Origin of the sequence: Nisaea sediminum (assembly GCF_014904705.1) — a bacterium.
Lineage (GTDB): Bacteria > Pseudomonadota > Alphaproteobacteria > Thalassobaculales > Thalassobaculaceae > Nisaea > Nisaea sediminum.
This window is the reverse complement of the sequence record NZ_JACZCQ010000004.1, coordinates 1-226,364: the sequence shown is the minus strand read 5'-3', so window position 1 is coordinate 226,364 and position 226,364 is coordinate 1. Positions and strand designations below refer to the sequence as shown.

Below are 226,364 nucleotides of genomic sequence, written 5' to 3'. Positions count from 1 at the left end.
CGCCGCCGTGGTAATCGGCGGCACCCGCATTCTCGGCGGCCAGGGCCGCTATGTGGGCACGCTGATCGGCGTGATCCTGATCGTTCTGCTGAAATCGGTGCTCTCGATCATGCAGATGCCCGAGGCCGGGCGGCAGGTGATCTACGGCGGCGTGATCATCACGATGTTGCTGTTCTACGGGCGCACGCAGAAGATCACCTCTTGACTGCCAGTCACCTTGTCTGTTTCCTCCCGAAATAGTTATGTTGAATAACTAATTGGAAGAGAGGCGTCCAAGCCTCCGCCAAAGACCGGTCATATGGGGAGGAAACCATGACCTTTATCCGCGTGAGCGTGACCCGTGCGGTCGCGGCCGTTGCCGCGTTCGCCTTCGGTGTCGGTGTGGCGTCTGCCGCCGAAGTGACCCTGCGCATGCACCAGTTCCTGCCGGCGCAGGCCAATGTCCCGAAAAACATTCTTCATGTCTGGGCCGACAAGATCGAGGCGGACTCGAACGGCCGCATCGAGATCCAGCGCTTTCCGGCGATGCAGCTCGGCGGCAAGCCGCCGGAGCTGATCGATCAGGCGATCGACGGCGTCGCCGACATCATCTGGACCGTCTCCGGCTACACGCCGGGCCGCTTCCCGCGCGCCGAGGTCTTCGAGCTTCCCTTCACCATGACCAATGCCGAGGCGACCTCGCGGGCCTATTGGGAACTCGCCGAGGAAACCATGATGGACAGCGACTTCAAGGCCTTCAAGGTCCTGGGGCTCTGGGTCCACGGTCCGGGCGTCATCCATTCCAAGTCGCCGATCACCTCGGTCGGGGATCTGAACGGTGTGAAGCTGCGCGCGCCGACGCGCGTGACCAACATGCTGTTCTCGACGCTCGGCGCCACGCCCGTGGGCATGCCCGTGCCGGCGGTGCCGGAAGCGCTTTCCAAGGGCGTGATCGACGCAACTGTCATTCCGTGGGAAGTGACCGGGGCCCTGAAGGTGCCGGAACTGGTTGGCACCCACACCGAGTTCGGCGATGACGTGCTCTACACCACGACCTTTATCTTCGCGATGAACAAGGACAAGTGGGACAGCCTGCCGGACGACCTGAAGGCGGTCATCGACAAGAATTCCGGCATCGAGTTTTCCGCTTTTGCCGGTGCACAGATGCAGCGCGACGACGCTCCCGCGCGCAAGGCCGCGGCGGATCGCGGCAACAGCATCACCACTTTGACCGCGGCGCAGGTCGCGGAGTGGAAGACGGCTGCGGAGCCGGTCAGAGCCGCGTGGCTGAAGGAGATGAAGGAAAAGGGCCTCGACGGCGACGCGTTGCTCGCGAGGGCGGCGGCCCGGACCAAGAAGCCCGGGGCGGCGCAATACCCCCGCCCCCCCGGACCGAAAACCGGCCCGGGGCTCCCGCGCTCTCCTACGATACCCGGAGCTGCTTCCATGTCCGCATTCGCGACGAGGCTCGCCCGTTTCATGGCCCTGCTTGGCGGCGCCGTGCTGCTGACGCTGATTGCCGTCACCTGCATCAGCGTGCTCGGGCGCGGTTTGAACACCTTCGGCCACAGCGCCTTTCTGTCGGAGCTTTTCCCTGTGCTGGGAGAGGCCCTGCTGGCGACCGGCGTTGCGCCCGTAACCGGCGATTTCGAGCTGGTCGAGGCCGGGATCGCCTTCGCGATTTTCGCATTCCTGCCGATCTGCCAGCTGTATGGCGGCCATGCGACCGTGGATATTCTCTCCGATCAGCTCCCGGGCCGGGTAAACCGCTTCCTGATCACGTTCTGGGAAGTCGTTTTCACTGTGATCGTGATGCTCGTCGCGTGGCGCCTGTTCGAGGGATTCCAGAGCAAGCTGCGCAACGGCGAGACCACGTTCCTGTTGCAGTTTCCGATCTGGTGGGCCTACGGCGCGAGTTTCGCCGCGGCGGTCATCGCCAGCCTCATTGCCTTGTATGTCGCCATTTCGCGGGTGGTTGCGCTGGTCTCCGGCCGCAATCCGCTCGCCATCGGGGGGAACTGATCCGTGAGTCCGCTTGAACTCGGTTTCTGGTCCTTTCCGGTCCTTCTTGTCCTGATTTTCCTGCGCGCGCCGATCGGTCTCGCGATGTTCCTCTGCGGGATCGGCGGGCTCTATCTCGCGACCGGCGGCAGTGCGATGTTCATGGCGAAGCTGAAGTCGGAGACCTACACCACCTTCTCCAGCTACTCGCTGACCATCATTCCGATGTTCCTTCTGATGGGGCAGTTCGCCACCGTCTCGGGCATGTCCTCGGCCCTGTTCAAGGCGGCGGAAAGTTGGCTCGGGCACAGGCGTGGTGGAGTCGCGATGGCCGCGGTCGGCGCCTGCGCCGGCTTCGGCGCGATCTGCGGCTCCTCCCTCGCGACGGCGGCGACCATGAGCAAGGTCGCCCTGCCGGAGCTCCGGCAATACGGCTATTCGGGCGGTTTCGCGACCGCCACGTTGGCCGCCGGCGGCACGCTCGGCATCCTGATTCCGCCCTCGGTCATTCTGGTGATCTACGCCATCCTGACCGAGCAGAATATCGCCAAGCTGTTCGCTGCGGCCTTCGTGCCCGGCCTGCTGGCCGCGCTCGGGTACATGATCACCATCTCGCTTTATGTCCGGCGCAACCCGGAAGCGGCGGGAACACGCGAGCCTGTGGAATATGACGAGCGCTTCCGCGCATTGATCGACGTCTGGCCGGTTCTTCTGGTCTTCGGTCTCGTGGTCGGCGGGATCTATCTCGGCTGGTTCACGCCGACGGAGGGCGCGGCGGTCGGTGCGGCCGGAACCGGACTGGTCGCGCTGGCAAAGGGGAGCCTGACCTGGCAGAGCCTGAAAGAGAGCATCATCTCGACGGCGCAGAGCAGCGCGATGATCTTCTTCATCATCCTCGGCGCCGGGCTCTACAATAGCTTCCTCGCCCTCAGCCAGGTGCCGCAGGAGCTGTCCGGCTGGGTTGTCGGCCAGGGATTCAGCCCGTGGCTGGTCCTGAGCCTGATCCTGGTCTTCTACCTGATCTTCGGCTGCCTGATGGACAGCCTCTCGATGATTCTGCTGACCATTCCGATCTTCTTCCCCGTGGTGAGCCAGCTCGATTTCGGCATGAGCCCGGAGCATATGGCGATCTGGTTCGGCATTCTGGTGCTGATCGTCGTCGAGGTTGGGCTCATAACCCCGCCTGTGGGGATGAATCTCTTCATTATCAATGTGATGGATCGTGAGACGCCGATCGCCGAAACCTACAAGGCGGTGCTCTGGTTCGTCACCTCCGACATCCTGCGCGTGATCCTGCTGGTGCTGTTTCCCTCGATCACGCTGTTCCTGCTCACCTGACGGAGATCCGAGCCATGCGCATTGACGGAAATGCGGCCATCGTTACCGGCGGCGGAAGCGGCCTCGGGGCCGCGACGGCGCGCCATCTGGCTGCCGAAGGGGCGAAGGTCGCGATCTTCGATTTCGATGCCGAGCGCGGCGCTGCCGTTGCGGAGGAGATCGGAGGACTGTTCCGCAAGGTGGATGTCAGCGACGCGGAGGCCGTCGGCGCTGCGCTGGAAAGCGCCGCCGAAGACCTTGGTGAGGCTCCGCGCATCGCCGTGAACTGCGCCGGGATCGGCACCGCCGCCCGCATCGTCGGCCGGGAGGGCAAGCTCTCCATCGACGTCTTCGAACGCACGCTGAAGGTCAATCTCTTCGGCACCTTCAACGTGATGAGTCACGCGGCCCGCCTGATATCTGGACTGGAGCCGCTGGACGGCGGCGAGCGCGGCGTGATCATCAATACCGCCTCCGTCGCTTTCGAGGACGGGCAGCTCGGCCAGACCGCCTATGCCGCCTCCAAGGGCGGCATCGCGTCGCTCTGCCTCCCCGCGGCACGGGAGCTTGCCCAGTTCGGCATCCGGGTCGTCGCCATCGCGCCGGGCCTCTTCCACACTCCGATGATGCAATGCCTGCCGGAAGAGGTGACGAAGAAGATCACCGAGAACATCCCCTTCCCGGACCGGCTCGGCGAACCGCATGAATACGCCCTGCTCGCGGGGCAGATCATCACCAACCCCTATCTGAACGGCACCACCATCCGCCTCGACGGCGCGGTGCGGCTGCCGCGGCGCTGAGGAATGCCCATGAGCGAACCCGTCCTAAAGATCGAGACGCGCGGCGAGATCGCGCTGCTGACGATGAACCGGCCGGAGAAGCGCAATGCCATGAGCGATGCGCTGCTGAATGCCATCGACGGTTTCTTCAAGGCGCCGCCGACGGGGGTGAAGGCCGCCGTGCTGACCGGGTCAGGAGAGCATTACTGCTCCGGCCTGGATCTCAGCGAGCATGTCGCGCGGGACGCCGAGGGAACCATGCGTCATTCCCGGGCCTGGCACGAGGTCATGAACCGGGTGCAGTTCGGCGGCTTGCCGGTGGTCTCCGCCATGAGCGGCGCCGTGATCGGTGGCGGCCTCGAGCTTGCGACCGCGACCCATGTCCGGATCGCCGAACCCTCGACGATCTTCCAGCTGCCCGAGGGGCGGCGCGGGATTTTCGTCGGCGGCGGCGCCAGCGTCCGGGTCGGCCGGATCCTCGGCGCGGACCGGATGATCGAGATGATGCTGACCGGTCGGCGCTACTCGGCGGAGGAGGGGCTCGCTCTCGGATTGGCCCATTACGCGGTCGGCGACAGCGAAGCGCTCGACATGGCGCTCGATCTCGCCGCCAAGATCGCCACCAACGCACCGCTGTCGAATTACATCATGATCCAGGCCCTGGCCCGGATTGAGGACATGTCGAAGGCTGATGGTCTCTTCACCGAGAGCCTCTGTGCGGCGCTGACGCAGACAAGTCCCGACGCGATCGAAGGGCTGGCGGCCTTTCTCGAGAAGCGGGTGCCGAGCTTCGGGGCCGGCGCATGAGATCTGCGAAAGCGGAGATCGTCCCGCCGCCGGACAGCGAGGTGTCGGACCGCTTGCTGGAGCGCTTTCTCGGCTACCGTCTGAAGCGCGCCTTCAACGTGATCCAATCGGATCTGACCGAGACCCTGAAACCGTTCGGCCTGCGGATGACGTCCTATACGGCACTGGTCCTGATCATGTCCAATCCGGGTCTCAGCCAGTCGCAACTCGCTGATGTGATGGATATGGAGCGGCCCAATCTGGTCGTCATCGTTGACGAGCTCGAGCGCCGTGGATTGATCGCGCGTGACCGGCTGAAGACCGACAGGCGCACCTATGCGCTCAATGTCACGCGTGCCGGGCGGCAGCTTAGCGAGGAGGCGATGACGGCGGCGGAGCGCCATGAGGCGCGGGTACTCAAGCGGCTGACGCCGGAAATGCGCGCGACGGTCGCCACGGCCATGACGCTGATCCGCAACGGAGGCGCCGGATGATCAAGCGCGCCAGCAATTTCAAGCCGCATCGGACCGAGAGGGAGGACAGGCCGGATGGCAGCATCCTCCTGCGCTCGTCCTATCCGCTTGGCCCGGTGGTGAGGTGCACCGGGGACTGGTTGCACCATTGGGCCGGGGAGGCACCGAACCGTGTGTTCCTTGCCGAGCGCAGTGGCGCCGGCTGGCGTGAGGAGCGCTACGGTTCGGTACTGCAGAAGGTTCGGGCACTTGCCGCCGCGTTGCTGGAGCGCGGGATGGACACAACGACGCCGATCATCGTGCTCTCCGGCGCCGGTGTCGACCACGGCCTGCTGGCGCTGGCGGCGCAATATATCGGTGCGCCCATCGTTCCCGTGGCGGAGCAGTATTCGCTCGTGCACGGCGCCCACAACCGGCTCCGTCATGCCGTCGAACTCGTGAAGCCTAAAATGGCCTATACCGTGGATGCTGCGCAGTACGCGGAGGCGCTTGCGCTCGACATTTTCGAGGGGGTCGAGATCGTCGCGAGCCGCGCCGGCGGAGGTGCGGGTGTCACGGCCTTCGACGATCTGCTGAAGGTGAAAGCCGGCCCTGATGTCGATGCGGCTTTCGCGGCGATTACGCCCGACACCGTGGCCAAGATCCTGATGACGTCCGGTTCGACATCCGACCCGAAGGGCGTGCTGACGACCCACCGGATGATGTGCACCAACCAGACGCAGATCGCGGACGCCCTGCCGTTCCTGCGCAAGCGTCCGCCGAGGATCACGGACTGGCTGCCCTGGAACCATGTCTTCGGCGGTTCGCACAATTTCAACATGATGCTGGCGAACGGCGGCAGCCTCTATATTGACGATGGCAAACCGGTGAAGGGGCTGTTCGAGCGCACGGTGGAGAACCTCTCGCTGATGCCCGGCACGCTCTCGTTCAACGTGCCCGTCGGGTTCTCCATGCTGCTGAAGGCATTGACCGACGATGCGGACCTCCGGCAGCGTTTCTTTGAGGATCTCGACCTTATCTTCTATGCCGGGGCTTCCCTGCCGCAGGAAGTCTGGGAAGGGCTGGAACGGATGGCATCCGAGGTGAAGGGCGAAGTGCCGCTCATCACCTCTTCCTGGGGCCTCACCGAGACCGCACCCGCCGCGCTCATGCAGATGGAGCCGACCGAACGTTCCGGCGTCGTCGGCGTGCCGCTGAATGGCGTCACGGTCAAGCTGATCCCGGATGCGGACATGCGCTGCGAGGTACGTGTCAAGGGTCCGACCATCATGCCCGGCTATTTCGAGGCGCCGGAAAAGACGAAGGAGGCGTTCGACGAGGAGGGCTTCTTCATCACCGGTGACGCCATGACATTCGTCGACCCGACCGATCACAACCGGGGTATGCGCTTCGATGGCCGTATCTCCGAGGACTTCAAGCTGCTGACCGGCACCTGGGTCAGAGCGGCCCAGCTCCGGATCGATGTACTCTCCTGTCTCGCGCCGCTCGCCGCCGACCTTGTCGTGACGGGGGCCGACAGGGACGAGATTGGAGTGATGATCTTCCCGAACCTCGCCGAGCTTGAGCGGGAGGGCTACGCTCTGGACGAAGAGGCGGGCGCGCTGACCGACAAGCTGCTGCTCGGCGACATCCATCGCCGGCTGGCTGGCCGGGCGCGGGAGATCTCCGGCAGCTCGACCCGGGTCGGCCGCGCCATCGTGCTCGCCGAGCCGGCCTCGATGCCGGAGGCCGAAATGACCGCCAAGGGCAATCTCAATTTCCGCCGTATCCTGCAGCGCCGCGCCGCGCTGCTGGAGCGGCTCTATGACGACGGCGATCCGGCCGTCACAAGGATCTGAAGGAAGCAACCATGGTCGATATCTCCAAGGTCCGTGCGATCGACATCCACACCCACGCCGAAGAGCCCTGCGGCTGCCATACCGACGACGGCTATGACGAGTTGCAGGCCACCATGGCGAAATACTTCCGCGCGCCCTGGAGCCATCCGCCGACCGTGCCCGAGACCGCCCAGCATTACCGCGAGCAGAACATCGCCGCAGTGATCTTTCCGGTCGATGCCGAGCGCGAGACCGGCTACCGGCGCTACAAGAACGAGGAAGTGGCGGAGCTCGCGGCGGAGAATGACGACGTGCTGATCCCCTTCGCCTCCATCGATCCCTGGAAGGGCAAGATGGGGGTCCGCGAGGCGCGCCGCCTGATCCGCGACTTCGGGATAAAGGGATTCAAGTTCCACCCGACCATGCAGGGCTTCTACCCGAACGACCGCATGGCCTACCCGCTCTACGAAGCGATCGCGGAGGAGGGCTGCATCGCGCTATTCCATACCGGGCAGACCGGAGTCGGCTCCGGCATGCCGGGCGGCAACGGGATGCGGCTGAAATATTCCAACCCGATGTATATGGACGATGTCGCGGTCGACTTCCCGGAGATGAAGATCATCCTCGCCCATCCCTCCTTCCCCTGGCAGGAGGAGGCACTCGCCGTCGCCCAGCACAAGCCGAACGTCTATATCGACCTTTCCGGCTGGAGCCCGAAATATTTCCCGGAAATCCTGGTGCGCTACTGCAATTCGATCCTGCGAAAGAAGGTCCTCTTCGGCTCGGATTGGCCGATGATCACGCCGGAGCGCTGGCTCGCCGATTTCGAGCAGATCAGCATCAAGGACGAGATCCGGCCCGACATCCTGAAGAACAACGCCGCCCGCCTGCTCGGGTTCGCCTGAGATGAGGGCCGCGCCGGGACTGCGTCCGGTCTGCACGCTGACGGTGGAACTGTCGCCGATCCGCGAACTCGGGCGCGGGCGGGCCGGAAAGCGCAGGATCATTCCCATCGTCGGCGGAAAGGTCGAAGGGCCGGAGCTGAACGGAACGATCCTGAATGTCGGGGCGGACTGGCAGACGGTCTATGACGACGGCTGCGCCTTTCTCGACGCGCGCTATGCCTTCGAGACCCCGGACGGGGCGCTGATCGAGGTCGTGAACAAGGGCTTCCGGCACGGTCCGCCGGATGTGATCGCGCAGCTCGCGGCGGGCGAGGCGGTCGATCCGGATGCGTACTACATGCGCACCGCAGCGCATCTCGAGACCGGCGACCCGCGCTACGACTGGGTCAACCGCACGCTCTTCGTCGGCACCGGCGCGCGTCTGCCGTCGGCCGTCGAAATCGCGCTGTTCGCGGTTGCCTGAGGCCGCCGGCGGCCCAGATAATCGGTATGATCGAACCGAAGCCGCCTTTCTCCGGCGCGACCCGCCGACGATTTCTTGCCGGTGCCGTCGCTGCACTGTCGATCCCGCTCGTTCCCGGAGCTGCACGCGGTTCCGCGCCGCTCATGCGCACGATCCCGTCCTCCGGAGAGCGCGTGCCCGCGGTCGGCCTCGGGAGCTGGATCACCTTCAATGTCGGGAACGATCCGGTCCTGCGCGCCTCATCGGCGGAGGTGATGCGCGCCTTCTTCGATGCCGGAGGACGGATGATCGACAGCTCTCCGATGTACGGCTCCGCGCAGGACGTCATCGGCGCGGGACTGGAGACGCTGGGCCGGACCGGCGATGTCTTTTCCGCCGACAAGGTCTGGACCGGCGACACGGAAGAGGGGCCGTCGCAGATCGCGCAGTCGCGCGCCTATTGGCGCGTGCCGCGCTTCGATCTCGTCCAGGTGCATAACCTCGTCGGCTGGGAGGCGCATCTCGACACGCTCGCGGCGATGAAGGAGGCCGGCCAGGTGCGCTATCTCGGCATCACCACCTCGCACGGACGGCGGCACGACCTGTTCGAGAGGGTCATGCAGTCCCGTCAGCTCGACTTCATCCAGGTGACCTACAATCCCGTCGATCGCGAGGTCGAGGAACGCATCCTGCCGCTGGCGCGCGAGCGCGGTATTGCCGTGATCGTCAATCGTCCGTTCCGCCGCGGCGACCTGACCCGGCGCCTTGAGCGCGTGACGCTTCCGGACTGGGTGACTGAAACCGGTGCTTTGAGCTGGGCGCAGATCGTCCTGAAATTCATCCTCTCGGCTCCGGCGGAGACCCTCCCGATCCCGGCGACGACGAAACCGGAACATGCGCGCGAGAATGTCGAGGCGGCAAGCGGGCCGCTCCTAGATAACGCTGTGCGAGAACGCCTCGCGGCCTTCATCCGGGATATGTGATGGACGTCTGGCTGACCTACAGCCCGGAGGACTTCCTGCTGTTCTCCGAGGAAGTCTATTGGCGCCTGTTCGAGCTGCACAATGCGGCCCTCTGGCCGGGCCAGTTCGGCGCACTCGCCGCGGGAGCGATGGTTGTTGCCGCAATACTCCGTCAGAGCCCGAGGTCCGGGCGGACGATTGCCGGAATCCTCGCGCTGGCCTGGACGGTCGGCGCACTTGCATTCCTGCCCCGCTACGCGACGATAAACTGGCTTGCGGGCGATCTGGCGTGGGGCTTTCTTGCCCAGGCAATCCTCCTGAGCGCATTCGGTATCTACGGTGATGCGCTGCGGCCTTGCGCCTGCAAGGTTCGGCGGGCGGGCGGCGCCATCCTCGCCGCCTACGGCATCTTCCTGCACCCGTTCCTATCGGTGATGGCAGGACGCCCGATCAGCGGCGGCGAGCTGTTTGCGCTCACGCCCGACCCGACGGCAATCGTGACGCTCGGGGCCGTGGCGGCCGCGGGATGGACGCCGCGCGCCGCCCTGCTGGCCGTTCTGCCGCTTGCCTGGTGCTTTGCCAGCTGGGCTACGCTTGCGACGCTGGGTACCTGGGAGGCCTGGGTCCTTCCGGCCGCGGTCCTCGCTTCGCTGCTGATCGGCCTCGTCCCTCGGCGTGCCGGTCAAACCAATCTCTCCTGAGCGACCGGGAGAGGTTTCCGGAACTATTTCGCCGTCCGCGCGTTCTTTGGACAGAGACAAATTTCCGGAGTGGGACCAATGGAACTGTTTTCCGGCCTGTTCGGCCTCGTCGTTCTGATCGCCGATATCTACGCCATCATTCAGGTGCTCGCGAGCCGCGCGCCGGGCGTCAACAAGCTGGTCTGGATCCTGTTGATCCTGCTGCTGCCGGTCATCGGTCTGCTGATCTGGCTGTTTGCCGGACCGCGTCGTCCTTCGAACGTCGCCGTCTGATCCAGACGGCGCGGAGAGGGGGGCAATGTCCTTGCTGGATCGAGCCGGCAGCCGTGACGATGTAGGGGGCGAGCCGGCCGCGTGGAGGCAGTGCATGCGCGACGCTGAGTCCGTCGCCGTCATCGGACTGTTTCTGTTCGCGGCCGGCTCGATACTCTATCTCGCCTCCGAGCTTTTCCTTCCGATCTTCCTCGCGCTGTTTCTCAGCGTCATTCTCTATCCGGCCGTCCGGACCATGAAGTCCGTCGGCCTGCCGGACTGGCTCGGCGCCCTTGCGGTTCTTGCCGGGCTTATCGGCACCGGCGCGTTCGCTTTGTTCCAGCTGACAGAACCTGCCGGCTATTGGCTCGACGAACTGCCGGCAATGCTGCGTAAGCTGGAGCGCGAGTTCTGGGGGCTCAGGCACTCCATAGAGCAGGCGTCCGAGGCCACCGAGAAAATCAAGAACATGGCAGACAACGGTGGCGGCAACGACGCCAGGGTCGTGGTGCGCGGCCCGTCCATGCTGGAGCAGCTTGCCAGCTACACCTGGCTCACCTTCGCGCAGATGGCGATCACGCTCGGGCTGCTTTACATGCTCCTGGCGCAAGGCCGGAAGACGGTGCGCGCCCTGGTGCGCCGGGTATCCGACCGGACCCGCTTCGTTGCATTCATGAATGCGGTGCAGGAGAAATTCTCGACCTATGTCCGCTCGCTGACGGCGATCAATCTCGCGGTGGGGGTGCTGACTGCGCTCGCCATGTTTGCGATCGGTCTGCCCAATCCGGCGATCTGGGGCGTGCTCGCTTTCTTTCTGAATTTCCTGCCTTTCGTCGGTCCGTTCGCGATGATCGCGGTGCTGACCCTGGCCGGATTTGCGAGTTTCGAGACGCCGCTCCAGATCGCGGCGGCTCCGGCCGCTTTCGCAATGATCAATGCGATCGAGTGCTACGCGGTAACTCCCGTCGTAATGGGGCGGAAGATGACCCTCAATCCGATCCTGGTTTTCCTCTCCATGCTGTTCTGGACCTGGTGCTGGGGCATGCCGGGGGCATTCCTGGCCGCTCCGATCGCCGTTTTCGGCAAGCTGGCCTACGATTTCGCCGCAGGAAACAAAACCGGCGGAACCATTTGCCCGGCCGGACGTTGACTCATCAGAAAGCGGGCGCATCCGCGCCGCCGACCTTCACAAGACCGAAAGGGACTCCGTGATGAATATCCCCCTTCAGCTGCGCACTCTTCTGGTGATTGCCTTCGTCGCCGCCGGTACGCTCGGCCTGATGGCCTGTGACCGCCAGGGGCCCGCCGAACAGCTTGGCGAAAGCATCGACGATACCGTCGAGCAGGCCGGCGATGCGATTGAGGATGCAACGGACAAGTAAAAATTTTGCTTGTTTCAATTAATTGTAGATTGAACGGTGTATGAAAAAATAAATTTAAAGCAGTCGCGGTTTATGCGGCTGCTTTTTTGTTTGGATAAAAATAATAAAAATTCCGGGAACATTTTTTCTGTTTGCGCGTTTTGTAAATATGTCGGGTTTGAGAAGGCCGGACAAAGAAATTCAGAGGGAAGGCGTCCCGGATTTGGCGGGGCCGCATTCTGAATACAGCACAGATGTTTGATCGTTTCAGGAGGCAATCATGAAAAAGTATCTGCTCAGCACCGTTCCGATGGCGTTTCTGGCCTTTGTTCCGGCCAATGCGGACGCCAACATTTTCTTCGAACAGGTCGAGGAGATCCGCAAGGAGGTTCCGGCCGGCGACGATTTCCGCGCGAACCTCGTGCGCGAGTACAAGGATCTCACGATATTCGAGGCGGACGAGATGTATGACTGGATCGACGCCGAGAACCACGCCGAGAAAGGCATGATGGCCGCGAAAGGCCAGACCCCGATGCCGTCCGACCCGAAGGAGTGGAGCATCGAGGATCCGCTCAAGCTGCGAGAGCTGGAAATGGCCCGTGCCGGTATGATCGCTCTGTTCGACAAGGGCGCGCGTACGACGGCGCCGAAGCAGGCGGCACACGCCCAGGCGAAATACGATTGCTGGGTCGAGCAGCAGGAGGAAGGTCATCAGCCGGCGCATATTGCGGCCTGCAAGCAGGAGTTTGATGCCGCGATGGCGGCGCTGGAGCTCGCAATGCAGCCGAAGGTGTCCGAGGCGAAGCCGGCGCCGAAGACGACCACGGTGACCACTGTCGTTGAAGAGATTGCCCGTGAGACCGTGTATTTCGGGTTTGACAGCTCCTCGATCCGCCCGGCCGAGCAGGCCAAGATCGACGCCTTCGTGACCGAGATGAAAGGCATTCAGCCGGTCGTTACCCTCTATATCGAGGGGCATGCGGATACCTCCGGCCCCGCCGACTACAACATGAAGCTTTCCGCCGACCGCGCTCAGTCGGTCCGTACGGAGCTTGGTCGCCAGGGCATGACTCTCGGCGACTACGAAAAGCTGGAGGTCGAGCCGGAAGGCGAGAGCAAGCCGGCCGTCGAGCTTGGCGACGGCGTGCGTGAGCAGCTGAATCGTCGCGTTGTCATCATCGCCCGCGGTCAGGTGACCAAGACGGACTCCGTTGCGGTCGCCCCGCAGTAAAATAAAAAACTACATAATAAGACAACCCCCGCGCTCATCGCGGGGGTTTTCGTTTTTATCTGACAGACAAGGAACAATAAATGGGCTTTCGGCGTTTCTCCTTTGTAAGCGCACGGTATTTCATCGAAGCGCTTTGAATTACGAGATGTGGAAATTTTATTCTATGAGGAGAAGGAAATTATGATCCGCAATCTTCTTGCAACGACGGCATTGAGCGCCGCCGTGGTTCTGTCGGGGGCCGCGTCGTCTGGCGCCGCGACCGGCAAGGTTGTTTTTGGCAATGAAACCAAGGCCGGAAGCGCCGCGAGCGCGAACTCCTACCACAAGGTCGAGCGAGACCAGATCCTCGCCTCCGTGCTGATCGGCCAGGCGGTCTACAATTCCGCTGCCAGTGACGCCGAACCGATCGGCGACATCAACGATATCGTGATGACCACGGACGGCATCGTCGTGGCGACGGTGATCGGTGTCGGCGGCGTGCTCGGCATCGGCGAGAAGGACGTCGCCGTCGATATCGACCGTCTCGTGTGGATCCCGCTGGAGGACGGCCGCCGCCTGACGGTGAACGCCTCCAAAGCCGAACTCGAGGCCGCGCCGGAATATGACCGCGAGAAGTTCGAGAAGCTCACCGGTCTCAGCATCTCGGCGCCGGACATGAAAGACGTCGACAAGGCGTTCAGCGACTTCAAGACGGGTACGAAAAAGGCCCTCGGTGCCTACATGCCGGACGACAAGGACCTGATGCCGGTGGACCTGGCGACGGTCCAGCCGAAGGAGCTGGTCGGCGCACAAGTCTTTGGAGCCGACAAGGAGGATATCGGCGAGATCAGCCGAGTTCTGCTTGCTGGCGGCAATCGGGTCGAAGCTTATGTCGTCGATGTCGGCGGTTTCCTCGGTATCGGCGAGAAGCGCGTTGCCCTCGGGTCCGGTACCGGCCGGGTGATGATGGACCGGACGGATGGCGACATCGTGGTCCAGATGCCCTTTACCCAGGCCCAACTCGAGGCGCATCCGGCCTTCAGTGCGGAGGCCTACGACAACGATCCGGAAATCGTGATCCTGCGCTGATCGAGCGTGCAATTGCCGGCGACAGTTCCGGCGGCGGGGTGCCGGCCCGGTCCGGAACCCCGCACTTTTCCCCCATACCCGAAAGGAGTTCATCATGGCGACCGCTCAGGCGAATGCCACCACGGCCAAGAAGGCAACCGACGGCAAGAACGCCCCCCAGGAGGATATCGAGAGCCAGCTTGCCGCGCTGCGCGAGGACGTCGCGGCGCTTGCGGGCAGCTTCGCCGATCTAGGCCGGAGCAAGGCCGGCGAGGCAAAGGCCCGCGGTCAGGACATGGCGTCCAAGGCAGCCGAACGGTCGGGCGCGGCTGCGCGCCGTGTCCGGGACGATCTGAAACGGATCGAGGACGGCGTCAGCACCGGTGTGCGCGAACGGCCCCTCCGTTCGATCGCGATCGCGGCCGGGATCGGCCTCGTCGCGGGCTATCTGATCAGGCGTTAAGCCGTGATCGGACGACTTGCAGCCCATATCGGACGGATCGCGGCCTGGAACGCGGAGCGCCTTGCGGCCCGAGCGCGGCGCAACGTGGTCCTCGCGGCGGTTTCCGGCCTGTTCGGGGCGACGGCCTACGGCGCGGTTCTCGTCGCTGGCACGCTCTGGCTCGCCGGGCAGCTCGGTTTGCCGGGCGCGCTCGCGATCGTGGGGGTGGTTTCGGCCGCCCTCGCGGTCCTTGTCGCCACGATCGCGGTGGCGATCAATGCGACGGAGCGGCGGCGCGAGGCCGAGGTACGGCGCGCGAGTGCCGAAACGGTCTCGACGGCGCTGACAGCATTGCCGATGCTCAAGGGATCCAATCTCGCCGTGATGGCCGCGGCAGGCGCAGCGCTGGCCTATTTCGCTCTTGGCAATAACGGGTCGGAAACCGGCGGCGGCGAGGCTGACTAACGCTCGGAGGAGCTTTCAGGGTTTGCCTCGCCCGGGGCGAGCTTCACGGTTTCGATTTGAGAACCGTGAGCGCACCTGGGTGGATTTTCAGTTCCACATTTTTTTCCAGCCTGACCAGTTCGCCGTCGATGGTGGCTTTCGCCTTGCGCGTCAGCTTCGGAAATTCGAGCGTGACCGAGCGCGCCGGCTCCATCTCGAAATCGGGGTTGGCGCGCCAGTTTCCGACGAGGAAATCGGCAATCAGCTGTAGGTTCTGGTGCGGCTTGAGCGGGGCGGCCTGACCGATGCCGAGAACACCGCCTGTCAGATCGTCCGCGTAAGGCAGATGCCCGTCGCCATAGAGGTTGTTGCTGACGACAATCAGGCTGTAGCGGCCTTCTCGGTGATCGTCATCTGTCTTGATCGTGGCCGGAAAGGCCGGCGGCCTGTGGAAGGTCGCCAGCGTGGCCCGGAGTCCCGCGACCATCTTCCCGATCCGGGAATAGTACTGGAAGCTGTTGCGGTCCCGGATGATCCGGGGCTGCATACCGACGGAGAACTGATGCACGAAGGGCCGCCCGTTGGCCGTAGCGATGTCGCAGGGAGACGTGTCGGCCTCCGCCAGAGCCTCGGCGGCCTGTTCAAGGTCGAGCGGCAGGCCGAGCGCTCGGGCGAACATGTTCATCGTTCCGGCGGGCAGCACGCCGAGCGGCTTGCCGCTTTCCCAGGCGATCGAGGTTGCGGCGGAGACCGTGCCGTCTCCGCCGCCGGCGATCAGGGCATCGTACTTGTCCTCGCCGGCCGCGTTCTCAAGTGCTGCGACGATCTCCTTGCCGGAGGTGGGCCGGCAGTCGATCTCGCGTCCGTTCGCGGAGAAGCTCCGCCGCAGGACGTCGCAATAGGCCTCGATATCGGTGGTCTTGAAGGTGCCGCCGTCGCGGTTCAGGACAGCAACGACGCGCATCTGGACTCTCCGGAATGTGGACGGGTCGAACCGGTATTGGGCAGGAAATAAGCCGGGATCAGGCGACGAATGCCTGGGAGGTGACAGGTGCGGAAAGGGCATCCGGACCGTAGTCGGAGGGGCCCTCGATATAGAGAATCTCCTGCAGCTTCTGCCGTCCGCGGTTGATCCGGCTCTTGATCGTCCCGACGGCACAGCCGCAGATTTCCGAGGCCTCCTCGTAGGAGAACCCGGAGGCGCCGACGAGAATCAACGCCTCGCGCTGGTCTTCCGGCAGGGTGTCGAGCGCCCTGCGGAAATCCCGCATGTCGAGCGAACCGTATTGTTCCGGATGTACGGAGAGCCGCTCGGTCAAGGTGCCCTCGCTGTCCTGCACCTCGCGGCCCCGCTTGCGCATCTGGCTGTAGAACTCATTGCGCAGGATGGTGAAGAGCCAGGCTTTGATGTTGGTGCCGTGGGTGAAGCTGTCCTGCTTGGCCCAGGCTTTCATGATCGTGTCCTGAACCAGATCGTCGGCCTTGTCGGAGGCGCCGATCAGGGAGACGGCGAAGGCGCGGAGATTGGGCAATGCCGCAATCATGTCACGCTTGAAACCGGCGGCAGCGGCGCCGGCCGTCGATCGGTCCGCGCTCATTTCTTCACCGCCAGCTTGGAATTCTGTTCCGCCTCGTCGAGTTTCTCGAGCAGGTCGAGGAAACGGTCGGGGATCGCCTCTTCGCGGACGGAATCGTAAAGTTCACGCAACTTCCCGGAAATCTGGGCGTTTACGTCATTGTCGCGGGGCGGTCCGTTGAGGGCCGGTCCCCGGTTGTCCGTGTTGTTTGTGTCGGCCATGGATCTCTTTCCCACCTGCGTCAGTCGGCAATTAAACGCACGGCGATCAAAAAAGTTCCGAACCCGGGGAACTTTTTTTCAGCCCGTCCGTTATACGTCGGTGAACCGCCCGTTTCGAGGGCTCTGAGGGAGTTCGTTTCATGTCTTTATCCACTCGCGTCGCTCCGCATCTTCCGAGCTTGCGCCGCCATGCGCGCGCTGTCAGCGGGTCGCAGACGTCCGGGGACGCGTATGTCGCGGCAACCCTCGAGGCGCTGATCGCCGACGTTTCCTGCTTCCCGGAAACATCCAGCGACCGCGTGTCCCTGTTTAAACTCTTCGCCCGCCTGTTCGGTTCCGTTCCGATCGAGATCGAACCGAAAGACTCTCCCTATGCCTGGGAAAAACGGGCGGCGGCAAATCTCGCTGCGGTGCCTCCGGTGGCGCGTCAGGCGTTTCTTCTGGCCGTGATCGAAGGTTTCTCTCATGCCGAGATAGGCGAGATCCTCGGGCAGGACGAGGTCGGCGTCGGCGCGTTGCTCAATGAGGCGTCGCAGGAGATCTCCCGCCAGGTCGAGACCGACATCATGATCATCGAGGACGAGCCGCTGATCGCGATGGATATCGAGCAGATGGTCGAATCCCTCGGGCACAAAGTCACCGGCATCGCGCGGACCCATTCCGAGGCCGTCGACCTTTTTGCCCGCACCAAGCCGAAGATGGTTCTCGCCGATATCCAGCTCGCCGACGGCAGTTCGGGGATCGACGCGGTGAACGATATTCTGAAGACCGACAGCAATATTCCGGTGATCTTCATCACCGCGTTTCCAGAGCGGTTCCTGACCGGAGAGCGGCCGGAGCCGGCCTTCCTGGTCACGAAGCCGTTCAACCCGGACATGGTCAAGGCGCTGATCAGTCAGGCCCTGTTCTTCATGCGGGAGGTTCCGGCGGCGGCAGCCGAATGAATTGATGCCCGGTAGCTGAAAATTTCGGCGATCGCGGAACGAAAAGACCAGAAAAGCGTTTCATCTCTATCAAGACAACGGAGGCTGTTATGCTTTTCTATGCACTTCTTTTCTTTCTTGTCGCGGTCGTTGCCGGCGTTCTTGGTTTTGGGGGTGTGGCTGGTGCAAGTGCCGGTATCGCACAAATTCTGTTTTTCCTTTTCCTCGTTCTGTTCGTGGTTTCGCTTCTGGCGCGGCTGTTCAGGCGGGTCTAGTGAATTAGCCGGCCCGGCCGGGAAAGCGGGCGCTGCGAGGTTGCGGCGCCCGCAGCCGATTCGGGATTTTGGGGAGGTTCGAAGGCTGTGACGGAGTCTCTGACCTGGAAGAAGGCGGGCCAGAACGAGTCCGAACTCAGCGATTATCTGGTCCGGGCGTTGATCCGGTCCGGCGTCTGCGTGACGCTCCAGGGCGCCGATCTCGGTTATGTGTTCATCGCCAACCTCCCGGACTGCTGGTCGGTGGATGCGGCGGGCAACCCTGAGGACACCGCCATTTTCGGTGCCGACAGCGGCGCCGAAATCGCCGCGCTGAAACGCGAGGCGTTGGAGGCCGGGGAAAAGCGGCGGACCGAAATCTCCCCGGGAGACGAGCTGTTCTTCGAGATCCATGCCGAGCCGATCCGCGCGGCCGACGGATCCGTCTCTGTCATGACGACGATCATCGATCTGACAGAGGAACGGCGCCGGGAGAGAATTCTGCGCGCCTTGCTGCGGGAACTGAGTCACCGTTCGAAGAATCTGCTGGCGATCATTCAGAGCATCGCGAACCAGACCGCACGTTTTGCGCCCGATCTGGAGTTCTTCAAGCGCAAATTCTTCGGCCGTCTCCATTCCCTTTCTCAATCCCAGGACCTGATTACGGATTCGAGCTGGCGCGGCGCCCGTTTCTACGAGCTTGCCGAACAGCAGATCGAAAAGTACCTGCCGGAAGTGCCCGGTTCTGTCTCCGTCACGGGCGAGAATCTCTGGCTCAACCCGAACGAGGCGCTGCATGTCGGACTTGCGCTGCATGAGCTTGTGGTCAACGCGGCCGGCGCCGGAACGATGCGTGCCGGCGGCGCGCCGATCGAAATCTCCTGCGCCGCGGCCCGCAAGAAGAACGAGTGCCCGCGGGTTGCCGTCACCTGGTCGGAGAACCGGAAGGGCCTGACGCTCAGCGATGATGCGATCGCGGACCAGAGCGTCTTCGGCAGCATCGTGTTGCAGCGTGTCGTCCCGAACGCGGTCGGCGGCGAGGCCGAGTACCGCTATGACGACGACCGGGTTTCCTACCGCCTGACGTTCCAGCAACGCGAAGAAGAATAAAAAATTGCCGGCGCCGTCAGGGGAGCGACAGCGCCGGCCTAAACCTCTCGGGAGTTGGAATTCCGTCTGCAGTCGTGCGGCTTTCTTTTTTGTAAGAACGCTCAGCGTTGCTGCAGTTATAGTGACAACGATTAAGGCTCGAATTTGTTCCTCCCGCCTTTCGCTGACCTTCTTCCTCTCTCAGATTCCGGTTTGTTGAAGCTGCTGATCTCCCCCGGTTTCGGCTCGAGAGGCGGGTCGGAATTGCTTCAAATTGAAAGAATTGCGGAAGCGCGGGGGAGGCCGTAAAAAAGTTAACGAATTTTCAAGGACCGCATTCTTGAGCCGATATTTCCCGCTGCTTGTTTTTCTTCTGGTCGGATCGATCGGCCTCGCGACGACGATCGTTGTCTACCGGGCCGAAGAAGCCGCCGAACAGGCGCGTTTCGAGGCTCTTGCCGACGATACGGTCGACCGTATCGGCGAGCGTCTCAGGCGCTCTCTGGCTTTGCTGCGTGCGACCAACGCCTATTTCTCCACCAGCCGCGGCACCGTGTCCCGGCAGGACTTCATCTCCTATGTCGACGGGCTGGAAATCGAGCAGCGGTTCGATGGCCTGCAGGGCCTCGGCTTTGCGCGGTTCCTGCCTGCCGGCCGGGAGCGGGACGTCGAGGCGGAGCTGGAGCGGAACTACGACTGGGCGATCAAGGCCTGGCCGGAAACGGATCAGGACCGGCGCGCGGTCATCGTCCTGCTCGAACCGCACAATTTCCGGAACGAGGCCGCGCTCGGCTACGACATGTTCAGCGAGCCCCTGCGCCGCCGCGCGATGCAGACCGCGATCGAGTCCGGGCAGGATACAGCGAGCGCACCGGTATCGCTGGTGCAGGAGGTGACATCGGTCAAGCAGGCCGGGTTCCTCGTCTATACGCCGCTCTACCGCTCGGGAACCGGGGTCGCTTATCGGGCCGAGCCGATCGGATTCGTCTATGCCGCCTTCCGGGCCGGCGACTTCCATCGGGCGGCGCTGGAACGGTCGGACCGGCTCCCGCTCGTCGTCGAGACCCGAGACACGACAGACGGGCAGTCCGAGCTCCTGTTCCACTCGGATGGATACGATGAGATTTCAGCGTCGAGCAGGTTCACCGTCGAGCGCAAGCTCCCCATCGCAGGGCGCTCCTGGACCATCACGGCGCACGAGACCAAGGCTTTCTTCGACGCGTCGCGTTACTGGCGTACCACTGTCCTCGGAGCGATTTTCCTGTTGCTCTCTGGCGCGCTTGCCATGGTTGCACGGCTGCAGGTCCGTGCGATGGAAGCGGCCCGGGAAATCCAGGCACTGACAGAAAAGGCGGTGGAGGAGAAGGACCTTCTGCTGCACGAGACCAAGCACCGGATCAAAAACTCGATCACCCGGATCCTCGCCATGGCGCGGCAGACTGCGTTGAATTCGGAGACGCTGGAGGATTTCAGCCGGTCCTTCGAAGCGCGCATGCAGGCGATGGCGAACGCACAGGATCTGCTGACCAGCTCCGGCAGGTTGAATGCGGACCTCGAGACGCTGCTGCGTGGAGAGCTGCAGCAGGTTTTCGGGGATGCGATTTCCGAAGGCGCGGTCGACGGTCCATCGGTCAAGCTTGGGGAGACCGCAACACAGGCCCTTGGCCTTACCTTCCACGAACTTGCCACCAATGCCCTCAAATATGGCGGCGTTTCCGATGGGGACGGCCGTCTGAAGGTGTCCTGGGAACTTGTCAAAGACGAAGATCATCTGCAGCTCGAATGGATCGAGGAACGTCCGGGCGCGGCGCCGGACGACGGTCCTGCGGATCTGTCCGGAAACGGGGGGCGCAAGGGTTTCGGCACGCGCCTCATCGATGCCAGCATCAAGCTTGAGCTCGGTGGCAGAATCGAGCGTGAATTCTCTGCATCCCGTTCGCGCATCTTCATCAGTTTTCCGCTGGCTGAGCCCGCCGGAGAGGATGATTAGCCAGCACACAGACCGGGGTTGTCCCTCGGCGCTTCGCTTGCGTCATAGAGGATATCAATCGATCCATCGGTACTAACGATTGGATCGCGCGGCGCTACTCGTAAATGCTTCTGTCTCAACCTGCGGGAAAGCGGGGATGCGACAAAACCATTGCGAGATATGCTCATGCCGGCGACCGCCGAACGGCCCGAGATTCTTGAGGTGCGCGCGCTCTGCGCCGAATATGGCAATCAGGCGCCGATGCTGCTGGAGATCCTGCACGATTTGCAGGACAAGCTCGGATACATCCCGGAGATGTGCGTCCCTGCACTTGCCGAGTGCGTGAATCTCTCCAAGGCAGAGGTCCACGGCGTCGTCAGTTTCTACTATGATTTCAGGACCAGGCCGGGCGGTCGGGTCACGGTCAAGATCTGCCAGGCCGAGGCCTGCCGCTCCATGGGGGCGGAAGCCCTGACCGAGGAGATCCTGTCGCGTTACGGCGTGACCTTGCGCGAGGCGACGGCGGCGGGCGTCACCTTCGAGCCGGTTTATTGTCTCGGCAATTGTGCACTTGCGCCGGCGGCGATGGTCGGCAGCGAACTGCTCGGGCGCGCCGACGGTCCGTCGCTCGACGCCGCGATCTTGGAGGCGGGGCGATGAGCATGATCCTCTATGTCCCGGACGATGCCGCTGCGCTCTCGGTTGGGGCAGAGCGGGTCGCGAAGGCGCTGATGGTTGCGGCCGGAGAGCGCGGTCTCGATCTGAAGCTTGTGCGCAATGGTTCGCGCGGTCTCCTGTGGCTGGAGCCGCTGGTCGAATGGGAGGGCCCGGATGGGCGGATGGCCTTCGGACCGGTACCGCCGGGCGAGGCCTCGGGTCTGCTCGAAGCGATCGTTGCCGGTGGCGATCACCCGCTCGCCCTCGGCCCGACCGAGGAGATCGATTACCTCAAGAACCAGGAGCGGCTGACCTTCGCCCGCGTAGGCGTGATCGATCCGCTTTCCGTAAGGGACTACGAGGCGCATGGAGGGCTCGCCGGCCTGAAGACGGCACTCACCATGACCGGCGAGGCGATCTGCGAGGCGGTGCTGCAATCCGGCCTCCGCGGCCGCGGCGGCGCGGGCTTTCCCGCCGGCATCAAGTGGCACACGGTGCGCAAGCAGGAGACGGCGGAGAAATATATCTGCTGCAACGCCGACGAGGGCGACAGCGGGACCTTTGCCGACCGCATGCTGATGGAAGGCGATCCCTTCACCCTGCTCGAAGGCATGGCGATCGCCGGGCTGGCGACCGGTGCCCGGCGGGGCATCGTCTATATCCGCTCAGAATATCCGCACGCGATTTCCAAGATGAGCCGCGCCATCGAGGCACTGGAGGAGGCGGGCTGGCTTGGAGGCAATATCCGCGGCAGCGGGAAGGATTTCCGCGTCTCGATCCGGCGCGGCGCCGGCGCCTATATCTGCGGCGAGGAAAGCTCGATGCTGAACAGCATCGAGGGTCGGCGCGGGACGGTGCGCTCCAAGCCGCCGATCCCGGCGATCCACGGCCTCTTCGGCAAGCCGACGGTGGTGAACAACGTCCTGACGCTCGCGACCGTTCCGATGATCCTCGCCAAAGGCGCGGATTTCTATAAGGAATTCGGCATGGGCCGCTCGCGCGGCACCCAGGCTTTCCAGCTCGCGGGCAATATCAGGCGCGGCGGCCTCGTAGAGAAGGCCTTCGGCGTCACCATCCGGGAGCTCATTGAAACGTTCGGCGGCGGCACGGCGACCGGGCGTCCCTTCCGCACCGCGCAGCTCGGCGGCCCGCTTGGCGCCTATGTCTCGGACGAGATGCTCGACCTGCCGATGGATTACGAGGCACTCGCCGAGAACAAGGCGATGCTCGGCCATGGCGGCATCACCGTGTTCGACGAGAGTGTTGACATGGCCGAGATGGCCCGCTTCGCCTTCGAATTCTGCGAGGAGGAAAGCTGCGGGAAATGCACGCCCTGCCGGATCGGCGCGGTCCGCGGCCGGGAAACCGTCGAGAAGATACTCCGGGGCGAGAATGTCGCCCGCAACATCGCGCTCATCGAAGACCTCTGCGAGCTGATGACGGACGGATCGCTCTGCGCCATGGGCGGCCTCACGCCCATGCCGGTGCTCTCCGCCATCCGCCTGTTCCCCGAGGATTTCGACCGCGCGCCGGCCCTCGCGGCCGAATAGGGAGGATGAAGCAATGACCTATCAAAGGCAGCACGATCACGGCACGCCTGCGGGCGACGGCGAGCCGGTCACTCTCTTCATCGACGGTACCGAGGTCACGGTCCCCGAAGGCAGCTCGGTGATGTACGCGGCCTCGCTGGTAGACCGGCCGATCCCGAAGCTCTGCGCCACCGACATGGTTGACGCCTGGGGCTCCTGCCGCATGTGCCTGGTGGAGATCGAGGGCGTGCGCGGCACCCCGTCCTCCTGCACCACGCCGGTCACCGAGGGCATGAAGGTGACGACCCAGAACGCCCGGCTGGAGCGGATCCGCAAGGGGATCATGGAGCTCTATATCTCCGACCACCCGCTCGACTGCCTGACCTGCCCGACAAACGGCGATTGCGAATTGCAGGACATGGCGGGCACTGTCGGCCTCCGCGAGGTCCGTTACGGCATGGATGGCGAGAGCCATTTCGCGCCGGAGAGCAAAGCCGAGGTGGACGTCTCCAATCCCTACTTCCAGTACGACCCCTCGAAATGCATCGTCTGCTCCCGCTGCGTGCGGGCCTGCGAGGAAGTGCAGGGTACCTTCGCGCTGACCATTTCCGGACGCGGCTTCGAGAGCCGGGTCTCGCCGGGCACGGCCGTCGACGATTTCTTCTCCTCCGACTGCGTTTCCTGCGGTGCCTGCGTGCAGGCCTGCCCGACCGCGACGCTGGTCGAGAAATCCGTCGTCGAGAAAGGCATCCCGTCGCGCAGCGTGGTCACCACCTGCGCCTATTGCGGCGTCGGATGCTCCTTCCGCGCCGAGATGCAGGGCGACGAGGTCGTCCGCATGGTGCCATGGAAGGACGGCGGCGCGAACGAGGGCCATTCCTGTGTGAAGGGCCGCTTCGCCTTCGGCTACGCCACTCACAAGGACCGCCAGACCGAACCGATGATCCGCGAGAGGATCACCGATCCGTGGCGCAAGGTCTCCTGGGACGAGGCGATCTCCTTCGCCGCCGACAGGCTGAAGGCGGTGCAGGCGAAATACGGCAAGGGCTCCATCGGCGGCATCACCTCCTCGCGTTGCACGAACGAGGAAGTCTATGTCGTGCAGAAGATGATCCGCGCCGCCTTCGGCACCAACAATGTCGATACCTGCGCCCGGGTCTGCCACTCGCCGACCGGCTACGGCCTCAAGACCACCTTCGGCACCTCTGCAGGCACGCAGAACTTCAAGTCGGTCGAGAAGTCCGACGTGATCCTGCTGATCGGCGCCAACCCGACCGATGCGCATCCGGTCTTCGGCAGCAGGATGAAGAAGCGGCTCCGGGAAGGCGGGCAGATCATCGTGCTCGACCCGCGCCGGATCGATCTGGTGGAGTCCCCGCATATCAGGGCGGCACATCACATCCAGCTGCGTCCCGGCACAAATGTCGCGGTGATGAACGCACTTGCCCATGTGATCGTGACCGAGGGACTGGAGGACGAGCAGTTTGTCCTCGAGCGATGCGACGTCGAGGAATACCGTCGTTGGGCGAAGTTCGTCGCCGAGGAGCGCAACAGCCCGGAGGCGCTCGCCGAGATCATCGGCGCCCCCGCGGAGGAGCTGCGCAAGGCCGCGCGGCTCTTCGCTTCGGGCGGCAACGGGGCGATCTACTACGGCCTCGGCGTTACCGAGCACTCCCAGGGCTCGACCATGGTCATGGCGATGGCCAATCTCGCCATGGCGACCGGCAATATCGGGCGCGAGGGAGTCGGTGTGAACCCGCTCCGGGGCCAGAACAACGTCCAGGGTTCCTGCGACATGGGCTCCTTCCCGCATGAGTTCCCGGGTTACCGCCATGTCGCCGACGATGCGGTGCGCAGCCTCTTCGAAGGCGACTGGGGTGTGCCGCTGCTGAGCGAGCCCGGTCTGCGCATCCCGAACATGTTCTCCGCCGCGATCGACGGCAGCTTCCGGGGCATGTTCGTGCAGGGCGAGGACATCGCCCAGTCGGACCCGAACACCCAGCATGTGGAAGAGGCGCTGAAGGCGCTCGACTGCCTGATCGTGCAGGACCTGTTCCTGAACGAGACCGCGGCCTTCGCCCATGTCTTCCTGCCGGGCACCTCCTTCCTCGAGAAGGACGGCACTTTCACCAATGCCGAGCGGCGCATCAACCGGGTGCGTCCGGCGATGCAGGAGAAATCGGGCCTCAGCGAATGGGAAGCTGTCTGCCGTCTCGCGACGGCCATGGGCTACCCGATGTCCTATGCGGGCAGCCACGAGATCATGCGGGAGATCGCGCGGCTGACGCCGAGCTTCGCCGGTGTCTCGCACGCTCGGATCGATGCGGGCGAGCAGCTGCAATGGCCGGTGAACGAGGCCTTCCCGAACGGCTCTCCGATCATGCATGTGGACGGTTTCGTGCGCGGCAAGGGCATGTTCATGGTGACGGAATATGTCCCGACCACCGAGCGTAGCACGCGGATGTATCCGCTGATCCTGACGACCGGCCGGATCCTCAGCCAGTACAATGTCGGCGCCCAGACGCGGCGAACCGAGAACAACCGCTGGCACGGCGAGGATATCCTGGAGATCCACCCCTTCGACGCGGAGGAGCGCGGGATCGCGGACGGCGACATGGTCTCGCTCGCGAGTCGCATGGGCGCGACTACGCTCCGGGCCGAAGTGTCGGACCGGATGCCCCAGGGTGTCGTCTACACGACTTTCCATCACCCGCTGACGGGCGCCAACGTGATCACCACGGACAATTCCGACTGGGCGACCAACTGCCCCGAATACAAGGTGACGGCCGTGCAGGTAAGCCGCTCCAACCGTCCGTCCGGCTGGCAGGACGAGCACGAGGAGGCACGGCGGAAAAACTACCGGATCGAGATCGAGGCGGCGGAGTGACATGCGGGTGAGGCATTCTGGAAGGTCTCAGGCCGCGGTCTCCCATCCTGTCTGGGGCACCCTTAGCGGCGGCTCCCGGCCCGGCCCGATGCGCTGGACCGTTGCGGAAGAGGTTCCGCTCGCTGTCCTGGTCAACGGCGCGCATTTCGCCGTGGTCATGGCGACGCCGGCGGATCTCGAGGATTTCGCCCTCGGCTTCGCTCTCAACGAGGGGATCGTGCGCGATCCGGGCGACTTGCGCCGGTGCGCCGTCGCCGGGGCGGCGGACGGATACGTGATCAATCTCCGGGTCTCCGGGGCCGATGCCGGCCGGGCGGAGGCGCGCCGGCGCAACCTGCCGTCCCGCGCCGGCTGCGGTATCTGCGGCGCGCAGACCCTCGCGGCGGCGGTTCCGGCCCTGCCGAAAGTGCATGGATATTTCCCGAGGACCCAAGCGGTGCTCGCCGCCTATGAGGTCTTTCCGGCGCTGCAGGAAATGCGGCGCGAAAACCGCTCGACACACGCGGCGGCGCTTTGCGGGGCGGAAGGCGAGGTCCTTTCCGTCCGCGAGGATGTCGGCCGCCACAACGCGCTGGACAAGCTGGCCGGCGCGACGGCACGGCTGGATATCGACCGCTCCCGCTGTTTCATCCTGCTCTCCAGCCGGATCAGCTTCGAAATGGTGCAGAAGGCGGCGGCGATCGGCGTGCCCTTCGTGGCTGCTGCCTCGGCCCCGACGAGCCTGTCGCTCCGGGCGGCCGAGGAGGCGGGACTTACCCTCGCCGTCGCAAGCGAGGGCGAACTGATGATCTTCGACACTCTCAGGGCCGAGGAGCCGGCAGCATGAACTCCGACGAACTGATCCGCATGGCCAACCAGATCGCGGACTTCTTCAAGCCTTACGGACATGACGACGCGGTGGCGCGGATCGCCCAGCATATCCGGGACTTCTGGGATCCGCGGATGCGGGCGGGCATCGCGAATAGCCTCAAGAAAAATGCGGATGGTTTGACCGATCTTGCGCGAGAGGGTGTAGAAAAGGCGATTGCCAGTTAATTCCGAGAGCATTCCCCTCCCGATGGATATACGTCAGCTCCGCTATCTCATCGCGCTCGCCCAGGAAGAACATTTCACCCGCGCGGCCGAGATCTGCAACGTCACCCAGCCGACCCTTTCCGGCCGGATCCGTCAGCTTGAGCAGGAACTCGGTGTGTCTATCGTGATGCGCGGCCAGCGCTATCACGGCCTGACGGAGGAGGGGCAGCGCGTCCTTCGCTGGGCCAAGCGCATTGTCGAGGATTGCGAGGGCATGCGCGAAGAGCTGGAGGCGCTGACGGGAGACCTGCGCGGCTCCATCACCCTCGGCGTGATCCCTTCGGCCCTGCCGATGACGCCGGACCTGACCGGGCCGCTGCGCAAACTCTACCCACAGGTCGGCTTCAGCATCGTCTCGCGCACCTCGAACGAGATCATCCGGCAGCTCGAGGATTACTCGATCGACGCCGGCATCACCTATCTCGACAACGAGCCGCTGGAGGACTGCAAGACCTGGCCGCTTTACCGGGAATCCTACCGGTTGTTCGTGGCCCGCGAGCATCCGTTCGCCGGCCGCGAGAGCGTCACCTGGGCCGAGGCGGCATCGCAGCCGCTCTGCCTGTTGACCCGCGACATGCAGAACCGCCGTATCGTCGATGCAGCCTTCCGGCAGGCCTCCTGCGTCGCGGTTCCGGAGGTCGAGAGCAATTCGATCATCAGCATCTGCGCCCACGTGCAGGACGGCGGTTTCGCTGCGGTCCTGCCCGAGATCGTCCAGCGAACGATCGGGACGGCGAGCGGGTTGAAGGCGATCAAGCTGGTGGACCCGGTTGTGCAGTACACCGTCGGTCTCGCCGTGCAGGACCGTGACCCGTTGCCGATCCTGGTTTCGTCCCTTGGCGACATCGCCGAGAGTTTTGCCGGCTGAACGACTGGCTCAGGCGGTCAGTTTCGCCGACAGCTTGCCAAGCATCGCCAGGCACTGGTCGAGCTGGTCGAGGGCGATGAACTCGTCCGGCTTGTGGGCCTGCTCAATGGAGCCGGGGCCGCAGACCACGGTTGAGATTCCGAGCCGCTGAAAGAGTCCGGCCTCGGTCCCGAACGCGACGAGATCGGCGCCGTTGGCGCCGGTCAGTTCGGCGACGATGCGCAGCGCTTCGCTTTCCGGGACCGGCTCCAGCCCGTCGACCTCGCCGATCACGTCGGTGACGATATCGGCGGAGGGTGCGACCTTCCGCATGGCGGGTAGCAGGTCGTCGCGAACATAGGCGGCGATCGCGTCCTTCACGAAATCCATGTCGGCCTTCACGACCGGCCGCATCTCCCAGTCCAGTGTCGCAAGGCCGGGGATCACATTATGGGCGACGCCGCCGGAGAGCCGGCCGATCTGCAGCGTGCTCCAGGGCGGATCGAAGCGCGAGCCTTCCGGTGCCCGCGTCTTCAGTGCCTCGCGCAGTTCCATGAGCCGGGTCACGTAGCGCACGGCATACTCGACCGCGTTGACCCCGAGGTCCGGTTGCGAGCCGTGGCCCTCCATACCGGTGAAGGTGACGGTATATTCGCAGCAGCCCTTATGGCCCTCGATGATCCGCATCTCGGTCGGCTCGCCGATAATGCAGACGGCGGGCCGGAAAGGCAGCAGGGCGAGGTCGTGCATCAGCGCCTGCGCGCCGAGACAGCCGACCTCCTCGTCATAGGTGAAGGCGAAATGCACGGGGCGCTTCAGGTCTGCCCTGGCATAGTGCGGCGCCATGGCGAGCGCGGCGGCGATGTAGCCCTTCATGTCGCAGGTGCCGCGTCCGTAGGCTTTGCCATCCGCGATCCGCATTTCGAAGGGATCGCTCGACCAGTCCTGGTCCGCGACCGGGACAACGTCGCTGTGCCCGGAGAGCACGATCCCGCCGTCGACCTCGGGGCCGATGGTGGCGAAGAGGTTCGCCTTGGCCCCGCTGTCGTCCCGATAGACCTTCACTTCCGCCCCGAGATCGCGGAGCCGGTCTGCCGCATAGCCGATCAGCGCCAGATTGCTGTCGGCGGAGACGGTCGGGAAGCCGATCAGGTCCTCAAGGATCGAGAGGGTCTCTTCGCGGGTCGCCAGCATGGCCGGGCTACGAGTCCTCTTTCACGAAGAGCTTGCGCTCGACATTGGCGAGACATTCGGCTGGGCCGTCCTCGGTGATGCGAATGGTCTCGGTGATCTCAAGCCCCCAGTCGTCCATCCAGAGCGCCGGCATGAAGTGGAAGGTCATGTTCGGCTGCAGCACGGAAGTGTCGCTCGGGCGGATCGACATGGTGCGCTCGCCCCAGTCCGGCGGATAGGAGAGACCGATCGGATAGCCGCAGCGGCCCTCGCGCTTCACGCCGTGCTTCTCCAGCACCGCATAGAAGGCGCGGGCGATGTCGCCGGTCGTGTTGCCGGCCCGCGCCGCCTCGATCCCGTCCGTGATGCCTTCCAGCACCACTTCCTCCGCGCGCAGCATGTCGAGCGGCGGCGGGCCGAGATGGATCGTCCGGCAGAGCGGGGCGTGATAGTGGCGGTAGCAGCCGGCGATCTCGAAGAAGGTCGCGGCGTTCGGCTCGAGCTCGGCATCGTCCCAGGTGAGGTGCGCGGCGCTCGCGTCCTTGCCTGTCGGCAGCAACGGCACGATGGCCGGATAATCGCCGCCGAAGCTGCCTTCCTCGTCCTCGCCGCCCATCAGGCCGGTGCGGTAGATCTCCGCCACCAGCTCGTTCTTCCTGAGACCCGGGCGCATCAGCTCGTAGATCGCGGCATGCATCTTCTCGACGATGCGGGCCGCGCGGCGCATGTATTTGAGCTCGGTCGGCGATTTCACACCGCGCTGCCAGTTCACCAGACCCGTCGCGTCCTCGACTTCGCCCTCATGATGCTTGGTCAACACGGAATGGGCGCGGGCGGAGTAGTAGTAATTTTCCATTTCGACGCCGAGGGTCCTGGCGTTCCAGCCGCGGTCCGCGAGCACCTTGGCGAGATCCTGCATCGCATGGCGGTCGGAGGCCATGACGTAATCGTCGGCGTAGCCCCGGATATTGTCCTCATTCATGTAACAGGTGCGCATCGCGCCCTTGGCGTCCATGCCGCGGCCCCAGAAGATCGGCTCGCCTTCGGGGCCGACGATCACGCCCTGATGGACATAGAAGGACCAGCCGTCATAGCCGGTCAGCCAGGCCATGTTCGAGGGATCGGAAACGAACAGGACCTCGACCCCGGCCTTTTCCATGGCAACACGGACCCTTGCAAGACGCTCGGCATATTCATCGCGGGAAAACGGCAGCTTTACGTCTGGCATTTCGGTGATTCCATGGATGGCGTTGCGAAATCAGGAAGTTGCGGCGATTGAGCATCAACATCGTCAATTTGACAATCGCCGCCACATGTGGCCGATGCTGAAAAGAAAAAAGCACAATTACTTGTCCCCTTCGGAAGGAAATTTGTCTGTGAGCGATTGGCGCCGCGAACTCTCGAAAGCGACGGTGGAAGCCGGCCGCGCCGCAATCGCCGGGATCGCGCTGGAAACACCGCTGGTGCCGTCGCCCTTCCTCTCGGCACGGGCCGGGACGGAGATCCTGCTGAAACTGGAGCTTGCCCAGCCGATCGGTGCCTTCAAGATCCGCGGCGCGGCGAACGCGATCACGGCGCTTCCTGCGGACTGTCCGGGCGTCACCTGCTGCTCGACCGGCAATCACGGGCGCGGCGTCGCCTATGCGGCGAGGGCGCGCGGTCTCCGGGCAGTGGTCTGCATGTCCGAACTGGTGCCTGAGGCCAAGGTCGAGGGGATCCGCGCGCTCGGCGCCGAGGTGCGGATCGTCGGGCGTTCTCAGGACGAAGCGGCGGAGGAAAGCCGGCGGCTGGTCGAGGAAGAGGGGCTGGCGGAGATCCCGCCTTTCGACGATCCACTGGTGATCGCCGGGCAGGGAACGATCGGACTGGAGCTTCTCGAAGCGCGCCCGGACCTTGAAACCCTTCTGGTCCCGCTTTCCGGAGGGGGGTTGGCCGCTGGGATCGCCCTGGCGGCCAAGGCGGTGAAACCGTCTGTCCGGGTCGTCGGAATTTCCATGGACCGGGGCGCGGCGATGTATGAATCGCTCGCGGCGGGGCGCAATGTTTCCGTCGAGGAGGTGCCGAGCCTTGCGGACTCGCTCGGCGGCGGGCTGGGGGCCGACAACCGGCTCACCCTGAAGATGTGCCGCGATCTGCTGGACGACGCCATCCTGGTGACTGAGGAGGAGATCTACCGGGCGATGCAGGCGTTCTATTACGAGGATCGCATCGTCTGCGAGGGCGGCTCCGCGGTCGGCGCGGCGGTCCTGCTCGCGGGCAAGCTGCCGCGGCTGTCGGGCCCGGCGGCGACGATCGTGACCGGACGCAATCTCGACATGTCGATGCATCACGACATCATGGCCGGGCGGTCCGTGCGGCTCGGAGACGTCACGCTCGAAGGGCGACCCTATCATGCCTGACATCAAGATCCTGACCGAAGCCGATCTCCGGGACCTGGTGAAGCTCGATCTCGCGGCCGTCGACGTGGTCGAGAGCGCGTTCCGGGCGCTCGCCTCGGGCGAGGTCGTCATGCCGCCGATCCTCTCCATGGAAATTCCGGCCGCGAACGGCGAGGTGGATGTGAAGACCGCCTATATCCCGGGTTTCGACGGCTTCGCGATCAAGGTCAGCCCCGGCTTCTTCGACAATCCGAAGCTCGGCCTGCCGAGCCTGAACGGTCTGATGATCCTGTTTTCGGCGCAGACCGGTCTGGTCGAGGCGCTGCTGCTCGACAACGGCTACCTGACGGATGTCCGGACCGCGGCGGCGGGTGCCGTCGCAGCGCGACATCTCGCGCCGGAAGAAGTTCATACCGCCGGCGTCTTCGGGACCGGCGTACAGGCGCGGCTCCAGATCGAGGCGGCCCGTTTGGTCCGTCCGTTCGAAAGGGTGCTGGTCTGGGGACGCGATCCGGACCGGGCCGCGGCTTGCGCCGCCGATCTCTCGGCGAATCTCGGTATCGAAGCGCGGGCGGAGGCGGATCCGGCGACGCTGGTCGCCGAGAGCCAGCTCGTCGTGACCACGACACCGTCGCGGGAGCCGCTGCTGAAGGCGGACTGGCTGCATGCGGGCCTGCATGTCACGGCCATGGGCTCCGACCAGCCCGGCAAGGTCGAGATCGATCCGGCGGCATTCGACCGCCTCTCCACCTATGTTCCGGACCGGCTTTCCCAGTGCCGCATCCAGGGTGAGCTCCGGGCCGCCATCGCGGCCGGTTCCGCCGGTAGTGATCAGATCTTCGCGGAGCTCGGCGAGGTGATCGCGGGCAAGGGGAAAGGACGTCAGGCTCCGGGCGACATCACCCTCGTGGATTTGACCGGGACCGGAGCGCAGGATACCGCCATCGCCACCCATGCCGTCGCGCTGGCGGCGCGGGCAGGGACCGGCGCGGTCATTTCCGCCTGAGGCCCGCCCCATGCTGAAACTCGACGCCCGCGACCTGAAGATCCTTTCCATTCTGCAGGAGGAGGGGCGGATCTCGAAATCCGAGCTGGCGAAGCGGGTCAATCTCTCCAACACGCCCTGCTGGGAACGGCTGCAGCGGCTGGAAGCGGCCGGGATCGTGCGTGGCTACGGCGCCCGCATCGCGCTCGAGGCGCTGGCGGAGCATATGGCGGTCTTCGTCACCGTCGAACTCGACAATCACAGGAGCGAGGATTTCTCCCGTTTCGAGGCGAAGGTGACCGCGGAGCGGGAGATTGTCGCCTGCTGGGCGCTCGGCGGCGGGCTCGATTACCTTCTCCAGGTCGTGACCCGGAATGTCGCGAGCTACCAGCGCCTGATCGACCGGCTGCTGGAGAGCGATGCCGGGGTGAAGCGCTATTACACCTATGTCGTCACAAAGGAGGTGAAAGGCGCCGCCGCTCTCCCGATAGACCTTCTGGCAGGCGGCTGATAGCGCGAAAATCTCTCTGCCGTCCCTGCTCAATTCAGACAGACATTCTCCCGCCGCTCCCGATACTCTCCTTCGAAACCAGCTCAGCATTCAGTACAGGCTTTCGAAAGGAGCAGACATGCTCACCAACGACCAGCTCGCCCAGTGGGACCGGGAGAACTTCTTTCATCCCTCGACCCATCTCGCCCAGCATGCCCGCGGGGAGACCCCGACCCGGGTGATCACCGGCGGCTCCGGAGTCTATATCGAGGACCGGGACGGCAAGCGGCTGCTGGATGCTTTCGCCGGGCTCTATTGCGTGAATGTCGGCTACGGACGCACCGAGATCGCCGACGCCATCGCCGCGCAGGCGCAAGAGCTGGCCTATTACCATTCCTATGTCGGGCACGGCACCGAGGCCTCGATCACGCTTGCCAAGATGGTCGTCGACCGGGCGCCGAAGAACATGTCCAAGGTCTATTTCGGCCTTGGCGGTTCGGACGCGAACGAGACCAACATCAAGCTGGTCTGGTATTACAACAACGTGCTCGGGCGGCCGGAGAAGAAGAAGATCATTTCGCGCTGGCGCGGCTATCACGGCTCCGGGCTCATGACCGGCTCGCTGACCGGGCTCGAGCTCTTCCACAAGCAGTTCGACCTGCCGCTGCCGCAGGTGCTGCATACCGAGGCGCCCTACTATTACCGCCAGGCAAAGCCGGGCATGAGCGAGGCGCAGTTCACCGCCCATTGCGCGGCCGAGCTGGAAGCGCTGATCGAGCGCGAGGGTGCGGACACCATCGGCGCCTTCATCGGCGAGCCGCTGCTCGGTACCGGCGGGATCGTACCGCCGCCGCCCGGTTACTGGGAGGCGATCCAGCCGATCCTGAAGAAGCACGACATTCTGCTGATCGCCGACGAGGTGGTCACCGGCTTCGGCCGTCTCGGCTCGATGATGGGCTCCGACCATTATGGCATCGAGGCGGATATCATTTCGATCGCCAAGGGCCTGACCTCGGCCTACGCGCCGCTCTCCGGCTCGATCATCTCCGACAAGGTCTGGAAGGTGCTGGAGCAGGGGACGGACGAGTTCGGTGCCATCGGGCACGGCTGGACCTATTCCGCCCATCCGATCGGGGCAGCGGCCGGTGTCGCCAACCTGAAACTGATCGACTCTCTTGGTCTGGTCGCGAATGCCGGAGAGACCGGTGCCTATTTCAGCTCGGCTCTCAGGGACGCGCTCGGCGGCCATCCGAATGTCGGCGAGGTGCGCGGCGAGGGCATGATCGCGGCGGTCGAACTGGTCGAGGACAAGGACGACAGGCGCTTCTTTGATCCGGCCAGGAAGGCCGGATGGTCGGTGGCGAACGCGCTGCTCGGCGAGGGCGTCATCGCCCGCGCCATGCCGCATTCCGACGTCATCGGCTTCGCCCCGCCGCTCTGCCTCACGCGGGCCGAGGCGGACATCATCGTCGACGCGGCGGTGAAGGCGGTGAAGAAGGGGCTCGGCTCCTAGGAGAAGGCTACTGTCCGGCGGGCTCTGCCTTTCGGCTGCGCTCGCCGGCCCGCTTCTCGGCGCGGACGGTATAGATCGAGGTTCCGATGATCAGCGCGGCACCCAGCACGGTGTCGAGATCCGGGACCTCTCCGAAGACGATGAAGCCGAGGAGGGCGGCGTAGATCAGTCGGGTATAGTCCATCGGCGCCACGGCCGACGCTTCGCCCTCCTTGAATCCCTGAATGTTCATGAGCTGGCCGACCACCGAAAAGAGGCCAATCGCGCCCATGATCAGCCATTGCTCCAGCGTGGGCGTGACCCAGTAATAGACGGTCGGAACCAGCATCAGCAGGCCGACCATGATCGCCTGATAGCTGAGGATCGTGACCGAGCGGTCGTGCCGGGACAGCTTGCGGATGATCACCATGACGCCCGCGGCGGCGGCGGCGCCGGTGACTGCGAGGATCGAGTAGAAGTTGATCCCGGCCGGACCCGGCTGGACCATGATCAGCACCCCGGCAAAGCCGACCAGCACGGCGATCCAGCGCCGCGGACCCGCGACCTCGCGCAGGATGATGAGGGCGAGGATCGTGACGAAGAGGCTCTTGGCGAAGCCGAGAGCCGTGGCCTCGGCGAGCGGTAGGTGGATGAAGGCGGTGAAGCCGCAGGTCATGGCGACGACGGCAAGCGCCACACGGACCAGATGCAGTGGAAGATGGCGCGTTTTCAGGATCTCGGGAAAGCCGGAGATAAGGATCGGCATCACCGTGCAGGTCATCACAATCTGACGGAAGAGCAGGATCTGGAACACGGAGATATCGTCGCCGACCGACTTGATCAGCGCGACCATGACGGTGAAGAAGAAGCTGGCGATCAGGATCCAGATGGCGCCGCGCGCATTGCCGGGCAGGGCCCGGAAGGGAACCGCAACCGGTTCCAGAAGGCGGGAGCCGAAGAGCGACAGACGGTTTGCGAAATCGGATAGCGGGTTGGTGGCGGGTGTTTTCTTGTCTGGCTCGCTGACCAATTTCGGGGTCCTTGAAAAGGCTTACCGGTTTCTAAGGTGCGAATACGGCGCCGTCGCAATGACCGGTCGGAAGAATCCCATTTTGCGGCGCAGCCGGCACGCTGTCTATCAGATCACCGCCATGAGTGTGGTTCCGCAAGGAGACGAACCGACGCGCACGGCGAACGAAGGTGATTGGCGCGAAATTAACCAGCGGCAAGCGCTGCAGTGCAAAATTTATAGGCATTGAACGCAGATTTCGCCGCTTTTTCGCGAGTTTCGCGCCGCCATGGCGTGGCACGCATATTGCTGTTTGATGACGTAATGTTGCGCTGCAGCAAGAAAACGCTGATCGGGGAGATAAGGCGTGGTGCGCACAGGCGGTGAAATCGAACTGGTCGGACTGACGAAGCGGTATGGGGACGTCGAGGCCGTCAAGGCGATCGACGTTAGGATCCCGGCCGGCAGCTATTGCTGCCTGCTCGGCCCGTCGGGCTGCGGCAAGACCACGACATTGCGCATGATCGCGGGACACGAGAGCGTTTCCGACGGTGACGTGCTGATCGGCGGGGACAATGTCTCCGACCTTCCGCCGGCGAAACGCGGCACCGCCATGATGTTCCAGAGCTATGCGCTCTTCCCGCATCTGAGCTGCGTCGAGAATGTCGCCTTCAGCCTGAAGATGCGCGGTGTCGGAAAGGCGGAGCGACGGGCGACCGCGATGGAATACCTGGCGCTGGTCGAGATGGACCAGCATGCGGGGCGCCTGCCGTCTCAACTCTCCGGGGGGCAGCAGCAGCGCGTTGCGCTTGCCCGCGCGCTGGTGACCAAGCCGGACGTGCTTCTGCTCGACGAGCCGCTTTCTGCGCTCGACCCGTTCCTTCGCATCCGCATGCGGGAGGAGTTGAAGCGTCTGCAGTCCGAACTTGGCATCAGCTTCATTCATGTCACCCACAGCCAGGAGGAGGCGATGGCGCTGGCTGATCTGGTCGTGGTGATGAATGACGGACGGATAGAGCAGGCGGCGCCGCCGCGCGTGGTGTTCGAGAAGCCGGCCAGTGTCTTCGTCGCCCGTTTCATCGGCGGACACAACGTCATGAGCGGTGCCATCGCCGGCGGCGATCCGGCAGGTTCCGTCGCGATCCGGGCCGACAGGGTCAGCCTTGCCCGCGCCGGAACGCCGGCCGGGGAAGACCGCCAGAGCGTCGAGGCGAAGATCGCGGCCGTCGAGTATCTCGGGCTCTGGGCGAAACTCCGTCTCGATGCACCCGAACTTCAGGATTTCACCGTTTCCCTGCCGGATTCCCAGTTCTTCGCCGAGGGTTTCCGGGTGGGCGAAAGCGTCACCGCGTCTTGGCGTTCTAGCGATCTGCACCGGCTTGGCGCCGATCGGTAGGACATCAATAGAGGAGGCTTCAGATGTCGAATACCAAGGACCAGAAAAAGACGAAAACGTCCAAGGGAGCGGTCTCGCGGCGCGGGGTGCTGAAGGGAATGGCCGCGGGGGCGGTCGCCGGCGGCGCCTTTATAAAGGGTGCGCCCTTCGTGCATGCCTCGGAGCCGATCACGCTCCATATCGCCGGCACCGGCGTCAACCAGTTCAAGGAACTGGCCGACAAAGCGAAGGAGGATCTCGGCTTCACCATCCAGTACACCTCGCTCACCTCTGACGACGTGGTGAAGCGGGCGGTGACCCAGTCCTCGTCCTTCGACATGCTCGATGCCGAATACTGGATGCTCAAGAAGATCGTGCCCTCGGGCAAGATGAAGGGCATGGATGTCTCGAAGATCAAGTACTACGACCAGATCGTGCCGATCTTCACCAAGGGCGCGCTGCCGGACGGCACCAAGATGTCCCGTCAGGGCATCGCGCCGATCAAGGTCAGCTATCTGAAGGGCGCGGAATCCTCCGAGTTCGCCGAAGAGCCGAGCGGATTCATGACGCTGATCCCGACCGTCTACAACGCCGACACGCTCGGCATCCGGCCGGACCTGATCAAGCGCCCGATCGATACCTGGGCCGAGCTGCTGAACCCCGAATTCAAGGGCAAGGCCTCGATCCTGAACATCCCGTCCATCGGCATCATGGATGCCGCCATGGTCTGCGAGGCCTCGAAGCTCGTCTCCTACGGCGACAAGGGCAACATGACCAGGGAAGAGATCGACGCCACCATGAAGGTGCTGACGGAGGCCAAGAAGGACGGCCAGTTCCGCGCTTTCTGGAAGGAATTCAACGAGAGCGTCAACCTAATGGCCTCGGGCGAGGTCGTGATCCAGTCCATGTGGTCTCCGGCGGTGACCAAGGTCCGCTCGATGGGCGTTGCCTGCAAGTACCAGCCGCTGAAGGAGGGCTACCGCGCCTGGGCCGGCGGCCTCGGCCTGCCGTCCCATCTCGACGGCAAGAAGCTGGATGCCGCCTACGAGTTCGTGAACTGGTACATGTCCGGCTGGGCTGGCGCCTTCCTGAACCGACAGGGCTACTACACCGCCGTGCTGGAAACCGCGAAACCTTACATGTCCGAGGACGAGTGGGGCTTCTGGATGGAAGGCAAGCCGGCTGCGTCCGACATCATGAGCCCGACCGGCCAGAAGATCGAATCCGCCGGTACCGTCCGCGACGGCGGTTCCTTCTGGGACCGCATGGGCAACGTGACCGTATGGAACACCGTGATGGACGAGGACCGCTACATGGTCCGCAAGTGGAACGAGTTCATCGCCGCCTGATACCTCCGATGCCGGGGGCCGGTCTGTCCGGCCCCCGGTTCCTTCAACGCGCCGAACCGGGACAAGCCTGATGGAGCGACTGAGCGCCTGGATTGCCTATCTGCAGGCATTGCCGCTGACGCTGATCTTTCTGGTCTTCTTCGCGCTGCCCATCGCGCTCGTCGTGGTGGTCAGCTTCTTCGACTACCAGACCTATCAGATCCTCATTCCCGACTTCGTGCTGTTCAATTACGAGGACGTCTTCTCGTCTTCGGTGACCTACCAGACCTATCTGATCACCTTCCGCTTCTGTCTCATGGTCTGGGCGATCACGCTCGTGCTCGGCTTCACCATCGCCTATTTCCTCGCCTTCCATATCCGCACGATCACCATGCAGATCGTGCTTTTCCTGCTCTGCACGATCCCGTTCTGGACCTCGATCGTGATCCGCATGATCGCCTGGATCCCGCTGCTCGGGCGGAACGGCCTGGTGAACAAGGCGCTGCTGGCGCTGGGAATCACCGACATGCCGGTGGAATGGCTGCTCTACAGCGAATTCGCCGTGGTGATCGGCTATGTGCATCTCTACACGCTCTTCATGATCGTGCCGATCTTCAACTCGATGATGCGGATAGACGGGAGCCTGCTGGAAGCCGCGACCGATGCGGGCGCGAACGGCTGGCAGACGGTCTGGAATGTCATCGTGCCGCTCTGCAAACCGGGTATCGCCATCGGCTCGATCTTCGTCGTCGCGATGGTGATGGGCGATTTCGTCACCGTGAACGTGCTCGGAGGCGGCCAGGTGGCCTCGGTCGGCAAGGCGATCGCGGCCGAACTCTCCTATCTCCAGTTCCCGCCCGCGGCGGCCAACTCGATGGTGCTGCTCGGCGTCGTGATCCTGCTGATCATGGCTCTGATGCGCTTCGCAGACGTGCGCAAGGAGCTCTGAGATGGGCGCCCGCACCCGCAGCTTCTACGTCCTGGCGACAATCTTCGGCGCCTTCGTCTTCTTCCTCTATGGGCCGATGTTCGCGGTCATCCTGCTCGCCTTCCAGGGCCCGGACGGTGGGCTGACCTTCCCGATGAACGGGGTCTCGCTGCACTGGTTCGCGGATATCTTCCGTCCGCAATCGATCGGCGACATCTGGGGCTCCTTCGACCGCTCGATCAAGCTCGGAATGATGGTGATGCTGGCGACCGTGGTGATCTCCTTCCTCTCGGGGCTGGCCTACCGCAAGCGCTTCCGGGGCAGCACCGTGCTGTTCTACGTCGTGATCGCCAGTCTGATCATGCCCTCCATCGTCGTCAGCCTCGGGATCGGCTCGATGTTCGAACTGCTCGGGATCGAGCGCTCCTGGTGGAGCTCGGCCTTCGGCGCGCATCTCACCTGGACCCTGCCTTTCGGCCTCCTGATCATGTTTGCGGTTTTCAACCGCTTCGATCCGGCCTACGAGGAAGCGGCGCGCGACCTCGGGGCCAGCGGCTGGCAGACAATCCGCCATGTCGTGCTGCCGATCGTCGCGCCGAGCCTGATCGGCGTCGCGCTTTTCGGCTTCACGCTCTCCTATGACGAGATTGCCCGCACATCGCAGTCGGTCGGCGCACTCAACACGCTGCCGATGGAACTGCATGCGATGCAGACCAACGTGACCACACCGGTGATCTATGCGCTCGGCGCCTACACGACGGCGCTGTCCCTCGTCGTGATCGGTGTTAGCCTGTCGGCCGTCCTGCTCTTCCGCTGGCGCCAGAGGCGCCACGGTTCGGACGCGGACAAGGGAATGGTCTGAGGGACTTCATGAAGATTCTGGTTATCAATCCGAACACCACAGCCTCGATGACGGATAAGATCCGCGAGACGGCCGTCGCCATCGCGGCGCCAGGTACCGAGATCGTCGCGCGCAATCCTGCCGACGGACCGGTCAGCATCGAGGGGCATTACGACGAAGCCTATTGCGTGCCGGGGCTGCTCTGCGAGGCGAAGAAGGGGGCGGCGGAAGGTGCCGACGCGCTCGTCATTGCCTGTTTCGACGATCCGGGCCTCGAGGCCTGCCGGGAGCTCCTGGATATTCCGGTCATCGGCATCTGCGAAGCGGCGATGGCGGCGGCATCGATGGTCGGGCACGGCTTTTCCGTCGTGACGACCCTGCCGCGGGCGGTGCCGATCATCGAGGCGCTCGCTTTCAAGTACGGTTTCGAGCGGCAGTGCCGGAAGGTGCGCTCGGCCGAGATCCCCGTGCTCGCGCTCGAGGAAGAGGGCGGCGGCGCGGCGGCAAAGGTCCGCGAGGAGGTGCTGGCGGCGATCGAGCATGATCATGCCGAGGCGGTGCTCCTCGGCTGCGCGGGCATGACCGATCTCGCCGATGCGCTGACGAAGGAAACAGGTGTGCCGGTGATCGACGGTGTCGCGGCCGCGGTGAAATTCGCCGAGGCCATGGTCGGGCTGGGGCTCAAGACCTGCAAGCGGCGCGCCTACGAGGCGCCGCGGGCGAAGAAATATTCCGGCGCGTTCGCCTTCGCGGCGCCGGAGGCCAAGGCCTGATGACCGACAATTATGTGATCAGACCGATGAGCGCCGCGGATATCGACGACGCGGTGGCTTGGGCGGCGGCCGAGGGATGGAACCCGGGGGAACGGGACGCGCAGTGTTTTGCCAGCGTCGATCCGGCGGGCTTCATCGGCGGCTTTCTCGACGGCCGGATGATCGCCTCGATCTCGGTGGTGAACTACGACGAGGCTTTCTCCTTTCTCGGCTTCTACATCGTGCAACCGGAATATCGCGGCAAAGGCTACGGCTACCGGCTCTGGCAGGAAGGCATGGCGCATGCGGGCGATCGTGCGGTCGGCCTCGACGGCGTGGTGGCGGAGCAGGAGAACTACAGGCGCTCCGGCTTCGAGCTGGCCTATCGCAACATTCGATACGGCGGAACGCCGATTCTGCCGGCAGCCCTTCCGGGGCTTGAGATCCGTGCGCTGAAAACTCCGGACGATGCGCTGAAGGCGTTCGACCGGACGGTGTTTCCGGTCGCTCGCGAGGCTTTTCTGGATGCGTGGCTGGGTACTCGCGGACATGCGGCCTTCGCAGCCTACAGGGATGGGGTATTCGCCGGATATGCGACGGTCCGGCCCTGTGTCACCGGGGCGAAGATCGGCCCGCTTTTCGCGCTCGATGCGGACGTGGCCGGCGCGCTCGCCGCCGCCACCATCGGCGCGGTCGAGACGAACGAGATCTTTCTCGACGTCCCGGAACCCAATGCGGCGGCGGTCCGGCTTGCCGGGCAGCTGGGGCTGAGCCCCGTCTTCGAGACCGCGCGCATGTACAGGGGCACGGCGCCCGACATAGACCTCTCCCGGATCTTCGGGGTCACCTCCTTCGAATTGGGGTGACCCCGCGATCCTCTTAGACCCGGGAGCTCGGCCGATAGAACGGCTCGTGTTTCTCGGGGTCGTAGTAGTTCGCGTAGAACTCCTTCACATGCGGCAGCAGCGCCTTGGAGAGCTCGCGGCGCTCGACCTCGTCGTTCGAGAGGGCTGACTGCAAATCGTCATGCAGCGCCTTCAGCGCGCCCTCCTTGTCGACCTTGGTGAAGATTCCGTCGCGATAGATGATCTCGCCGTCGCACATCACCATGCGCACGCCCTCAGTCTTGGCGCGCTGTACAACCGCGTCGAGCAGCGGCATCTCCTCGTCGAGATAAGGATAGGAGACCTGGGTCCAGTCGATCAGCGACAGGTCCGCCTTCTTGCCGACCTCCAGCGTTCCGATGCTCTCGCCGTAGGGCGTGGTCTTCGCGCCGCCGATGGTCGCCATGCGGAGCACCTGCGGAGAGGTCGGAACCACGTCGTCCATGCCCGGAACCCGATGGGCGCGGAGCACCATGCGCATTTCCTGCAGCATGTCGCGGTCGTCGTTGATCCCGGCTTCGTCGAGCCCGATCGCCGTATTGACGCCCTTGATCTCGAACACGTTGAGCGCGGCGAGGCCGGAGCGGAGGCGGAAGTTGGACGAGCAGTTGTGGCAGACGCAGACGCCGGTCTCGGCGATCTTGTCGATGTCGCTCTCGTTCAGCCAGACGCCGTGCCCGAGGGTGAGGCGCGGGCTCAGCAGGTCGAACCGGTCGAGATATTCGAGCGCCGTGCAGTCGCCGCGGCGGCGGGCGTATTCCTTCTGGAAGGCGGTTTCCACCAGATGCATGTGGAGTGGGGCATCGTATTTCTTCGAGGTATCCGAGAGCGCGGTCAGCGCCTTGTCCGAACACCAGTGCAGGTTCGCCGGGGCGAGCTGGATCTTGGTGCGCGACTTGTTGTGGTGCTTGCCGTAGAGGCTCTCGAACATCGCCATGGAATCGTCGAGGCTCATCTGGAAGCGGTCGAACCAGCGCTTCATCGGGTCCTGCAGCGCCTTCGGCAGGGAGGCGACGAACTCCTCGTCCGCCTGATAGACGAGCCGGTTCTGGTCGCGCACGGCGAAGCAGTAGGAGACCCGCATGCCGATATCGTCATAGGCCTTGAGCACCTGCTCGGAATAGCCTTCCACCTGGTTCAGCTTGCCCGGCATCCAGCCGTGGATGTGCTGCACGGTGGTGATGCCGGAGGCGATCATCTCGAAGGCCGAATAGAGCGTGTCGAGATAGACGTTCACGTTGCGGCAGATCATCCGCGTGATGAACCAGAGCTCCAGCGGCATGTCCGGCGAGCCGAGCTGCACCGGCGTCAGGCCGACATGGTGATGGCCGTTGACGAAGCCCGGCAGCATCACCTCCCGGCCGGTGCCGACGACGGGCACGTCCGGATGCTGGCGGGACAGGTCGGCATAGGTGCCGATCTTGGTGATCACACCGTCTTCCTGAAGCACGGCGCCGTCGGCGATCTCCTCGATGGTGTGGCGGTCGATGGCGCGCGTGATCATGGCGCGGCTGCGGATCAGGGAACTGGACATGACGTCCCTCCGTTAAAAATGAATTCGATTGTCAGGCAGGAAGCGGGCGTGGCGCGTCAGACGGCTTCGGCCATTCTCTCCTGCTCCTCGAAGGCACGGTCGACCTCGTCCTTCAGCAACTGGGTCAGCTGCTTGCGAAGCTCCTCGCATTCCGGCGAGAAGGGATCGCGGGGACGGGGCAGGTCGACCTTGACGGTCTCCTTGATGCGGCCGGGCCTCGAGGTGAAGACACAGACCCGGTCGGCGAGCGCGACGGCCTCGTCGATATGGTGGGTGACGAAGACCACCGAGGCGCCGCTGTCCCGCCAGACATCGATCAGGAAATCCTGCATCTTCTGCCGGGTCTGCACGTCGAGGGCCGCGAAGGGCTCGTCCATCAGCAGCACCCGGGGCCGCATCGCGAGCGCCCGGGCGACGGCGACGCGCTGGCGCATGCCGCCGGAAAGCTCGTCCGGCCGTTTCGAGCCCGCTTCCGCAAGCCCGACCCTCTGCAGCACCTGCTTCGCCGCGGCCCGCCTGTCCGGCTCGCTCTCGCCGCGGATCTGCAGGCCGAAGCTGACATTCTCCCAGACGCTGAGCCACGGAAAGAGCGAGGTCTCCTGGAAGATCAGGCTGCGGTCCGGGGAGGGAGCGGAGACCGCGTCGCCGAAATAGGTCAGCAGTCCCGAGGTTTTCTCCTCCAGCCCGGCGATCAGGTAGAGCAGAGTGCTCTTGCCGCAGCCGGAAGGACCGAGAAGCACGACGAACTCGCCGGGTTCGATCTCGAGATCGATATCCTTCAGCGCCTCATGGGCCCGGGACGTGCCGGCCGCCCAGATCTTTCCGACACCGCGGCAGGAGACCGCGGGGCCGGTGGTTTCGTTTTGATTAGAGGCCACGGAGCACCCCCGATGGGTCGTTGACCCAGTAAAGCACCCGCTTCTGGACCGTCCGCATGGCGTAGTCGGTGGCAAAGCCGAGGAAGCCGATCAGCGCGATGCAGAAGAAGACGAGCGACGGGTTGAAAGTGTTGCGCGCGAGCATGATGACCTGGCCGAGGCCATAGCCGACGCCGGTGGATTCGGCGATCAGCACCACCATCCAGGCGCCGAAGAGATTGAGGCGCAGGATGACGAAGACGCCCGGCAGGATCGCGGGAATGATCACCCGGCGGTAAATCTGTGCCTTGGTCGCACCCATTGTGCGCGCGACGTTGATCAGGTTCCGGTTCACGCCGTCGATGTGATTGATGGTGGCGATGGTCATGTGGAAGAACAGCGCGATCACCACCATGAAGATGGCCGGTGCGTTGCCGATGCCGAAGAGGAAGATCGCCACCGGCAGCCAGGCGATCGGCGAGACCGGCGAGAGCAGCGTGACGGTCGGCAGAGTCAACCGTTCGACCGCAACCCAGTAACGGATCGCCACGCCGAGCGATAGGGCGAGCAGTGCCGCGATAGTGATGCCGACGAAGACCCGCATGGCGGAGGAGACGACGGTGATGAGAACCGCCTGCCAGGGGCTGGGGCCGGCAGAGGCGGAGACGCCGATCGCCCAGCGCTGGGCGGTGTTGAAGAACTTCGCCTGGTCGGCGAAGTCGCCGAGGAAAATATGCGGCGGTGGAAGGAGCTTGGGGTCGGCCCAGCCGATGGCCCAGAGGATCTCCCAGATCAGGGAAAACATCCCGACGGATACGAGCGTCCAGCCGATCTTCGGCAGGATCTCTCGCAGCGGCTCCGGCAGGGTCAGACCGGCGGGCGCCGGCGGACTTTTCTGTCCGCCGGCAATCTTGCCGGTCTCGCCGACCGAAGTCCGGTCAGTTGAGACCGCGGCCATGGATCAGGCCGCCTTGTACTTGAGCTTGCCGTAGAGGTCGGGATTCTCGGCGATGACCTCCTCGAGCGGTCCCCAGTCGATGGCGTTCCGGTCGGGCTTGTTCTTGATGTAGCCCATCTCGACCAGGCTGTCGGTCCGGTCGAGGATGAACTCGGTCTGCGGGCGGGCGTCGACCACCGCCGGCTGTTTCGCCATGGCGATCTTGGCGTTTTCCATCGAGGTCTTGTAGTAGGTGCCGACCAGTTTCTCGAGCGTGCCCGCGGGATCGGACTCGGCCATCAGTTGGGCTTTCATCATTCCCTTGATGAGCGCTTTCAGACCCTCACGGTTCTCTTCGATGAGCGTTGAGCGGACGGCAAGGACGCAGTCCGTATAGCCCTTGCCGTAGATGTCGGTGCCGTCCGAAAGCATGACGGCGCCCGGAACGTCGTTCACCAGGGCGGTGCCGTAGGGCTCGATGGTGCAGATCCAGTCCACCGCGCCGGCCTTGAAGGCTTCCACGGCTTCCGGGGTGGAGCCCATGTAGCGGACGTTGACGTCCTTGAAGCTGACGCCGTGTTTCTTCAGCCAGTCGTACGGCATCACTTCCAGCGTATCGAGCTGGAAGGTCGCGAGTGTCTTGCCTTTCAGCTTCTCCGCGCTGTCGAGGCCCGGGCGGGCGACGATGACGCAGCCCTCGATACCGCCGCCGGCAACGACCTTCACCGGAGCGCCCGCATCGTAGAGCGCCATGAAGCTGGTATAGGGCATCAGGCCGACATCGACCTGACCGATGCCGAGGAAGGTGACCTGCTCAGCGAAGGTCGGTGTATTGACGAATTCGAGCGTCAGGCCGTCTTCCTTCGCGGTCTGGACCGCATGCGAGAGGAAGATGTTGAGGTTGCAGAACCCGGTCCCGTGCGTGGACTTGATCGTGCTGTCCGCCGCCCACGCCGCCGAGCCGAACATGCCGGGGCCGACCGCCATGGTGATGGCGCCGGCGGTGGCGGTGGTTTTCAGGAACTTGCGGCGATCCATCCGGATCGCTTCGAAGTCAGGCAGATGGTTGCATCCATGTCGTTCGCACATGCTAAGCACTCCCCGTGTAGCATTGCGCCGCCGCCGATTTTTCGGTTCGGTTCAGCGCCGTCGGAGGGATGTTGTGACCCTCCGCGCACTCCGCTTGGCTGCGGAGGCGGTGTCACGGAAACACCTCGCATTCGGCGCGTCCGGCACGCGGATGAGGGAGGGACCCTCTGTGCCGTCCTGGCGGGTCGGGCGTCGCCCGACCGGCACTATCGTGGAATGCAGAAGCATCGCCGCAACAGTGGGTGGCACGCCAACCAATAAGCAATCGCTGAGGCGATGCTGCGCTACAGCAGAATTCGCAATTACTGTACCAAGTCAGATTTATTCGTTTTTTCAATGTAATATGAAATTTGTCGCCAAATAATACGCGAAATTCATCCTAATTTTTGTGCAGTGCCGCAATGTGTATGCCGCAATTCTGTGCAGTTTGCTCGTGGACTAGATATCGGGCGCGCACCGGTCCGGTAGAGGTGTGATCCGGAAAGATCGCGCGACATTCCAAAGGTTTCGCGGCGCTTGCCGTTTTCCGTTCCGGTCCGTTGCAGTATTCGGTCCGCATCTTGCAGACTTACCGGCGTTACTCCCCCGACCGCATAGCCCTTGCGGAGACCGATCATGCGAATAATCACTGTCGCCGCAGCCCAGATGGGACCGGTGGCGAAAGCCGAGAACCGTCGCCAGGTCGTCGAGCGGCTGATTGCAATGCTGGAGACGGCGGCCGGACGCGGCGCCGGCCTCGTCGTCTATCCGGAACTGGCGCTCACGACGTTTTTTCCCCGCTGGTATTTCGAAAGCGAGACAGAGCTCGACGCCTATTACGAGCGCGAGATGCCGGGACCGGAGACGGCACCTCTGTTCGAGAAGGCGAAGCGGCTCGGGATCGGGATCTCGATCGGCTACGCGGAACTGACACCGGACGGGCGGCGCTTCAATACCTCGATCCTCGTCGGCCCGGACGGGGCGCTGCTCGGCAAGTACCGCAAGATCCACCTGCCCGGCCACAAGGAGAACGAACCCTGGCGCGCCTTCCAGCATCTGGAGAAGCGCTACTTCCTCCCCGGCAATCTCGGCTTTCGGGTCTTCGACGGCTTCGGCGGGCGGATCGGCATGTGCATCTGCAATGATCGCCGCTGGCCAGAGACCTACCGGGTGATGGGGTTGCAGGGCGTGGAAATGGTTCTGCTCGGTTACAATACGCCGATCCACAATCCTCCGGCACCGGAGCATGACCGCCTGTCCTGGCACCATAATAGTCTGGTCATGCAGGCGGCCGCCTACCAGAATGCCACCTTCGTCGTCGGCGTCGCCAAGGCCGGGATGGAAGAGGGGGTGCACCATATGGGCGGCACCCAGATCATCGCGCCCACCGGGGAGACCATCGCGTCAGGGGTGACCGAGGGGGACGAGGTGATCGTCGCGGATTGCGATCTCGACCTCTGCGCCTCCTACCGGCAGAGCGTCTTCGCCTTCGAACGTCATCGCGAGCCGGACGCCTACCGGCTCATCACAGGCACCAAGGGCTGCGTCACGCCGGAGGAGGCGGTCCGGATCGATCCGGCGCTCGGTCATGAGGATTAGTCCGGCGTCTTTCATTTTCGAGCGCTCTCCGCTCACGGAGGAGGAAAATTTGGTTACCGAGCACCGCATCCTGCTGATCAATCCGAACGCGACCGAATATGTCACCGAGCGCATGGCCGTCGCTGTGCGCGAGGAACTCGGACCCGACTGGTATGTCGAGGAAATGACCAACACGGGCGCGCCCTCGATCATCACCGACGATGCCGGGCTGGAGCTCGCGACCAACCTGATGATCGAGGCCTTCGACAAGGGGCGCGATCCGCTCGACGGGGTGATCGTCGCGGCTTTCGGCGACCCGGCGCTGCAGGAACTGAAAGCCAAGCTTTCCGTCCCGGTGGTCGGGATCGCCGAGAGCGGCATGCTGGAAGCCGCCGAATACGGGAGCTTCGCCATCGTCACGCCGACGCCGGACCTGTTCGATCCGATCAACGGACTGGCCGAGCGCTACGGTGTCCGTGACAGGCTGGCGGTCCAGCTGACGACCAAGACCGATGCCTATGTGCTGATGAGCCAGCCGGAAGCTCTGGTGAAGACGTTGCGCGAGATGATCGACGAGGTGGTCGCGCGCGGCGACGTCAATGCCGTTGTGATCGGCGGCGGCCCGCTCGCCGATGCGGCCAAGGCGCTTGCCGCGAACAATCCGCCCTGTCCGATCGTCGGGCCGGTTCCGGCTGCGGCCCGGCGGATTCGCAAGATGATCAAAGGTGCCTGAGGTGAGCGGACGCGATTTCCTCGGATACGGCCGGACTCCTCCACACGCCGAATGGCCCGGCGGCGCCCGGCTCGCCGTCTCCTTCGTGGTGAATGTCGAGGAGGGGGCGGAATATTCCGTCAGCCTCGGAGATGCACGGAACGAGGATGTCTACGAGATCGTCGAGCGGGTCGACGGGGCGCCCGATCCCTGCAAGGACACCCATTTCGAGTACGGCACCCGCGCCGGCTACTGGCGCGTCATGGACCTGCTCGACCGTTACGGCGTGAAGGCCTATGCCAATTGCTGTGCCCGGGCGCTGACCCTGTCGCCCTGGATGGCCGAGGATCTGGTCGCCCGCGGGCACGAGATCGGCTGTCACTCCTATCTTTGGGAACGCCATGCCGGGATGGAGGAGACGCGGGAGCGCGAGATCATCGCGAACTGCGTCCGGGACATCGAGGCCGTCGCGGGCGTGCGCCCGGTCGGCTGGCATACCCGGTCGGCGCCGAGCCCGAACACCCGCCGCCTGCTGGTCGAGGATGGCGGCTTTCTTTACGACAGCGACGCCTATAACGACGACCTTCCCTTCGTCACGGAGGTCGGCGGCAAGAGCCATGTGGTCGTGCCCTACGGGTTCGACACCAACGACATGCGTTTCCAGCGCGGCGGCGGCTTCGTCTTCGCCGAGGATTTCGCCAAGTACTGCATCGATGCCATCGACTGGCTCTGGGCCGAGGGCGCGGAGCGGCCGAAGATGATGACCATCGGCCTGCATCTCCGCATCATCGGTCGGCCGGGGCGCATTGCCGGGCTCGAGGCGGTGCTGAAACATCTCGCCGGCCTGGACGGGATCTGGTGCGCTCGGCGGGACGAGATCGCGCATCATTGGCGCCGGCTTGCGGGTCTGCCAGAATGGCAAGAGGGAATGGGCGCCTGAGGGAGACGACTGCCCGGTATGCGATCAGTTCGAGGCGGGCTTTGCTCAGAAAGTGAGCAGGAATATGGTCCGGCGACAACTGGTGGATCTTGGAACGTTATGATTCCAAAGTAAAAAAGCCGGACGCATTCTGGTCTCTATCTTGCAGATAACCGGCAGGCGCGCGTTTGGACCGCTCCTTTGCAGGTTCCGGATTCCTCGACGCTCTCTTCCTCCAGGCGGTTCCTCGCCGCCAAAAATCAAAGAACAGGAGTGGCAAATGGGTAAATTCAAGACTCTCGTGGCATCGGCCGTCATCGGCGCGGGCATGCTGGCCTCGGCCGGCCAGGCCCAGGCGGTCGACTGGATCATGGCTTCCGGTTATCCGGACAGCAATTTCCTCACCAAGAACCTCAAGCTGTTCATCGAGGACGTGAAATCCAGCTCTTCGGTGAATATCCAGCTGAACCCGAACGACACGCTGATCAAGCTCGACGCGATCAAGACCGCGGTGCAGCGTGGCCAGGTGCCGATCGGCGAGATCCGTCTCGGCGTTTACGGCAACGAGGACCCGATGTATGTCCTCGCGGGCCTGCCTTTCATCGCGCCGGACTATGCCGCAGCCTGGCTGCTGAAGGATCTGCAGAAGGAATATTTCGACGCGATCTTCAAGAAGGCCGGCATGCGGGTGCTGTTCTACCAGCCGTGGCCGGGCCAGGGCTTCTACACCAAGTTCCCGGTGACCAAGGTCGAGGATTTCTCCGGCAAGAAGCTGCGGATCTATTCCACCGCGACGCAGAAGATGGGTGAAATGCTCGGCTTCGACGCCACCATCCTGCCCTTCGCGGAAATCCCGCAGGCCTTCTCCACCGGCCTGATCGAGGCGCTCTTCACCTCGCCGCAGACCGGTATTGACATCCAGGCCTGGGACAACACCTCCAACTTCACCTATGCCGGCGCTATCTTCTCCAAGAACGCGGTCATCGTGAGCGAGCGGGCTTTCTCCGCGCTCTCCGCGGAAGACCAGGCGGCCATGCTGGCCGCGGCCGAGAAGGCCGAGCTCCGCGCCTGGGAAATGAGCGCGGCGACCACCGCCGAGCAGATGGCGGTGCTGGCGAAGAACGGCATGACGACGGCCAAGGCGCCGGAAGCCGTGACCGCGAAGATGAAGGAAATCGGTCTCGAGATGATGAAGGGCTGGCGTGAAACGGCGAGCCCGGAAGCGATCGCCATCCTCGATCGCTATCTCGCCCTTCAGTAACCTATTGGGCGGCGGCCGCCGGAGTTCCGGCGGCCGCACACCTGTAATAAAGAATTTCAGGATTTATTCCGGGGACATTCCATGGCGGTACGACGTCTGTTGGACGGGCTCTATCTCGGAAGCGGTTATCTTTCCGCGCTGTTCCTGGTGGCGATCGCCGTCACCATCGTGGCGCAGATCGTCGGACGCTTCTTCGGCGTGGCCGTGGACTCGACGGAAAGCGCCGGCTTCTGCCTAGCCGCCTCGACCTTCCTCGGTCTCGCCTACACTTTCAGGCATGACGGTCATATCCGCGTGACGCTGCTGGTCCGGCTCGCCTCCGGGCCCCTAGGCAAGCTGACCGAGCTCTGGGCCGTCGGTTTCTGTGCTGCCGGCATGGCCTACATGGCCTACTGGGCCGGCGACCAGGTCTATTTCTCCTTCACGTTCGGAGAGAAGAGCAAAGGTCTGCTCGCCATCCCGCTCTGGATCCCGCAGTCGGCCATGGCGCTCGGGACCGGGATCCTGACCATCGCCCTTGTCGACGAGTTCATCAGCATTCTGCTCGGCCGCACGCCGAGCTATGTCGAGAACTCCACCGCGCTCTTCCAGGGGGAGAATGACTGATGGATGCGGGCGTTATTTCCGTCATTCTGTTCGTGCTGATGCTCGGTCTGCTGGCGTCGGGCATCTGGGTCGCGCCGGCGCTTCTTGCCGTCGGTTTCGTTGCCATTCAGTTCTTCTCCACCGTTCCGGCCGGCATCACCCTTGCCGGCACGGTCTGGGACGCGAGCTGGAACTGGGCGCTGACCGCCCTGCCGCTGTTCGTCTGGATGGGCGAGATCCTGTTCCGCACGCGATTGTCGTCCGACATGTTCAACGGGCTCTCGCCCTGGCTCGCGCGCCTGCCGGGCGGGCTGCTGCACGTCAATATCGTCGGCTGCGGTGTGATGGCCGCTGTCGCAGGCTCCAGCGCCGTGACCTGCGCCACCGTCGGCCGGATGAGCATTCCGGAGCTGAAGAAGCGCGGCTACGACGAGAAGCTCTCCATCGGCACGCTGGCCGGGTCCGGCACGCTCGGTCTGCTGATCCCGCCGTCGATCATGCTGATCGTCTATGGCGTGATCGCGCAGCAGTCCATTTCGCGCATGTTCATCGCCGGGGTGGTTCCGGGCATCCTGATCATTTCCATCTTCATGGCCTATGTTGCCATCCGTGCATTGCTCAATCCCGAACTGGCCCCGCCGGAGCCTGAACGGCTGAGCTTCTGGCAGAAGGTGAAGGCCTCGCGTCTCTTGTTCCCGGTGGTGCTGCTGATCTTCTGTGTGATCGGCTCGATCTATGGTGGCTTCGCGACGCCGACCGAGGCGGCGACGATCGGCGTACTCGGCGCGCTGGCGCTCGCCTGGTGGTCGAAGTCGCTGACCTGGGCCTCCTTCATGGAAAGCCTGATGGGCGCGGTCCGCACCTCCTGCATGATCGCGTTCATTCTGGCGGGGGCGGCCTTCCTCTCCATCGCCATGGGTTTCACCGGCGTGCCGCGCGTGCTGGCGGGCTATGTCGATGCCTGGAACCTCTCGCCGGCGATGCTGCTGGTGCTGCTGACCGTTCTCTACATCTTCCTCGGCTGCTTTCTCGACGGGGTTTCCATGATGGTGCTGACCGCGGCCGTGGTGCTGCCGATGGTGGAGAGCGCGGGGATCGACCTGATCTGGTTTGGCATCTTCACGGTGATCGTCGTCGAGATGGCGCAGATTACTCCGCCGGTCGGCTTCAACCTGTTCGTGCTGCAGGGCATGACCGGGCGCGACATCCTGCAGGTGACGAAGGCATCCGTGCCGTTCTTCTTCCTGATGCTGCTCGGCATCCTGATCATCGGGATCTTCCCGGAACTGGTGACTTGGCCGGTCGAGTACATGGTGCGGAAGAACTGACGCCGTTCACACGGCGGAAACGGATTCCGGAACGGTGAGGGGAACGCGGCTGCGCGCGTTGCCCGCATTGGCCAGCTTGGCCGCGAGCCGGAGAAATTCCGTCTGCTCCGCAGCGTCGAGCCCGTCCAATATCAGGCCCTGGATCTCCCGCACCACCGGCGAGACTGTGTGGAGAAGCGCGGCTCCCTCGGCGGTCAGATGGAGTTCCCGTGCCCTCCGGTCCCTGTCGCTGACACGCCGGCCGATCCAGCCTCGTTCGACCAGACGATCGAGCACGCTGCCCATTGTTGCGCGGTCATAGGCGATGAAACCCGCCAGCGTCGCCTGATCGACCCCGGGATTGTCATTCAGCGCCGCCATCGCGGCGTACTGAACCTGGGTCAGGTCGAAACCTTCCGCCTTCATCCGGTCCTGGAACACCGAGACCGAGATCTGGTTCAGGCGCCGTATCAGATGGCCGGCCATGCCGTGGATCTCGAGCGTCATCGCGGATCTCCGGTTGCAAATTAGATAGTAAGTATACTTATCAACTTGACCTCCAGGCGCAACGGGTATTCAGTTCTCCGGACGCCGATACCGTATGCCGCCGCGTTGAAGATGGCGGGCAAGGGAGGAATTGATGGCGGGTCGATCCATACTGATCGCCGGTGGCGGCATTGGCGGGCTTGCGGCTGCGGCGGGCCTCGCGCAGAAGGGCATTGCCTCGATCGTGTTCGAGCAGGCGGCCGAACTGGGCGAGATCGGAGCCGGCATCCAGATCGGCCCGAACGCATTCCATTCCTTCGACACGCTCGGCGTCGGCGACGAGGCGCGGGCGAAAGCGGTCTATATCGATGCGCTCCGCCTTATGGATGCCAAGGAAGGCGGCGAGATCGCGCAGATCCCGCTCGGCGAGGACTTCCGCCGCCACATGGGCAATCCCTATGCCGTCGTGCACCGCGCGGACCTGCACAAGGTGCTGCTGGATTATTGCGTGGCGAGCCCGCTGGTCGAGCTCCGCACCAGTCACAGATCGCTGGGCTATGAGCAGGACGGCAGCAGCGTCACCCTGAAGCTCGACGGCCGCGAACCGGTGACCGGATGTGCGCTGATCGCGGCCGAAGGGCTGCGCTCTCCGATCCGGGCCCAGCTTGTCGGCGACGGCGAGCCGCGTATCTCCGGACACACGACCTACCGTTCTGTGATCCCGACGGAGCAGATGCCCGAGGACCTGCGCTGGAACGCGGCGACCCTCTGGGCCGGGCCGAAATGCCATATCGTCCATTACCCGCTGAAGGGCTGGAAGGTCTTCAATCTGGTGGTGACCTATCACCGTGACCTGCAGGAGGCGATTTCCGGCCGGCCGGTTTCCAAGGAAGAAGTCGCGCAGGGCTTCGAGCATATCCATCCGCGCGCCCGGCAGATCATCGAGCATGGCGAGAACTGGAAGCTCTGGGTGCTCTGCGACCGCGATCCGGTGGACAAATGGGTCGACGGGCGTGTCGCGCTGCTTGGCGATGCCGCCCATCCGATGCTGCAATATTTCGCCCAGGGCGCCTGCATGGCGATGGAGGACGCGGTCTGCCTCGCCCATTGCATGGAGAGTCACGACGGAATCGAGGCCGCGCTCAACACCTATCGCGACATGCGGCTGCCGCGCACCACGCGGGTCCAGGTCAGCAGCCGCCTGATCGGCGATTACATCTATCACCCGGACGGCGCCATCGCGGCGACCCGGAACCAGATCATGTCGAGCCGCACGCCGGAGGAATGGTACGACCGGCTGCACTGGCTCTATGGCTCGAACGGATTGCAGAACTGAGAGGAGACGAGGCTATGGGACCGGACAAGGACAAGGCGGCGGCCCCGCACGGCATGCAGCCGCACGACACGCCGGAGCTGCGCGCACTTTATAAAGGCTTCGAGGAAGAGTCGTTGCTGCCGCTCTGGACCCAGCGCGCCGACCTGATGCCCTCGCATCCCTCGCCGAAAGCCGTTCCTCATGTCTGGAAATGGTCGAAGTTGCTGCCGCTCGCGGAAAAATCCGGCGAGCTGGTGCCGGTCGGCCGCGGCGGAGAGCGCCGCGCCATCGGCCTCGCCAATCCGGGGCTCGGCGGCAACGCCTATGTCAGCCCGACCATGTGGGCCGCGATCCAGTATCTCGGCCCGAAAGAAACCGCGCCGGAGCACCGGCATTCCCAGAACGCCTTCCGCTTCGTGGTCGAAGGCGAAGGGGTCTGGACGGTGGTCAACGGAGATCCCGTCCGGATGAGCCGGGGCGACCTGCTGTTGACCCCGGGCTGGCACTTCCACGGCCACCAGAACGTGACCGACAAGCCGATGGCCTGGATCGACGGGCTCGATATCCCGTTCTCGCAGCAGAACGATGTCGGCTTCTTCGAGTTCGGCCCGGAGAAGGTGAGCGATGCCTCGACACCGGAATTCTCCCGCGGCGAGCGGCTGTGGTGCCATCCGGGCCTGCGTCCGCTCTCCCGACTGAAGGCGACGCCGAGCTCGCCGATCGGCGCCTATCGCTGGGTCCACACCGACCGGGCGCTCTCCGAGCAGCTGAAGCTCGAAGACGAGGGCTACGACGTCACCGTCGAGAAGGGTCATGCGGCAATCCGCTATGTGAACCCGACCACCGGCGGCGACGTCATGTCAACCATGCGCACCGAGTTTCACCGCCTTCGCGCCGGAACCGCGACGGTGTCGCGCCGCGAGGTAGGGTCCTCTGTCTTTCAGGTCTTCGACGGCAAGGGTGCGGTGGTACTGGACGGCACAAAGCATAAGCTGGAGAAGGGCGACATGTTCGTCGTTCCGTCCTGGGTGCAGTGGTCGCTGCAGGCGGAAACCGGTTTCGATCTCTTCCGTTTTTCGGATGCCCCGATCATGGAGCGGCTGAATTTCGCCCGCACCGAAATCGATGGCGTAATCGAACCGCGTTGAGGCCGACTGCGACACTGAGAGCGGTTGCGTTTCGAGGGTCCTTCCTGTACCAAGGACCTCTCAAATGAGAATGACTCGCATTTCGGTGTTTGCAGACGAGGGGCCACATGCGCTTCGAGCGTTTCTTCTGGACGATTTTGACGGTGCTGGCGTCGGCGGTGCTCTCTGTTTCCGTGAGTGCTGCCGATCTTTCCGGTAAGCGCCTTCTGGTCGAACTGAACAAGATGGAGCCGGCGGGCGAGGATTGCCGCACCACCTGGGTGCTGAACAACGGCACCGGAGCGGATCTGGCACGCCTCAAGCTCGACATTGTTGCCTTCGACTCCGACGGCATTGTTGCGCGCCGCGTCGGCGCCGAACTCGGGCCGATCGGCACCGGGCACACGCGGGTCAAGCTCTTCGATCTGAAATCCATCGAGTGCGGCAATGTGCGCCGGATGCTGATGAACGGCGTGCTTGCCTGCGAGGTCGAGGGGGCCGAGGCTGCCTCTCTGGAACAGTGCGCCAGCAGCATCGAAACCGCCGCGCGGACGACGGTTCCCTTCACCCAGTGAGCGGACGGCGCGCGCCGGTCCCGGGAGAAATGCAATGACGTCAGCTATCGATCAGGTGCAGAGGTTCATGGAGGCGGGTGGGCCGATCATGTATCTGCTCGCGCTCTTGTCCGTCCTGGCGACCACCGTGTTCGTCTCCAAGCTGGTGCAGTTCCAGATGCTGCGCCTTTGGGGCGGCGGCGATCGGGACGACGCGCTGAGGCTTTGGCGGTCCGGGCAGGGATCGGCCGCCGTCGCACGGATTGACGGCGACGAGCATCCCGCGTCCGCGATGGCGCGATATGCGATGCAACTCCGCCTTAGCGGCAAGTTGAACGATGCCGGGATGCGCGAGGAAGTGGAGCGTGTCGCAGGGCTCTTTCTCGACCGACTTTCCTCCGGCCTGCGTCTACTTTCCGCAATCGCGATGCTGAGCCCGCTGATCGGTCTGCTCGGAACGGTGATCGGCATGATCGATGCGTTCCAGGCGCTGGAAGAGGCGGGGAACAAGGTCGATCCCTCGATCCTTTCCGGCGGTATCTGGGTTGCCCTGCTGACAACGGCGGCCGGTCTCGTCGTCGCCATTCCCGCGACCGCGGCGCATCAGTTGCTCGATGGCATCGTCGAGCGCGCAGGGCGGGCGATGGAAGACGCGGCAACGCAGGTCTTCACCGCCGCGCCGGGCATCGCCGAAGAAAAGATGGCCCGCCGCGCGCCGGCAGCGGCCGTTCTGCAGGGCGCGGAGTAGGCGGACATGCGCCTCGCAGCGCGGCGGCGGCGTCCTTCGGCGGAGATATCTCTCACGCCGCTGATCGACGTGGTCTTCATCCTTCTGGTGTTCTTCATGCTGGCTTCCAGCTTTCTTGACTGGCGCGCCATCGGTCTGCAGACGGCGACTCTCGGCGGGGCCGGTGCGGTATCCGAAGGTTCTGTTCTTGTGAAGCTGCGGTCCGACGGCGGTTTTCTCGTCTCTGGCGAGAGCATGGATCATGCCGCGTTCTCCGAGCGGCTGGCGTCGCTGGCCGGGCGCGGGAAAAAGCCGAAGATCGTCCTTGAGGCGGAGCGCGGCGTGCCGTTGCAGGCTCTGGTCGACACCGTCGACCTAGCGGCGGCACAGGGGCTGACCGACGTCACGCTCGCCGGCCGCCGGGAGCGCTGAGGAATGCGCCTTGTCAAACCAAAGCGGAAATCCGCGGCCGAGAACGTGCTGCCTCTGATCAACGTGGTCTTCCTGCTGCTGATCTTTTTCATGCTGGCCGGTGCGTTGGAAAAGGCGGACATGCTCAACATCGACCCGCCGGAAACCCTTGCGACGGAGCTGCCGGACGATACAACCGCGATTCTGCTCGTCGACGAACAAGGCGCCCTGTCCTTCCGGGACGAGATTGTCGGACGCGATCAGATCGTCGCGCGGCTGACGGCCTGGTTCGCGGAGCACCCGGACGGGCGTCTCAAGCTTAAGGCCGATGCAAAGAGCGACGCGGCCGAGGTGATCGCGCTGATCGAGGAACTCCGGGCGGTCGGTCTGAAGGAACTTGGCCTTTTGGCGACGGGGGCGTCATGAGCGCGGTGATCGGGCGGCGCGTTGACTTCTCCTCCAAGGTGGCCGGCTTTACGGTCGCCGTGGTGCTGCATGGCGCGGCGATCTGGTCGATGGCTGCCTTTCAGGATCCCGCGACAAGTGCGTTCGATGCGGCGTCGGGCGGACTCACCGTTATGATTGGCGAGGCGGGCGGCGCGCAGGAGATCGGCGAGGTCGGTGCGGCGCAGGCCGAAGGCGTTGTCGAGGGCACGGCCGAGGAGGTGACGCTGGAACAGGCGCCTCCTGTGGAGATGGTTCAAAGCATCACCGACACGACGGTGCCGGTCGAGACGGCCCCGATCCCAGAGGCAGTGGAGACGGTGGTCGCGGAGACGGTGCCGGCCGAACCTGTGGAGGTCTCAGAGCCGGTTGAACCCGCGCCGGTCGTCGCGGAGGCGGTCGAAGTACCGGTCGTGGAGGCGGAGACCGTCCAGGCGGTCTCGGAACCCGTTGCCCCGGCGCCGGTACCCCAGCTCCGGCCGGAGCCGAAGCCGCAACCTGTCACGGCGGCGGTCGCGGTTCCACCACGCCCGGTCAAGGCGGTGGAACCGGTTGAGGCAAAGGCCGCGAAGCCTGATCCGGCACCGTCGGCGGAGCCAGCGTCGGAACGGTCTGTCGCAGAGAAGAAGAAGGGATCGGGCGCGTTCTTCGATGCAGCGGCCTCTTCGCCGACCCTCTCGACCACAGCCGGCACATTGCAGGCGGCGTCGGGCGGAGGCGGTGCGGCTGGCGCGCGCAAATCCTACCTCGCGTCGCTTCAGAGCTGGCTCGAACGGCACAAGAAGTATCCGCGTGCGGCGCGCCTCAGACGCTATGAGGGAACGGTCCAGTTCCGCTTCCTGATCGACCGCGCCGGAAGCGTGCTCGAGCATTCGATTGTCGAGAGTTCCGGAAAGCGGGTTCTGGACGAGGCGGTTCTCGAGCTCCTGAAGCGGGCGAACCCGATGCCCTCCATGCCTCCGGAAATCGGCGGCGCCACGCTCGAACTGACGACATCGATCGATTTCAGACTCCGCTGACGGCGTCCTGCGGCGGGTTCTGTCATGAATGAATATCCGCATCACTAATGAGAATGATTTGCATTTACGAAATTGCCGCATTATGACATTGATCAACAATGCGGTGGGGAATGCCGCTTCGCGTGATCTGGAAAAAGCAGGAGTAGCCGAGTTGTTGGCGGGGACACCCTCGGACAAGCCGGAAGACGGTGAGACCGCTTCCGCTGCGCAATCGGACGGTTCGGACGAGAAGACCCGAATCCATGTGAGCGACCTGATGGGGAACGACCGGGAGGTCTTTCTTCTCTTCAACGGCGCCGAATACCGGCTCCGCGTTACCAACAACAACAAGCTCATCCTGACGAAATAACCGGATCACCGGGGCGCCGCTCCGGCCTGCAACATTCAGCCACCCAGCCTTTTCGCTAGGCAGCTAACCACCAGCGACCTTCTGACGAAGAGGCTTTTGAATGCGTGTTTACATCGCTGCGGCGGCGTGTATCGCCACCGCTGTGGCCCTGCCGGCTGATGCCCAGGAGGCCACACGGCTCGACCGGATCGTGATTTCCGCGGGCAAGGAAAAAGTAGCCATCGAGACCCCGCAATCGGTGTCCGTCGTCGACCAGGAAGACCTGGAAGCGGCGCAGCCGACCACCATCGGCGACGTGCTGACCGACCTGCCGGGCGTGAAGGCGATCGGCTCCGAGCGGGTGCTCGGCGAGAGCTTCAACATCCGCGGTATCGGCTCGCTCGGCTCCGCCGACGAGAACCGGCTGATCGTCCGCGTGGACGGCGCCACCAAATTCCACGAGCAGTACCGGATGGGGTCCTTCTTTTCCGACCCTGAACTCTACAAGGGCGTCGAAGTGCTGCGCGGCCCGGCCTCCTCGACACTCTATGGCTCCGGTGCGCTCGGCGGCGTGATCGACGTCACGACCAAGGATGCGGCCGATTATCTGAAGGGGGACGACAAGTACGCGTTCCGGCAGAAGTTCGAGGCCCACGACAACGAGTCCGGTTTCCTGACCTCGAGCATCTTCGCCGCGCGGCCCGTCGACGACCTGGATCTCCTCGGCGCCTTCAACTACCGCCGGGCGGGAGAGTATGAGGACGGCGACGGCAATGCTGTGACCGGCTCGGACTTCGAGGCGCCGTCGGGTCTGCTGAAAGGGACCTACCGGTTCGGTGCGGACAAGGAGCACAAGCTGCGCGCCTCCTATCAGCACTGGGAAACCGAGGATAAGAACGACAACTACTCCCAGACCAATACCTCGCTCAATTTCGGCTATATCGACCGAGAGGTACGAGATCAGACCGCGGTGCTGAGCTACGGCTATACGCCGGCGAACAACCCGCTGATCGACCTGGAGGTTTACGGTTCCTATTCGAACACCGAGGTGGATCAGTATAATTCCACCCTGAAGAACACGAGCACATCTCAGCTCTTCCAGGACACTTTCTACGCCTACGAGACCTGGCAGGCTCGGGTCGAGAACACGGCGTCCTTCAGCGGCCAGTCTTACGAGAACCATCTGATCACAGGCGTCAGCACCGCCTTCCAGACCCGCACCGCCGATACGCCGGTCAGCACGGTCAGCACGACCGGCGGGATCGACTTCCACCCGGGCGGCGAGACCGAGCAGTATGGCGTCTATGTCCAGGACGAGCTGGTGCTCTGGGACAAGCTGACACTGATCCCCGGTATCCGTCTGGATCACCAGTCCATCACGCCGTCGAGCAGCGTGAGCTTCAGCCAGGACAGTGTCGAGAACACCGCGCTTTCCCCGAAGCTGGCCGCGCATTACCAGCTCAACCCGAACTGGGGCGTCTTCGGTTCCGTCTCCTATACAGAGCGTCTGCCGGTGCTGGACGAACTGTTCGACGCCAATAGCGGCAACCTCAATCTTGATCCGGAACAATCCTTCAATGTGGAGGGCGGCGTCGCCGCGTCCTTCCGGGACATCGCGTTGGACAGCGATGCCTTCACCGCGAAGACGACGCTGTTCCGCAACGAGGTCGAGAACCTGATCGAGCGCGAGAACACCCGGGCGACCTTCTACAATGTCGGCCAGGCGGAGATCGTCGGCGTCGAGTTCGAGGCGTCCTACGAATCCACATATTTCTTCTCGCGCGCGGCCTACACGATGATCCGCGGCGAGAATACCGAGACCGACGAGGATCTGAACTCGATCCCGGCCGACGAACTCGTCCTGACGCTGGGCGGCCGTCTTCCCGAGCAGGACCTGTCTTTCGGTTGGCGCGGCGTCTTCGCCGCTGGGCAGGACAAGGTCTCCGGCACCACCCTCACGACCAACGGCTACACGGTGCACAACCTGTTCGCCAGCTGGAAACCGTCCGAGGGCGTGATGGAAGGAACCGAAGTGCGCTTCGGCGTCGAGAACCTGCTCGACAAGAATTATCGCGAGCACCTTTCGGGCGACAACGCGGCGGGCCGGACCTTCCGGATCACGCTCGCACGCCAGTTCTGAGGAGAGAAACATGACAAGACAATCGGCGGAACAGCTGCTCGCAGAGCTCAATCGGATGAAGGAAGAGGAGGGAGCGGTCCGTGCAAGATCGGCCGCCGCCGTACTCGGCGTCCCGGAGGCAGCTCTTCTCGAGGCGCGAGAGCTCGACGGCAGCGTCCGCCGGTTGTCTGTCTCCGGAATGGAGGTCGTTCCGCTGATCGAACGGCTGCCCGCAGTCGGGGATGTCTTGGTTCTCACGCGCAACGAATATTGCGTGCACGAGAAGACGGGCGTGTTCGAGAACATGCGCTTCAACACGCATATGGGCTCGGCCTTCGGGAAGGAGATCGATCTCCGGATGTTCTTCACCAAATGGGTGACGGGGTTCCACGTGGTCGACGAGTCGCCGAAAATGACCCGTCACTCCCTGCAGTTCTTCGACGCGTCCGGGACGGCGGCGTTCAAGATCTACGCCGTCAAGGGCACCGATCTCGGCGCCTTCGTCGCGCTCGCGGAGGAGTACACGGACCCGTCACCGAAACCGCTTGTGTTCTCGGAGCCGGAAGCGGCGAAGCAGGACAGGCCCGATGCCGAGATCGATGTCGAGGATCTACGTGGCCGCTGGAGCCGCCTCGGTAACGGCCACCAGTTCAATCGGATGCTGGCAGAACTGGGCATCGGCCGGCTACAGGCACTGCGGCTGGCGGGTCAGGACTTCGCCCGACCGGTGCCAGTGACCTCCGTCGAATACATGCTGAACAGCGTTGCCGGGAGCGGGTTGCCTATCATGTGCTTCGTGCGCAGTCCCGGATGCGTGCAGGTTCATTCCGGGCCGGTCAAGACGATCAAGCGGGCTGCGGGCTGGCTCAATATCCTCGATCCGCGCTTCAATCTGCATCTGAGGGACGACGCGATCGCCGCCTGCTATCTGGTCTGCAAGACATCGACCGAGAAGGGGCTGAACATCACCTCGCTCGACAGTTTCGATGCCGACGGCAACGTGATCTGCCAGTTCTTCCCGGTCCGCGAGGAGGGCGCCGAGGAGCCGGAAGCCTGGCTCGATCTGGTCAACGGGTTCGTCACGGGAGAGGCGGCATGAGACGGCTACCGTCCCTTTTGCTCGCCGCGGCGCTCTTGCTCGTGCAAGCGGCGCACGCGGACAGCCCGCAGCGGATCGTCTCCGCCGGCGGAGACATCACCGAGATCATCTACGCGCTCGGCGCCGGCGACCGGGTGATCGCGGTCGACAGCACCTCGAACCATCCCGCCGAGGCGGCCTCGAAAGAGCAGATCGGCTATATCCGCAGGCTCGCCGCCGAGGGGATCCTCTCCTTGCAGCCGGATTTGTTGATCGCCGCGCACGATGCCGGACCTCCGGCGGCCGTCGAGCAGCTTCGCGCCGCGGGGCTGCGCGTCGAACTGGCGCCGAAGGGGGATACTCCGGACGGCGTGCTCGGAAAGGTTCGTTTCGTCGGCAAGGCGCTCGGCATGGATGCGGAAGCCGAGGCGCTCGCGGGGCGTATCGAGACCGACTTGAGCAAGGCCATCGAAACCGCCAAAAGCTACACGGATAGCCCTCGGGTAATCTTCGTGCTGAGCGAACGCGACGGTGCGCCGCTGGTCGCCGGCGCGGAGACGTCCGCCGACGCGATCATCGCCCTGGCCGGCGCGGCGAACGCCGCCGAGGGCTTTTCCGGCTACAAGCCGATGTCGCAGGAGGCGATCATCGAGGCGGCGCCGGACGTGCTGCTGATGATGTCCCAGACCGTCGAGCGCCTGGGAGGCATCGATGCCATGCTCGCCCGCCCCGATTTCTCCCTGACGCCGGCCGGCAAGGAACGCCGCTACGTTGCTATGGAAGGCATGTTTCTGCTCGGCTTCGGTCCACGGGCGCCGGAGGCGGTGCGGTCGCTCGCTACGGCCCTGCGCGGCGGCTGAACGGAATGTCCGGGACCACCGTCCTGCCGCGCCAGGCGGCGGCGCGATTAGCCGGGACTCCGGTCTTCGCGCTGCTCGGGGCGGCTCTGCTGATCGTCGCCTTCGCCGAACTGGTGCTCGGCCCGGTGAAGCTCGGGCCCGGCGACCTGCTGGCAGTGCTCTTGGGCGAGGGGGAGCGAGGGCCGAGCGCGATCCTGCTGCAGATCCGCCTGCCGCGCGCGGTGCTCGGTCTCGCCGTCGGTTTCGGTCTCGCGCTTTCCGGCTGTGCCATGCAGGGGGTGCTGCGCAACCCGCTGGCGGATCCCGGCCTGATCGGCGTGACCGCGGGGGCAGCGGTGGGGGCCGTCTCCGTCATCGTACTCGGAAACTATTTCATGGGAGACCTCCCGGCTCCTGTGCGGCCCTACGCCCTGCCGCTCGGCGCCTTCATCGGTGGCATGCTCGTCACCGGTTTCGTCTTCTCGCTCTCGCGACGCAGCGGCGGAACAAATGTCGCGATGCTGATCCTTGCGGGCGTTGCGGTGAACGCCATCGCCGGTGCCCTGATCGGCGCCATGGTCTATATCAGCGACGACCAGCAGCTGCGCGACCTGACCTTCTGGTCCATGGGCTCGATCGCGTCCGGAAACTGGATGCAGGTCTCCGTCACCACGGCGCTCGCAATGGCAGCTACACTCGGGCTGCTGACCATGGGCCGCTCCCTCGATCTCTTCCAGCTCGGCGAGCGCGCCGCATTTCATGCGGGGATCGATATCGAGCGTGAGAAATGGCGCATCGCGCTGATGACGGCGATCGCGGTCGGGGCGGTGACGGCGGCGGCGGGGCCGATCGGCTTCATCGGTTTGGTCGCCCCGCACATGGCCCGGCTGATCGTCGGCCCGGCGCACCGCAACGTGCTGCCGGCGGCGGCGCTGATCGGCGGCGCGCTGATCCTCGGTGCCGATCTCGCGGTCCGGCTCGCGGTACCGCCGACCGAACCGCCGATCGGGCTCGCCACCAGCATGATCGGCGGGCCGTTTTTCCTCTGGTTGCTGATGCGGCGCCTGAAGCGGGGAAGCCTCTGATGTTGGAAGCGCAGGGGGTCTGGCACAGCTTCGGACGGACGGCGGTGCTGCGGGATGTCAGCGTCACGGTGCGGCCCGGCGAGATGGTCGCGCTCTGCGGCCCGAACGGGGCCGGAAAGTCGACGCTGCTCGCGGTCATGGCCGGGGACTACACGCCGAAGCAGGGCGGGGTTCATATCGACGGACAGAGAGTCACAGGCCTTTCTCCCGATGTGCTTGCCCGGCGACGCGCCGTACTGGAGCAATCGCCGACCCTGAGCGCGGCCTTCACCGTCCGCGAGCTGCTGGCGCTCGGCATTCCGCGCGACGTGCCGCCGGAGCGGGCAAACCTGCTGATTGGGGAGACACTGCGGGACGTCTCACTTCTTGATCGTGCCGACGACAATTGCCTGATCCTATCCGGAGGCCAGCGCCACCGGGCGCATCTGGCGCGCGTCCTGGTCCAGCTCGCGGCGTCCGACAAGGCTTGCGGTTACTTGATGCTGGACGAGCCGACAGCCAGCCTCGACATCGCGCACCAGATCGCCACGATGCGGATCGCCCGGCGCGCAGCGCGGATGGGGGAGGGCGTGCTTGTTGTTCTGCACGATCTCAACCTCGCCGCCGCCTTCGCCGACCGGGTGGTGCTGATGCATCAGGGACGCGTCGTCGCGGACGGGGCGGGGACGGACGTCTTCACAGCGGCGCGGCTGAGCGCCATCTATGAAACCGAGATTGCCGTGGAAGAGGCCGGGGACGGCCGCCCGCGCATCGTGCCGGTCTACGATCCGGACACGCAGCCGGCCCGCAGGGCCTGAACGTCAGAGGAGAGACTCATGTATATCGCCATGAACCGGTTCAAGGTCCTGAAGGGATCGGAGGGAGACTTCGAGACCGTCTGGAAGACCCGGGACAGCCAGCTCGACAAGGTGCCGGGCTTCGTCGAGTTCCGCCTGCTCAAGGGGCCGGAGGCCGAGGATCACACGCTCTATGCCTCGCACACGCTCTGGAAGGACTACGAGGCCTTCGTCGCCTGGACCAAGTCGGATCATTTCCGCAAGGCGCACGCCAATGCCGGCAACAACAAACCGCTCTATGCCGGCCATCCGCAGTTCGAGGGCTTCGAGACCGTCCAGAAACTCTGAGGCCGCGCACGGGCCGGTATTGCGCCGCAACAAATTCGCTTGACCGCCCGGCCGGTCTCCCGCACCGTGACGGCATGATCGCGCGTTCGACCAATAGCAATACCACCCAACAGACCCGCAAACATGTGCGGGCCTGCGCGTTGTATTGCGGCCGGACGAGGGAGGACGGATCGAGATAGGATCGCCCTCTGGATCCAGACCAGAAGCAAACCACCAGGCCCCGCCGACATCCGTCCGCGGGGTTTTTTCATGTCCGGAGAATGGAAATGTCAGACCTCTCTGTCTTCATCAAGGCCCTCGGGATCGGTGTGGCCGTTGCGGCGCCTGTCGGTCCAATGAGTATTCTTCTGATGCGCACAACCCTTGCCCGCGGTTGGCGTAACGGGCTCGCCATCGGGGGCGGAATAGCGATCGCGGACGGCATGTTCGGCATGATCGCCGCGCTCGGCCTCGCCGGGATCTCAAGCTTCATGCTGGAGTATGAGAAGCCGCTGCATGTCGCCGCCGGACTGTTTCTGATCTATCTCGGCCTGCGCAAACTGTTCTCCCGCGGAGACGAGGATATGGCCGCGCGGCCGGTCTCGCGGGCGGGCTGGGCCCGCGACCTCGCGACCGCCTGGTTGTTGACCATGACCAACCCGCCGACCATCATCATGTTCGCGGCGGTCTTCACGGCGATCGCACCCGCCGGCGGTCTTGACGCGGCGGTCGCCCTTGTTACCGTGGCCGGCGTCTTCCTCGGTTCCATGCTCTGGTGGTGTTTCCTCGTCTCGGTCGTCAGCGGCGTACGTCACGCCATCGGGCACAAGGCACGGACCTGGATCGAACGGCTCTCTGGCATCGTTCTCGCCGCGCTCGGCATCAACGAGATCCGGCGCGGGTTCGCGGGGTAGGAGAGCGCATGCCGCCTGAAACCCCGCGCGGGGCTTGACCTCCGCCGGGGTTCTTCCAAACCCGATTTCAGACGTTATGATTGCGGCTGCAAGCGCCGGAAGGCGCGTCTTACATAGAGTGTCCATGTCGGATCAGGCCACCAATCTTCAAGCTTTGCTGCAACGCGCAGTGAGTGCGCACGGAGCGGGCAATCTCGTTGAGGCCGAAGAGGTTTATCGTCAGATCCTGGCTGAGAGTCCGGGACAGCCGACAGCACTTTATCTGCTCGGTGTGCTGGCGCTTCAGGTGGGGCGGCCCGCGGTCGCGGCGGAGTTGATCTCGCAAACGCTGCGCAGCCAGCCTGGCAACGCTGAAGCTTATTACAATCTCGGCAACGCCCATCTCGGGATGGGTCGGACGCAGGATGCAGAAGCCGCCTTTCAAAAGGCGATCGAGCTTCAGCCGGATTATGCCTCGGCGCATTATAACCTCGGTAATCTGCAGCAAACGGCGGGGGCTACGGAAAAGGCCGAGAGCAGCTTTCGCGCCGCACTGCGTCACGCGCCGGGCCTGGCTCAGGCCTGGTGCAATCTCGGACTTGTCCTCTTCGAGCAGGGGCGGGACGAGGAAGCGGTCGACGCGTACCGGACCGGGTTGAAGGGCGCGCCGGCATTGGCCGAAGGGCACAACAATCTCGGCAACGCGCTGACCCGGCTCGGGCGCAATGACGAGGCGCTCGCAAGCTATCGCGATGCGCTCCGTGCCAATCCTCTCTTCAGCGCGGCCTATCGCAATCTTGGGACAACGCTTCGTGCGGACAGTCAGGAGGAGAAAGCGGCAACGCCTTTCCGCAAGGCGCTTCTGATCGAACCCGGATCGGCAGAGAACTGCTATAATTTTGGCACCCTTCTGGAAGCGGCCGGAGACAAATTTCCGTGGCTTCGGCGTGCCCTCACGATACGGCCGAACTACATCGCCGCCCGGTATAATCTCGGGACCGCCTATCTCGCGGACCGGTTTTTGGACGAAGCCCAGCAAGCATTCCTGGACGTGGTCGCAAGATCGCCGGAGCATGCAAAAGCGTGGGGAAATCTCGGCGTCGTCGCGCAGAAAAGAGGCGAAACATTCATCGCCAAAGCTCAATACGTCAGGTCGATATGTCTTGAGCCAGACCGAACCGGTCCAATGGTGAATGCGGTTTCGGTCCTGAAGGCAGTGCCCGATTACGACGGAGCGATGAAGCTGGCGCGCGCCGGACGTGCCATCGAACCTCTTTCACCGGCGGTTCTGGGCGCGCTTGGCATGGTTTACCAGGCGAAGGGTGACAACCGGGCCGAGCGGCTGTTGCGTTCTGCGATCATTTCGGTGCCGGATGAGGCCCCTCAGTACCTGGATCTCGGTCTGGCGCAGAAAGAAAACAGCAATAGCGGTGGCGCCGAGTTGTCATTTCGGCGGGCACAATCGATCGCCCCTGATGAAGGGCTCGTTCTTGCGTATCTCGGGCTTCATCTCGCCGACTCGACCCGGTTCGAGGAAGCTTTCGCGCTATCGAACAGGGCCGTCGAACGGCAGCCTCGCAATCCGGATCTGCACCGCATGCTCCTGTTCTACTTGCAGTACATCCCGGGTATCGAGACGGAGCGCTATATGGCGGCCTATCGCCGCTTCGACAAGGAGATATGCGGCCCGCTGAAGCGCTTCCAGCAGCCGCATGGGAACCGCAGGGACCCGGAGAAGCGTCTCAAGATCGGTTATGTCGGGGCTTCCTATCAGCGTCATTCGAGCACCAGCTTCTTCTTGCCGTTGCTTCGCAATCACGACCATGACCGCTTCGAGATCTACAATTACGCGTTTCATTCGGACAAAGCGGACAGGTTCACTGATGAGATGCGTGCGCTCTCCGACCACTGGTTCCCGACATTCGGCGTAAGCGACCATGATCTGGCGAAACGCATCCGTGCAGACGGGATCGATGTCCTGGTGGATCTCATCGGGCACACGAGGGGCAGCAGATTGGGAGCTTTCGCGGAGAAGCCGGCGCCGGTTTCCATGCATTGGCTCGACCACGGCGTGACCACCGGACTGACGGAGATCGACTATTTTCTTGGCGATCCCGTGTTCACGCCCGAAGGGCGTGACGAAATGTTCTCCGAAAAGGTCTGGAACCTGCCGCGAACGGTATTCGCATACGAGCCGTTGTTCCCGGAAGAGGCCGTCGTCCCGTCGCCGGCCCTGGCCAAGGGACATGTGACCTTCGGCATTCTCTCCCGTGCCATCAAGGTCAATGACGGCATGATCCGCCTTTGGTCGTCGATCCTTCGATGTCTTCCGGATGCGCGGTTCGCGCTTTTCAGCCATTCCTGCCGCGACCGAGCCGTTGTGGAAGACTACGAGAGACGGTTCGCAGTCTGCGGAATCCCCAAGGAACGGCTCGATCTGGGTTTCAGCTTCAAAGCCGCGGACGCTCATGCCCAGATCGACATTCTGCTCGATACGGCCCCGCATTGCGCCGGTGTCACGTTCTCCGAATGTCTCCACATGGGCATCCCGGCGGTGACCCTACGCGGCAGGTCCGCAATCGGAACGCTTGGCAGCTCGATGTTGACCCAACTGGGGCATCCGGATTGGATCGCCGAAACCGAGGAAGACTATGTCCGCATCGCTTGCGGCCTCGCTTCCGACATCGAGAGGCTGGCATATCTGCGGCAGACCTTGCGGCAGGAGATGGAGCGGTCGCCGCTGATGGACGGTCCCGCCTTCGCACGCGATTTCGAGGCAGCCTGCCGCGCGATGTGGGTAAAGTGGTGCGCCACCGGGTAGCCGCGCGGGCCGCGGCTTCGCTTCCGTGTTGAATCTGTATTGAATTTTAGATTTATGCTGTTTATTGGCGACAGCTTTTTAACTTGTCTTTGTTTTAATAAAGCCAACCGTTGAGCCAAACTTGAATTTCATCAGGTTTTAGTTAATACGGTCGGAAGCATTCCGGATCGGCAATAATAATTTTTTCGGGTGGGGTTTCGTGAAGAACATCAATCTGTCGACCAAGATCCCAGCGCTTGTCGGGATCGCGACGGCGCTCTCGATCCTTGTGGTTGCTTCGTTCAGTTATTTCCAATCGGCGCGGCAAATGGAGGAGCGGGCGGTGGCCCAACTTGAGGCCATGTCGGTGGCACGCGTCGCCGCGCTCCGGACGCTGCTGGATTCCATCCGTGCCGACCTTAAGATTGTCGCCGCCAATACCGGCACGGACAAGGCGCTGAACGGTTTCAAATTCGGGTTCCGCCTGTTCGCGCGCAAGGGCAATCCGACAGAGACGCTGCAGAAGCTCTATATCGAGGACAATCCGAACCCGCCCGGCAGCAAGCAGCTGCTCGACAAGGCCGAGGACGATTCCGGATACACGAAATATCACCTCGAAAACCACCCCTGGTTCCGCAAGCTGGCCGAGGATCGCGGCTACGCCGACGTCATGCTGATCGATAACGAAGGCAACATTATCTACAGCGTGCTGAAGGATCAGGATTTCGCCACCAACCTGATCGAGGGTCCATGGAAGGATACCGTGTTGGCGCAGACGGTTGCGCGGATTGCGGAAAACCCGGAAGCGGGCCGGGTCACGATGACCGATTTCCATCCCTACGAGCCGCGCGGCGGCGCGCCGACGGCCTTTATCGCAACGCCGATCTTTGTCCGCGACGAGTTCGCGGGCAGTCTGGTTTTCCACATTCCCGACGCTCTGATCGACCGGCTGATGCGCGACACCACCGGTATGGGCGAAACCGGCGAGACCATTCTGGTCGGCGCCGACGGCCTGCTGCGCAGCTCTTCCCGGGTTTCCGGCGCGGAAGCCATACTGAATGCCAAAGCGGAGACCGAGTCGGCGGGCCGCGCTCTCGCGGGCGAGGAAGGCACCGTCAAAGGCGCGAACTATCTCGGAACCCCGGTCTACACCGTCTACAAACCGCTCGAGTTCTCGGGGGTGAAATGGGCGGTCCTCGGTGAGATGAGCGAGGCCGAAATCCTCGGTCCGGTGCGCGAGATGCGGAACATTCTCGCGATCGTCGGTGCCGTCTTGTTCGTGCTCCTTGCGGGCTTCGGGTACATCACGGCCCGCAAGGCGCTGCGGCCGGTCGTACAGATGACCGGGGTGATGAACGAGCTCTCCCAGGGCAATCTCGAGGTCGAGATACCCGGTGCCGGGCGTGGCGACGAGATCGGCGAGATGGCTGGAGCCGTCGAGGTGTTCCGCGAGAACATGGTCCGCAACGAGGAGATGAAGGCGGAGCAGGAGCGCTCCCAGCAGCGCCGCGAGGCCCGGGCGAAGAAGATCGAGGACATCACCCAGAACTTCGATAAGGCCGTGAGCGAAGCGCTTCGCAGCGTCGCCAGCGCGACCACGGAACTCGACTCAACCGCGCAGTCCATGGCGGGGATCGCTGAGAACACGCAGTCCCAGGCGGATTCCGTCGCCGCCGCGTCGAGCGAGGCGTCCTCGAACGTGGATATGGTGGCGGCCGCGGCCGAGCAGCTTGCCTCTTCGATCCGCGAGATCGGCCAGCAGGTGAGCGAGTCCACGCGGATCAGCGCGGAAGCCTCCGAGCAGGCCGAGCATACGCGGGAATCCGTGGTTGGGCTCGATCAGGCGGCGCAGAAGGTCGGCGAGATCGTCGGTCTCATCAACGACATCGCCGAACAGACCAACCTCCTTGCCCTGAACGCGACGATCGAGGCCGCGCGGGCGGGCGAGGCAGGCAAGGGCTTCGCCGTCGTCGCGAGCGAGGTGAAGAATCTCGCCAACCAGACCGCGAAGGCGACGGAGGAAATCACCACGCAGATTGCCGCCATGCAGTCGGAGACCGCCAGCGCGGTGAATGCAATCCGGACCATCACCGAGACCGTGGCACGGGTGAGCGAGATCGCGACCGGTATCGCCTCGGCGGTGGAGGAACAGAACTCGGCGACCTCGGAGATCAGCCGCAACGTTCAGGAGGCCGCGCAGGGTACCCAGATGGTGTCCGCGAACATCTCCTCAATGACCGAAGGGGCGCAGGAAACCGGAACCGCCGCGAGCCAGGTGCTGCAGACCGCTCGTGAGGTGGCGCAGCAGTCCAACTCGCTGAACGAGACCGTGCGCCGCTTCCTCGACGAGGTGCGCAACGCCTGACGTCGTCTACTTCGCCTCGAGCCGTTCCAGGAACCAGCCGAGCAGGCGGCGCCAGAGTTCGTCGCCGAGTGCGGCGCCTTCGATGTTGGTGTCCAGGTTCGGGTTGTCGTTGATCTCGATGACGAAGACCCCATCCGCATTCTGCTTCAGATCGACCCCATAGAGGCCGTCGCCCATCTTGGCGGCGGCCTTGACCGCGATATCGACCACTTCGGCGGGTGCCTGCTCGACCGGTATGGTCTTGAAACCGCCCTCGTCGAACTTCCCGTCCGCCTTATGATGCACGATTTGCCAGTGCTTGCGGGCCATCAGGTACTGACTGACATAGAGCGGTTTGCCGCCGAGTACGCCAACCCGCCAGTCGAAATCCGTCGGCATGAATTCCTGCGCCAGCAACAGGTCTGTCTTGTGGAACAGATCGGTGCTGAGCGAGGTCAGCGCGTCCAGGTCGTTGACCTTGTGAACGCCGCGGCTGAAGGAGCCGTCCGGGATCTTCACCACCATCGGAAACCCGATCGTGTCGGCCGCCTTCGTGAGGCCGCCGACGGAGGACATGACGATGGATTTCGGGATCGGCAGCTTCGCCCCTTCCATCATTTCCTTCAGGAACACCTTGTTGGTGCAACGGATCATCGACATCGTGTCGTCGATCACCGGCATGCCCTCCTGCTCGGCACGGCGGGCGAAGCGGAAGGTGTGATCGTTGACCGAGGTTGTCTCGCGGATGAAGAGAGCGTCGAACTCGGCGACGCGGGGCAAGTCCTTCTGCTGGATCGGTTCGACCTCGATCCCCATCTTCGCGCCGACCGACGCCAGCCGTTTCAGGGAACTGATCTGGGTCGGCGGCATCGCCTCTTTCGGATTGTGCAGGACCGCGAGGCTCCAGCGCAGAGGGGTCTTCGACTTCGGCCCCGTCCAGGAGCGCCGGCAATGGGCAGCCATGGCCTGGGTGAAGAATTCCCTGTCTTCCGTGCTGAGACCTTTCGGCGAGACCGGTTTCAGGGTCCTGATCCGGGTCCATTCGCCGGTATCGACCTCGATCGCGATCATCGGGCAGCGGAACCAGTCGAACAGCAGGCGGGCGAACTTCTCGTAGCCCGCTACCGACGGCCGGCCGAAGGCGACAAGCAGGGTGAAGCTTTCCTGCTCAGGTTCTGTCTTACGGTTGCGGTCCCGGTTCAGCGCCTCTTCCAGTTCCGGCAGAGCCGACGCGTAGAGTCCCTTGCGCGACAGCTCCAGCATGGTCTGGACCGTCGGGATCACCCGGTGGCCGCGCGCCTCGGCCAGCAGCGAGGCGTAGTAACCCGCGCTTTGATAGGCGTAGCTTCGCGCCAGATTGATGACGACGGGCCGGAGGCCGTCGAACAGCCCGGCCGCTGACAGGTAATCTCGGACCGACAGCACCTTGTGCGGTGTGTCGGTATGGTCGATGTCCTTGCGGCTCTCGGTAAGAATCAGCCAGTCCGTCACCGTTTCTCATCCTTTCGTACGATGATCGCCGCTCTGAGCCTGCCGCGGCCCCAGCGCGCCATTCGGCCGAACGCCTCTTTCGGCACCGGCAGCGCCGCCGCGGCGCTTTCCGTCTCCAGGGCGTCGGTTTCGACCCACGGATCGTGGATCAGAAAGCGGTCGTTCTCCTCGCCATAGACCAGAACCCAATGCGGGGTCCGGCTGCCGACCATCTGGTAAAGGCTTACCAATACGATGGCGAAGGCGCCGTCGGCGAGAGCGGCGCTCAGGTCGGCATTGTCCAGAGGCGTGATGTGGATCGGGATCCGCATTTCCTCCGCGGCCCGACGGTAGTCCTCCTGAATCAGGGTCAGGGCCTCCCGGCGGTCCTTCTGTCTTACGCTGTCGACGAAAAGCGGCGGTTCCTCGCTGAGGAAGACTTCGACGGACAGACCGTGGCGCGCCAGGGCGACGGCCATGCCGACGGGTTCGCATCCCCCGTGGCCCGATTGCATGAAGACCGTCGTCGATTCGCGCCAGAGGCGGAATTCCTCCACCCGGCTGAACGCATAGTCCGGATCGAATGCCTTCAGCGCCATCATCATGCAGGACGGACCGCAGGTGAAGTCGGAGGTCTGGGAATAGTAGGACGGCGTCGTCGCCGAGAAGGCGGACCGGACAAGTCGCTTCTCGTAGCGCAAGGCGTCCGAATGGTCTTCGTAATAGTCGAGATATTTGCCGAACTGGCGGTATCCGAGACGCTCGTAGAGTGCGATTGCCGAGTCATTGTCCGGACGGACCTCAAGTCTCATGGAGAGGCACTCATGGCTGCGCGCCACGTCCTCGCCGGCCGCAAGCAATGCGGCCGCCGTACCGCTGCCGCGTGCCATCGGCAGGACGGCGATCGAATAGAGCCGGGCGAGGGCCGTCCCGCGGCGGAAGAGGACCAGGATGTAGCCAACGAGCCCATCGTCCGTCTCCGCGACCAGCAACGCGCTGTGACCGTGACGGATGAAGTCCCGGAAGCTGCGGCGGCTCAGCCGGTCGCTCTCGAAACAGGCCGTCTCGATCTCGGTGAGGGCATCGATGTCAGAGAGCGAGGCGGCACGGATCCGTGCCTCGCTCGAGGGGGCGGCCAGCGCAGGTTGTGTCCGCTGATTGAGATTTGAAATCGTCGTACTTTCCGCAGGTTCTGCAATTCACTTCCAGACCGGCGCCCGAACTGCGTTCGGCCTGACGGAACCGTTGCACTCCGGTTCCCGATTTACAGGCGATTATATACGATTACTGACTTCGCAAAGATATCCGAGTTGCGAAAATCGGCCATCGATTTTCTTGCCGCTTCCCCTATCGCGGTGCGCTTGAAGAAGGCCCCTTTTTGAAGGCAGACTGCGCGTCGGAACATGAAGGAGCTTCCCATGGATGTAACGTCGCTGCTGGTCTTCGCCCTTGCGCTCGCGCTTGCCGCCGGATCGCCCGGGCCGAGTCTCGCCGCGCTCGTGGCCCAGGTCCTCGCGCGCGGCTGGCGCGCGGTCCTGCCCTTCCTTATGGCGATGTGGCTGGGCGAGCTGATCTGGCTGACCATGGCGATCGTCGGACTGGTCGCCGTCGCCGAGACCTTTCATGCCGCGTTCGTCGCCATCAAGTGGCTCGGTGTCGGTTATCTCGCCTGGCTGGCCTGGAAGATGTGGACGGCGCCCGCCGAGACCTCCGGCGCGGCGCTTCCGGAGCCGCGTAGCGGCCTGAAGATGTTCCTGTCCGGCATGGCGGTGACGCTCGGCAACCCGAAAATCATGGTGTTCTATCTTGCTCTGCTGCCGACCCTGATCGATCTCGGCAATGTCAGCTTCGCCGACTGGATGAGCATTTCCGTGACGCTGCTGGTCGTCCTTGCCGCGATCGACCTGTCCTATGTCGTACTGGCCGCCGGGGCCCGGAACCTGATGCGCAGCCCGCGCGCCGTCCGCATCGCGAACCGGACCAGCGCGACGGCAATGGGCGGTGCGGCGCTCGCCATTGCGCTTCGGGACTAGGCGGCGTCCTTCGTGTCGTCCGATGGTGTCAGCTCGTCCGGACTGGTCGGGTCCACGGCGGCGGTCGTCTGCGCCATCCGGACGGCGTCGGCGAAAGGAATCTGATCTTCGGCCGGCGCCGGTGCCCGCACCCGCATCCGGTAGGCGCAGAAGGCCGCGGCAGCGATATGAATCGCCGCGGTATAGGCGAACAGATAGCGGATCCCCACCAGATCGATGATGGCCGAAGCAATGGTGGGGCCCGCGACGGCGCCGAGGGCGAAAACCAGCAGCAGCCCGCTCGCCGCCTCGACATAGTCGTTCGGATCGGTGATGAAATCGTTCAGATGCGCGACGCTGAGCGCATAGATCGGAAATGCGAAGATTCCGAAGATGAAGCCGAAGATGAAGACCCCGTATGGGACATGCTCGGCGAGCAGCACCATGCCGAGGCCCGCCGCGGCTGAGCCGAGACAGGCGCCGATGATGACCAGCCGACGGTCGATGCGGTCGGAGAGCCGTCCGAGGGGCCACTGCCCGATCGCGCCGGCGATCACCACGATGCTCATGAACCAGGCAACCGTCGAGACGTCAGAGGAATTGGCGGTGGTCAGGGCATAGACGGGCGCGAGCGACCAGAAGGCGCCGTTCGCAAGCCCGACGGCGACGCACCCGACCACGCCGACAGGCGAGATCCGGAACAGCCGTCCGAGCCGGAGCTGCACGACTTCGAGCGGCGCCGGCTGGTCTATGCGGGTCAGGGCGACCGGAACGGCAGCGACCGAAACCAGGATCGATGCGAGCGCGAAGAGCGGGAAACTCGCGGGATCGGCCGTCATCAGCAGGATCTGCCCGACGGTAATGACGGTCAGGTTGATGATCGTATAGACCGAGAACACGAGGCCCCGGTTCTCGTTGCTCGACTTCTCGTTCAGCCAGCTCTCGATCACCATGTAAAGAACGGCGAAGCAGAATCCCGTCATCGCCCGCAGGGCCCACCATATGACCGGCTCGAGAACGAGCGCGTGTATCAGGACCACCGTGGACGCCACGGCGACCATTCCGGTGAAGGTCCGGATGTGGCCGACCACGCGGATGACCCTGGGACCGTAGAGACACCCTGCCATGAAGCCGAGGAAATAGGCGGACCCCAGAATGCCGATTTCCATGGAGCCAAAAGATTCCATGCCCGCGCGTACTGGCAGGAGCGTGCCCTGCAGGCCGTTGCCCATGAGCAGGATGGCGATGCTGAGCAGCAGCGGGATGAGGGGAATAATCGATGCCATGGAGGCCCCTTTAACGAGAGCGGCCCAACAGGGCTCCAGGCCGCCTGGGTCTTCTATCTTGCCGGCAATTCCAGCCTGTGCCAGCCGAGCGCTTCGCGGACTGACGAGCAACCGGGACCATATTTCCCGGTCACTCGGCGAGGCACTTTATCGCATCACCTACCATGACATGGGGAAAAAACGCCATCCCCGGCCATACCTGACGGTGAGCGCTAACAGGTTGGAACTTCCGAAAGATATGTCGTCAGCGCCTCTTCTCCTCCGCGCGCAATTTCGAAAAACCCGGAACCATACTGTGCTGACAGGTATTCGAGTGTGTTTGCAATTTTAGAGATTTTTATCTGTAAGTTATTTGTAATGTCTTGGTTTGAGCGAGACGTGCGTTTTTAAATCCTATTCCTTACCGAAGGGGGCGGAGACTTCGATTTTTCTCCGTGTGTTTACTCCCGGGACTTCGATCGGGAGCGTTTTCTATTTTTACGAATTTGGTTCTGAATTGGCACTTCCTGCCTATGGGTAATTGTGTGAATAAATGCTGGGAACCGGGTTTTTGGACAATTGGCTCGATGTTTGCGAAATGGGACGTGCTCAACTGGTTCGGGTTGGGGAAAAGCGAAGCTGCCGACGCGGATGAGGGGGCTGCGGAACCCGAGCGGCTGACCTCGGCGCTTGATGTCTACACAACAGAGCCGCCCGGGGACGCGACGGCTCTTCGCATATTTGAAGGCGCCTGGTCGTCCTATATTCCGGGATACGGTTTCGGCACTGCCGCGCTGTTCCAGGATCACCGGGTGGATTGGATCGCGGAGCAGTGCGGCGGTTTTTCCGGCAAGCGCATTCTTGAACTCGGCCCACTCGAAGGCGGGCACACCTATATGTTTGCGCGCGGCGGGGCCGCGAGTATCACCTCGATCGAATCGAACCAGCGCGCCTTTCTGAAATGCTTGGTCGTCAAAGAGATACTCGGCTTCGACGCGCGGTTTCATTGCGGCGATTTCAGGCCGTACCTGAAAACCTGCGAGGAAGAGTACGACTTTGTGATGGCAAGCGGCGTCCTCTATCACATGACGGAACCGCTGGAGCTGCTTGAAGGGATTGCCCGCGTTTCATCCTCTTTCGCAGTCTGGACGCACTATTACGACGACGAGATCATCCGGGCGAACGAGGAGCTCTCTCCGAAGTTCGCGGAGGAACCGGTCCGCTCGACGGTACGGGGGCGGGAGATAGAAATGTACGAGCAGAACTATCTCGATGCGATCAACTGGAGTGGGTTCTGCGGAGGTTCCGCCCCGACAAGCTTCTGGATGACGCGGGATAGCCTGCTCGGGGCTATCGCCGACCTCGGCTATGAAGTCACGGTCCACGGTGACGAGAGGGAGCATCCCAATGGCCCCGCAATTCTCTTCTACGCTCATCGCTGACCGGGCTGCGCGGGTTATCTCACCGGCAATTCCAGTCCATGCCGGGTGAGCACTTCGGAGCCTGATGACGTCACGAGAACGGTATTGCCCAGCCCCATGGCGAGGCGCGTTTCCGGATCGCCGACCATGACATGGGGAAAGAAGACCATTCCCGGCCGCAGTTCCAGCGGGTTGCCCGCATAGATCATCGGCGGAACGTCCATCCAGGACGGCCGGTAGGTCGCGCCGAGCGAATAACCGCAGGCGGCGAACCGATGTTCTGCATGCCCTGCGGCGTCGAGCCGGGCGCGGTGGATTTCGTCGACGGAACCGAGCGCCGCGCCGGGCCGGAAAGCCTCCTGCATCTCCAGAAGAGTGTCGCGCACCAGCGCATGCAGATTTCGTTGCGGCTCTGTCGGCCCCCCGATGGAGATACTGCGCTCGATGCAGCAATTGTAGCGCCTGTAGGTCCCGGCATATTCGAGGATCAGGAGATCCTGGTCGTCGAGCGGACGCGGACCGCCGACACCGCGTCCGTAGATCGCCCGAGAACCTGAATTCACCAGCGGCCCCGCCGGCGAGACATCGCCGCCGCCGCGCAGGGTCGTGGTCATGATGGCGGCGGTCACTTCCGCATCGATCACCCCGGCGCGGGCGACCGCGAGGGCGGCGTCGTACGCGTCGTCGGCCAGTGTCGCGGCCTTTCGCAGATAGGCGATCTCCGCCTCGGACTTGATCAGCCGGAGCCCCGAGACCACGTCGCTCGCGTCGGTGAGGGTGCAGAAGCCGTCCATGGCCTGCTGTACCGCCGCATGGTTCTTGCCGGTCAGCCCGTAGGTCTCGAGCTCGATCCCGATAAGGGTGCCGGCAAGGCCGAGGCCGGCGAGAATGTCGCGAAGCTGTCCTGCCGGGTCCGCGTCTTCCGCGTTGAGCCAGACATGGATTTCGTCGACGAGCGAGGTGTCCCGGGCCTGGGAGACGTCTGGCCGGCGGCAGAGCAGCGTCAGGGGACGTTCTTCCGTCGTCAGCACCAGGCACTGGAAGAAGACGTAGCCGCCGCCGTCATAGCCGGTCAGGTAATAGTGGGTCTCCTGACCGAAGCAGAGCAGGGCGTCGAGGTCCCGCTCCGCCAGCCGCGCACGGGCACGGGCGATCCGTGCCCGGTATTCCGTCTCTTCGAAGGCAAGTGTCCTGGCGCTCATGCCGGCACGATATTGTGCGCCGGGCCATACGGGAAGCCGGTGATGTTCTCGGCGTGGTCCTTCCCGATGACCAGGATATCGTGCTCGCGGTAACCGCCCGCACCGGGCGTGCCCTCGGGCACCCAGAGCATCGGCTCCATGGAGACCACCATGCCCGGCTCCAGCACGGTATCGATGTCCTCGCGCAGCTCCAGCCCGGCCTCTCGGCCGTAATAGTGCGAGAGAATGCCGAAGGAGTGGCCGTAGCCGAAGGATCGGTAGTCGAGCAGCCCTTCCTCGTGGAAGAAGCGGTTGATGCCGGCGCAGATCTCGCTGCAGCGCGCGCCCGGTTTGATCAGCGAGATGCCGAGCTCGTGCGCCGCCACGTTCGCTTCCCATAGCTTCAGGGTTGCCCTGTCCGGTTCGCCGAGGGTGAGGGTACGCTCTAGCGCCGTGTAGTAACCGGAGATCATCGGGAAGGTGTTGAGACTGAGCAGGTCGCCGGCGTCGAGTTTCCGCATGGTGACGGGGTTGTGAGCGCCGTCGGTATTGAGACCCGACTGGAACCAGACCCACGTATCGCGCATCTCGCTGTCCGGAAAGGCTTCCGCGATGGCCAGTTCCATGGCGTCGCGGCCCGCCATCGCGACGTCGATCTCCCGCGCGCCCGGTCTGATCGCATCCCGGATCGCCGCACCGCCGATATCGGCGATGCGCGCACCCTCCCGGATGAGGGCGATCTCTTCCGGCGACTTGACCATGCGCTGGCGCATCGCCTCGGGGGCGATGTCGACGATCTCGGTGACGCCGGCAATTTCCTCCAGTGCGTCGTGCGCCTGAAGGGTCAGGTGATCGCCCTCGATCCCCACCCGCGTCGCCTTGCCGATCAGGTCCTTCACGGCGCGCCAGTAATTGTTCCGTTGCCAGTCGGTATAGATGACATTGTCCTCGAGGCTGCGGCGCCAGGGTTGTCCGCCGTCTATGTTTGCGGAGACGGTGGTGCACGCATCCTGTGTCACCACGCAGCCGAACGGGCGGCCGAAGCTGCAATAGAGGAAGCCCGAATAGTAGGCGATGTTGTGCATCGAGGTGAACAGCACGGCCTCCAGCGCGAGACCGTCCATGATCCCGCGAATGCCACTCAGCCGGCGGGCGTATTCGCCCGCGGAAAAAGGCAGAGGGGCTTTCTCGCCGTTGCGGCGGGTGAAATGCGTGGGGCGTTCGCCGATCGGCGTCATCCTGACCTCCATATCCGAACCGGACGCATGGAGCGCCCGGATAATCCATCCGGGCGTACAGGATGTTGGATCACCCCGCCGTCATGAGAAGTGGCGGAGACGCATGCCTGAACCAAGTCACCGGCGACGCCATCGCCGCGCATGCCGAGGCGAGGTTAAAACCGGATTTCGGCTCCGGTCAATCCCGATGAAACCGCCCCGCCGCCTTCAGCATTTCGCGGTGTGCCAGCGCCTCGGCATTGAGGTCGCGGGCCTGCTGGAAGGCCTCCCGTTCCCGCCATTCCGCCTCGGTGCCTGGTGCGAAGGGGAGGCCCAGGCGTTCGGCGATCGCTTCGCTGTGCACCAGGATCGAGGGGTCATGTTCGAAGTTCATGCCCGCCTCGCGAACGAACGCGATGTGTTCGCCGTAATGCTCGTCCTTGTCCGCATGCCGTCGAGCAGCCTTTGCCAGGAACTCGGAGCGTGATTTCGACCAGTAATGATTGACCCTCAGCACGTTCACTTCGACCCGCTGGCTGAAGGCGTCGAGCCTGGTGCCGGCGATGGGCGCGCCGCTGGGGCTGACCGCGGGCTCTCCATTGCGGTAGGCGAAGCTGTGCGGGGAGAGCATCCGCTCGATCGCGTCCGGGCGCGCGATGCTTTTGATGTGGGCGTTGTAGGGATAATAGCTTTCGACGAGACCCGGTGGATGTCCGTCCTTCAGGAACACGGGCTCGCTGGTCCGGAAGTCCAGCCGGCCCCGGAGCTGATAGCTGGTGGTCACCATCGGTCCCGGCGGTGTCTCGAAACCCGAGGAGCCGTAACAGACCCAATTGATCCCGAGACCCGGAAAGCGTTCGTACCGTGTCATGATCTCGGCCAGCGTCTCCGGACGGTTGCGGGCGAAGGCGAATTCGTCGATATCGACGAACGCCATCCAGAACGTCTCTCCGCGATGGGTCCGGATGCAGTGCTCGTAGGCGGCGCGCTGGCGGTTCGTGGTCCGGGCGGCCCTGTTCAACGTGACCATGCCGCGATCCAGCCAGGGCTTCAGGACAGTCTCCGGATCGTCGGCGCTCAAATCGTCATAGAGATAAAAATGCTCGACGCCCTGCAGCTCGTAATGGGTCAGCCATTCGGCGAGATAGCTGGCCTCGTTCTGAAAAATCGCGCAGACGGTCAGATAGTACACGGATCATCCCTTGGGCGCGGTTCGCTGAACCCGGTTTTCATAGCAGAACCGGCATACGGCTCCATAGCCAAGTTCCGGCGCCCGGCGCCCGCGCGCTTTCGCTTCCCGGATTGAACCGCTCACGCGTCTACCGGTTGCACCTCATGCGACCGGAAGGAGCGTAGCCATGTCCGATGCCGTCATCGATTTCCCGAACAGTACTGGAAAGGTTCTCGAAGGATCGACCCGAATTGCCGATGTGGATCCGAACGAGCCGATCGAGATCAGCCTGCTACTGAAAGATCCGGAGCCCGGCGCGTCGGGTCGTGTCACACGGGTGGAGCTTGCGGCAACGCGGCGGAGCGCGACACGCGATGCGATCTCGCGGATCGCGGCCTATGCCGGGCGGAATGGCTTCACCCTGACGGCTGTCGAGCCCGCAAAGCTCCGCGTCAAGCTTACCGGCCCCGCTTACCGGCACGAGGCGGCGTTCCGGATACGGCTTGCCCACTTCCATCACCCACGCGGACGGTATCGCGGATACTGGGGCCCGCTCTATTGTCCGGCGGGTCTCGCCGAACTGCTTGAGGCCATCCTCGGGCATGAGACCGCTCCCGTCGGGCGCTCGCATCTCCAGCCGGTGCTCGATGTCGGCGCGGCGAAGCCGATGCTTGCGAACCGGATCGCCACGCTCTACGGCTTTCCGCAGCAATCCGCAGCGGGGCAGACCGTCGCGATCCTGGAATTCGGCGGCGGCTATCTGCAGTCGGATATGGCCGTGGCGGCAAGGGCCATGGGCGTCCCGGTGCCGGAGATCGTTGCGCTCTCGGTCGACGGGGGGAGTCAGGACTTCGCCGGTGGCGCCGGAGCGAGCGTTGAGGTCGCGCTCGACATGCAGGTGGTCGCGGGCGCAGCACCGGGCGCGCGGCTCGCCGTCTATTTCGCCGCGAACGCGGCGCGCAGCTTCGTCGACGCGACGCTCGACGCGCTGCACGACCAGCAGAACGCGCCCTCGGTGATCTCGATCAGCTGGGGCGGGGCGGAGGAGGGCTGGAGCCAGGCCGGGATGCAGGCGATGAACCGGGCGCTCGCCGACGCCGCCCGGCTCGGTGTCAGCGTCTTTATTTCATCGGGCGACCTGCTCGCTCCGGACGGGGTGCGCGACGGGCGGGTACATGTGAACTTCCCCGCCTCCAGTCCCTGGGCGACCGGCTGCGGCGGCACTCTGCTGGATACGTCCGGTGGCGCGATCGCCTCCGAAACGGTCTGGAACAGCGGCGCGGCCGGGACCGGCGGTGGCGTTTCCCGGGTCTGGCCGCTGCCCGCCTACCAGGCGAACGCGTCTGTGCCGGTCAATCTCGAAAGCGGGCAGGCCGGACGCGGCGTGCCCGACGTCGCGGCCGACGCGGACCCGCAGAGCGGCTTCTGGGTCTTCGTCGACGGCAACCCCTCGCCGGTCGGCGGCACCAGCGCCGTCGCCCCGCTCTGGGCCGGTTTCACCGCGCTGGTGAATGCCGCACGGGCGGAGAAGCAGAAGCCACCGGTCGGCTTTCTCAATCCGCTGCTCTATGGCAACCCCTCACTGCTGAAGCCGGTCACCAGCGGCAACAACAAGCCGGCCGGGACGAATACCGGATATGACGCGACAAGCGGCTATTCGGCGACGACCGGGCTCGGCAGTTTCGGCAATCCGAACCTGTTCACTGCGCTGGTCGACGCTGAATGAAAGGCATGTTCACGATGTGGGCGAAACCAGATCGCGTCACTCTCGCTACCCGGCACTCAATTGCGCCGGATCGATGTTCGCGCCGCAGATGAGCACTCCGATCCGGCGGTTCGCAATCCGGTCCGGCGGCATCGCACGGAGACAGGCAATCGGCAGAGCTGCGGCCGGTTCTGCCGCGAGGCGGACTTCTCGCCACAGGTCATGTTGAGCCCGCTGGATATCCTCGTCCTCGACCAGCCGGCTTTCGACTTCGGCGGTAGCCAAGGTTTCAAACGCCAGATCGCCGAGACGACGGCATCCGAGAGCATCGGCCGCAATGCCGCCGGTTTCGACGTCGACAGGGGCTCCCGCCGCAAGGGCGGCATGAAGTGTCGGCGCGCGTTCGGGCTCGGCACAGATCAGCGGAATCCGTCGGTTGAACCAGGCGGCCAGGCCCGCCGCAAGCCCGCCACCACCTACCGACAGGACGAGGGCGTCCAGATCCGGAGCCTGCTTGTCGAGTTCCATGCCGATCGAACCCTGGCCGATTATGGTCTCCTCGGCTTCGAAGGCATGCACCATCAATCCGCCACTGGCTTCCGCGTCCGCTTGTGCGGCCGACCGGGACTCGACGTAAACGTCGCCCGCGACAATGACCTCCGCACCGAGATCCCGGAGAAGCGTGCGTTTGGCCTCCGAGCTTATGGATGGAACGAAAATACGTGCCCGTAGCCCCATGCGGCGGGCAACGGTTGCCACCGCCACCCCGTGATTGCCTCCCGATGCCGCCACCAGCCCGCCGGCGGCAAGCTCCGGGGAAGACAGGACCGCGTTTGTCGCGCCGCGGATCTTGAAAGAGCCGGAGATCTGCTGGCTCTCCAGCTTGAGGACAAGCGTCGCGTCGATGCCCAATGCACCGGGCTCGAGCTCGATCACGGGAGTGCGGCGGATATGCGAGGCAATACGGTTTGCAGCGACTTCGATTGCGGAGTGGTCGATCATGCCGAGGTCTCCATACCCGTAACGGCCAGCTGCTTTCGCGTGTCGAGTCTCAGCTGGAACAGATCGGGCCGGGCGTAATGACCCGTTACGTCGAAATCGAATTTTCCCCGGGCGATCTCGTCCATGTCGAGCTCGGCCGTCAGCAAGCCTTCCGCATCGACCAGCGGCTCGGCGAGGAATTTCCCGAATGGATCGACAATGCAACTGCGACCGCGGCAGATCCAGGCGTCCGGGTCCGCATCCGCGAAGTAATCCGTCGCGTCGTCCGGCACCTGACGGCGCTGGAGAGCCTGGCATGCCGACAGCACAAAGCAGCGGCCCTCAATAGCGATATGCCGCATGGAGGCCGTCCAGCACTCCCTTTCATCCAGCGTCGGCGCGCAATAGATCTGCGGGTGCAGATCGTAGGTCGCCGTCCGCAGGAGCGGCATGTAGTTCTCCCAGCAGATCACCGATGCTATGCGGCCGGCGCCGGTATCGTAAGCCCGCAAATCGGATAGATCGCCGAATCCCCAGGCGAGCCGCTCGGCTCCCGTGGGCATCAGCTTGCGCCGGCGGCCGAGAAAGCGCCCGGTCTCGTCGAAATGCGCCACGGTGCAGAATATCGTCCCACCGTCCCGTTCGATCACTCCGACGACAAGCGCAATTCCGTTATCGCCCGAGATCTGCGCCAGGCGCTCAGTCACGGAGCCGGGCATTTCGCATGCGCTCTCAAGGTAGCGACGGTAGAGATCGCGCCCCTCCCGAGTGCGCCCGCCGAAATACGAACCGAACATCGCACCTTTCGGATAGGCCGCGACCATCGCCTCGGGGAACAGCACCAGTTTTGCGCCCTGACGTGCGGCGCGCGCGGTCCAGTCCGCAACCTTGTCGAGAGAGCGCTCGACGTCGAAGAGAACCGGGCCCGTCTGGGCGATAGCGACTTGAGTTCTTGTCATGGCGATCCGAAATATGTATCAATAATGAACATTTTTGTATCATATATGATCATAAGAGATTGGAACCCGAATTGGCAAAGCCGAAATCGACGAGCGGCGTGATCAGCAGCGTCGATCACGCCGTCGACCTCATAGAGATGTTGTCGGTCCATGGCACGGCGACGGTCTCGGAGATTGCCCGCACGACTGGCCTGCCGCGCCCCACTGTGTATCGCCTGCTGCGAACGCTCGCTGCCCGCAAGATCACCGGCATGGATGGGAAACGTCACCACCTCACGCTCCGGCTGCACGAGCTTGGCGTGAGAGCGCGCTCGGTCGATATGTTTCAGCAGCGGGTTCAGCCCATCCTCGACCGCATCGTCGCCGCAACCGGCTTGACGGCGCACCTCGCCGTACGGGACGGCAATACGGCTGCGTTTGTCGCGAAACGTGACGGGCCCGAGGCGATGCCGATGGCGAGCAGGATCGGATGGCGCGGTCCGCTTCACTGTACGGCGGTGGGAAAGGTGCTGCTTGCGGAGGACGACTCGCAGCCGGAACTTCCTCTCGTCCGGCAGACGAATCAGACAATCGTCGATCCTTCGCTTTTGGCCAAGGCGCTGGAGGACGTGAGGCGGGACGGGTACGCGCTCGACGATGAGGAGCTCCTTCCCGGCTTGCGTTGCGTTGCGGTGCCGTGGCGCGACGGGGAAGCTCTGATCGGGGCGATCTCTGTGTCTGGTCGAAGCGACGAGGTTGCGGACCCTGCTGGTCTCGCGGAGGTGCTTAGGAACAATCTGGGGTAAGGGGGGCGAGCGTCCGGCCCGAGCCCCAATCCGCTTTTGTTCGCGCTGGACCGGAGGCCCGAACCGGGGCGCTGCGACACCGAAATTCTTCTCGCGGCCCGCTGACTTGCCCGCTTCCTTGTTCAGCCGAACTCGGAGGCGGCATCTCAATCGACGAGCCGTTCCGAAACCTGACAGGTCCGTTTCGCGCTGAAGATTCCGCTTGCCCGAATTTCTAAACGCATATCAATATAACAATTAGCGTTTAGGAGTTTTCATGGCCGACCGGGTTGTCAGTGCGGGGATCGAGGGGGTGAGCGGGGCGCTTCGCATGCCGCTCTATCACCAGATTTTCCTTATTTTGCGCCAGCAGATCACTGACGGCCTGCACGAGTACGACGCGCTGATCCCGGGTGAACAGGAGCTCGCGGAGACCTACGACGTCTCGCGCATCACGGCGAAGCGGGCGCTGGACGAACTGGCCGCCGAAGGCCTCGTCGTGCGCGAGCGCGGACGCGGCACCCGGGTGCGCTACCGGCCGAAGGCGCGGGCGTTCCAGTCCTCCATGGACGGGCTGCTCGAGAACCTGATCGCCATGGGGCTCGAGACCAAGGTGAAGCTGATCTCCTTCGGCTATGTCCCGGCGAACGAGGAGGTGGCCGCAGCCCTCTCCTGTCCGATCGGCCAGGAAGTGCAGCGCTCCGTCCGGATGCGCAGCGTCGAGGGCAAGCCCTTCTCCTTCCTGACCACCTATGTCCCGGCCGATATCGGCCGTCGCTACGACGCTGCCGATCTCGCGAACAAGCCGCTGCTCTCGCTTCTGGAGCGGAGCGGGGTGCAGGTCGACGCGGCGAGCCAAGCGATTTCCGCCACGCTCGCGGATCCGGGGGTTGCCGGGCATCTCGGCATTTCCGCCGGATCGGCTTTGCTGAAGATCAACCGCATCGTGAAGGACCGGGACGGGCGCCCGGTCGAGTACATCACCGCGCTCTACCGCCCCGACCAGTACCAGTACCGCATGGTGCTCTCGCGGGTGCAGGGAGAGACCCACAATACCTGGACACCCAGCCAGGACGCGGTAACGACCGCAAAAGACTGAGCCAACCGAACAGGGGATAAGGCAATGACAAAGACAAAGACTTTCAATGAATTCTCCCGCCGCCAGGTTCTGGCCGGCGTGGCCGCCGGCGGCGCTGTTGCGGCGGCCGGCACACTCGGCATGCCGCACATCGCCCGCGCGGCCGATCCGGTGAAGATCGGCGTCGTCCATCCGGTGACCGGCTTCCTGCAGTTCTCCGGCACCCAGTGCCGCTTCGGCGCGGTCACTGCGATCGACGAGGTCAATGCGGCCGGCGGTCTGAAGGCGCTCGGTGGCGCCCCGCTTGAAGCCGTGCTCGGCGATGCCCAGTCCAAGGCCGAGATCGGTGCGGCCGAGGTCGAGAAATTCAACGAGGCGGGCGTCTCCGCCGTGGTCGGCGCCTATGCCTCCGGTATCTGCCTCGCCACCACGCAGACCGCCGCGAAATACGGCATTCCGCATGTCGTCGATGTCGGGGTGAGCGATCAGATCGTTTCCCGTGGCCTCGAGAACACCTTCCGCTTCGGTCCGGGCTTCGGCACCATCACCAAGGAAGGCGTCGATCACCTGATCGCCATCAACAAGGAAGCCGGCAGCCCGGTGAAGTCGGTGGTCATCGTGCATGAGAACACGACGCCCTTCGGCAGCGGCATGGCGGGGCTTCTGGAGAAGAACCTGACCCCGGCCGGTTTCGAGGTGAAGGAAATCCTGCCGCACCCGACCGGCAATAAGGACTTCAACAACATCGCGCTGAAGATCAAGGAACTGAACCCGGATCTGGTGATCCCGTCCCACTATTACGGCGACGGCGTGCTGTTCCTGCGCACCCTGCAGCGTCAGCGGGTCCAGCCGAAGGCGATCTATTCGGTGCTCGGCGGTGCCTCCTCGCAGTACCGGCTCGTGAACGAGTTCCCGGATGCGGCCGAATATGTGATGGACTGCAATCACTGGTTCGATCCGCGCAAGGACGCCGCGCTCGCCCTGCGCAAGAAGACCGAGGCGGCGGGCCTGTCCTACTCCTACGAAGTGTTCCTTGCCTATGAGGCGGTGATGTTCGCCGTCGACGCGATCGAGCGCGCCGGTTCGGCCGACCGCGCCAAGATCATCGAGGCGATGGCCTCCAGCACCTGGGACGGGCACTTCATGCCCTATGGTCCGACCAAGATGGTCAACGGCCAGAACGAGGGCGCGCAGGCGATGGTCATGCAGGTTCTCGACAAGGAGATCGAAGTCGTCGCTCCGAAAGAGTTCGCGACCAAGGCTCCGGTGTTCCCGCGCCCGGCCTGACGACCGGCTTTGAGCCGCGGCGGGGACGGTTGGGGCCGTCTCCGCCGCTCATTGCGGCCTGAACGCGACTGACATCAATGGATTTTCTCGGTATCAGCCTGCCGTCCTATTCTTTTGAGACGGTCTTCGGCTCCGCCATCAGCGGCGTCTTCCTCGGTGCGATCTACGCTCTTGTCGCGCTCGGGCTCACGCTGATCTACGGCGTGCTCCACATCATCAATTTCGCCCATGGCAGCCTTCTGATGCTGGCCATGTACGCGGTCTTCTTTCTCTGGAGCGCGTTCGGGGTCGACCCCTATGTTGCAATGCTGATCGTCGTGCCGGGCGGGTTCTGCTTCGGCTACCTCCTGCAGCGAAGCGTCATCGGGCGGGCGAGCCACGGGCGGGACGAGATCATTCTCCTCGCGACCCTCGGGGTTTCCATTGTGCTCGAGAATTTCGCGCTCTTCGCCTTCTCGGCAAACGAGCGCAACGTCCAGGTGCCGTATGATTTCGACGGGATCGACCTCGGCGTGGTCTATGTCGTCTGGCCGCAGCTCGCGGCGCTGGCGGGTTCCCTGCTGATCACCGGCGCACTCTGGGCCTTCATGAAATTCACCGATACCGGCAAGGCGATCCGCGCCGTCGCGAAGGAGCGGCAGGGCGCGCGCCTGATGGGCATCAATGTCGAGCATATCTTCGCCGTCAGCTTCGGCATCGGCACCGCCTGCGTCGCCGCGGCGGCGAGCCTTCTGGCTCCGACCTATGCCGTCTTCCCGCAGGTCGGCTATCTCTTCGTGCTGATCGCCTTCACCGTCGTCGTGCTCGGCGGCATGGGTAGTTTCGTCGGCGCGCTGGTCGGTGGCCTGATCATCGGCGTGACGGAGCAGATCGGCCGGCTCTATCTCGGCGAAAGCCTCGGCCTGATCACGATCTCGGCGATCTTCATCCTGATTCTTCTCTTCCGGCCGACCGGCCTCTTCGGACAACGGCTATGATCGACGCCAGGACACAGCGGATCGGCTGGGCGATCCTGATCGCGGCCCTGCTCGCGGCCCCCTTTGCCATCAGCTCCGGGCGCTGGATGGAGTTCATCGAGCTCACACTCTTCGCCGCCCTGCTCGGCCAGGGCTGGAACATCCTCGGCGGCTATGGCGGGCAGTATTCCTTCGGCCACGCGCTGTTCTTCGGGACCGCGGCCTACCTGCAGGCGCTGCTGCAGTTCAAGCTCGGCTGGAGCCCGTGGGTCACGCTCTGGTTCGCGATCGCGGGCGCCGTCGCGGTCGGCGCCTTCGTCGGTTTCCTCAGCTTCCGCTACGGTTTGCGCGGTTCCTACTTCGCACTGGTCACGCTCGCTTTCGCCGAGGCGTTCCACGTGCTCGCCCGCTCGCTCGTCTCGGTGACCGAGGGCGGGAGCGGCATCCAGCTCGCGCTGAACCAGGATCCTGAGAAGGCGATCGAGAGCTTCCAGTTCACCTTTGCAGGGCCTTTCCTGGCGGAGGCGGGGTTCTATTACGTGATCCTGTTCTGCCTGCTGATCGGATTCGCCGTGACCGGCTGGCTGAACCATTCCCGCTTCGGCGCCCAACTGCAGGCGGTGCGAGAGGACGAGGATGCGGCCGAGGCGCTCGGTATCGACGCCTTCCGGGTGAAGATGCGGGCGATCTGCCTGTCCGCCGCCGTGACCTCGCTTGCCGGGATCTACTACGTGCAGAAGTTCCTCTTCGTCGATCCCGGCATCGCCTACGGGCCGGGCAAGTCGGTGGAGGCGCTGTTCGCCGCGATCATCGGCGGCCTCGGTACGGTGATAGGCCCGCTGCTCGGCTCCGCCTTCATTCATCTGGTCGGCGAGTTCGCGAAAGAGACTATCGGCGCCATGCTCGGTGACCGGCCGGGTGTCGACCTCATTCTCTTCGGCATCATCCTGGTGCTGATCCTCGCCTACATGCCGCGCGGCCTCGTGGGCCTCGCCGAGGTGATCTGGAAACGCTTTTCTGCGAGGAAGGAGGCCGGCGATGCTTGAGGTCTCCTCCCTCACCAAGCGGTTCGGCGGCCTCGTCGCGGTCAATGGCGCGAGCCTGCACGTCGACAAGGGCGAGATCGTCTCGCTGATCGGCCCGAACGGCGCCGGAAAGACCACGCTCTTCGCTTCCATCGCGGGTTTCCTGAAGCCCAACGGCGGGACCGTCATGCTCGACGGCCGGGACATTACCGGGCGAAAGCCGCACGAGATCTGCCTGCGCGGCATGGTCCGCACCTTCCAGGTCGTGAAGCCCTTCGCCGGACTGACCGTGCGCGAGAACATCGCTGTCGGCGCCCATACAAGGATCGCGAACCGGGGCGAGGCGCTGGAGCTGGCAACAGAAGTCGCCGAGCGGGTCGGCATGGGCGGTCGGCTCGACCAGTCCGCGGGCGATCTGACCGTTGCCGGGCGTAAGCGTCTCGAACTGGCGCGGGCCCTCGCAACCCAGCCGAAACTGCTGCTGCTCGACGAGGTCATGGCGGGGCTCAACGCGACCGAGATCCACGAAATCGTCGAGATCATCCAGGGTATCCGCAAGAGTGGCGTCACCATTCTGCTGATCGAGCATGTCATGCAGGCCGTGATGAAACTCTCCGACCGGGCCTATGTGCTGAATTACGGTGAGATCATCGCCGAGGGCAGCCCGGCCGAGATCGCGCACGATCCGCAGGTGATCGAGGCCTATCTCGGGCATGGTGCGGCGGAACGGATGAAGACCGCGGGAGGCGCCGATGCTTGAGGTCAAGGATCTCCGCGCCGGCTACGGCCACGCCAAGGTGCTGCACGGCGTCTCGCTCAAGGTCGGCGAGGGCGAACTCGTCGCCCTGCTCGGCAGCAACGGCGCGGGCAAGTCGACGCTGAACAACAATGTCTCCGGGATCTTCAAACCGTTCGGCGGAAGCATCCGCTTCGACGGGATCGAGATCGCCGGCGCCTCGACGGAAGAGATCGTCGACCGGGGGCTGATCCAGGTGCCGGAAGGCCGCCGGGTGTTCCCGAACATGACCGTGCGGGAGAATCTCGAACTCGGCTCCTACCGCCGCGCCAAGCCGAACCGGGTGCGCAATATCGAACATGTAGTCGAGACCTTCCCGCGCCTGAAGGAACGCTTCGGGCAATATGCCGGAACGCTCTCCGGCGGCGAGCAGCAGATGCTGGCGATCGGCCGCGGCCTGATGGCGGAACCGCGCCTGCTGATCCTCGACGAGCCCTCGCTCGGTCTCTCGCCGCTGCTGGTGGAGGAGATGTTCACGCTGATCCAGAAGCTGCGCTCACAAGGGCTTGCCGTCTTTTTGGTCGAGCAGAATGTCGTGCAGTCGCTGGAGATCGCCGACCGTGCCTATGTGATGGAGAACGGCCTGATCACCGTCGAGGGCGCGGCGCGGGATCTGATGAACGATGAGGAGCTGCGCCGCTCCTATCTGGGGATGTAGCCCATGGGCCAGACAACGGGCATGACGCTCGCGGAAAAGATCATCGCACGCGCCGCCGGGCAGGATAGCGTCCAGGCAGGGGAGATCGTCACCTGCCGGGTCGATCTCGCCATGATCCATGACAGCGGCGGGCCGCGCCGAGTGAAGCCGGTGCTGGAACGGCTCGGGGTCAAGGTCTGGGACAACCGCAAGGTCGTGGTCATTTCCGATCATTACGTTCCGGCGGTCGACCAGCAGAGCGCGGCGATCCTGAAGCTCACCCGCGACTGGGTGAAGGACCAGGAGATCGAGAGCTTCTACGACCAGCAGGGTATCTGCCATGTAGTGCTGCCGGAGCGCGGACACCTCAAGCCCGGCATGTTCGTGGTCGGCGGCGACAGCCACTCGCCGACCGGCGGCGCCTTCGGCTGCTACATGTTCGGTGTCGGCGCGACGGACATGGCGGGCGTGCTGGTAACAGGGGAAACCTGGATCCGGGTGCCGGAGACGATCCGCATCGACTGGCAGGGGACGCTGCCGCACGGTTCCTCGGCCAAGGACATGATGCTGAAGCTCTGCGCCACACTCGGCATGGACGGCGGCGACTACCAGGCGGTCGAATACACCGGCAGCACCATCGCCGGCCTCTCCATGACCGAGCGCATGACCATGTCCAACATGGCTGCCGAACTCGGCGCGCAGGCGGGGCTGATCGCCGCTGACGGAACGACGTCGGAGTATATTCGTGCCGCCGGAGCCAATCCCTCCGAAGGCGTCCCGTTCGTCGGGGACAAGGATGCAACCTACCGGGTGGTTCACGAGTTTGACGCCTCGGCGCTTGGTCCTCAGGTCGCGGCCCCGGACAGCCCGGCCAATTCGGGGCCTGTCGAGGAGGCGGACGATACCGCGATCGACCAGTGCTATATCGGCGCCTGCACCGGCGCGAAGCTGGAGGATCTCCGCATGGCCGCCGAAGTGCTCTGCGGCCGCAAGGTCGCGAGCTCGACGCGCCTGCTGATTGCCCCGGCCTCGACTCGTGTGACCGCTGCCGCTGCCGCCGACGGAACCCTCGCCAAGCTGACCGAGGCTGGCGCGATCTTGATGCCGTCCGGCTGCGGCGCCTGCGCGGGCTACGGCGCGGGCGTGCTGGCCGAGGGCGAGACCTGCATGGCCTCCACCGCGCGCAACTTCAAGGGCCGCATGGGTGCGCGTTCCTCCAAGGTCTGGCTGGGCTCGCCCTATACGGTGGCGGCGACCGCCGTTGCCGGACGTGTCGCCGATCCGCGGCTTTTCCTCGCGGAGAACGGCCGATGAGCCGGGTCTGGAAATACGGCGACAATGTCGACACCGACCTGCTCGCCCCTGGAGCGTACATGAAGGGCCCGATCGAGGATCTGGCGGCCCATTGCCTCGAGGCCATCGATCTCGATTTCGCGAAAGAGGTCGAACCGGGCGACGTTATCGTCGCCGGGCGCAATTTCGGGATCGGTTCAAGCCGTGAGCAGGCGGCAGAGGTGCTGGTCCTGCTCGGCGTGACGGCGGTCATCGCGAAAAGCTTCGGCGGGATCTTCTACCGCAACGCCTTCAATCTCGGCCTTCTGGCGCTCGTCGCCGACGCCGAATCCGACGTCGAAGCCGGCCACGAACTGGAACTCGACCCGGCCTCCGGCACCATTACCAACAAGACCACCGGCGCGCAGATCGCCGCCGAACCCGTTCCCGAGCATCTCCGCCGCATCGTCGCGGCGGGCGGGCTCGTTCCCTATCTCGAGCAACGACTGGAGAAGCGCTCATGACGCCGTCAAGCGTCCTGAAACAACGACTGAAGCAGCCCGATATCCTTGTGGCGCCCGGTGTGTTCGACGCCTTCAGCGCCATGGCGGCCGCGAAAGCCGGCTTTGAGGCGCTCTACGTCTCCGGCGCATCGATCGCCTATACCCGGCTCGGCCGTCCCGATATCGGGCTCTTCGGGCTCGAGGAAGTCGCCGACGTCGTGTCGCACATCTCCGAACGCGTCGACCTGCCGCTGATCGTCGATGCCGATACCGGCTTCGGCAACGCGCTGAACGTACAGCGTACCGTGCGCCTGCTGGAGCGTTCCGGCGCCGCCGGAATCCAGATCGAGGATCAGGCAATGCCGAAACGCTGCGGTCATCTCGACGGCAAGGCGCTGGTGTCCGTATCGGAAATGGCCGGCAAGATCCGGGCTGCCGTGGATGCGCGGCGCGACGAGGCGACGCAGATCGTCGCCCGCACCGATGCGATCGGCGTCGAGGGCTTCGAGGCGGCGCTGGAACGGGCTGAGGCCTACAAGCAGGCGGGTGCCGACGTTCTCTTCGTCGAGGCGCCTCGGGACGAAGCCGAGATCGCCGAGGTCGTGAAACGTTTCGGCTCGGACATTCCGCTGCTGGCCAACATGGTCGAGGGCGGCAAGACCCCGGCGATGACGGCGGAGGAACTTCAGGCGGCCGGTTTCGACATCGTGATCTTCCCGGGCGGCCTGATGCGCGCGCTCGCGGTCACCATCACCGAATATTTCACGAGCCTGCACGCCCATGGTTCCACCAAGCCCTTCCAGGCGCGGATGCTCGATTTCCGCGAGCTGAACGAGCTGCTCGGGACGCCGGGGATTCTCGAGGCGGGCCGGAAATACGACGGGGAGAGCACGTGATGGCCGACCTCGATCCGGTCACGCTCGCGGTTCTGAAGGGCCGGCTGGAGCAGATCGCCGACGAGATGGACGCGACGCTTTTCCGCAGCGCCTTCAACCCGATCATCGCCGAGGCACATGACGCCTCGCACGGCCTCTACCACGCGACCACCGGCGAGACGCTGGTGCAGGGCAAGTCCGGCCTGCCGATCTTCGTCGGCGCCATGTCCTTCGCGGTGAAGGCGGTGATCGACAAGTTCGGCGCCGGGGGGATTTCCGAGGGCGACGTCTTCATCTTCAACGATCCCTACGAGGGCGGCACCCACCTTTCCGACTTCAAGCTGGTGCAGCCCTTCTACCGGGACGGCGAGCTCTTCTGTTTCCTCGCCTCGGTCGGCCACTGGCACGATGTCGGAGGCAACGTGCCGGGCAACTACAACCCTGTCGCGACCGAGAGTTTCCAGGAAGGGATGATGATCCCGCCGGTGAAACTCTTCGCCAGGGGCGAGATGCGCACCGACGTGGTCGATATCCTGAAGGCCAATTCTCGCCTGCCGGGAAGTCTCTACGGCGACCTCAACGGCCAGATCAACGCGCTGCGGCTCGGCAACGAGCGGTTGGGAGCGCTGCTCGACGAGTACGGAGCCGGCACCGTCGCGGGCGCCATGACCGAGCTGCGGGACCGCGCGGGCCAGCTCATGCGCAGCCTGATCGGCGACATGCCGGACGGACGCTATTCCGCCGACGATTTCCTCGACAATGACGGCATCGTGGACGAGCCGCTCCGCATCGCGCTCGACATCGTCATCGAGGGCGAGAAGATGGTGCTCGACTTCTCGCGCACCTCGCCCGCCTGCGACGGGCCGGTGAACATCTCCCGCTCGACCGCCATCGCCTCCTGCTACGTGGCACTGAAGCATGTCTTCAAGGACGTCCCGGCCAATGCGGGCGTGCTCGCGCCGATCGAGTTCGTTATTCCCGAGGGCAGCCTGCTCAGCGTCTCCGCGCCGAAGCCGGTCGGGGGGTACACGGAAACCATCCTGCGCATCATCGACACGGTCTTCGTCGCGCTCAGCACGGCGGCGCCGGAGCGGGTGAACGGCTGCGCCTACGGCACGATCAACGCGCTCTCGCTCGCCGGGCACCGCAAGGACGGGCGGCGCTGGGTGATGTTCTCCTTCTTCGGCGGCGGCCATGGCGGCAATCCGAAGGGCGACGGTCTGAACCATGGCAACGCGCCGATCTCGACCGCGACGATCCCGGCGATGGAGATCCTCGAGGCCGCCTATCCGGTGCGCTTCACCCAGTGGGCACTCCGCCCCGACAGCGGCGGCGCCGGGCGGCATCGCGGCGGGCTAGGCGCGATCTACGAGATCGAGCTGCTGGAGGAGAAGGCGGATGTCTTCCTCTTCGGAGAGCGTGGCCGTTTCGCGCCGAAGGGCGTGGTCGGCGGCGGTTCCGCAGCGCTGAACAAATTCACCTACGAGCAGGCGGACGGGGATCACGTCCCGCCGATGGCCTCCAAGATGGTCGGCATCAAGCTGGCGAAAGGCCAGAAGGTGCGGCTGGAGACGCCGGGCGGCGGCGGCTACGGCGACGTGCTGGAGCGCGATCCGGCGGCGGTCGCCGAAGACGTGCGCCTCGGCTATGTCAGCGCCGGGGCCGCAAAGGAAACCTACCGCACCGTCATCGCGGCCGACGGTTCCGTCGATGCCGCGGCTACCGAACACCTGCGCGCGGAGTCTGCGCAATGAATGACATGAGCCGGAAGACCGTCGTCGGAGTCGATGTCGGCGGGACTTTCACCGATCTCTTCTTCCTCGACGAGGCGGCGGGCACCTGCGGCGTTGCCAAGGTCCCCTCGACCAAGCCGGACCAGTCTGAGGGCATCCGCGGCGGGATCGCCGAGGGCGGTGTCGAGCTCGGCGCCATCGGCACCATCGTGCACGGCACGACGGTCGGCACCAACGCGCTGCTGGAGCGCAACGGCGCCCGCACAGGGGTGATCACCACCACCGGTTTCCGCGACGTGCTGGAGATGCGCCGGCGCGACCGGCCGCAGACCTGGGGCCTCTGGGGCAGTTTCGATCCCGTCGTCCCGCGCGACCTCCGCCTGGAGGTTGACGAACGGGTGCTGGCGGACGGCTCCGTCCATACGCCAGTCGATCCGGAGGCGGTCAAAGCGGCGGCAAAAATTTTGCTGGAGCGCGGTGCCGAGTCTGTCTGCGTCTTCTTCGTCAACGCCTATGCCAACGATGCCAACGAGAAGGTCGCGCTGGACGCGGTGAAGCAGGTCTGGCCGAACCCGCATGTGACGGCGTCCAGCGTCATCCTGCCGGAAATCCGCGAGTTCGAGCGCGGCTCGACCGCGTCTCTCAACGCCTATCTGCAGCCGCCGGTCGGGAACTATCTCGAACGCTTAGAAAACGGTCTCCGGGAAGGCGGTTTCGGCGGCCAGGTGCTTATCGTGCAGTCGAACGGCGGCGTCATGTCGGCCGAGGTCGCGCGCGCCCTGCCGGTGCGCACCGCGCTCTCCGGCCCGGCGGCGGGCGTGATTGCCGGTGCCTATATCGCGGCGGCGGCGGGCGAGCCGAACATCATCACCTGCGATATGGGCGGCACCAGCTTCGACGTCTCGCTCGTCGCGGACGGAGAGAGTGCGCTCAGCGCCCAGACCTCGATCGATTTCGGCATGGTGGTCCGCACCCCGATGATCGAGATCACCACCATCGGCGCCGGCGGCGGCTCCATCGCCTCGGTCGACCGCGGCGGCCTGCTGCAGGTCGGCCCGGAAAGCGCGGGCTCCGATCCGGGTCCGGTCTGCTACGGCCTCGGCAACAAACGCCCCACCGTGACCGACGCGAATGTCGTCATGGGGCGGATCAACGCTGAGCGCCCGATTGGCGGCAAGCTCGCCCGCCTCGACGTGGAAGCGGCGAAGGAGGCGATCCGCATCCATGTCGCCGAGCCGCTCGGCATCGAGGTCATGGAAGCGGCGGAAGCCATCGTGCGCGTCGCCAACGCCAAGATGGCGGGCGCGATCCGTCTTGTCTCCATCGAGCGCGGGCACGATCCGAAGAGCTTCACCGCCATGCCGTTCGGCGGCGGCGGCGCGCTGCATACCGGCGCGCTGATCAAGGAGGTCGGCCTCGCGAGGGCGCTGGTCCCGCGCTATCCGGGTGTCACCAGCGCGCTCGGCTGCGTCATCGCCGACATGCGGCACGACCGGGTGCAGACCCTGAACACCCTTCTGGACGCGCTCGACGTGGCTGTGCTCAACACGGCGGTCGACGAGATCGTCGCAGAGGCCGAAGGGCTGCTCTCTGGCGCCAACGTGGTCTTCGAGGGTGTCGAGCGCATGGTCGAGTTCGACATGCTCTATCTCGGCCAGACCCACACCGTATCCGTGCCGGTGCCGGACGCCATGAACGGTGGATCCGCGGCGCTCGATGTGGCGAAGATCCGCTCGGCCTTCGAAGCGGCCTACCGGTCCGCCTTCGGCAGCCTGCTGGAAGGTATAGGCATCCGGGTGATGAATCTTCGCGTCGCCGTCATGGGCAAGCGGCCGAAATTCGATCTCGCCCTGCTGGCGCCGGCGGCCGGCGGTTCGGTTGAGGCCTCGCGCACCGGCGCGCGGAAGATCTGGTTCGACGGCGCCTGGTGGGACAGCCCGGTCTATGACCGGCTCTCGCTTCCGGTCGGGGCCGAGGTGCCGGGGCCGGCGGTGCTGGAGCAGGCGGACACGACGATCCTCGTCGATCCGGACCTCACGGGCACGGTCGACAGCTACGGCAACTTCACGATCGCGAGGAAAGGCTGATGGCGGGCAGTTTCGATCCTGCGACCACGGCGCTGCTGCTGGTCGACATGCAGAACGACTTCCTCCACCCCGAAGGCGCCTATGCCCGGGGCGGCGCCAAGGCGGCCGAGATCGCGGCTCTGCCGGCGAAGCTGAAGCCGGTGGCGGACGCCATGCGGTCGGTGGGCGGCTGGATCGTCTCGACCCATTTTACGCTCGTACCGGGCAAGGGCGGCGAGCCCTTCGTCTCGCCGCACCTGAAACAGCTCCGGCCGTTCCTCCGGAAAGGCGATTTCGCCCCCGGCAGCTTCGGGCAGGACCTGATCGAGGACCTCGCGCCAGCCGACATCAAGGTCGAGAAGGTGGCCTTCTCCGCCTTCTACATGAGCCGCCTCGAATGGGTGCTGAACCGCGCCGGGATCGAGCATCTCGTCGTTGGCGGCATCGTCACCAACGGCGGCGTCGCCTCGACGGTGCGCGACGCCCACGTCCGCGATTTCCACGTCACTGTGCTCTCGGACGGCTGCGCCGCTTTCTCGCCGGAAGTGCACGAGACCAACATTGCGGCGTTGAAGAGCGTCGCCGGGATCGAGAGCTGCGCGGATGTGATCGGAAGGCTGTCTGTATGATCGGCATCGCGTCCGCCGAAGAGGTCGAATTCGAGACCCGGGTCCAGATCGTCGTCGTCGGAGCCGGGGCCTGCGGGCTGACCGCAGCTCTGGCGGCGGCCGACGCGGGGGGCGAAGTGCTGGTTCTGGAACGGGACGAGAGCCCGTTCGGCTCCACCTCCATGTCCTCGGGTTTCATTCCTGCAGCGGCGACGCGCTGGCAGCAGGCACAGGGGATCGACGACGATCCCGGGCTGTTCCTGGAGGATATCCAGCGCAAATCCCACGATCGCTCCGATCCGACGGTCGCGGCGGAGGTGGTCGAGGCCATCGGCTCCGCATTGGAATGGCTCGAAGACGAGCACGGTATTCCCTTCGAGCTGCTGGACGGCTTTCTCTATCCGGGACACAGCCGGCACCGGATGCATGCGGTACCGGAGCGCACGGGCGAGGCGCTGTTGACCCGCTTGCTTCAGGCGGTGATGGAGGCGGGCGTTCCGGTCATGACCGATGCCCGCGTGACGACGCTTTTCGTTGACGACGACGGCATGATCGCCGGGGTCGAGATTACCCGGCCGGACGGCAGCGGCGAGCTCATCGGCTGCGGCAGCCTGGTTCTCGCCTGCAACGGATATGGCGGCAATCCGGACATGGTGGCGGAGCATATTCCCGCGATGGCCGGGGCCGAATATCACGGACATGCGGGCAATACCGGCGATGCGGTGATCTGGGGCGAGGCGCTCGGCGCCGAGATCCGCGATCTGACGGCGTGCCAGGGACACGGCTCGCTCGCCGTGCCGCACCGGATCCTGATCACCTGGGCCCTGATGATGGAAGGCGGGATCCAGGTGAACCGCAACGGCGATCGTTTCGCTAACGAGCATCAGGGCTACAGCGAACAGGCGGTCGACGTCCTGAAGCAGCCGGGCGGCATCGCGTTCGATATCTATGACGCGCGTCTGCACACGCTCGGGCTGGAGTTTCCGGACTACCGGGACGCGGTCCATGCCGGCGCTGTCCGTCAATGCAACAGCCTGGACACCCTGGCTGAATTTACCGGCGCGCCGCAGCAGAAGCTGGAGGCCGCGATTCTGGAAACATACGAGCAGGAGGTCGACCGGTTCGGCCGCGATCTCGGCAAGACGCCGGGGCTGCAGGCGCCCTTCTTTGCCGTCCGCGTCACCGGGGCCCTGTTCCACACCCAGGGCGGGCTCGCCGTCGATGGCGATGCGCGGGTGCTGCGCGAGGACGGTTCCTGCTTTCCCAACCTTTTCGCCGCGGGCGGCGCCGCCGTCGGCGTCTCCGGGCCGGATATCTCGGGTTATCTGTCCGGCAACGGCCTGCTCACGGCGGTGGCGCTTGGCCGGATAGCGGGCGAGTCGGCCGCTTCCGTCTGGTAACGTCGCTGCCCTGGCATTGACACCGGGGTGCCCGGCGGTAAGGTCCGTCCTCGTGGGGTAACGTCCTCACTCCGTCAAGGGTATGAACGTCCGGGAGCGTCCCGGTCCATCCGGGCCGGAAACGCCGCCGTTTGCCGGGCCTTTCCAAAGCACAGCGCTCGCCATGACTGACCGTCCCGATGTTCAGGCCGACGATTCCGGCCCACCGCCCGAGGGATCGCCGACCGGTCGCTGGTCTCTGCTGCGCTGGTTCGCCTCCTCCGCAACCCTGAACGTGCCGCAGGCGGCAAGTCCGGTCGCCTTCGCGCTGCTCACGCTCGGCCTCACCGGCGATGCCAGCCAGGGGGCGGCGCTTATCCTCGTCATGACCCTCGCCCAGGTGCTCGGAGCGGTTCCGATCACGCGTCTCGGCCGGAACGTCGCAGCGGCGCGCTACCTGCAGCTTCTGGTTTCGATCCGGACGATTGCACTGGTGCTGATGGCTGCTCTGGCCTTCTTCGGCATTCCCTTCGTCTGGCTGTTCGTTTGCGCGGCGATTGCGGGCTCGGTGAACGGCGCGGCGTTCGGTTACCTGCGCTCCATCCTGAACAGTCTGACTTCGACGGCGGGGCTCCCGAGGGCATTGGGGATTGCTGCAACGCTCGGAGAGGTGACCTTCGTCCTGTCGCCGGTGATCGCGTCCGGCCTCGGCAGCATCTCGCCGACCTTCGGTATCCTGGCGCTGGCGGCGCTCGGGTTCGTGCCGTGCCTGATCGTCCCGCACGTCGCCTCGGTGCATGGCGAGAAGGTGCAGCCGGCAAGGACCTCGGTGCTGACGCCCGCGGTTGGCCTCTGGCTGCTCTGTGCGACGGTCGGCGGTGCGGTCGTCGCCTCGATCGAGATCGGCGCCGTCGCCCTCGCGCTCAAGTTCGGCTACGAGCCGGCGCTTGCCATCATGTTCACGGTGCCGCTCTGCATCGCCTCCATTTCGGGCGGGATCTGGGTCAGCGTCTTCAACCGCCGTCTCTCGCGCCCGGTGGTGGTCCTCCTGTTGCTGCTCATGGCCGTTGGCGCCACGCTGGCCGCATCCGGCCTGTCGCTCGCGACGACCATTGTGGGCGCGGTCGTGATCGGATCCGTGATAGCGCCGCTCGGAACCTATTATTCCCTGACCCTCGACACCCTGGTCCTCCCGGAAAAGCGTGCGGAAGTCTTCGCGCTGCTCCGGACCGGCAACGCGGTCGGCGTCATCTTCGCGAGCTCGGTGCTGACCGCATTCTCCATCACGGCGGCGCTCGGCGCCGTTGCGGCGTCGATGTTCGCCACCGCGCTGCTGGTCGCGGCCGCCTCGCTGCCGAAGCGCTGAGGCGGCCGGTCCCGGCGGTCAGCCCCTCAGCGCCCGGAGGCAGAGCGCGGCATTTACCCCGCCGAAGCCGAAGCTGTTGCAGAGTGCCGCGCCGATATTGCTCGCCCGCGCCGTCAGCGGCACGAAATCGAGATCCTCGGAGCCCTCGTCCGGGGCGGTGAAGTTCAGCGTCGGCGGCAACGTTCCGCGCAGCACGGCAAGCGCGGTGAAGACGGCCTCGACGCCGCCCGCGGCGCCGAGGAGGTGGCCGATCGCGGATTTAGTCGAGGAGATCGGCGTCGCCGTGAGCGCCTTGCCGAACACCCGGCGCAGCGCGGCAAGTTCCGCCCGGTCGCCAACAGGGGTCGAGGTGGCGTGCCCGTTCACGTAGCCAATCTCCTCCGGCGCGAGGCCGGCCCGGTTCAGCGCGGCCGAAATGGCAAGCGCGGCACCGCCGCCGTCTTCCGGTCCGGCGGTGATGTGCCAGGCGTCGGCACTGGTGCCGTATCCGGCAACCTCCAGCAGGGGAGTGGCGCCGCGCGCTTCGGCATGGCTCCGCCGCTCCAACACGACCAGCCCGGCGCCCTCGCCGAGCACGAACCCGTCCCGGTCCCGGTCATAGGGGCGGGAGGCGGCGGCGGGATCCTCGTTCCGGGTCGAGAGCGCGCGGGCCGCGGCGAAGCCGCCGATGGTCAGCCGGTCGATGCAGGCTTCGGTGCCGCCCGCCAGCACCACATCCGCCTCTCCCGCGCGGATCAGCCGGACGCCGTCGCCGATCGCCTGCAGCCCGGCGGCGCAGGCCGTCACCGGCGTATCGATCGGCCCCCGGAAGCCGTAGCGGATCGAGATGTTCCCGGCCGCGAGATTGCCGAGGAAGGCCGGGATGACGAAGGGGGAGAGGCGCCGGTAGCCGCGCTGGTCGAGCGTGGCCTTGGCCTCGGTGATGGTCGGAAAGCCGCCGATGCCGGTGGCGACCGCCGTCGCGGTGCGGTCGCGGCTCTCCTGGTCTTCCGGTTTCCAGTTCGCCTGGGTCAGCGCTTCCTCGGCCGCGGCGAGAGCGTAGATGGTGAAGAGATCGACCTTCTTCCGCTCCTTCGTAGAGACCACGGCGTCGATATCGAGTCCGGCTTCCGCATCCTCCTCCTTCGACGGCACCAGTCCGGCGAAGCGGGTCGGCAGGTCCGAGACGTCGACGCGGTCGATGCCGCGGATGCCGGACCGGCCCTCGAGGAGCCTTTTCCACACGGTCTCGACCCCTGCGCCGAGCGGCGTGACGAGGCCCATTCCGGTAATCACGATCGGATCGTCAGACATGTCTTTCTCCAGTTATGTATATGCACAACTTCAGTTAAAAATGATCACTCGAGATCGCTCAGGATCTGCAGCGCGTCCTGGACCATGTTCCATTTCTCCTCGCCGAGTTCCGCCTTGATCCGGTCATGCGCCTCGAACCAGACCGGGATGAAGTCGGCGACACATTGTTCGCCGGCCTGGGTCAGTTCGACGCGCTGCGCGCGGCCGCGGCCCTCAACCTCCGACGAGATCAGGCCTCTCTTGCGCAATATCTTCAGGTTCCGGGTCAGTGCACTCCGCTCGATAGCGGTGCGCTCCGACAGTTCGCTGACGGAAGAGAAACCGCCACGGGAAATCGAGAAGAGCAGGGTGATCTGCGGCGCGCTCAGATCGAGCGGCAGGTCGAGCCGGTTGTAGCGCCGGGTAATCGCGCGGGCCGCCCGGCGCGTCTTCACCACGAGACAATTGGCGGCCATATATCCAGCGAGCTTTGCGTCCATGTCTGTCACTTAATGTGCATATGCACACCTGTAAAGGGCGAAGATTGCCGGGACATGCCGGAAAATGGGAGCCTGCCCGGCGCCAGCATCCGGTTGCGGCAGAAGCATAAAACCGCTAGGACAAGGCGCTTTTTTGCCTTCAGAGCCGGAGAGACCGCGTGTCGCATCCAGACAGTGAGAGCGAACTGACCAGACGCGCCCTGCTGCCCGCGGGATTGCGCGACGTGCTGCCGCTTGATGCGGCGCATGAGGCGGAGGTGATCCGGGCCCTGCTCGCCGAGTGTGCCGCGCATGGCTACGACCTCGTGAAGCCGCCGCTGGTCGAGTTCGAGACCTCGCTGTTCGCGGGACCGGGCGCGGCGATGAGCAACAGCACTTTCCGCCTGATGGACCCCGTCTCGCAGAAGATGATGGGGGTGCGCGCCGACATGACGGTGCAGATCGCCCGCATCGCCACCACCCGGCTGCGCGACGAGCCGCGTCCGCTCCGCCTCTGCTACGCGGGCGAGGTCCTGCGGGTCTCCGCCAACCAGCTTAATCCGGAGCGCGAGCTGGTCCAGGTCGGCGCCGAACTGCTCGGCGGCGACAGTGTCGCCGCGGATGTGGAGCCGATCCTGCTGGCCGTCGAAGCACTGCGTGCCATCGGCGTCGGGAACCTTTCGGTCGACCTGACGGCGCCCCGGGTGATCCCGGTATTGCTTGAGGAGGCGGACCTTCCGGACGATACCCTGCGCGCGCTGCGCACCGCGATCGACCGCAAGCACTCGGCTGAAGTCAGCCGCCTTGCCGGGCCGCTGGCCCCCGTCCTGAAGCAGCTGATGGATGCCACCGATTCCTGGCGCGAGGCGTTGGGCGATCTGAAGAATGTCAGGCTCCCGGACGCCGCCCGGGCGGCGATCGAGCGGGTTGGCGCGATTGCCGAGAGCGTGGCGGCAGTCGAGCCGGATCTCGCGATGACGATCGATCCGGTGGAGAACCGCGGTTTCGAATATTACACCGGCTACGGCTTCAGTCTGTTCTCGCGCGGCGTACGCGGCGAGCTCGGACGCGGCGGCCGCTACCGGGTGGATGGCGGCGAGGGGCTGCGTTCGGCCGGCTTCACGCTCTACATGGAATCCGTGATGCGCGCGCTGCCGGAACCCACGCGCCCGGAAAGGCTCTACCTGCCGTTCGGTACCTCCCCGGAGACAGCACGCAAACTGCGCACCGACGGCTGGATCACCATTGCAGGATTGGACAAGGAAGGCGATCCGGCGCTAGAAGCGTCGCGCCTCGGCTGTACCCATCTGCTGAAGAACGGAGCGCCGGTCGCGCTCTGAACCCGGGCCGCCGACCTGCGGCCTGAACCTGAGAAAGACGAGACAGACCATGAGAAACGTCACCGTGATCGGCGCCCAGTGGGGCGACGAAGGCAAGGGGAAGATCGTCGACTGGCTCTCGGAGCGCGCGGATGTGATCGTGCGCTTCCAGGGCGGACACAATGCGGGCCATACGCTCGTCATCGGCAATCAGACCTACAAGCTGAGTCTGCTGCCGTCAGGTGTGGTGCGCGAAGGTAAACTCTCGGTGATCGGCAACGGCGTCGTGATCGATCCCTGGGCGCTGGCGAGCGAGATCGAGACTCTCGGCAAGGCCGGCGTGAAGATCTCCACCGACAGCCTCGTGATCGCGGACAACGCCTCGCTCATCCTGCCGGTACACCGCCGGATCGACCAGGCCCGCGAAGCGGTAAAGGGCGAGGGCAAGATCGGCACCACCGGCCGCGGCATCGGCCCGGCCTATGAGGACAAGGTCGCCCGTCGTGCAGTGAAGGTATCCGATCTCGCCGATCCGGATTGCCTCGCTGTCCGGGTGCGCGAACTGATCGCGCATCACAACATCTTCCTGAAGGGCGCCGGCGAGGATCTCGTCGATCCGGAGGAGACGCTGGTCCAGCTTGCCGAGATCTCGCAGACGGTGCTGCCGTTCGTGCGTCCGGTCTGGCGCGAGCTTCAGGCAGCGGCGGCGAACGACAAGCGGATCCTCTTCGAGGGCGCGCAGGGCGTGATGCTCGATGTCGACCACGGCACCTATCCGTTCGTCACCTCTTCCAACACCGTCGCCGGTCAGGCCGCGGCGGGCTCCGGCCTCGGCCCGCGGGATGTCGGCTACGTGCTTGGCCTGGTGAAGGCCTACACCACGCGCGTCGGCTCCGGTCCGTTTCCGACGGAACTCAACGACGAGAATGGTCAGCGGCTCGGCGAGCGCGGGCGCGAGTTCGGCACCGTCACCGGACGCAAGCGGCGCTGCGGCTGGTTCGACGCGGTGATGGTCCGCCAGGCGCTGAAAGTATCCGGCGTCGACGGCATCGCTCTCACCAAGCTCGACGTGCTGGACGGGTTCGACGAGCTGAAGATCTGCGTCGGCTACGAGCTGAAGGGCGAACGGATGGACTATTTCCCGGCAGGCGCCGGGCCGCAGGCCGCCGTGACGCCGATCTACGAGACCGTCGAGGGTTGGTCCGAAAGTACGTTCGGCGCCCGTTCGTGGGCGGATCTTCCGGCCAACGCGGTGAAATATATCCGTTATCTCGAGGAGCTGATCGAGACGCCGGTGGCCCTGCTGTCGACCAGCCCGGAGCGCGAGGACACCATTCTGGTGCATGACCCGTTCCGCGGTTGAGGCCTGAGAGAAAACTGTAGTTTCGGCGGATAAACCCCTTCGTCTTCTGCTTTTTCTTGCATTCTCGGCGAAAGCTTGGGAAACCGAAGAAGCTCTTGGATGAAGGGACCTGCCAAAAATGGCGGATGTGGTCTCAGTCAACGACCGGTTCGATATCGACCCCGGTCAGCCCTTGCCCGATTTCGATTCGCCGACGGCGAAGGCTTATGCTTGCCGTGACGGCAACAACAAGGCCGATTTCGTGGCTCTGGTCTGCGAACCGAAATATCCGCTCAGGGTCGAGGCGATCAACGCACTGAAGGGCTTTCCGAACCACAGCCTGATGCGCGTCCAGGACCATGGCGTCGTCAACTGGACCCTCACCGGCCGGAGGATGCCGGTTCTGGTCGTGGACCGGCCGCGCGGCGGGCGGGTCTTCAAGTCCGAGGACGACACGATCGAGCCTTTTACGGACGAGCAACTGACCCGCGGGTTCCTGACACCGCTTGTCGCCAGTCTGCGCGAAATGTCCCAGCGCGGCGTGACCCACCGGAACATTCGTCCGGATAATCTGTTCTACAGTGACCCCAACCGCCGCTCCGTGATGCTTGGAGAATGCATCAGCTGCCCCGCCGGGCTCTTCCAGCCGGACAAGTACGAGAGTCTCGAAAACGCGATGGCGGACCGCACTGCGCGGGGCGACGGCAGCGTGCTCGACGATCTCTTCTCGGTCGGCGCAACCGTGCTCAGTCTCGTGACCGGCAGGATGCTGCCGGAGGATCCGGATCCGCAGCGCGCGATCTTCGACCGGATCAATCTCGGGTCCTACGCCTGTCTCGTCGGCGGCACCCGGCTGCAGATGAACATGGTCGAGCTGCTGCGCGGTCTCCTGACCGACGAGCCGCGCGAGCGCTGGACCATCCGCGATGTCGAACTCTGGCTCGGTGGGCGCCGGCTGACGCCGAAGCAGGTCAAGCTGCCGCAGAAAGCTGCCCGCCCGCTGATGGTCGGCGGCGGTTCCTACGAGAACGTCCGATCGGTCGCCCATGCGATCGGGCGGAACTGGAACACGGCCGCGGAACTGGTCCGGGGACAGGATTTCGACAACTGGCTGCGACGCTCGCTTGGCAACGAGAATGTCGTCGAGGCGGTCAACAAGGTGACCGGCGGGGCGAACGGCATCCAGAGCGCGCCGAAGGAAGAGGATGCGCGCCTGATCACGCGGGTCGCGATCGGCCTCGATCCGGCCGCGCCGATGCGGCACAAGGGGTTTTCGACCCATATCGACGGGGTCGGCCCGACGCTGGCACTCAATTTCAACGATGACGCCACCCGGCAGAAGGTCGCGGCCTTCATCGGCAGCCGCTCCGTCGGCCCCTGGATGTCGGTGCAGACCCGGTCGAAACAGGACTTGCTCGGACTGTTCTCCAAGTTCGACAAGCTGCCGACCCTGCTCAACAGCACCGGCCCCGGATACGGGATCGAGCGGGTGCTCTACGAGCTGAACGAAGACATCCACTGCATGAGCTCGATGATCGAGCATCTCTATGTGACGGACCCGGAAGAGGTGATCCCGGCTCTGGAGGCCGTGGCGCAGCAAGGCCGGCGGCCGCCGATCCCGATGGATCGCCATCTCGCGGCTTTCCTCGGCGCCAGGTCCCCCGATATCGACGACCGTCTGCTGCGGCCGCTCGGCAATTCCTCCGACACCCGTCCTGCCATCGATGCGCTCAATGTGTTGCGCCTGCTCGCGCGGATCCAGACGCTCTCGCGCAACGGTCCGATGCCGGGACTGAGCCACTGGTTCGTCGAGCTGATGAAGCCCGCGGTCAATGCCTTTCACAATCTGAAGGCCCGGGCGGCGGTCGAGAACAGTGTGATGAAGGCGTCGGATTCGGGGCAGCTCGGGGAAATTCTGAAGATATTCGACGATCAGCGCGCGCAGCAGCGGGATCAGCAGGGATACCAGCGCGCGCAGCAGGAATTCGCCCAGTGCGCTGTCCAGATCGCGCAGATGAATCTGGATCTGCAGAACAAGGACAGTCTGGCGGCGGAAGTCGGCGAGCAGGCCGCCGCCGTGGTCTCGGGCGTGGTCGGCAGCGTTGGAACCACCGCTATCGTAATCCTTTATTTGGTATAAACTCGCGGATCGGATGTTCGCGGCGGAGGTTTCCGCCGGCATTTGGATGTATCGGGACGGGCGATGGCAGCAAGTTCGGCAAATGCCGCTTCGATGAAGGTGATCGTCATTACGATCGTCGGCGGGCTGATGCTGTTCACTCTGCCGACCGTGCTTCTGCTCGGGATCGGCATGATGCCGACCTTCGCCGCCATGGCGATCGACCGGCGGCGGGAGAAGTACACCACGCTCTGCGTCGGCTGCATGAATTTCGTCGGCGTGTTGCCCTTCGTCGCCCAGCTCTGGACGGAGGGGCATTCCTACGAGCGCGCCTTCGCCATCATGGCCGATCCTTTCGCCTGGCTCACCATGCTGGGGGCGGCTGGGCTCGGCTGGTGCATCTACCTCATCGCGCCGGGGATCGTCTCGATGGGCATCGCGATGCGGATCGAGCAGCGCATCGGCCGGCTACGCCGGCGCCAGCGCGAACTGGTCGAGGAATGGGGCCCCGGCGTGGCGGGGGCGCTCGACGATTCCGAAAAGAGGGAAGCGAAGGCTGCCGGGGACGCCAAGCAGGAAAGCTGAGCGCCCCGGCAGGATATCTTGCTCAGGCGGTTTCGAGCCGCTGTTCGATGGCGGCGTTCCGCATCGCCTTCTGCAGCTTCTCGAAGGCGCGGACCTCGATTTGCCGCACCCGTTCCCGGCTGATGCCGTATTCCTGGCTCAGATCCTCGAGCGTTGTCGGATTTTCCAGCAGGCGACGCTCCGTCAGGATGTGGCGTTCACGTTCGTTGAGTGCCTCCATGCCGACCGCGAGCAGCTTGCGCCGCTGGTCCAGTTCCTCGCTCTCGGCCAGAACCTCTTCCTGGCTCTCGTTCTCGTCGACCAGCCAGTCCTGCCATTCGCCTTCGCCCTCGACTCGCAGCGGGGCATTCAGGGAATGGTCCGGGGCCGAGAGGCGCCGGTTCATGTTGATGACGTCCTGTTCCGGAACTTCCAGCTTCGTCGCGATTGCCGTCACCCGTTCGGGCGAGAGGTCGCCTTCCTCGATCGCCTGCATCTGGCCCTTGAGCTTGCGCAGGTTGAAGAAGAGCTTCTTCTGCGCCGCCGTGGTACCGATCTTCACCAGCGACCATGAGTGCAGGATATATTCCTGGATCGCGGCACGGATCCACCACATCGCATAGGTCGCGAGGCGGAAGCCGCGTTCCGGATCGAAGCGCTTCACCGCCTGCATCATGCCGACATTGCCTTCGGAAATCAGTTCGGCGACGGGGAGACCATAGCCGCGATATCCCATGGCGATCTTCGCCACGAGGCGGAGATGGCTGGTGACGAGCTTGTGCGCGGCTTCTGAATCGTCATGCTCGCGCCAGCGCTTGGCGAGCATGTACTCCTCTTCCGGCTTCAGCATCGGAAATTTGCGGATTTCCTGCAGATAGCGGGTGAGGTTGCCTTCAGCAGTAAGCGTCGGAAGTTGTGTCGCCTGTGCCATGTGATCCCCTTCGTCACGTCTCCGGCGGCTTCGTCCTTTATCCGCCGGTTTCGGGGGCACGCGCCCAAACGCTTCTTGTTCCCCCGTCTGGTACACTATGTAGTGTTCTTCTGTGGCGATTTTAAGGCCTTGTTAACGGTCTATTGGTCGCCATAGGAAAACAATCTTATTCACCAGACTGCCGGAGTCCGGCGAGCAGCGCTTCCATGTCGTCCGGAAGGGCGCTTTCGAAGCGCAACCATTCCTTCGTGACCGGGTGTTCGAAGCCGATAACCGCGGCGTGCAGGGCCTGTCGGCGGAAGGCTTTCACTGCTTCCGGATCGCCTGCCTTGTGGCCGCGTCCGTAAAGCGGGTCGCCGATCAGCGGATGGCCGATATGGGACATGTGGACGCGGATCTGGTGCGTCCGTCCGGTTTCCAGCCTGCACTCGACCAGAGCTGCGCGGGTGCCGAAGCGTTCGATGACCTTGTAGTGCGTCACCGCCGGTTTGCCGTTCGACGTCACCGCCATCTTCTTGCGGTTGCGCTGGCTGCGCCCGATGGCGCCCTCGATCCGGTCAGCCCGTTTCGTCGGCACGCCGCGGGTGACCGCCCGATAAAGCCGCTCGATCGTGTGGGCGGCAAACTGCACGACCAGCCCGTGATGCGCCTCGTCGCTCTTGGCCACGACCATCAGTCCGCTGGTATCCTTGTCGATGCGGTGCACGATCCCCGGGCGCCGGACGCCGCCGATCCCAGAAAGACTGCCGCCGCAATGGGCGAGCAGGGCATTCACAAGCGTGCCGTCGCTGCTGCCGGGGGCTGGATGGACCACCATGCCCGCCGGCTTGTCGACCACGATAAGGTCCTTGTCCTCGTAGACCACGGTCAGCGCGATGGCCTCCGGTTCCGGGTCCGCGGGCTCCGGCGGGGGCACCTGAATGCGGTAGGTCCGCCCGGGTTTGACCGCTTCCGAGGGGTCGGTTATCGTCGCGTCTCCGGCGCTGACGCGGCCGTCCAGGATGAGATTTTTCAACCGACTCCGGGACAGTTTCGGCACATCGGGCATCTCCGCGAGACGCCCGGCAAGCCAGCGGTCGATGCGGTCGGTTGTCTCGTCGCTCTGCCCGGCTTCGCCCGAGGCGATCTCTAACTGAAGTGTCTCTGAAGCAGGATCCATGGCCGCGAAGCTACCCGATAGCGATCAGAATCAGAAGCCGGCAGAGCCCTCTTGGCTGCTGCCCGCGAAAATTGCCGTCGTTGTCATGGGACTCATGATCTTCGTCGGTCTCGGCGTGATCGCCTATACCATCGCCACCCGGCTTGCCGGAAGCGATGAAACGGAGGCCGCGAAAGCGCCCGCCGCTTCGGCGCCAGCCGCCGTTTCGGGGATCCAGGCGGTCTCGACGCCCTTCGGGACGGTCCGGATCGATATTCCGCAAGGCAGCCGGCTCGGCGCAGCGCAGTTCGACAGCGGCCGTATGATTCTGCAGATGAACATGCCCAATCGCAAAATCCGGCTTCTGGTTTTCGACCTGGCGACCGGAAAGCAACTCGGCACATTTGAGTTGGCCCCACCTTCGAACTGATCATTTTGAGGAACGACTATGAGCAAATGGAACTCGGAGACGCTGCGCGTTGTGATTCCGGACGGCGCGACGCTTGGTCCGGCGCAGTACCATGAAGGCAAGATGATCCTGCAGGTGACGGGCCCGGAGGATCTGGTGCGCCTGATCGTCGTCGATCTCTCGACGGGCGATCCGCTCGGCAGTGTCGCCCTTATTCCGGAAAGCAAGGCATGAGCACCAATTCCAACGACTGGAAGGTCAATTTCGCCAGCGACAATGTCGGCGGCGCGGCGCCCGAGATCGTGGCGGCTCTCAGCGAGGCGGCGTCCGGGTTCGCCATGCCCTACGGGAATGACGATCTGACCGACAAGTTCCGCCGGATGGCGGCGGAGACCTTCGAGACCGAACTCGCGGCCTATCCGGTCGCGACCGGCACGGCGGCCAACTCCATCGCGCTCGCCACTCTCTCGCCGCCCTACGGCGTGATCTATTGCCACGAGGGCGCGCATATCGAGGAAGATGAGTGCGCGGCACCGGAATTTTTTATTGGCGGCGGCAAGCTCACCTTGCTCGGCGGCGCCGACGGCAAATTCTCGGCGGAGACCCTGAAGGCGAAACTCGGAGATCCGAGTGCGGCCTCGGCGGTGCATCACGCCCAACCGGCTGCCGTCAGCATCAGCCAGCTGACGGAGACGGGGACCGCGTACACGCTCGACGAGATCCGCGCGATCGCCGACGTCGCCCATGCCCACGGCCTGAAGCTGCACATGGACGGCGCCCGTTTCGCCAACGCGGTGAACGGGCTCGGCTGCTCGCCGGCTGAAGCGACCTGGAAGGCCGGGGTCGACGTGCTCTCCTTCGGCGCTACCAAGAACGGCGCCTTCGCCGCCGAAGCTGTGATCTTCTTCGATCCCGCGCTGGCGAAAGACGTCGAGTTCCGGCGCAAGCGCGGCGGCCATCTCTTCTCCAAGATGCGGTTTCTCTCGGCCCAGCTCTGCGCCTATCTCGAGAACGATAACTGGCTGCGCTACGCGGCGAACGCCAACCGCGCGGCGAAGGTGCTGACGGACGGTCTTCGCGGCCTGCCGGGCGTCGAACTGCTCTACCCAGTGGACGGCAACGAGATCTTCGCCCGCATTTCCGCGTCCGTGCATCAGGCGCTGCGTGCTGCGGGGTGCCAGTACTATGCGTTCGGCGAGGCGCCGGACGGCTCGGTCGGCATCAGGCTTGTCACCGCCTTCAACACAGGCGAAGCGGATACCGGCCATTTCATTGAGGCCGCGCGCGTCGGCGCAAAGGGAACGGCGGCATGAGCACGGTCCAGGCACGGCCGGGCCGCTATCCGGCGAACGACTACGATACGGGCGCGAAGCTGCCGCTCGACGGCGTCCGGGTGCTCGACCTTTCCCGCCTCGTCGCCGGTAACATGGTCACCCATGTGCTCGCCGACTACGGCGCCGAGGTGATCAAGCTGGAGCGACCGGGCTTCGGAGACGATCTGCGCAACTGGCGCACCGAGGGCGTCGCGACCCACTGGAAGGTTTTCTGCCGCAACAAGAAGAGCGTCACCCTCGATCTCCGCAAGGAGGAGGGCAAGGCGCTGTTCCTGAAGCTGGTGGAGACCGCCGACGCGGTGGTGGAGAATTTCAAGCCCGGCACACTGGAGGAATGGGGTCTCGGGCCGGACGTCCTTCAGGCGCGTAATCCGAAGCTGACGCTGGTCCGGGTCTCCGGCTGGGGCCAGACCGGGCCCTGGAAGCACAAGCCCGGCTTCGGCTCGCTGGTCGAGGCGATGAGCGGCTTTGCCGCGCTCAACGGCTTCGGCGACCGGCCGCCGGTACTGCCGCCGCTGGCGCTCGCCGACATGATCGCCGGACTTTACGGTGCCTTCGCCGTGATGGTCGCATTGCGCAACGTCGAGGTCTCGGGCGGGAAGGGGCAGAGCATCGATCTCTCGCTCTTCGAGCCGATCCACGCCATCCTCGGCCCGGAGGCGGCGAACTACGCGCTCTCCGGCAAGGTCCCGCCACGCACCGGCAGCCGTTCCAACCTGACCTCCCCGCGCAACACCTACCGCTGCAAGGACGGCAAGTACGTCGCGCTCTCCGGCTCGATCCAGGCGATGGCGGAGCGATTGTTCCGCACCATCGGCCGGCCGGACCTGATCGACGATCCGCGCTTCAGGACGAACACGGACCGGGTGAAGAACAACGATATCCTGGATCCGATCGTCGCCGACTATATGGCCGAGCGCACCCAGGCGGAATGCCTGGAGATCTTCGAGAAGGCCGGCGTCACCGTCGGGCCGGTGGCTGACGTCGCGCAGTTGGCCGACGACGATTACATGGAGGGAAGGGGCGTGGTCGAGGCCTTCCCGGATCCCGATATCGGCACCTTGCCGATGCATGCGGTAATCCCGCGGCTTTCCGGCACGCCGGGCGCGGTGCGCAGCCCTGCGCCGGAGCTCGGCGAGCATAACGCGGAAATCTGGGGCGGTCTCGGGATCGACGTCGCCGAGCAGGCGCGTCTCGCGCAAGAAGGAGTGATCTGATGGCCGGAACCCTGCCGCTCTGGCGCTCGCTGCTCTATGTCCCAGTGACCAACGAACGCTTCGTCGAGAAGGCCGCCGCGCGCGGCGCCGACGCGATCAAGCTCGATCTCGAGGACAGCATTCCGCCGGCCGAGAAGCCTGCTGCCCGGAAAGCGCTGCGCGATGCGGCGCAGGTGATCTCCAATGCTGGCACCGAGGTGCTGGTCCGGATCAACCGGCCCTGGCGGCTCGCCGTGCAGGATCTCGAAGCGGCGGTCTGGCCGGAGGTCTCTGGCCTCTGCCTGCCGAAACTGGAAAGCGCCGATCATCTCGCCTTCCTCGACGAGACCGTGGAGGAACTGGAGCGCGAACGAGGCCTGGAGGTCGGCACGATCCGCTTCATGGGCCTGATAGAGACCCCGCGTGGGCTCAACAATGTGCGGGAGATCGCCAAGGCAAGCCGGCGCCTGAAGGGCCTCTCGCTCGGCCAGGAGGATTATTCCGCCGCCCTCGGCATGCCGTCGCTCGGTCCGGGGGATCTGGTGGAGGATATGCGCCTCGTCCAGCGCGCCGCCCGCGAGGCCGGCATCCTGCCGCTCGGCTTTGCTGGCTCGATCGCCGAGATCACCGACATGGAGGCGTTCCGCGCCAGTGCCGAACGGGCCCGCGCCCTCGGCATGGAGGGCGCCTCCTGCGTCCATCCGGCCCAGGTGCCGATCCTGAACGCGGTGTTCTCCCCGACCGAGGCGGAGATCGAGACGGCGGAAGCGATGGTCGCGGCCTATGACGCGGCGATGGCGGAGGGGCTCGGCGCGGTCAGCTTCCGCGGCAAGATGATCGACGTCCCGGTGGTGGAACGCGCCCGCCGCGCGCTCGTGCTGCGCGACCGGATCGCGGGGCGGTAAGAGAAAACCGTCATCCCGGATCAAGTCCGGGATGACGAACTTACTTGGGGGAAGAAGAGCTCCCCTACCGCCCCAGCAGCTGCCCGATCAGATCGTACACCATATACGAGATCTCGCTCTCCAGCGGCAGCGACAGCATGCCCATGGCGCCGTACCCCAGCAGCCAGGGCATCAGGTAGAAGCGGATCATGAAGAAGAACCAGGCGACATAGAGCGGGTGCAGCCAGGGCAGCAGGAAGCCCGGGGTCACCGGCGCGAAGAAGCGGAGCAGCGGGTTCGTCACGCGGACGAAGAAGCGCATGAAGAAGAAATTCGAATCCTCCGGCAGGAAGATCGACATCGCGAAACGGCCGAACAGGGTCCACATCACCGTGCCGAGCAGGTAGTCGATCACCAGAACCCAGAGGGGAAAGGCGCTTGCATCCATCGGGGCGTATCCTCCCGCCGCTTATTTTTTTGATTGGGCATAAAAAATCCGGGACGAAGCTTGGCCCGTCCCGGATTTCTCTTCAAGCCTGTCCGGGACGGATTTGACGCCGTCCCGGATGATAAAGGTGTCTCTTAGTGAGCGCTGTCGAGGATCGTGCCGCCGCGCGGCGTCCGGACCGCGTCGACCATGCGCTGGGTCTCCTCGTCCGGTTCTTCGGTCATCAGGCTGACGACGATCATCAGCACCAAGCTGACCGGCATGCCGATCACGCCGAAGCGCAGGTGGTCGATGCCGAACCACGGCGTGCCGCCGGCGAAATAGACGTAGTAGAGATACGCCGATCCCGCGACGAAGCCGCCGATCATGCCCGCGAGCGCGCCCTGTCGGTTCGCCCGTTTCCACCAGATGCCGAGCACCAGCGGGAAGAACAGACCGGAACAGGCGAAGTCGAACGCCCAGGCCACTGCACCGAGGATCGAGGTCAGCTTCAGGCTGGCCACGAACGCGCCGGCCGCGCCGACGCCGAGGAGCAGAATCCGGGCCACAACGAGCCGGGTCTTGGTCTCCGCCTTCGGGTCGATGATCTTGTAGTACAGATCGTGGCTGAGGGCGTTGGCGATGGCGAGCAGCAGCCCGTCCGCCGTCGACATGGCCGCGGCCATGCCGCCTGCCGCCACCAGACCCGAGATCACGTAGGGCAGACCGGCGATTTCAGGCGTGGCCAGCACGACGATGTCGGCCCGCATGAAAAGCTCGTTGATCTGCAGGATCCCGTCCCCGTTGGAGTCGGACACTCTCAGGAAGTCGACCGCCGACCATTTCTGGATCCACTCGAGCGCGTTCACATCGGCGATGGACTTGCCGATGATGCCTGTCGCCAAGGTCGGATCGAGCAGCGAAAGCTTGGTGAAGGTCGCGAGCGCCGGCGCCGTGAAGTAGAGCAGGAAGATGAAGAGGATCGACCAGCCCACCGAGATCCGCGCGGAGCGCACGGACGGCGTCGTGAAGTAACGCATCAGCACGTGAGGCAGCGAGGCCGTGCCGCACATCATGCAGAGCACCAGCGTGGCGAACTTCCATTTCGCCATCAGGGTGTCGCCCGGCGCGTTGATCGGGTTCACCAGGGCCGCGAGACCGCCGAACTTCTCCGTCGGCTTCAAAGTGCCGATCTGGTGCAGGACCTCGAGTTCCTGTACGCGATGGACGGCATCGCCATAGGCGAGCTGCGGAATCATGCCGAACCCGCTCTTGTTCGACATCCAGACGACCGGGACGATGTAGGCGACGATCAGCACGATGTACTGGGCCACCTGGGTCCAGGTCACCGCCCGCATGCCGCCGAGCATCGAGCAGACGAGGATGCCTGCAAGACCGAACCAGACGCCGACTTCGAACGGAATCTGCAGGGCCCGGGAGGCGACCGTGCCGGTGGCGTTGATCTGCGCCGTCACGTAGGTGAAGGACGCGACCACCAGAACGATCACCGCGCAGAGGCGGGCAAAGTTGCCGCCGTAGCGCGTGCCGATGAAGTCCGGCACCGTGTAGCAGCCGAACTTGCGCAGATACGGCGCCATCAGCGAGGCGACGAGCACATAGCCGCCGGTCCAGCCGACCAGGAAGGCCATGTAGCCGTAACCGCCGAAATAGATGCCGCCGGCCATGGCAACGAAGGAGGCGCCGGACATCCAGTCCGCCGCTGTCGCCATGCCGTTATAGAGCGCCGGAACCTGCCGGCCGGCGACATAGTACTGGTCCGTCGCCATGGTGCGCGACAGCACGCCGATCAGGGCGTAGATCGCAATGGTGAAGCCGACGAACAGGTAACCGATCGTGTCGGGACTGACACCGGCCTGTTCGAGAATGGCCATCAGGATAATGAAGAGGAGGAACCCGCCGGTATAGAGGCCGTAGATCTTCCCCAGATTCTGGATGAAATCACCCTTCATGTCGGATCTCCCTACTCGTCCTCGTTTTCGTCTTCAGCGACGCCGAATTCCTCATCGATCTTGTTCTGGGTGCGTGCGAACCAGAAGATGATGACGACGAATGCAAACAGGGAGCCCTGTCCGGCCATGTAGAAGCCGAGCGGGAATCCGAGGAAGGTGATTGAGTTGAGCTGCGGCGCGAACCAGTGCACGCCGAAGGCGAAGATGAACCAGATGATCAGTGTGATGATAGTGAGGTTCTTGGTGCGCTGCCAATGAGCCTCATTGTTGGAGTCGGCTTCCGCCATCTTGGTACCCCCCTTTCCAATCACCGCCATTTACTGACGGCTTTTTTGTGTATCGCGTGTACCACGCAATATTCTTAGTCTATGACGGTTTAGTCGAATCAGCTACAGCTTTGTGAAGGTCTTGAATTGACTGTAGTTCGCATGAAACTCGGAAAGTTGTTATGTTTCCTGGTGTTTTGAGGGAGTTTTGGCGGAAGGCGAGACTGTTTATGCCGTTCTCGACCCGCTGGAACGAACAGCCGCTCGACGATATCGAATCGGCGTCCGGGTTCGTGAGTACCCGGGCGGCCTTCGTCGCCCAGACCACGCTTTACGGCTATGTCCGGACCCGAGCGGGGACGCGCTATACGGCGCTGTTCGACGACGATCTTTTCGCCCAATCGCTGAATATCGCGAAATGGCAGCTGTTCCTCGCCTGCGCGGCCGATCTCGCGGCATATGTCGCGGCGGGCTGCCGCGAAAGGCTCGATCAGGAGAGCGAGCGGGAACTGGCGCTCTCGTTCCTGCGGTCGGCCCTCGCGGAATATGAGGAACCCACCCGGACGGTTCCCGACTGGGCGGAGGCGGTCGCGCAGGCGGAGTCGAGGTTGCGCCTTGTCAGACCGGACCCGGAAGACCCGGTCGCGGCGTTCAGGGGCAGCGAGGATGCCCTGATCCATTGGGCGCCGATCGCCGACGAACTGAAGATCCACGACGAGGGGATCGTGCGGAACTCCATCCGCTTCAAGTGGAAGGACATCCGGACCCAGCTGACGTCTTCGCTGAAAGCCAACGCGGTCGCGGAGGATTTCGCCGCCGTGCGTCCGGCCGCCGAGTAGCGCCGTGGCGCCCGCGCGGGACAGGGACGACTCGCCGCTCCGCCGGGCCATTGTCATGCGCTATCGGACGCGCCGCACCCATGCGGTCCTGCTCTCGGCGATCCCGGCGATCCTTGCCCTCGCGCTCGTGATCTTTGCCGTCCGTCACGTCCTGCTTGCCGACGAGCAGGACTGGACGCTGCTCGTCCTGCCCGCGGTCGGCACCGTGGCGGCGGCCGTGCTCACCTACGCGGTCTATGGCATCATCGCGGCGCATATCGGCGATCTCGACAGGATGAAGGAGGATCTCGACCTCGCGGCCAGCACCGGACGGCTGCCGGCGCGATGGCGGCAATTCACCGGCGGGCCGGGCGAGATCGCGGGACTGTCGCAGACGATCGAGCGGGCATTCATCCGCCGCCAGCGGCATGATTCCGAAGGTGCCTGGATCGCCGGCGTCCTCGCGGGCATCCCTGCGGCAGTGATCGTTTTCACCGGTACCGGCCTCGTCGCGCTCTCGAATGCCGCCGCCCGGAGGCGTCTCGGCGAATTCGGCACCGCGCCGGGACACAGCATCTTCTCGATCGTCGATCATGGATTGCTGGGGGCGGCGCTCCGGCGCGCGCGGGACAGCCGGCGTCCGGTCGAATTCGCTCTCACCGATACCGAGGGAAAGAGTGTGGAGGCCCAGATCGCCGGACTGGCGGAAGGCGGCGTCATTTCCTTCCTCGCTCCGGTGGAGGAGGTGCTCCCGGAACAGACCGCGATGGACCTCAGCCTCGGGAGCGTAGCTCCGGAGCCGGCGCCGTTTCTCAATTCCACGCCGCTCGGCTCCCTGCCTATCGTCAGCCTCGACCTCGAGACCACGGGGCTGGAGGCCGCACGCGACCGGATCGTTTCCATCGGCGCGGTCCGGGTGCAGGACGGTCATGTCTTTACAGGCGCCTGCCTCGATCTTCTGGTGAAGCCGGGAATCCAGATCCCGGAGCGATCCTTCCGGGTGCACGGGATCGGCGACGAACTGGTCGCCGGCGCCCCGCCGCTGCCGGAGCTGTGGGAGGAGCTGACCCGGTTCTGTGAGGGGTGTGTCATCGTCGGGCACCAGATCGGGTTCGATCTGGCGGTGCTCGCCGCGGAGGCGAAGCGGCACAAGCTGCCCCCGATCGGTGTGCCGGCCCTCGATACCATGGCGCTGTTCAAGCTGATCGCGCCGGACGAGCGGATCGGCCTCGATAGTGCCGCGGAGGCGATGGGGCTGAGCATCTTCGGTCGCCATACCGCTCTCGGCGACGCGATCGTCACCGCAGAGCTGTTCAATGCGATGGTGCCGGAGCTGCGTCAGTTGGGCATCTCCAATTACGGCTCCGCACTGGACGTGGCGGCGCCGCGCCCATGGGGCCGGGAATAGGCTGTCGGGGAGAGAGTGATGGAAGAGGGCGCCACGTTCGACAGTTATCCCTACCGCCACAGTCTCAGCGACGTGGTGGCCTGGGAACCGCTGGATATAGCTCCGGAGGCGAGCCTGGAGGAGGCCGCTGCGGCCATGGCAGGACGCGATGTGGGCTCGATCCTGGTGCGGGGGGGCACCGGCATCCATGCGGGCATTGTCACCGAGCGGGATATCGTCCGCCACATCGCAGCCGGAGGGAGCGCCGCCGCGGCGGTCGGAACGGTCATGTCGTCGCCCGTCCAGTCGCTTCCGGCTGACGCCCTCGTCTACAAGGCGATGGGGCGGATGGAACGGCTCGGTATCCGCCATCTCGCGGTGACCGATCCTGACGGGCGGATCGTCGGCGTGATCTCGCTCCGGACCATCCTGAAGACCCGCAATACCGCCGCTTTCGCGCTCGGCGATGCGATCGAGGCGGCGCCGGACGCGGCGGCCATCGCATCCGCACGGGCGCGGTTGCCGGACCTGGTGCGGGCCCTGATGCAGGACGGCGGCCGGGGCACGACGGTCGCCGGCGCGATCAGCGCGGCCATGAGGGATTCGACGGAGCGGGCGGGGTTGCTGGCGCTTGCCTCTATGGAGCGAGACGGTCTCGGTCCGCCGCCCGCACCTTACGTCCTGCTGGTGCTCGGCAGTGGCGGGCGCGGCGAAAGCCTGCTCTCCCCGGACCAGGACAATGCCGTGATCTTCGACGGGGCCGATGCGGACGACGCCTGGTTCGCGGAGTGGGGCAAGCGGCTATCCGATATCCTCGATGCGGCCGGCGTGCCCTATTGCAACGGCGGCGTGATGGCGTCGAACCCGCTCTGGCGCGGGACGCCGGCAAGCTGGCGCGAGCGGGTCGCGGGCTGGATCCGCAGCGGGCGCGGCGAGAGCATCATGAATGTCGATATCTTCTTCGATTTCGCTCCGGTGCTGGGAGATGCGGCTCTCGCAGCATCGCTGCGCCGCGACGCGATCGGCGCGGTCGAGAAGCAGACCGTGTTCCTCGGCAATCTCGTGCAGCATATCGGGGGATTCCGACCGCCGCTCGCCTGGGACGCTTTCGGGCTGCTGAGCGGCTTCCAGCTCAAGGACGGGCGGGTGGATCTGAAAATCGGCGGGACCCTGCCGCTGGTCTCCGCCGCCCGTGTCCTCGCACTGCGTCATCAGATCGAGGTAACCTCCACGACCGAGCGTCTGCGGCTACTAAGGGAGAAGGGCGTGCTCTCGACTGGCGACGCCGCGGCAGCGGCGGAGGCGCTCGAAGCGATCATGGCCATTGTCCTGCGGCAGCAACTGGCCGATCTCGAAGCTGGACTGCCGCCCTCGTCGAAGATCGATCCCGCGCTTCTCGACCGCCAGGAGCGCCGCAGGTTGCGCGCCCACCTCGAGGTGATCGATTTGCTTCAGCCGATGGTTCAGGGCGCGATCAGCGGCTAGTTGCCGCCGCCGCCGCACTTGTCTAAAACTGCGCCCTCTGACGTCTTTCATTCTCGACAGGAGCGGCCCCTTGGCAGCCTATCAGTACATCTATGTGATGAAGGGTCTGAGCAAGACCTATCCCGGCGGGCGCGAGGTTCTGAAGAACATCCATCTGTCCTTCCTGCCGGGCGCCAAGATCGGCGTGCTCGGCGGCAACGGCGCCGGTAAGTCGACGTTGCTGAAGATCATGGCGGGCGTCGATACGGAATTCCTGGGCGAGGCCTGGGCGGCAGACGGCGTGAAGATCGGATACCTGGCACAGGAACCGCAGCTCAATCCCGACAAGGACGTGCATGGCAACGTCATGGAAGGCATGGGCGAGACCAAGGACCTGCTCGACCGCTTCAATGAGGTCAGCGCCCGCTTCGCCGAGGAGATGACCGACGACGAGATGAACGATCTCCTCGCCGAGCAGGCCGAGCTGCAGGAGAAGATCGATGCCGCCGACGCCTGGGATCTGGACCGCAAGGTCGAGATCGCAATGGACGCGCTGCGTCTGCCGCCGGGGGACGCCGACGTCACCAACCTGTCCGGCGGCGAGCGCCGCCGCGTCGCGCTCTGCAAGCTGCTGCTCTCCGCGCCGGACATGCTGCTGCTCGACGAGCCGACCAACCACCTCGACGCCGAATCCGTCGCCTGGCTGCAGCGTTTCCTGCACGATTTCCCGGGCACCGTCGTGACCGTCACCCACGACCGCTACTTCCTCGACGAGGTGGCCGGCTGGATCCTCGAACTCGATCGTGGCCGCGGCATCCCATATGAGGGCAACTACACCGGCTGGCTCGAGCAGAAGCAGAAGCGGCTGGAACAGGAAGGCCGGGCCGAGGACTCGCGCCAGCGCACCCTCAAGGAGGAGCTGGAATGGGTCCGGCAGTCGCCGCGCGCGCGTCAGGCCAAGAGCAAGGCGCGCCTCAATGCCTATGAGGAACTGCTTGCCAAGAGCCAGGAGAAGGCGAATGACATCGCGCAAATCGTCATTCCGGCCGGCCCGCGTCTCGGCGGCCAGGTGATCGAGGCCGAGCACCTCTCCAAGGGCTTCGGCGACCGTCTGCTGATCGACGATCTCTCCTTCAAGCTGCCGCCGGGCGGCATCGTTGGCGTGATCGGCCCGAACGGTGCCGGCAAAACGACCCTGTTCCGCATGATTACCGGTCAGGAGAAGCCCGATCAGGGCAGCTTCGTCGTCGGCGACACTGTCGTGCTCGGTTATATCGACCAGTCCCGTGATTCGCTCGATGCGAAGAAGACCGTCTGGGAGGAAATCTCCGACGGGCTGGACGAGATCGAGCTCGGCAAGCGCAAGATCCAGAGCCGCGCCTATTGCGGCCAGTTCAACTTCCGCGGGGCCGACCAGCAGAAGAAGGTCGGCCAGCTCTCCGGCGGGGAGCGCAACCGCGTCCACCTCGCCAAGATGCTGAAGTCCGGCGCCAACCTGCTGCTCCTCGATGAGCCGACCAACGACCTGGACGTCGATACGCTGCGGGCGCTTGAAGAGGCGCTGCTCGAGTTCGCCGGCTGCGCCGTGGTCATCACCCACGACCGCTGGTTCCTCGACCGGATCGCGACCCACATCCTCGCCTTTGAGGGCGACAGCCACGTCGAGTGGTTCGAGGGGAACTTCCAGGCTTACGAGGAAGACAAGAAGGCCCGTCTCGGCGCCGAGGCGCTCGAGCCGCACCGGACCAAGTACAAGCCGTCCTCCCCCGCTTGAGCGAAGAGCCCGAAATGCAAAACGCCGGCCCTCGGGCCGGCGTTTTTGTTTGGGAAAGCGGATGTTTCCGGGGGCGCGATCAGGCGCGCTTGCGCAGGTTCTCCAGGATCTCTTCCATCTTGACCAGCAGCGAGTCGATCTTCCCGCCGTTGCTGTCGATGACCGCGGAATATTCGTTGCGCTGGGTGATGCCCATGCTGATGCCCTCGATCACGACGTCGACGATCTTGAAGTCGCCACTGTCCTCGATCAGGCGCCAGTCGACCAGCACACTGCCTTCCGGATTGGCTGGATTGACAATCCTGCTCTTCACCATGGTGAAGCGGTCAGCCTCGGTATTGCCGGTGACCTCGAAGGTCTGCCCCGAATACTCGTCGAACCGGTTCGTATAGGTGAAGACGATGCTCTCTTCGAACAGCTTCAAGTAGGTTTCCCGCTGATCGGGACTGGCGCGGCGCCAATGCTTGCCGAGCACAAACTGCCCGATCCAGGGCATATCGAAATTCGCCTGCAGCAGTTTGCGGAATGACTCGCGCCGGGCGTCTCCGACAAGCTCCTTGTTCGTGACCATCTCGAGAGCGGTCTCGCCCAGCTTGGCGACGAACTTCTCGGCATTCTCGCCCTTGCTGTCGGCAAGCGCGGGATACGTCGCAAGCGAAATGCAGACCAAAAGGCCGAAGATCGCGCGCTGCAGAACGGTCATCGAGATGCCTCAGGCTAGTTCGTGTTCGCCGGAAGCTCGCCGGTCACCGAACGCGGGCGGTCGGACGGCTCGAACTTATCGAATTCACGGCTGCCATCGGCGGCCTGCACGCCTTTCGGCGGCTGCCCGTTGCTGATCTCCGCATCGCGGCGCTGGAGGTAGATCGACCGCAGGCGCGCATAGTAATCGACCGACGAGGCTTTCAGATCGTTGATCGCGTCGTAGTTCCGGGCCCGGAAATCGACCGCTTCGCCCGTGCCGCGCGCGATGGTGATCGCGTTGCGGGCCCCGGGGCCGGTCACGATATAGGTGAGCGGGTCGAAAAAGATGTCGACCACCCGGCCGACGAGATCGCGGCCGTTCGACGGACCGATGATCGGAATGACGAGATAGGGGCCGCCGTCGACGCCGTGCACGCCGAGGGTCTGGCCGAAATCTTCTTCGCGATAACCCCAGCCGAGCCCGTTGCCCCAGTCGATCAGACCTGCGGTGACGCCGTTGACAAAGAACTGACGGGTCGCGCTGCCGGCATTGTCCGTATCGCCCTGCAGCAGGCTGTTGGCGATCACGACCGGAGAGCGCAGCCACTGAAGGAAGTTCCGGACCATGTCCTGGATCGGATTCGGCACGGCGGTCTTGTAAACGAACGCAGTCGGCCGAAGGACCATCGTATCAACGGCGTCATTCATCGCGAAAAACACACGGTTGACCGGCTCAATGGGGTCGTAAATCTGCGGGCCTTCTGCCGCTTCCTCCGGTGCGGAGGCGCAACCAGCAAGCAAAAACAGCACGAGAAAGACGCCGGCTGCCCGATGCATCCGAGACAAAAATGTCATTTTCCCAACCCGTTACCTGTGCATCCCAGCGGACGCCCGCCCCTGATTCCAAAGTTCGCAACCGCCTTCGCAGACATGGAGTTGCCAACCTCCGTATCTTCAGCCGCGAGGAGTAGCTGGTACCATAGAGGTTTAAGCAAGGCCAGAGCCCCGCAATTTACCCACGATTTGTTAGCGCACTGATGTTGCAAAAATATCGCGCTCCGGCTTGCCATCATTTTCCTCTCTATCTGACGCGGCGCGCAAGCGCGAAGGCGCGGCGGTTCCACTCGATCGTACCGACGGCCTTGTAGAGTCGCCCGGCCTGGATCGTGAAGGCGGCGGCTGTGGCATTGTCGATATTGATCGAGAGCAGGCCGATCATGAGCAGCGCGTCGGCTTCGCTGATATGGTCGGCTGCCTGACGGAACAGACCGCGGGCTTCGGCATAAGCCTGTTGCGCCTGCGGCAGGCGGCTGAGCTGCGATTCGAGATCCCCGATCGCGCGGAGCGCCGCCCCTTCGAGCGCCATTTCGTTGAGGCCCCGATACATCGTGCGCGCTTGAGCGAAGGTCACCCGGGCCCGATCCGGCATCTCCATCAGCAGGTCGATCTGGCCCATATCCATCAGGGTTTGCGCGGCATCCCTGGTGCCGCCGGCATTCCGGTAGTGATTCTGGGCCTCTTTCATCACCTCTCGGGCGCCGCGGTTATTTCCCTTCTGCATTTCGACGCGGCCCTTGCCCTTGAGGGCGTCGGCGAGAATCGGGAGCTTGTCGCCGCCTTTGGAGAGCTGAATGGCGCGCTCGAAATTCACCCGCGCATCTTCCAGGCGCCCCGCCATGCGCTCCATTTCGCCGAGCCCGATGACGAGGCGCGCTTCCAGGCTGTCATCCTTCGATTCGGCGAGCAGGGTCCGCGCGACCGTGCCTTGAGCGCGGGCGAAATCGAATCGGATCGGGGCTCGTCTGATGTCGCCGCGACCCGCCATCAGCGTGCTGTTGCCGACCCTTCGGGCCGCGTCGCGAAACCGGTCCGCGGCTTCGAGGGCGGTGGCCTGGGCGTTCGGAGCCCTTTCCAGGCGCCGCAGGATGTCCGTCATGGCGAGCCGGGTCATCGCCTCGCCGATGAAGTCGCCGGTGCGTCGGTAGAGTGTCAGGGCGCGCTCGAGGCGATTCTGCGCTTCGGCTGTCTTGCGCGTTTGACGGTCGATTTCCGCCCGGCAATAGAGGGCGTGCGCTTCTCCGCTGCGGTCGCCGACCTGGCTGAACAGGAAATGCGCGTGCTCGAAAGCGCCGGCCGCTTCGTCCGATTTGGTGAGCTGCATCGCCGCTTCTGCGAGCCCGAGGGTCGCGTTCGCTTCGCCAAAGCGGAAATTCTCGTCGGCGAACAGACGTCCGGCCTCCGCAAAGGCTTCCCTGGCGCCGTCGAAGCTTTTCCGTTCGATCAGAAGATAGCCTTGCTGAAGCAAGGCATTTGCCATGCTGGTACGGAGCTTGGATGTGTTTGCCGTGTTATAGGCAGATTCGTAGTTTCGCGCCGCGTCGTCCGGGTGACCACGCGCGCGTTCGAGTTTCCCGAGGCTCAACAGGCAATCGACGATGCCCTCATTGTCTTTGGCCTCCTTGAACAGGTCGCGCGCTTCCTGGAAATTGTCCTTGGCCTCCGGGAACAGGCCGTGCAGGCGGAAACCTTCTCCCTGGGCCCAGAGTCGGCCGGCCATCGCTCCGGGGCCGGTGCTGAGCGTTCCGCCCGAGCGCATCGCCTGGACGCCGCCGCCGCGCTGAATGTCGCGCGAGACGACCCAGTCGGCGATCAGACCGCAGAAACCGAACACACCGATCGTTGCCGCCACCAGGTGCTGGTAGTTCGGCGCCTTGCCGAGGGTGAAGAAGTAACTTGCGGTCACAGCGATCGAGGTCAGCGCGACAATCGTCAGGCGCCTTTGCCAGATGCCGAGCCGGCCCCGGCGTTTCGCTCGTGTGATCGCAGAACGCAAAAGCGCTTTTCCTTCCGCTGCCCCGAAACGGGAGTTGGACAGATGGCATGTAATCTAATTCAGATTCTATGCCATTCTGTTAACAACGGGCGTTCAGCCTGTTCACAAATGCGTCTTTCCCGCCTGAGATACGAGCCTTCTGCCGGAAAAATACCGGTAAATCGGCTTCTGCAGCGCCGGAAGGATGTAAATGGGAAACTGGACGACGGCGAAAAAAAGGAACGCCTCGGGGCCGAGCGCTGGTCCGGCCGCGGCCATGAACAGCGCCATGTTGCGGTTCCCCGAGCAGAGGGCGACGGAAAGTTGATTCTGTCTCCCGGTCCAGAAGAAGGCCAGCCCGCCGGCGACTTGCAGCGCGATGCTCGCGGCGAAGGCGGCACCCGTATAAAGCAGGACCGTTCCGGGGTCCCTTTCCAGCCAGTCCCGTACCCCGTCCATCACGGACACGGCGAAGACCAGCATCAGAAGCACCGCAATCCCGTCGATGATTGCTGATTTTTCCCGCAGAAAGGTGGGGCCGAGCTTGTGCCGGAGCACGGTGGCGGCGATGGCGCAGCCGGCGATCATCAGGGCGAGCCTCAAGGTCAGGGCGCCGGCTCCGAGGTCCACCTCGATTCCGATCAGCCAGAACAGGAGGCCGGGAAGAATAAAGGGGAAGACAAAGGTGCATACGACCATGAGAAACAGCGCGGCTGCGGCGTCGAGCCCGATGATCAGCGCGATGACCGGAACTGTGACCAGCGGCGGGCTGCCGCTCCAGATCAAAAGCGGAACCGCGAGATCCGAAGGAACCGCCAGCCAGGTGAGAGCGAGGTAGAACAGGCAAGGAGTCGCGACCAGCAGCCACGCGATGGCGACCAGGTGGGTTCCGAAGCGCCGGCTGGTCTGGCCGAGGGACGAGGCGTCTGTCCGGGTCATCGCCAGGGTCAGCATGACGATGACGGTCGGCGCGAGCAGCGGCTTCGCCACGGCCGCGAGATCCGGCAGAGCGAGCCCGATGAAGACTCCGAGCGCCATGACGAGCGCTGCGCGCCGTCCGAGATATTGCAGCAGCCTCACCTGGATCCGCTCCTTTTGTGCCATGGCAGGACAGCAGAATTGCCGGTATGGTCGCCTCTATGGAACCGGCTGATTCGAATAAGTGTTTCGCCTCCGGCGAACTGACCGTCCCCACCGAGTGGACCGACTATAACGGGCATATGAACGTGGGCTACTATGTCGTTGCCTTCGACAAGGCGACCGACGTCGTTCTGGACCATCTGGGCATCGGAGAATCCTACAGGCAGGCCGAAGAGGCCTCCGTCTTCGTTCTGGAGGCGCATGTCACCTATGACCGCGAGGTGCATCCGGGAGACCGCTTGCGCTTTACGACGCAGTTTCTCGATCATGATTCGAAACGCGTGCACCTGTTCCACCGGATGTATCATGCCGGGGCGGGCTATCTCGCCGCGACCAATGAACTGATGATCATGCATATGGACCTTACGACGCGCCGTCCGGCGCCGTTTCCGGCTACCGCGCTGTCGCGGATTGCCGAACTGCACGACCTCCATAGAACGCTGCCGCGGCCAGACGCCGCCGGACACGCGATCGGCATCCGGCGGCGGTGACGAAATGTCCGACGGTTTTCCGGTAAAGTGGATTTCAAAGGGACGTGAACGAGCGCTCCATGTGCTTCGAAACGAGCAGGTGCTGCTTTCCGGCCTCGCGGTCGTGATCGGCGTCGCCGCGGCCTTTTCCGCCGTCCTGTTCCGGGAACTGATCGGCCTTATCCAGACGGGCTTCTACGGTTTCGAGCACGAGCGGGTGGCGTCCGGAGTCGCCGCGCTCGCTTGGTGGCACGTGCTGCTGGCGCCGGCCGTCGGCGGACTGCTGATCGGATTGTTCGTGCGGTATCTCATGCCCGGCGGCCGGCCACAGGGCGTGGCCGATGTGATCGAGGCGAATGCGCTGCGGGCGGGACGCGTCTCCGGGCGGGTCGGTCTCGGGGCGGCCTTCGTCAGCGCAGCCTCCATCGGCGCAGGCGCTTCTGTCGGGCGCGAAGGGCCCGCGGTGCATCTCGGTGCCACCATCGCAAGCTGGATCGGGCGCCGGTTCAGGCTCAACCGCTCGCAGTCCCGCACTCTCCTCGGCTGCGGCGTGGCGGCGGCGGTTGCGGCATCGTTCAACGCCCCTGTCGCCGGCGTCTTCTTCGCCCTCGAGGTGGTCATCGGGCACTATGCGCTGACCGCCTTCGCCCCGATCGTCATCGCCTCGGTCGCGGGAACGGTGGTGTCGCGAACCTATTTCGGCGACGTGCCGGCTTTCGTCGTGCCGCCGCACGAGATCGCGTCCTTCTTCGAGTTCGGAGCCTTCGCCCTGCTTGGCATTACCTCCGCCATCGCCGCGGTCGCCTTCATGCGGGTGTTCCGGTTTTCCCAGAAAGTGGCCGACTTCACCCGGCTGCCGCTCTGGATCAGGCCGGCCGTCGGCGGTCTCGCGGTCGGCGGAATCGCTGTCTTCTATCCCGAGATTCTAGGTGTCGGCTACGAGGCGATGGATAACGCGCTGAACGAGAATTACGCGCTGCTCATGCTTGTCACGCTGGCGCTGCTCAAGATCGTCGCGACAGGCATCTCCTTCGGCTTCGGCTTCGGCGGCGGGGTCTTCAGTCCGAGCCTTTTCATCGGCGCCATGGTCGGAGGCGCCTTCGGTATCATCGCGTCGATCCCGAACCCGGATATCTCATCCGGGCACGGCGCCTACACTCTGGTCGGGATGGGGGCCGTCTCGGGGGCGGTCCTCGGGGCGCCGATCTCGACCATGCTCATCATCGTGGAGCTGACGGGCGATTACCGGCTGACGATCGCTGTCATGGTGGCCGTGGTGATCGCCTCGCTGCTGACCCGGACCCTGCACGGACCGTCGCTGTTCCACGATCAGCTCGCGGCGCGCGGCATCACCGTGCGCGGCAGCCACGACGTCGCCGTGCTGAGCGGGGTAGTCGTGGCCGATCTGATGCGGGACGACCAGGCCTCGATTCGCGACGATGCGTCACTGGAGGATGTCAGGAAGGCGTTGCTGAGTGCGGCGGGCGGTGTTGTCTTCGTGGTCGATGGCAAAAACCGGCTGCAAGGCAGCATAACTCTGGCCGATCTCGGAAAATATGCTTTCGAAACCAACACGGAGGCAGAATTTAAGCTCGACGAGGTCATCGACCGGTCGCGCCCGATTCTAGCAGGCGGAGACGAATTGGGGACGGTCTTGGACCGGTTCGGTGCGGGTGGCGACGGGCAGCTTCCGGTCGTTCGCGAGACGGGCTGGCCGGTTCTGGTCGGGCGGCTCGACGAGGCCGACGTCATGCGTGCCTATAACCAGGCCCTGGAACGCCTGCGGGACGAGGAACATGGCGAAAGCCGGGGACGCTGAGCGGGAAGAGCAGCCTGAAAGGACGACGGGGTGCTTCCATTCACCCGTTGGGGACAAGTGATGGAGTGGCACCCCGTCTACCGTTTGTCGCGACCATTTGGGACCGGCTCTTGAAAGGTGCGACAACGGATTCGAAACCGTATTAACGCGAGACCCGATCCATCTGTGATATAGCTAGCGCAAGATGCGTCTACGGCAATGGAACGAGGCATTCGCTCTTGGTGGTTTTTTTTAATTCCTGGGAACCACCTCGATTTAAATGAACTGTAAAGCCTAATTTACTAAAACTTTGTTAAAGGGCGAAGCATTTGGCAAGCTCTTTCGGATCGTGCGCTGGATTGAATGACTGATCTGTTTTTTGAAAGTGAACCTGAACAACCGCTTTCGCGCGGTACCGGAGCCGAGCCCTATTTCGATGGGCTGAACACGCCACAGGCGGAGGCGGTGCGATCCCTGGACGGCCCGGTTCTGGTGCTGGCAGGGGCCGGAACGGGCAAGACCCGCGTGCTGACGACCCGTCTCGCGCATCTGATTTCGACCGGGACGGCGCGGCCCTGGAACGTGCTCGCGGTCACTTTCACGAACAAGGCGGCGCGGGAGATGCGCGAGCGGGTGGCCGCCGTGATCGGACCGATGGCGGAGCAGGTCTGGCTCGGTACCTTTCATGCCCTCGGCGCCAAGATCCTGCGGCGCCATGCCGAACTCGTCGGGCTGCGGCCCGATTTCACCATCCTTGATGCGGACGATCAGCAGCGGTTGCTGAAACAGATCCTGCAGGCGTCGAATATCGACGACAAAAAATGGCCGGCGCGCGCGATGATGGGCGTGATCCAGCGCTGGAAAGATCGCGGCCTGACCCCCGACAAGGTCGGACGGGACGAAGCGGGCGACCTCGCCGGCGGCCGCATGGTCGAGATCTATCGGCTTTACCAGGAGCGTCTGAAGATCCTGAACGCGGTGGATTTCGGGGATCTGCTTCTGCTCGTCGTCGACATCTTCCAGAGCCATCCCGATGTGCTCTCGCGGTACCACGATCAGTTCACCCACATTCTGGTCGATGAATATCAGGACACCAACGTCGTCCAGTATCTCTGGCTCCGGCTGCTGGCGCAGAGGAACCGGAATATCTGCTGCGTCGGCGACGACGACCAGTCGATCTACGGCTGGCGCGGCGCCGAGGTCGGCAACATCCTGAAATTCGAGAAGGATTTTCCCGGCGCCCGGATCGTCAGGCTGGAGCAGAATTACCGCTCCACCTCGCGCATCCTTGCGGCGGCGTCCGGCCTGATCGCCCATAACGAGGGGCGACTCGGCAAGACGCTCTGGACCGAGGGTGCGGACGGCGAAAAGCTGGAGGTCCGCGGGCTCTGGGATGGCGAATCCGAGGCCCGCTATGTCGGCGAGGAGATCGAGGCGCTGCAGCGCAAGGGCGCGAAACTCTCCGAGATCGCGGTGCTGGTGCGCGCCGGCTTCCAGACCCGAGAGTTCGAGGAGCGTTTCCTCACCATCGGTCTGCCCTACAGGGTCGTTGGCGGCGCACGGTTTTACGAGCGGATGGAGATCCGCGACGCGCTGGCCTATCTCCGGGTGATCAACCAGCGTGACGACGATCTCGCCTTCGAGCGGATCGTGAACAAGCCGAAGCGCGGGATCGGCGACAGCACCATGCAGGCTGTGCATCACCTCGCGCGGAACGAAGGTACGTCGCTCTACCGCGCGGCCGCGCGCATCGTCGAGACCGACGAGCTGAAACCGGCGGCGAAGCGCAAGCTCGCGGAGGTGATCGAAAATTTCGAGCGCTGGCGCTCCCTCGTCGAGGTCGAGGATCACAGCGACCTCGCCCGCATCGTGCTGGACGAGTCCGGCTATACCGAGATGTGGCAGAAGGACAAGTCGCCGGAAGCGCCCGGACGGCTCGAGAACCTTAAGGAACTCTGCGGGGCGATGGAGGAATTCGAGAACCTCGCCGGCTTTCTCGAACATATCAGCCTGGTGATGGAAAATGCGGAAAGTGCGGACCAGGAGCAGGTCAGCATCATGACCCTGCATGCCGCCAAGGGTCTCGAATTCAACGACGTATTCCTGCCCGGCTGGGAAGACGGCATGTTTCCGAACCAGCGGGCGCTGGACGAGAATGGCGCCGCCGGGCTCGAAGAGGAACGGCGGCTGGCCTATGTCGGACTGACGCGTGCGCGCAAGCGCGTGCATATCAGTTTCGCCGCGAACCGCCGCGTCCACGGCATGTGGCAGAGTGCGGTGCCCTCGCGCTTTGTCGAGGAACTGCCGGACGAGCATGTCGAGATTTCCAGCGAGACCGGGTTCCAGGGCTCGCGCTACGGCGGGTTCGGAGCCGGGGGCGGCTCCGCGGATCTCTGGGGTGATGGCGGTTTCGGCTATGGATCGGCCCAGTCGGGACGCGGTCCGGGTTACGGTCGGCGCCGGGGCGAAAGCCGTGCCGGCCCGCCCCTGCTGGAAGGCAAGGGCTATGTCGTCGACCGGTCTTCGCCGTCGGGCTTCTCGGTCGGGGAACGCGTCTTCCACCAGAAATTCGGCATGGGCACCGTCTCCTCCATCGATGGGGACAAGCTGCAGATCGCCTTCGACAAGGCGGGCAGCAAGAAAGTCGTCGCGAGCTTTGTGAGCAAACCATGAAACCAATCTGGCAGGTCTCGCTGGAGACCTCCGCGGAGGCGGCGCTCCCGCTTTCCGACGTCCTTGAGCCGTTCGTCGACGCGATTTCCGTATTCGAGGAAGAGGATCGCGGGATCTGGGTCCTCAAGGGCGTGACGACAGAGGAACCGGACCGGCGGGCCATCGTTGCCGCGCTCTCGGTTGCGGCCGCGGTCGAGGGCTACGCCTTGCCCGAAGTGGAGGTCGCCCTCTTGCCGGATACCGACTGGATCCGGCTCAATCGGGAATCCTTCCCGGCGATGCAATTCGGGCGCTTCCTGGTGCATGGCTCGCACCTCCGTGGCAAGACGCCGAAAGCGGTTCTCGCGATTGAAGTGGATGCGGCGCAGGCCTTTGGCTCCGGCTCGCACGGAACGACCGAAGGCTGTCTGCGCGCGATTGGCATGCTGTCGCACCGGATGCGGCCGCGGAACGTGCTCGATATGGGCTGCGGCTCGGGCATCCTCAGCATGGCGGCGGCGAAGATCTGGCCCGACGCCCTCGTGCGCGCCGTCGATATCGATCCCGTTTCGGTGACGACGACGCGGGAGAATGCGGTGGCGAACCGGGTTGCGGCGCGGGTCCGTGCCGACGCGGGCAACGGCTATGACGTCCTCGCCCGGGAGCCGTCGGGCTCCTACGATCTTATCCTCTCCAATATCCTTGCGCGTCCGTTGTGCCGGATGGCGCCCGACCTGGCGCTTCAGCTCAAGCCTGGCGGCATGGCGGTGCTGTCGGGATTGCTCTTCCATCAAACCGCCGCGGTCGTCGCGGCGCACCGGGGCCAGGGGCTCCGCCTGGTGCGCAAATGGCCCTGGGGCGCCTGGAGGCCGGTGTGGCTGGAAAAGAAAAAGGGCGCGGTCGGAGGCCCGCGCCGGCAGGGACGTATCTACTTAGGGGAAATTCGGCGGTTCCGAATGGGAGGAAGGTTCGGAACCGCCGGTATTCGAGCTTGGAAAGCCTCCTTTGGGGAGGGGGATATCAGGCGGCTTCCCGGTGCTCGTCGGTATTCGCGGCCTTGACGGTAACAACCGCCGGGGCTTCGGCGACGGCGGCCATCGGGGCGATGATCGTCTTCGCGGCGACCGGCTCGGTCGTGGACGCGGCCAGCTTGCGGGCGACATGGGCGATATCGCTGCGATAGAGGCCGATATCGGCCAGCATGCGGTCGTCGAGGTCGTTCAGTTCCGCCATCGTACGGGAGATCCGCAGGCGGTTGATCAGGTTCGAGAACATGGTTTTCACTCCGTTCACAAGAAGGGTGCCGATATAGCGGTTCCATTCCTGGCGGATGTGCATCTCGGCGGAATAGAGGCTGTGATTGCGGATCACTGTGTTGTCCGGATCGCTGATCCGGGCAACAAAGGGGCCCGCTTCAATCACGCGCAGGTTATCGGCGCGGCTCAGTTTGTAGTAGTTCATGATCTTCGCCTCGTAAGGCTCTGTTGTTCGATGACCGGAATATAGATCCTTGCTTGACATGCGAGGAGCGATGTGTTTGCAGCGCAGTTATGCGTTTGATGCATGCGCAAGCAAGATTGCCATGCGTTGAATTAATCGCTCGTTAATATTTCTTATCTGTCGTTTGGATTTCGCTCCCTTGTTCCCGTTCGCTCGGCTGCCTAATCTGGCGACGATCGATGAATTCAGAGAGAGCGGGGGGATCGCATGTCCGTAACGGGCGGCGCTGCGGAACGGCTGGCAGCATTGAGGTCCGCGCTGGCGGCGGCAGAGGTGGACGGCATGATCGTGCCGAGGGCCGATGAGCATCAGAGCGAATACCTGCCCGCCTCGGCGGAACGCGTCGCCTGGCTCACCGGCTTTACGGGATCCGCCGGAACCGCAGTCGTGCTGCCGGAGACGGCGGCCGTGTTTACCGACGGCCGCTACAGCCTGCAAATCCAGGATCAGGTGGATGGCGCTCTTTATGAACGCCTGAACAGTGCGGACAAGACGCCTGCCGACTGGATCGAGGAGCATCTGGCGAGCGGGAGCCGCTTTGGGGTCGATCCCTGGCTGCATACGGAGCGCCAGCTCGAGCGCCTGCGCAAGGCGGTGGAGAAGGCGGGCGGCGAGCTGAAGCTGCTGGAAAGCAACCCGCTCGACGCGATCTGGAGTGACCGGCCGGAACCGCCGGCCGAACCGATGAAGCCGCACCCGACGGCCTATGCGGGCAGAAGGTCCGAGGAGAAGAGGGCTGAAATCGGCGCGGTTCTCTCCGAGGCCAAGGTCGATGCCTTGCTTGTCACCTCCGCGGAATCGATCGCCTGGCTCCTCAACATCCGTGGCGAGGACGTGCGCAACACGCCGCTCTGTCTCTGTTTTGCGATCCTCTCTGCCGACGGAACGGCGGAGCTGTTCGTCGATCCGCGCAAGATCGGCGATGAGATCCGTGCCCATCTCGGCAATGCTGTCACGATCCGCAGCCGGGACGAACTCGGGGCGGCGCTCGACGGGATCGCCGCTGCCGGCAGGACGCTGAGGATCGATCCGGAGAGTGCGCCCGCCTGGCCGATGGAGCGGATCCGGGCCGGTGGCGGGAAACTGGATACGGAAGCCGATCCGATCATCGCCGCGAAGGCGATGAAGAACGATGTCGAGCTGACCGGCGTTCGGGCGGCGCATCTCCGCGACGGCCTCGCCTATGCGCGTTTCCTCTGCTGGTTCGCGGCCAGGGCGCATCAGGGCGGGCTCGACGAGATGACGCTGGTCGAGCGGCTGCACGGCTTCCGGGCCGAGCACGAGATGTTCCGCGGGCCGAGCTTCGACACCATTTCCGGCGCCGGTCCGAACGGTGCGATCGTGCATTACCGGGTGACCGAGGAAAGCAACCGGAACCTCAATCCGGGAGAGATCTATCTGGTCGATTCCGGCGCGCAATATCTCGACGGCACGACCGACATCACCCGCACATTGTCGACCGGTGTCGTCGGCGACGAGGAGCAGCGCTGCTTCACCCTGGTGCTGAAGGGCATGATCGCACTCTCCGAGGCGGTATTCCCGGCAGGGACGACCGGAGGCCAGCTAGATGCTCTGGCGCGGCGTGCGCTCTGGGCGGCCGGTCTTGACTACGATCACGGAACCGGGCACGGGGTCGGCGCCTATCTCGGCGTGCATGAGGGGCCGCAGCGGATCTCCAAGACCGGAGGCGGGGCGGAACTGAAGCCCGGAATGATCATCTCCAACGAACCCGGCTACTACAGGGCGGGCGCTTTCGGCATCCGGATTGAAAACCTTGTGTTTGTCGAGGAGCGTGAGGTCGCGGGCGCGGAGAGGCCGATGCTCGGCTTCGAGACCCTGACGCTGGCGCCGATCGACCGGGCGCTGATCGACCTCTCGCTGCTTGATCGTCACGAGATCGCCTGGCTCGACGCCTATCATGCACGGGTCCGCGATACGCTGGGCCCGGAACTCGATCCGGAAACCGCGGCCTGGCTGGTCGATGCGACCGCGCCGCTGGCCGGCAAGGAAATGTCACAGGGATAGGGGCAGAGGGGAGACTAAGATGGCCTATGAGACCATTCTCTACGAGGCGACCGACGGTGTTGCCCGAATCACGCTCAACCGGCCCGAAGCCGGGCATGCGGTGAATCTGGCGCTCGCGCACGAATTGCTCGAAGCCTCGATCAATGCCAGCGAGGACCCCGATGTCCGCGCCGTCATCCTCGATGCCAGCGGTACGGTCTTCGGCTTCGGCGGCGACCTGAAATATTTCGAATCCCAGAGCGATCGGATCGGCGCCTGCCTGAAGGAAACCACGGCCTATTTCCACGCCGCCGTCTCCCGGCTGCACCGGCTGAACTCGCCGGTCGTGGTCGCGGTCCAGGGCATGGCGGCTGGTGCCGGCTTCAGCCTGTCGCTGATCGGGGACATCGTGCTGGCGGCGAAATCGGCGCAGTTCAAGATGGCCTATACCGCCGCCGGCCTCTCGCCGGACGGCAGCTCCAGCTACTTCCTGCCCCGTGTCGTCGGCATGCGGCGGGCGATGGAACTGATGCTGACGAACCGCACGCTCAGTGCGGACGAGGCTCAGGACTGGGGTATCGTCACCCGCGTCGTCGAAGATGACGATCTCGCCGACGAGGCGACGAAGCTCGCGCAGAGATTCGCCAAGGGACCGACCCGCGCCTATGGCGGCGTGAAGCGGCTGCTCGCCTCCAGTTTTCAGCAGTCGGTGGAGGCCCAGATGGAGGACGAGACCCGGACCATCGCGGAACTCGCCCAGACCGAGGACGGCCGCGAGGGCCTCGACGCCTTCCTCAACAAACGGAAGCCGAACTTCAAGGGCCGCTGAGCGGTCGGGGCATCACCGGTGCGCCATTCCTTTTCGTGCTTATGGGAATTTGTAGAGACCCGAACCCATGAAACTTCCCGACAATCCTTTTACCGTCGTTGACTGGACCGCGGTCGAGCCGACGGTACATCCGGGCGAAACGGGCGAGGCCCTGTGGCGCACACTCGCTATGGGCGACATCCGTATCCGCCAGGTGGAATACACGCCGGGCTATCTGGCCGATCACTGGTGCGATCGGGGCCATATCCTCTATGTGCTCGAGGGAGAGCTTGAAACCGAGCTGCGTGACGGGCGGCGTTTCGTCCTGACGCCCGGCATGAGCTATCAGGTATCCGATTTCGGGGATCCCGCACACCGTTCATCGACCCGGACCGGGGCCAAGCTTTTCATCGTTGATTAGTCCGGCCGCGGAGTCAGCCCACCTCACAACTCTGTCTATTTTCGAACGGCCGCATCGTGCGGCTGTGTAATACGGATTGGTGCAAGAAACTGAATGTTTTCGTCAGAATATAATTCGTATACAAATTATTTGTATAATAGTTATATGTTTGCAAATGAAATGACGGCACGGTGGAGCGGAGATGGAACGAGTCGAGGAGTGCGTCAGCTTTCTTGTCGGCAAGGCGGCTCAGCGGATCTCCCGCCGGGCAAAGGAACTGCTCGCACAGTTTGACGTGACGCCGCCGCAATATGTGGTGCTGAAGGTGCTCTCCGGCTCCGGAGGCCAGACTGCCAGGGAAGTTGGCGACCGGCTTGCAATCGACGCGGCGACCATCACCGGGATCCTCGACCGCCTCGAGAAAGCCGGTTTGGTCGAGCGCCGGGACGATCCGGCGGACCGCCGGATCTACCGGCTCGAACTCACGGATAGAGCGCGGGCCCTCGCGGAACCGCTCGACGAGGCCATGGACACGCTCAACCGCGAGGCCCGCGACATGCTCGGCCCATCGGCCGGGACGGTTTTCGAAGGCCTCCGCGCGCTCTCCGGGCGTTGAATTTCAAACACGGGAAAGACAGATGTTCGATACCAAGGTGGCGCTGGTCCTCAGGGACGACCTCGTGCTCTGGCAGAAGCTCAATGTGACCGCGTTCCTGACCAGCGGGATTGTCGGCGGGCGCGCGGAGCTGATGGGCGAGGCCTACGAGGACGCTGAAGGCAATCTCTATAACCCGCTCCTGATCCAGCCGGTGATCGTGCTCTCTGCCGACGCCGCGGGCATCAAGAAGATCTATGAGCGTGCGCTCGCTCGCGACGTTCGAATGTCGCTCTATATCGAGGACATGTTCGCGACCGGCCACGACGCCGCGAACCGGGCGACGGTGAAAAAGCATGCTGCCAGCGAGATGCCGGTCGTCGGGCTTGCGATCCGCGACGAAAGGAAGCTGGTCGACAAGGTCACCAAGGGAGCCAGGCTGCAGAGCTGATGCACCGATCCGCCGCGCATAAAAAAACGGACTCCGTTTCCGGAACCCGTTTTTAGGGGAGGGGATTTGTAAGGCTTTCGTTCGGGCTCATCCGGCAACGATGGCGAGAACCAGCGTAAGAACGCCGATCGCGGCCATATGGGATAAACCGACATAGTGGAAACTCGTCATCGCAACCTCCTCGGGGGTTAGAGGCACTGAGCCCGTCGCTCGTTCGCCGTTGCTGACAAACAGATAGGCGATCTACTGCAAACCGAGTAATCGAGAAATCTCAGGGTTGATATGCGTCAATTACATGGCCCGATGCATTCTCGTCCCGTCTGGAGAATGACAAGGCGGTGTTCGGTACCCATCCCAGACCGTTACCCCGGCGTAGGCCGGGGCCCAGGGATGACGAATGGGGAGCAAGAATGAAGAGATGGCCGATACCCGAAGCGCAATCGGCGCTCGTCGTCCTGCTGCCGGAGGCGGAGACGCTCGTGGCGCCGTTCAGGGCCGTTTATGACCCGTCGGCCGCCGCCGGCGTGCCGGCGCATGTGACGGTGCTTTACCCCTTCATGACGCCGGAGCTCATCGACGACGGCATCGTGCGGCGGCTTGCGGCCTGTTTCGGCCAGCACCTGCCGTTTGACTGCAAGCTGTCCGGGATCAGGCAGTTTCCCGGCCTTATTTATCTCGCGCCGGAGCCGGACGCGCGCTTTCGGGCATTGACGGAGAGCGTCCGGGAAGCCTTTCCGGAGTACCAGCCCTATGAAGGCAGGCATCCGGATGTCGTCCCCCATCTGACGGTCGCTTCGGTCTCCGATCCGTCGAGGCGCGAAAGCATCGCGGAGGAACTCGCCATCGCCGCCGGCGGGCTTCTTCCGGTCGGCGCGCATATCCGCGAGATCGCCTTGATGGATAACAGTCAGGGACTCTGGTCGGTCTCCGCGACGATACCGCTCGGCACACCTTGAAGACTCTGATCGCCGTCTCGTCTAGGAGGCCCCGATCATCTCCAACCACTCTTCCTCGGTGAGGATCGCGACCCCGAGTTCCTCGGCCTTGCGCGCCTTGGAGCCCGCATCGGCGCCGACAATCACGTAGTCCGTCTTCTTCGAGACCGATCCCGCGACCTTGGCGCCGAGGGATTCGGCCTTTGCCTTGGCCTCGTTGCGGCTGACCGAGGTGAGGGTGCCGGTGAAGACCACGGTCTTGCCCACGACCGGGCTGTCGTCGGCGACCTGCAGCTCGAAACTGCCGATCTTCAGCTCATTCTCAAGATCGCGCAGGACTTCCCGGTTATGGTCTTCGTGGAAGAAGGCCGTCAGGTCTTCCGCAACCGACGGGCCGATCTGGTCGATATTGATCAGGTTGGCATAGGCTTCCGACTCGGGATCGCTCGATTCCAGCATCGCTGCGGTCAGGGCCTCCAGCGTGCCGTAATTGGCGGCGAGCAGCTTGGCGGTCGCCTGGCCGACCTGGCGAATGCCGAGGGCGTAGATCAGCCGGTCGAGACCGATATTCCGGCGCTCCTCGATGGCGGCGAGCAGGTTGGTCACGGACTTCTCGCCCCACCCCTCGCGCTCCATCAGCACGTCCGCATGGGTCTTCAGGCGGAAGATGTCGCCCGGCTGCTTGATCAGCCCGTCCTCGTAGAAGGCCTCGACCTGCTTGGCGCCTAGTCCCTCGATGTCGAAGGCGTCGCGCGAGACGAAATGCTTCAGCCGCTCGACCGCTTGGGCGGCACAGATCAGGCCGCCGGTGCAGCGTCGGATCGCCTCGCCCTCGGGGCGCACCGCCTCGCTGCCGCAGACCGGGCAATGATCGGGGAAAATGTAGGTTTCGGTGCCTTCCGGGCGGCGCTCCTCGACCACGCGGACGACCTGCGGGATGACGTCGCCGGCGCGCTGGATGACGACCGTATCGCCGACGCGCACATCCTTTCGACGAATCTCGTCCTCGTTATGCAGGGTGGCGTTGGAAACAACGACGCCGCCGACGGTAATCGGCGTCAGCCGCGCGACCGGGGTGAGGGCGCCGGTGCGGCCGACCTGGATCTCGATCTTCTCGAGGATGGTCTCCGCCTGCTCGGCCGGGAACTTGTGGGCGATGGCCCAGCGCGGCGCCCGGCTGACCATGCCGAGCCGGTCCTGCCAGTCCAGCCGGTCGACCTTGTAGACGACGCCGTCGATATCGTAGTCGAGCGTCGGACGGGCGTGGCCGATTTCTTCATAGGCTTTGAGAGCGGTATCGGCACCGTCGCAGAGCCGGGTCATCGGGTTGATGACGAAGCCCCACTGCTCCAGCCGGTCCAGGAACCCGCGCTGGGTGTCCGCCGGCATTTCGGAGACCTCGCCCCAGGAATAGGCGAAGAAGCGCAGCGGGCGGCTGGCGGTGATCGAGGGATCGAGCTGCCGCACCGAACCCGCGGCCGCGTTGCGCGGATTGGCGAAGACCTTCTTTCCGGCCTCTTCCTGCCGCTGATTGAGGGCGGAGAAATCCGCCTTGCTCATGAAGACCTCGCCGCGCACCTCGAAGACGGCGGGCGCACCCTCCGGCAATTCGGCCGGAATGTCGGAAATTGTCTGCAGGTTTCGTGTGATGTCCTCGCCCTCGGTGCCGTCGCCGCGGGTCGCACCGAGAACGAACCTGCCGTTCTCGTAGCGCAGCGAGGCGGAGAGGCCGTCGATCTTCGGTTCGGCGACCAGCGCCACTGGCTCCTCTTCGGCGAGACTGAGGAAGCGGCGGATACGGCCGACGAAGTCCCGCACGTCCTCTTCCGAGAAGGCGTTGGAGAGCGACAGCATCGGCCGCTGGTGGCGGACCTTGGAGAATCCGGCGGCAGGCGCCGCGCCGACCCGCCGGGATGGGCTGTCGGGACGGATCAGATCCGGGAAGAGGGCCTCGATCTCATCGTTGCGGCGGCGCATCGCGTCGTAATCCGCGTCGCTGATTTCGGGCGCATCTTTCTGGTGATAGAGCGCGTCGTGTTTCGCGATCTGTGCCGCGAGCCAGCGCAGCTCGAAATCAGCCTCTGCGCGGGAAAGGGTATCGACCGCCTTCTGGTCTGCCGGCGCTGCCATGGGTCTCGTCCTCAGGCTGGATGGAGTAGACTGTCGGCTGCCGCCCGCGCTTCGTCGGTCACGGTCGCGCCGGAGAGCATGCGGGCCAGCTCCTCGCGGCGCTCGCTTGCGGCGAGCTGGGAGACCGCGGTCTTGACCAGTTCACCGTCTGCCTGCTTGGCGACATGCCAGTGCCGGACGCCGCGCGCCGCGACCTGCGGCGAGTGGGTGACGACCAGAACCTGGGTCTCCGATCCGAGCCGGGCGAGCCGTTCGCCGACCGCCGCCGCGACCGCGCCGCCAACCCCGCTGTCGACCTCGTCGAATATCAGGGTCGAGACCGGGTTGGCCTCGGAGAGCACGACCTTCAGGGCGAGCAGGAAGCGCGAGAGTTCGCCGCCGGACGCAATCCGGGCGAGCGGGCCGAAGGGCGCCCCGGGGTTGGTGGAGACCTGGAAGCTCACGCGCTCGGTGCCGCCGGCGCCCCAGTCGCTCTCGGCGAGCGGCTCCAGCTCCGTCTTCACCCGCGCCTTGTCGAGCTTGAGCGGCGCAAGTTCCTCGGTCAGTGCCTTGTCCAGACGGGTAGCCGAGGTTTCGCGCGCCGCGCTTAGGCTCTTCGCCGCGGCGACATAGGCCTCGCGGGCCTTCTCCTCGGCACGGGCGAGGTCGGCGAGGCCGCCGCCGGCATCGTCCAGCGCGGCGAGGCGGGCGGACAGCGCCCGGTGGATCTCGGGCAGACGGTCGGCTTCGATATCGTGCTTGCGGGCCAGTGCGCGGAGCAGATGCAGCCGGTCGTCAACCTCCTCGAGCCGTCCGCTGTCCGTCTCGACGTCCGAGGCGATCTGGCTGAGCGCGTGTTGGGCCTCCTGCACCTCTGCCGCGGCCCGGTCGAGCCCGTCGATCACGGACTCGAGCCTGTCGCCCGCTCGGTCGCGCACCCGCTCCAGAATCCGCTGTGCCGCCGCGATCGCCTGCTCGGCGCCGTCCTCGCCTTCAAGCGCGCCGGCGGCGCCGTTCATCGCCTCGAGAATCTGTGCCGCGTTCGCCAGCAGCGTTCGGTCCGAGGCGAGGCGGGTCTCCTCGCCCTCCTCGGGCGCGGCGCCGTCGAGTTCCTCGACATTGTGGCGCAGCAATTCCTCGTCGGCGCGCGCCCTTTCCAGCTCCTCGCGCGCCCGGCGATGCGCCGTGCGGGCCTCGCTCCAGGCGCCATGCGTCGCGCGGACGGCGGAGAGCAGGTTGCCATGACCGCCGAACAGATCGAGTGTCTCGCGGTGCGTCGCCGGGTCCATCAGGCCGCGCTGGTCGAACTGGCCCTGGATCTCCACCAGGGTCTCGCCGAGACGCTTCAGGGTGGCGACATTCACCGGTTCGTCATTGGCGAAGGCGCGGCTGCGGCCGTCGGCGGTCAGGATGCGGCGGAGGATCACCGGCCCGTCCGCCTCGATCCCCATCTCCTCGAGGATTTCCGCCGAGCCGTGGCCGTCGGAGACCTCGAAACTTGCCGTGACGACGGCCTGCTTGGCGCCGTTGCGCACCAGGCCGCTGTCCGCCCGCGCGCCGAGGGCGAGGCCGAGCGCGTCGAGCAGGATCGACTTGCCGGCACCGGTCTCGCCGGTCAGCACGGAGAGGCCGGGCCCGAAAGCGAGGTCGAGCCTGTCGATCAGCACCACATCGCGGATCGTGAGGCCGGTCAGCATGTCAGGTCAGAAAACCCAGAGCCCGAGACCGAGGAGGCCGTCGTCCTTGCCGCCGCCACGGCTGCTGCCGGTGGTCACCAGCGCGTAGCTGTCCTCGTACCACTCGCTGCCCGGGTAGTTGTGTCCGAGTACGGCCGCGGTCCGTTGGGCCTGTTCGTGAAGGCCGAGGGCGGTATAGGCCTCGGTCAGGCGATGCAGCGCTTCGGGCACCTGGTCGGTGGTGTCGTAGTCCTCGACCACTTTCTTGAAGCGGTTGATGGCAGCGAGATATTTGCCCTGGCGCAGGTAGAAGCGGCCGATCTCCATCTCCTTGCCGGCAAGGTGGTTCCGGGTGAGATCGATCTTCAGCAGGGCGTCGCGGGAATATTTGCTCTCCGGGAAACGCTGGACGAGTTCGTCGAGTGTCTCCATCGCGTTGCGGGTCAGTTTCTGGTCGCGCCCGACATCGACGATCTGCTCGTAGTAGCTGAGCCCCTTCAGGTAATAGGCATAATCGACATTCTGGTTGCTCGGATTGAGCTGGATGAAGCGGTCGAGCGCGCTGATCGCGTCGTCGTACTTGTTGCTCTGGTAGAGCGAGTAGGCGGCCATCAGCTGGGCCTGGGTGGCCCAGACGGAATAGGGATGCTGGCGCTCCACCTCGTCGAACAGCGGCGCAGCCTTCTTGTAGTCGCCGTCGAGCGCGGTATCGACCGCCTCGTTGTAGAGCTCCTCGACCGGCCGCTCGACATATTCGAGCTTCTCCTCTTTGGAGCTACAGGCGACGAGAGCAAGGGCGCAGGCCAGCAGTGCAAGGCGTTTCAGCCGCAGCGGACCCAGACCTCCATAGGCGAACTTCATCGGATTTCCCCGGACATGTGCCCTTAGAAAATACGGTCCCGGGGCGCTGTAGCCAAGGGGCTAGCTTCCGGCCGACGCGGGTCGGCCCGAACGCTCCGTCCTGTGTGATCGGATAGAGGAATTAAGCGGTCGCGGCAAGCAGCGGATGGTCGTGGTCGGCTGCCGCCATCTCCGGCGTCATCTCGACCAGCTCCCAGGCGCTTTCGTCCGCGAACAGCTCCCGGAGCAGCTTGTTGTTGAACAGATGCCCGGATTTCGAGGCATCGACGCGGCCGAGAATCGGCGCGCCGGCGAGATAGAGGTCGCCGACACAGTCGAGGATCTTGTGGCGCACGAACTCGTCCTTGAAGCGCAGACCGCCCTCGTTGAGGATCCGGTCGCCGTCGACGATCACCACATTGTCCAGATTACCGCCACGGCCGAGACCGGCGGCCCGCAAGCGGTCGATATCCTGCATGAAGCCGAAGGTCCGCGCGCCGCTGATCTTCTCGTTGAAGGTGCCGTTCACCAGTTTCACGTCGAGCTGCTTCTCGGTGATGGCCGCGCTGTCGAACTCGATCTCGAAATTGACGGAGAAATGATCGTCCGGGCTGAGCTCGATATGCCGCTTGTCGTCCGCGGCGGAAACCCGCTTCAGGACCCGGATCGCCTTGCGCGGCGCGGGAAGCTTGCGGATCCCGGCGCATTCGATCAGCAGGACGAAGGGCTCGGAGGAGCCGTCCATGATCGGGACTTCCGGGCCGTCGATTTCGATCAGGGCATTGTCGATGCGGCAGCCGGCGAACGCCGCCATCAGGTGTTCGACGGTGGAGACGCTCACGCCGTCGCCGTTCTGCAGCCGGGTGCACATGGTCGCATCGTGGACCATATCCCAGCGCGCGGGGACCAGCGGATCCTTGCCGGAGACATCGGTGCGCTTGAAGACGATGCCGTGATCGGCATCCGCGGGGTGCAGCGTCATTACGCAGTCGACACCGCCATGCAACCCGACACCCGTGCAGGATATGCTCGTCTTCAAGGTCTGTTGCGAAATCACTTAACGATGCTCCTGCTGCAACCGCAGGATTTGCCTGTGTTTTACGGCAAATTCTGCACGGAATTGCTCTGGATAATGAAAGCCCCAGAAGATGTATCAATATCTTCCGGGGCTCTCAAATCACTCTTTGTAACTGAATATTACGCCGTAAACGTCTGATATAACGGCCTAAAATCCAGGTTAGTTAGCCTGCCTGCGCAGGAAGGCCGGAATGTCCAGAAGGTCGTCGTCCTGACGGGACGGGGCGACCCTTTCCGACTGTTCCAGAGCGCCGAGACGGGCCTGCTTCGGTTCCGCCGCGTTGACGTCCACGAAGCGCTGCGGGCGGGCCTCCTGGGCCGGCTCGGACGGCTTCTTGCTGCCGATCCCGGTCATCCGGGTGAACAGGCTCGGAGTCTTCTCCGCGGCGCTCTCGCGCCCGCCGGCATTGACCATCGCCGCCGCCTGGAAGGGGTCCGGCTCGCCGCTGGCGGCTGTGGTCTCCGGCATCGCCGGCGGCGGGGCGATGAAGCTGTCTCCGGCCTTCGGAGCGGCCGGCTCTTCTTCTGTCTTCATGCTCTTCGCGGCGTCGGCCTTGGTCTGGGCTTCCAGCGCGGCCTCGTCGAGGTCCATCTCGCCGATCACGAGGGTGTTGCCGGCAACATGGACGGTCTCGGTCGTGGCCGAGATCGCCGGGATGTCGGCGGCCGGAGCGGTCGGCATGGCCGTGGCGGAGGCGACCGCAGCAGCCGGCGCCGGGGCCGCTTCCGCGGCGGGCTTCGCGGCCGGGGCGGCCTTCGCCTTGGTCGGGACGACGGTCAGCGGCGGGCGCTTGGCGGCCATGCCCTCGGCGGCGATGCCGGTGGCGACCACGGAGACCCGCATGGTGCCTTCCATCTTCTCGTCGAAGGTCGAGCCGAAGATGATGTTGGCTTCCGGATCGACTTCCTCGCGGATGCGGTTGGCGGCCTCGTCGACCTCGAACAGGGTCATGTCCATGCCGCCGGTGATGTTGATCAGCACGCCGCGGGCACCCTTCATCGTGGTGTCCTCGAGCAGCGGGTTGTTGATCGCGGCCTCGGCGGCGTCGATGGCGCGCTTCTCGCCGCTCGCCTCGCCGGTGCCCATCATCGCCTTGCCCATCTCGCTCATGACCGTACGGATGTCCGCGAAGTCGAGGTTGATCAGGCCCGGCATGATCATCAGGTCGGTGACGCCGCGCACGCCGGAATGCAGCACGTCGTCGGCCATGTTGAAGGCGTCCGCGAAAGTCGTCTTCTCGTTCGCCACCCGGAACAGGTTCTGGTTCGGGATGATGATCAGGGTGTCGACATACTGGGTCAGCTCCTCGATCGCCTGATCGGCGATGCGCATCCGGTGCTGGCCTTCGAAGTGGAACGGCTTGGTCACCACGCCGACGGTCAGGATGCCGTTCTCGCGGGCGGTCTGGGCGATCACCGGAGCGGCGCCGGACCCGGTGCCGCCGCCCATGCCGGCGGTGATGAAGACCATGTTGCTGTCGCGCAGGTTCTCCATGATCTCGCCGATCGCTTCCTCGGCGGCGGCGCGGCCGACTTCCGGCCGGGAGCCGGCGCCGAGACCCTGGGTGACGCCGGTGCCGAGCTGGATCGTGCGGTCGGCGAGCGACTGCTTGAGGGCCTGGGCGTCGGTATTGGTGACGATGAACTCGACGCCTTCGAGGTTGGAGCGGATCATGTTGTTGACGGCATTGCCGCCGGCGCCGCCGACGCCGACCACGCTGATCCGCGGCTTCAGGTCGTTGTCTTCGGTGGGGACGGAGATGTTGATGGTCATGGGGGTGGCCTCCTGTTCTCGCGTTTAGAGGGTGCTCTGGGGGATGCGCGCCTGAAGCACGCGGGTATTGGGCCTTTCGGCCGGGGTCGGTGAACGTTCTGTCACTGAATTCCTGTGGCTCGGTTGTCGGGCCGTTCCTTTCGGGCGCGGGCCGGCATGTGCGGTGGGGTGGAACCGGGTCTCGATCATCAGAAGTTCTCCCTCAGCCAGGAGCCGACGCGGCCGAACAGCCCGCTTCCGGTCTCCTTGTTGGCGACATGCCCCTGGCGGGACGCGTCGAGTGCCGGATCGGCCGCGTAGGCGAGCAGTCCGGCGCTCGTCGCGAAGGCCGGACCGCTGGCGACGTCGGCCAGCCCGTTGACCCGGATCGGCCGGCCCAGACGGACCTGCTTGTCCAGGATTTCCTGCGCCAGATCCCGGATCCCCGGCATCTGGCTGGCACCGCCGGTGATCACCACGCGGCGGCCGGCGACCTTGTCGAACCCGCTGGCTTCCAGCCGGCCCCGAACAAGTTCGAAGGTTTCCTCCAGACGCGGATGGATGATCCGGATCAGGAGGGATTTCGGGACATGATTGGGGTGGGTCTCGTCCTGCTCGCCGACCAGCGGCACATCGATGACCTCGCGCTCGTCGAGGCTGGACGGGATCGCGCTGCCATAGAGCGTCTTCAGCCGTTCGGCCTCGTGCACCGGGGTGGCGAGACCGCGGGCGATGTCGCTCGTGATATGCGCGCCGCCGACCGGCACGCAGTCGGTGTAGATCACGCTGCCGTCGAAGAAGACCGCCATGGTCGTGGTACCGCCGCCCATGTCGATCACGGTGACGCCGAGATCGCGCTCGTCCTCGACCAGGCAGGCGAGGCCGGAAGCATAGGGCGAAACCACGAAGGCCTCGATCCCAAGATGGCAGCGCTCGATCACGCTGGCGATGTTGCGCACCGCGCTGGACGCGGCGGTGACCATGTGCATGGAGGCGCCGAGACGGACCCCGCACATGCCGCGCGGATCGCGGATGCCGCGGCTGCCGTCGATCGAATAGCCGACCGGGATCGAGTGGATGAGCTGGCGGTCGGCCTCGACCTCGAGCTTCTGCCACTGGCTCAGAATGCGGCGCATGTCGGTATCGCAGACCTCCTGGCCGCCGATCGCGACCTCGACGCCGACGGTTTGGGAATGCGGATAGCCGCCGGAGAGATTGACGAAGACCCGCTGGATGGTCTCGTCGGCCATCTTCTCCGCCGTATGGACCGCGGCGCGCACGCATTCCTCGGCCTCGGCCATGTCGATCACCATGCCGCTGCGGATGCCGCGCGCGACCTGATGGCCGATGCCGGTGACCCGGATGCCGGGCAGGCTCTTGCCGCCTTCGCCGGGCGCGATCCGTGCGCCGCTCTCGCCGATCCGGGCGATCAGGCAGCAGATCTTCGTCGACCCGATATCCAGGATCGCGACGGTGCCGGTGCGCGGTTTGACCAGGCTCTTGCGCATCAGGTGTCCTTTCCGGGATTGCGGAGACGGCTCGAGACGTCCGGCGCGACGCGGACCACGAGCTGGTTCGGCAGGCGCAGGTCGATGGCGACCACGTCGCGGTCGAGCACGTGATGGTCGCGCTGAAGCTGCGCGAGGTGGGACCAGGCCTTCTCCGGCGCCCGTTCCGGCAGCTCGATATCGACCCCGGTATCGAGCCGCACGTTCCAGCGCCGCTCGCCGATCCAGGTGACGGCACGCACGCGCTTGTTCAGGTCCGGCTCGCGCGACAGGAGGGCGAGGAAGGCGCGGGCCCGGGCCGGTGCCTCATCGCCGACGACAATGGGCAGATCGGCGAAGCGGCGCGGGTTCTGTCCCGGCACCTCGACGCCCAGATCGTCGATCAAGGTCAGCTCGCCTTCGCGCTGCCAGAGCGCCAGCGGTGTGCGTTCCTCGAGGCGGACGAACAGTGTATCCGGCAGGCGCCGTTCGATTGTGGCGGTGCGGACCCAGGGGAGCGCGTCGACGCGCGCCTTCAGCGCCGCGAGATCGACGCGGAGGATCGGGGTGCCGCGGTCAGTCGCGATCGCGCCGACCAGGTCGCTGCGCTCCGTGCGGTAGCGACCCTCGACGAGGATGTCGGAGACGACGAGGCCGAGCTCGTTCGACACCGCGATGCCGGCATCGTCGATGGCGGCGGCGAGCTGACCGATCGCGCCGGTGCGCGCCGCGTGCCAGCCGGTGCCGGCGACGATCGCGGTCAGGGCGGCGAAACCGGTGCCGATCAGCACCTGCCGCATGCGGCGGGCCGACAGTCTCGGACGCCGGGCCGGACGCCGCTTGGCGGCAGTCTTCTTGCCTTTGGTGCCTTTGGCGGGGCTCAGTAGTCGCATCGTGCGTCCTCCACCAGCTTGGCGCAGAGCGCGGGGAAGTTCATGCCGCGGAAACTGGCCTGTTCGGGAACCAGAGAGGTCGGGGTCATACCCGGCTGGGTATTGACCTCGAGCAGGTAGAGATTGTCGGGATCGGCTTCGGTTTCGGTGTCGTCGAAGCGCAGATCGGCCCGGCTGACGCCGCGGCAGCCGAGCGCCGAATGAGCCTTCTCCGCCATTTCCAGGGCGCGGGCGGTCACTGCCTCCGGAAGCCGCGCCGGCAGAATGTGGATAGAGCCGCCGTCGGCGTACTTGGCGTCGTAATCGTAGAAACCACGTTCCGAGGTGATCTCGGTGACCGCGAGGGCAGCACCGTCCAGAACGGCGACGGTCAGCTCGCGGCCGGCGATGAACTTCTCTTCCAGCACCATGTCGCCGAAGGGCCAGTCTTCCTTCGTCGGACGGTAATTGTCGCCCGGGCGCACGATGTGGACACCGAGGCTGGAGCCCTGGTCGATCGGCTTCAGCACATAGGGGCGCTTCAGCGCCTCGCGCTCGAGGGCTTCCTCACGGGAGCGCACGATGCCGACAGGGCATTTGATGCCGGCACGGGCGAAGAGTTCCTTGGCGCGCGGCTTGTCCATCGCGATGGCCGAGGCCTCGACGCCGGAATGCGTATAGGGAATATCCATGATGTTCAGCAGGCCCTGGATATTGCCGTCCTCGCCGATGCGGCCGTGCAGGGCGTTGAAGCAGACATCCGGCTTCAGCTCGGCGAGCCGGAACGGGATCTGCCGGTCGACATCGACCTCGGTCACCTGGTAGCCAGCCTCGCGCAGGGCCTTGGCGCACTCGCGACCGCTCGAGAGCGAAACCTCGCGCTCGCCGGACCAGCCGCCCATCAGAACCGCGACGTGCTTGCTCATGCGTCTTCTCCCTGCCTGGTGACTCCGATGCGCCGGATTTCCCAGCGCAGCTCCACACCGCTCTTCTCCTTCACCCGGCGCCGCACGGATTCGCCGAGGGCCTCGATGTCCGATGCGGTCGCGGTGCCGGTATTGATCAGGAAATTGCAGTGCTGTTCCGAGACCATGGCGCCACCGACCCGGAGGCCGCGGCAGCCGGCCGCGTCGACCAACTGCCAGGCTTTGCCGCCTTCCGGATTGGCGAAGGTGCTGCCGCCGGTCCGTTCGCGGATCGGCTGGCTGCTCTCGCGGGCCTGCTTTATTTCGTCCATCGCACGCGCGATCTCCGCCTTGTCTCCCGCGGGGGCGTGGAAGGTCGCTTCCGTGTAGATCCAGTCGGCAGGCGCATCGGTGTGCCGGTAGGACATGCCGAGCGCGGCGGCCGGCACGCGCCGGATGATGCCGTCGCCGGTCACCAGCTCGGCGGAGAACAGGACGTCCTTGAACTCCCGGCCGTAGGCGCCCGCATTCATGCGCAGGCCGCCGCCGATGCTGCCCGGGATGCCGGACATGAAGGCGAGACCGTCGCGGCCCTCGGCGAGCGCGGCCTTCGCCAGGTTGAGGTCGAGTACCGCGGCGCCCGCGGTCACCATGTCGGTCCCGAAGCGGATCTCGTTGAAACCGCGGGCGAGCCGGATCACCACGCCCGGAATACCGCCGTCGCGGATCAGCAGGTTGGAGGTCACGCCGATCACGGTCACCGGCACGTCGGCCGGCTTGCCGCGCAGGAAGACCGCGAGATCCTCGGCATCCGCCGGACGGAACACGACTTCCGCCGGGCCGCCGACGCGGAACCAGGTCTGCTGCGCGAGATCGACATTCTCCTGGTAGCGCCCGCGCACCTCGGGCAGGCGCTCGATCAGGGGACGGGTCTCGTCGGAACGGAGAGCGGCCATGGTCATTGCCCTTCCGTCCCGGCGGCGCGCGCGGCGCCGCTCACCAGCGGTTCGAGCTGGCCCGGAAGGGCCTGGGCCCAGTTGGTGATACTGCCGGCGCCGAGGCAGACCACCATGTCGCCGGGCTTGGTGATCCCGGCGACGATGCCGGCGAGTTCGGACGGGTCGTTCAACGCATAGACATGACGGTGCCCGCGGGCGCGGAGGCCGGCGATCAGGCTGTCCCGGTCGGCGCCCTCGATCGGATCCTCACCGGCGGTATAGACATCCGCGACGATGACGCCGTCGGCGTCGTTGAAGCAGGCGCAGAAATCCTCGAAGAGGTCGTGCAGGCGGGAATAACGGTGCGGCTGCACGACGGCATAGACGCGGCCGTCCGGGCAGGCGGAGCGTGCGGCGGAGAGCACGGCGCTGATCTCGACCGGATGGTGGCCGTAATCGTCGATTACGGAAACGCCTCCGGTCTCGCCGGTCTTGGTGAAACGGCGCTTCACACCGCTGAAGCCGGCGAGCGCCTTGGCGACCAGGTCGTCGCTGAGGCCCATCTCGATGCCGATGGCGATCGCGGCGAGGGAGTTGGAGACGTTGTGCTGGCCGTACATCGGCAGGGTCACGCCCTCGAGCGTACGCTCGGTGTCGTGCGCACGGTCGGCGATCACGACGTCGTATTTCGCGCCAGAGGAGGTGATCTCGAGATTGACGGCGCGGACATCCGCCTGCGGCGAGAAGCCGTAGGTGACGATGCGGCGGTCAGCGACCTTCGGGATCAGCTTCTGCACCGTCGGATGATCGATGCAGAGGGTGGCGAAACCGTAGAACGGGATGTTCGCGACGAAGGCGCGGAAGGCCTCCTGCAGCTTGTCGAAATCGCCGTGGAAATCGAGATGTTCCGGATCGATGTTGGTGACGACGGCGATGGTCGCCGGTAGACGGTTGAAGCTGCCGTCGCTCTCGTCCGCCTCGACCACCATCCAGTCGCCGGAACCGAGCCGGGCATTGGTACCGTAGGCGTTGATGATGCCGCCGTTGATCACGGTCGGGTCGAGCCCTGCGGCGTCCAGCATGGCGGCGACCAGCGAGGTGGTGGTGGTCTTGCCGTGGGTGCCGGCGCAAGCGATCGACCATTTCAGCCGCATCAGCTCGCCCAGCATCTCGGAGCGGTGGACCACCGGCAGCATGCGCTCGCGCGCGGCCAGCAGTTCCGGATTGTTCCGCTTGATCGCGGTGGAGATGACGACGATGGAGGCATCCTCGATATTCGAGGCCTGCTGGCCGATGAATACCTTGATGCCGAGATCCCTCAGGCGGCGCACATTCGGGTTTTCCGCAATGTCGCTGCCTTGCACTGAATAGCCGAGATTGTGCAGAACCTCGGCGATGCCGGACATGCCGATACCGCCGATGCCGGTGAAGTGCATGGTTCCGATGCTGAGCGGCATCTCTCTCATGCGGCGCGTCCTTGTTGCGGGGTCGAAGGGGCGGCGGCGAGGGCCGGCGCGGTGGCAATGACGAGATCGGCGAGGCGATCGGCCGCGTCCGGCGTGCCGAGGTCGCGCGCCGCGGAGGCGGCCCGGTTCAGGCGATCGGGCGCCTTCAGCAGGCCGAGCAGGGCGCCGGCGAGTTTCGGCGCGGTGAATTCCGCCGGTTCGGTCATGACCCAGGCAGCCTTGCCGGCTTCGACGGCGCGGGCATTGGCGGTCTGGTGGTCGTCGGCGGCGCTCGGATAGGGCACCAGGATCGACGGGCGGCCGAGCGTGGTCAGCTCGGCGATGGTCGAGGCGCCGGAGCGGGCGATGACCAGGTCGGCCGAGGCCATGCGGTCCGGCAGGTCGTCGAAAAAGGCGCGGATGTCAGCGGCGACGCCGAGGCGCTGGTATTCCGCTTTCACGCGCTCGATGTCTTCGGCCCGGCTCTGCTGGGTGATGCGCAGGCGGGAGCGGAGGTTCTCCGGCAACTCTGCGATCCCGGCGGGAACGACATTGGAAAACACGGTCGCGCCCTGGCTGCCGCCGAAGACCAGGAGGTTGACCGGACCGTCCGAGGCGACAATCTTCTCGCCGCGCAGCGCCAGCACGTTGTCGCGCACCGGATTGCCGGTGAAGTGGCATTTCGCGGACTCGCGTTCGGAGAGATTGGTCATCTCGCGGAACGAGGTGGCGATCTTCGAGGCGTGCGGCGCGAGGAAGCGGTTGGCGCGGCCGAGCACGGCGTTCTGTTCGTGCAGCACGACCGGCAGGCCGAGGAATGCGGCGGCGCGCACGGTCGGGACCGAGGGATAACCGCCGAAGCCGACAGCGATGGCAGCGCCGAGGCCTTTCATGTGGATCGCCGCCTGCAGCGCGCCGATGCCGAGTTCGACGATCGCTTTCGCTTTGCCGGCGATGCCGCCCTTGCTCGGGCTGGCGGCGCGGATGCGGCGCACCGCGACCTCCGGGTTCTCGCCCTCGTAGCGGCCGCCGCGGTCGTCGGTGACCAGTGCGACGCGGATGCCGCGCGCGATGAGCGCCTGACCGAGCGACAGGGCCGGGAAGATGTGCCCGCCGGTGCCGCCGGCGGCGAGGATGACGGTTCCGCCGCTCATCACAATGCCTCCATCCGGCCGGCCCGGCTGCGGGTCAGCGCCAGCATCAGGCCCATGCCGAGCGCGAGCGCGAGCAGGGACGAACCGCCGTAGCTGATAAAGGGCAGGGTCATGCCCTTCGCCGGCATCAGCTGCAGGGCGGACGCCATGTGGATGATCGACTGCAGGCCGAACTGGGCGAGCAGGCCCGCGCCCGCCAGCAGCACGAACAGGCTCTGCTCGGAGAACAGGCGGGCGAAGCCGCGCAGTACGACGAAGCCGAAGAGGACGATCAGAAGGAGGCAGACGATGGCGCCGAATTCCTCGCCGGCGACGGAGAAGACGAAGTCGGCATGAGCGTCCGGCAGGAAGGCCTTCACCTGGCCCTCGCCGGGGCCGGTGCCGAGGAGGCCGCCGCTGCGGAAGGCTTCCAGAGAGCGTTCGACCTGATAGCTGTCGCCGGCCGCCGGATCGAGGAAACGGTTGATCCGGTCGTTGACGTGCGGCAGCAGGAAATAGGCCGCGACCAGACCGCCCGCGCCGAGCAGGGCCGCGCCGCCGACCAGCATCATCGGTAGGCCGGCGAGGAAGAACTGGCCGAACCAGACCAGGGAGACGACGACGGTCTGTCCGAGGTCCGGCTGCAGCAGCAGCAGGGAAACGACGAGGCCGTAGAGCGCGATCGCGATCCACTGGCCCGGGAAGCCGCTTTCCTTGCGCCATTCTGCGAACATCCAGGCGGCGACCACGGCGAAGCAGGGCTTCAGGAATTCCGAGGCCTGCAGGGAGAAGCCGGCGACGCTGAGCCAGCGCCGGGCGCCCTTGATCTCCGCGCCGAAGATCAGGGTGAGGACCAGCAGCCCGATGCAGCCGATGAAGCCGATGGTCGCGGCGCGTCGCACCTGCAGCGGGCTCATCAGTGAGCAGGTGAACAGCACGCCGGCGGCGACCGGCAGCAGCATGAGCTGGCGGCGCACGAAGTGGTAGCTGTCGAGGCCGATCCGCTCGGCCACGGCCGGGCTGGCGGCGAAGATCATCAGGGCGCCGAAGAGGATGATGAGCAACAGCACGCCGGCGGTCCAGCGATCCACCGTCCACCACCAGCGGCCGAGAATGCTCGTATCGGTGCGGGCGATCGTGCTCATGGCCGCGCCTCCCCGCCATCGCCCATCTCGGTCAGCCGGAGGACCTGATCGCGGAAGCGGTCGCCGCGCTGTTCGAAATTGTCGAACTGATCCCAAGACGCAGCGGCCGGCGACAGCAGCAGCGTCGCGCCGCGCAGATGCTCTTTCCGCGCCATGTGGTGGGCGGCATCGACGGCCTTGTCGAGGGTGCCGCACTGGGTGTGCGGAACGGCGTCGCCGAGGGTCTCGCCGAAACTCGATGCGGATTCGCCGATCAGGAAGGCATGGCGGATGCGCGGGAAATAGGGCTTCAGCGGCGCGATGCCGCCTTCCTTCGCGCGGCCGCCCGCGATCCAGTAGATCGGGTCGTAGCAGCCAAGCGCGCGTTCGGCCGCGTCGGCGTTGGTTGCCTTGCTGTCGTTCACATAGCGGATGCCGTCGCGTTCGGTCACCAGTTCCTGGCGATGCGCGAGGCCCGGGAAGCTGAAGATCGCTTCGGCGATCACGGAAGCGTCGATCCCCGCCGCGCGGCAGGCGGCATAGGCGGCCGCTGCGTTCTGATGGTTATGGTCTCCCGGCAGGGTCTTGGCCGGGGCGAGGCTCAGGACCGGCTTGCCGCAGGCGACGAGCGAGGCGCCGGAATAGCGCAGATCCGCCGCCGCATTGTCCTTGCCGGAGATCCGCATCAGCTTCGGCGCCTGCGCATCGATCCGCTCCGCGACGGCGGCGGCTTCCGTGTCGTCGATCCCGACGATGGCGGTGTCCCCGGCGGTCTGGTTGGCGAAGATCCGGGTCTTGGCCTCGATATAGCCGCGCAGCCCGCCATGCCGGTCGAGATGATCCGGCGAGATGTTCAGGAGGATCGCGATTTCCGGAGCGAGTGACGGCGTCAGCTCAAGCTGGTAGGAGCTGAGCTCGAGAATGTAGGTGCCGTCGGCGCCGAGCGGCTCGAAGGAGAGCACCGGCGTTCCGAGATTGCCGCCGACCTCGGCCTTCTTGCCGGCGGTCTCGAAGATATGTCCGATCAGCGCGGTGGTGGTCGACTTGCCGTTGGTCCCGGTGATCGCGATCACTCTTGCGTCCGGACATTCGGCGAGCATCAGCTCGACGTCGCCGATGATCGGCACGCCCGCCGCTTTCGCCATTCTGGCCGCGGGGTGCGGTTCCGGATGGGTGTGCGGAATGCCGGGGCTCAGGATCAGGTAATCGATCCTGGACCAGTCGACGGAGTCTGGGGCGGCGATCGTCGCGTCCCGCCGGCCCGCGCTGGCGCGCCGCTCGCCATTGTCGTCCCAGGCAAGCACTTCGGCGCCGCCCTCGACCAGCGCCTCGACGGTCGCGAGACCGCTGAGGCCGAGGCCCATGACGAAGAGGCGTTTACCCGATTTGCTGTGGCAGGGGATCATCTCTACCTCAGCTTCAGGGTGGACAGGCCGATCAGCGCCAGGATGACGGCGATGATCCAGAACCGGATGACGATGGTGGGCTCCGCCCAGCCCTTCTTCTCGAAGTGATGGTGCAGCGGCGCCATGCGGAAGACGCGCTTGCCGGTCAGCTTGAAGGAGGCGACCTGGACGATGACGGAGACCGTCTCCAGCACGAAAAGGCCGCCGATGATGGCGAGCACCAGCTCGTGCTTCGTGACGATGGAGATGGTGCCGAGCGCGCCGCCGAGGGAGAGCGAGCCGGTGTCGCCCATGAAGACCATGGCCGGCGGGGCATTGAACCAGAGGAAGCCGAGACCGGCGCCGAGCAGGGCGCCGCAGAACACCGCGAGTTCGCCGGTGCCGGGCACGTGATTGATCTGCAGGTAGTTGGCGAACACCGTGTTGCCGGTCAGATAGGCGATCAGCGCGAAGCAGAGGCAGGCGATCATCACTGGGACGATGGCAAGCCCGTCGAGCCCGTCGGTCAGGTTGACCGCGTTCGAGGCGCCGACCATGACGAAGATCGCGAAGGGCGCGAAGAACCAGCCGAGATTGATCAGCACGTCCTTGAAGAACGGCACCGCGAGGCCGTTGGCGAGGTTGGCCGGCATGGCGGCCTGCACCATCAGCACCGCGACGAGGGAGATCGCGATCTGACCGGCAAGCTTCAGCTTGCCCGGCAGGCCCTTGGTGTTGCGCTTGGTCAGTTTCAGGAAGTCATCCGCGAAGCCGAGCAGACCGAAACCGCCGGTGACCAGCAGCACGGCCCAGATGAAACTGTTGCTGAGATCGGCCCAGAGCAGGGTCGAGACCGAGAGCGCGATCAGGATGAGGAGCCCGCCCATGGTCGGCGTGCCCTTCTTGGTCAGCAGGTGGCTCTCCGGGCCGTCCTCGCGGATCGGTTGACCCTCGCGCTGCTTGGAGCGCAGCCAGTCGATCAGCCACGGGCCGAGCACGAAGCCGATGAGGAGCGCGGTCATGATCGCGCCGCCGGTCCGGAAGGTGAGGTAGCGGAACAGGTTGAAGATCTGGGCCTGGTCGGCGAGCGGAGCGAGGAAATTGTACAGCATGACGCGGCCTAGCCTCCGTAGGCCGCGTTTCGCGGCATTGAAAGTCGGGTTTCCGGAAGCGCGCGGATCGCGGCGACGATCGGCGCCATCCCCATGCCGAGAGAGCCTTTCACGAGCACCACGTCGCCGTCTTCGAGCTGCTCGGTCACCATGTCGGCGACTTCCGCGGCGCTGTTCCCGCTTCCGCCGAGCAGGATCGGCGGAAGGTTGCGGGCCAGGCGGTCCATCATCGGGCCGACGGTGAAAACCAGATCGGCGGCACCGCAGACCTTGGCCAGCAGGTCGAGATGGAGGAATTCCGAACGGTCGCCGAGTTCCAGCATGTCGCCGAGCACGGCGATGCGTCGGCCGGAGTCCTTCGGTTTGGTCATCGCCAGCACTTCAAGCGCGGCGGTGACCGAGGCCGGGCTGGCATTGTAGCTCTCGTCGATCAACAGCAGGCCGGTCTCGCCGAGCGCGATCTCTTCCTGCCGCCCCCGGCCGGCCTTGGCGGAGACTTCTCGGATCGCCCGCGCCGCCGTCTGCAGGTCGAGACCGAGCGCGTGCATGCAGGCGAGCACGCCGACGGAATTGAAGGCCCAGTGCAGGCCGATGCCGTCGATCCGGTAGACCAGCTGCCGGCCCTCGACCCGCACCACGATGTTCGAGCCGTCCGGGCCGCATTCGGCACCGATCAGACGGACATCCGCGTCCTCGCTGCGCCCGAAACTGACGATCTTCGCGCCAACCGCTTCCGCGCGCTCGGCGCAGAAGTAGAAATGCGCGTTGTCGCGATTCAGGACGGCCAGGCCCCGGTCCTTCTCGAGGCCTTCGAAGATCTCGGACTTGGCTTCGGCGATCTGCTCGACATCGCGGAAATGCCCGATATGGGTTTCCTCGACATTGGTGATGATCGTCAGGTGCGGGCGGACCAGTCGTGTGAGTTCGGAAATCTCCCCGAGATGGTTCATCCCGAGCTCGAACACCGCGTATTCGGTATCTTTCGGCAGCCGCGCCAGGCTGAGCGGGGCGCCGATATGGTTGTTCAGGTTGCCGGCGCTCGAATGGACGCTGCCGAAGGCGGCGAGGGCGGCCGCCAGCGAATCTTTCGTGCCGGTCTTGCCGACGCTGCCGGTGACGGCGAGTACCGTCGCCTTGCAACGTTTCCGCGCCGCGGCGGCGATGTCGCGGAGGCCGCCGAGGACGTCCTTGACCTCAAGCAGCGGCGCGTCGGCACCGAGCCCGGCCGGAATGCGGCTGACCAGCGCGGCGGCGGCCCCGGCCTCGAGCGCGGATCCGACATAGTCGTGACCGTCCACCCGCTCGCCGGGGAGGGCGACGAACAGGCAGCCGGGCGTCACTTTGCGGCTGTCGATGACCAGATCCGCGATCTCGAAGGCGGGGCCGTGCAGGGTGCCGCGCGTCGCCTGTTCCAGCTCATCCGATGTCCAGAGCATTTCGGTCATCGGACGTCCCCCAGAAGCGCTGAAACGACAGCGCGCGCGGCGTCTCTGTCGTCGAAGTCCCGGATCTCGGTCCCGACGATCTGATAGGTTTCGTGTCCTTTTCCGGCGACGATCAGCGCATCCTCGGGGCCGAGCGCCCGGATCGCCGTCTCGATCGCCTTCGCCCGGTCGCCGATTTCGGCGGCGCCGGGGCAGGCGGCCATGATTTCGGCGCGGATCGCGGCCGGGTCCTCGGTGCGCGGATTGTCGTCCGTCACATAGACATGGTCGGCGAGCTCGATGGCGGTCCGCCCCATGATCGGGCGCTTGCCCCGGTCGCGATCGCCGCCGCAGCCGAACACGACATGCAGCGCGCCGGCGACATGCGGGCGGATCGCCTTCAACACGGTCTCCAGCGCCTCGGCCTTGTGGGCGTAGTCGACGAAGATCGGGGCGCCGTTCGGATGCTGCGCCGCCAGTTCCATGCGTCCGCGCACGCCTTCGAGGGTTGCGAGCACGGCAATGACCCGTTCCAGATCCGCGCCGGAGGCGACGGTGATGGCGGTCGCGGCGAGGATGTTCATCGCCTGGAAGGCGCCGATCAACGGCAGCTCGACCAGATGGGTGCGGCCGGCAAGGGTGACGGAGAAGCGCTGGCCTGTGGCCGTCGGTTCCCAGTCGGTCATGCGGAAATCGGCACCGCATTTCCGGCCGAAGGTGAGCACGCGGATGCCGCGCTCGGCCGCGATCTCGGCCAGTTCCGCCGATTGCGGGGCGTCCGCCGAGAGGATCGCGGTGCCGTCGGTTTGCAGCACGCGCTCGAACAGTCCGGCCTTGGCCTTCAAGTAGTCGGCCATGGTGCGGTGATAGTCGAGATGCTCGTGGCTGAGATTGAGGAACGCGGCGACCCCGACTTTCACGCCGTCGAGCCGGAACTGGTCGAGTCCGTGGCTGGAGGCCTCCATGGCGAGATGATCGATCCCGCGGTCCGCGAGGCCGGTGAGCGCGGCATGGAGCGCGACCGGATCCGGCGTCGTCAGGCCGGGCCCTTCCGAACCTGCGTCGGTGGTGATCCCGAGGGTCCCGAGGCTGGCGCTCTTTTTGCCGAGCGCGGCCCAGATGCGGCGCACGAATTCGACCGTGGAGGTCTTGCCGCTGGTGCCGGTGACGGCGGCCACCGTTTGCGGCTGACGCCCGTAGAAGCGGGCGGCCATCAGGGCGAGGCGGCGGCGCGGATTGTCGTCCGCGATCAGTGCGATGTCGGTCTCGACCGGATCGGTGCCGTTCTCCGTCAGCACGGCGACCGCGCCGCGGCGCACCGCATCGGTGATGAACTTGCGGCCGTCGAGATGGCTGCCGGAGAGCGCAGCGAAGAGATAGCCCGGTTTCACGTCCCGGCTGTCGGCGGTCAGGCCCGCGATATCGCGCTCAAGCGCGCCCGACGCCGCCAGCGAGGCGGTGCGGGGATCGCGGCGGACCAGGTCGCCGTTTATCAGCTCAGAAAGACGCAAGTGCTTTTTTCCCTTTGGGTTCGGGGATATTGACCATGAGAGCGCGGCGGATTTCGGGCGCATCCTCGTCGACCGGCGCCACATTCAGCAGTGGTGCGGCACGCTCGATGATCCGCTTCACCGCCGGCGCCGCGACCCAGCCGCCGGTGGCATATCCGAACGAGCTCTTGTTGCCTTTCGGCTCGTCCACCATCGCCAGCACGACATAGCGAGGATCGGTTACCGGGAAGACGCCGACGAAGGAGGAGAGCAGGGCCTTCTGGCGGTATCCGCCCCGGCCGCCGGGCTTTTCCGCCGTGCCGGTCTTGCCGCCGACGAGATAGCCCTCGGCGCTGGCATTCCGGCCGGTGCCTTTCTCGACCACGAGACGCAACAGGCGCCGCATCGCGAGCGAGGTCTGTTCCTTGATGATCCGCTCGCCGATCAGCAGTTCGCCGCTCTGGTGGCGCAGCAGTGTGGCCGGGCGGAAGATGCCGCCGTTGACGATGCTGGCAACGCCGTTGGCGAGATGGACGGGGCTGACCGCGATGCCGTGCCCGAAGGAGATCGTCATGGTGTTGATCGGGCGCCAGGGATTGGGCGCCAGGGGGCGCCCGCGCTCGGGCAGTTCGATCGAGGCGTTCTCGAGGAAGCCGAGGCGTTCCATGAAGGCCTTCTGGCGCTCGCCGCCGACATCCAGCGCCATCTTCACGGAGCCGATATTCGACGAGTACATGAAGATTTCCGGTACCGAGAGCCAGCGGTTCTTGGCGTGATCGTCATTGATGGTGAAGCGGGCGACCCGGATCGGCTTGCTGGCATCGTAGCCGTTGGCCAGCGTCGTGGTGCCGTAATCGAGCGCCATGGCGGTGTTAAAGATCTTGAAGGTCGAGCCCATCTCGTAGACGCCGAGGGTGGCGCGGTTGAAGAGGGCGTCGTCTGAGACCTGGTCGCGGCGGTTCGGATCGAAGTCCGGCAGCGAGACCATGGCGACGATCTCGGAGGTCCGGGTGTCGAGCACGATGCCGGCCGCACCGATGCCGTCGAAGGCATCGATCTGGGTCTGCAGTTCCTCGCGCAGGATGTGCTGCACCCGGAGGTCGACCGAAAGGGCGAGCGGTTCGGTGCCGTCGCGCAGCAGCGAGTCGAAATTTTTCTCGATGCCGGAGAGCCCGACATCGTCGAACCCGGCGCGGCCGACGATATGGGCGGTGAGTCGGCCCTGCGGGTAGACTCGTTTGGATTCACTCTGGAAATAGAGCCCTGGCACGCCGAGCTTGTTCACCGCATATTGCTGGCGCGGCGTCAGGTTGCGCTTGATCCAGATGAATCGCTTGTCGGAAGAAAGGGTCTCGACCAGCTCGGCGCGGTCCAGCTCCGGCAGCACCGTCAGCAGCTTGTCGGCCGCTTCCACCGGGTCCATGACGCTCTTCGGATCGGCATAGAGCGAGGGCACCGACAGCGTGGTCGCCAGCAGCATGCCGTTGCGGTCGACAATGTCGGCGCGGCCGGTCTTGTGCGCGAGATTGCTGCTTTCCTGCGCCAGGTTCGGCTCCGCGCCGCGGTCGAAGACGGAAACGTCCACCACCCGCGCCGCGATCACGGAGAAGGCGAGGGCGAAGACTGAGCCGGCGATCAGCAGCCGGGTGCGGCCCTGCTCCAGCGCCTGCCGTCCGGTACCTTCGATCCGCACTGTCTTGTCCGGTTTCGGGATGTCGTTGATATCGATCCGGGTATGGGTCATTGGGGTGCTCCCACGGTCACCGGGCGCGCCATCGGCAGGACGATGCCGCCGATATGGGCGGCTTCCGTCAGCGGCGCCTCCCCGTCGCTGTTGAGCGGCTGCGGCAGCATGTCGAGTGTGGCGCGCTGCAGGCGGTCCGCCGGGCGTTCTTCGCTGAATTCGCGGATCAGGCGCTCCAGCCGCTCGGGGCGGTTCAGGTAGCTCCATTCGGCCTTCAGCACCTGGATCGCTTCCTGGTTGTCGAGAATTTCGCTGTGCAGGGCGTTCAGCCGGTCCTCGCGCTCCTGCACCTCGTGTTTGACGAGGAAGAGCGTGATCCCGGCGCAGGTCGCGAGCATCAGCCAGAGGGCGGTGGAGCGGCGCACCATCACGCGGCCTCCCTGTCGTCCCAGGCCGGCGCATCGGTGCGCTCGGCGACGCGCAGCCGTGCGGACCGGGCCCGCGGATTGCGCTTTTCCTCTTCCGCGCCCGGACCGATCGGCTTGCGCGTGATCTCGATGAAGCTCGGCGCGGGGCCGGTCTCGCCGGTTTCCGGCACGTGACGGGACGGCCGCGCGGTCTTGCCGGCACGGGTGCGGATGAAGGTCTTCACCCGGCGGTCTTCCAGGCTGTGGAAGGAAACCACGGCGAGGCGGCCGCCCGGACGCAGGATCCGCTCGGCGGCGGCGAGGCCGCGGTCGAGCTCGCCGAGCTCGTCGTTCACATGGATGCGCAGCGCCTGGAAGGTCCGGGTCGCGGGATCGATCGTGTCCTTGCCCCGGGCGCGCGGCACCACCCCCCGGACGATCTCAGCAAGCTGGGAGGTCCTGAGAATGGCGCCGCTGGTCCGTGCCAGGACGATGGCTTTGGCGATGCGGCGCGAATGCCGCTCTTCGCCGAGCCGGTAAATCAGGTTGGCGAGGTTCTGTTCGCTTTCGGTGTTCACGACATCGGCGGCGCTCGGTCCGGATTTTTCCATCCGCATGTCGAGCGGGCCATCCTCGCGGAAGGAGAAGCCGCGCGCCGCCTCGTCGATCTGCGGCGAGGAGACGCCGATATCGAGCGCGACGCCGTCGACATGGCCGATGCCTGCCTCCTCGAGCAGGATGTCCATGTCGCCGAAGCGGCCCTGGATCAGGGTCAGCCGATCGCCGAAACGGTCGGTCAGGGCCTTGCCGCGGGCGATGGCGTCGGGGTCGCGGTCGATGGCGACGACGCGGCAGTCCGCGGCCTCGAGGATGGCCGTGGTGTAGCCGCCCGCGCCGAAGGTCCCGTCGAGGAAAATCTTGCCGCCGGCGATCTTCAGGGCGTCGACGACCTCGTCGCGGAGGACGGGGATATGCACCGCGCCGCTCATTTGTCGCTCCCGCGCCCGGCCATCGGCAGGGTGATGCCGCGGTCGCGTGCGCGCTTGCGCTTCTCGTCCCGGTGCGCCGCATAGGCGTCCGGTTCCCAGAGCTGGAAGGACTTGCCGAGGCCGACGAACATGATCGTGTCGGAGATGCCCGCGTAGTCGAGCAGGTCCTTCGGCATCATCACCCGGCCATCGCCGTCGATGGTGAGCTGCCGCGCGTCGGCGAGAATGGTCTGCAGGTCTTCGGCCTCTTCGGAGAAGGCGTCGAGCCGGTCGATGGAGTCGACCATTTCCTGGATGCGCTCGTCGCCGCAGCCGTCGATGCAGGGATGCTTGAAGGACGGGTAGAGAATCAGGCCGGAGGAAGCCTGCCGTTCGAGGACGCTGCGGAAGGACGCCGGAACGGACACGCGGCCCTTCCGGTCAACCTTGTTCGCGAATGTGGACAGAAAAACTGCCACGACGTCCCCCGTTTCAATCCGGTCTTCCGCGTCCGGAAGTCCGTTCCACCCAGAAGCCGGAACCGTTGCGGTCCGGCCTTGTGTCCATCCGTCCGGGGCCGGCGCGCCGCTGCCGTGGAGATGGCATGGGATCGGCACGGTCCCTTATGGGATATACTGGGATATCATGGGAAAAACTGGAGCGCAATGGGAATATGGCGGGAAACTGCGGTATTCGTGGCGTTTTTACTGTGATTTTTGAAGGATTTAAGATTAACGAACAGAACTCGCTGAACGGTTGCGGTTCTGCCGGAAATGAGCAGCAAAGAGAAAGTCGGTCGCTTCCAGTATTAATAAATTGTTCCTGGTTTGTTCTGTTCTATGTGCATTTGCGATAGGTGAGAAAACTCTCACCATCGGAGGCATCGGTGCGGGAAGTCGGGATCAGGCGGTCTGTAAGCCGGGTTCTGTCCAGTGCCCGAAAGCACCTGTATGGCCATTCCTCTGGGACGATCGTTACCGACCGCCTCGCGCGACCTACCCGGATGACGATGCGAAAACCCATCTGCCGCCACCTCGCGGCGCGACCGGCCATCCCTATTTGGTCTTGCTCCCGGTGGGGTTTACCGTGCCGCGTCCGTTACCGTCCGCGCGGTGCGCTCTTACCGCACCCTTTCACCCTTGCCTGCCAGCCGAAGCGGGCGGGCGGTTTGCTTTCTGTGGCACTTTCCCTAGGGTCGCCCCCGCCGGGCGTTACCCGGCACCGTGTCTCCGTGGAGCCCGGACTTTCCTCCAGCGGTCGAAACCGCCAGCGGCCATCCAACCGCCTGATCCGCGCTAGAGATAGGGTCCGGATGCGCCGGAGGTCAAGCGGAGGTGCCGCTGCGGCGAAATAAATGTCGCGGTGAAGGAAAATCGCGCCGGCATGCGGGACTAGGATCGCCGCGATTGATTTGCGCGGTCACCGGCTTCATTAAGGAAGCCGGATCGCAATTGCCGTTTGTTCCCGATAGTCCGAGGTAAAACCATGTCAGCCGGAACCCAATCCTCCGAGAACGCCAAAGCTCTGGTGGAGCGCTATTACGCGGCCTTCAATGCCGGCGACGCGGGCGGCATGCTCGCCTGCCTCACCGAGGATGTGGCGCATGACGTGAACCAGGGCGGACGGCGCACCGGCAAGGACCTGTTCGCCGAGTTCTGCGCCCATATGGCCCGCTGCTACCGGGAAGAGCTGACGGATATCGTCGTCATGCCAGCGGCAGATGGAAGCCGGGTCGCGGCCGAGTTTACGGTGAACGGCACCTATCTCGCCGACGATGAAGGGCTGCCGGCCGCCAGCGGCCAGACCTATTGTCTTCCGGCCGGGACCTTCTTCGAGATCTCCGGTGGACTAATCTCCCGTGTGACGACCTATTACAATCTTCAGGACTGGATCGCGCAGGTCACGGGCGAGGGCGCATGAGCATCGACTTTCTGACACTGACGCCGGGCTCCGCCGAATTCGAGGGGGCCGTCGAGCAGGTCGCCGCGCTGCGGATCAGGGTGTTCCGCGAATGGCCCTATCTCTATGACGGGACCGAGACGTGGGAGCGCCGCTACATATCCAAGCTCGCCGCGGCGGAAGGTGCCGTGGTCATCGCCGCCCGCGACGGGGAAAAGATCGTCGGGGTCTCGACCGGCATGCCGCTTCTGTCCGAGCACGACGAACTGATCGCGCCGTTCCGCGGTTCGGATTTCCCGCCGGAGCAGGTGTTCTACGGCGCGGAGACGGTAATGCTTCCCGACTATCGCGGACAGGGGCTCTACCGCAGCTTCCTCGAACGCCGGCGCCAGCATGCGATCGATCTCGGCGGCTTCCGCTGGGAGACCTTCTGCGGAGTCGTGCGTCCGGCGAATCATCCGCTCCGCGACCCGGCGATCCCGCCGCTCGATCCGGTCTGGACCCATCTCGGCTACCGCAAGGTCGCGGGATTGATCACCGATTTCTCCTGGCGGGACATCGACCAAGCGGAGGAAACCGCGAAACCGATGCAGTTCTGGGTCCGAGGCCTCTGAGTCCGGCTAGCGCCGCGTTGCCCCGGTGCCGCGCGGCGGATCGCTTGCGAGCGGGCGGTTGCGCTGACGCTCGCGCAGGAAGACGAAGAGGCCGGATCCCATGATCAGCACGATCCCGGCCTGGACCTCGAGCCCTGGAATATCGCCCCAGATCGTCCAGCCCCAGAACACGGCGAGCAAAAGGCCGGTATATTCGAACGGGGCAATGATCGCGGCATCGGCAGAGCGGTAGGCGGCCGAGAGGCAATAGGCAACGGCGGCCGAATTGAATCCGAGGCCGATGAAGAGCCAGAAATCCACGCCTTCCGGCCAGACCCAGGCGCGCAGCAGGAAGACCAGGCTTTCGTTGTCGGTTCCCGCCGCAAAGCGCCCGTCCCCGGCGAAAACCCAGAAGAGACCCGCCACCAGGAGAAACATGGTCTGGATATAGACGGCCAGCGCCGACGGCTTGCTGCTCATGCCCAGCTTGCGGGTCATGATCTGCATCCCGGCATAGGTGATCGCTGAAATCACAGGAAGCACGAGGACCAGGCGGCTGACGCCGAGATCCTCGGGACTGGCCCAGGGGCGCTGCATGATCACCACGCCGATGAAGCCGACGAGAACGGCGCCGAGGCGGAACGGACCGACCTTTTCCCTGAGCACCGGGATCGACAGCAGGGTGATGAAGAGCGGTGCGGCGAAGAAGAGGGCGGTCGCGTCGGCCAGCGGCAGGACGGCAAGCGCGGCGAAATAGGACATATTGGCGATCACGACCAGCAGCCCGCGCAACGCGTGGAGGCCCGGCCGGTTTGTCTTCAGAATCTGCCATCCGCCCTCGAACTGCACGATCACCAGGCTGAAGGCGATCCCGATCGCCGAGCGTGTGAAAACCATCTGGTGCAGCGGGTATCCGCCGGAGAGCTGCTTGATCAGCATGTCGTTGATCGAGATCGCCAGCATCCCGACGAGGATGAAGGCGATGCCGAAGCTCGGGCGGTCGAGTGGGGAAGCGGTCGTATCGGTCATGGCGGACGGAGACTATGCCTTTCGATCGCCTGTGTCTTGTCCCCAAGCGCCGTTCAAAGGCCCGCGTATGGGCGCCTGGGAGACAGTTTAGAAAAACAGCCGCCAGAGCAGCGGCAGCAGGATCGCGGTCGCCAGTGCGTTCAGCCCCATGGCGAGGCCGGAGAAGGCACCGGCGACCTCGCTGACCTGCATCGCCCGCGCGGTCCCGATCCCATGCGCCGCGACGCCGATGGCGAAGCCGCGCGCCGACCAGTCCTTGATGCGGAAGATATTGAGCACGAGCGGGCCGATCATCGCGCCGATGATGCCGGTCAGGATGACGAAGACGGCGGTCAGCGAGGGCAGGCCGCCAAGCTTCTCGCTGATACCCATGGCGACCGGCGTGGTCACCGATTTCGGCGCGATCGAGATGAGCGTGGCCTCGGAAACGCCGAAGGCCCAGGCGATGGCGAGGGCGCTTCCGGTGGCGAGCACCGAGCCGAAGATCACGCTGAACAGAATCGACACCAGCGATTTGCGGACCCGCGCGACCTGCCGGTAGAGCGGCAGAGCCAGGGCCACCGTCGCCGGGCCGAGCAGGAAATGCACGAACTGAGCGCCCTCGAAATAGACGAGATAGGGCGTCCGGGTGACGGTGAGGATGACGACGAGCACGATCACCGCGAGCAGCACCGGATTGACCAGCGGGTGCATGCCGAGCCGTTCGTAGAGTTTCTGACCGCCGAGATAGGCCAGCAGGGTCAGAAACAGGTGCAGCAGCGGGCTCGCCGAGAGGTAGACCCAGATATCGCTGAAATTTCCGTCCATCACTCCTCTCCCCCGACCCGCGAGAGTTTCTTGAGGGCGATCATGACGAGGGCGGTAAACAGAATGGTGATCGCACTGCTGCCGATCAGGGCGGCCGTGACGCCAACCCACTCGCGTTCGATCAGGGAGAGGTGGAGCATGACCCCGACGCCGGCGGGGACGAAAAGCAGAGAGAGATTGCGGAGCAGGGTATCGGAGACCTTCGCCACGGTTTCCGGAATGCCGCCGCGGATCATCAGCCCGGTGAAGAGGATGACCATGCCGACGACCGGGCCGGGCAATGGCAGGCCGGTGGCCGCGATGAAGAGCTCACCCAGAAGCTGACATCCGAGCAGAAGGGTAATGGCACCGATCATGGGGAACTCCGACGACTGGAACTGGACGGAGTCTAGCGCTGTCCCGGCGGCACTCACAACACGGAGTGAGGCGGCGAGGGATCAGGCGGCGGCGGCGAGTGCGTCGCTTTCCATGAAGACGCAGCGGATGCGCTCGATCCCGGCATAGAGGCAGGCCGCGAAACGGTGGTTGCCGTCGCAGAGACGCCCGTTGCGGAAGACCAGGCTCATGCGGCGGAAGTCGCCGTGCCGGACCAGCCAGGCGACGCGGGCTGCATGCTCTTCCGCGCTCATCGGCGTGTTCGGGTCGCGATTGTCGTCGGGAGCAATGAAGCGCTCTTCGGCGAGCGCACGATCGATATCCGCGTCGGTGATGCGGCGCTCGGCACCTGCCCAGAACGGGTAATCCTCGAGGCCGTGTTCGACGGCCACGTCAAGCAAATCGCGCTCTTCCAAGCGAATGCCCATCGCCCGGTCTCCCTGCCACATCGTCGGTTCTCGTCCGGCGACGGGCGTGAGCTGCTCCGGGAAGAGCAAAGGCCGTCTGCGGGGTAACGCAGGCGGCCCGACGGCCCGTTCAATTGCCGCGTCCCGTATCGTCGAGAGGGCGCGTTGCAGCAATTGCGTTTTTTGCATAGGCCGCATGCAGTCAGGGCATGGGAAAAATGGAAATTTAACTTGCTATTTCATACGTATAGCTTGGACTGCACAACCTTGTTCGGCAGCGATGAAAATTGCTTCGAAAACGACATCGTTTGTGCCGAAGTGCGGCGAGTTCGGGCCGTCAATCCCACTTCGCCGCGGCGTCGTCATCGCTCGCTTTGGCGTCCACCCAGGCGGCGCCGCTGTCCTTCTCCTCCAGCTTCCAGAAGGGCGCCCTGGTCTTCAGCCAGTCGATCAGGAAATGGCAGGCCTCGAACGCGGCCTCGCGGTGCGGGGAGGCGCAGGCGACCAGCACGATCTGCTCGCCTGGTTCCATCCGTCCATAACGGTGGATGATCAGGCTGGCCTCGAGCGGCCAGCGCTCGTTCGCCTCGGCCTCGATCTTCTCCAGCATCTTCTCGGTCATGCCGGGATAGTGCTCGAGCGTCATCGCGCCGACATGCTCGCCGCCCGCCATGTCACGGACGAGACCGACGAAGCTGGTGATGCCGCCGATATTGTGATTGCCGGCGCCGAGTGCGCGAAGCTCCTCGCCCAGATCGAAATCCTCCTTCTGGACCCGGATCATCGCCTCAGCCTCCGGTGACCGGCGGGAAGAAGGCGACCTCGTCTCCGGCTTTCACCGGCGCGTCGAGTTCGACGAATTCCTGGTTCACGGCGGCGCGGACGACTTCCATGTTCTGAAAGGCATCCTCGAATCCCGGCCCGCGTGTCTTCAGCCATGCGACGAGGCCGGCGACGTCGGTCACCTCGGCAGGCGGAGTGACGTCTTCCTCTCCGATACCGGTCTTGCCGCGCATCCAGGCGAAATAGAGAATCTTCACAGGCCAACCTCGCTGAAGGGCAGGTAATCAACAATATCGCCGGCTTCGATCCGGGTGCAGCTCTCGGGCAGCTCCACCAGCCCGTCGGCGGCTACCATAGAGCTAAGCACTCCGGCGCCGTCACGCTCGAACTTTTCCGCTTCCAGCACGCCGTCGCCGTTCCGGCGCAGTGTGACGCGAACATATTCCCGCCGGTCGAGCTTCTTCTTGTAGTCGAAGGCGGCACGGACCGGGAAGAGTTCGGGGGCACTCGGTCGGGCGCCGGACAAGAGTTCGATCAGCGGGCGGGCGACGCGCAGGAAGGTGACCATCACGGCGACCGGATTGCCGGGAAGCCCGACGAATGGCGTGCGGCCGATCTGGCCCAGTGCCACGGGGCGGCCCGGCTTGATCGCGAGCCGCCAGAAATGCAGCGAACCGAGGGCTTCGACGGCGGCTTTCACATGGTCCTCGCCGCCGCTCGAGACCCCGCCCGAGGTGAGGATCATGTCCGCTTCGCTCGCGGCCCCGGCCAGCCCGCCGCGGATATCTTCAAGCCGGTCTGGAAGGATCCCCATGTCGACCACCTCCGCGCCGATTCCGCGTAGCAGGGCCGCCAGGGTGTGCCGGTTCGAATCGTAGACCGTGCCCGAGGGAGCTTCGGTGCCGGGTTCGCGGATTTCGTCGCCGGTCGAGAAGATCGCCACGCGCAGCGGCTTGTAAACCGGCAGGCTTGTCAGCCCGGTCGCCGCGGCCAGCCCGATATCCTGCGGCCTGAGCCGGACCCCGGCTTCGAGGATGCGGTTGCCTTCCGAGATGTCTTCCCCTGCGAAGCGACGGTTGGCGCCGCGTTTGATACCGGGCGGGATGACGACGTGATCGCCGTCGCTCCGGCAATCCTCCTGCATCAGCACCGTGTCCGGGCCGGCGCCGTTTTCGCCTGCGGGCATCGGCGCGCCGGTATAGATCCGGATGGCGGTTCCGTGCTGTTGGGGCGCTGTGTGCGGATGACCGGCAGCGACTGTCGCTGCCACCGGCAGAACGGTCTCCGCGTCGGGCGAGAGATCGTCGAAAAAGACCGCATAGCCGTCCACGGCGGAATTGTCGTGCGGCGGCACCGACCGGCTGGCGACGACGTCCTCGACCAGGATGCGACCGAGCGCGGCGCCGAGCACCACCTCCTCCGGATCGACCACCGGGGTCAGGATCTCGCGAAAGCGGGCGAGCGCGTCGGCGACGGGAATCAGCTTGCCGCCGAAGGCGAAGCAGTCATCTGTCAGTTGCGACATGGCTCACGCGGCTTTCGAAAGACCAGTAATGTCGAGAATATAGTCCGCCAGCGCCGGAACATCGTTCAAATCGAGCACGGGAACGGTCGCTTCCTCGACCGGACCGTCCGACGCCACTGCCCGGATCATCGGATCGCCCGGCTGCAGTAGGGATTTTCCGGTCTCGCGCCGGAAAATTTCCAGCTTCTCGTGCGCATGTTCCTTGAAGCCCTCGATGATGAGCAGGTCCACCGAGCTCAGATGCGGCAGGAGGTCCTCGATCGTCGGCTCCGGCTCCCCCCGGTTTTCGTGCATCAGCGCCCAGCGGTTGGCGGAGGTGATCAGCACTTCCGTCGCACCGGCCTCCCGATGCTCGTAGGAATCTTTACCCGGCTTGTCGACGTCGAAGGTGTGGTGGGCGTGCTTCATGGTCGACACCCGGATGCCGCGGGCGACGAGCTCAGGGAGCAATTTGACGAGCAGGGTGGTTTTGCCGCTGCCGCTCCATCCGACGAGACCGAAAATTTTCATGGGGCGAAGTCTAGAGGTGAGGGTGCCGCGGACTCAAGTCACGCATCCGCGGGGGCACCTTTTCCCTTCGCGGTCTTCCGGCGGGCGCGTTCGGCCGCGGCTTCCGGGGTGACATGCAGCAGGCCGGAGCGCAGGTAATCGTAGCCGGTGACGAGCGTCAGGATCGCGGCCACCCAGAGCAGCCCTTCACCGATCAGCACGGTCGGCAGCCAGGCGGGACCGGCTTCGCCGACGATCAGGAAGCCGAGCGAGCCGATCTGGATGGCGGTCTTCCATTTCGCGAGGCGGCTGACGGGCATCCGGACCTGGATTTCGGCGAGGAACTCCCGCAGGCCGGATACCAGGATTTCCCGCAGCAGGATGATCAGGGCCGGCAGCAGGCTGTAGCCGGAAATATGATCCAACGCGCTGAGGATCAGCAGACAGGCGCCGACGAGGAGCTTGTCCGCGATCGGATCGAGCAGGCGGCCGAAATCGGACTGCTGGTTCATCGAGCGTGCGAGATAGCCGTCCAGATAGTCCGTGATCCCCGCGAACGCGTAGAGCGCCAGGGCGATCCAGCGGTAGGTCGGTTCGTTGATCCAGATGAGTGCCACGATGAACGGGATCACCAGGATTCGCGACAGGGTCAGCAGATTTGGGAGGCCGGTCATATCTCTGCTTCGGTCTGAAGATTGGCTTCGGCGACCGCGCGGCCGCTCTCTTCTTGAGGGCCGAAGCTACACCAATCAGCCCTCGTCGTGGAAGAATTCATATATTCGTTTTGCGACGGTTTTGCTGATCCCGTCCACGGCTTCAAGGTCCTGCAGGCCGGCGCGGGAAACCTCGCGGGCGGAGCCGAAATGGTGCAGCAGCGCCTTTTTGCGCTTGGCGCCGATGCCGGGAATCTCGTCGACTTTCGATTGGCCGATCGCCTTGGCGCGCTTCGCCCGGTGGGTCTCGATCGCGAAGCGGTGCGCTTCGTCCCGCAGACGCTGCAGGAAATAGAGCACCGGATCGTTGATCGGCAGCGAGAAGGGCGAGCGTTTGCCGGTGAAGAAGCGCTCCCGGCCGGCATCGCGGTCCGGACCCTTGGCGATGGAGACGATCGCGACGTCCTCGATCCCGAGTTCGCTGAAGACCTCGCGTGCGACGCTGTCCTGGCCCTGGCCGCCGTCGATCAGAACCAGATCCGGCCAGTTGCCTGAGGTCCGGTCCGGGTCCTCCTTCAGCGCCCGGCTGAAGCGGCGCGTCAGGACCTGGCGCATCATCGCGTAATCGTCGCCAGCCTGGACCGGCGCGTCCTCACCCTCTTCAAGTTCCCCAGGCGCGGGCATCGGCGCATCCGCGGGCACCACATTGCGGATGTTGAACTTGCGGTAGGCGTTTTTCATCAGGCCGTCGGGCCCGGCGACGATCATTGCGCCGATCGCGTTGGTGCCCTGGATGTGGCTGTTGTCGTAGACCTCGATCCGCTCCGGCGGCTGGTCGAGATCGAGCGCCTCCGCGACGCCTTCGAGCAGCCGGCGCTGCGAGGAGCTTTCCGCCAGCCGGCGCCCGTGCGCCTCTCGCGCATTGGCGATCGCATGCTCCATCAGCTTGCGTTTCGAGCCGCGCTGCGGGCGCAGCACCTCCACCTTGCGGTCGGCCCGGGTGCTGAGCGCTTCGGCGATCAGTTCCTGTTCCGGCATGTCGTGGCTGACCAGCACCAGCTTCGGTGGTGGCTTGTTGTCGTAGAACTGGCCGACGAAGGCAGCGAGGATCTCGCCTGCCTCGAGGCTCTTGTCGTGGCTCGGAAAATAGGCGCGGTTGCCGTAGTTGCTGCCGCCGCGGAAGAAGAATACCTGGATGCAGGCGGTCCCGCCCTCGCCATGCAGCGCGAGCACGTCCGCGTCCTCGACACCTTCCACATTGATGTCCTGATGCGACTGGATATGGGCAAGCGCCCGGATCCGGTCGCGATAGCGCGCGGCGCTCTCGAAATCGAGCGCGTCGCTTGCCTCCTGCATGCGCTCGGCGAGCTGCTGGGAGACCTTGCGGCTGGAGCCGGTGAGAAAGGCCTTCGCCTGGACGATCAGCTCGCCGTACTCCTCCTCGCTGACATAGCCGACACAGGGCGCGGCGCAGCGCTTGATCTGGTACTGCAGGCACGGTCTGGTCCGGCTGGCGAAGATCGCGTCGGAGCAGTTGCGGATCAGGAAGGCGCGCTGCAGCGCGGTGATCGTCCGGTTCACCGCGCCGGCCGAGGCGAAGGGGCCGAAATAGTCGCCCTTGCGGCTGCGGGCGCCACGATGCTTCACCAGCTGCGGCCATTCATGGTCGCCGGTCAGCAGGATGTAGGGGAAGGACTTGTCGTCGCGCAGCAGCACGTTGAAGCGCGGGCGCAGCTTCTTGATGAGATTGCTCTCGAGCAGAAGCGCCTCGACCTCGGTATGGGTGCGCACGAACTCCATGCGCTGGGTCTCGCTGACCATACGGAAGATGCGGTGCGGCAGCTTCGCCGGGAAGGTGTAGTTCGAGACCCGCTTCTTCAGGTTGCGCGCCTTGCCGACATAGAGCACCTCGTCGGCATGGTCGAGCATGCGGTAAACGCCAGGCGCGTTCGGCAGCAGCTTCACCTGCGCCTGGATCACCTTCACGCCGCGCTCGATATCCGGTTTCGGCGCCGGGGCTTTGGGCGCGGCTGCCGTTTTCGCGCCCGCGGCGTCGGAATGAGAGTCTGCGGGAGCTGGCTTGACTGACGACATGTGATCTTTCTAGCGGATCGGCAGGGTTACGGAAATGGCTTCACGCAGAACGTTTCTGGAACGTCCAACAAGGCGGGCAATGTCTGTCCGACTCTATCCCCGTTCCGTGTGGAAAAGGCTGTGCATAACTCTTGAGCGGCGTGTTCGAGGGCCCGCGTTCCCTCATTCCGGACGCTTTGCCCAAAATTTGGGCATGAGCGCTAAGATAATGAAAATAAACAATAAATATCCTAAGGTGCTGATTCATATCACAATTTGTGACGGGATCGTGACCCTTCCATGACTTAGTTCATGATTAACGGCGAATGTGTAAAAAATGCAGGGAAATTTACGCTACCGCTTTTCGTTGCTGTCATACGGGGTTAGGCTCGCCCCGGTAAATAACCAGCTCCATGTGAAGTTGATTCCCAGATGATTTCCAGATCTGCCGGAGACCTGCGGACAGCACTCGTGACAGGCGGTGCGCGCCGTATCGGGGCGGCACTTGCACGAGGTCTCGCCGCGGACGGCTGGCATGTCGTTATTCACTTCAACGGCTCGGCCGATGCCGCAGAAGAACTGCAGGCGGAGATTCTCGCCTCGGGCGGAGCGGCCTCGACGGTGCAATGCGATCTCGCCGACGCGGCGGCGGTGAGCGCACTGATCCCGGCGCTCGCGGGCAGCGTACCGCCTATCGGTCTGCTGGTGAACAATGCCTCGCTGTTCGAGGGCGACCGCCTGGACAGTCTCACCGCCGAGGCGATGGACCGGCACCACGCGGTCAATCTTCGCGCGCCGGTGCTGCTCTCCCAGGCCTTCGCCCGCCAGGTCCACGCGCAGGCGGCCGGGGGCCTCGCGCCCGGACTCGACTGCTGCATCGTCAATCTGCTCGACAACAAGGTCTTCGCGCCCAATCCGGACTATCTCTCCTATTCGCTGACCAAGTTCGGCCTTGAAGGGTTCACGCGGATGCTGGCGATGGAACTGGCGCCGGTTATCCGTGTCGCCGGTATCGCGCCAGGCGTCGCCCTGCCGAGCGGACCGCAGACGGAGGAGGAGTTCGTGCAATCCCAGAAGGCGCTGATGCTCGGGCGCGGCTGCTCGCCGGATCAGATTCTCGCAGCGCTCCGTTTCATCCTTGCGGCGCCGGCCTTTACCGGGCAGACCATCACCCTAGACGGGGGCCAGGCACTGCAGGCGCTGCCACGCGACATCGCCTTCATGGGCGGGAAGGACTAGCGACAGAGATGCCGATCACCAGTGCCCGGATCCTGCTGGAGAATTTCGCCGTCAATGTCGATATCGGCATCCATGATTTCGAGCGCGGCCAGCCGCAGCGGGTGCTGGTCAGCGTCGAGATGGAGGTCGATGTCGATCCGACCGGCGCCGGCGACGACATCGAGCGGGTGCTGGATTACGATTTCGTCCGCACCGAGATCCTGGAGCTGGTGAAGACCCGCCGCTTCAATCTGCAGGAGACCTTCTGCCACGCCATCATCCAGATCATCGCCGAACGCTCGGCGGTGCGCTGGGTCCGGGCGACGACGCGCAAGCCCGACGTCTACGAGGATTGCGAGGCGGTCGGCTTCAGCCTGCTGTACGAGCGCTAGGGAGCGCCGGGGAAGTCAGCCGCCCGCGAGTGCCGTCACCGGAAAGGTCGTGAACTGGCCGATCACGAAGAGGCCGTAGGCGAGGAAGAACGCGATCGCGATCGGCCGGCCGAGGGTCCGGAGGCTGAGCGCGGCTGCGACGAAGATCACGGTCACGCCGACCATCACCCAAAGGTCGCTGTCCATGATTTCCTCCGGAATGCCGATCGGCTTCACGACCGCGACGGCGCCGAGAATGCCCAGCGTGTTGAAGATGTTGCTGCCGATGATGTTGCCGAGGGCGACGTCGTTGTGCCGGCGCACGGCGGCGACGATGGTGGTGGCGAGTTCCGGCATCGAGGTGCCGAGCGCGACCATGGTGATGCCGATCACCGTCTCGGAGACGCCGAGCAGGCGGGCCACGTCGACCGCCCCGTCGACCAGCATCCGCGCGCCGAAGATCACGCCGGCGAGACCGAGGATCGTGTAGAGCGCCGCCTTGGGCATGGAATCCGGCAGGCTGTCGAATTCCTCCACTTCCTTCGCGTGGACGCTCTCGTCGCCCGCCTGACTGCACCTGCGGTCCTCGCGGTAGCAGTAGAAGAGATAGCCGGCGAGCACGGTCAGCATCACCCAGCCGTGCCAGCGCTCGATCATGCCCGCATGGCAGAGCAGGACGAAGACCACGGTGGAGAACAGCAGCATGAAGCCGTCGCGGCGCAGCGCCGGGTCGCCGCAGGCGAAGGGATAGATCACTCCGACGGTGCCGATCATCAGCAGGATGTTGGCGATGTTGCTGCCGACCACATTGCCGATCGCGATGCCGTCATGGCCGTGCAGCGCCGCCTTCAGGCTGACGAAGAGTTCCGGCGCCGAGGTGCCGAAGGCGATGACGGTGAGGCCGATGACATGCGGCGAGATCTTCAGGATGCGGGCGCCGCCGACGGCGCCCCGGATCATGATTTCGGCCGCGACCAGCAGGACGATAAGGCCGCCGATGGCAAGGGCGAGGGGAAGGATCACGCAGCGGCTCCCGCTTGCATACAATCTCGGGAGAGATGACAACCTTCTGCGGTCACGGGGTATGCCTTCCAGCGCTTCGGTTCGGGACGGCTCCGGTCGCTCCCGGTATTTCAGGAGAGCTCGGCGAGCCTGAATGACTGCCCCTTGATATTAGAGCTATGCCCCTGCTTTCAATGGCATTGATCGGGGAATCGGGATTTGCCGAGCAGCCGGTGGCGACAGCGCTGCCGTCATTGCCTTATTTCCGCCGCTTGCCCGAGGTGCGTTTCGGCGGCTTGCCTCTCGGCGGCTGCACCGGGCCCTTGATGCGGACGACCGCGCCTTTCGGCAGCGGCTTGCCTTCCAGCGTCATGCCGAGATCGGCCGCCTCCAGCCGCTTGATCTCGTCGCGCAGCCGCGCCGCCTCCTCGAACTCGAGATCCGCCGCCGCGGTGCGCATCGCCGCCTCGAGCTCGGAAATCACCTGCTTGATGTCCTTGCCGACCAGCTCGCCCTCGTCGGAGCCGGTCTCGACCGTGACATGATCGCCGCGCTCGTAGACGCTCTCCAGGATGTCGCCGATCGACTTCTTCACGCTCTCCGGCGTGATGCCGTGGGCGGCGTTGTATTCCTCCTGCCGCGCCCGGCGCCGGTTGGTCTCGTCGATCGCGTATTGCAGGCTGTCGGTCATCCGGTCGGCATAGAGCAGGACCCTGCCCTCGATATTCCGCGCCGCGCGGCCGATGGTCTGGACGAGAGAGGTCTTGGAGCGGAGGTAACCCTCCTTGTCGGCATCGAGGATCGCGACCAGCGCGCATTCCGGGATGTCGAGCCCCTCGCGCAGCAGGTTGATGCCGATCAGCACGTCAAAGACGCCGAGCCGGAGGTCGCGGATGATCTCGATCCGCTCCAGCGTCTCCACGTCCGAGTGGATGTAGCGCACCTTGATCCCGGCCTCGTGCATGTATTCGGTCAGCGCCTCGGCCATCTTCTTGGTCAGCGTGGTGATCAGCACCCGCTGGCCGAGCGCCGCGCAGTCCTTGCACTCGGCGATCACGTCGTCGACCTGGGTCTCGGTCGGGCGGACGATGCAGACCGGATCGATCAGCCCGGTCGGGCGCACCAGCTGCTCGATGAAGACGCCGCCGGTGCGGTCGAGCTCCCAGGGGCCCGGCGTCGCCGAGACGAACACTGTCTGCGGGCGCATGTCCTCCCATTCCTCGAACTTGAGCGGCCGGTTGTCCATGCAGGAGGGCAGGCGGAAGCCGAATTCCGACAGCGTCGATTTGCGCGCGAAGTCGCCTTTGTACATGGCGCCGATCTGCGGCACCGTGACATGGCTCTCGTCCACGATCAGCATCGCGTTCTCGGGCAGGTACTCGAACAGCGTCGGCGGCGGCTCGCCCGGATTGCGGCCGGAGAGATAGCGCGAATAGTTCTCGATCCCGGCGCAGGAGCCGGTCGCCTCCATCATCTCCATGTCGAGCACGGTACGCTGCTCGAGCCGCTGCGCCTCCAGGAGCTTGCCCGCCTTGTTCATCTCGTCGAGCCGGAGTTTCAGCTCCTGCTTTATCGCCTTCACCGCCTGGTGGAGCGTCGGCTTCGGCGTCACATAGTGGCTGTTGGCGAAGATCCGGATCTGCTCGAGTTGGGCGGTCTTCTGCCCGGTCAGCGGGTCGAACTCGTGGATCTGGTCGACCTCGTCGCCGAAGAGCGAGAGCCGCCAGGCGCGGTCCTCGAGGTGGGCCGGGAAGATCTCGATCGAATCCCCGCGCACCCGGAAGGTGCCGCGGTGGAAGCTGGCGTCGTTGCGGCGGTACTGCAGCTCGACCAGCTGGCGCATCAGCTTCGTCTGGTCGATGGTCGATCCGGCCTTCACGTTCACCGTCATCTTGCCGTAGGTCTCGACCGCGCCGATACCGTAGATGCAGGAGACCGAGGCGACGATGATGACGTCGTCGCGCTCCAGCAGCGCGCGCGTCGCCGAGTGCCGCATCCGGTCGATCTGCTCGTTGATCGAGGCTTCCTTCTCGACATAGGTGTCCGTGCGCGGGACGTAGGCCTCCGGCTGGTAATAGTCGTAATAGGAGACGAAATACTCGACCGCGTTGTTCGGGAAGAAGCTCTTCATTTCGCCGTAGAGCTGCGCCGCCAGCGTCTTGTTCGGCGCCAGCACGAGGGCGGGGCGTTTCACCTGCTGGATCACATGCGCCATGGTGAAGGTCTTGCCCGAGCCCGTGACCCCGAGCAGCACCTGATCCATCTCGCCCTGCTGGATCCCCGCGACGAGATCCCGGATCGCCGCCGGCTGGTCGCCCGCCGGCTTGTACTCCGAAACGATCTCGAACGGCCGCCCGCGATCCTGCGGCGCGGCATCGGACTTGAGGTCGGGCTTCCGCGCGCCGACGAGGGCGGGGGCGTCTTCGAGTTGGGTGCTCATGAGGGGGAATGTAGGGGGTGGGGTGCGGGGAGGGAAGCTGATTGGATGAATAAGTTTCTCGTGTTCATAGTGGTAGACGGAAACATCTTAACCGCTTTATCGTCTCTTACTCTGCTCCAGCAGTAAATCAGTTTTGCGAAAATGATTGCAATGGTTAAGGTTGCGATGGATTCGGGTATGTCCTTGAATGAATTGAGTTTTCCACATTCATTTTAATCTCAAATTGGCGCTAAAATGCAATTTCTCGTATATCGCAATCGTCGCACTCCTCCCGATGATGAAAGTTTAAATTTTCCATACGTTAGTCTTTATCAAGATAACTGGGATGACTTTGGCTGGAAGTGTCGTTTTGTTGCTACGCTACATATTTCAGATGATGATGAAATATTCTTAGGGCCTCTAAGGATTTCTGATGGGGGCGAATCATTTAGAGTTAAGGAGACACCCAAAGTTCTTTCAAGGTTGCCGTCTGCAAGAGCGTCTTTAGGAGAGTCGATTGCTTATTACCGATATATTGGAAATTTGAATGCTAGATTGCGCAGAAAATATCTGAACGCTGTTGGGGACGTTGTTGCAAAGCCGGATCGGGCGAACCAGATTGAAAGCGAAGGTCTTTGGGAAAAGTGCTTTATGCGCGAAGCGTCATCTCGCCATGCTCTAAAACGAGGAGGGTACTACATTGGCGCCAAGTATGAAGAAGTCGAACCACCTTCTTTTGCATTTGAGATGAGGCTGGATGGTGCGACAGGTCCACACTTAACAGAATTCGATTTTACGCAAATAAACGGCCTCTCGAACAGGATGATCTTGCTGATCGGGCGCAATGGTACAGGTAAGACGCAAACTTTAAGTGCTCTTGCCGCAGGTCTAATGCCCGCAAAGGTTTTTGATCCGAATACGCTTTCGATTGTTCCAGAGACAACCATCACACCAGACCTAGAGATAAGCCGGGTCATTGCTATTTCTTACAATATATTTGATGAATTTCCGCTGCCGCGTTCTCCGGGGGGGCGGGCGCCACGAATGGACGGATCAGCCTATCGTTCTCGAGGTTCCTACAAGTATTGCGGATTGCGAACCGCGGATGGCAACATAAATGCGAATGAAATCAATCAGATGATGGAGGAATCACTAGAGCCAGTTGTGGATAGTGATCGTTTGGACGTTCTCAGAAAAGTGTTGTCAACACTCCTAAGTCCAGACGAGGCGTTGGCGCTCACTTCGGAAGATGATGGCAATAGATCTGACGCCATTCGTTTGTTGAGCGCGGGTCAAAGGCTAGTGGTAGCATTGTTTAGCAACATTATTGGGTTCATTGAAGAAGGATCTCTCTTGCTGATCGATGAGCCAGAGACAAATTTACATCCAGGATTGTTGAGTAGCTTTGTGTCCGCATTGCATGAAACTCTTGAAGAATTTGACTCATATGCGGTTGTTGCTAGTCATTCTCCTATATTGCTGCAACAGGTGCCCAGTAATTATGTCAAACACTATATGCGTGACAATACGGACACGCCGAGAATAAGGAAATTGAATTTTGAGAGTTTCGGGGAGGATTTGGGGGAGTTATCAAGAAAGGTGTTGGGCTTGGCGGACCCGGAGCGTGATTTTACGGATGTCCTAAAAAATCTCTATAAAAAACACGGAAGCGCGGAAGCGGTGGCTGAATTGTTTCAATTTCAGTTGGGAGTTCCTGCAATGGCGCACTTGTATTGTCTTGAGGAGGATGAATACGAAGGAGGTAATTCTACGTGAGGTGCATTGGTCCGTATTTGTCGGGCGCAGTTCCATCAACTCGGGATATGGTCAGTGATTCTACGCCGGAACGCGAAGTATTGTTGACGCCACTAATCTCGCGAGTTGACGCAGCGATAGCTCGTTTCAATAGTGCAACCCCTAATGTGCATAGACTAAGAAAAATTACCCTTACGAATACGGAAAAGGATGCGCTAATTGATGGATTTGAGAGTAGAACCGCCGCCATAAATCGTCGGCTTTCTGCAATGTTAGAAACTTTAGCCCAAGAAAATGCGGATCTATGCCCGTATTGTTCGCTAGATCAAAATCCAGATTTAGATCATATTCTTCCAAAGGCACGATTTCCGGAATACTCATTGTATGGGCGTAATCTCGTGCCAATATGTCCCAACTGTAATAGAAAGAAGTCTAAGCGCTTGTATACGCGTGTGGGTAGAGAGAGGATTTTTCTGAATCCATTATTCGAACCTAGTGTTGAAGGTCAAATATTGGAGGCGGAAATAAGTTATGGTGATAATTCTTTGCAGGTTTCTTACTGCGTTGGTGATTCAAATTTATTACCAAAGACAGAACTTGAGATTGCCAAGCGTCATTTTGAATTTTTAGGATTAGCGGCGCGTTACAGGAAACGTGCGCTGGGGTACTTGATTGCGCTAAAAAAATCTGTTTCAGAGAGAAGTGATAATGTAAAAATGCGGGCATTAACTCATGAAATCAACGGTCCGTTATTAGGTGAACCCGTCAATGGATGGAAGCCGACTCTATTTAACGCGATTAAATCTGATGCAAAATCTTTTGAAGAGTGGGTATTGAATTAGATATTTAAATCATTCAATTGTGCATATTGGGTAGAATTTGTCCTTATATCACCCTTGTTACGCACCGAATGTTGGATCTCCGCTCGGTCATCGATATCTTTCCTGACTGAGCTGATTCTGCTTCCGTGGCTGACACTCGAGCGGACATTGCTGTTGTCCGTGGCCTATTTCGTGCCGCCAGTTTTCTGGATCGTCGGGATCACGATCGACATGGTGGCTCGATTTCTGACCTTCGGGATGTTCTCTTTCACCGAGACGTTTGCGCCAATAGTTGGGGGCAGCGGAGCCGCGTACATCGGTGGTTTCTACGTCCTGTTCCTGCTCATCCTGCTCGGCTTCTTTCGGCTCAACAGGTGGTGCGGTCATGCGCTGGAGGTGCCGCCCGGAGTGCGGACGGATCTCCAGCGTTGGGCGCCAATCATACTGAACGTCTATTTCTTCGGCTGGATCCTGGCTATCCCGCTCAGCCTGCTCCGGTTCGCTGCCGAGCTGCAGACGATGGTCAGATAGGGAACCGAGGGGATACACGACTCATATCCCCATGCCGTCATCCCGGACCCCGATCCGGGACCTTTTGAAGGACGGGGCCCGATGTTCGACAAGGTCCCGGCTCTGCGGCCGGGATGACGTTTACTTAGTTTCGAACACCGAATCTGAGCGTCACCGCCTTGCAATCCCCTGCATCACCGCCACCATCGCGATCCCGTAGAGCACGTGCCCGACGAGCGCGACCCACGTAATCCCGGTGAAGTTCAGGAAGAACGGCAGCCCCGCGATCCAGGTGATCCCGCCGATGGCGAAGACCCAGAGCCCGAAGCCGTAGAGCGCGGAGGGCAGGAACCAGCCGCCGGGGCCGCCGGTCACCCGCTCCCAGGCCGGCCGGAAGATGTAGAGCCAGCCGACCGGATAGCCGATCAGCCCGACCAGGTAGAAATGCACGAAATAGCCGGCGAAATCGTTGTGCGGCAGGCCGAGGGCACCGAGCAGGCTGCGCGCGAGGCCGTGCGGCGAGAGGTTGGCCCAGCCGAGCGCGGGGCTGATCAGTTGGCCCCAGAGGTCGAAGGCCGTCGTCGCGGCGGCGCCGGCGACGAACATCAGTCCGAGCGTGGCGGCGTTAAGCTGCGGGACGGCGCGGGTGGCGGTCATGTTGTCGTTCGTGGCCATGGGATCCTCTCCTTCGCAGCGGCGCGGTTCCGCGCGCCGGTTTTGTCCGACAGCTAGGCGGTTCGTGTATGGCGCGCAATCGGTCACGTCCCTCCGTCAAGCACTCGTGACCGCGCGTGACGGGACGCCGGCGCGGGGAAGGGTGCACGACCCAATTCCCAACGCGCCGTCATCCCGGACCCCGATCCGGGATCCACTGCCGATGTCCGCGCTCTTCCGGAGCCAGTGGATCCCGACGTCCGTCGGGATGACGACGAAGAGCGCAGCGGCGCGTTCCGTCTGCTCGCTTGAACGGGAGCGGTTTTCGGTCCATCAAGACGATGTCGTCGATCGTTGCGGACCCACCCATGCGCTATCTGTTCGGAGATTTCGTTCTCGACACCGGGCGTGTCGAACTCCTCGCGCGCGGGCGTCCCGTGCCGCTCGAGAAGAAGTCGTTCGAAATCCTCACCTACCTTATCGAACACCGGGACCGGGTGGTGCCGAAGGAAGAGCTGCTGGAGATCGGCTGGGACGGGCGGATCGTCTCCGACACCGCGCTCAGCAGCCAGATCAAGGCGATCCGGCGGGTGCTCGGCGACGACGGCCGGACGCAGCGCGTGCTGCGCACCCGGCACGGCGTCGGCTTCCATTTCGTCGCCGGAGTGACGGTGGAGGCCCCGGACGCAACCGGCGGCGCGCCCGCGCCGGTGCCGGTCTCCGCGGTGCCGCGCCATGCAAAACCCGCCATCGCCGTGCTGCCGTTCAAGAACCTGAGCTCCGACGAGGCGCTGAAGCATTTCGCCGACGGGCTGGCGGAGGACGTGATCACCGGGCTCGCCGGGATCGGGCGGTTCGACGTGGCGCCCCGCAGTTCCAGCTTTGCGCCCCGCCTCCGCGCCCTGACCGCCCGCGAGGCGGCGGCGGAGCTCGGCGTGCAATTCATCCTCGAGGGCGCGGTGCGGCTGTTCGGCGACCGCATCCGGGTGACCGGCGAGCTGATCGACGCGGCGGCGGAGACCCAGCTCTGGAACGAGCGCTATGACCGGAGATACGAGGACGGGTTCGCGCTGCAGGACGAGATCGCGGCCGAGATCGTCTCCCGGGTCGGACGCGACCTCGGCGGCGACGGAGCGGACGAGGCCCGGCAGGACGCCTGAGGTCCGGCAAAGCCCAAGAAGAGATCAGGAAAAATCCAGACTTCCCTCACGGCCTGGCCAAGCATCCGGCCACCGGCGGCGCTACATCTCCGATCCTCGCTGCTTTCCTTCGAGGAGACGGATCCATGCAGACTTCTCTCATCGACCGCACCGCGCCCGGCCTCAGCCTCTGGCGCCGGATAGACCCCGCGCTCGCCGCCCTGCTGAGCGGCGCCGGACAGGTTCTCCGCCAGCTCAGGATCGGCGGACCCGGGCCGCGCATCCACGCGCTGCCGGAGCATCAGCTGAGGGATCTCGGCCTCCGCCGCGACATGCTGGTGCGCGAACGCCGTCTCGACGACTGAGCGTCGGCCCACCGCACGGGTCTCCGGCGCAACTGTCCAGAACCCGTCACCCGCCTTCGAAAAACCCGCGGAAGAGTCGCATCCGGGGAAGCATCCCCGCCCGATCCCTGATTGCCTCGGGATATCACCAGCGTTGATATCCCATGTTCCAGAGATACATCCCCGAACTCCTCCGCCACACGCCCCGGCCGGGCGCGCGCGGCTTCGCCGTGCTTGCGGGCACGGAGGCGATCGCCCGCGGCATGCTGATCTCGGTCTTCCCGATCGTGATGTACCGGGCCTACCAGGATTCGAGCCTCGTCTCCGGGATCTATTTCACCCTCGGGCTGTTCTCCATGTGCTGGGGGCTGCTGGTGCCCTGGCTGGTGCGCTGGATCCCCCGGCGCTGGCTCTATACCGCGGGCGCGCTCTTCTATGTCGTCGCCGCCGCGCTGGTGATCTTCGGCGAGGGCGAACTGGTGGCGGCCGCGCTCTGCTTCAACATGGCGGCGACGGTGACCGTCTTCGTCTGCTTCAACGCCTATGTGCTGGATTATGTCGCGAGCGCCGATCTCGGGCGCTGCGAGACTTTGCGGCTGTTCTACAGCGCGGCCTCCTGGACCCTCGGTCCGGCGGGCGGGGTCTGGCTGCTGCATTTCTGGGAGCCGGCGCCCTTCCTCGTTGCGGGCGGGGCGGCACTGGCACTGCTGGTGGTGTTCTGGTGGATGCGGCTCGGCAACGGCAAGCTGATCACAAGGGCCCGTGCGCCGACGCCGAACCCGATCGCCTATCTCGGCCGCTTCTTCGCCCAGCCCCGGCTGGTCGCGGGCTGGCTCTTCGCCGTGTTCCGCTCCGCCGGCTGGTGGACCTATGTGGTCTATGTCCCGGTCTTCGCGATCGAGAACGGGCTCGGCGAGCAGGTCGGCGGGATCGCGCTCTCGCTCAGCAACGCCATGCTCTTCGCCTCGCCGCTGATGCTGCGCTGGGTCGAGCGCCGGAGCGTGCGCTTCGCCGTCCGAACCGGTTTCCTCTGCGCCGGGACCGCCTTCATCGCCGCCGGCGCCGTGGGCGCGCTGCCCTGGGCGACCGTGCTGCTGCTGATGGCGGGCTCGACCTTCCTGGTACTGCTCGACATTTGCGGCGGCCTGCCCTTCCTGATGGCGGTGAAGCCATCCGAGCGCACCGACATGGCGGCGGTCTATTCCAGCTTCCGCGACGTCTCCGGCATCCTCTCGCCGGGCGTGGCCTGGCTCGTCCTGCTGGTGGCGCCGGTCTCCGGCATCTTCGCCGCGACCGGGCTCGGCCTGCTCGCCTCATGGATGCTCGCGGGGCGGCTCAACCCTCGCCTCGGCTGGCGCATGGCGGCGGCAGCGGAGCGGCGTCGGGCGGAGGGCGCCGCGGCCGAATAGGGGCGTGAGCGGGCTGTCTGCGTAAAAAAGAAAACGTCGCCTGTTGCTCAAGTAATACCAAGTTACGACGCTGGAGTCTGTCCACCCACCCTCAGGACCGGCAGGCAAACCATGACAGGCTCAAGCACGACAGGCGTCTCCTATCCTCCGAACGCGGCGGTCAACAGTTGGTCGGTGCCACGGGTCTCCCTTCCGGGCCTGTTCTCCATCCAGCCCGATTTCGCCACCGAGTGGTGGTATTATGTCGGAACGCTGGTCGCGGACGACGGCACGCTGTTCAGCCTGCAGTTCCAGGTCCTGCGCGCCACGCTCTGGCCGGGGGCGTCCGCCGGCGTCGGATTTACCGGCATCGGATGGACGGACAAGAAGGACGGGGCGCAGTATCTCTTCTCGCAGGGCTATGGCCTCGGCGCCTCAACCGGCGGCACGGTTTCGCCGCTGCTCAATTCCCTGGTTATCCCGAACGCCGAGGACACGGCCTTCAGTGCATCTTTTGCCGCCCTGCTCGAACTTGTCGACCTGGACGGTTCGGATATCTGGAAGATGATCCACCTCCGAAGCAGCCAGGCGCCGAACTACACGATTTCCTATACCGGCGCCGGGCCCGCAGGAGGCAATCTCGGCGAGATCGGCGGCACCTACACGCTGGCCGGAGAGGGCACTGGATACCACTCGCTCGCGCGCGGCGGGAAAGGCTCGTCGATGGCCTTCTCCCTCGCGCTGGATCTCGAGGACAAGCGCGGCACGGTCATGGAGGGGCTCTCGGGCTATGTCGGCCCGCTGATGATCGGGGGGGGGGCGGGTCCGGGCAGGTCGGCGGCGGGTCCTATGAATGCGCCCAGCCCCTGCTCGATGTCCGTTCCGGTACCCTCACGCTTGGCGGCACGTCGCACAAGATCGTCAGGGGCAATATCTGGATGGACCGCCAGATGGTCGCCTCCCCGCCCGGCGGCACCGCGCTCTCGGAACGGACCGTCGCAACGGCGGAGGATCTGGTCGCGTGCCTCAGCGATCAGGCATCCGGCGGCGCCAAACCGCTTTATTGCGGCACCTGGATCGGGATCTCCCTCGACAGCGGCATCAGCTTCGCGCTGGCCGAGTTCTGGCACGCATTGCAGCCGCAATGGATCAGCGGCACCAAGACCGGCCATCCCCCGCTCGGCGGTTTCGGCAACATGTTCTTCAAGGCGGTGCAAGGCGGGCCGCAGCCCGGAAACGGCGGCATGTTCCTGCAGCCGCGCCTGAGCAAGGACCAGAAGGACGGCTGGGACTTCGACGTCAACATTCTCGACTGGAGCGATCCGGACAAATCGCCCCACTGGACCTCGCCGCTGTCCGGAAACATCTACGCCACAGCGGTCGAGATCGAGTTCTCCGGAGCCGTGCAGGCCCATGGCGTGCCGCACTATCTCTATCTCTACGCGATCAGCGAATGCTGCGAAAACGTGCTGCCGGTGAAGGCGGACCGCTATTTCGAGGGGGCGGCGGTGATCTGCCGCGAGAAGCTCACGTCGATCGAGCAGGAAACTCTCGCCGCCAAGGCGATCGGATACGCATTCGTTGAGGAGATGGGCTACAACGGCGCCCCGCAGACCTTCGTTCCCGGTTCCTAGCGATACCGGTTGGCGGCTTCAGGGGCGTCGCCTAGCCCCAGATGAAGATGTCGCTCGCATGGACCTGAGCCGGCGTGATGCCGACCAGCGTGAAATCTGCGAACCCGTCGAGTGCGGCCGTGTAGCTCCCGAAGGTTTCCCAGGAGACCACGCCCGAGTCGATCACGCGGATCTTGTCCTCGGTCAGGTCGAAATCGTAGACGAAGTCGACACCGGTTTCATGGCCGACGATGAAGGTGTCCGCCCCGTCGCCGCCGTAGAAAGTGTCGCCGTCATTGTAGCGGATATCCGACTGCACCCCCCTGGTGTCGAACAGATCGTCCCCCGCGCCGCCGAAGACGACGTCCTTGCCGTCCCCGCCGATGAGGATGTCGTTGCCCGCGTCGCCATAGATCGTATCGTTACCATCGCCGCCGGAAAGAGAGTCCTCTCCCGCGCCGCCGCTCAGCACGTCGTTCCCGGCCTCGCCGGCGAGGAAATCGCGGCCGTCATTGCCAAACAGGGTATCGTTCCCGTCGGCGCCGAACAGGCTGTCGTCGTCGCGGTTGCCGAGCAGCAGGTCGTTTCCGGCGCTGCCGGAGATGGTGTCGTTGTTCTGACCGCCATAGAGCGTGTCGTTGCCCGCCTCGCCGTAGACGATATCGGCGCCGTAATTGCCGTAGACGAGATCGTTTCCGTCGCCGCCGAACAGGGTCTCGATCCCGTCCTGCTGACGCATCAGGCCGGACGCGTCGGCGCGTGGGGTGCCGGAATTCTGCCCGCCGAAGATGGTGTCGTCGCCCGCCCCGCCGAGAATGCTGTCGAGATCCTTGTTGCCGTAGAGCAGGTCGTTTCCGTCGCCGCCAAGGATCGTGTCGTTACCTGAACCGCCGGAGATGATGTCGGTGCCGGTGCCGATGATGGAATCCGCAGCCTCCGACCCGATCAGGTCAGCGAAGTTGGAGAACAATGAATCTCGGGTCGCGGGCATGAATAAAGGGCTTTCGAATATGAATGGGTGACCCGGTATATTTCGCCGTTAAAATGCTGACAAGCACCTGAAATAGAGTATTTATTTCAAATTGTCTCGTCAGGCGACAGACGGCGGGGATTTCGGGAGGCGCGATTTTGCCTCTACCCGATATTCGCCGTCAGGCCCCCGTCCACAGGCAGGCAGATACCGGTGATGTATCCGGCCTCGTCCGACGCGAGAAAAAGCGCCGCGTTCGCGACGTCCCAGGCGGTGCCCGTTCGCCCCGCGAGCGGCACGTCGGCCTTGCGCTCGGCGCGGATCACGTCGCGGGACTTGCCGGTCTCCTGCGCCCGCCGTTCGATCGCCATCGGCGTGTCGACCAGGCCCGGCAGGATCGCGTTGGCGCGGATGCCGTAGGGCGCGTTCTCCATCGCGAGATGATGCGTCAGCGTGTTTACCGCCCCCTTGGAGGTCTTGTAGGCAACGGTGCCGCGGGCGGCGAGGGAGGAGGTGGAGGAGATGTTGAGGATCACCCCGCTCTGCTGCTCCCGCATGATCGGGAGCACATGCTTGGCGGTCAGGAACATGCCCTTCAGGTTCATCGCCATCAGCTCGTCCCACATGTCGGCATCCATCTCCGGCGTGGGCCGGTCGCCGCGCGAGCGGCCGACATTGTTGTGCAGGATGTCTATCCGCCCGAAGCGCGCGACGCAGGTCTGGGCAATACGGCGGCAGTCCTCCTCGCGCGTAATGTCGGCCTGCAGCACTTCGGTCTCGGCGCCGCTCTCCCGGCAGAGCGCCTCGGTCTCCCGCGCCCACTCCTCGTTGGCATCGACCAGCAGGAGCTTCGCGCCCTCCTCGGCGAAGCGGAGCGCGACCGCGCGCCCGTTGCCTACGGTCTCGCCGGGCTGCTGCCCGGCACCGACAATGATCGCGACCTTGTCCTTCAGACGCATGCTACTTTCCCCACTTGAGCGCCAGCGGGTCCGCTTCCCGCGCGAGTTCCAGCAGCTGCGCCCGGGTTTCCGGATGCAGCGGGCGGATCGGGTGGCGGACATGTTCCGAGGCGATCACGCCGCCTTCCTTCATCACCGCCTTGCTCGAGCGCCAGCCGCATTGCCGGTTCTCGAAATTGATCAGCGGCAGCAGGCGCTCGTAGACGCGTTTCGCCCCGGCACGGTCGCCCGCGAGATGGGCCGCGATGGCGGGACGGATCAGGTCGGGGATCATCGCCGAGGTCATGGAGCCGGTGGCGCCGGCATCGAGATCGGCGAGCAGGGTGATCGCCTCCTCGCCGTCGAACGGCCCCTCGATGGCCTCGCCGCCGGCCTCAAGCAACGCGCGCAGCTTGGCCGCCGCCTGCGGTACCTCGATCTTGAACAGTTTCACCTGCTCGATCTCCCGCGCCATCCGCACCAGGAACGGCACCGAGAGGGCGACGCCGGAGAGCGGGGCGTCCTGCACCATGATCGGGATGCCGCCGGCTTTTCCGGCGCGTTCGAAATGCTCGAACATCGCCTCCTCGTCGGCTTTCAGGGCGGCACCGTGATAGGGCGGCATCATCATCACCATGGCCGCGCCCATCGCCGCCGCCTCGCGCGCCCGCGCCTCGACGATGCCGGTGGAGAAGTGGGAGATCGTGACGATCACCGGCACGCGGCCCGCCGCGTGCTCCAGGCAGAGTTTCGTCATGTCCGCCCGTTCGGCGTCGCTCAGCAGGAACTGCTCTGAGAAATTGGCGAGGATGCAGATCCCGTCCACGCCCTGGTCGACCATGCAGTCGATCACCCGCTTCATGCTCTCGAAATCGACTGCACCGTCATCGGTGAAGGGCGTCGGCGCGACTGGCCAGATGCCGGAATAGGGTTTGGTGGACATGCGTGAACTCCTCCCGCGTTTCTTTCCGGCAGGATAGCGGGCCCAAGTATAAAGTCATGCACTGCGATCGGGGGAAACGGAACCATGACAGATCAGACTGCCCGCTACCGGCTTTTCTGGACCGACCGGACCGCCGCCGCGTTGCCGCAATATGTGCTGGAGGAGGCCGGTATCGCGCACGAAATCGTGCCGGTCGACCTGAAGGCGGGTGAGCAGGGCGGCGCGGCCTTTCTCGCGCGCAATCCGGCGGGCAAGGTGCCTGCCCTGGAGCTTCCGGAGGGCGGATTCGTCTCGGAGACGGGAGCGATCTGCCAATTTCTCATCGAGCGGCACGGCCTCGACTCGTTTGCGCCGCCGCCAGGCGATCAGGCGCGCGGCGCCTACCTGCAATGGCTCTTCTACCTCTCGAACAGCGTCCAGCCGTCCTACAAGCTTTACTACTACCCGCACCGCTACTCACTCGTGGCCGGTCAGGATGATGCAATGCGGGCGAAGGCCCTGGAACTGGTCCGTGATGCCTGGCGGCCGGTCGAGCGCCATCTTGCCGCTCACGGTCCCTGTCATCTCGGCGAGCGCCTCAGCCTGCTCGAACCATATCTCGCGATGCTGGTGATGTGGTTCCAGGACCAGGCCGCCCTGCTGGCGGAGTTTCCCGCCGTCAGGCGCTGTTTCGCCCGTGCTGCGGACCGGCCCTCGGCGGTGCGCTGTCTCGGCCTGCCGCCGGAGCTTTCCGGCGGCAGCGCCTGAGAAGAGACGAGGACGGACCGGACCTCCCCGTCTCTCTGGCCGGGTTTCTAGAACATCAGCCTCATGCCGATGACGAAGGAGACCACGTCGTCATCCTCGCCTTCAGCGCGGATGAGGCGTCCGCTCTCGCCGAGGGTGCGCTCCCAGTGCACGCCGACATAGGGTGCGACGGCCCGGTCGAGCAGGTCGTAGCTGAGGCGTCCGCCGAGCTCGAGCTTGGGGCCGAAGGCGGCCCGTCCCGTCGCCTCGTCATCGGCGAGCGGGACGTCGAGTTCGAAGCTGGGGGTGAAGATGATCCGGTTGGTAATCAGCCCCTCGTACTCGACCTCGAAGCGGGCCGACGGATATTCCGAAAGGAACAGGTCGGCATCCACCTCGAACCATTGCTTGGCAAGCCCGTGCAGGCCGATCACGCCGTAGGTCCGGCGCGGACCTTCGTCCGGGCTGTCGTAACGCACCCCGGCAACGGCATCGAAGAAGTCGGAGACCGGAACCTGCAGGCGGAGCTGGTTCTCGAGCGTTTCGAACTTGTCGGGCGTGGCGGCGTACTCCGCCTCGCTGCGCAGGACGAACTTGAACTCGTCCCTGCCGATAAAGGCATCGGCGTCCCAGGCGTAGGCTTCCGAGCCTTCTCCGCTACGCCATTCCAGTTGCTCGGCCTGGATTCCCCAGAGCCATTGCTCGGCCGAAGCGGGAGCTGCGAGGAACACTGCCGAAAGAGCGGAAAGGAATGTGAATGTTTTCCGCATGTCTCAGCCCTCCGTCTTCTTCGACGGGAGCGCTGCGGCCTTGCCTTTCGGGCCGCCCTCGACAATGACCTTGCGGAACATGCCGCTGTCCGCGTGGTAGGAGAGGTGGCAGTGGAAGGCCCATTCGCCCGGGGCATCGACTTCCGTCTCCATGTAGACGGTCGTGCCGGGCGCGACGCTGACCACGTGCTTGACCGGGTTCCACTTGCCCTTGCCGGTATCGAGGATCGACCACATGCCGTGCAGGTGCATCGGGTGGGTCATCATCGTCTCGTTGACGAACTTGAAGCGCACCCGCTCGCCGTATGTCAGGCGGATCGGTTCGGCATCGGCGTATTTGATGCCGTTGATCGACCAGATATAGCGCTCCATGTTGCCGGTCAGCCGGAGTTCGATCTCGCGCGTGGCCTCTCGGTGCTCGTAGAGCGGCCTCTGGGCGCGGAGGTCGTTGTAGGAGAGGAACTTGCCGCCGTTGGCCGCCGTCGGGGTCAGGCCGCTGCCCGGGGCGTAGAACGGATCGCCAGCGGCCATCATGCCCTGCATCACGGTACCGTCGGGCATCGTGTGCGATCCGGACATCGTGCCGCCGCCATGGTTCATGCCCTGCATCACCGTGCCGTCCGGCATCGTGTGACTCATGCCGGACATGGTGCTGCCGTCGGACATGGTGTGGCTCATGCCACCCATGGCCATGCCCCCGTGATCCATGCCTTCATGCGCCATGCCCATATCGGCCATGGTGAGGCGCGGCGGCTGGCGCAGTTCCGGAACCTCCGCCGCCATGCCCTCGGCGGTCGCCAGCGTGCCGCGGACGGACGCGGTGCGGGCCATGGACTCGGCGAAGATCGCGTAGGCCCGGTCCTCCTTCGGCTGCACGATGACGTCGTAGGTTTCGGCAACGGCGATGCGGAACTCGTCGACCGGAACCGGCAGGACATTGTTCCCGTCCGCCTGCACGACCGTCATCTTCAGGCCGGGGATGCGGATGTCGAAATAGGTCATTGCCGAGGAATTGATGAAACGGAGCCGGATGCGCTCGCCCGGGGTGAACAGCCCGGTCCAGTTCTGCTTCGTGCTCTTGCCGTTGATCAGCGGGGTGAAGCCCTGCAGATCCTCGATGTCGGTCGGCATCATCCGCATGTCGCCCCAGTCCGCCCGGTCCGAGAGCGTGGCATCGAAGCCCTGCTCGCGGCTGTCCTTCAGGAAGTCGAACAGGGTGCGCTGCTGCCGGTTGTAATAGTCCGGCATCATCTTGAGGTTGCGCAGGATCCGGTTGCCCGAATGCGGATGCGCGTCGGTCAACTGGACCACATATTCGCGGTCATAGCGGAACGGCTCCCGCTTCTCTGGTTCGATGATGATCGCCCCGTAGGCCCCGTCCGGTTCCTGGAAACCGGTGTGGCTGTGGAACCAGTAGGTACCGCTCTGCACGATCGGGAAGCGGTAGGTGAAGGTCTCGCCGGGGGCGATCCCGTCATAGCTGATCCCGGGAACGCCGTCCTGCTTATACGGCAGGATCAGGCCGTGCCAGTGGATCGAGGTCGGCTCGGAGAGATTGTTCGTCACGTTGATGGTGACGTCCTCGCCTTCCTTGAAGCGCAGGACCGGTCCGGGCGTGGCGCCGTTGTAGCCGATCCCGGAACGCGTGAAACTGCCGGTGTCGACGGTGACCCGGTCGACGGTGAGATTGTATTCGCCGGCCATGGCGGCGCCGGAAAGCGCAGCCGCCAAGCCGGCGCCGAGCAGGGATGCCCGGCGCAACAGTCCGAAGGACATTGCTGTACTCCTTGAGAAGTAAGTGCCGGGGGCTCAGCGGTGCAGCTTGACCGTGCCGTGCATGCCGGTCTCGTAGTGGCCGGGCACGTTGCAGGCGAACTCGAGGTCTGCATGGTCCGGGAAAGTCCAGACAATCTCGCTGCTCTTGCCAGGCTCGAGCAGGACACTGTTCGGTTCGTCATGCATGCCATGGCCCATGGAAGCCTGCATCGCTTTTGCCGCCTCGTGATTGATGCGGTCCGGCTCCAGAACGCCGTGTTCCACCATCATCATCATTTCGGGCCGGTGCGCCTCGTGCATCGCGGCGGTGGCGATGTTGAACTCGTGCACGAATTCGCCGGCATTCTTGACGACGAAACGGACGGTCTCGCCTCCTTTGATGTCGACCGATTCCGGCTCGTAGTAATTGTCGTACATGGTGATCTCGACGGTGCGGGACACCTTCGAAGGGTCACCCGGCTGGCCGATCTTCATATCGTGCATCATGCCGTGACCGCCGGAATGCGAGCCTGCCGCGAGGGCTGCGCCGGACGAGGCAATAGCAAGGGAAAGGGCAGTGCCAAAGATGGCGCCCAGGAGATTGGAACGGGACATGTTTCTATCCTTCACAAGATGACGGAACTTCGCTGTGCGACCCCCGAACGGGGCGCGGATTTCGGTTGAAGTCGCGTCAGCCTCGTGGAGGCGGCGTATCGGCGGCAGGCGGGATGCCGCGAAGGCGCAGATTCTGCAGGTGAAACTGCCAGCGGACGGAATATTCCGCTGGACGAGCGGGCTGGTGCTCCGCCAGATCGATGGCACCGAGGCAATGCGGTGTGATCATGTGGGTGCAGGCCGCCGGCGTGCCGTCGGGCTGGGAGGTGCCAGGAAGCGCCAAAGCCCCGTTTTCGGAAATCGCGGAATGCTTCGCCGTCCCGCTCCCGCTTCCGGACAATCCATGTCCGAACGAGGGTGCCGCGGTGACCAGAAGGATCGCGAATGCGAGTAATGCCGAGCGCCACATGAGCAGCTATGTGGAGTTTCCACTTACTGGAAGGTCAAGAGGCAAATGCCGCGGGCTCGGGATCGGGCCGCGGCGCCTGCACGATTTAGCTTTAATTTTATCTTTTCATCCGAAATTTCCGAGATTCTACAAAGACTTCCCCCGGAATTTGATGAGCAGTATAGTGTGACTTCAATTGCAAAGAGGGCGGTTGGTGACGGCTCTCGGCGTGTCTTGTGTGGGGAGAGAAACCGGGATGATCGAGATCGAGGATTTCGGGCTGACGGAACCGGGAAAGCTGAGGGCGGCGATCAATCTCGGCAATATTCTGCTGGTGACCGGAAAAAACGAGATCGGCAACCCGACGGGGGTCTCGCCCTCCATGGCGGCAGCGATCGCACGGCATCTGGGCTTCTCGATCGTGTACAACACCTATCCCTCTCCGGGGGCGGCGGCGGACGCGGTGGACCGGGACGAGTGGGATATCTGTCTGATCGCCGAAGACCCGAAGCGGGCCGAGACCATCGAGTTCTGCGGCGCCTATGCCGAGATCGAGGCGACCTATCTCGTTCCGGCGGGCTCCAAAATCCAGAGCCTCGCGGAGGTCGACAAACCGGGCATCCGGATCGCGGTGTCTGAGCGGTCCGCCTATGACCTCTACCTGTCCCGCGCGCTCAAGCACGCGGAACTGAAGCGGGCACCGGGCCTCGCAGCCGCCTTCGAGCTGTTCCAGAACCAGAAGCTCGACGTGCTTGCGGGACTGCGCCCAGCGCTGCTGGAGAATGCCGCTGAGCTCCCCGGGTCACGGGTTCTCGACGGTGCCTATACGGCCGTCCGTCAGGCGGTCGGCGTGAAGCCGGGCAATCCGGCATTCGCGAAGTCCATGAAGCGTTTCGTCTCCGAGGCGAAATCGAACGGTCTCGTCGCCGGCCTGATCAACGAGTTCGGACAGCGCGGAAGATTGTCTGTCGCCTCCTGAAGCTCCTCTGGCCTCGCGTGCCGGGCTTTGGTAGGTTTCGCCGCACCGCATTATTCCCTGCAACGGATCGGGACCCATGTCCGAGCTCGAAACCCTCACGGCTGCCTACCAGAACCTGAAATCCCGGAACCAGAATATCGACATGACCCGGGGCAAACCCTCGGCCGCCCAGCTCGATCTTGCGGCGGGCATGTTCGATCTCGTCCATAGCGACGATTGCCGGGGCGAGGACGGGACCGATTACCGGAATTATGGCATTCTCGCAGGCATTCCGGAGGCGCGGAAGCTCTTCGCCGATCTGATGGAGACGACGCCAGACCGGGTCATCGTCGGCGGCAACGGCAGCCTCGCGATGATGTACGACGCGCTGGCCGGCGCCGTGACTTTCGGCGTGCCGGGTGGCGAAGGCCCCTGGAAAGCGGCGAAATTCCTCTGCCCGGTGCCGGGCTACGACCGCCATTTCGCGATCTGCGAGCGGCTCGGCATCGAGATGCTGCCGGTCGAGATGCTGGAGGACGGTCCGGACATGGACGCGGTCGAGGCGATGGTCGCCGAGGATGCCTCGATCAAGGGCATCTGGTGCGTGCCGAAATATTCGAACCCGACCGGCGCGGTCTATTCCGACCTGACGGTGGATCGGCTGGCGGCGATGAAATGCGCCGCGCCGGATTTCCGCATCATCTGGGACAACGCCTATGTGGTGCACCACCTGACCGGCGAGATTGCCTCGGTGAAGAACATCCAGAAGGTGGCCGAGGCGGCAGGGAACGCGGACCGTATCCTGACTTTCGTCTCGACCTCGAAAATCAGCCTCGCCGGTGCCGGCGTCGCCGCGATGTCGGCCTCGGAGGCCAACGTGAAGGACGCGCTGGAGCGGATGTTCTTCGCCACCATCGGCCCGGACAAGATCAACCAGCTCCGTCATGTGCGCTTTTTCAAGGACCAGGCCGGTATCGAGGCGCATATGAAGAAGCACGCCGAAATCATCGCGCCGAAATTCGCCGTGGTCGAAAAGGCGCTTTCGGAGGCTTTCGCGGGCACCAACCTCGCCAGCTGGACAAAGCCCCAGGGTGGATATTTCGTCAGCGTCGACCTGACGGACGGCTGTGCGGCCGAGACCGTCAGGCTCTGCGCCGAGGCCGGGGTGAAACTCACCGCTTCCGGAGCCTGTTTCCCCTACGGCAAGGACCCGCGCGACCGCAACATCCGCCTCGCCCCGACCATGCCGACCCCGGACGAGCTGGAGCGCGCAATGGAGGTTTTCTGCACGACGGCGAAGATGGTGTGCCTGAAGAAGGCGGGGTGAAGAGATTGAATTAGCCTAGACTGCCTTTGGGCTGCAGGATAAAAAAACCCAATGGGATTTGGGGTCTTCATTCACAAAGCTGATTCGATCTACGACGATAGTCCGGCTAAGCACTATCAGTTTCCGAATCAGTATCTGCGACGGGCTTCAGGTTGTGCAGGCGATTGGATCATCTATTACGAACCGACGAAAGTACGCAATACGCGTGGGTACTATGCTGTCGCGAAAGTATCTGAGATCGTTCCAGACCCAACCAAACAGGGGCACTTTCTGGCTCTGATCGAGCCCGGAAGCTATCTGCCGTTCCCGAGGCCTGTGCCACTGTCGATCGAGGGTGAGTACGTAGAGCATGGCTTGGTCAATCCGGACGGAAAATTGACCGGTCGAATTCAGGCGGCAGTTCGCCCGCTTTCGGACGAAGATTTCCATCGAATATTGGATATTGGACTGGGTGAAGAGGTAGCTGTTCTGCCGCGAGAAGCGGACGAGACTCGGGCCTTCGAAATTGACGAGCCCCAAACGCCATTTATTCATGAGTTTGAGCGAAGCCGTATATCTATCCTATCAACGCGTGCTGTTCGCGACCGCGTCTTCAGACAGGTTGTTTTGCGCGCTTACGATGAGCGCTGTGCGATTAGTGGAATTAAACTGATAAATGGAGGCGGTAGAGCCGAGGTTGAGGCTGCTCATATTCAGCCTGTCGCGAACGACGGGCCGGATATAGTGAATAACGGTCTCGCGCTTTCCGGAACTGTTCACTGGATGTTCGACCGAGGCCTCATAAGTCTTGGAGACGACTTGGAGGTGCTCGTCTCACGGCAAGCGAACGATCAAGGAGCAGTGCGAGCCCTCATTAATAGCACGCGTCATGCGCTTCCAACAATTCGTCCATCAGATCGGCCACATCCGACATTTCTCAAATGGCATCGCGAAAACTGCTTTAAGCAATAGATTGCACTGCTAGCCCAGCCAATAATCCCCGTACTCATCCGCCCACCTTTTAAAATCTCCGAAACTCCGCTCCGGCTTCAGCTCCGGCGACCAGCGCAACGCCTCCTTCAGCCGGTCGCTGACGAGAAGCTGGCGATCGACGTCGCCGTGGAGGTTCACCGTCGGCTCCTCGTCTTCTTCCGCGAGGCGCCAGGAGAAATCCGGATAGGCGCCGGCGAGGAGTTCGCACCAGTCGGCGGTGCTCCAGGCGGTGGAGCAGCTGATGTTGAAGACGTCGTAGGGCCGCTCCGTGGTGTTGATCAGGCGCACCAGGGCGTCGGCGATGTCGCGGCTGTAGGTCCAGTCGCGCATGTCGCGGTAGCGCAGCGTCGCCTCGCCGCCCTTCAGCGCGATCAGCGAGGCCTGCATCTGCGGGCTGAGCGTGTCGCGGAGGCCGCTGTCGACTTCCCACGGACCGAACACGCCGGAGAGGCGGACGCTGAAGAGATCCATTTCCCAGAGTTCCGCCAGCCGCCGGGTGATGCATTCCGAGGCGAATTTTGTGGTGGAGTAGAGATTGTGCGGCCAGGCGGGCAGGTCCTCTGAGAGCGGTCTGTCGCCGAAGGCGGTGGTGCCGTAGGCGGCGGTGGAGCCGACATTGATCACACGGGCGAGCCCGGCGTCGCGCGCCGCCTCGAGCGCGGCGGTGAAGGCCATCAGGTTGACCTCGAGGATGGAGCGCGGCGCGTTGGCGTCCCGTTCCGGGCCGGCGGTGATGGCGGCGGCGCAGAACATGCGGTCGACCTTGTGCTCCTTCAGCGCGGAGAGAAGCACACCGTCCGCGAGGGCATCGCCGATGACCTCGATGCAATCGCCGGGATGCGCCGCGAAGGCGCGCTTCGCGGCAGCGGGGATCGGGCGCCGGTCGAAGACCACGGCGGTCTCCCCGGTCTTCAGCAGCGTCTCCGCGATGTTGAGGCCGACAAATCCGGCGCCGCCGAGGATCAGGACCGCCATTCTTCTCTCCCGTGTCTGACATGGTCGTCCCCAGAGCCTAGTGCGTGGCGGGAAATTGCCAAGTGTCATCCGGGGCATCGCCGCGCCCGCGCGCCCGCGCTAATCTGGTCAGGAGGCAATAGGGAGCAGGGCATATGAGCGACTATCCGCGCGATCTCATCGGCTACGGGGCCAACCCACCGAACCCTCGCTGGCCGGGCGGCGCGCGGCTGGCGGTCAACTTCGTGATGAATATCGAAGAGGGATCGGAATATTCGATCCCCGACGGCGACGGGTTCTCGGAGACGGGGCTCACGGAATCGCCGGGTTCGCCGAACAATCCGGGGAGCCGCGACCTCGCCGCGGAATCCATGTTCGAGTATGGCAGCCGGGTCGGTTTCTGGCGCCTGCTGCGACTCTTCGAGGAACGGGAAATGCCGGTCACCTTCTTCGCCTGCGCTCTTGCCGTCGAGCGCAATCCAGAGATGGCGGCGGCAATGAGGGAGAGCGGCAACGACATCTGCTGCCACGGCTGGCGCTGGATCGAGCATTTCAAGCTCTCCCGCGAGGAGGAGCGCGAGCATATTCGCAAGGCCGTCGCTTCCCTCAAGCAGACCCTCGGTCACCGGCCGCTCGGCTGGTATTGCCGCCACGGTCCGGGCGAGGCGACCCGCGAGCTGCTGGTGGAAGAGGGCGGGTTTCTCTATGACAGCGACGCCTATAACGACGAACTGCCTTACTGGACCGACGTGAAGGGTACGCCGCATCTCGTGGTCCCCTATTCGCTCGTCCACAACGACTCGAAATTCTCCCGCGGGTGGCTCAATACCGGGCAGCAGTTCTTCGAGTTCATCCGTGACGGCTTCGACATGCTCTACGCGGAAGGCTCGGCGCAGCCGAAGATGATGTCGATCGGCCTGCACACGCGCCTGATCGGGCATCCGGCCCGGGCCGCGGGCCTGGCGCGTCTGCTCGATTACATCAAGGGCTTCGAGGATGTCTGGGTGACGGGACGGCTCGACATCGCGCGGCACTGGCGCGAGACGCATCCCTACAGGTAGCAGTCCGTCAGTCGGGCGCGTGGGCCCTCAGGAAGTCGTCGACCGCGGCCTCTATGGTCGCGAGTGCCTGTTCCTGGGACCAGTCGCAACTGCCCGAGAACATGGTCTGGATCATGAACGGTCCAGCCACCAGTCCCTGGAACTGGGCCGCTGACAGGACGGGATCGGATTTTTTCATCAGGCCCTTTTCCTGCATCTGGCGGAAATAGTCCGCAAGCTCGTCCCGCATCTTGCCCGGGCCTTCGTTCCAGAAGGTTTGCCCGATCAGCGGGAAGTGCTCGACCTCGCCGATGACCGTCCGCATCAGGCGTTGCTTATCGGGATCGGTCACCTTTCCGACGACCAGCTTGGCGCCCTCGATCAGCACTGACTTGAGGTCCCCCGAAAAATCCAAGTCGTCCGGCGAGGGTTCTCCGAAACCGGCGCACATTCCGCCCATGACGGTGCAAAACAGGTGCTCCTTGCTCTCGAAGTAACTGTAGACGGTGCGCTTCGAGACGTTGGCCTCGGCCGCCACCTTGTCCATCGAGGTGACCTCGTACCCCTGTTCCGTGAACAGCTTGCACGCCGCCTCGACGATTTGCCGTTCCTTTTCGGTCAACGGTCCGCGCTCAGGAAAAATCTGTTCAACGTGCGCCATGGGCCTTGAAGTGATCCAGTACACTGCCTAGTTTACGGAAACTACACCGTGCAGTATAGTTATTTTGTTACGCTTTCAAAAACAATAGCACGTTCTCGTGACCGCAGGAGGGGCCGATGTCGGACGAACGTTCCACAGTGCGAAAGTCCAGTTGGGTGACGGGCTATGCCCACTGGGTCATCCGCTGGCGCTGGGCGGTGATTGCCGCCTCGATACTTGTCGCCTTTGCCGCCGCCGCAGGTGGCCAGTTTCTCACTTTTTCGACCGATTACCGGGTCTTCTTCAGCAAGGAGAACCCGCAGCTGCAGGCCTTCGAATCCCTGCAGCGGATCTATCTCAAGGAAGACAATGTCTCCCTGGTGCTGCAGCCGGACGAGGGCGAGGTTTTCCAGCCCGCCGTCCTCGCCGCGATCCGGGATCTGACCGAGAAGGCCTGGAAAACGCCCTACGCGACCCGGGTCGACAGCCTCACCAACTTCCAGAACAGCACGGCCGACGGGGACGATCTCGTGGTCGACGATCTCGTGCCCGGGGACAGTTCGCTCGACGCGGAGGATCTCTCGCGTATCCGCGCCGCCGCCCTGGCGGAGCCGCTGCTGACCGACCGCATCATCGCGCCGGACGCCCGGACGACGATGGTGAACATCACCCTGACGCTGCCGCAGGAAAAGCTGACTGAAACCCCCGAGGCGATGGCCTATGTGGACGGGCTGGTCGGGGAATTCAAGGCGGCCCATCCCGACATCACCCTGGCGGTGACGGGTTCGGTCGCTCTCAACAATTCCTTCTCGGTCTCGGCCCAGAACGACATGCAGACGCTCGTCCCGCTGATGTACGGCGTCCTTCTGCTGGTTATGGCGGTTCTGCTGAGGTCGGTCTCCGGCACTTTCGCGACCCTGCTCGTCATCGCCTTTTCCGCGCTGACGGCGATGGGGCTCGCTGGCTGGGTCGGCATTCAGCTGACGCCGCCCTCGGTGACCGCGCCGACGATCATCCTGACGCTGGCGATCGCGGACTCCGTCCACATCCTGATCAGTATGTTCCACGGCATGCGGCGCGGGCTCGGCAAGCGCGAGGCACTGGTCGAGAGCCTGAGAATCAATTTCCAGCCGGTCTTCCTGACCAGCCTGACCACGGTCATCGGCTTCGCCAGCCTGAATTTCTCCGACGCCCCGCCGTTCCGCGATCTCGGCAACATCACCGCCATGGGCGTGGTCGCGGCCTGGTTCTTCTCCGTCGGATTCCTCCCGGCGATGATGGCGGTGCTGCCGGTCCGGGTGAAGGTCCGGGCGGAGGAACAGTCGGCCGCGATGGAGCGGCTCGCGGAGTTCGTCATCGCCCGGCGCAGCCAGGTCATGTTCGGCACGCTCGCGCTCGTCGCACTGTTCGCCGTGTTCATTCCGCGGATCGAGCTGAACGACCAGTTCGTGAAGTATTTCGACGAGAGCATCCCGTTCCGCAACGATACCGATTGGGCGATGGAGCATCTCTCCGGGATCTACCAGGCCCAGTGGTCCGTCCCGGCCGCCGGCAGCGGCGGGGTCTCGGACCCGGACTATCTGAAGCGCCTCGAAGGTTTCACCGAGTTCCTGAGGGCGCGCGGCGAGGTCGTCCACGTCATGACGCTGACGGACATCTTCAAGCGGCTGAACAGGAACATGCACGGCGACGATCCGGCGATGTACCGCCTGCCGGAGGAACGCGACCTCGCCGCGCAATATCTGCTGCTCTTCGAGATGTCCCTGCCGTTCGGGCTCGACCTGAACAACCAGGTGAATGTCGACAAGTCGGCGGTCCGGGTGATCGCGACGCTGAAGAATATCAGCACCAACGATCTGCGGGCGCTCGACCGGGAATCGTCGGCCTGGCTCTCTGAGAACTTCCCGAGCGCGGCGGAGACCCGGGCGTCGGGACCGTTCGTCATGTTCGCCTATATTTCAGAGCGCAATATCGAGGGCATGCTGACCGGCACCTTCCTCGCCTTCGTGCTGATTTCGGTCACGCTCACGGTCGCGCTCAGAAGCCTGAAGCTCGGAGCCATCTCGCTGGCGCCGAACCTGATGCCGGCTGCCATGGCGTTCGGCTTCTGGGGGCTGACGGTCGGCGAAGTCGGCATGGCCTCCTCGGTGGTCACCGCGACCAGCCTCGGCATCATCGTCGATGCAACGGTTCACTTCCTCTCGAAATACCGGCGCGCCCGGGTCGAGAAGGGGGCCGATGCCGAGGACGCGGTGCGTTACGCCTTCTCGACGGTGGGCACCGCTCTCTGGGTGACGACCGCCATTCTGGTGGCCGGCTTCGCGGTGCTCGCCCTCTCCACCTTCAAGATCAACGGGTCGATGGGGCTGCTCACGGCGGTCACTCTCGTGATGGCCATCGTCATCGACTTCCTCCTTTTGCCGGCCCTGCTGCTCCTGCTGGACGGCCGGCGCAACGACCGGGAAGCCGGAAAGGCTCCCCTCGCTCAAGCTGCGGAGTAGGAACATGGGAAACCTGCAAAGACTTCTCGCCCTGGCGGTGCTCGCCGTCAGTCCGGTGCTGCAATCCGCCTATGCGGAAAGCCCAGAGGACAAAGGGCTGGCGATCGCCGAGGAGACCGACCGCCGGGATCTCGGCTGGGGCGACAGCGACGTCGTGATGCAGATGATCCTGCGCAACGCCGAAGGGGAGAGCAGCGTGCGCGATCTGCGTCTGCGCTCCCTCGAGGTGCCAGAGCGCAAGCTCGGGGACAAGAGCATCACCGTTTTCAACAAACCCCGGGACATCGAGGGCACTGCCTTCCTCTCTCATACCAGGATCCTCGATCCGGACGACCAATGGCTCTATCTGCCGGCCCTGAAGCGGGTGAAGCGGATCTCCTCGAAGAACAAGTCCGGCCCGTTCGTCGGTTCCGAGTTCGCCTATGAGGATCTGGTCAGCCAGGAAGTTGACCGCTACGCCTACAAATGGCTGAGGGACGAGGCCTGCGGCGAGGCTGCGCCGGACCGGGAGTGCTTTGTCGTCGAGCGGACGCCGCTCTACGAGCATTCCGGCTACACCAAGCTGGTCAGCTGGGTGGACAAGCAGGACTACCAGCCGCGCAAGGTCGAGTTCTACGACCGCAAGGACGCTCTGCTGAAGACCCTGCTCATGCTTGATTACCGGCAGTATCAGGGGCAGTACTGGCGCACCCACCGGATGGACATGGTCAACCACCAGACCGGCAAGTCCACGACGCTGACCTTCGAGGATTACAGCTTCAAGGTCGGTCTCTCGGAAGACGATTTCGACAAGAACCGGCTGAAGCGCGTGCAATGAGATCCAGGTCCGCTCGCCTGGCGGCGGGGCTTTGCCTCGCCGCCCTTTCTCTGCCGGCCGGCGCCGAAGAGCCCCGGTTCGACGCCACCCTGGAGCTCGGAACCGAGCTCCGTGTCTTTCCGAAGGATCCGGCCTACGGGAGCCAGCGCGACCGTGCGCTGAGCCCGTCCCTTTACCTCGAACCGGAATTCACCGCCGACTGGAACGGTGGAGACGACCGTCTCACGCTGGTGCCCTATGCCCGCTTCGATCGTGACGACGACCGGCGCGCTCACGCCGATATCCGGGAAGCCAACTGGCTGCATATCGGCGACGGCTACGATCTCGTCGTCGGCGCGGACAAGGTTTTCTGGGGGGTGACGGAATCCCGTCATCTGGTCGACATCATCAACCAGAGCGACGCCGTTGAGGATGTCGATCTCGAGGACAAGCTCGGCCAGCCGATGGTCCAGCTCGCCGTGCCGAGCGACTGGGGGACGGCGAGCTTCTTCGTCATGCCGTATTTCCGCGAGCGCACCTTCGCTGACCGCCGGGCCCGGCTCAGCGGCGGCGCCCGGGTGGACAGCAGCGCGAGCTACGATTCATCTGCCGAGGAGTTCCATCCGGACCTCGCCGTGCGCTGGTCGCAGGTCATCGGCGATTTCGATATCGGTCTGTCGCATTTCCACGGCACCAGCCGCGAGCCGAGGCTGCTTCAGCTGGATGCCGGCGATCCGACCAATCTCACGCAGCATTACGACCTGATCGACCAGACCGGCCTCGATCTGCAATACACGACCGACGCCTGGCTCTGGAAGCTGGAGGCGATCGGGCGCGGCGGGCACGGCGACTATTTCGGTGCCGCCGTCGCGGGCTTCGAATACACCCTCTTCGGGATCGCCGGAACCGACATGGATCTCGGCCTGCTCGCGGAATACCAATATGACGGCCGCACCGAGAACGGGGATGCTCCCGGTGTGCTCGGCAACAACGACACCTTCATTGGCACGCGGCTGACGCTGAACGATGTCGACGACAGCTCGCTGCTGGCCGGGGCGGTCGTCGATAACGAGGACGGCTCGGCCCTGCTGTCGCTCGAGGCGGAGCGCCGGATCGGCGACAGCTGGAAAGTCGAGGCCGTGGCGCGGTTCTTTGCGATGGGTCAAGCACAGAACAGCGCCTATGGCCTCCGACGGGACAGTTTTGTCGGGCTTACCCTGATCCGCTTTTTCTGATCATCAATGCGACCTTAGGTGGTTTGAAAAATATCAAGACTCGAAACTGGATAGCAATAATGCGAAAACCCGCTCTCTATTTTTCTAATGGAAAATCATCTATAACGAGAAATCTGGGTTTGTATAAGCAATTCCGAAATACGTCGCAGGAGATTGACCATGGGCGGAATTTCGTGGCGCCATCAGGCGTTGGAAGTCTTAGGAACATTTTTTCTCTTGAACATGCTGCTCGTTACGGCAGCGATGGCCGCAGACTTCGGTAGCCGATACATTGTTAAGTCGGGATTGTATCCGAGCGACCATGTTTATGATCGGGGGTTTCGTATCCCAATTTATCTGCCGTACGGCTCTATCTTTTTCCTTGATCCAGAAAAACAAGAGCGTGATGGAAAGATAAGAATAATTAGTCAGTTTGGTCAGAGATATCTTATTGATAAAGAAAATATATATTTTAAGAATGAAAATGGTTCAATTAAAGATAGGACCGTTTCAAATCTATATGGGGATCAGCATCTTGTATTTAGGGGGAATTTTGCGGCATGTTTAGTTTCTTCAGACAGTTCTGATCGGTATGGATCCTGTGATGAAGATAGTAAAGTTCCGATTAGCCGCGGAGACGTCTCTCAGGTTTTCGAAGGTGTTGATGCCGGTTGGGTGGAGCTGAAGTTTTACGATAAGCGTTTTGATAAGGTTTTCTTATCGAAAGAAAAGCTGGATAGTTTGATAGAGGGGGGACTCGTAACCGATCTTCGGAAAAAATATCCGCGCTACTTGCGACTCAGCAAGGCGAAAGTGGAAAGTCTTTCCACCAAGTGTGGGAGTCCCATCGAGAAGGTCTCGTATGATCAAATCGAGAAAGGAGTGTCAGGTGCGGTAAAAGTAGAAGGGTCTTTTGGCTTCTCGCTTGCGTCAATTATCGATACGGTCCTTGGTTTAGAATTTCGTGCGTCGGCTTCAAAAAAGAAATCAGAAGTCATCACTTTGAAAGAATTTCTTGGCGGTGAGTCTCATGGCGTCGAAGTTTTTGCACTTTTAGTTAGGGACTATAAAGAAAATTTAACGAGACAATTTGATATTATGATGAAGACGCGTTGTGATAAATCGAGTGGGAGAAAGCCAAATATATATATTGAGAGAATTGAAATATACGAAAAAGATAATCCGGCTCCGGTATTGGATGTTGAGTTTTCTCAGCTCTATAATTGGGGTCGTGATGAGGAGATTTCAACGTCTTCACCGCCATATCAAGTTTGGAAAAAAAATAACAATAGAATGTTCTTTACAAGTATCAATACAAGAAATGATTATTGGAACGTATTCAATGTCTTTTTGGAGGACACAGAAGATGTTGATCTTGCAGCGCTATTTATATCTGAATTTAATGCGTCGTGTGTGAGGGCTAGAATTCGCGGCAATTATCCATATAAAGACTGTTCGGAAATTCTGCCGGTCAAGGCCTATTAAGTGGCCTCTTATGTGCGAGATGAAATAGATGGCCCTACTCGGCGCGCTGGCACCATGCAAGCATTAAGCATGCGGCTCGGACGGATTGGCGCTGTCCCGCTCACCTACAGGCGATACAAATCGGGACAGCGTCAAATTTAGTCGCTTCAGACTCAATGCAGTGCTTCTTCCCAATCGCGGCGCCTGACCAGAACTGGATCCAGATCCTGTTCCGAGGGCAGGAAGACCCAGAGTCCAACCTCCGGAGAAGACGGATCGTCGTGTCCCCGCGCTTTCGCGATCTTGCCGACTCGATTGTAGAGCAATGCATGAATGTCGCCGGTATACCGTGCCGCCCGGCTCTCCGTTCCAGGATTCATCACCACCTCCCACACCTAATGGCGACACCAGTTGACGGAAAACCGTGACGGAGGTGAAGACCGCCGCCCAATAAAATGTTCGAAAATTCAAAAAATATTGGTCTGGATTTTGTTGAGTGCCGCCGCTGAGGAGCGGAAATGGTCGATTTGCGGTTTTTCCAGCGGTTACCCCAATTTTTTTGCTGATTTTTGGGCGAAAGTCGGAAAATTGATGGATTGCATATTAAGTGGCGACAGATCGTGCGCTGGTGCGAAACGCTGGTTCTTGAACCGGTCCGGGTATGTCCATTCGGAAGCGCATGCCTTGGACTGTGGTATGCGGGTAAACCTCGAGCATCCGCCGGGGCCGGGGAAAAGGCCGCCCGTCACTGGCGCATCCGGCGGTGCGGCTTCGCTCTTTACGCGCTAGGGTACCGGAGATATGAACCGGTGAGGTCCATTCGCGAGGTGTAGAAGTGAGCGACCAGTCCCAAGGGACAAAGCCCGAGGCGCAATTGCCCCTCGGCAAGGCCGATCCGGCCACTGTTATCGTCTTCGGTAACGAGAAGGGCGGGTCCGGCAAGTCGACCGGCTCCATGCATGTGATCGTGGCTCTGCTCCGGCTCGGCTTCAAAGTCGGTTCCCTCGATCTCGACATGCGGCAATGGACGCTGACGCGGTATCTCTCCAACCGCGCGGCCTCGATGCGCAATGACGGCATCGACCTGCCGATGCCAATCCATGTCTTTCTCTCTCGCAGTGACAAGCCGAACCGCGCGGAGGCCGAGGTCGAAGACCGCAAGCGTTTCGAAGCGGTGCTCACCAAGCTTCGCTCGGAATGCGATTTCGTCGTCATCGACTGTCCCGGAACCGATACTTATGTCGGCCGTCTGGCGCATGGCTACGCCGACAAGCTGGTGACGCCGATCAACGACAGCTTCATCGATCTCGACATGCTCGCCAATGTCGACGGGAATACCGGTGAGATCATCAAGCCGAGCGTCTATGCCGAGATGGTCTGGGAGGCGCGCAAGCAGCGTGCCGTGAGGGGCGGCGCGCCGCTCGACTGGATCGTCATGCGCAACCGGCTCTCAAGCCTCGCCGCGCGCAACAAGCAGGAGATGGAGCGCGTGGTCGCCACGCTCGCGAAGCGGGTCGGTTTCCGCGTTGCGCCGGGTTTCAGCGAGCGTGTGATTTTCCGCGAGCTCTTTCTGCGCGGCCTCACCATGCTCGACGTGTTCGAGATCGGCGACAGCGGAAAACCGCAGCTCTCCCATGTCGCTGCCCGGCAGGAAGTGCGCGGCCTTTTGAACGCGCTGCAGCTCCCGAACCGGACACCGACGCCGCATGATCGCACGGCCGAATACGAGGCAATCGAAACGCCGTCCCTGATGGGGGAAGGCGAGGATAGCTAGCGCCAGGTAGATTCCGCCGCGAGCCCGGTCAGGCGTTCGTTGCTGAGCTCGAAGTCGGCGGCCTGGTACTGTCGACTGCCGATATGGTGATAGAAGTCGATCGCCGTCTTGTTCGTAGGCAGGCATTGCCAGACCATCCAGGCCCCCTCGCGGGCGAGGGTCTCGGCGGCGACAGCGCCGATCAGTGCCCGTCCGGCGCCGCTGCCGCGGGCCCAGTTCTCGACATAGAGATCGAGCATGTGGATTCCCGGCGTGCCGAGGCCGATGTTGAAGCTGTCGATGAAGAGCGTATAGCCAAGCAGGTCCTGGCCGTTGTCGGCGACGAGACCATCGAAGCGTTTCGAGGGGCCGAAACCGTACTTGATGACGTCCTCGGAGCCGAAGGGCGGCGGCGGCATGCCCTCGTGATCGGACAGTTTGGCCGCCATCTCAGCGACCCGTTCGGCATCCTGTTGCCGGAGTGCCCTGATGTGGAATTCCATTTCGGTCTCCTCCGGCTTGGCGATCGCCGTTGGCAAATCGGGGGGCACCGGGCTGGAAACCGGCGGCCACGATGCAACATAATGCTAAAGCATTGTGGAAAGTGAAGCAGCGAACATGACCACGCGGAAAAAAGGTGCAGGAGCGGTAGAGACCCGGCAAACCGCCGGGGGACCGGTGTCGAGCCAGTCCGATATCGATGCGTTTCTCCGTCAGGTCCGCTCCCGTCCGGCCGCCGCGCCCTCCGAACGTCCGGGCAGGCTGGTCTTCGCGATGGACGCGACGGCGAGCCGCGAGCCGAGCTGGGACCGCGCCTGCCAGCTTCAGGGTGAGATGTTCTCGGAGACCGCTGCGCTCGGCGGGCTCTCGGTGCAGCTTGCCTACTACCGCGGCTTCGGAGAATTCAAGGCCAGTCCCTGGCTGACGGAAACCGGCAAGCTGCTGCGCGAGATGACCGGGGTCTTCTGTCTCGGCGGACAGACCCAGATCGGGCGTCTGATGAAGCACGTTATCGCCGAGACGAAACAGGAGCGGGTGCAGGCCGTGGTTTTCGTCGGCGATGCCTTCGAGGAGGATATCGACACGGTCTGCCATCAGGCGGGCGAACTGGGTGTGCTCGGGGTGCCGGTATTTGTCTTTCACGAGGGTGGCGATCCGCTGGCGCGGCGCGCTTTCGAGCAGATCGCCCGCCTGACCAAGGGGGCCTGCTGCCCGTTCGATGCCGGAAGTGCGCAGCAGCTCCGCGACCTGCTCGGCGCCGTCGCGGTCTATGCGGCCGGCGGCCGGAAGGCTTTGCGGAATTTCTCCGAAAGACGCGGCGGCGCTGCCTTGCAGCTGACGCATCGTCTCGGCCGCTAGGAGGAGGGCGGACGTGCAGTTTCTGATACTGGGCGCGAGCCTTCTCATCGGGCTCGGGCTGATCGGCTACTGGTTCCTCAATGCCGATCCCGCGAAGATCCGCCAGACTGCCAAGTGGGTCGGGTTGACGCTGCTTGGTCTTGTCGTCGTCGCGCTGATCTTTTTCCGTAGGTTCGACTGGCTGATGTATGCCGGCGTCGTCGGGTTGCCGTTCCTGCTCCGGGCCGGGGCGCTGTTCCGGCGCTTCCGCAATGCCGTGAAGACGGCGCGCGGACCTTCGTCGGGACAGAGTAGCTCTGTGCGCACCGAGACGCTTGCAATGACTCTCGACCACGACAGCGGCGGCATCGACGGCGAGGTGCTGCGCGGGCGCTTCAGCGGCGCCCCGCTATCGGAGCTTTCCCTTTCCGAGCTCCTCGAACTGCTTGAGGATTGCAGCCGGAACGACCCGCAGTCGGTCGCCGTCCTGGAGAGCTATCTCGACGCGGCCCATGGGCCGGACTGGCGTGAGGAGGCTGCATCCGCTGCAGGCCCGCGCGGCCATCATCGGGACCCCTCTGGAAATATGACGCGCGCGAGGGCCTTCGAGGTTCTCGGGCTCGAGGAGGGGGCGGACGAGGCGGCGATTCGCGAAGCGCATCGTCGGCTGATGATGGTCAATCACCCGGACCGTGGTGGCTCCGACTACCTCGCGGCCCAGATCAACGAGGCGAAAGACGTGTTGCTCGGCTCCTGAGCCAAGCGATCCTTGCGGTTTTCTCCGGTTATGTGCCAATAACGGTGCGCTCTGCCGGAAGCCACGGTCGGGCGGCGTATCCAGATAACGAATTGAGGTTCAGATATGCCAGTGCCAGTTCGGAAGGCGATCTTTCCGGTTGGGGGGCTTGGCACGCGATTCCTTCCGGCGACAAAGTCGATGCCGAAGGAAATGCTACCGGTCGTCGACAAGCCGCTGATCCAATATGCCGTCGAGGAAGCCCGTGCCGCGGGGATCGAGGAGTTCATCTTCGTCACCGGACGCGGCAAGTCGGCGATAGAGGATCATTTCGATCACGCGTTCGAACTGCAGTCCATGCTGCGGGACCGCGCGAAGAAGGACGCGCTGAAGGTCGTCGAGGCGACCATTCCGGAACCGGGGCAGTTCTCCTATACCCGTCAACAGGAGCCGCTCGGGCTTGGCCATGCCGTCTGGTGCGCGCGCAACTTCGTCGGCATGGAGCCCGTTGCGGTGCTTCTCGCCGACGACCTGATCCTGAACGGGGCCGGCTGCCTGAAGCAGATGGTCGACGCCTACGACAAGGTCGGCGGCAACATGGTTGCGGCGATGGAGGTCACGCGCGATGAGACCCAGTCATACGGCGTGATCACACCGGGCGAGGTCAATGGCCGCCTGATCGAGGTCCGCGGTCTCGTCGAGAAGCCGAAGCCGGAAGACGCGCCTTCCAATTACGCGATCATCGGGCGCTACATCCTGCAGCCCAAGGTGTTCGAGGATCTCGCGCGCTTCGAGAAGGGCGCGGGCGGGGAAATCCAGCTGACCGATGCCATGGCCCGTCAGCTCGGCCTGCAGCCCTTCAACGGTTACCTGTTCGAGGGCACGCGCTTCGACTGCGGCAACAAGGTCGGCTTCCTCGAAGCCAACATCGCCTATGCTCTCGACCGTCCGGACATGGCAGACGCCGTCCGGACCTTTCTGAAGAATTACGCCTGATAACGGAGCGAATTCATGCGTATTGCCATGATCGGTACCGGCTATGTCGGCCTGGTGTCCGGAGCCTGCTTTTCGGAGTTCGGCATTGACGTCGTCTGCGTCGACAAGGACGAGGTCAAGATCTCCCGCCTCGACCGGGGCGAGATCCCGATCTTCGAGCCGGGCCTCGATGACTTGGTCGCGAACAATGTCCGGGCTGGACGGCTGACCTTCACGACCGACCTGAAATCGGCGGTCAAGGACGCGGACGCGGTCTTCATCGCTGTCGGCACCCCGACCCGCCGCGGCGACGGCCATGCCGATCTCTCCTACGTCTACGGCGCCGCCAAGGAAATCGCCGAGGCGATGGAGGGCTATACCGTCGTGGTCACCAAGTCGACGGTCCCGGTCGGCACCGGACGTGAGGTGGCGAGGATCATTCGCGAGACCCGGCCCGACGCCGATTTCGACGTCTGCTCCAACCCGGAATTCCTGCGCGAGGGCGCGGCGATCAGCGACTTCATGCGGCCCGACCGGGTCGTGATCGGCACCGAGAGCGAGCGCGCCCAGGAAGTGATGCGGGCGATCTACCGGCCGCTCTACCTGATCGAGACGCCGATCGTTTTCACCACGCTGCAGACCAGCGAGCTGATCAAATACGCGGCGAACACCTTCCTCGCGACCAAGATCACCTTCATCAACGAGGTCGCCGATCTCTGCGAGAAGGTCGGCGCGGACGTGCATGACGTGGCCCGCGGCATCGGCCTCGACGGCCGTATCGGGCGCAAGTTCCTGCATCCGGGGCCGGGCTACGGCGGCTCCTGCTTCCCGAAGGACACTCTGGCGCTCGTCAAGACCGCGCAGGACTACGACGCGCCGCTGCGCATCGTCGAGACGGTCGTCGACATCAACGACAAGCGCAAGAAGCAGATGGCGGAGAAGATCATCGCCGCCTGCGGCGGATCGGTCTCCGGCAAGACCATCGCCGTGCTCGGCCTGACCTTCAAGCCGAACACCGACGACATGCGGGACAGCCCGAGCCTCGACATCGTTCCGGCGCTGCAGGCGGCAGGCGCGACGGTCAAGGCCTACGATCCGGAAGGCATGAAGGAAGCGCGCGAGATGCTGCCGGGCGTCGAGATGTGCGAGAACGCCTACGCCACGATGGAAGGCGCGGACGCGGTCTCGATCGTCACCGAGTGGAACGAGTTCCGGGCGCTCGACATGGAGCGGGTGAAGAAACTGCTGAAGCAGCCGCTCATGGTCGATCTCCGGAACGTCTACAATCCGGACGACATGCGGAAGGCCGGCTTTGACTATGTCTGTGTCGGGCGCGGCACCACCGAAGCCGGAGCACCGAAATGAGCGCGCATCAGTTCCCGCCGACCATCCTGCGCGAATACGACGTACGCGGTGTGATCGGCGAGACCCTGAGCGCCGCGGATGCCCGCGCGCTCGGCCGCGCCTTCGGCACCCGCGTGGTCCGTAACGGCGGGACCAGGGTCTCTGTCGGCCGCGACGGGCGCCTCAGCTCGCCCGAGATGGAAGCGGCGGTGGTCGAGGGCCTGATGGCCTGCGGTCTGCACGTCTTCCGCCTCGGCGGCTGCGCCACGCCGATGCTCTATTATTCGGTCTACGCGCTGGAGACCGACGGCGGGATCATGATCACCGGCTCGCACAACCCGCCGAACTATAACGGCTTCAAGATGATGCTGGGCACGGGGCCGTTCTTCGGCGCCGACATCCAGGATCTCGGCCGGATCGCGGCGGCAGGCGATTTCGAGAGCGGCGCGGGCTCGGCCGAGGAGGTCGATATCCTCGACAGCTATGTCGACCGCCTGCTGCGCGACGTGAAGATGGGGCGCCAGCTCCGCATCGTCTGGGATTGCGGCAACGGTGCCGCAGGTCCGTCGGTGAACCAGGTCTGCATGCGGCTGCCCTCGAACCACAAAGTGCTGTTCCCGGAGGTCGACGGGACCTTCCCGAACCACCATCCGGATCCGACCGTGCCGGAGAACCTTGAGGATCTCGTGGCCGAGGTCGCGGCACGCGATGCGGATCTCGGCATCGCCTTCGACGGCGACGGCGACCGGATCGGCGTGATCGACGACAAGGGCCGGGTGCTCTGGGGCGACCAGCTGCTGACCGTGCTGGCCGAGGATGTGCTGAAGGAAAATCCTGGCGCCACGATCATCGCCGACGTGAAGGCGAGCCAGGTGCTGTTCGACAAGGTCGCCGAGTTCGGCGGCAAGCCGCTGATGTGGCGCACCGGCCATTCCCTGATCAAGACCAAGATGGCCGAGACCGGCGCACCGCTGGCCGGCGAGATGAGCGGTCACATCTTCTTCAAGGACCGCTATTACGGCTATGACGACGCGCTCTACGCAGCGATCCGCCTGATCGAGGGGCTGAGCCACCGGAAAGAGTCGCTCTCCGAGATCCGGGACGCCCTGCCGCAGGTGATCAACACGCCGGAAATGCGCTTCCAGTGCGACGACACCCGCAAGTTCGACGTGGTGAAAGAGGTGAAGGACTGGCTCTCGGGAAAGTCCGGCATCGAGGTCTCCGACGCGGACGGCGTCCGGGTCAACACGCCGGACGGCTGGTGGCTGCTCCGCGCCTCCAACACCCAGGACGTGCTGGTCGCGCGTTGCGAGTCCCAGACGGAAGAAGGGCTCGAGAGGCTTAAGACGCAGCTTCGCGACGCTCTGACCGCCGTCGGTGAGACGCCGCCGGATATCTGATCGGATTGATGTGAGAGAATGAACGGCGCCGTCCGGTCATCCGGGCGGCGCTTTTCTTGGAGCTTACCCGCCGGTCGGCATGGTGGCGACTTCCTCGCCGGTTTCGCCCGGGACCGGCACGCAGGGCACGTGCTTGCGGACCAGCATGGCGCAGGCGTTGCGGGCGTCGGCCTCGGTGAAGCCGAAGATGCGGGAGCGGAAGACGGTGCCGTGGTCGCGGGTGATCTGCTCCACGGAATCCGTGGAGTCCGCCAGCACCTTCTTCAGGTGCGTGCGTGCGGTGCGGATCATCTGTTCGGCCGGTGCGCGGCTCGAATAGGCGCCGACCTGGATGCCCCAGTCGCGGTCCGAGAGATCCTCGCTGCCGGACCCCTGAAGGATGTCGTCGGAGACGGACGATTGCGCGGCGGCGAGCTGCACGGTGACGGGGGCGTCGCTGCCCGGTTCCGGCCGCGCGACCGGGATCGGCGCCGGTACCCGGTTGCGGGCGATCTGAATGGCTTTCTTGAAGCCGCGGTTCAGCAGCGAGACCATATGCTTGTCGCGCGATTTCGCGGTCCGCCCGCCGAACACCACGGCAATGATGTGGTGGCCGTTGCTGTGCACGGAGGTCACGAGGTTGAAGCCCGAGGCTCGTGTATAGCCGGTCTTGATCCCGTCCGTGCCGGCATAGCGCCCGAGCAGGTTGTTGTGGTTCTTGTAGGTCCGGCCCTTGTAGGTGAACTTCTCGGTCTTGAAATAGTGATAGTACTGCGGGAAGTCGCGCTGGATGCGCAGGCCAAGCTTGGCCATGTCGCGCGCGGTGCTCTTCTGCCGGCGGTTGGGCAGGCCCGAGGCGTTGCGGAAAGTGGTATGCGTCATCCCGATGTTCCGGGCCTTCTCGGTCATCGCGATGGCGAAGTGGACCTCGCTCTTCGCCAGATGCTCGGCGACCACGGTCGCGGCGTCGTTGGCGGAGCGGGTGACGAGGGCCAGGATTGCGTCCTCGACGGACAGGGTCTGGCCCGCGCGTAGGTCGATGTTCGTCTCTGGCTGGCCGGCGGCGCGCTGCGAGACCTTCATCCGGGTCTTGAGCGTGACCTTGCCGCGCTCGAGCGCGTCGAACAGCATGTAGAGGGTCATGATCTTGGTGAGCGACGCCGGGTAATTCCGCGTGTCCGCGTTCTTCGCATAGAGAACGTCGAGCGTGTCGGCATCCATCACGAAGGAGGCGTAGCGCGCCTCTGCAACCCCGGCTGAAAGCCAGATCGCCAGACCGAAAGCGAGGACGCAAACGGCTCTCCAGACCCGTGCTGTCACGCTTCGCGCCATATTCCCCCCAGACCCCTCGCACCTTCGGGTGATGGTGCCGTTAGCCATACACAAAATCGCCAGAATCTTATGTAAGGGCTTAGCTTTTGTCCATAAGCAATTGAATTAGAATTAAACCCGCAGCTTTGACAGTCGCATCTGACGTCATCGTAACAAACTATTCTTGCTGGCGAATTGGTTGGATTGAAAGGCTTTTTAGGGGGCGGGTCAAAAAAATTGTGCAGTGCACAAAAAAATCTCTTGATCTTATGGCGCCAATTCATATGTTAGAGGCGTGTTGCAGTGCAGCATGAGTGCGCGGACAAGATCAACAGATTTGCATGTCCAGGTGACGTGCCTGCGATCCCCCAGGGACGGTCCCCCGAGAAGAGCCGGCCCGAACGAGAGCCAACGAATTGCAAGGAGAGTGAATATGGTTGCGAAGAAAACCACCTCCGCCGATGCCGCCGACAAGATTGAAGAATCGGTCGCGGCCGGCAAGGAAACCGTCGAAGCCGCTCTGAAGGCGACCCAGGAAGTCGCGCAGAAGGGCTACGATCAGGCGGTCGTGCTGATGAAGGAAAATGCGGAGAAGGCCCAGAAGGCCATCTATGGCGGCTATGACGAATATGCCACGCTCGGCAAGGCGAACTACGACGCCTACGTCACGGCGATGAATGTCTGGTCCAAGGGCTTCGAGACCATCGGCAAGGAGCTCTATGCCTTCGGTCAGGAAAGCGTTGAGACCTCCGTCGAGGTCGGCAAGAGCGCGATGTCCTGCAAGACCGTCAGCGACCTGCTGGAACTGCAGAACGACGTGACCAAGAAGAGCTATGACAAGACGCTTGAGGAGCTCACCAAGATCTCCGAGCTGTCCGTCAAGACCGCGAACGAAGCGATGAAGCCGATTCAGGACAGCCTGACCGGCACCTTCGAGAAGCTGACCAAGCCGATCGCCGCCTAATCGGCAGCCTCAATCGGTTCCGAATGCGAGAGCCCGGCCGTCATGGCCGGGCTCTTCGCGTTTGTGCATACCGGAACGAATGTGGTTCCGCCGCCGATTTGGCCTTGCAAGATCTTGTGCTCGACACGAAATGTCTGTCACCCTACCTGCATCTGTCTATGGCCTCATGTACGATGCTGCACGGACTTCTCCGAGGCCCCGAAAGACCTATTTAGCTCGTGCAGCATTCGAGCGCCTGTCCGTCAGGTGCGGAACATTCATGGTTCTGAGAATGAGTGACGACGACAAGAAAAACGGTGACGGCACAAATACGGGTGTGGTGGTCAAGGCGCGGCCGAAAACCAAGAAGCCGGCCATGTACAAGGTCATCATGCTGAATGACGATTACACGCCGATGGAGTTTGTCGTTCACGTTCTGGAAAGATTCTTCTCGAAGAATAGGGAAGAGGCGACGACGATCATGCTGCATGTCCACCAGCGAGGCGTTGGGGTCTGCGGTGTTTATACGTACGAGGTCGCCGAAACGAAGGTAACGCAGGTGATGGATTTCGCCCGTCAGCACCAGCACCCGTTGCAATGCACTCTGGAAAAGGCTTGATCAGACATGCTGTCGAAAAATCTTGAAGAAAGCCTGCACCGCGCCCTCGATCTCGCGAACGAGCGCCAGCACGAATATGCGACGCTGGAGCATCTCCTCTTCGCGCTGACGTCCGACCAGGACGCCGTGGCGGTGATGCGGGCCTGTGATGTCGACGTGGAGCGGCTGCGGAACGATCTGGCCGGCTATATCGACAACGATCTGATGAACCTGATCCGGACCGAGGAAGAGGAAGCGAAGCCGACCGCGGGCTTCCAGCGCGTGGTCCAGCGCGCCGTGATCCATGTCCAGTCCTCCGGCCGCGCCGAAGTGACCGGCGCCAACGTCCTCGTCGCGCTGTTCTCCGAGCGCGAGAGCCACGCCGTCTATTTCCTGCAGGAACAGGAGATGTCCCGCTTCGACGCGGTGAACTACATCTCTCACGGCATCGCCAAGGTGCACGGCCAGTCGGAAACCCGCCGGGTCGACGGCGCCGAAGAGGAAGCCAAGCAGGAAACCGTGAACAAGAGCGGCAATGAAGCGCTCGACGCCTATTGCGTCGATCTGAACAAGAAGGCGATGGCGGGCAAGATCGACCCGCTGATTGGCCGCGAGTTCGAGGTCGAGCGCACAATCCAGATCCTCTGCCGCCGGACCAAGAACAATCCGCTCTATGTGGGCGATCCCGGTGTCGGCAAGACCGCGATCGCGGAAGGTCTCGCGCGCCGCATCGTCGACGGCAACGTGCCGGAGGTTCTGGAGAATGCGCAGATCTTCGCGCTCGACATGGGCGCGCTGCTCGCAGGTACCCGCTATCGCGGCGATTTCGAGGAGCGGCTGAAGGCCGTCGTCAACGAGCTCGAGCGCAATCCGGACGCGGTGCTGTTCATCGACGAGATCCATACGGTGATCGGCGCCGGCGCCACCTCGGGCGGGGCGATGGATGCTTCGAACCTGCTGAAGCCGGCGCTGCAGTCCGGCGCGCTGCGCTGCATCGGGTCGACCACCTATAAGGAATTCCGGACCCATTTCGAGAAGGATCGGGCCCTGGTGCGCCGCTTCCAGAAGATCGACGTGAAGGAACCGTCGATCGAGGACAGCATCAAGATCCTGAAAGGTCTGAAGCCGTATTACGAAGAGCACCATAAGGTGCGCTTCACAAACGACGCGCTGAAGACGGCGGTCGAACTGTCGGCGAAATATATCGGCGACCGGAAACTGCCCGACAAGGCGATCGACGTGATCGACGAGGTCGGCGCGGCGCAGATGCTGGTCGCTCCGTCGAAGCGGCGCAAGACCATCGGTGTCAAGGAGGTCGAGGAGATCGTCGCCAAGATCGCCCGCATCCCGCCGAAGAGCGTCTCGACCGACGACAAGACGGTGCTGAAGAACCTGGAACGGGATCTGAAGACCGTGGTGTTCGGCCAGGATACGGCGATCGCGTCGCTGGCGACCGCGATCAAGCTCTCCCGCGCGGGGCTCCGCGAGCCGGAAAAGCCGATCGGCAACTATCTGTTCTCCGGCCCGACCGGTGTCGGCAAGACCGAGGTCGCGCGCCAGCTCGCCAATGCCCTCGGCATCGAGCTGACCCGTTTCGACATGTCGGAATATATGGAGCGCCACAGCGTGTCGCGCCTGATCGGCGCGCCTCCGGGCTATGTCGGCTTCGACCAGGGCGGCCTCTTGACCGACGCGATCGACCAGCATCCGCATTGCGTGCTGCTGCTGGACGAGATCGAGAAGGCTCATCCGGACCTCTTCAACGTCCTGCTGCAGGTCATGGATCACGGCAAGCTGACCGATCACAACGGCAAGAGCGTGGATTTCCGCAACGTGATCCTGATCATGACCACCAATGCCGGTGCGTCCGATCTGGCCAAGGAAGCGATCGGCTTCGCGCGCACCCAGCGCGAGGGAGACGATACCGAGGCGATCAACAGGATGTTCACGCCGGAATTCCGCAACCGCTTGGACGCGATCATTCCGTTCAGCAACCTGACGCCGGAAATCATCTCCCGTGTGGTGGAGAAATTCATCATGCAGCTTGAGGTGCAGCTCTCCGACCGGGGGGTCACCATCGAACTCAGCGACGCGGCCCGCAACTGGCTCGGCGAGAAGGGCTACGACCGCCTCTACGGTGCTCGTCCGCTTGCCCGCGTGATCCAGGAGCATGTGAAGAAGCCGTTGGCCGAGGAACTGCTCTTCGGCAAGCTGGTCAAGGGCGGCCTCGTCCGCGTCGACCTGGAGGAGGACAAGCTGGTCTTCTCCTATCCGGACGAGGACGGCGGTAAGGGCTCCGGTGGCGGTTCTGCGAAGCGCGAGAAGAAAAAGCCGAACTGGGCTGGTTTGCGGCCCCGGTTTTCCAGGAAAAAGAAAGGGCCCGCGCGAGGCGCGGTCCTTTTTCTTTTCGGTGTTTCCTTGCCGGGGACGCTTAGGCGGCCTGCAGGTAGGAGTCGTTCGCGCGGAGCACGGACTTCAGCGCGTCCGGATCGATCCGCCAGTTGCCGTCGACGTTCGCGGCGATGCTGGCGTGGCGGTCAACGAGGATGCGCATTTCGGAATTGGTGAAGCCGTTCATTTCAGCAGCTTCGAGAAGGGTGATGCAGAAGCGGTCGCCCATGGTCTTACTCCCTAGTCTATTTGAATGTCGCGGACGGCGCCGTAAGGCCGCCGGTCGGCGTGTTTGCTGAAACTGATATTGGCGCATCTTTCGATGCTGCGGTGCAAAAATACCGAAGACCAGCCATGCGCCACGTTCAGGTCTCGTTACGGAACGGTGACTGTTTTTCGAGTGCGTCCTTCTCGTACTCCATCTGCATCCGCTCGCGGCGCAGGAAATCTCCGACCGCATCCCGGAAGGACGGCGACGGGATCAGGTGGGCGCTGTAAGTGTAGCGGGGCAGGTAACCACGCTGGATTTTGTGCTGACCCTGCGCGCCGGCCTCGACCCATTCGAGGCCGCGTTCGATGGCGAAATCGATCGCCTGGTAATAACAAAGCTCGAAATGGAGGAGCTTGAAGTCGGCGATGCAGCCCCAGTTCCGGCCGAATAGCGTGGTGTCGCCGATGAGGTTGAGCGCGCCGGCGACGGGTGTGCCATCCATTTCCGCGATCACCAGAAGGACACGGTCCGCGAGCCGCTCGCCCAGCAGGTCGAAGAAGTCACGGGTCAGATAGGCGGAGCCCCACTTGCGGTCGCTGGTATCCATATAGAAGCGGTAAAAGGCGTCCCAGTGCCGGGGCTCGATCATGCCGCCGGTCAGCCGGTGGATCGTAAGCCCGGCTTCCGCGGCCGCCTTGCGCTCCTTGCGGATGGCCTTGCGCTTGCGCGACGACAACGCGCCGAGAAAGTTTTCGAACGTCGCGTAACCGTCATTGTGCCAGTGATATTGCAGCCCGACCCGTTGCAGGAAACCGGCCTCGCCGAAGGCCTTCCACTGCTCATCAGGCAGGAAGTTCACATGCAGGGAGGAGACGTTGAAGCGGCGGGTGATCTCGATCAGGCCGCTGATCAGAATGTCCCTGACGGCCTCCGCGTCCGTGTCCGGATGGGTGAGGAGCCGGGGTCCTGTCACTGGTGTGAAGGGAACGGCTGATAGGAGTTTCGGGTAGTAATCGCCGCCCGCCCGTTCGTAGGCATCGGCCCAGCCCCAGTCGAAGACATACTCGCCCTGGGAATGGCCTTTCAGATAGAGCGGGACGATCCCGGCAATCCGGTCGTCCTCGTCGGCATACACCAGATGTTGTGGCAGCCAGCCGGTCTCCGCCTTGACGGAGCCGCTGTCCTCCAGCGCGGAGAGAAAGGCGTGGCTGAGAAACGGGTTCTCAGGCCCGGCACAGGCATCCCAATCCGCCGCTGCGATCTCGTGAATCGAGCGCAGGACGGAAATGGCTGCCTGTGTGTCGGTCCGGTTTTCCCCGTCGGGCACGATGTATTACCTCGGTGCGGCGTGTTTCATGAAAGATTGTGCGCCGCAGCGATCCGTCAAGCAAATGGAGCCGGATCAGGCGAGTTCGATCACCGCCTCGACCTCGACCGCCACGCCGAGCGGCAGGGAACCGGCACCGACCGCGAAGCGGGCATGCTTGCCCTTGTCGCCGAACACCTCGACCATCAGATCTGAAGCGCCGTTCACCACCATCGGGTGTTGCGTGAAGTCATCGGTCGCGTTGACGAAACCGCCGACCTTGACCACGCGGGCGACCTTGTCGAGATCGCCGCCGCAGGCCGCTCTCGCCTGGGCGATGATGTTGAGGGCGCAGATCCGTGCGATCTTCTGAGCCTCTTCGGCGGTCATGTCCTTGCCGACCTTTCCGACGCCTTTGAGTTCGCCGTTCCAGAACGGTACCTGGCCTGAGATATAGAGGGTCTTGCCGGAAATCACATAGGGCACATAGTTGGCAGCGGGCGCGGCGGCATTGGGCAGCTCGATGCCGAGGTCGGACAGGCGCGCGTCGATAGAACCGGCCATAAGGTGACTCCTTCTATATTCTGGAACGATCTGTTAGAAATAGTCCGCGAGGAACGGCGCGAAGCATAGACAGTCGCGCCGAAGGTCGCTAACGTTTTCGAAAAAGAAGGGTGCGTCAGTAAATGACGCACCCAGGATCGGACGATAGAGGCTTCGTCCTTAGGAGCTTCACAGGGTAATCGGGGAGCGGGGATGGGAGAGAACCGCTCCCCCAGTCTTCCATCGTTTGGCGGACGATGGAACTCTGAACCCGAAGGATTGAAGCTCTGCCCCTACGGGTCCGCTAACTAGGGTGGAACCGTGAATTTTTGGTTCCGAAACTCTATATATAGTAGTTCAGGGTATATGGAGCCGCAATAAGTATTTTTGCGGCGAAATTCGCAAAGTATTTGAAATATAGAAAAAATAGTTAACGGATATTTACGAATTCTCAATCGGCCTTCGGGTTCCACAGCATCTGTGTTGTCGGGCTAAAGTCGGTGGCAAGAAATCGGCATGACTGGGCCGCAGGAGTGGTCGATTTTGCTCTGCCGGATCACGGCCTCACCTCGAAGGAGGATCCTGAAAAAACGGCTGTATCAAGCCGTTTCTCGATGTGGATTGCTCCAGGCTTTCGGTCATTGCGTGAAACGGGACGGGGGAGCAGGAACCATTGAGACCGCCGCTTCCGCCGGACCGCAGTTCAATTGCCGGAAAGGTCCTGGAACGCGTGAAAAGCGTCGACACACTTCGTGTAATAGGTCTCGTCCCTGAAAGATGAAGCAGCGATCCTCGCCTTGATCGCCTCGCGTGGGTCGCCTTCCTCGCTCAAGATTTCGTGAGCGCATCGGGCCAGACGGGCCTTCAGCAGGCGGGCGAGCGGTTCCGGCGGTTCCGGCGTTCCTTCGACGAACTCAAGCGCGGGCCGGAATTCGCGGGAGCGCGTCATCGCGATCATCTGATCGGACGCGACCGCAAGCCAGGCGGCGCCATCCTTGTTGCAGCAGATCATAGGGAAGATGGCAGCGATCCCGGGGGCAACACTGTTCGCATAGACCTCGCACTGCCAATAGCTATTGGCAATCCGTGCGAAGTGAAAGAAATCCTCGACCGCGACCATGCCCGATTCTTCGATAGGCAGGATCTCGATTTGCGGTTTGTTCGGATTGACCGTGTCGTTCGAGACGTCAACATACCAGGGGCCGAATTGCATCGCGTTCTGGAAGTAACTTTCCCGGAGTACGCCCCAGATCTTCCGTCCGATCCCGCCGGCCTGGATGAAGGCGCGCAGGGCACTGCTTGTCTCGCATGCCGGCGCGTGCAGTTCGGCGATCAGCCGGTCGTAGAGTGTGTCCCTGATTTCGCGGCAGCGGCCGAGCGGATAGGGTTTGCCGGCAAATTCGGGCATCGCCGGCGCCAGTTCCGCGTCGACGGCCTTCCGCAGCCGCCCGAAATAGGCATGGAGCTTTTCGTGGTCGGAGAGGAACTCCCGGGCAAGCTCTCGCTGCCGGGAATCCGGGGGGATCGGTTGCAGGGGCAGAAGCACGGCTGGTGCCATGAGAAGGCGAACCTCAAGATTTCCGTCTGGTTCGCGTTTTAAGAGGCTGCGGCAGGACAGGCAAGGCAGGATGCCGGACGACGGCGCGTGCCGTCGTCCGGTACTTCGGCTATGGTCAGGTGCTGCTGAGCCGGCGGACGAACTTGTCGACTTCCTCCTTGAGCGAGCCGATCTGCTTGCCGAGCTTGTCTGTGACGCCGGAGAGTTCGTGCGCGGCTTTGTCCGAGCGCTCGCCCGCCATGTTCACCCGGCCGATGTTCGAAGTGACGGTGTCCGTCGCATGAGAGACCTGCTCCACGTTTCCGGAGATTTCACGGGTGGCGGAAGACTGTTCTTCCACCGCAGCGGCGATCGCCGATGTGGTCTCGTCGATATTCTGGATCGTGCCGACGATCTTGCCGATCACCTCGGCGGCTTCCTTGGTTGCCTGCTGGATCGCGGAGATCTGCCCGGCGATTTCCTGGGTCGCGCTGCCGGTCTGGTTCGCGAGCGATTTCACCTCGCTTGCGACGACGGCGAAACCTTTACCCGCTTCCCCGGCCCGGGCCGCCTCGATGGTGGCGTTGAGCGCGAGGAGGTTGGTTTGCTCGGCAATGTCATTGATCAGACTGACGACTTCGCCGATCCGCTCTGCGGAGCTCTGAAGGCTGGTGACCTTGGCGTTGGCATCCTTGGCTTCGGTCGCCGCCGCGCGGGAGATCGAGGCGGATTGGTCGGCCTGCCGGCCGATTTCCGCGATTGAGTTTGTCAGTTCTTCCGTTGCCGCCGCCACGCTCTGCAGGCTTTGCGACGCATTTTGCGCAGCGCTGTCGGCCTCTCGTGCGCTGTCTGCGGTTTCGGCTGCTGTCTGCTGCATGTCGGCGGCAGAGCGTCGGGCGGCTTCCGCCGAGTTCTGGACCTCGCCGGTCACGCGGCCGATCGAGCTTTCAAGTTCCCTGACGATCTCCTGCAGGAGGCGACGGCGTTCGGCTTCGGCCTTTTCGGCATCCTCCGCCCGGCTTTCCTCGAGCGCGGCGACGCGCGCGGCATTCTCCTTGAAAACCTGAACCGCCTTTGCCATCGCACCGACCTCGTCCCGGCGATCGATGCCCGGCACATCGACGTTGAGATTGTTCGCCGCGAGTTCGGACATCGTCCGGCGCAGTGCTTCCATCGGGCCGGTGATGCCGCGAGAGATCGTGAGCCCGATCAGGATCATCACGACCAGAATGCCGGCGGTCATGCCTCCAGCGCGCAGGGCATACTCCATAAGCGCGGCGTCTATGTCGTCAATGTAAACGCCGGTTCCGACGAGAATACCCCAGGGAGCGATGGGTTTGACATAGGATAGCTTGGGTTCCGGTTCGTCCGACCCGGCTTTGGGCCACATGTAAGCGACCGTGCCTCCTTCGGGTTCGGCCTTGGCGACCTTGATCATTGCATCGAACAGCTTGAAACCGGTCGGATCTTCGAAATCGATAAGATTTTTGCCGTCGAGTTCGGGCTTGATGGCGTGCGCAAAGATGACTCCGTCGAACTGAACCGCGAACAGATATTCGTTTTCGCGGAACCGTTGTCCGACGAGGCTTGTCTTCCAACGGTTCATCGCCTCCTCGCGGGTTAACTCGCCGGCCGCCGCTTTTGCTTCGAGCGTCAGCGCCTCTGACACCGCGATCTCAATAACGGATCTGATTTCGCGCGTTCTTTCGTCATAGAGGTCGCCGCGCTTGATCCAGAGCGTGACGCCGATCTGAAGGGCCATGGCAAATGCTGCAAGCAGAATGATCAGCCCGATCTTCTGCGCGAAGGAGAGGCGGTCGAGTCCCATCTGGAGAGCTCCGAAAGAAAAACCTAATTAACCTTCTTATGCAGTTATTCGGTTAAAGAACGGCTAATGGGAGTATATTTTGTTAAATGGGCCAGAATTCATCATGCTGGCGTAAATATTTTCTTTTTCATTATGGTTGATTGGCCGGGGCCAGATTTCATTGGGCGTGACGCTCTGCGGCGAGATGACCTATCTCGGCTCGTCCGGGCGACACTATATAGAAATTATAGGAGAGTGATTTTTCGCCATCATGGCGAGCGTGAGAACGAGAAAGGGGGATTGGAATGCAGGTAGCGCATAAAGCATGGGTTCTGGTGGCCGACGGTGAACGGTTTGTCGTCTACGAGAACCACGGCGATGCCGATCTGATCGATCTGCGCGTGGTTGACAACGAACGCACCAGCAATCCCGCAGACCATTTGCAGGGCACTGATCGGCCGGGCCGCCTTAACGATCCTTCGGGCGGTCAAAAAAGCGCCGTAGAAGCAACGAACTGGCATGTGCTCGAGAAGCAGCATTTTGCGGAAAAGACGGCCGCGAAGCTCAATGACTGGGCGCTGGCCAAGAAATTCGACGATCTCGTGGTCATTGCGGATCCGAGGACACTCGGTAGTTTGAGGTCGCATTACAGCCAGCCAGTCAAAGCCAAACTTCGCAAGGAACTCGACAAGGACCTGACCCATTTGCCGGTCAACGAGATCGAGCAGGCGCTCACTCGCCTCTGAGCGGTAGGTGTCGTAGCGACGTTCATGCAAGTATTCTGGACCGGAAGCGTTCCGGGACGATGGGGCAGAGTTCGTTCTTGCCGCCAAACAAAGCGTACCGGCGCTTTCCGATCTGGCGATATCCGAAATCCCTCGCGATTTTCGGCAGCAGGTCGAGTCCGGCCGCGATCAGGCTCCAGAGGCCGCCGCAGCCCTTGAGAACATGAATGACACCGTCCGATTCAGTCAGGAGTTCGTTTGAACCGGTCAAGACGACGAAGGTGTCTCCGATATGTTCCCTTTCCGCCTTGCTCACACGCGCCATGAACGACGCACTGCCAAGTGGCGAAAAGGTCAATTTACCAGCTCTTTCTTCGGCAAGAAGAAAGCGCACGCTGCCGTGGCAGAGTGCGCATCCACCGTCATAGAATACGGTCGTTCCAGTCATGTCCCGCGGCTTCACCCAAGCCGGGTCGAAGGTGAAGAGATGGAACAGGAGCATGGCGAGGGTAAGATCCGGGAAATTCAGCAACAGTGCGAATCCAGCCTGGACGAAGAGCATTGCTCCCCATAGCCAAGGCCGGAATCGGCGCGAGAGGCTGAGCGGCGCGAACAGCAGTTCCACAGCGAGAATAAACCAGGTGAGCCCTTTCAGCAGAACCGGAGGTGCGGCAAGAAACAGATCACGTAACCACCAGTCCCGCGCCAACGGATTTGTCAGCACGTAGGCCACGTTTTCCCCACTCACCCAGGAGGGGCTCAGGAGCTTCGTGTAGCCGCTGTAGCTGTAGCTGAGGCCAAGGATGGCCCAGGCCGCGAGGAAGAGCGCAGGGGGGAAACGCCATCCAGCGTCTGGATCCGTTCGTCCACGGGCAATCCAAGAGCCATATGGTGCGCGGGGGAGCAGCAGATGGGCGAGGAGCATCCAGCCGACATAGGGTATCGCCGGATTGGTGATGAGCGGATTCCGTCCGAGGAAACTGGCGAGAATCAGCCACATGTAGATCGCAGCCAATCTGTCGAAACGGCCGATGGCGAAAAACAGTGCTGCAATGGCGGCGGTCAGAGAGAGCCCGATGGTGAAACCCGGTGTATCGATGATGGCGAGAATATTGGGAAAAGCCGAGATCAGCGGGCTGAGCGATGCATTGGGTAGCATCCCCGCGCTAGAAAACAGCTCTGGCGCCCACGCGGCGAGATAGCCGAAATGTACGAACAGGTAGACCCCGAAGAGGACCCGAAAAAGACTGTACTGACCGCCTGTCCAACTATTCTCCACGGCAATCGACCTCATAACTCAGGCGCCAATAATGATCCGATGGCAGGATTTGACGCGGGCGCAGGAGCACGGTGTAGACGCCGGTCGTATCGGTCCTGTCGATCCCGATCTCCTCGAGGATCTTTGACGATCCGCAGAATGTGTATCGTATAGCGCTGTCGTGAAGCGGACGGGTCATCGGATTGGATTGCAGGACAGGAGCATAAGATAACGCTGCTCCATAGGCGTTGCGGCGATTGTAGGGGCCGACCACACCGCCATAGGTCTCCGGCGTAATCTGCAACTCGTGCCTGGTGCCTGACCTGTCGAACCACGAAATGTGGAATGTTGAGGAGTAGGTTTCAAATCCCTCGTGAGCAGTGAAGACTTTTGGAGCCGGAGAGGCGGCCGTTGCCGCCCCGATCGCCTTTGCGACCGGTGAACCGGCAAGATCGCCGGTCATCTGTAGGATGCCGAGAAGAAACAGCAGTGTGGGGCCGGCCCAGCGCCGGATCATTGCCGGCGGCCTTTCGCTGATCCGTCATGGACATCTGCCCCAAGCAGCATCGTCCCGACCTTTTGTTCGAGGTCCGCTTCGAATCCACAAGCATCGTTGAACTGCCTCGGATTGTTGAAAGTGCCGAAGAGAATGTCCCAGAGCGGCAGGTCCGAATAATTCTGTCGATGCCAGCCCTTACGGTGGTGGATGCAATGGCTTTCTGGACGTTGCACGAAGAACCCGAGCCAATACGGGGTGCGAACGTTCCAGTGATAGAACAGTTCGGCAAGTCCGGTCAGGAGAACCGCAAGCGTTGCTGATTCCGGCGAGAGCCCGCAGAGGGCATAGAGCACCAGGCTGGACAGCAGGCTGTTCACGACGATTTCAGCCGGGTGCTTATAGAAGCTGGTGATTATCTCGATCCGCTGTGGGCTATGGTGAATCTGGTGAAACACCCGCCAGAACAGCGCCACCTCGTGACGGGCCCTGTGCCACCAATAGTAAATGAACGTGATCACGAGGTAGCCGAAGACCGCACCGCCTTCCATCCCGAAAAGCTCGTCGGTTTGCCAGGCGGCGAGCCCCGGAAGCCAGCGATCCCAGGTCGCGCCCGCAACATAGACCATGGACGCCTGAACGAGGTTGAAAGCCACGGCTCGGCTCCACCATCCGCGCACCGACGGCCATGTGCGACCGGGGGCCTTAAGCTCGACGAAGATCATCAGAAGAGCAACAAGCAGGATGATGCCGGCTATAAGGATATCTGGTCTCCTACTGAACTCGCTACGGAGTGGTCGAATCTCTCAAGTTCGTCGCAACCACATCACTTATGAGACAATGTGCAAAAGCACATGCGCGGATACAAGTGGCATGCTTGGAAAAGCGAAGAGGGGGGCGGGGACGGGGGCGCGGGGGGCCTTTTTTGGGAGGCGGGGGGCCAGGG

General features: G+C 64.0%; 216 protein-coding genes and 1 other RNA gene (1 of these 217 running past the window's edge). 133 read left to right on the top strand and 84 right to left on the bottom strand.

Annotation, left to right across the window (positions count from 1 at the left end; translation table 11 throughout):
• The 18 genes from IG122_RS10140 to IG122_RS10055 all read left to right on the top strand — a co-directional run.
• Nucleotides 1-205: the 3' portion of an ABC transporter permease gene (locus IG122_RS10140; protein ID WP_193183093.1), read on the top strand. The gene continues 755 nt to the left of window position 1, outside the view; only the last 205 of its 960 coding nucleotides appear in the window; the start codon falls outside the window, past its left edge; the stop codon is at nt 203-205.
• A gap of 107 nt (nt 206-312) precedes the next feature.
• Nucleotides 313-2,001 (top strand): TRAP transporter substrate-binding protein DctP, encoded by a 1,689-nt coding sequence (gene dctP, locus IG122_RS10135; RefSeq protein WP_193183091.1) that lies wholly within the window; start codon nt 313-315, stop codon nt 1,999-2,001.
• 3 nt (nt 2,002-2,004) lie between these two features.
• Nucleotides 2,005-3,318, top strand: coding sequence for a TRAP transporter large permease (locus IG122_RS10130; protein WP_193183089.1), 1,314 nt, complete (start codon nt 2,005-2,007; stop codon nt 3,316-3,318).
• A gap of 14 nt (nt 3,319-3,332) precedes the next feature.
• On the top strand, nt 3,333-4,097 hold the full coding sequence (locus tag IG122_RS10125) for an SDR family NAD(P)-dependent oxidoreductase (protein ID WP_193183087.1): 765 nt from the start codon (nt 3,333-3,335) through the stop codon (nt 4,095-4,097).
• A 9-nt stretch (nt 4,098-4,106) separates the two neighbouring features.
• The gene (locus tag IG122_RS10120; RefSeq protein ID WP_193183085.1) at nt 4,107-4,883 is read left to right on the top strand and encodes a crotonase/enoyl-CoA hydratase family protein; all 777 of its coding nucleotides are present in this window, start codon (nt 4,107-4,109) and stop codon (nt 4,881-4,883) included.
• Nucleotides 4,880-5,356, top strand: coding sequence for a MarR family winged helix-turn-helix transcriptional regulator (locus tag IG122_RS10115; protein WP_193183083.1), 477 nt, complete (start codon nt 4,880-4,882; stop codon nt 5,354-5,356). The genes IG122_RS10120 and IG122_RS10115 overlap by 4 nt, the downstream gene beginning before the upstream one ends.
• Nucleotides 5,353-7,173 carry a feruloyl-CoA synthase gene (locus IG122_RS10110; protein ID WP_193183081.1) on the top strand — a complete coding sequence of 607 codons (1,821 nt, stop codon included), beginning with the start codon at nt 5,353-5,355 and terminating at the stop codon, nt 7,171-7,173. The genes IG122_RS10115 and IG122_RS10110 overlap by 4 nt, the downstream gene beginning before the upstream one ends.
• Nucleotides 7,174-7,184: 11 nt before the next feature.
• Complete coding sequence (locus IG122_RS10105) at nt 7,185-8,057, top strand: amidohydrolase family protein (protein WP_193183079.1); 873 nt, start codon at nt 7,185-7,187, stop codon at nt 8,055-8,057.
• Nucleotide 8,058: 1 nt separating this feature from the next.
• Entirely contained in the window at nt 8,059-8,520 is a 462-nt protein-coding gene (locus IG122_RS10100; protein ID WP_193183077.1) for a DUF3237 domain-containing protein, read from the top strand.
• Nucleotides 8,521-8,546: 26 nt separating this feature from the next.
• Complete coding sequence (locus tag IG122_RS10095) at nt 8,547-9,482, top strand: aldo/keto reductase (RefSeq protein ID WP_193183075.1); 936 nt, start codon at nt 8,547-8,549, stop codon at nt 9,480-9,482.
• Nucleotides 9,482-10,162, top strand: coding sequence for a DUF6064 family protein (locus IG122_RS10090; protein ID WP_193183073.1), 681 nt, complete (start codon nt 9,482-9,484; stop codon nt 10,160-10,162). Before IG122_RS10095 ends, IG122_RS10090 begins: the two co-directional genes overlap by 1 nt.
• A 78-nt stretch (nt 10,163-10,240) precedes the next feature.
• On the top strand, nt 10,241-10,435 hold the full coding sequence (locus tag IG122_RS10085) for a PLDc N-terminal domain-containing protein (RefSeq protein WP_193183071.1): 195 nt from the start codon (nt 10,241-10,243) through the stop codon (nt 10,433-10,435).
• 94 nt (nt 10,436-10,529) lie between these two features.
• The gene (locus IG122_RS10080) at nt 10,530-11,564 is read left to right on the top strand and encodes an AI-2E family transporter (protein WP_193183069.1); all 1,035 of its coding nucleotides are present in this window, start codon (nt 10,530-10,532) and stop codon (nt 11,562-11,564) included.
• A 61-nt stretch (nt 11,565-11,625) separates the two neighbouring features.
• A complete protein-coding gene (locus IG122_RS10075; RefSeq protein ID WP_193183066.1) occupies nt 11,626-11,796 on the top strand; it encodes a hypothetical protein in 171 nt (56 codons plus the stop codon).
• A 259-nt stretch (nt 11,797-12,055) separates the two neighbouring features.
• Nucleotides 12,056-13,006 (top strand): OmpA family protein, encoded by a 951-nt coding sequence (locus IG122_RS10070; protein WP_193183064.1) that lies wholly within the window; start codon nt 12,056-12,058, stop codon nt 13,004-13,006.
• A gap of 180 nt (nt 13,007-13,186) precedes the next feature.
• A complete protein-coding gene (locus IG122_RS10065) occupies nt 13,187-14,074 on the top strand; it encodes a PRC-barrel domain-containing protein (protein ID WP_193183062.1) in 888 nt (295 codons plus the stop codon).
• A 94-nt stretch (nt 14,075-14,168) separates the two neighbouring features.
• A complete protein-coding gene (locus IG122_RS10060; RefSeq protein ID WP_193183060.1) occupies nt 14,169-14,516 on the top strand; it encodes a DUF883 family protein in 348 nt (115 codons plus the stop codon).
• Nucleotides 14,517-14,519: 3 nt separating this feature from the next.
• Nucleotides 14,520-14,960, top strand: coding sequence for a hypothetical protein (locus tag IG122_RS10055; protein ID WP_193183058.1), 441 nt, complete (start codon nt 14,520-14,522; stop codon nt 14,958-14,960).
• 43 nt (nt 14,961-15,003) lie between these two features.
• On the opposite strand, the gene IG122_RS10050 is transcribed toward IG122_RS10055, so the two are convergent.
• The 3 genes from IG122_RS10050 to IG122_RS10040 are packed head-to-tail and all read right to left on the bottom strand — an operon-like array spanning nt 15,004 to nt 16,737.
• Nucleotides 15,004-15,903, bottom strand: a complete 900-nt coding sequence (locus IG122_RS10050; protein ID WP_193183056.1) for a diacylglycerol/lipid kinase family protein — start codon at nt 15,901-15,903, stop codon at nt 15,004-15,006.
• A gap of 58 nt (nt 15,904-15,961) precedes the next feature.
• A complete protein-coding gene (locus IG122_RS10045) occupies nt 15,962-16,537 on the bottom strand; it encodes an RNA polymerase sigma factor (RefSeq protein WP_193183054.1) in 576 nt (191 codons plus the stop codon).
• Nucleotides 16,534-16,737 (bottom strand): NepR family anti-sigma factor, encoded by a 204-nt coding sequence (locus IG122_RS10040; protein ID WP_193183052.1) that lies wholly within the window; start codon nt 16,735-16,737, stop codon nt 16,534-16,536. Before IG122_RS10040 ends, IG122_RS10045 begins: the two co-directional genes overlap by 4 nt.
• Before the next feature lie 140 nt (nt 16,738-16,877).
• On the opposite strand from IG122_RS10040, the gene IG122_RS10035 reads away from it, so the two are divergent.
• The 10 genes from IG122_RS10035 to IG122_RS09990 all read left to right on the top strand — a co-directional run bounded on the left by IG122_RS10035 (nt 16,878) and on the right by IG122_RS09990 (nt 27,987).
• Entirely contained in the window at nt 16,878-17,681 is an 804-nt protein-coding gene (locus IG122_RS10035; protein WP_193183050.1) for a response regulator, read from the top strand.
• Between the two features lie 89 nt (nt 17,682-17,770).
• A complete protein-coding gene (locus tag IG122_RS10030) occupies nt 17,771-17,935 on the top strand; it encodes a DUF1328 domain-containing protein (RefSeq protein WP_193183048.1) in 165 nt (54 codons plus the stop codon).
• A gap of 87 nt (nt 17,936-18,022) precedes the next feature.
• Nucleotides 18,023-19,024 (top strand): sensor histidine kinase, encoded by a 1,002-nt coding sequence (locus IG122_RS10025; RefSeq protein WP_319024856.1) that lies wholly within the window; start codon nt 18,023-18,025, stop codon nt 19,022-19,024.
• Between the two features lie 319 nt (nt 19,025-19,343).
• Nucleotides 19,344-20,993 carry a CHASE domain-containing protein gene (locus tag IG122_RS10020; RefSeq protein ID WP_193183046.1) on the top strand — a complete coding sequence of 550 codons (1,650 nt, stop codon included), beginning with the start codon at nt 19,344-19,346 and terminating at the stop codon, nt 20,991-20,993.
• 165 nt (nt 20,994-21,158) lie between these two features.
• Nucleotides 21,159-21,632, top strand: coding sequence for an NAD(P)H-dependent oxidoreductase subunit E (locus IG122_RS10015; protein ID WP_193183044.1), 474 nt, complete (start codon nt 21,159-21,161; stop codon nt 21,630-21,632).
• On the top strand, nt 21,629-23,179 hold the full coding sequence (locus IG122_RS10010) for a formate dehydrogenase beta subunit (protein ID WP_193183042.1): 1,551 nt from the start codon (nt 21,629-21,631) through the stop codon (nt 23,177-23,179). Before IG122_RS10015 ends, IG122_RS10010 begins: the two co-directional genes overlap by 4 nt.
• A 13-nt stretch (nt 23,180-23,192) precedes the next feature.
• Nucleotides 23,193-26,045, top strand: coding sequence for a formate dehydrogenase subunit alpha (gene fdhF, locus IG122_RS10005; protein ID WP_193183040.1), 2,853 nt, complete (start codon nt 23,193-23,195; stop codon nt 26,043-26,045).
• Nucleotides 26,046-26,052: 7 nt separating this feature from the next.
• On the top strand, nt 26,053-26,871 hold the full coding sequence (fdhD, locus tag IG122_RS10000) for a formate dehydrogenase accessory sulfurtransferase FdhD (RefSeq protein ID WP_193183038.1): 819 nt from the start codon (nt 26,053-26,055) through the stop codon (nt 26,869-26,871).
• On the top strand, nt 26,868-27,080 hold the full coding sequence (locus IG122_RS09995; RefSeq protein WP_193183037.1) for a formate dehydrogenase subunit delta: 213 nt from the start codon (nt 26,868-26,870) through the stop codon (nt 27,078-27,080). The genes fdhD and IG122_RS09995 overlap by 4 nt, the downstream gene beginning before the upstream one ends.
• A 22-nt stretch (nt 27,081-27,102) precedes the next feature.
• The gene (locus IG122_RS09990; RefSeq protein ID WP_193183036.1) at nt 27,103-27,987 is read left to right on the top strand and encodes a LysR family transcriptional regulator; all 885 of its coding nucleotides are present in this window, start codon (nt 27,103-27,105) and stop codon (nt 27,985-27,987) included.
• A 9-nt stretch (nt 27,988-27,996) separates the two neighbouring features.
• On the opposite strand, the gene argE is transcribed toward IG122_RS09990, so the two are convergent.
• Both argE and doeA read right to left on the bottom strand, forming a co-directional pair.
• Complete coding sequence (argE, locus tag IG122_RS09985) at nt 27,997-29,160, bottom strand: acetylornithine deacetylase (protein ID WP_193183035.1); 1,164 nt, start codon at nt 29,158-29,160, stop codon at nt 27,997-27,999.
• A 7-nt stretch (nt 29,161-29,167) separates the two neighbouring features.
• Nucleotides 29,168-30,367 (bottom strand): ectoine hydrolase DoeA, encoded by a 1,200-nt coding sequence (gene doeA, locus IG122_RS09980; RefSeq protein WP_193183034.1) that lies wholly within the window; start codon nt 30,365-30,367, stop codon nt 29,168-29,170.
• Nucleotides 30,368-30,515: 148 nt separating this feature from the next.
• Here doeA and eutB point away from each other — a divergent pair, with 148 nt between their 5' ends.
• The 4 genes from eutB (at nt 30,516) to IG122_RS09960 (ending at nt 34,505) form a co-directional block, all read left to right on the top strand.
• Complete coding sequence (gene eutB, locus IG122_RS09975; protein ID WP_319024855.1) at nt 30,516-31,538, top strand: hydroxyectoine utilization dehydratase EutB; 1,023 nt, start codon at nt 30,516-30,518, stop codon at nt 31,536-31,538.
• Nucleotides 31,531-32,523 carry a cyclodeaminase gene (locus IG122_RS09970; protein ID WP_193183032.1) on the top strand — a complete coding sequence of 331 codons (993 nt, stop codon included), beginning with the start codon at nt 31,531-31,533 and terminating at the stop codon, nt 32,521-32,523. Before eutB ends, IG122_RS09970 begins: the two co-directional genes overlap by 8 nt.
• Before the next feature lie 10 nt (nt 32,524-32,533).
• Nucleotides 32,534-33,013, top strand: coding sequence for an Lrp/AsnC family transcriptional regulator (locus IG122_RS09965; protein ID WP_193183030.1), 480 nt, complete (start codon nt 32,534-32,536; stop codon nt 33,011-33,013).
• Between the two features lie 118 nt (nt 33,014-33,131).
• Nucleotides 33,132-34,505: an aspartate aminotransferase family protein gene (locus tag IG122_RS09960; protein WP_193183028.1), complete on the top strand. Its 1,374-nt coding sequence runs from the start codon at nt 33,132-33,134 to the stop codon at nt 34,503-34,505.
• Between the two features lie 7 nt (nt 34,506-34,512).
• On the opposite strand, the gene IG122_RS09955 is transcribed toward IG122_RS09960, so the two are convergent.
• Nucleotides 34,513-35,514: a DMT family transporter gene (locus IG122_RS09955; protein WP_226893471.1), complete on the bottom strand. Its 1,002-nt coding sequence runs from the start codon at nt 35,512-35,514 to the stop codon at nt 34,513-34,515.
• 346 nt (nt 35,515-35,860) lie between these two features.
• Here IG122_RS09955 and IG122_RS09950 point away from each other — a divergent pair, with 346 nt between their 5' ends.
• The 6 genes from IG122_RS09950 (at nt 35,861) to IG122_RS09925 (ending at nt 41,583) form a co-directional block, all read left to right on the top strand.
• A complete protein-coding gene (locus IG122_RS09950) occupies nt 35,861-36,889 on the top strand; it encodes an ABC transporter ATP-binding protein (RefSeq protein ID WP_404924381.1) in 1,029 nt (342 codons plus the stop codon).
• A 23-nt stretch (nt 36,890-36,912) separates the two neighbouring features.
• Nucleotides 36,913-38,217 carry an ABC transporter substrate-binding protein gene (locus tag IG122_RS09945; RefSeq protein WP_193183026.1) on the top strand — a complete coding sequence of 435 codons (1,305 nt, stop codon included), beginning with the start codon at nt 36,913-36,915 and terminating at the stop codon, nt 38,215-38,217.
• Between the two features lie 70 nt (nt 38,218-38,287).
• Nucleotides 38,288-39,145 (top strand): ABC transporter permease, encoded by an 858-nt coding sequence (locus IG122_RS09940; RefSeq protein ID WP_193183024.1) that lies wholly within the window; start codon nt 38,288-38,290, stop codon nt 39,143-39,145.
• Between the two features lies 1 nt (nt 39,146).
• Nucleotides 39,147-39,986: an ABC transporter permease gene (locus IG122_RS09935; RefSeq protein ID WP_193183023.1), complete on the top strand. Its 840-nt coding sequence runs from the start codon at nt 39,147-39,149 to the stop codon at nt 39,984-39,986.
• Between the two features lie 8 nt (nt 39,987-39,994).
• Nucleotides 39,995-40,738: an aspartate/glutamate racemase family protein gene (locus IG122_RS09930; RefSeq protein ID WP_193183021.1), complete on the top strand. Its 744-nt coding sequence runs from the start codon at nt 39,995-39,997 to the stop codon at nt 40,736-40,738.
• Nucleotides 40,738-41,583: a GNAT family N-acetyltransferase gene (locus IG122_RS09925; RefSeq protein ID WP_193183019.1), complete on the top strand. Its 846-nt coding sequence runs from the start codon at nt 40,738-40,740 to the stop codon at nt 41,581-41,583. Before IG122_RS09930 ends, IG122_RS09925 begins: the two co-directional genes overlap by 1 nt.
• A 13-nt stretch (nt 41,584-41,596) precedes the next feature.
• Here the strand turns inward: IG122_RS09925 and IG122_RS09920 are convergent, their stop codons facing one another.
• Genes IG122_RS09920 through IG122_RS09905 form a run of 4 tightly spaced genes read right to left on the bottom strand, consistent with a single transcriptional unit; the run spans nt 41,597 to nt 46,018 of the window.
• Nucleotides 41,597-43,135 (bottom strand): amidohydrolase family protein, encoded by a 1,539-nt coding sequence (locus IG122_RS09920; RefSeq protein ID WP_193183018.1) that lies wholly within the window; start codon nt 43,133-43,135, stop codon nt 41,597-41,599.
• Between the two features lie 56 nt (nt 43,136-43,191).
• Nucleotides 43,192-44,013, bottom strand: a complete 822-nt coding sequence (locus IG122_RS09915) for an ABC transporter ATP-binding protein (protein ID WP_193183017.1) — start codon at nt 44,011-44,013, stop codon at nt 43,192-43,194.
• Entirely contained in the window at nt 44,003-44,950 is a 948-nt protein-coding gene (locus tag IG122_RS09910) for an ABC transporter permease (RefSeq protein ID WP_193183016.1), read from the bottom strand. The genes IG122_RS09915 and IG122_RS09910 overlap by 11 nt, the downstream gene beginning before the upstream one ends.
• 3 nt (nt 44,951-44,953) lie before the next feature.
• Nucleotides 44,954-46,018, bottom strand: a complete 1,065-nt coding sequence (locus IG122_RS09905; RefSeq protein ID WP_193183015.1) for an ABC transporter substrate-binding protein — start codon at nt 46,016-46,018, stop codon at nt 44,954-44,956.
• Nucleotides 46,019-46,633: 615 nt separating this feature from the next.
• On the opposite strand from IG122_RS09905, the gene IG122_RS09900 reads away from it, so the two are divergent.
• The 6 genes from IG122_RS09900 to IG122_RS09875 all read left to right on the top strand — a co-directional run bounded on the left by IG122_RS09900 (nt 46,634) and on the right by IG122_RS09875 (nt 52,380).
• Nucleotides 46,634-47,596, top strand: a complete 963-nt coding sequence (locus IG122_RS09900) for an N-carbamoyl-D-amino-acid hydrolase (protein ID WP_226893470.1) — start codon at nt 46,634-46,636, stop codon at nt 47,594-47,596.
• A gap of 49 nt (nt 47,597-47,645) precedes the next feature.
• Nucleotides 47,646-48,308: an aspartate/glutamate racemase family protein gene (locus IG122_RS09895; RefSeq protein WP_193183014.1), complete on the top strand. Its 663-nt coding sequence runs from the start codon at nt 47,646-47,648 to the stop codon at nt 48,306-48,308.
• Nucleotide 48,309: 1 nt separating this feature from the next.
• A complete protein-coding gene (locus tag IG122_RS09890) occupies nt 48,310-49,227 on the top strand; it encodes a polysaccharide deacetylase family protein (RefSeq protein ID WP_319024854.1) in 918 nt (305 codons plus the stop codon).
• A 259-nt stretch (nt 49,228-49,486) separates the two neighbouring features.
• A complete protein-coding gene (locus IG122_RS09885; RefSeq protein WP_193183012.1) occupies nt 49,487-50,467 on the top strand; it encodes a TRAP transporter substrate-binding protein in 981 nt (326 codons plus the stop codon).
• A gap of 81 nt (nt 50,468-50,548) precedes the next feature.
• Nucleotides 50,549-51,073, top strand: a complete 525-nt coding sequence (locus tag IG122_RS09880; protein ID WP_193183010.1) for a TRAP transporter small permease — start codon at nt 50,549-50,551, stop codon at nt 51,071-51,073.
• Nucleotides 51,073-52,380, top strand: coding sequence for a TRAP transporter large permease (locus tag IG122_RS09875; protein ID WP_193183008.1), 1,308 nt, complete (start codon nt 51,073-51,075; stop codon nt 52,378-52,380). Before IG122_RS09880 ends, IG122_RS09875 begins: the two co-directional genes overlap by 1 nt.
• A gap of 6 nt (nt 52,381-52,386) precedes the next feature.
• On the opposite strand, the gene IG122_RS09870 is transcribed toward IG122_RS09875, so the two are convergent.
• Nucleotides 52,387-52,866, bottom strand: coding sequence for a MarR family winged helix-turn-helix transcriptional regulator (locus IG122_RS09870; protein ID WP_193183006.1), 480 nt, complete (start codon nt 52,864-52,866; stop codon nt 52,387-52,389).
• 133 nt (nt 52,867-52,999) lie between these two features.
• Between IG122_RS09870 and IG122_RS09865 the strand changes: the two genes are divergently transcribed.
• The 17 genes from IG122_RS09865 (at nt 53,000) to IG122_RS24445 (ending at nt 71,052) form a co-directional block, all read left to right on the top strand.
• Entirely contained in the window at nt 53,000-54,181 is a 1,182-nt protein-coding gene (locus IG122_RS09865; RefSeq protein WP_193183004.1) for a 3-hydroxybenzoate 6-monooxygenase, read from the top strand.
• A 14-nt stretch (nt 54,182-54,195) separates the two neighbouring features.
• A complete protein-coding gene (locus IG122_RS09860; protein ID WP_226893469.1) occupies nt 54,196-55,308 on the top strand; it encodes a cupin domain-containing protein in 1,113 nt (370 codons plus the stop codon).
• Between the two features lie 107 nt (nt 55,309-55,415).
• Nucleotides 55,416-55,862: a Tat pathway signal protein gene (locus IG122_RS09855; RefSeq protein WP_193183001.1), complete on the top strand. Its 447-nt coding sequence runs from the start codon at nt 55,416-55,418 to the stop codon at nt 55,860-55,862.
• 34 nt (nt 55,863-55,896) lie between these two features.
• Nucleotides 55,897-56,589: a MotA/TolQ/ExbB proton channel family protein gene (locus IG122_RS09850; RefSeq protein ID WP_193182999.1), complete on the top strand. Its 693-nt coding sequence runs from the start codon at nt 55,897-55,899 to the stop codon at nt 56,587-56,589.
• Between the two features lie 6 nt (nt 56,590-56,595).
• Nucleotides 56,596-57,000: an ExbD/TolR family protein gene (locus tag IG122_RS09845; RefSeq protein ID WP_193182997.1), complete on the top strand. Its 405-nt coding sequence runs from the start codon at nt 56,596-56,598 to the stop codon at nt 56,998-57,000.
• A 3-nt stretch (nt 57,001-57,003) separates the two neighbouring features.
• The gene (locus IG122_RS09840) at nt 57,004-57,405 is read left to right on the top strand and encodes an ExbD/TolR family protein (protein ID WP_193182995.1); all 402 of its coding nucleotides are present in this window, start codon (nt 57,004-57,006) and stop codon (nt 57,403-57,405) included.
• Nucleotides 57,402-58,442: an energy transducer TonB gene (locus IG122_RS09835; protein WP_193182993.1), complete on the top strand. Its 1,041-nt coding sequence runs from the start codon at nt 57,402-57,404 to the stop codon at nt 58,440-58,442. Before IG122_RS09840 ends, IG122_RS09835 begins: the two co-directional genes overlap by 4 nt.
• Before the next feature lie 28 nt (nt 58,443-58,470).
• Nucleotides 58,471-58,791, top strand: coding sequence for a hemin uptake protein HemP (gene hemP, locus IG122_RS24550; RefSeq protein ID WP_264299719.1), 321 nt, complete (start codon nt 58,471-58,473; stop codon nt 58,789-58,791).
• A 100-nt stretch (nt 58,792-58,891) separates the two neighbouring features.
• Entirely contained in the window at nt 58,892-60,910 is a 2,019-nt protein-coding gene (locus IG122_RS09825; protein ID WP_193182991.1) for a TonB-dependent receptor domain-containing protein, read from the top strand.
• 10 nt (nt 60,911-60,920) lie between these two features.
• Nucleotides 60,921-61,988, top strand: coding sequence for a hemin-degrading factor (locus tag IG122_RS09820; RefSeq protein WP_193182990.1), 1,068 nt, complete (start codon nt 60,921-60,923; stop codon nt 61,986-61,988).
• Nucleotides 61,985-62,827: a heme/hemin ABC transporter substrate-binding protein gene (locus tag IG122_RS09815; RefSeq protein ID WP_193182988.1), complete on the top strand. Its 843-nt coding sequence runs from the start codon at nt 61,985-61,987 to the stop codon at nt 62,825-62,827. Before IG122_RS09820 ends, IG122_RS09815 begins: the two co-directional genes overlap by 4 nt.
• Nucleotides 62,828-62,832: 5 nt before the next feature.
• Nucleotides 62,833-63,891 (top strand): FecCD family ABC transporter permease, encoded by a 1,059-nt coding sequence (locus IG122_RS09810; protein WP_193182986.1) that lies wholly within the window; start codon nt 62,833-62,835, stop codon nt 63,889-63,891.
• Complete coding sequence (locus tag IG122_RS09805) at nt 63,891-64,688, top strand: heme ABC transporter ATP-binding protein (protein WP_193182984.1); 798 nt, start codon at nt 63,891-63,893, stop codon at nt 64,686-64,688. Before IG122_RS09810 ends, IG122_RS09805 begins: the two co-directional genes overlap by 1 nt.
• Before the next feature lie 18 nt (nt 64,689-64,706).
• Nucleotides 64,707-65,015 carry an antibiotic biosynthesis monooxygenase family protein gene (locus IG122_RS09800; protein ID WP_193182982.1) on the top strand — a complete coding sequence of 103 codons (309 nt, stop codon included), beginning with the start codon at nt 64,707-64,709 and terminating at the stop codon, nt 65,013-65,015.
• A gap of 266 nt (nt 65,016-65,281) precedes the next feature.
• Nucleotides 65,282-65,908, top strand: a complete 627-nt coding sequence (locus IG122_RS09795; RefSeq protein WP_193182980.1) for a LysE family translocator — start codon at nt 65,282-65,284, stop codon at nt 65,906-65,908.
• 124 nt (nt 65,909-66,032) lie between these two features.
• Nucleotides 66,033-68,708, top strand: coding sequence for a tetratricopeptide repeat protein (locus IG122_RS09790; RefSeq protein WP_193182978.1), 2,676 nt, complete (start codon nt 66,033-66,035; stop codon nt 68,706-68,708).
• A 199-nt stretch (nt 68,709-68,907) separates the two neighbouring features.
• Entirely contained in the window at nt 68,908-71,052 is a 2,145-nt protein-coding gene (locus tag IG122_RS24445; RefSeq protein ID WP_193182976.1) for a methyl-accepting chemotaxis protein, read from the top strand.
• A 6-nt stretch (nt 71,053-71,058) separates the two neighbouring features.
• Here the strand turns inward: IG122_RS24445 and IG122_RS09780 are convergent, their stop codons facing one another.
• Nucleotides 71,059-72,522 carry a RimK family protein gene (locus IG122_RS09780; RefSeq protein ID WP_193182974.1) on the bottom strand — a complete coding sequence of 488 codons (1,464 nt, stop codon included), beginning with the start codon at nt 72,520-72,522 and terminating at the stop codon, nt 71,059-71,061.
• Nucleotides 72,519-73,541 (bottom strand): peptidase C39 family protein, encoded by a 1,023-nt coding sequence (locus tag IG122_RS09775; RefSeq protein WP_226893488.1) that lies wholly within the window; start codon nt 73,539-73,541, stop codon nt 72,519-72,521. The genes IG122_RS09780 and IG122_RS09775 overlap by 4 nt, the downstream gene beginning before the upstream one ends.
• Between IG122_RS09775 and IG122_RS24010 the strand changes: the two genes are divergently transcribed.
• Complete coding sequence (locus IG122_RS24010; protein ID WP_226893468.1) at nt 73,513-73,659, top strand: hypothetical protein; 147 nt, start codon at nt 73,513-73,515, stop codon at nt 73,657-73,659. The genes IG122_RS09775 and IG122_RS24010 overlap by 29 nt on opposite strands.
• A 260-nt stretch (nt 73,660-73,919) precedes the next feature.
• Nucleotides 73,920-74,534, top strand: a complete 615-nt coding sequence (locus IG122_RS09770) for a LysE family translocator (RefSeq protein ID WP_193182972.1) — start codon at nt 73,920-73,922, stop codon at nt 74,532-74,534.
• On the opposite strand, the gene IG122_RS09765 is transcribed toward IG122_RS09770, so the two are convergent.
• On the bottom strand, nt 74,531-75,799 hold the full coding sequence (locus IG122_RS09765) for an MFS transporter (protein ID WP_193182970.1): 1,269 nt from the start codon (nt 75,797-75,799) through the stop codon (nt 74,531-74,533). The two genes, IG122_RS09770 and IG122_RS09765, sit on opposite strands and share 4 nt — an antisense overlap.
• 566 nt (nt 75,800-76,365) lie before the next feature.
• Between IG122_RS09765 and IG122_RS09760 the strand changes: the two genes are divergently transcribed.
• Nucleotides 76,366-77,220 (top strand): class I SAM-dependent methyltransferase, encoded by an 855-nt coding sequence (locus tag IG122_RS09760; protein ID WP_193182968.1) that lies wholly within the window; start codon nt 76,366-76,368, stop codon nt 77,218-77,220.
• Nucleotides 77,221-77,234: 14 nt separating this feature from the next.
• Here IG122_RS09760 and IG122_RS09755 read toward each other — a convergent pair whose 3' ends face one another.
• The 3 genes from IG122_RS09755 to IG122_RS09745 form a co-directional block, all read right to left on the bottom strand.
• Nucleotides 77,235-78,401, bottom strand: coding sequence for a M24 family metallopeptidase (locus IG122_RS09755; protein ID WP_193182966.1), 1,167 nt, complete (start codon nt 78,399-78,401; stop codon nt 77,235-77,237).
• The gene (locus IG122_RS09750; protein WP_193182964.1) at nt 78,398-79,618 is read right to left on the bottom strand and encodes an aminopeptidase P family protein; all 1,221 of its coding nucleotides are present in this window, start codon (nt 79,616-79,618) and stop codon (nt 78,398-78,400) included. The genes IG122_RS09755 and IG122_RS09750 overlap by 4 nt, the downstream gene beginning before the upstream one ends.
• A 178-nt stretch (nt 79,619-79,796) precedes the next feature.
• Nucleotides 79,797-80,789, bottom strand: coding sequence for a glycosyltransferase family 92 protein (locus IG122_RS09745; protein WP_193182962.1), 993 nt, complete (start codon nt 80,787-80,789; stop codon nt 79,797-79,799).
• A gap of 166 nt (nt 80,790-80,955) precedes the next feature.
• Between IG122_RS09745 and IG122_RS09740 the strand changes: the two genes are divergently transcribed.
• Entirely contained in the window at nt 80,956-82,494 is a 1,539-nt protein-coding gene (locus IG122_RS09740; RefSeq protein ID WP_193182960.1) for a S53 family peptidase, read from the top strand.
• Between the two features lie 45 nt (nt 82,495-82,539).
• Here the strand turns inward: IG122_RS09740 and IG122_RS09735 are convergent, their stop codons facing one another.
• Together IG122_RS09735 and IG122_RS09730 are read right to left on the bottom strand one after the other, a co-directional pair.
• On the bottom strand, nt 82,540-83,475 hold the full coding sequence (locus IG122_RS09735; RefSeq protein WP_193182958.1) for a serine/threonine dehydratase: 936 nt from the start codon (nt 83,473-83,475) through the stop codon (nt 82,540-82,542).
• Nucleotides 83,472-84,413 carry a carbon-nitrogen hydrolase family protein gene (locus tag IG122_RS09730; RefSeq protein WP_193182956.1) on the bottom strand — a complete coding sequence of 314 codons (942 nt, stop codon included), beginning with the start codon at nt 84,411-84,413 and terminating at the stop codon, nt 83,472-83,474. Before IG122_RS09730 ends, IG122_RS09735 begins: the two co-directional genes overlap by 4 nt.
• A gap of 71 nt (nt 84,414-84,484) precedes the next feature.
• Between IG122_RS09730 and IG122_RS09725 the strand changes: the two genes are divergently transcribed.
• The 15 genes from IG122_RS09725 (at nt 84,485) to IG122_RS09655 (ending at nt 100,758) form a co-directional block, all read left to right on the top strand.
• A complete protein-coding gene (locus IG122_RS09725) occupies nt 84,485-85,198 on the top strand; it encodes an IclR family transcriptional regulator (protein WP_193182955.1) in 714 nt (237 codons plus the stop codon).
• 256 nt (nt 85,199-85,454) lie between these two features.
• Nucleotides 85,455-86,276 carry a GntR family transcriptional regulator gene (locus IG122_RS09720; protein ID WP_193182954.1) on the top strand — a complete coding sequence of 274 codons (822 nt, stop codon included), beginning with the start codon at nt 85,455-85,457 and terminating at the stop codon, nt 86,274-86,276.
• Between the two features lie 24 nt (nt 86,277-86,300).
• Nucleotides 86,301-87,542, top strand: a complete 1,242-nt coding sequence (locus IG122_RS09715) for an ABC transporter substrate-binding protein (RefSeq protein ID WP_193182953.1) — start codon at nt 86,301-86,303, stop codon at nt 87,540-87,542.
• A gap of 77 nt (nt 87,543-87,619) precedes the next feature.
• Nucleotides 87,620-88,519 (top strand): branched-chain amino acid ABC transporter permease, encoded by a 900-nt coding sequence (locus IG122_RS09710; RefSeq protein ID WP_193182952.1) that lies wholly within the window; start codon nt 87,620-87,622, stop codon nt 88,517-88,519.
• Nucleotides 88,516-89,544 carry a branched-chain amino acid ABC transporter permease gene (locus IG122_RS09705; protein ID WP_193182951.1) on the top strand — a complete coding sequence of 343 codons (1,029 nt, stop codon included), beginning with the start codon at nt 88,516-88,518 and terminating at the stop codon, nt 89,542-89,544. The genes IG122_RS09710 and IG122_RS09705 overlap by 4 nt, the downstream gene beginning before the upstream one ends.
• The gene (locus tag IG122_RS09700; RefSeq protein WP_193182950.1) at nt 89,537-90,283 is read left to right on the top strand and encodes an ABC transporter ATP-binding protein; all 747 of its coding nucleotides are present in this window, start codon (nt 89,537-89,539) and stop codon (nt 90,281-90,283) included. The genes IG122_RS09705 and IG122_RS09700 overlap by 8 nt, the downstream gene beginning before the upstream one ends.
• On the top strand, nt 90,276-90,977 hold the full coding sequence (locus IG122_RS09695; RefSeq protein WP_193182949.1) for an ABC transporter ATP-binding protein: 702 nt from the start codon (nt 90,276-90,278) through the stop codon (nt 90,975-90,977). Before IG122_RS09700 ends, IG122_RS09695 begins: the two co-directional genes overlap by 8 nt.
• A gap of 3 nt (nt 90,978-90,980) precedes the next feature.
• Nucleotides 90,981-92,270, top strand: coding sequence for a 3-isopropylmalate dehydratase large subunit (locus IG122_RS09690; RefSeq protein WP_193182947.1), 1,290 nt, complete (start codon nt 90,981-90,983; stop codon nt 92,268-92,270).
• A complete protein-coding gene (locus tag IG122_RS09685; protein ID WP_193182945.1) occupies nt 92,267-92,752 on the top strand; it encodes a LeuD/DmdB family oxidoreductase small subunit in 486 nt (161 codons plus the stop codon). Before IG122_RS09690 ends, IG122_RS09685 begins: the two co-directional genes overlap by 4 nt.
• Nucleotides 92,749-93,627 carry an isocitrate lyase/PEP mutase family protein gene (locus IG122_RS09680; RefSeq protein ID WP_193182943.1) on the top strand — a complete coding sequence of 293 codons (879 nt, stop codon included), beginning with the start codon at nt 92,749-92,751 and terminating at the stop codon, nt 93,625-93,627. The genes IG122_RS09685 and IG122_RS09680 overlap by 4 nt, the downstream gene beginning before the upstream one ends.
• Nucleotides 93,627-95,360, top strand: a complete 1,734-nt coding sequence (locus IG122_RS09675; protein ID WP_193182941.1) for a hydantoinase B/oxoprolinase family protein — start codon at nt 93,627-93,629, stop codon at nt 95,358-95,360. Before IG122_RS09680 ends, IG122_RS09675 begins: the two co-directional genes overlap by 1 nt.
• Complete coding sequence (locus IG122_RS09670) at nt 95,357-97,426, top strand: hydantoinase/oxoprolinase family protein (RefSeq protein ID WP_193182939.1); 2,070 nt, start codon at nt 95,357-95,359, stop codon at nt 97,424-97,426. Before IG122_RS09675 ends, IG122_RS09670 begins: the two co-directional genes overlap by 4 nt.
• A complete protein-coding gene (locus IG122_RS09665) occupies nt 97,426-98,034 on the top strand; it encodes a cysteine hydrolase family protein (RefSeq protein ID WP_193182937.1) in 609 nt (202 codons plus the stop codon). Before IG122_RS09670 ends, IG122_RS09665 begins: the two co-directional genes overlap by 1 nt.
• Complete coding sequence (locus IG122_RS09660; RefSeq protein ID WP_193182935.1) at nt 98,031-99,413, top strand: FAD-dependent oxidoreductase; 1,383 nt, start codon at nt 98,031-98,033, stop codon at nt 99,411-99,413. The genes IG122_RS09665 and IG122_RS09660 overlap by 4 nt, the downstream gene beginning before the upstream one ends.
• 163 nt (nt 99,414-99,576) lie before the next feature.
• Complete coding sequence (locus IG122_RS09655; RefSeq protein ID WP_193182933.1) at nt 99,577-100,758, top strand: MFS transporter; 1,182 nt, start codon at nt 99,577-99,579, stop codon at nt 100,756-100,758.
• A gap of 18 nt (nt 100,759-100,776) precedes the next feature.
• On the opposite strand, the gene fabF is transcribed toward IG122_RS09655, so the two are convergent.
• Together fabF and IG122_RS09645 are read right to left on the bottom strand one after the other, a co-directional pair.
• Nucleotides 100,777-102,051: a beta-ketoacyl-ACP synthase II gene (fabF, locus tag IG122_RS09650; protein ID WP_193182931.1), complete on the bottom strand. Its 1,275-nt coding sequence runs from the start codon at nt 102,049-102,051 to the stop codon at nt 100,777-100,779.
• A gap of 44 nt (nt 102,052-102,095) precedes the next feature.
• Nucleotides 102,096-102,530 (bottom strand): MarR family winged helix-turn-helix transcriptional regulator, encoded by a 435-nt coding sequence (locus IG122_RS09645; RefSeq protein WP_193182929.1) that lies wholly within the window; start codon nt 102,528-102,530, stop codon nt 102,096-102,098.
• A 158-nt stretch (nt 102,531-102,688) separates the two neighbouring features.
• Here IG122_RS09645 and IG122_RS09640 point away from each other — a divergent pair, with 158 nt between their 5' ends.
• From IG122_RS09640 to IG122_RS09625, 4 genes are all read left to right on the top strand, one after another.
• A complete protein-coding gene (locus IG122_RS09640) occupies nt 102,689-103,849 on the top strand; it encodes an ATP phosphoribosyltransferase regulatory subunit (protein WP_319024853.1) in 1,161 nt (386 codons plus the stop codon).
• Nucleotides 103,850-103,898: 49 nt separating this feature from the next.
• Nucleotides 103,899-105,191, top strand: coding sequence for an adenylosuccinate synthase (locus IG122_RS09635; RefSeq protein ID WP_193182927.1), 1,293 nt, complete (start codon nt 103,899-103,901; stop codon nt 105,189-105,191).
• 118 nt (nt 105,192-105,309) lie between these two features.
• Entirely contained in the window at nt 105,310-107,310 is a 2,001-nt protein-coding gene (locus IG122_RS09630; RefSeq protein WP_193182925.1) for a hypothetical protein, read from the top strand.
• 63 nt (nt 107,311-107,373) lie between these two features.
• On the top strand, nt 107,374-107,874 hold the full coding sequence (locus IG122_RS09625; RefSeq protein WP_193182923.1) for a hypothetical protein: 501 nt from the start codon (nt 107,374-107,376) through the stop codon (nt 107,872-107,874).
• Nucleotides 107,875-107,896: 22 nt separating this feature from the next.
• Here the strand turns inward: IG122_RS09625 and rpoH are convergent, their stop codons facing one another.
• Both rpoH and IG122_RS09615 read right to left on the bottom strand, forming a co-directional pair.
• Nucleotides 107,897-108,784 (bottom strand): RNA polymerase sigma factor RpoH, encoded by an 888-nt coding sequence (gene rpoH, locus IG122_RS09620; protein ID WP_193182921.1) that lies wholly within the window; start codon nt 108,782-108,784, stop codon nt 107,897-107,899.
• A 166-nt stretch (nt 108,785-108,950) separates the two neighbouring features.
• The gene (locus IG122_RS09615) at nt 108,951-109,943 is read right to left on the bottom strand and encodes an RluA family pseudouridine synthase (protein ID WP_193182919.1); all 993 of its coding nucleotides are present in this window, start codon (nt 109,941-109,943) and stop codon (nt 108,951-108,953) included.
• Between IG122_RS09615 and IG122_RS09610 the strand changes: the two genes are divergently transcribed.
• The 5 genes from IG122_RS09610 to IG122_RS09590 are packed head-to-tail and all read left to right on the top strand — an operon-like array spanning nt 109,942 to nt 113,766.
• Nucleotides 109,942-110,352 carry a hypothetical protein gene (locus tag IG122_RS09610; protein WP_193182916.1) on the top strand — a complete coding sequence of 137 codons (411 nt, stop codon included), beginning with the start codon at nt 109,942-109,944 and terminating at the stop codon, nt 110,350-110,352. The genes IG122_RS09615 and IG122_RS09610 overlap by 2 nt on opposite strands.
• An 18-nt stretch (nt 110,353-110,370) precedes the next feature.
• Nucleotides 110,371-110,565 carry a hypothetical protein gene (locus IG122_RS09605; protein WP_193182915.1) on the top strand — a complete coding sequence of 65 codons (195 nt, stop codon included), beginning with the start codon at nt 110,371-110,373 and terminating at the stop codon, nt 110,563-110,565.
• Nucleotides 110,562-111,644: a threonine aldolase family protein gene (locus IG122_RS09600; protein WP_193182913.1), complete on the top strand. Its 1,083-nt coding sequence runs from the start codon at nt 110,562-110,564 to the stop codon at nt 111,642-111,644. Before IG122_RS09605 ends, IG122_RS09600 begins: the two co-directional genes overlap by 4 nt.
• A complete protein-coding gene (locus IG122_RS09595; protein WP_193182911.1) occupies nt 111,641-112,882 on the top strand; it encodes a CaiB/BaiF CoA transferase family protein in 1,242 nt (413 codons plus the stop codon). The genes IG122_RS09600 and IG122_RS09595 overlap by 4 nt, the downstream gene beginning before the upstream one ends.
• Nucleotides 112,882-113,766: an HpcH/HpaI aldolase/citrate lyase family protein gene (locus IG122_RS09590; RefSeq protein WP_193182909.1), complete on the top strand. Its 885-nt coding sequence runs from the start codon at nt 112,882-112,884 to the stop codon at nt 113,764-113,766. Before IG122_RS09595 ends, IG122_RS09590 begins: the two co-directional genes overlap by 1 nt.
• 64 nt (nt 113,767-113,830) lie before the next feature.
• On the opposite strand, the gene IG122_RS09585 is transcribed toward IG122_RS09590, so the two are convergent.
• The 3 genes from IG122_RS09585 to IG122_RS09575 form a co-directional block, all read right to left on the bottom strand.
• Nucleotides 113,831-114,193 carry a hypothetical protein gene (locus IG122_RS09585; protein WP_193182907.1) on the bottom strand — a complete coding sequence of 121 codons (363 nt, stop codon included), beginning with the start codon at nt 114,191-114,193 and terminating at the stop codon, nt 113,831-113,833.
• Between the two features lie 134 nt (nt 114,194-114,327).
• The gene (locus IG122_RS09580) at nt 114,328-116,142 is read right to left on the bottom strand and encodes a sodium:solute symporter family protein (RefSeq protein ID WP_193182905.1); all 1,815 of its coding nucleotides are present in this window, start codon (nt 116,140-116,142) and stop codon (nt 114,328-114,330) included.
• An 11-nt stretch (nt 116,143-116,153) separates the two neighbouring features.
• A complete protein-coding gene (locus tag IG122_RS09575) occupies nt 116,154-116,429 on the bottom strand; it encodes a DUF4212 domain-containing protein (protein ID WP_193182903.1) in 276 nt (91 codons plus the stop codon).
• A gap of 209 nt (nt 116,430-116,638) precedes the next feature.
• Between IG122_RS09575 and IG122_RS09570 the strand changes: the two genes are divergently transcribed.
• From IG122_RS09570 to ettA, 4 genes are all read left to right on the top strand, one after another.
• Nucleotides 116,639-117,247: an esterase gene (locus IG122_RS09570; RefSeq protein WP_193182901.1), complete on the top strand. Its 609-nt coding sequence runs from the start codon at nt 116,639-116,641 to the stop codon at nt 117,245-117,247.
• Between the two features lie 4 nt (nt 117,248-117,251).
• Nucleotides 117,252-118,634: a 3'-5' exonuclease gene (locus IG122_RS24440; RefSeq protein WP_319024852.1), complete on the top strand. Its 1,383-nt coding sequence runs from the start codon at nt 117,252-117,254 to the stop codon at nt 118,632-118,634.
• Nucleotides 118,635-118,652: 18 nt separating this feature from the next.
• The gene (locus IG122_RS09560) at nt 118,653-120,098 is read left to right on the top strand and encodes a DUF294 nucleotidyltransferase-like domain-containing protein (RefSeq protein WP_193182897.1); all 1,446 of its coding nucleotides are present in this window, start codon (nt 118,653-118,655) and stop codon (nt 120,096-120,098) included.
• Between the two features lie 70 nt (nt 120,099-120,168).
• Nucleotides 120,169-121,851, top strand: a complete 1,683-nt coding sequence (ettA, locus tag IG122_RS09555; RefSeq protein ID WP_193182895.1) for an energy-dependent translational throttle protein EttA — start codon at nt 120,169-120,171, stop codon at nt 121,849-121,851.
• A gap of 79 nt (nt 121,852-121,930) precedes the next feature.
• On the opposite strand, the gene IG122_RS09550 is transcribed toward ettA, so the two are convergent.
• From IG122_RS09550 to IG122_RS09535, 4 genes are all read right to left on the bottom strand, one after another.
• Nucleotides 121,931-122,554 carry an MlaC/ttg2D family ABC transporter substrate-binding protein gene (locus tag IG122_RS09550; protein ID WP_193182893.1) on the bottom strand — a complete coding sequence of 208 codons (624 nt, stop codon included), beginning with the start codon at nt 122,552-122,554 and terminating at the stop codon, nt 121,931-121,933.
• A 14-nt stretch (nt 122,555-122,568) separates the two neighbouring features.
• Entirely contained in the window at nt 122,569-123,372 is an 804-nt protein-coding gene (locus IG122_RS09545; protein ID WP_226893485.1) for an MlaA family lipoprotein, read from the bottom strand.
• Between the two features lie 244 nt (nt 123,373-123,616).
• The gene (locus IG122_RS09540; protein WP_193182889.1) at nt 123,617-125,368 is read right to left on the bottom strand and encodes a hypothetical protein; all 1,752 of its coding nucleotides are present in this window, start codon (nt 125,366-125,368) and stop codon (nt 123,617-123,619) included.
• A gap of 102 nt (nt 125,369-125,470) precedes the next feature.
• A complete protein-coding gene (locus IG122_RS09535) occupies nt 125,471-126,427 on the bottom strand; it encodes a hypothetical protein (RefSeq protein ID WP_193182887.1) in 957 nt (318 codons plus the stop codon).
• Between the two features lie 59 nt (nt 126,428-126,486).
• Here IG122_RS09535 and IG122_RS09530 point away from each other — a divergent pair, with 59 nt between their 5' ends.
• The 4 genes from IG122_RS09530 to IG122_RS09515 all read left to right on the top strand — a co-directional run bounded on the left by IG122_RS09530 (nt 126,487) and on the right by IG122_RS09515 (nt 132,468).
• A complete protein-coding gene (locus IG122_RS09530; protein WP_193182884.1) occupies nt 126,487-126,978 on the top strand; it encodes a thioesterase family protein in 492 nt (163 codons plus the stop codon).
• A 4-nt stretch (nt 126,979-126,982) separates the two neighbouring features.
• Nucleotides 126,983-128,776, top strand: a complete 1,794-nt coding sequence (locus IG122_RS09525; RefSeq protein ID WP_193182882.1) for a chloride channel protein — start codon at nt 126,983-126,985, stop codon at nt 128,774-128,776.
• 342 nt (nt 128,777-129,118) lie between these two features.
• Nucleotides 129,119-131,428: an ATP-dependent helicase gene (locus tag IG122_RS09520; RefSeq protein ID WP_193182880.1), complete on the top strand. Its 2,310-nt coding sequence runs from the start codon at nt 129,119-129,121 to the stop codon at nt 131,426-131,428.
• Entirely contained in the window at nt 131,425-132,468 is a 1,044-nt protein-coding gene (locus IG122_RS09515; protein WP_193182878.1) for a 50S ribosomal protein L11 methyltransferase, read from the top strand. Before IG122_RS09520 ends, IG122_RS09515 begins: the two co-directional genes overlap by 4 nt.
• Here the strand turns inward: IG122_RS09515 and IG122_RS24000 are convergent.
• Nucleotides 132,428-132,868 carry a DUF1127 domain-containing protein gene (locus tag IG122_RS24000; protein ID WP_226893467.1) on the bottom strand — a complete coding sequence of 147 codons (441 nt, stop codon included), beginning with the start codon at nt 132,866-132,868 and terminating at the stop codon, nt 132,428-132,430. The two genes, IG122_RS09515 and IG122_RS24000, sit on opposite strands and share 41 nt — an antisense overlap.
• 246 nt (nt 132,869-133,114) lie before the next feature.
• Here IG122_RS24000 and IG122_RS09505 point away from each other — a divergent pair, with 246 nt between their 5' ends.
• The 6 genes from IG122_RS09505 (at nt 133,115) to IG122_RS09480 (ending at nt 138,121) form a co-directional block, all read left to right on the top strand.
• Nucleotides 133,115-134,932 carry an aminopeptidase P family protein gene (locus IG122_RS09505; protein ID WP_193182876.1) on the top strand — a complete coding sequence of 606 codons (1,818 nt, stop codon included), beginning with the start codon at nt 133,115-133,117 and terminating at the stop codon, nt 134,930-134,932.
• A 19-nt stretch (nt 134,933-134,951) separates the two neighbouring features.
• Complete coding sequence (locus IG122_RS09500) at nt 134,952-135,740, top strand: enoyl-CoA hydratase/isomerase family protein (RefSeq protein WP_193182874.1); 789 nt, start codon at nt 134,952-134,954, stop codon at nt 135,738-135,740.
• Nucleotides 135,741-135,807: 67 nt separating this feature from the next.
• Nucleotides 135,808-136,140, top strand: a complete 333-nt coding sequence (locus IG122_RS09495) for a DHCW motif cupin fold protein (protein WP_193182872.1) — start codon at nt 135,808-135,810, stop codon at nt 136,138-136,140.
• Between the two features lie 181 nt (nt 136,141-136,321).
• Entirely contained in the window at nt 136,322-136,735 is a 414-nt protein-coding gene (locus tag IG122_RS09490) for a MarR family winged helix-turn-helix transcriptional regulator (protein ID WP_193182870.1), read from the top strand.
• A 22-nt stretch (nt 136,736-136,757) separates the two neighbouring features.
• A complete protein-coding gene (locus tag IG122_RS09485) occupies nt 136,758-137,165 on the top strand; it encodes a DUF2000 family protein (RefSeq protein ID WP_193182868.1) in 408 nt (135 codons plus the stop codon).
• 410 nt (nt 137,166-137,575) lie between these two features.
• On the top strand, nt 137,576-138,121 hold the full coding sequence (locus tag IG122_RS09480) for a 2'-5' RNA ligase family protein (RefSeq protein WP_193182866.1): 546 nt from the start codon (nt 137,576-137,578) through the stop codon (nt 138,119-138,121).
• Between the two features lie 21 nt (nt 138,122-138,142).
• Here the strand turns inward: IG122_RS09480 and ligA are convergent, their stop codons facing one another.
• From ligA to rnpB, 21 genes are all read right to left on the bottom strand, one after another.
• Nucleotides 138,143-140,230 (bottom strand): NAD-dependent DNA ligase LigA, encoded by a 2,088-nt coding sequence (ligA, locus tag IG122_RS09475; RefSeq protein ID WP_193182864.1) that lies wholly within the window; start codon nt 140,228-140,230, stop codon nt 138,143-138,145.
• A gap of 11 nt (nt 140,231-140,241) precedes the next feature.
• Nucleotides 140,242-141,906, bottom strand: coding sequence for a DNA repair protein RecN (gene recN, locus IG122_RS09470; protein ID WP_193182862.1), 1,665 nt, complete (start codon nt 141,904-141,906; stop codon nt 140,242-140,244).
• Nucleotides 141,907-141,912: 6 nt separating this feature from the next.
• Nucleotides 141,913-142,746, bottom strand: a complete 834-nt coding sequence (locus tag IG122_RS09465; RefSeq protein ID WP_193182860.1) for an outer membrane protein assembly factor BamD — start codon at nt 142,744-142,746, stop codon at nt 141,913-141,915.
• 121 nt (nt 142,747-142,867) lie between these two features.
• Nucleotides 142,868-143,782, bottom strand: coding sequence for a UDP-3-O-acyl-N-acetylglucosamine deacetylase (gene lpxC / locus IG122_RS09460; RefSeq protein WP_193182858.1), 915 nt, complete (start codon nt 143,780-143,782; stop codon nt 142,868-142,870).
• A 180-nt stretch (nt 143,783-143,962) separates the two neighbouring features.
• Nucleotides 143,963-145,576 (bottom strand): cell division protein FtsZ, encoded by a 1,614-nt coding sequence (ftsZ, locus tag IG122_RS09455; protein WP_193182856.1) that lies wholly within the window; start codon nt 145,574-145,576, stop codon nt 143,963-143,965.
• A 188-nt stretch (nt 145,577-145,764) separates the two neighbouring features.
• Nucleotides 145,765-147,063, bottom strand: a complete 1,299-nt coding sequence (gene ftsA / locus IG122_RS09450) for a cell division protein FtsA (protein ID WP_193182854.1) — start codon at nt 147,061-147,063, stop codon at nt 145,765-145,767.
• The gene (locus IG122_RS09445) at nt 147,063-147,935 is read right to left on the bottom strand and encodes a cell division protein FtsQ/DivIB (protein ID WP_193182852.1); all 873 of its coding nucleotides are present in this window, start codon (nt 147,933-147,935) and stop codon (nt 147,063-147,065) included. The genes ftsA and IG122_RS09445 overlap by 1 nt, the downstream gene beginning before the upstream one ends.
• Complete coding sequence (locus IG122_RS09440; protein ID WP_193182850.1) at nt 147,923-148,840, bottom strand: D-alanine--D-alanine ligase; 918 nt, start codon at nt 148,838-148,840, stop codon at nt 147,923-147,925. The genes IG122_RS09445 and IG122_RS09440 overlap by 13 nt, the downstream gene beginning before the upstream one ends.
• The gene (gene murB, locus IG122_RS09435) at nt 148,837-149,781 is read right to left on the bottom strand and encodes a UDP-N-acetylmuramate dehydrogenase (protein WP_404924353.1); all 945 of its coding nucleotides are present in this window, start codon (nt 149,779-149,781) and stop codon (nt 148,837-148,839) included. Before murB ends, IG122_RS09440 begins: the two co-directional genes overlap by 4 nt.
• Nucleotides 149,778-151,223: a UDP-N-acetylmuramate--L-alanine ligase gene (gene murC / locus IG122_RS09430; protein WP_193182848.1), complete on the bottom strand. Its 1,446-nt coding sequence runs from the start codon at nt 151,221-151,223 to the stop codon at nt 149,778-149,780. The genes murB and murC overlap by 4 nt, the downstream gene beginning before the upstream one ends.
• On the bottom strand, nt 151,220-152,356 hold the full coding sequence (murG, locus tag IG122_RS09425) for an undecaprenyldiphospho-muramoylpentapeptide beta-N-acetylglucosaminyltransferase (protein ID WP_193182846.1): 1,137 nt from the start codon (nt 152,354-152,356) through the stop codon (nt 151,220-151,222). Before murG ends, murC begins: the two co-directional genes overlap by 4 nt.
• Nucleotides 152,356-153,480 (bottom strand): FtsW/RodA/SpoVE family cell cycle protein, encoded by a 1,125-nt coding sequence (locus IG122_RS09420; protein WP_193182844.1) that lies wholly within the window; start codon nt 153,478-153,480, stop codon nt 152,356-152,358. The genes murG and IG122_RS09420 overlap by 1 nt, the downstream gene beginning before the upstream one ends.
• Nucleotides 153,477-154,865 (bottom strand): UDP-N-acetylmuramoyl-L-alanine--D-glutamate ligase, encoded by a 1,389-nt coding sequence (murD, locus tag IG122_RS09415; protein ID WP_193182842.1) that lies wholly within the window; start codon nt 154,863-154,865, stop codon nt 153,477-153,479. The genes IG122_RS09420 and murD overlap by 4 nt, the downstream gene beginning before the upstream one ends.
• Before the next feature lie 2 nt (nt 154,866-154,867).
• Entirely contained in the window at nt 154,868-155,956 is a 1,089-nt protein-coding gene (gene mraY, locus IG122_RS09410; RefSeq protein WP_193182840.1) for a phospho-N-acetylmuramoyl-pentapeptide-transferase, read from the bottom strand.
• Nucleotides 155,957-155,964: 8 nt separating this feature from the next.
• Nucleotides 155,965-157,401, bottom strand: coding sequence for a UDP-N-acetylmuramoyl-tripeptide--D-alanyl-D-alanine ligase (locus tag IG122_RS09405; RefSeq protein ID WP_193182839.1), 1,437 nt, complete (start codon nt 157,399-157,401; stop codon nt 155,965-155,967).
• A complete protein-coding gene (locus IG122_RS09400) occupies nt 157,398-158,891 on the bottom strand; it encodes a UDP-N-acetylmuramoyl-L-alanyl-D-glutamate--2,6-diaminopimelate ligase (protein ID WP_226893466.1) in 1,494 nt (497 codons plus the stop codon). Before IG122_RS09400 ends, IG122_RS09405 begins: the two co-directional genes overlap by 4 nt.
• Complete coding sequence (locus IG122_RS09395; protein WP_193182834.1) at nt 158,878-160,614, bottom strand: peptidoglycan D,D-transpeptidase FtsI family protein; 1,737 nt, start codon at nt 160,612-160,614, stop codon at nt 158,878-158,880. Before IG122_RS09395 ends, IG122_RS09400 begins: the two co-directional genes overlap by 14 nt.
• On the bottom strand, nt 160,611-160,982 hold the full coding sequence (gene ftsL, locus IG122_RS09390) for a cell division protein FtsL (protein WP_193182832.1): 372 nt from the start codon (nt 160,980-160,982) through the stop codon (nt 160,611-160,613). The genes IG122_RS09395 and ftsL overlap by 4 nt, the downstream gene beginning before the upstream one ends.
• Nucleotides 160,982-161,950 (bottom strand): 16S rRNA (cytosine(1402)-N(4))-methyltransferase RsmH, encoded by a 969-nt coding sequence (rsmH, locus tag IG122_RS09385; RefSeq protein WP_193182830.1) that lies wholly within the window; start codon nt 161,948-161,950, stop codon nt 160,982-160,984. Before rsmH ends, ftsL begins: the two co-directional genes overlap by 1 nt.
• Nucleotides 161,947-162,408 (bottom strand): division/cell wall cluster transcriptional repressor MraZ, encoded by a 462-nt coding sequence (gene mraZ, locus IG122_RS09380; protein WP_193182828.1) that lies wholly within the window; start codon nt 162,406-162,408, stop codon nt 161,947-161,949. Before mraZ ends, rsmH begins: the two co-directional genes overlap by 4 nt.
• 419 nt (nt 162,409-162,827) lie before the next feature.
• Nucleotides 162,828-163,218, bottom strand: an RNA gene (gene rnpB / locus IG122_RS09375) — RNase P RNA component class A.
• Between the two features lie 196 nt (nt 163,219-163,414).
• Here rnpB and IG122_RS09370 point away from each other — a divergent pair.
• Together IG122_RS09370 and IG122_RS09365 are read left to right on the top strand one after the other, a co-directional pair.
• Nucleotides 163,415-163,849: a ketosteroid isomerase-related protein gene (locus IG122_RS09370; RefSeq protein ID WP_193182827.1), complete on the top strand. Its 435-nt coding sequence runs from the start codon at nt 163,415-163,417 to the stop codon at nt 163,847-163,849.
• Complete coding sequence (locus IG122_RS09365) at nt 163,846-164,442, top strand: GNAT family N-acetyltransferase (RefSeq protein ID WP_193182824.1); 597 nt, start codon at nt 163,846-163,848, stop codon at nt 164,440-164,442. Before IG122_RS09370 ends, IG122_RS09365 begins: the two co-directional genes overlap by 4 nt.
• A gap of 6 nt (nt 164,443-164,448) precedes the next feature.
• Here IG122_RS09365 and IG122_RS09360 read toward each other — a convergent pair whose 3' ends face one another.
• The 10 genes from IG122_RS09360 to uvrC all read right to left on the bottom strand — a co-directional run bounded on the left by IG122_RS09360 (nt 164,449) and on the right by uvrC (nt 172,583).
• The gene (locus IG122_RS09360) at nt 164,449-165,450 is read right to left on the bottom strand and encodes a DMT family transporter (protein WP_193182822.1); all 1,002 of its coding nucleotides are present in this window, start codon (nt 165,448-165,450) and stop codon (nt 164,449-164,451) included.
• 87 nt (nt 165,451-165,537) lie between these two features.
• Nucleotides 165,538-166,257 carry an LrgB family protein gene (locus IG122_RS09355; RefSeq protein WP_193182820.1) on the bottom strand — a complete coding sequence of 240 codons (720 nt, stop codon included), beginning with the start codon at nt 166,255-166,257 and terminating at the stop codon, nt 165,538-165,540.
• On the bottom strand, nt 166,257-166,613 hold the full coding sequence (locus IG122_RS09350) for a CidA/LrgA family protein (RefSeq protein ID WP_193182818.1): 357 nt from the start codon (nt 166,611-166,613) through the stop codon (nt 166,257-166,259). The genes IG122_RS09355 and IG122_RS09350 overlap by 1 nt, the downstream gene beginning before the upstream one ends.
• An 81-nt stretch (nt 166,614-166,694) precedes the next feature.
• A complete protein-coding gene (locus tag IG122_RS09345; protein WP_193182816.1) occupies nt 166,695-167,060 on the bottom strand; it encodes a hypothetical protein in 366 nt (121 codons plus the stop codon).
• Between the two features lie 316 nt (nt 167,061-167,376).
• On the bottom strand, nt 167,377-167,823 hold the full coding sequence (locus IG122_RS09340) for a molybdenum cofactor biosynthesis protein MoaE (protein WP_193182814.1): 447 nt from the start codon (nt 167,821-167,823) through the stop codon (nt 167,377-167,379).
• Between the two features lie 4 nt (nt 167,824-167,827).
• Complete coding sequence (gene moaD, locus IG122_RS09335; protein ID WP_193182812.1) at nt 167,828-168,079, bottom strand: molybdopterin converting factor subunit 1; 252 nt, start codon at nt 168,077-168,079, stop codon at nt 167,828-167,830.
• Nucleotides 168,076-169,347, bottom strand: a complete 1,272-nt coding sequence (locus IG122_RS09330; protein ID WP_193182810.1) for a molybdopterin molybdotransferase MoeA — start codon at nt 169,345-169,347, stop codon at nt 168,076-168,078. Before IG122_RS09330 ends, moaD begins: the two co-directional genes overlap by 4 nt.
• A 3-nt stretch (nt 169,348-169,350) precedes the next feature.
• Nucleotides 169,351-169,857 (bottom strand): molybdopterin-guanine dinucleotide biosynthesis protein B, encoded by a 507-nt coding sequence (mobB, locus tag IG122_RS09325; protein WP_193182808.1) that lies wholly within the window; start codon nt 169,855-169,857, stop codon nt 169,351-169,353.
• A 38-nt stretch (nt 169,858-169,895) separates the two neighbouring features.
• Entirely contained in the window at nt 169,896-170,510 is a 615-nt protein-coding gene (gene pgsA, locus IG122_RS09320; RefSeq protein ID WP_193182806.1) for a CDP-diacylglycerol--glycerol-3-phosphate 3-phosphatidyltransferase, read from the bottom strand.
• 75 nt (nt 170,511-170,585) lie between these two features.
• Nucleotides 170,586-172,583 (bottom strand): excinuclease ABC subunit UvrC, encoded by a 1,998-nt coding sequence (uvrC, locus tag IG122_RS09315; protein ID WP_193182804.1) that lies wholly within the window; start codon nt 172,581-172,583, stop codon nt 170,586-170,588.
• A gap of 411 nt (nt 172,584-172,994) precedes the next feature.
• Between uvrC and IG122_RS09310 the strand changes: the two genes are divergently transcribed.
• Nucleotides 172,995-173,801, top strand: a complete 807-nt coding sequence (locus IG122_RS09310; protein WP_193182802.1) for an SDR family oxidoreductase — start codon at nt 172,995-172,997, stop codon at nt 173,799-173,801.
• Between the two features lie 8 nt (nt 173,802-173,809).
• Nucleotides 173,810-174,172, top strand: coding sequence for a dihydroneopterin aldolase (locus IG122_RS09305; protein ID WP_193182799.1), 363 nt, complete (start codon nt 173,810-173,812; stop codon nt 174,170-174,172).
• Nucleotides 174,173-174,187: 15 nt separating this feature from the next.
• On the opposite strand, the gene IG122_RS09300 is transcribed toward IG122_RS09305, so the two are convergent.
• Nucleotides 174,188-175,174, bottom strand: a complete 987-nt coding sequence (locus IG122_RS09300; RefSeq protein WP_319024851.1) for a calcium/sodium antiporter — start codon at nt 175,172-175,174, stop codon at nt 174,188-174,190.
• A gap of 238 nt (nt 175,175-175,412) precedes the next feature.
• Nucleotides 175,413-177,593: an excinuclease ABC subunit UvrB gene (gene uvrB, locus IG122_RS09295; RefSeq protein ID WP_193182797.1), complete on the bottom strand. Its 2,181-nt coding sequence runs from the start codon at nt 177,591-177,593 to the stop codon at nt 175,413-175,415.
• Nucleotides 177,594-177,827: 234 nt separating this feature from the next.
• On the opposite strand from uvrB, the gene IG122_RS09290 reads away from it, so the two are divergent.
• The 3 genes from IG122_RS09290 (at nt 177,828) to IG122_RS09280 (ending at nt 180,679) form a co-directional block, all read left to right on the top strand.
• Entirely contained in the window at nt 177,828-179,348 is a 1,521-nt protein-coding gene (locus tag IG122_RS09290; protein WP_193182795.1) for an AAA family ATPase, read from the top strand.
• Between the two features lie 47 nt (nt 179,349-179,395).
• On the top strand, nt 179,396-180,169 hold the full coding sequence (locus IG122_RS09285) for an HNH endonuclease (protein ID WP_193182793.1): 774 nt from the start codon (nt 179,396-179,398) through the stop codon (nt 180,167-180,169).
• 153 nt (nt 180,170-180,322) lie between these two features.
• Entirely contained in the window at nt 180,323-180,679 is a 357-nt protein-coding gene (locus IG122_RS09280; protein WP_193182791.1) for a hypothetical protein, read from the top strand.
• A gap of 150 nt (nt 180,680-180,829) precedes the next feature.
• On the opposite strand, the gene IG122_RS09275 is transcribed toward IG122_RS09280, so the two are convergent.
• Nucleotides 180,830-181,333 carry a hypothetical protein gene (locus IG122_RS09275; RefSeq protein ID WP_193182789.1) on the bottom strand — a complete coding sequence of 168 codons (504 nt, stop codon included), beginning with the start codon at nt 181,331-181,333 and terminating at the stop codon, nt 180,830-180,832.
• Nucleotides 181,334-181,680: 347 nt separating this feature from the next.
• Here IG122_RS09275 and IG122_RS09270 point away from each other — a divergent pair, with 347 nt between their 5' ends.
• From IG122_RS09270 to IG122_RS09255, 4 genes are all read left to right on the top strand, one after another.
• On the top strand, nt 181,681-182,472 hold the full coding sequence (locus IG122_RS09270; RefSeq protein ID WP_193182787.1) for a winged helix-turn-helix domain-containing protein: 792 nt from the start codon (nt 181,681-181,683) through the stop codon (nt 182,470-182,472).
• Nucleotides 182,473-182,597: 125 nt separating this feature from the next.
• The gene (locus IG122_RS09265; protein WP_193182785.1) at nt 182,598-182,816 is read left to right on the top strand and encodes a hypothetical protein; all 219 of its coding nucleotides are present in this window, start codon (nt 182,598-182,600) and stop codon (nt 182,814-182,816) included.
• A gap of 143 nt (nt 182,817-182,959) precedes the next feature.
• On the top strand, nt 182,960-184,204 hold the full coding sequence (locus IG122_RS09260; protein ID WP_193182783.1) for an MFS transporter: 1,245 nt from the start codon (nt 182,960-182,962) through the stop codon (nt 184,202-184,204).
• 917 nt (nt 184,205-185,121) lie between these two features.
• Nucleotides 185,122-185,817 carry a hypothetical protein gene (locus IG122_RS09255; RefSeq protein WP_193182781.1) on the top strand — a complete coding sequence of 232 codons (696 nt, stop codon included), beginning with the start codon at nt 185,122-185,124 and terminating at the stop codon, nt 185,815-185,817.
• 31 nt (nt 185,818-185,848) lie between these two features.
• Here IG122_RS09255 and IG122_RS09250 read toward each other — a convergent pair whose 3' ends face one another.
• From IG122_RS09250 to IG122_RS09240, 3 genes are all read right to left on the bottom strand, one after another.
• On the bottom strand, nt 185,849-186,787 hold the full coding sequence (locus IG122_RS09250; protein WP_193182779.1) for a calcium-binding protein: 939 nt from the start codon (nt 186,785-186,787) through the stop codon (nt 185,849-185,851).
• A 143-nt stretch (nt 186,788-186,930) separates the two neighbouring features.
• On the bottom strand, nt 186,931-187,725 hold the full coding sequence (locus IG122_RS09245) for an SDR family NAD(P)-dependent oxidoreductase (protein WP_193182777.1): 795 nt from the start codon (nt 187,723-187,725) through the stop codon (nt 186,931-186,933).
• A 1-nt stretch (nt 187,726) separates the two neighbouring features.
• Nucleotides 187,727-188,647 (bottom strand): dihydrodipicolinate synthase family protein, encoded by a 921-nt coding sequence (locus IG122_RS09240; protein ID WP_193182775.1) that lies wholly within the window; start codon nt 188,645-188,647, stop codon nt 187,727-187,729.
• Between the two features lie 84 nt (nt 188,648-188,731).
• On the opposite strand from IG122_RS09240, the gene IG122_RS09235 reads away from it, so the two are divergent.
• On the top strand, nt 188,732-189,394 hold the full coding sequence (locus IG122_RS09235; RefSeq protein WP_193182773.1) for a glutathione S-transferase family protein: 663 nt from the start codon (nt 188,732-188,734) through the stop codon (nt 189,392-189,394).
• Between the two features lie 47 nt (nt 189,395-189,441).
• Here IG122_RS09235 and IG122_RS09230 read toward each other — a convergent pair whose 3' ends face one another.
• The 4 genes from IG122_RS09230 to IG122_RS09215 all read right to left on the bottom strand — a co-directional run bounded on the left by IG122_RS09230 (nt 189,442) and on the right by IG122_RS09215 (nt 192,796).
• Nucleotides 189,442-190,143, bottom strand: coding sequence for a copper resistance protein B (locus IG122_RS09230; RefSeq protein WP_193182771.1), 702 nt, complete (start codon nt 190,141-190,143; stop codon nt 189,442-189,444).
• Nucleotides 190,144-190,146: 3 nt separating this feature from the next.
• The gene (locus IG122_RS09225; RefSeq protein ID WP_193182769.1) at nt 190,147-191,919 is read right to left on the bottom strand and encodes a copper resistance system multicopper oxidase; all 1,773 of its coding nucleotides are present in this window, start codon (nt 191,917-191,919) and stop codon (nt 190,147-190,149) included.
• Nucleotides 191,920-191,952: 33 nt separating this feature from the next.
• A complete protein-coding gene (locus IG122_RS09220; protein WP_193182767.1) occupies nt 191,953-192,513 on the bottom strand; it encodes a cupredoxin domain-containing protein in 561 nt (186 codons plus the stop codon).
• A 76-nt stretch (nt 192,514-192,589) separates the two neighbouring features.
• Nucleotides 192,590-192,796 (bottom strand): hypothetical protein, encoded by a 207-nt coding sequence (locus IG122_RS09215; protein ID WP_193182765.1) that lies wholly within the window; start codon nt 192,794-192,796, stop codon nt 192,590-192,592.
• A 361-nt stretch (nt 192,797-193,157) separates the two neighbouring features.
• On the opposite strand from IG122_RS09215, the gene IG122_RS09210 reads away from it, so the two are divergent.
• From IG122_RS09210 to IG122_RS09200, 3 genes are all read left to right on the top strand, one after another.
• Nucleotides 193,158-193,880 carry a transporter substrate-binding domain-containing protein gene (locus IG122_RS09210; protein ID WP_193182763.1) on the top strand — a complete coding sequence of 241 codons (723 nt, stop codon included), beginning with the start codon at nt 193,158-193,160 and terminating at the stop codon, nt 193,878-193,880.
• 76 nt (nt 193,881-193,956) lie between these two features.
• Nucleotides 193,957-195,186 carry an aminotransferase class I/II-fold pyridoxal phosphate-dependent enzyme gene (locus IG122_RS09205; protein ID WP_193182761.1) on the top strand — a complete coding sequence of 410 codons (1,230 nt, stop codon included), beginning with the start codon at nt 193,957-193,959 and terminating at the stop codon, nt 195,184-195,186.
• 51 nt (nt 195,187-195,237) lie between these two features.
• A complete protein-coding gene (locus IG122_RS09200) occupies nt 195,238-196,137 on the top strand; it encodes an HNH endonuclease (RefSeq protein ID WP_193182759.1) in 900 nt (299 codons plus the stop codon).
• A gap of 9 nt (nt 196,138-196,146) precedes the next feature.
• On the opposite strand, the gene IG122_RS09195 is transcribed toward IG122_RS09200, so the two are convergent.
• The gene (locus tag IG122_RS09195) at nt 196,147-197,133 is read right to left on the bottom strand and encodes an NAD-dependent epimerase/dehydratase family protein (RefSeq protein WP_193182757.1); all 987 of its coding nucleotides are present in this window, start codon (nt 197,131-197,133) and stop codon (nt 196,147-196,149) included.
• Between the two features lie 134 nt (nt 197,134-197,267).
• Here IG122_RS09195 and IG122_RS09190 point away from each other — a divergent pair, with 134 nt between their 5' ends.
• Nucleotides 197,268-198,173 (top strand): allantoinase PuuE, encoded by a 906-nt coding sequence (locus tag IG122_RS09190; RefSeq protein ID WP_193182755.1) that lies wholly within the window; start codon nt 197,268-197,270, stop codon nt 198,171-198,173.
• A gap of 7 nt (nt 198,174-198,180) precedes the next feature.
• On the opposite strand, the gene IG122_RS09185 is transcribed toward IG122_RS09190, so the two are convergent.
• Nucleotides 198,181-198,774: a TetR/AcrR family transcriptional regulator gene (locus tag IG122_RS09185; RefSeq protein ID WP_193182753.1), complete on the bottom strand. Its 594-nt coding sequence runs from the start codon at nt 198,772-198,774 to the stop codon at nt 198,181-198,183.
• A gap of 155 nt (nt 198,775-198,929) precedes the next feature.
• Here IG122_RS09185 and IG122_RS09180 point away from each other — a divergent pair, with 155 nt between their 5' ends.
• The 4 genes from IG122_RS09180 (at nt 198,930) to IG122_RS09165 (ending at nt 204,788) form a co-directional block, all read left to right on the top strand.
• A complete protein-coding gene (locus IG122_RS09180) occupies nt 198,930-201,293 on the top strand; it encodes an efflux RND transporter permease subunit (RefSeq protein ID WP_193182751.1) in 2,364 nt (787 codons plus the stop codon).
• Nucleotides 201,294-201,297: 4 nt separating this feature from the next.
• Nucleotides 201,298-202,110 (top strand): outer membrane lipoprotein-sorting protein, encoded by an 813-nt coding sequence (locus tag IG122_RS09175; RefSeq protein WP_193182749.1) that lies wholly within the window; start codon nt 201,298-201,300, stop codon nt 202,108-202,110.
• On the top strand, nt 202,107-203,324 hold the full coding sequence (locus IG122_RS09170) for a hypothetical protein (RefSeq protein ID WP_193182746.1): 1,218 nt from the start codon (nt 202,107-202,109) through the stop codon (nt 203,322-203,324). The genes IG122_RS09175 and IG122_RS09170 overlap by 4 nt, the downstream gene beginning before the upstream one ends.
• A gap of 159 nt (nt 203,325-203,483) precedes the next feature.
• Nucleotides 203,484-204,788 carry a hypothetical protein gene (locus IG122_RS09165; protein WP_193182744.1) on the top strand — a complete coding sequence of 435 codons (1,305 nt, stop codon included), beginning with the start codon at nt 203,484-203,486 and terminating at the stop codon, nt 204,786-204,788.
• Between the two features lie 152 nt (nt 204,789-204,940).
• On the opposite strand, the gene IG122_RS09160 is transcribed toward IG122_RS09165, so the two are convergent.
• The gene (locus IG122_RS09160) at nt 204,941-205,147 is read right to left on the bottom strand and encodes a hypothetical protein (protein ID WP_193182742.1); all 207 of its coding nucleotides are present in this window, start codon (nt 205,145-205,147) and stop codon (nt 204,941-204,943) included.
• A gap of 455 nt (nt 205,148-205,602) precedes the next feature.
• Between IG122_RS09160 and IG122_RS09155 the strand changes: the two genes are divergently transcribed.
• Nucleotides 205,603-206,541: a division plane positioning ATPase MipZ gene (locus IG122_RS09155; RefSeq protein ID WP_319024850.1), complete on the top strand. Its 939-nt coding sequence runs from the start codon at nt 205,603-205,605 to the stop codon at nt 206,539-206,541.
• Here IG122_RS09155 and IG122_RS09150 read toward each other — a convergent pair.
• The gene (locus IG122_RS09150) at nt 206,538-207,023 is read right to left on the bottom strand and encodes a GNAT family N-acetyltransferase (protein WP_193182741.1); all 486 of its coding nucleotides are present in this window, start codon (nt 207,021-207,023) and stop codon (nt 206,538-206,540) included. The two genes, IG122_RS09155 and IG122_RS09150, sit on opposite strands and share 4 nt — an antisense overlap.
• Before the next feature lie 115 nt (nt 207,024-207,138).
• On the opposite strand from IG122_RS09150, the gene IG122_RS09145 reads away from it, so the two are divergent.
• From IG122_RS09145 to pgmG, 5 genes are all read left to right on the top strand, one after another.
• Nucleotides 207,139-207,879: a vWA domain-containing protein gene (locus IG122_RS09145; protein WP_226893464.1), complete on the top strand. Its 741-nt coding sequence runs from the start codon at nt 207,139-207,141 to the stop codon at nt 207,877-207,879.
• A gap of 13 nt (nt 207,880-207,892) precedes the next feature.
• Entirely contained in the window at nt 207,893-208,615 is a 723-nt protein-coding gene (locus IG122_RS09140) for a DnaJ domain-containing protein (RefSeq protein WP_193182740.1), read from the top strand.
• Nucleotides 208,616-208,720: 105 nt separating this feature from the next.
• On the top strand, nt 208,721-209,590 hold the full coding sequence (galU, locus tag IG122_RS09135) for a UTP--glucose-1-phosphate uridylyltransferase GalU (RefSeq protein WP_193182739.1): 870 nt from the start codon (nt 208,721-208,723) through the stop codon (nt 209,588-209,590).
• A 15-nt stretch (nt 209,591-209,605) separates the two neighbouring features.
• The gene (locus IG122_RS09130; protein ID WP_193182738.1) at nt 209,606-210,934 is read left to right on the top strand and encodes a UDP-glucose dehydrogenase family protein; all 1,329 of its coding nucleotides are present in this window, start codon (nt 209,606-209,608) and stop codon (nt 210,932-210,934) included.
• Complete coding sequence (gene pgmG / locus IG122_RS09125) at nt 210,931-212,313, top strand: phosphoglucomutase/phosphomannomutase PgmG (RefSeq protein ID WP_193182737.1); 1,383 nt, start codon at nt 210,931-210,933, stop codon at nt 212,311-212,313. The genes IG122_RS09130 and pgmG overlap by 4 nt, the downstream gene beginning before the upstream one ends.
• A 63-nt stretch (nt 212,314-212,376) precedes the next feature.
• Here pgmG and IG122_RS09120 read toward each other — a convergent pair whose 3' ends face one another.
• The gene (locus IG122_RS09120) at nt 212,377-213,612 is read right to left on the bottom strand and encodes a D-alanyl-D-alanine carboxypeptidase (RefSeq protein WP_319024849.1); all 1,236 of its coding nucleotides are present in this window, start codon (nt 213,610-213,612) and stop codon (nt 212,377-212,379) included.
• A gap of 424 nt (nt 213,613-214,036) precedes the next feature.
• Here IG122_RS09120 and IG122_RS09115 point away from each other — a divergent pair, with 424 nt between their 5' ends.
• The 3 genes from IG122_RS09115 to clpA all read left to right on the top strand — a co-directional run bounded on the left by IG122_RS09115 (nt 214,037) and on the right by clpA (nt 217,712).
• On the top strand, nt 214,037-214,567 hold the full coding sequence (locus IG122_RS09115; protein WP_193182734.1) for a phasin family protein: 531 nt from the start codon (nt 214,037-214,039) through the stop codon (nt 214,565-214,567).
• A gap of 271 nt (nt 214,568-214,838) precedes the next feature.
• Nucleotides 214,839-215,165 (top strand): ATP-dependent Clp protease adapter ClpS, encoded by a 327-nt coding sequence (gene clpS, locus IG122_RS09110; protein WP_193182732.1) that lies wholly within the window; start codon nt 214,839-214,841, stop codon nt 215,163-215,165.
• 6 nt (nt 215,166-215,171) lie between these two features.
• Nucleotides 215,172-217,712, top strand: a complete 2,541-nt coding sequence (clpA, locus tag IG122_RS09105) for an ATP-dependent Clp protease ATP-binding subunit ClpA (protein WP_226893462.1) — start codon at nt 215,172-215,174, stop codon at nt 217,710-217,712.
• A gap of 188 nt (nt 217,713-217,900) precedes the next feature.
• On the opposite strand, the gene IG122_RS09100 is transcribed toward clpA, so the two are convergent.
• The 4 genes from IG122_RS09100 to IG122_RS09085 all read right to left on the bottom strand — a co-directional run bounded on the left by IG122_RS09100 (nt 217,901) and on the right by IG122_RS09085 (nt 222,960).
• Nucleotides 217,901-219,073, bottom strand: coding sequence for a GNAT family N-acetyltransferase (locus IG122_RS09100; protein WP_193182730.1), 1,173 nt, complete (start codon nt 219,071-219,073; stop codon nt 217,901-217,903).
• A 75-nt stretch (nt 219,074-219,148) separates the two neighbouring features.
• Complete coding sequence (locus IG122_RS09095; protein WP_193182728.1) at nt 219,149-219,616, bottom strand: RidA family protein; 468 nt, start codon at nt 219,614-219,616, stop codon at nt 219,149-219,151.
• A gap of 682 nt (nt 219,617-220,298) precedes the next feature.
• The gene (locus tag IG122_RS09090) at nt 220,299-221,153 is read right to left on the bottom strand and encodes a hypothetical protein (protein WP_193182727.1); all 855 of its coding nucleotides are present in this window, start codon (nt 221,151-221,153) and stop codon (nt 220,299-220,301) included.
• A gap of 115 nt (nt 221,154-221,268) precedes the next feature.
• The gene (locus IG122_RS09085) at nt 221,269-222,960 is read right to left on the bottom strand and encodes a methyl-accepting chemotaxis protein (RefSeq protein ID WP_193182725.1); all 1,692 of its coding nucleotides are present in this window, start codon (nt 222,958-222,960) and stop codon (nt 221,269-221,271) included.
• 284 nt (nt 222,961-223,244) lie between these two features.
• Between IG122_RS09085 and IG122_RS09080 the strand changes: the two genes are divergently transcribed.
• The gene (locus IG122_RS09080; protein WP_193182724.1) at nt 223,245-223,685 is read left to right on the top strand and encodes a baeRF12 domain-containing protein; all 441 of its coding nucleotides are present in this window, start codon (nt 223,245-223,247) and stop codon (nt 223,683-223,685) included.
• A 22-nt stretch (nt 223,686-223,707) separates the two neighbouring features.
• Here the strand turns inward: IG122_RS09080 and IG122_RS09075 are convergent, their stop codons facing one another.
• Genes IG122_RS09075 through IG122_RS09065 form a run of 3 tightly spaced genes read right to left on the bottom strand, consistent with a single transcriptional unit; the run spans nt 223,708 to nt 226,074 of the window.
• A complete protein-coding gene (locus tag IG122_RS09075) occupies nt 223,708-224,958 on the bottom strand; it encodes a DCC1-like thiol-disulfide oxidoreductase family protein (protein ID WP_193182723.1) in 1,251 nt (416 codons plus the stop codon).
• Entirely contained in the window at nt 224,933-225,439 is a 507-nt protein-coding gene (locus IG122_RS09070; RefSeq protein WP_193182722.1) for a hypothetical protein, read from the bottom strand. The genes IG122_RS09075 and IG122_RS09070 overlap by 26 nt, the downstream gene beginning before the upstream one ends.
• Nucleotides 225,436-226,074 carry a sterol desaturase family protein gene (locus IG122_RS09065; protein WP_193182721.1) on the bottom strand — a complete coding sequence of 213 codons (639 nt, stop codon included), beginning with the start codon at nt 226,072-226,074 and terminating at the stop codon, nt 225,436-225,438. Before IG122_RS09065 ends, IG122_RS09070 begins: the two co-directional genes overlap by 4 nt.
• Nucleotides 226,075-226,364 lie beyond the last annotated feature (290 nt).

Excerpts from the sequence above, each read along its gene's own strand:
- dctP (WP_193183091.1), top strand. The coding sequence starts at position 313 with ATGACCTTTATCCGCGTGAGCGTGACCCGTGCGGTCGCGGCCGTTGCC.
- IG122_RS10125 (WP_193183087.1), top strand. The coding sequence starts at position 3,333 with ATGCGCATTGACGGAAATGCGGCCATCGTTACCGGCGGCGGAAGCGGC.
- IG122_RS10120 (WP_193183085.1), top strand. The coding sequence starts at position 4,107 with ATGAGCGAACCCGTCCTAAAGATCGAGACGCGCGGCGAGATCGCGCTG.
- IG122_RS10115 (WP_193183083.1), top strand. The coding sequence starts at position 4,880 with ATGAGATCTGCGAAAGCGGAGATCGTCCCGCCGCCGGACAGCGAGGTG.
- IG122_RS10110 (WP_193183081.1), top strand. The coding sequence starts at position 5,353 with ATGATCAAGCGCGCCAGCAATTTCAAGCCGCATCGGACCGAGAGGGAG.
- IG122_RS10105 (WP_193183079.1), top strand. The coding sequence starts at position 7,185 with ATGGTCGATATCTCCAAGGTCCGTGCGATCGACATCCACACCCACGCC.
- IG122_RS10100 (WP_193183077.1), top strand. The coding sequence starts at position 8,059 with ATGAGGGCCGCGCCGGGACTGCGTCCGGTCTGCACGCTGACGGTGGAA.
- IG122_RS10095 (WP_193183075.1), top strand. The coding sequence starts at position 8,547 with ATGATCGAACCGAAGCCGCCTTTCTCCGGCGCGACCCGCCGACGATTT.
- IG122_RS10090 (WP_193183073.1), top strand. The coding sequence starts at position 9,482 with ATGGACGTCTGGCTGACCTACAGCCCGGAGGACTTCCTGCTGTTCTCC.
- IG122_RS10085 (WP_193183071.1), top strand. The coding sequence starts at position 10,241 with ATGGAACTGTTTTCCGGCCTGTTCGGCCTCGTCGTTCTGATCGCCGAT.
- IG122_RS10080 (WP_193183069.1), top strand. The coding sequence starts at position 10,530 with ATGCGCGACGCTGAGTCCGTCGCCGTCATCGGACTGTTTCTGTTCGCG.
- IG122_RS10075 (WP_193183066.1), top strand. The coding sequence starts at position 11,626 with ATGAATATCCCCCTTCAGCTGCGCACTCTTCTGGTGATTGCCTTCGTC.
- IG122_RS10070 (WP_193183064.1), top strand. The coding sequence starts at position 12,056 with ATGAAAAAGTATCTGCTCAGCACCGTTCCGATGGCGTTTCTGGCCTTT.
- IG122_RS10065 (WP_193183062.1), top strand. The coding sequence starts at position 13,187 with ATGATCCGCAATCTTCTTGCAACGACGGCATTGAGCGCCGCCGTGGTT.
- IG122_RS10060 (WP_193183060.1), top strand. The coding sequence starts at position 14,169 with ATGGCGACCGCTCAGGCGAATGCCACCACGGCCAAGAAGGCAACCGAC.
- IG122_RS10050 (WP_193183056.1), bottom strand. The coding sequence starts at position 15,903 with ATGCGCGTCGTTGCTGTCCTGAACCGCGACGGCGGCACCTTCAAGACC.
- IG122_RS10045 (WP_193183054.1), bottom strand. The coding sequence starts at position 16,537 with ATGAGCGCGGACCGATCGACGGCCGGCGCCGCTGCCGCCGGTTTCAAG.
- IG122_RS10040 (WP_193183052.1), bottom strand. The coding sequence starts at position 16,737 with ATGGCCGACACAAACAACACGGACAACCGGGGACCGGCCCTCAACGGA.
- IG122_RS10035 (WP_193183050.1), top strand. The coding sequence starts at position 16,878 with ATGTCTTTATCCACTCGCGTCGCTCCGCATCTTCCGAGCTTGCGCCGC.
- IG122_RS10030 (WP_193183048.1), top strand. The coding sequence starts at position 17,771 with ATGCTTTTCTATGCACTTCTTTTCTTTCTTGTCGCGGTCGTTGCCGGC.
- IG122_RS10015 (WP_193183044.1), top strand. The coding sequence starts at position 21,159 with ATGCCGGCGACCGCCGAACGGCCCGAGATTCTTGAGGTGCGCGCGCTC.
- IG122_RS10010 (WP_193183042.1), top strand. The coding sequence starts at position 21,629 with ATGAGCATGATCCTCTATGTCCCGGACGATGCCGCTGCGCTCTCGGTT.
- fdhF (WP_193183040.1), top strand. The coding sequence starts at position 23,193 with ATGACCTATCAAAGGCAGCACGATCACGGCACGCCTGCGGGCGACGGC.
- IG122_RS09995 (WP_193183037.1), top strand. The coding sequence starts at position 26,868 with ATGAACTCCGACGAACTGATCCGCATGGCCAACCAGATCGCGGACTTC.
- IG122_RS09990 (WP_193183036.1), top strand. The coding sequence starts at position 27,103 with ATGGATATACGTCAGCTCCGCTATCTCATCGCGCTCGCCCAGGAAGAA.
- argE (WP_193183035.1), bottom strand. The coding sequence starts at position 29,160 with ATGCTGGCGACCCGCGAAGAGACCCTCTCGATCCTTGAGGACCTGATC.
- doeA (WP_193183034.1), bottom strand. The coding sequence starts at position 30,367 with ATGCCAGACGTAAAGCTGCCGTTTTCCCGCGATGAATATGCCGAGCGT.
- IG122_RS09970 (WP_193183032.1), top strand. The coding sequence starts at position 31,531 with ATGCCTGACATCAAGATCCTGACCGAAGCCGATCTCCGGGACCTGGTG.
- IG122_RS09965 (WP_193183030.1), top strand. The coding sequence starts at position 32,534 with ATGCTGAAACTCGACGCCCGCGACCTGAAGATCCTTTCCATTCTGCAG.
- IG122_RS09960 (WP_193183028.1), top strand. The coding sequence starts at position 33,132 with ATGCTCACCAACGACCAGCTCGCCCAGTGGGACCGGGAGAACTTCTTT.
- IG122_RS09945 (WP_193183026.1), top strand. The coding sequence starts at position 36,913 with ATGTCGAATACCAAGGACCAGAAAAAGACGAAAACGTCCAAGGGAGCG.
- IG122_RS09940 (WP_193183024.1), top strand. The coding sequence starts at position 38,288 with ATGGAGCGACTGAGCGCCTGGATTGCCTATCTGCAGGCATTGCCGCTG.
- IG122_RS09935 (WP_193183023.1), top strand. The coding sequence starts at position 39,147 with ATGGGCGCCCGCACCCGCAGCTTCTACGTCCTGGCGACAATCTTCGGC.
- IG122_RS09930 (WP_193183021.1), top strand. The coding sequence starts at position 39,995 with ATGAAGATTCTGGTTATCAATCCGAACACCACAGCCTCGATGACGGAT.
- IG122_RS09925 (WP_193183019.1), top strand. The coding sequence starts at position 40,738 with ATGACCGACAATTATGTGATCAGACCGATGAGCGCCGCGGATATCGAC.
- IG122_RS09920 (WP_193183018.1), bottom strand. The coding sequence starts at position 43,135 with ATGTCCAGTTCCCTGATCCGCAGCCGCGCCATGATCACGCGCGCCATC.
- IG122_RS09910 (WP_193183016.1), bottom strand. The coding sequence starts at position 44,950 with ATGGCCGCGGTCTCAACTGACCGGACTTCGGTCGGCGAGACCGGCAAG.
- IG122_RS09905 (WP_193183015.1), bottom strand. The coding sequence starts at position 46,018 with ATGTGCGAACGACATGGATGCAACCATCTGCCTGACTTCGAAGCGATC.
- IG122_RS09900 (WP_226893470.1), top strand. The coding sequence starts at position 46,634 with ATGCGAATAATCACTGTCGCCGCAGCCCAGATGGGACCGGTGGCGAAA.
- IG122_RS09885 (WP_193183012.1), top strand. The coding sequence starts at position 49,487 with ATGGGTAAATTCAAGACTCTCGTGGCATCGGCCGTCATCGGCGCGGGC.
- IG122_RS09880 (WP_193183010.1), top strand. The coding sequence starts at position 50,549 with ATGGCGGTACGACGTCTGTTGGACGGGCTCTATCTCGGAAGCGGTTAT.
- IG122_RS09875 (WP_193183008.1), top strand. The coding sequence starts at position 51,073 with ATGGATGCGGGCGTTATTTCCGTCATTCTGTTCGTGCTGATGCTCGGT.
- IG122_RS09870 (WP_193183006.1), bottom strand. The coding sequence starts at position 52,866 with ATGACGCTCGAGATCCACGGCATGGCCGGCCATCTGATACGGCGCCTG.
- IG122_RS09865 (WP_193183004.1), top strand. The coding sequence starts at position 53,000 with ATGGCGGGTCGATCCATACTGATCGCCGGTGGCGGCATTGGCGGGCTT.
- IG122_RS09860 (WP_226893469.1), top strand. The coding sequence starts at position 54,196 with ATGGGACCGGACAAGGACAAGGCGGCGGCCCCGCACGGCATGCAGCCG.
- IG122_RS09855 (WP_193183001.1), top strand. The coding sequence starts at position 55,416 with ATGCGCTTCGAGCGTTTCTTCTGGACGATTTTGACGGTGCTGGCGTCG.
- IG122_RS09850 (WP_193182999.1), top strand. The coding sequence starts at position 55,897 with ATGACGTCAGCTATCGATCAGGTGCAGAGGTTCATGGAGGCGGGTGGG.
- IG122_RS09845 (WP_193182997.1), top strand. The coding sequence starts at position 56,596 with ATGCGCCTCGCAGCGCGGCGGCGGCGTCCTTCGGCGGAGATATCTCTC.
- IG122_RS09840 (WP_193182995.1), top strand. The coding sequence starts at position 57,004 with ATGCGCCTTGTCAAACCAAAGCGGAAATCCGCGGCCGAGAACGTGCTG.
- IG122_RS09835 (WP_193182993.1), top strand. The coding sequence starts at position 57,402 with ATGAGCGCGGTGATCGGGCGGCGCGTTGACTTCTCCTCCAAGGTGGCC.
- hemP (WP_264299719.1), top strand. The coding sequence starts at position 58,471 with ATGAATATCCGCATCACTAATGAGAATGATTTGCATTTACGAAATTGC.
- IG122_RS09825 (WP_193182991.1), top strand. The coding sequence starts at position 58,892 with ATGCGTGTTTACATCGCTGCGGCGGCGTGTATCGCCACCGCTGTGGCC.
- IG122_RS09820 (WP_193182990.1), top strand. The coding sequence starts at position 60,921 with ATGACAAGACAATCGGCGGAACAGCTGCTCGCAGAGCTCAATCGGATG.
- IG122_RS09815 (WP_193182988.1), top strand. The coding sequence starts at position 61,985 with ATGAGACGGCTACCGTCCCTTTTGCTCGCCGCGGCGCTCTTGCTCGTG.
- IG122_RS09810 (WP_193182986.1), top strand. The coding sequence starts at position 62,833 with ATGTCCGGGACCACCGTCCTGCCGCGCCAGGCGGCGGCGCGATTAGCC.
- IG122_RS09805 (WP_193182984.1), top strand. The coding sequence starts at position 63,891 with ATGTTGGAAGCGCAGGGGGTCTGGCACAGCTTCGGACGGACGGCGGTG.
- IG122_RS09800 (WP_193182982.1), top strand. The coding sequence starts at position 64,707 with ATGTATATCGCCATGAACCGGTTCAAGGTCCTGAAGGGATCGGAGGGA.
- IG122_RS09795 (WP_193182980.1), top strand. The coding sequence starts at position 65,282 with ATGTCAGACCTCTCTGTCTTCATCAAGGCCCTCGGGATCGGTGTGGCC.
- IG122_RS09790 (WP_193182978.1), top strand. The coding sequence starts at position 66,033 with ATGTCGGATCAGGCCACCAATCTTCAAGCTTTGCTGCAACGCGCAGTG.
- IG122_RS24010 (WP_226893468.1), top strand. The coding sequence starts at position 73,513 with ATGAAGTCCCGGAAGCTGCGGCGGCTCAGCCGGTCGCTCTCGAAACAG.
- IG122_RS09770 (WP_193182972.1), top strand. The coding sequence starts at position 73,920 with ATGGATGTAACGTCGCTGCTGGTCTTCGCCCTTGCGCTCGCGCTTGCC.
- IG122_RS09765 (WP_193182970.1), bottom strand. The coding sequence starts at position 75,799 with ATGGCATCGATTATTCCCCTCATCCCGCTGCTGCTCAGCATCGCCATC.
- IG122_RS09760 (WP_193182968.1), top strand. The coding sequence starts at position 76,366 with ATGTTTGCGAAATGGGACGTGCTCAACTGGTTCGGGTTGGGGAAAAGC.
- IG122_RS09755 (WP_193182966.1), bottom strand. The coding sequence starts at position 78,401 with ATGAGCGCCAGGACACTTGCCTTCGAAGAGACGGAATACCGGGCACGG.
- IG122_RS09750 (WP_193182964.1), bottom strand. The coding sequence starts at position 79,618 with ATGACGCCGATCGGCGAACGCCCCACGCATTTCACCCGCCGCAACGGC.
- IG122_RS09740 (WP_193182960.1), top strand. The coding sequence starts at position 80,956 with ATGTCCGATGCCGTCATCGATTTCCCGAACAGTACTGGAAAGGTTCTC.
- IG122_RS09735 (WP_193182958.1), bottom strand. The coding sequence starts at position 83,475 with ATGATCGACCACTCCGCAATCGAAGTCGCTGCAAACCGTATTGCCTCG.
- IG122_RS09730 (WP_193182956.1), bottom strand. The coding sequence starts at position 84,413 with ATGACAAGAACTCAAGTCGCTATCGCCCAGACGGGCCCGGTTCTCTTC.
- IG122_RS09720 (WP_193182954.1), top strand. The coding sequence starts at position 85,455 with ATGGCCGACCGGGTTGTCAGTGCGGGGATCGAGGGGGTGAGCGGGGCG.
- IG122_RS09715 (WP_193182953.1), top strand. The coding sequence starts at position 86,301 with ATGACAAAGACAAAGACTTTCAATGAATTCTCCCGCCGCCAGGTTCTG.
- IG122_RS09710 (WP_193182952.1), top strand. The coding sequence starts at position 87,620 with ATGGATTTTCTCGGTATCAGCCTGCCGTCCTATTCTTTTGAGACGGTC.
- IG122_RS09705 (WP_193182951.1), top strand. The coding sequence starts at position 88,516 with ATGATCGACGCCAGGACACAGCGGATCGGCTGGGCGATCCTGATCGCG.
- IG122_RS09700 (WP_193182950.1), top strand. The coding sequence starts at position 89,537 with ATGCTTGAGGTCTCCTCCCTCACCAAGCGGTTCGGCGGCCTCGTCGCG.
- IG122_RS09695 (WP_193182949.1), top strand. The coding sequence starts at position 90,276 with ATGCTTGAGGTCAAGGATCTCCGCGCCGGCTACGGCCACGCCAAGGTG.
- IG122_RS09690 (WP_193182947.1), top strand. The coding sequence starts at position 90,981 with ATGGGCCAGACAACGGGCATGACGCTCGCGGAAAAGATCATCGCACGC.
- IG122_RS09685 (WP_193182945.1), top strand. The coding sequence starts at position 92,267 with ATGAGCCGGGTCTGGAAATACGGCGACAATGTCGACACCGACCTGCTC.
- IG122_RS09680 (WP_193182943.1), top strand. The coding sequence starts at position 92,749 with ATGACGCCGTCAAGCGTCCTGAAACAACGACTGAAGCAGCCCGATATC.
- IG122_RS09675 (WP_193182941.1), top strand. The coding sequence starts at position 93,627 with ATGGCCGACCTCGATCCGGTCACGCTCGCGGTTCTGAAGGGCCGGCTG.
- IG122_RS09670 (WP_193182939.1), top strand. The coding sequence starts at position 95,357 with ATGAATGACATGAGCCGGAAGACCGTCGTCGGAGTCGATGTCGGCGGG.
- IG122_RS09665 (WP_193182937.1), top strand. The coding sequence starts at position 97,426 with ATGGCGGGCAGTTTCGATCCTGCGACCACGGCGCTGCTGCTGGTCGAC.
- IG122_RS09660 (WP_193182935.1), top strand. The coding sequence starts at position 98,031 with ATGATCGGCATCGCGTCCGCCGAAGAGGTCGAATTCGAGACCCGGGTC.
- IG122_RS09655 (WP_193182933.1), top strand. The coding sequence starts at position 99,577 with ATGACTGACCGTCCCGATGTTCAGGCCGACGATTCCGGCCCACCGCCC.
- fabF (WP_193182931.1), bottom strand. The coding sequence starts at position 102,051 with ATGTCTGACGATCCGATCGTGATTACCGGAATGGGCCTCGTCACGCCG.
- IG122_RS09645 (WP_193182929.1), bottom strand. The coding sequence starts at position 102,530 with ATGGACGCAAAGCTCGCTGGATATATGGCCGCCAATTGTCTCGTGGTG.
- IG122_RS09635 (WP_193182927.1), top strand. The coding sequence starts at position 103,899 with ATGAGAAACGTCACCGTGATCGGCGCCCAGTGGGGCGACGAAGGCAAG.
- IG122_RS09630 (WP_193182925.1), top strand. The coding sequence starts at position 105,310 with ATGGCGGATGTGGTCTCAGTCAACGACCGGTTCGATATCGACCCCGGT.
- IG122_RS09625 (WP_193182923.1), top strand. The coding sequence starts at position 107,374 with ATGGCAGCAAGTTCGGCAAATGCCGCTTCGATGAAGGTGATCGTCATT.
- rpoH (WP_193182921.1), bottom strand. The coding sequence starts at position 108,784 with ATGGCACAGGCGACACAACTTCCGACGCTTACTGCTGAAGGCAACCTC.
- IG122_RS09610 (WP_193182916.1), top strand. The coding sequence starts at position 109,942 with ATGGCCGCGAAGCTACCCGATAGCGATCAGAATCAGAAGCCGGCAGAG.
- IG122_RS09615 (WP_193182919.1), bottom strand. The coding sequence starts at position 109,943 with ATGGATCCTGCTTCAGAGACACTTCAGTTAGAGATCGCCTCGGGCGAA.
- IG122_RS09605 (WP_193182915.1), top strand. The coding sequence starts at position 110,371 with ATGAGCAAATGGAACTCGGAGACGCTGCGCGTTGTGATTCCGGACGGC.
- IG122_RS09600 (WP_193182913.1), top strand. The coding sequence starts at position 110,562 with ATGAGCACCAATTCCAACGACTGGAAGGTCAATTTCGCCAGCGACAAT.
- IG122_RS09595 (WP_193182911.1), top strand. The coding sequence starts at position 111,641 with ATGAGCACGGTCCAGGCACGGCCGGGCCGCTATCCGGCGAACGACTAC.
- IG122_RS09590 (WP_193182909.1), top strand. The coding sequence starts at position 112,882 with ATGGCCGGAACCCTGCCGCTCTGGCGCTCGCTGCTCTATGTCCCAGTG.
- IG122_RS09585 (WP_193182907.1), bottom strand. The coding sequence starts at position 114,193 with ATGGATGCAAGCGCCTTTCCCCTCTGGGTTCTGGTGATCGACTACCTG.
- IG122_RS09580 (WP_193182905.1), bottom strand. The coding sequence starts at position 116,142 with ATGAAGGGTGATTTCATCCAGAATCTGGGGAAGATCTACGGCCTCTAT.
- IG122_RS09575 (WP_193182903.1), bottom strand. The coding sequence starts at position 116,429 with ATGGCGGAAGCCGACTCCAACAATGAGGCTCATTGGCAGCGCACCAAG.
- IG122_RS09570 (WP_193182901.1), top strand. The coding sequence starts at position 116,639 with ATGCCGTTCTCGACCCGCTGGAACGAACAGCCGCTCGACGATATCGAA.
- IG122_RS09560 (WP_193182897.1), top strand. The coding sequence starts at position 118,653 with ATGGAAGAGGGCGCCACGTTCGACAGTTATCCCTACCGCCACAGTCTC.
- IG122_RS09550 (WP_193182893.1), bottom strand. The coding sequence starts at position 122,554 with ATGACCGTTCTGCAGCGCGCGATCTTCGGCCTTTTGGTCTGCATTTCG.
- IG122_RS09545 (WP_226893485.1), bottom strand. The coding sequence starts at position 123,372 with ATGCATCGGGCAGCCGGCGTCTTTCTCGTGCTGTTTTTGCTTGCTGGT.
- IG122_RS09530 (WP_193182884.1), top strand. The coding sequence starts at position 126,487 with ATGGAACCGGCTGATTCGAATAAGTGTTTCGCCTCCGGCGAACTGACC.
- IG122_RS09525 (WP_193182882.1), top strand. The coding sequence starts at position 126,983 with ATGTCCGACGGTTTTCCGGTAAAGTGGATTTCAAAGGGACGTGAACGA.
- IG122_RS09520 (WP_193182880.1), top strand. The coding sequence starts at position 129,119 with ATGACTGATCTGTTTTTTGAAAGTGAACCTGAACAACCGCTTTCGCGC.
- IG122_RS09515 (WP_193182878.1), top strand. The coding sequence starts at position 131,425 with ATGAAACCAATCTGGCAGGTCTCGCTGGAGACCTCCGCGGAGGCGGCG.
- IG122_RS24000 (WP_226893467.1), bottom strand. The coding sequence starts at position 132,868 with ATGAACTACTACAAACTGAGCCGCGCCGATAACCTGCGCGTGATTGAA.
- IG122_RS09505 (WP_193182876.1), top strand. The coding sequence starts at position 133,115 with ATGTCCGTAACGGGCGGCGCTGCGGAACGGCTGGCAGCATTGAGGTCC.
- IG122_RS09500 (WP_193182874.1), top strand. The coding sequence starts at position 134,952 with ATGGCCTATGAGACCATTCTCTACGAGGCGACCGACGGTGTTGCCCGA.
- IG122_RS09495 (WP_193182872.1), top strand. The coding sequence starts at position 135,808 with ATGAAACTTCCCGACAATCCTTTTACCGTCGTTGACTGGACCGCGGTC.
- IG122_RS09490 (WP_193182870.1), top strand. The coding sequence starts at position 136,322 with ATGGAACGAGTCGAGGAGTGCGTCAGCTTTCTTGTCGGCAAGGCGGCT.
- IG122_RS09485 (WP_193182868.1), top strand. The coding sequence starts at position 136,758 with ATGTTCGATACCAAGGTGGCGCTGGTCCTCAGGGACGACCTCGTGCTC.
- IG122_RS09480 (WP_193182866.1), top strand. The coding sequence starts at position 137,576 with ATGAAGAGATGGCCGATACCCGAAGCGCAATCGGCGCTCGTCGTCCTG.
- ligA (WP_193182864.1), bottom strand. The coding sequence starts at position 140,230 with ATGGCAGCGCCGGCAGACCAGAAGGCGGTCGATACCCTTTCCCGCGCA.
- recN (WP_193182862.1), bottom strand. The coding sequence starts at position 141,906 with ATGCTGACCGGCCTCACGATCCGCGATGTGGTGCTGATCGACAGGCTC.
- IG122_RS09465 (WP_193182860.1), bottom strand. The coding sequence starts at position 142,746 with ATGAAGTTCGCCTATGGAGGTCTGGGTCCGCTGCGGCTGAAACGCCTT.
- ftsZ (WP_193182856.1), bottom strand. The coding sequence starts at position 145,576 with ATGACCATCAACATCTCCGTCCCCACCGAAGACAACGACCTGAAGCCG.
- ftsA (WP_193182854.1), bottom strand. The coding sequence starts at position 147,063 with ATGCGCAAGAGCCTGGTCAAACCGCGCACCGGCACCGTCGCGATCCTG.
- IG122_RS09445 (WP_193182852.1), bottom strand. The coding sequence starts at position 147,935 with ATGCGACTACTGAGCCCCGCCAAAGGCACCAAAGGCAAGAAGACTGCC.
- IG122_RS09440 (WP_193182850.1), bottom strand. The coding sequence starts at position 148,840 with ATGAGCAAGCACGTCGCGGTTCTGATGGGCGGCTGGTCCGGCGAGCGC.
- murB (WP_404924353.1), bottom strand. The coding sequence starts at position 149,781 with ATGACCATGGCCGCTCTCCGTTCCGACGAGACCCGTCCCCTGATCGAG.
- murC (WP_193182848.1), bottom strand. The coding sequence starts at position 151,223 with ATGAGAGAGATGCCGCTCAGCATCGGAACCATGCACTTCACCGGCATC.
- murG (WP_193182846.1), bottom strand. The coding sequence starts at position 152,356 with ATGAGCGGCGGAACCGTCATCCTCGCCGCCGGCGGCACCGGCGGGCAC.
- IG122_RS09420 (WP_193182844.1), bottom strand. The coding sequence starts at position 153,480 with ATGAGCACGATCGCCCGCACCGATACGAGCATTCTCGGCCGCTGGTGG.
- murD (WP_193182842.1), bottom strand. The coding sequence starts at position 154,865 with ATGATCCCCTGCCACAGCAAATCGGGTAAACGCCTCTTCGTCATGGGC.
- mraY (WP_193182840.1), bottom strand. The coding sequence starts at position 155,956 with ATGCTGTACAATTTCCTCGCTCCGCTCGCCGACCAGGCCCAGATCTTC.
- IG122_RS09405 (WP_193182839.1), bottom strand. The coding sequence starts at position 157,401 with ATGACCGAAATGCTCTGGACATCGGATGAGCTGGAACAGGCGACGCGC.
- IG122_RS09395 (WP_193182834.1), bottom strand. The coding sequence starts at position 160,614 with ATGACCCATACCCGGATCGATATCAACGACATCCCGAAACCGGACAAG.
- ftsL (WP_193182832.1), bottom strand. The coding sequence starts at position 160,982 with ATGGTGCGCCGCTCCACCGCCCTCTGGCTGATGCTCGCGACCTGCGCC.
- rsmH (WP_193182830.1), bottom strand. The coding sequence starts at position 161,950 with ATGAGCGGCGCGGTGCATATCCCCGTCCTCCGCGACGAGGTCGTCGAC.
- IG122_RS09370 (WP_193182827.1), top strand. The coding sequence starts at position 163,415 with ATGTCAGCCGGAACCCAATCCTCCGAGAACGCCAAAGCTCTGGTGGAG.
- IG122_RS09365 (WP_193182824.1), top strand. The coding sequence starts at position 163,846 with ATGAGCATCGACTTTCTGACACTGACGCCGGGCTCCGCCGAATTCGAG.
- IG122_RS09360 (WP_193182822.1), bottom strand. The coding sequence starts at position 165,450 with ATGACCGATACGACCGCTTCCCCACTCGACCGCCCGAGCTTCGGCATC.
- IG122_RS09355 (WP_193182820.1), bottom strand. The coding sequence starts at position 166,257 with ATGGACGGAAATTTCAGCGATATCTGGGTCTACCTCTCGGCGAGCCCG.
- IG122_RS09350 (WP_193182818.1), bottom strand. The coding sequence starts at position 166,613 with ATGATCGGTGCCATTACCCTTCTGCTCGGATGTCAGCTTCTGGGTGAG.
- IG122_RS09345 (WP_193182816.1), bottom strand. The coding sequence starts at position 167,060 with ATGGGCATTCGCTTGGAAGAGCGCGATTTGCTTGACGTGGCCGTCGAA.
- IG122_RS09340 (WP_193182814.1), bottom strand. The coding sequence starts at position 167,823 with ATGATCCGGGTCCAGAAGGAGGATTTCGATCTGGGCGAGGAGCTTCGC.
- IG122_RS09330 (WP_193182810.1), bottom strand. The coding sequence starts at position 169,347 with ATGTCGCAACTGACAGATGACTGCTTCGCCTTCGGCGGCAAGCTGATT.
- mobB (WP_193182808.1), bottom strand. The coding sequence starts at position 169,857 with ATGAAAATTTTCGGTCTCGTCGGATGGAGCGGCAGCGGCAAAACCACC.
- pgsA (WP_193182806.1), bottom strand. The coding sequence starts at position 170,510 with ATGACCGGCCTCCCAAATCTGCTGACCCTGTCGCGAATCCTGGTGATC.
- uvrC (WP_193182804.1), bottom strand. The coding sequence starts at position 172,583 with ATGTCGTCAGTCAAGCCAGCTCCCGCAGACTCTCATTCCGACGCCGCG.
- IG122_RS09310 (WP_193182802.1), top strand. The coding sequence starts at position 172,995 with ATGATTTCCAGATCTGCCGGAGACCTGCGGACAGCACTCGTGACAGGC.
- IG122_RS09305 (WP_193182799.1), top strand. The coding sequence starts at position 173,810 with ATGCCGATCACCAGTGCCCGGATCCTGCTGGAGAATTTCGCCGTCAAT.
- uvrB (WP_193182797.1), bottom strand. The coding sequence starts at position 177,593 with ATGAGCACCCAACTCGAAGACGCCCCCGCCCTCGTCGGCGCGCGGAAG.
- IG122_RS09290 (WP_193182795.1), top strand. The coding sequence starts at position 177,828 with ATGCAATTTCTCGTATATCGCAATCGTCGCACTCCTCCCGATGATGAA.
- IG122_RS09285 (WP_193182793.1), top strand. The coding sequence starts at position 179,396 with ATGGTCAGTGATTCTACGCCGGAACGCGAAGTATTGTTGACGCCACTA.
- IG122_RS09275 (WP_193182789.1), bottom strand. The coding sequence starts at position 181,333 with ATGGCCACGAACGACAACATGACCGCCACCCGCGCCGTCCCGCAGCTT.
- IG122_RS09270 (WP_193182787.1), top strand. The coding sequence starts at position 181,681 with ATGCGCTATCTGTTCGGAGATTTCGTTCTCGACACCGGGCGTGTCGAA.
- IG122_RS09265 (WP_193182785.1), top strand. The coding sequence starts at position 182,598 with ATGCAGACTTCTCTCATCGACCGCACCGCGCCCGGCCTCAGCCTCTGG.
- IG122_RS09260 (WP_193182783.1), top strand. The coding sequence starts at position 182,960 with ATGTTCCAGAGATACATCCCCGAACTCCTCCGCCACACGCCCCGGCCG.
- IG122_RS09255 (WP_193182781.1), top strand. The coding sequence starts at position 185,122 with ATGGACCGCCAGATGGTCGCCTCCCCGCCCGGCGGCACCGCGCTCTCG.
- IG122_RS09250 (WP_193182779.1), bottom strand. The coding sequence starts at position 186,787 with ATGCCCGCGACCCGAGATTCATTGTTCTCCAACTTCGCTGACCTGATC.
- IG122_RS09245 (WP_193182777.1), bottom strand. The coding sequence starts at position 187,725 with ATGCGTCTGAAGGACAAGGTCGCGATCATTGTCGGTGCCGGGCAGCAG.
- IG122_RS09240 (WP_193182775.1), bottom strand. The coding sequence starts at position 188,647 with ATGTCCACCAAACCCTATTCCGGCATCTGGCCAGTCGCGCCGACGCCC.
- IG122_RS09235 (WP_193182773.1), top strand. The coding sequence starts at position 188,732 with ATGACAGATCAGACTGCCCGCTACCGGCTTTTCTGGACCGACCGGACC.
- IG122_RS09230 (WP_193182771.1), bottom strand. The coding sequence starts at position 190,143 with ATGCGGAAAACATTCACATTCCTTTCCGCTCTTTCGGCAGTGTTCCTC.
- IG122_RS09225 (WP_193182769.1), bottom strand. The coding sequence starts at position 191,919 with ATGTCCTTCGGACTGTTGCGCCGGGCATCCCTGCTCGGCGCCGGCTTG.
- IG122_RS09220 (WP_193182767.1), bottom strand. The coding sequence starts at position 192,513 with ATGTCCCGTTCCAATCTCCTGGGCGCCATCTTTGGCACTGCCCTTTCC.
- IG122_RS09210 (WP_193182763.1), top strand. The coding sequence starts at position 193,158 with ATGATCGAGATCGAGGATTTCGGGCTGACGGAACCGGGAAAGCTGAGG.
- IG122_RS09205 (WP_193182761.1), top strand. The coding sequence starts at position 193,957 with ATGTCCGAGCTCGAAACCCTCACGGCTGCCTACCAGAACCTGAAATCC.
- IG122_RS09200 (WP_193182759.1), top strand. The coding sequence starts at position 195,238 with ATGGGATTTGGGGTCTTCATTCACAAAGCTGATTCGATCTACGACGAT.
- IG122_RS09195 (WP_193182757.1), bottom strand. The coding sequence starts at position 197,133 with ATGGCGGTCCTGATCCTCGGCGGCGCCGGATTTGTCGGCCTCAACATC.
- IG122_RS09190 (WP_193182755.1), top strand. The coding sequence starts at position 197,268 with ATGAGCGACTATCCGCGCGATCTCATCGGCTACGGGGCCAACCCACCG.
- IG122_RS09180 (WP_193182751.1), top strand. The coding sequence starts at position 198,930 with ATGTCGGACGAACGTTCCACAGTGCGAAAGTCCAGTTGGGTGACGGGC.
- IG122_RS09175 (WP_193182749.1), top strand. The coding sequence starts at position 201,298 with ATGGGAAACCTGCAAAGACTTCTCGCCCTGGCGGTGCTCGCCGTCAGT.
- IG122_RS09170 (WP_193182746.1), top strand. The coding sequence starts at position 202,107 with ATGAGATCCAGGTCCGCTCGCCTGGCGGCGGGGCTTTGCCTCGCCGCC.
- IG122_RS09165 (WP_193182744.1), top strand. The coding sequence starts at position 203,484 with ATGGGCGGAATTTCGTGGCGCCATCAGGCGTTGGAAGTCTTAGGAACA.
- IG122_RS09160 (WP_193182742.1), bottom strand. The coding sequence starts at position 205,147 with ATGAATCCTGGAACGGAGAGCCGGGCGGCACGGTATACCGGCGACATT.
- IG122_RS09150 (WP_193182741.1), bottom strand. The coding sequence starts at position 207,023 with ATGGAATTCCACATCAGGGCACTCCGGCAACAGGATGCCGAACGGGTC.
- IG122_RS09145 (WP_226893464.1), top strand. The coding sequence starts at position 207,139 with ATGACCACGCGGAAAAAAGGTGCAGGAGCGGTAGAGACCCGGCAAACC.
- galU (WP_193182739.1), top strand. The coding sequence starts at position 208,721 with ATGCCAGTGCCAGTTCGGAAGGCGATCTTTCCGGTTGGGGGGCTTGGC.
- IG122_RS09130 (WP_193182738.1), top strand. The coding sequence starts at position 209,606 with ATGCGTATTGCCATGATCGGTACCGGCTATGTCGGCCTGGTGTCCGGA.
- pgmG (WP_193182737.1), top strand. The coding sequence starts at position 210,931 with ATGAGCGCGCATCAGTTCCCGCCGACCATCCTGCGCGAATACGACGTA.
- IG122_RS09115 (WP_193182734.1), top strand. The coding sequence starts at position 214,037 with ATGGTTGCGAAGAAAACCACCTCCGCCGATGCCGCCGACAAGATTGAA.
- clpS (WP_193182732.1), top strand. The coding sequence starts at position 214,839 with ATGAGTGACGACGACAAGAAAAACGGTGACGGCACAAATACGGGTGTG.
- clpA (WP_226893462.1), top strand. The coding sequence starts at position 215,172 with ATGCTGTCGAAAAATCTTGAAGAAAGCCTGCACCGCGCCCTCGATCTC.
- IG122_RS09095 (WP_193182728.1), bottom strand. The coding sequence starts at position 219,616 with ATGGCCGGTTCTATCGACGCGCGCCTGTCCGACCTCGGCATCGAGCTG.
- IG122_RS09090 (WP_193182727.1), bottom strand. The coding sequence starts at position 221,153 with ATGGCACCAGCCGTGCTTCTGCCCCTGCAACCGATCCCCCCGGATTCC.
- IG122_RS09085 (WP_193182725.1), bottom strand. The coding sequence starts at position 222,960 with ATGGGACTCGACCGCCTCTCCTTCGCGCAGAAGATCGGGCTGATCATT.
- IG122_RS09080 (WP_193182724.1), top strand. The coding sequence starts at position 223,245 with ATGCAGGTAGCGCATAAAGCATGGGTTCTGGTGGCCGACGGTGAACGG.
- IG122_RS09075 (WP_193182723.1), bottom strand. The coding sequence starts at position 224,958 with ATGAGGTCGATTGCCGTGGAGAATAGTTGGACAGGCGGTCAGTACAGT.
- IG122_RS09070 (WP_193182722.1), bottom strand. The coding sequence starts at position 225,439 with ATGATCCGGCGCTGGGCCGGCCCCACACTGCTGTTTCTTCTCGGCATC.